Annotated in this window: 228 protein-coding genes, 2 tRNA genes and 1 riboswitch (2 of these 231 only partly in view); of the genes, 101 read left to right on the forward strand and 129 right to left on the reverse strand. The window is 63.2% G+C overall.

The genetic code is table 11. From position 1 onward, the window contains the following. Together DQG18_RS03725 and DQG18_RS03730 are read left to right on the forward strand one after the other, a co-directional pair. Positions 1-284: the end of a DUF1214 domain-containing protein gene (locus tag DQG18_RS03725; RefSeq protein WP_116652900.1), read on the forward strand. The gene continues 292 nt to the left of window position 1, outside the view; the window shows 284 of its 576 coding nt (coding positions 293-576); its start codon lies beyond the left edge, outside the window; it ends in the stop codon at positions 282-284. Next, positions 281-826 (forward strand): DUF1254 domain-containing protein, encoded by a 546-nt coding sequence (locus tag DQG18_RS03730; RefSeq protein ID WP_116652901.1) that lies wholly within the window; start codon positions 281-283, stop codon positions 824-826. Before DQG18_RS03725 ends, DQG18_RS03730 begins: the two co-directional genes overlap by 4 nt. A gap of 190 nt (positions 827-1016) precedes the next feature. Here DQG18_RS03730 and DQG18_RS03735 read toward each other — a convergent pair whose 3' ends face one another. Next, entirely contained in the window at positions 1017-1841 is an 825-nt protein-coding gene (locus DQG18_RS03735) for a hypothetical protein (RefSeq protein WP_157969983.1), read from the reverse strand. Between the two features lie 342 nt (positions 1842-2183). Here DQG18_RS03735 and DQG18_RS03740 point away from each other — a divergent pair, with 342 nt between their 5' ends. Beyond that, on the forward strand, positions 2184-3335 hold the full coding sequence (locus tag DQG18_RS03740) for a DUF2336 domain-containing protein (protein ID WP_116652903.1): 1152 nt from the start codon (positions 2184-2186) through the stop codon (positions 3333-3335). Here DQG18_RS03740 and DQG18_RS03745 read toward each other — a convergent pair. The 3 genes from DQG18_RS03745 to DQG18_RS03755 form a co-directional block, all read right to left on the reverse strand. After that, complete coding sequence (locus tag DQG18_RS03745) at positions 3319-3663, reverse strand: DUF1491 family protein (RefSeq protein WP_157969984.1); 345 nt, start codon at positions 3661-3663, stop codon at positions 3319-3321. The genes DQG18_RS03740 and DQG18_RS03745 overlap by 17 nt on opposite strands. Before the next feature lie 261 nt (positions 3664-3924). Next, positions 3925-4872 (reverse strand): peptidoglycan-binding domain-containing protein, encoded by a 948-nt coding sequence (locus DQG18_RS03750; RefSeq protein ID WP_116652905.1) that lies wholly within the window; start codon positions 4870-4872, stop codon positions 3925-3927. Then, complete coding sequence (locus tag DQG18_RS03755; protein WP_116652906.1) at positions 4869-6680, reverse strand: PAS domain-containing sensor histidine kinase; 1812 nt, start codon at positions 6678-6680, stop codon at positions 4869-4871. The genes DQG18_RS03750 and DQG18_RS03755 overlap by 4 nt, the downstream gene beginning before the upstream one ends. Before the next feature lie 300 nt (positions 6681-6980). On the opposite strand from DQG18_RS03755, the gene DQG18_RS03760 reads away from it, so the two are divergent. Together DQG18_RS03760 and DQG18_RS03765 are read left to right on the forward strand one after the other, a co-directional pair. Then, a complete protein-coding gene (locus tag DQG18_RS03760) occupies positions 6981-7244 on the forward strand; it encodes a hypothetical protein (RefSeq protein WP_116652907.1) in 264 nt (87 codons plus the stop codon). A gap of 46 nt (positions 7245-7290) precedes the next feature. Then, positions 7291-7719 (forward strand): SufE family protein, encoded by a 429-nt coding sequence (locus DQG18_RS03765; protein WP_116652908.1) that lies wholly within the window; start codon positions 7291-7293, stop codon positions 7717-7719. Positions 7720-7945: 226 nt separating this feature from the next. Here the strand turns inward: DQG18_RS03765 and DQG18_RS03770 are convergent, their stop codons facing one another. From DQG18_RS03770 to DQG18_RS03815, 10 genes are all read right to left on the reverse strand, one after another. Next, entirely contained in the window at positions 7946-8398 is a 453-nt protein-coding gene (locus tag DQG18_RS03770; protein ID WP_157969985.1) for a DUF6456 domain-containing protein, read from the reverse strand. Further along, positions 8385-8759 (reverse strand): helix-turn-helix domain-containing protein, encoded by a 375-nt coding sequence (locus DQG18_RS03775; protein WP_116652910.1) that lies wholly within the window; start codon positions 8757-8759, stop codon positions 8385-8387. Before DQG18_RS03775 ends, DQG18_RS03770 begins: the two co-directional genes overlap by 14 nt. Positions 8760-9221: 462 nt before the next feature. After that, positions 9222-9638, reverse strand: coding sequence for a Ros/MucR family transcriptional regulator (locus DQG18_RS03780; RefSeq protein WP_198669651.1), 417 nt, complete (start codon positions 9636-9638; stop codon positions 9222-9224). Between the two features lie 143 nt (positions 9639-9781). Beyond that, complete coding sequence (gene mnhG / locus DQG18_RS03785; RefSeq protein WP_116652912.1) at positions 9782-10135, reverse strand: monovalent cation/H(+) antiporter subunit G; 354 nt, start codon at positions 10133-10135, stop codon at positions 9782-9784. Then, positions 10132-10458 (reverse strand): cation:proton antiporter, encoded by a 327-nt coding sequence (locus DQG18_RS03790; RefSeq protein ID WP_116652913.1) that lies wholly within the window; start codon positions 10456-10458, stop codon positions 10132-10134. The genes mnhG and DQG18_RS03790 overlap by 4 nt, the downstream gene beginning before the upstream one ends. Further along, positions 10455-10934 carry a Na+/H+ antiporter subunit E gene (locus DQG18_RS03795; RefSeq protein ID WP_281270386.1) on the reverse strand — a complete coding sequence of 160 codons (480 nt, stop codon included), beginning with the start codon at positions 10932-10934 and terminating at the stop codon, positions 10455-10457. The genes DQG18_RS03790 and DQG18_RS03795 overlap by 4 nt, the downstream gene beginning before the upstream one ends. Then, positions 10931-12475 (reverse strand): proton-conducting transporter transmembrane domain-containing protein, encoded by a 1545-nt coding sequence (locus DQG18_RS03800; protein ID WP_157969986.1) that lies wholly within the window; start codon positions 12473-12475, stop codon positions 10931-10933. The genes DQG18_RS03795 and DQG18_RS03800 overlap by 4 nt, the downstream gene beginning before the upstream one ends. A 53-nt stretch (positions 12476-12528) precedes the next feature. Then, on the reverse strand, positions 12529-12906 hold the full coding sequence (locus DQG18_RS03805; protein ID WP_116652915.1) for a Na+/H+ antiporter subunit C: 378 nt from the start codon (positions 12904-12906) through the stop codon (positions 12529-12531). Next, the gene (locus DQG18_RS03810; RefSeq protein ID WP_116652916.1) at positions 12906-13328 is read right to left on the reverse strand and encodes a Na(+)/H(+) antiporter subunit B; all 423 of its coding nucleotides are present in this window, start codon (positions 13326-13328) and stop codon (positions 12906-12908) included. The genes DQG18_RS03805 and DQG18_RS03810 overlap by 1 nt, the downstream gene beginning before the upstream one ends. Beyond that, positions 13325-15706 carry a putative monovalent cation/H+ antiporter subunit A gene (locus DQG18_RS03815; protein WP_245958358.1) on the reverse strand — a complete coding sequence of 794 codons (2382 nt, stop codon included), beginning with the start codon at positions 15704-15706 and terminating at the stop codon, positions 13325-13327. The genes DQG18_RS03810 and DQG18_RS03815 overlap by 4 nt, the downstream gene beginning before the upstream one ends. A gap of 209 nt (positions 15707-15915) precedes the next feature. On the opposite strand from DQG18_RS03815, the gene msrB reads away from it, so the two are divergent. From msrB to DQG18_RS03835, 4 genes are all read left to right on the forward strand, one after another. After that, positions 15916-16314 (forward strand): peptide-methionine (R)-S-oxide reductase MsrB, encoded by a 399-nt coding sequence (gene msrB, locus DQG18_RS03820; protein ID WP_116652918.1) that lies wholly within the window; start codon positions 15916-15918, stop codon positions 16312-16314. A 34-nt stretch (positions 16315-16348) separates the two neighbouring features. Further along, positions 16349-16597 (forward strand): type II toxin-antitoxin system RelE family toxin, encoded by a 249-nt coding sequence (locus DQG18_RS03825; protein ID WP_245958359.1) that lies wholly within the window; start codon positions 16349-16351, stop codon positions 16595-16597. A 12-nt stretch (positions 16598-16609) separates the two neighbouring features. Further along, positions 16610-17002, forward strand: a complete 393-nt coding sequence (locus DQG18_RS03830) for a helix-turn-helix domain-containing protein (RefSeq protein ID WP_116652919.1) — start codon at positions 16610-16612, stop codon at positions 17000-17002. 330 nt (positions 17003-17332) lie between these two features. After that, positions 17333-19405: a S9 family peptidase gene (locus DQG18_RS03835; RefSeq protein ID WP_116652920.1), complete on the forward strand. Its 2073-nt coding sequence runs from the start codon at positions 17333-17335 to the stop codon at positions 19403-19405. 4 nt (positions 19406-19409) lie between these two features. Here DQG18_RS03835 and DQG18_RS03840 read toward each other — a convergent pair whose 3' ends face one another. Further along, a complete protein-coding gene (locus DQG18_RS03840) occupies positions 19410-19697 on the reverse strand; it encodes a HigA family addiction module antitoxin (protein WP_198669679.1) in 288 nt (95 codons plus the stop codon). Between the two features lie 14 nt (positions 19698-19711). Beyond that, complete coding sequence (locus DQG18_RS03845) at positions 19712-19990, reverse strand: type II toxin-antitoxin system RelE/ParE family toxin (protein WP_116652921.1); 279 nt, start codon at positions 19988-19990, stop codon at positions 19712-19714. A gap of 163 nt (positions 19991-20153) precedes the next feature. On the opposite strand from DQG18_RS03845, the gene DQG18_RS03850 reads away from it, so the two are divergent. Continuing rightward, positions 20154-20753, forward strand: a complete 600-nt coding sequence (locus DQG18_RS03850) for a superoxide dismutase (protein ID WP_116652922.1) — start codon at positions 20154-20156, stop codon at positions 20751-20753. A 156-nt stretch (positions 20754-20909) separates the two neighbouring features. Continuing rightward, positions 20910-21467, forward strand: coding sequence for a response regulator (locus DQG18_RS03855; protein ID WP_116652923.1), 558 nt, complete (start codon positions 20910-20912; stop codon positions 21465-21467). Between the two features lie 357 nt (positions 21468-21824). Here the strand turns inward: DQG18_RS03855 and DQG18_RS03860 are convergent, their stop codons facing one another. The 12 genes from DQG18_RS03860 to DQG18_RS03915 form a co-directional block, all read right to left on the reverse strand. Continuing rightward, positions 21825-22355: a hypothetical protein gene (locus tag DQG18_RS03860; protein WP_116652924.1), complete on the reverse strand. Its 531-nt coding sequence runs from the start codon at positions 22353-22355 to the stop codon at positions 21825-21827. 9 nt (positions 22356-22364) lie between these two features. Further along, entirely contained in the window at positions 22365-23852 is a 1488-nt protein-coding gene (locus tag DQG18_RS03865; protein WP_116652925.1) for a helicase HerA-like C-terminal domain-containing protein, read from the reverse strand. A 258-nt stretch (positions 23853-24110) separates the two neighbouring features. Next, on the reverse strand, positions 24111-25127 hold the full coding sequence (locus DQG18_RS03870; RefSeq protein ID WP_116652926.1) for an asparaginase: 1017 nt from the start codon (positions 25125-25127) through the stop codon (positions 24111-24113). A 74-nt stretch (positions 25128-25201) separates the two neighbouring features. Next, complete coding sequence (locus tag DQG18_RS03875; RefSeq protein WP_116652927.1) at positions 25202-25531, reverse strand: SH3 domain-containing protein; 330 nt, start codon at positions 25529-25531, stop codon at positions 25202-25204. A gap of 122 nt (positions 25532-25653) precedes the next feature. Further along, positions 25654-25902 carry a hypothetical protein gene (locus DQG18_RS03880; RefSeq protein ID WP_116652928.1) on the reverse strand — a complete coding sequence of 83 codons (249 nt, stop codon included), beginning with the start codon at positions 25900-25902 and terminating at the stop codon, positions 25654-25656. A gap of 379 nt (positions 25903-26281) precedes the next feature. Then, a complete protein-coding gene (locus tag DQG18_RS03885) occupies positions 26282-27049 on the reverse strand; it encodes an SDR family oxidoreductase (protein WP_116652929.1) in 768 nt (255 codons plus the stop codon). A 70-nt stretch (positions 27050-27119) separates the two neighbouring features. Further along, positions 27120-28901 (reverse strand): IlvD/Edd family dehydratase, encoded by a 1782-nt coding sequence (locus DQG18_RS03890; RefSeq protein ID WP_116652930.1) that lies wholly within the window; start codon positions 28899-28901, stop codon positions 27120-27122. Then, the gene (locus DQG18_RS03895; protein ID WP_116652931.1) at positions 28898-29830 is read right to left on the reverse strand and encodes a DMT family transporter; all 933 of its coding nucleotides are present in this window, start codon (positions 29828-29830) and stop codon (positions 28898-28900) included. Before DQG18_RS03895 ends, DQG18_RS03890 begins: the two co-directional genes overlap by 4 nt. Beyond that, a complete protein-coding gene (locus tag DQG18_RS03900) occupies positions 29827-31041 on the reverse strand; it encodes a mandelate racemase/muconate lactonizing enzyme family protein (RefSeq protein ID WP_116652932.1) in 1215 nt (404 codons plus the stop codon). The genes DQG18_RS03895 and DQG18_RS03900 overlap by 4 nt, the downstream gene beginning before the upstream one ends. Before the next feature lie 64 nt (positions 31042-31105). After that, the gene (locus DQG18_RS03905; RefSeq protein ID WP_116652933.1) at positions 31106-32113 is read right to left on the reverse strand and encodes a DctP family TRAP transporter solute-binding subunit; all 1008 of its coding nucleotides are present in this window, start codon (positions 32111-32113) and stop codon (positions 31106-31108) included. A 41-nt stretch (positions 32114-32154) separates the two neighbouring features. After that, positions 32155-33435 (reverse strand): TRAP transporter large permease, encoded by a 1281-nt coding sequence (locus tag DQG18_RS03910; protein ID WP_116652934.1) that lies wholly within the window; start codon positions 33433-33435, stop codon positions 32155-32157. After that, positions 33432-33968 (reverse strand): TRAP transporter small permease, encoded by a 537-nt coding sequence (locus DQG18_RS03915; protein WP_425454210.1) that lies wholly within the window; start codon positions 33966-33968, stop codon positions 33432-33434. Before DQG18_RS03915 ends, DQG18_RS03910 begins: the two co-directional genes overlap by 4 nt. Positions 33969-34193: 225 nt before the next feature. On the opposite strand from DQG18_RS03915, the gene gntR reads away from it, so the two are divergent. The 5 genes from gntR to ilvD all read left to right on the forward strand — a co-directional run bounded on the left by gntR (position 34194) and on the right by ilvD (position 39033). Further along, positions 34194-35252 (forward strand): HTH-type transcriptional regulator GntR, encoded by a 1059-nt coding sequence (gntR, locus tag DQG18_RS03920; RefSeq protein ID WP_116652936.1) that lies wholly within the window; start codon positions 34194-34196, stop codon positions 35250-35252. Beyond that, positions 35249-36238 carry a D-erythronate dehydrogenase gene (gene denD / locus DQG18_RS03925; protein WP_116652937.1) on the forward strand — a complete coding sequence of 330 codons (990 nt, stop codon included), beginning with the start codon at positions 35249-35251 and terminating at the stop codon, positions 36236-36238. The genes gntR and denD overlap by 4 nt, the downstream gene beginning before the upstream one ends. Then, on the forward strand, positions 36235-36987 hold the full coding sequence (locus DQG18_RS03930; RefSeq protein ID WP_116652938.1) for an SDR family oxidoreductase: 753 nt from the start codon (positions 36235-36237) through the stop codon (positions 36985-36987). Before denD ends, DQG18_RS03930 begins: the two co-directional genes overlap by 4 nt. 76 nt (positions 36988-37063) lie before the next feature. Next, positions 37064-37276, forward strand: a complete 213-nt coding sequence (locus tag DQG18_RS03935; RefSeq protein ID WP_116652939.1) for a tautomerase family protein — start codon at positions 37064-37066, stop codon at positions 37274-37276. An 83-nt stretch (positions 37277-37359) separates the two neighbouring features. Further along, the gene (gene ilvD, locus DQG18_RS03940; RefSeq protein ID WP_116652940.1) at positions 37360-39033 is read left to right on the forward strand and encodes a dihydroxy-acid dehydratase; all 1674 of its coding nucleotides are present in this window, start codon (positions 37360-37362) and stop codon (positions 39031-39033) included. A gap of 609 nt (positions 39034-39642) precedes the next feature. Here ilvD and DQG18_RS03950 read toward each other — a convergent pair. The 6 genes from DQG18_RS03950 to DQG18_RS03975 form a co-directional block, all read right to left on the reverse strand. Continuing rightward, a complete protein-coding gene (locus tag DQG18_RS03950) occupies positions 39643-40908 on the reverse strand; it encodes an FAD-dependent oxidoreductase (RefSeq protein ID WP_157969987.1) in 1266 nt (421 codons plus the stop codon). Then, on the reverse strand, positions 40898-41671 hold the full coding sequence (locus DQG18_RS03955; protein ID WP_157969988.1) for a shikimate dehydrogenase family protein: 774 nt from the start codon (positions 41669-41671) through the stop codon (positions 40898-40900). Before DQG18_RS03955 ends, DQG18_RS03950 begins: the two co-directional genes overlap by 11 nt. 50 nt (positions 41672-41721) lie before the next feature. After that, positions 41722-42876, reverse strand: coding sequence for a PLP-dependent cysteine synthase family protein (locus tag DQG18_RS03960; protein ID WP_245958360.1), 1155 nt, complete (start codon positions 42874-42876; stop codon positions 41722-41724). Positions 42877-42985: 109 nt separating this feature from the next. Beyond that, the gene (locus tag DQG18_RS03965) at positions 42986-44557 is read right to left on the reverse strand and encodes an ABC transporter substrate-binding protein (protein WP_116652945.1); all 1572 of its coding nucleotides are present in this window, start codon (positions 44555-44557) and stop codon (positions 42986-42988) included. Between the two features lie 96 nt (positions 44558-44653). After that, a complete protein-coding gene (locus tag DQG18_RS03970) occupies positions 44654-45484 on the reverse strand; it encodes an ABC transporter permease (protein WP_116652946.1) in 831 nt (276 codons plus the stop codon). Then, positions 45484-46422, reverse strand: a complete 939-nt coding sequence (locus DQG18_RS03975) for an ABC transporter permease (protein WP_245958361.1) — start codon at positions 46420-46422, stop codon at positions 45484-45486. The genes DQG18_RS03970 and DQG18_RS03975 overlap by 1 nt, the downstream gene beginning before the upstream one ends. A gap of 241 nt (positions 46423-46663) precedes the next feature. Between DQG18_RS03975 and DQG18_RS03980 the strand changes: the two genes are divergently transcribed. The 6 genes from DQG18_RS03980 (at position 46664) to DQG18_RS04005 (ending at position 52737) form a co-directional block, all read left to right on the forward strand. Beyond that, positions 46664-47662 (forward strand): ABC transporter ATP-binding protein, encoded by a 999-nt coding sequence (locus DQG18_RS03980; RefSeq protein ID WP_116652947.1) that lies wholly within the window; start codon positions 46664-46666, stop codon positions 47660-47662. Next, the gene (locus DQG18_RS03985; RefSeq protein ID WP_116652948.1) at positions 47659-48654 is read left to right on the forward strand and encodes an ABC transporter ATP-binding protein; all 996 of its coding nucleotides are present in this window, start codon (positions 47659-47661) and stop codon (positions 48652-48654) included. The genes DQG18_RS03980 and DQG18_RS03985 overlap by 4 nt, the downstream gene beginning before the upstream one ends. Before the next feature lie 225 nt (positions 48655-48879). Continuing rightward, positions 48880-50238, forward strand: coding sequence for an MmgE/PrpD family protein (locus DQG18_RS03990; RefSeq protein WP_116652949.1), 1359 nt, complete (start codon positions 48880-48882; stop codon positions 50236-50238). A gap of 21 nt (positions 50239-50259) precedes the next feature. Then, positions 50260-51054: an SDR family NAD(P)-dependent oxidoreductase gene (locus DQG18_RS03995; protein ID WP_116652950.1), complete on the forward strand. Its 795-nt coding sequence runs from the start codon at positions 50260-50262 to the stop codon at positions 51052-51054. Positions 51055-51072: 18 nt separating this feature from the next. Further along, complete coding sequence (locus DQG18_RS04000) at positions 51073-51750, forward strand: aminotransferase class IV (protein WP_157969989.1); 678 nt, start codon at positions 51073-51075, stop codon at positions 51748-51750. Between the two features lie 33 nt (positions 51751-51783). Beyond that, positions 51784-52737: a UDP-glucuronic acid decarboxylase family protein gene (locus DQG18_RS04005; protein WP_116652952.1), complete on the forward strand. Its 954-nt coding sequence runs from the start codon at positions 51784-51786 to the stop codon at positions 52735-52737. Between the two features lie 326 nt (positions 52738-53063). Here the strand turns inward: DQG18_RS04005 and DQG18_RS04015 are convergent, their stop codons facing one another. From DQG18_RS04015 to DQG18_RS15965, 4 genes are all read right to left on the reverse strand, one after another. Continuing rightward, a complete protein-coding gene (locus tag DQG18_RS04015; RefSeq protein WP_116652954.1) occupies positions 53064-54245 on the reverse strand; it encodes an O-antigen ligase family protein in 1182 nt (393 codons plus the stop codon). 178 nt (positions 54246-54423) lie between these two features. Next, complete coding sequence (locus DQG18_RS04020; protein WP_116652955.1) at positions 54424-55368, reverse strand: capsular polysaccharide synthesis protein; 945 nt, start codon at positions 55366-55368, stop codon at positions 54424-54426. After that, a complete protein-coding gene (locus DQG18_RS04025) occupies positions 55358-56563 on the reverse strand; it encodes a hypothetical protein (protein ID WP_157969990.1) in 1206 nt (401 codons plus the stop codon). Before DQG18_RS04025 ends, DQG18_RS04020 begins: the two co-directional genes overlap by 11 nt. Positions 56564-56572: 9 nt before the next feature. Further along, on the reverse strand, positions 56573-56815 hold the full coding sequence (locus tag DQG18_RS15965) for a hypothetical protein (RefSeq protein ID WP_198669653.1): 243 nt from the start codon (positions 56813-56815) through the stop codon (positions 56573-56575). On the opposite strand from DQG18_RS15965, the gene DQG18_RS04030 reads away from it, so the two are divergent. Beyond that, positions 56799-57917, forward strand: coding sequence for a glycosyltransferase family protein (locus DQG18_RS04030; protein WP_157969992.1), 1119 nt, complete (start codon positions 56799-56801; stop codon positions 57915-57917). The genes DQG18_RS15965 and DQG18_RS04030 overlap by 17 nt on opposite strands. A gap of 41 nt (positions 57918-57958) precedes the next feature. On the opposite strand, the gene DQG18_RS04035 is transcribed toward DQG18_RS04030, so the two are convergent. The 3 genes from DQG18_RS04035 to DQG18_RS04045 all read right to left on the reverse strand — a co-directional run bounded on the left by DQG18_RS04035 (position 57959) and on the right by DQG18_RS04045 (position 61722). Next, a complete protein-coding gene (locus DQG18_RS04035; protein WP_116652958.1) occupies positions 57959-59728 on the reverse strand; it encodes an SLC13 family permease in 1770 nt (589 codons plus the stop codon). A 361-nt stretch (positions 59729-60089) separates the two neighbouring features. Next, a complete protein-coding gene (gene rpsU / locus DQG18_RS04040) occupies positions 60090-60356 on the reverse strand; it encodes a 30S ribosomal protein S21 (RefSeq protein WP_116652959.1) in 267 nt (88 codons plus the stop codon). Positions 60357-60555: 199 nt separating this feature from the next. Continuing rightward, entirely contained in the window at positions 60556-61722 is a 1167-nt protein-coding gene (locus DQG18_RS04045; RefSeq protein WP_116652960.1) for a nucleotide sugar dehydrogenase, read from the reverse strand. Positions 61723-62114: 392 nt separating this feature from the next. Between DQG18_RS04045 and DQG18_RS04050 the strand changes: the two genes are divergently transcribed. Continuing rightward, positions 62115-62954: a Wzz/FepE/Etk N-terminal domain-containing protein gene (locus DQG18_RS04050; protein ID WP_116652961.1), complete on the forward strand. Its 840-nt coding sequence runs from the start codon at positions 62115-62117 to the stop codon at positions 62952-62954. A gap of 8 nt (positions 62955-62962) precedes the next feature. Here DQG18_RS04050 and DQG18_RS04055 read toward each other — a convergent pair whose 3' ends face one another. After that, positions 62963-63364 (reverse strand): YybH family protein, encoded by a 402-nt coding sequence (locus DQG18_RS04055; protein WP_116652962.1) that lies wholly within the window; start codon positions 63362-63364, stop codon positions 62963-62965. Continuing rightward, positions 63361-64050, reverse strand: a complete 690-nt coding sequence (locus DQG18_RS04060; protein WP_245958362.1) for a GntR family transcriptional regulator — start codon at positions 64048-64050, stop codon at positions 63361-63363. The genes DQG18_RS04055 and DQG18_RS04060 overlap by 4 nt, the downstream gene beginning before the upstream one ends. A gap of 178 nt (positions 64051-64228) precedes the next feature. On the opposite strand from DQG18_RS04060, the gene DQG18_RS04065 reads away from it, so the two are divergent. Genes DQG18_RS04065 through DQG18_RS04095 form a run of 7 tightly spaced genes read left to right on the forward strand, consistent with a single transcriptional unit; the run spans position 64229 to position 72438 of the window. Then, entirely contained in the window at positions 64229-66061 is a 1833-nt protein-coding gene (locus tag DQG18_RS04065; RefSeq protein WP_116652963.1) for a gamma-glutamyltransferase family protein, read from the forward strand. A 24-nt stretch (positions 66062-66085) separates the two neighbouring features. Next, entirely contained in the window at positions 66086-67612 is a 1527-nt protein-coding gene (locus DQG18_RS04070) for an ABC transporter substrate-binding protein (protein WP_116652964.1), read from the forward strand. 14 nt (positions 67613-67626) lie between these two features. Then, on the forward strand, positions 67627-68676 hold the full coding sequence (locus DQG18_RS04075; RefSeq protein WP_116653364.1) for an ABC transporter ATP-binding protein: 1050 nt from the start codon (positions 67627-67629) through the stop codon (positions 68674-68676). Next, complete coding sequence (locus tag DQG18_RS04080; protein ID WP_116652965.1) at positions 68666-69775, forward strand: ABC transporter ATP-binding protein; 1110 nt, start codon at positions 68666-68668, stop codon at positions 69773-69775. Before DQG18_RS04075 ends, DQG18_RS04080 begins: the two co-directional genes overlap by 11 nt. Further along, the gene (locus DQG18_RS04085) at positions 69769-70710 is read left to right on the forward strand and encodes an ABC transporter permease (RefSeq protein ID WP_116652966.1); all 942 of its coding nucleotides are present in this window, start codon (positions 69769-69771) and stop codon (positions 70708-70710) included. Before DQG18_RS04080 ends, DQG18_RS04085 begins: the two co-directional genes overlap by 7 nt. 2 nt (positions 70711-70712) lie before the next feature. Further along, positions 70713-71588 carry an ABC transporter permease gene (locus DQG18_RS04090; RefSeq protein ID WP_116652967.1) on the forward strand — a complete coding sequence of 292 codons (876 nt, stop codon included), beginning with the start codon at positions 70713-70715 and terminating at the stop codon, positions 71586-71588. A 28-nt stretch (positions 71589-71616) separates the two neighbouring features. Next, a complete protein-coding gene (locus DQG18_RS04095) occupies positions 71617-72438 on the forward strand; it encodes a sulfite exporter TauE/SafE family protein (RefSeq protein WP_116652968.1) in 822 nt (273 codons plus the stop codon). 30 nt (positions 72439-72468) lie between these two features. On the opposite strand, the gene DQG18_RS04100 is transcribed toward DQG18_RS04095, so the two are convergent. The 5 genes from DQG18_RS04100 to DQG18_RS04115 form a co-directional block, all read right to left on the reverse strand. Continuing rightward, on the reverse strand, positions 72469-73566 hold the full coding sequence (locus tag DQG18_RS04100) for a M24 family metallopeptidase (RefSeq protein WP_116652969.1): 1098 nt from the start codon (positions 73564-73566) through the stop codon (positions 72469-72471). A gap of 289 nt (positions 73567-73855) precedes the next feature. Next, positions 73856-74440 (reverse strand): DUF6969 family protein, encoded by a 585-nt coding sequence (locus DQG18_RS04105; protein WP_116653365.1) that lies wholly within the window; start codon positions 74438-74440, stop codon positions 73856-73858. Further along, positions 74437-74859, reverse strand: a complete 423-nt coding sequence (locus DQG18_RS16280) for a hypothetical protein (protein ID WP_198669690.1) — start codon at positions 74857-74859, stop codon at positions 74437-74439. The genes DQG18_RS04105 and DQG18_RS16280 overlap by 4 nt, the downstream gene beginning before the upstream one ends. Beyond that, complete coding sequence (locus DQG18_RS04110; protein WP_116652970.1) at positions 74856-76070, reverse strand: YeeE/YedE family protein; 1215 nt, start codon at positions 76068-76070, stop codon at positions 74856-74858. Before DQG18_RS04110 ends, DQG18_RS16280 begins: the two co-directional genes overlap by 4 nt. A 78-nt stretch (positions 76071-76148) precedes the next feature. Then, on the reverse strand, positions 76149-77051 hold the full coding sequence (locus tag DQG18_RS04115; RefSeq protein ID WP_116652971.1) for a sulfurtransferase: 903 nt from the start codon (positions 77049-77051) through the stop codon (positions 76149-76151). Between the two features lie 463 nt (positions 77052-77514). On the opposite strand from DQG18_RS04115, the gene DQG18_RS04125 reads away from it, so the two are divergent. The 8 genes from DQG18_RS04125 to DQG18_RS04160 all read left to right on the forward strand — a co-directional run bounded on the left by DQG18_RS04125 (position 77515) and on the right by DQG18_RS04160 (position 84810). Continuing rightward, positions 77515-78816 (forward strand): PQQ-dependent sugar dehydrogenase, encoded by a 1302-nt coding sequence (locus DQG18_RS04125; RefSeq protein WP_116652973.1) that lies wholly within the window; start codon positions 77515-77517, stop codon positions 78814-78816. 40 nt (positions 78817-78856) lie between these two features. Next, positions 78857-79822 (forward strand): ABC transporter ATP-binding protein, encoded by a 966-nt coding sequence (locus tag DQG18_RS04130; RefSeq protein ID WP_157969993.1) that lies wholly within the window; start codon positions 78857-78859, stop codon positions 79820-79822. Continuing rightward, the gene (locus DQG18_RS04135; RefSeq protein ID WP_116652975.1) at positions 79819-80556 is read left to right on the forward strand and encodes an ABC transporter permease; all 738 of its coding nucleotides are present in this window, start codon (positions 79819-79821) and stop codon (positions 80554-80556) included. Before DQG18_RS04130 ends, DQG18_RS04135 begins: the two co-directional genes overlap by 4 nt. Positions 80557-80683: 127 nt before the next feature. Next, positions 80684-81694 carry an ABC transporter substrate-binding protein gene (locus tag DQG18_RS04140; protein WP_116652976.1) on the forward strand — a complete coding sequence of 337 codons (1011 nt, stop codon included), beginning with the start codon at positions 80684-80686 and terminating at the stop codon, positions 81692-81694. Further along, positions 81691-82524 (forward strand): ABC transporter ATP-binding protein, encoded by an 834-nt coding sequence (locus DQG18_RS04145; protein WP_245958363.1) that lies wholly within the window; start codon positions 81691-81693, stop codon positions 82522-82524. The genes DQG18_RS04140 and DQG18_RS04145 overlap by 4 nt, the downstream gene beginning before the upstream one ends. Next, positions 82521-83333: an ABC transporter permease gene (locus DQG18_RS04150; protein WP_198669654.1), complete on the forward strand. Its 813-nt coding sequence runs from the start codon at positions 82521-82523 to the stop codon at positions 83331-83333. The genes DQG18_RS04145 and DQG18_RS04150 overlap by 4 nt, the downstream gene beginning before the upstream one ends. Beyond that, entirely contained in the window at positions 83330-84199 is an 870-nt protein-coding gene (locus DQG18_RS04155; protein WP_116652977.1) for a substrate-binding periplasmic protein, read from the forward strand. The genes DQG18_RS04150 and DQG18_RS04155 overlap by 4 nt, the downstream gene beginning before the upstream one ends. After that, complete coding sequence (locus DQG18_RS04160; protein ID WP_116652978.1) at positions 84196-84810, forward strand: zinc metalloprotease; 615 nt, start codon at positions 84196-84198, stop codon at positions 84808-84810. The genes DQG18_RS04155 and DQG18_RS04160 overlap by 4 nt, the downstream gene beginning before the upstream one ends. Before the next feature lie 4 nt (positions 84811-84814). On the opposite strand, the gene DQG18_RS04165 is transcribed toward DQG18_RS04160, so the two are convergent. The 3 genes from DQG18_RS04165 to DQG18_RS04175 all read right to left on the reverse strand — a co-directional run bounded on the left by DQG18_RS04165 (position 84815) and on the right by DQG18_RS04175 (position 88144). After that, entirely contained in the window at positions 84815-85630 is an 816-nt protein-coding gene (locus tag DQG18_RS04165; protein ID WP_116652979.1) for a substrate-binding periplasmic protein, read from the reverse strand. Between the two features lie 98 nt (positions 85631-85728). Continuing rightward, entirely contained in the window at positions 85729-87495 is a 1767-nt protein-coding gene (locus DQG18_RS04170; protein WP_116652980.1) for a pyrroloquinoline quinone-dependent dehydrogenase, read from the reverse strand. Between the two features lie 67 nt (positions 87496-87562). Continuing rightward, positions 87563-88144, reverse strand: coding sequence for a c-type cytochrome (locus tag DQG18_RS04175; protein WP_116652981.1), 582 nt, complete (start codon positions 88142-88144; stop codon positions 87563-87565). 714 nt (positions 88145-88858) lie between these two features. Between DQG18_RS04175 and DQG18_RS04180 the strand changes: the two genes are divergently transcribed. Continuing rightward, complete coding sequence (locus tag DQG18_RS04180) at positions 88859-89320, forward strand: AAC(3)-I family aminoglycoside N-acetyltransferase (RefSeq protein WP_116653368.1); 462 nt, start codon at positions 88859-88861, stop codon at positions 89318-89320. 24 nt (positions 89321-89344) lie between these two features. On the opposite strand, the gene DQG18_RS04185 is transcribed toward DQG18_RS04180, so the two are convergent. From DQG18_RS04185 to araD1, 12 genes are all read right to left on the reverse strand, one after another. Then, on the reverse strand, positions 89345-89812 hold the full coding sequence (locus DQG18_RS04185) for a GreA/GreB family elongation factor (protein ID WP_157969994.1): 468 nt from the start codon (positions 89810-89812) through the stop codon (positions 89345-89347). Positions 89813-89970: 158 nt separating this feature from the next. Next, positions 89971-90996 carry a TRAP transporter substrate-binding protein gene (locus DQG18_RS04190; protein ID WP_116652983.1) on the reverse strand — a complete coding sequence of 342 codons (1026 nt, stop codon included), beginning with the start codon at positions 90994-90996 and terminating at the stop codon, positions 89971-89973. A gap of 82 nt (positions 90997-91078) precedes the next feature. Beyond that, positions 91079-92401, reverse strand: a complete 1323-nt coding sequence (locus DQG18_RS04195; RefSeq protein ID WP_116652984.1) for a TRAP transporter large permease — start codon at positions 92399-92401, stop codon at positions 91079-91081. After that, a complete protein-coding gene (locus tag DQG18_RS04200) occupies positions 92401-92946 on the reverse strand; it encodes a TRAP transporter small permease (RefSeq protein ID WP_116652985.1) in 546 nt (181 codons plus the stop codon). The genes DQG18_RS04195 and DQG18_RS04200 overlap by 1 nt, the downstream gene beginning before the upstream one ends. A gap of 393 nt (positions 92947-93339) precedes the next feature. Continuing rightward, entirely contained in the window at positions 93340-93801 is a 462-nt protein-coding gene (locus DQG18_RS04205; protein WP_116652986.1) for a MarR family winged helix-turn-helix transcriptional regulator, read from the reverse strand. Positions 93802-93877: 76 nt separating this feature from the next. Beyond that, positions 93878-94852, reverse strand: coding sequence for a galactofuranose ABC transporter, permease protein YjfF (gene yjfF / locus DQG18_RS04210; RefSeq protein ID WP_116652987.1), 975 nt, complete (start codon positions 94850-94852; stop codon positions 93878-93880). Continuing rightward, the gene (locus DQG18_RS04215) at positions 94849-95883 is read right to left on the reverse strand and encodes an ABC transporter permease (protein ID WP_116652988.1); all 1035 of its coding nucleotides are present in this window, start codon (positions 95881-95883) and stop codon (positions 94849-94851) included. Before DQG18_RS04215 ends, yjfF begins: the two co-directional genes overlap by 4 nt. Beyond that, entirely contained in the window at positions 95880-97397 is a 1518-nt protein-coding gene (locus DQG18_RS04220; RefSeq protein ID WP_116652989.1) for a sugar ABC transporter ATP-binding protein, read from the reverse strand. Before DQG18_RS04220 ends, DQG18_RS04215 begins: the two co-directional genes overlap by 4 nt. Before the next feature lie 73 nt (positions 97398-97470). Then, positions 97471-98424, reverse strand: coding sequence for a galactofuranose ABC transporter, galactofuranose-binding protein YtfQ (gene ytfQ, locus DQG18_RS04225; RefSeq protein ID WP_116652990.1), 954 nt, complete (start codon positions 98422-98424; stop codon positions 97471-97473). 161 nt (positions 98425-98585) lie between these two features. Next, a complete protein-coding gene (locus DQG18_RS04230) occupies positions 98586-99509 on the reverse strand; it encodes a Gfo/Idh/MocA family protein (RefSeq protein ID WP_116652991.1) in 924 nt (307 codons plus the stop codon). Further along, complete coding sequence (gene araD, locus DQG18_RS04235) at positions 99509-101251, reverse strand: L-arabinonate dehydratase (RefSeq protein ID WP_116652992.1); 1743 nt, start codon at positions 101249-101251, stop codon at positions 99509-99511. Before araD ends, DQG18_RS04230 begins: the two co-directional genes overlap by 1 nt. Before the next feature lie 9 nt (positions 101252-101260). Further along, the gene (araD1, locus tag DQG18_RS04240; protein WP_116653369.1) at positions 101261-102250 is read right to left on the reverse strand and encodes an AraD1 family protein; all 990 of its coding nucleotides are present in this window, start codon (positions 102248-102250) and stop codon (positions 101261-101263) included. A gap of 129 nt (positions 102251-102379) precedes the next feature. Between araD1 and DQG18_RS04245 the strand changes: the two genes are divergently transcribed. After that, the gene (locus DQG18_RS04245) at positions 102380-103348 is read left to right on the forward strand and encodes a LysR family transcriptional regulator (protein ID WP_116652993.1); all 969 of its coding nucleotides are present in this window, start codon (positions 102380-102382) and stop codon (positions 103346-103348) included. 22 nt (positions 103349-103370) lie between these two features. Here DQG18_RS04245 and murB read toward each other — a convergent pair whose 3' ends face one another. After that, positions 103371-104366 carry a UDP-N-acetylmuramate dehydrogenase gene (gene murB / locus DQG18_RS04250; RefSeq protein ID WP_116652994.1) on the reverse strand — a complete coding sequence of 332 codons (996 nt, stop codon included), beginning with the start codon at positions 104364-104366 and terminating at the stop codon, positions 103371-103373. A gap of 199 nt (positions 104367-104565) precedes the next feature. Here murB and DQG18_RS04255 point away from each other — a divergent pair, with 199 nt between their 5' ends. The 5 genes from DQG18_RS04255 to DQG18_RS04275 all read left to right on the forward strand — a co-directional run bounded on the left by DQG18_RS04255 (position 104566) and on the right by DQG18_RS04275 (position 110671). Then, positions 104566-105528, forward strand: coding sequence for a dihydrodipicolinate synthase family protein (locus tag DQG18_RS04255; protein ID WP_116652995.1), 963 nt, complete (start codon positions 104566-104568; stop codon positions 105526-105528). Positions 105529-105545: 17 nt separating this feature from the next. After that, positions 105546-106241, forward strand: coding sequence for a GntR family transcriptional regulator (locus tag DQG18_RS04260; RefSeq protein ID WP_116652996.1), 696 nt, complete (start codon positions 105546-105548; stop codon positions 106239-106241). A 249-nt stretch (positions 106242-106490) separates the two neighbouring features. Continuing rightward, complete coding sequence (locus DQG18_RS04265; protein ID WP_116652997.1) at positions 106491-108128, forward strand: MFS transporter; 1638 nt, start codon at positions 106491-106493, stop codon at positions 108126-108128. A gap of 132 nt (positions 108129-108260) precedes the next feature. Then, on the forward strand, positions 108261-109631 hold the full coding sequence (locus DQG18_RS04270) for a M24 family metallopeptidase (RefSeq protein ID WP_116652998.1): 1371 nt from the start codon (positions 108261-108263) through the stop codon (positions 109629-109631). Then, entirely contained in the window at positions 109628-110671 is a 1044-nt protein-coding gene (locus tag DQG18_RS04275; RefSeq protein WP_116652999.1) for an Ldh family oxidoreductase, read from the forward strand. The genes DQG18_RS04270 and DQG18_RS04275 overlap by 4 nt, the downstream gene beginning before the upstream one ends. Positions 110672-110857: 186 nt before the next feature. Here the strand turns inward: DQG18_RS04275 and DQG18_RS04280 are convergent, their stop codons facing one another. The 6 genes from DQG18_RS04280 to DQG18_RS04305 form a co-directional block, all read right to left on the reverse strand. Then, positions 110858-111532: a 4-carboxy-4-hydroxy-2-oxoadipate aldolase/oxaloacetate decarboxylase gene (locus DQG18_RS04280; protein ID WP_116653000.1), complete on the reverse strand. Its 675-nt coding sequence runs from the start codon at positions 111530-111532 to the stop codon at positions 110858-110860. Continuing rightward, entirely contained in the window at positions 111532-112260 is a 729-nt protein-coding gene (locus DQG18_RS04285) for a PIG-L deacetylase family protein (RefSeq protein ID WP_116653001.1), read from the reverse strand. Before DQG18_RS04285 ends, DQG18_RS04280 begins: the two co-directional genes overlap by 1 nt. Positions 112261-112336: 76 nt before the next feature. Further along, positions 112337-113839 carry a tripartite tricarboxylate transporter permease gene (locus DQG18_RS04290; protein WP_116653002.1) on the reverse strand — a complete coding sequence of 501 codons (1503 nt, stop codon included), beginning with the start codon at positions 113837-113839 and terminating at the stop codon, positions 112337-112339. A 10-nt stretch (positions 113840-113849) separates the two neighbouring features. After that, a complete protein-coding gene (locus DQG18_RS04295; protein WP_116653003.1) occupies positions 113850-114317 on the reverse strand; it encodes a tripartite tricarboxylate transporter TctB family protein in 468 nt (155 codons plus the stop codon). A 64-nt stretch (positions 114318-114381) separates the two neighbouring features. Further along, a complete protein-coding gene (locus DQG18_RS04300; RefSeq protein ID WP_157969996.1) occupies positions 114382-115344 on the reverse strand; it encodes a Bug family tripartite tricarboxylate transporter substrate binding protein in 963 nt (320 codons plus the stop codon). 44 nt (positions 115345-115388) lie between these two features. Then, positions 115389-116279 carry a substrate-binding domain-containing protein gene (locus DQG18_RS04305; RefSeq protein WP_116653005.1) on the reverse strand — a complete coding sequence of 297 codons (891 nt, stop codon included), beginning with the start codon at positions 116277-116279 and terminating at the stop codon, positions 115389-115391. A gap of 118 nt (positions 116280-116397) precedes the next feature. Between DQG18_RS04305 and DQG18_RS04310 the strand changes: the two genes are divergently transcribed. Next, complete coding sequence (locus tag DQG18_RS04310; protein ID WP_198669655.1) at positions 116398-117315, forward strand: LysR substrate-binding domain-containing protein; 918 nt, start codon at positions 116398-116400, stop codon at positions 117313-117315. A gap of 273 nt (positions 117316-117588) precedes the next feature. Here DQG18_RS04310 and DQG18_RS04315 read toward each other — a convergent pair whose 3' ends face one another. Together DQG18_RS04315 and DQG18_RS04320 are read right to left on the reverse strand one after the other, a co-directional pair. After that, a complete protein-coding gene (locus DQG18_RS04315; protein WP_116653007.1) occupies positions 117589-118863 on the reverse strand; it encodes a flagellin N-terminal helical domain-containing protein in 1275 nt (424 codons plus the stop codon). A 424-nt stretch (positions 118864-119287) separates the two neighbouring features. Next, positions 119288-119362, reverse strand: a tRNA-Gln gene (locus tag DQG18_RS04320). Positions 119363-119480: 118 nt separating this feature from the next. Between DQG18_RS04320 and DQG18_RS04325 the strand changes: the two genes are divergently transcribed. Continuing rightward, a tRNA-Pro gene (locus DQG18_RS04325) sits at positions 119481-119557 on the forward strand. A gap of 114 nt (positions 119558-119671) precedes the next feature. On the opposite strand, the gene DQG18_RS15970 is transcribed toward DQG18_RS04325, so the two are convergent. Both DQG18_RS15970 and DQG18_RS04330 read right to left on the reverse strand, forming a co-directional pair. After that, complete coding sequence (locus DQG18_RS15970) at positions 119672-119836, reverse strand: hypothetical protein (RefSeq protein WP_157969997.1); 165 nt, start codon at positions 119834-119836, stop codon at positions 119672-119674. A 118-nt stretch (positions 119837-119954) separates the two neighbouring features. Then, on the reverse strand, positions 119955-120569 hold the full coding sequence (locus DQG18_RS04330; protein WP_116653008.1) for a biotin transporter BioY: 615 nt from the start codon (positions 120567-120569) through the stop codon (positions 119955-119957). A 66-nt stretch (positions 120570-120635) separates the two neighbouring features. Between DQG18_RS04330 and DQG18_RS04335 the strand changes: the two genes are divergently transcribed. Then, positions 120636-121559 carry an MBL fold metallo-hydrolase gene (locus tag DQG18_RS04335; protein ID WP_116653009.1) on the forward strand — a complete coding sequence of 308 codons (924 nt, stop codon included), beginning with the start codon at positions 120636-120638 and terminating at the stop codon, positions 121557-121559. A 194-nt stretch (positions 121560-121753) separates the two neighbouring features. On the opposite strand, the gene DQG18_RS04340 is transcribed toward DQG18_RS04335, so the two are convergent. Together DQG18_RS04340 and pdxH are read right to left on the reverse strand one after the other, a co-directional pair. Continuing rightward, positions 121754-122503 (reverse strand): DUF1499 domain-containing protein, encoded by a 750-nt coding sequence (locus DQG18_RS04340; RefSeq protein WP_116653010.1) that lies wholly within the window; start codon positions 122501-122503, stop codon positions 121754-121756. 114 nt (positions 122504-122617) lie between these two features. Next, the gene (pdxH, locus tag DQG18_RS04345) at positions 122618-123250 is read right to left on the reverse strand and encodes a pyridoxamine 5'-phosphate oxidase (protein WP_116653011.1); all 633 of its coding nucleotides are present in this window, start codon (positions 123248-123250) and stop codon (positions 122618-122620) included. Positions 123251-123401: 151 nt separating this feature from the next. On the opposite strand from pdxH, the gene DQG18_RS04350 reads away from it, so the two are divergent. Next, the gene (locus tag DQG18_RS04350; protein ID WP_116653012.1) at positions 123402-124367 is read left to right on the forward strand and encodes a DnaJ C-terminal domain-containing protein; all 966 of its coding nucleotides are present in this window, start codon (positions 123402-123404) and stop codon (positions 124365-124367) included. Between the two features lie 64 nt (positions 124368-124431). Further along, on the forward strand, positions 124432-124665 hold the full coding sequence (locus tag DQG18_RS04355) for a hypothetical protein (RefSeq protein ID WP_116653013.1): 234 nt from the start codon (positions 124432-124434) through the stop codon (positions 124663-124665). A 139-nt stretch (positions 124666-124804) separates the two neighbouring features. Here the strand turns inward: DQG18_RS04355 and DQG18_RS04360 are convergent, their stop codons facing one another. Next, a complete protein-coding gene (locus DQG18_RS04360; protein ID WP_116653014.1) occupies positions 124805-125767 on the reverse strand; it encodes an L-threonylcarbamoyladenylate synthase in 963 nt (320 codons plus the stop codon). Positions 125768-125827: 60 nt separating this feature from the next. Here DQG18_RS04360 and DQG18_RS04365 point away from each other — a divergent pair, with 60 nt between their 5' ends. The 6 genes from DQG18_RS04365 (at position 125828) to DQG18_RS15975 (ending at position 129417) form a co-directional block, all read left to right on the forward strand. Beyond that, entirely contained in the window at positions 125828-126796 is a 969-nt protein-coding gene (locus tag DQG18_RS04365) for a histone deacetylase family protein (protein WP_116653015.1), read from the forward strand. Next, a complete protein-coding gene (locus DQG18_RS04370) occupies positions 126793-127029 on the forward strand; it encodes an exodeoxyribonuclease VII small subunit (protein WP_116653016.1) in 237 nt (78 codons plus the stop codon). Before DQG18_RS04365 ends, DQG18_RS04370 begins: the two co-directional genes overlap by 4 nt. Before the next feature lie 24 nt (positions 127030-127053). Beyond that, a complete protein-coding gene (locus tag DQG18_RS04375; RefSeq protein ID WP_116653017.1) occupies positions 127054-127641 on the forward strand; it encodes an SCO family protein in 588 nt (195 codons plus the stop codon). Further along, positions 127638-128417: a TlyA family RNA methyltransferase gene (locus DQG18_RS04380; protein WP_116653018.1), complete on the forward strand. Its 780-nt coding sequence runs from the start codon at positions 127638-127640 to the stop codon at positions 128415-128417. Before DQG18_RS04375 ends, DQG18_RS04380 begins: the two co-directional genes overlap by 4 nt. 620 nt (positions 128418-129037) lie before the next feature. Beyond that, entirely contained in the window at positions 129038-129244 is a 207-nt protein-coding gene (locus tag DQG18_RS04385) for a hypothetical protein (protein WP_116653019.1), read from the forward strand. Then, complete coding sequence (locus tag DQG18_RS15975) at positions 129241-129417, forward strand: hypothetical protein (RefSeq protein WP_157969998.1); 177 nt, start codon at positions 129241-129243, stop codon at positions 129415-129417. The genes DQG18_RS04385 and DQG18_RS15975 overlap by 4 nt, the downstream gene beginning before the upstream one ends. Here the strand turns inward: DQG18_RS15975 and ribB are convergent. The 6 genes from ribB to DQG18_RS04415 all read right to left on the reverse strand — a co-directional run bounded on the left by ribB (position 129369) and on the right by DQG18_RS04415 (position 135789). After that, positions 129369-130460, reverse strand: a complete 1092-nt coding sequence (ribB, locus tag DQG18_RS04390; protein ID WP_198669682.1) for a 3,4-dihydroxy-2-butanone-4-phosphate synthase — start codon at positions 130458-130460, stop codon at positions 129369-129371. The two genes, DQG18_RS15975 and ribB, sit on opposite strands and share 49 nt — an antisense overlap. Positions 130461-130547: 87 nt before the next feature. Further along, positions 130548-131660 (reverse strand): chorismate synthase, encoded by a 1113-nt coding sequence (gene aroC, locus DQG18_RS04395; RefSeq protein WP_116653021.1) that lies wholly within the window; start codon positions 131658-131660, stop codon positions 130548-130550. A gap of 27 nt (positions 131661-131687) precedes the next feature. Next, positions 131688-132251, reverse strand: coding sequence for a TetR/AcrR family transcriptional regulator (locus DQG18_RS04400; protein ID WP_116653022.1), 564 nt, complete (start codon positions 132249-132251; stop codon positions 131688-131690). Positions 132252-132597: 346 nt separating this feature from the next. Further along, on the reverse strand, positions 132598-133158 hold the full coding sequence (locus DQG18_RS04405) for a hemerythrin domain-containing protein (protein ID WP_116653023.1): 561 nt from the start codon (positions 133156-133158) through the stop codon (positions 132598-132600). A 46-nt stretch (positions 133159-133204) separates the two neighbouring features. Further along, positions 133205-134308, reverse strand: coding sequence for a mechanosensitive ion channel family protein (locus tag DQG18_RS04410; protein ID WP_116653024.1), 1104 nt, complete (start codon positions 134306-134308; stop codon positions 133205-133207). 68 nt (positions 134309-134376) lie between these two features. Continuing rightward, the gene (locus DQG18_RS04415; protein ID WP_116653025.1) at positions 134377-135789 is read right to left on the reverse strand and encodes an FAD-binding oxidoreductase; all 1413 of its coding nucleotides are present in this window, start codon (positions 135787-135789) and stop codon (positions 134377-134379) included. Between the two features lie 291 nt (positions 135790-136080). On the opposite strand from DQG18_RS04415, the gene fabI reads away from it, so the two are divergent. Genes fabI through DQG18_RS04430 form a run of 3 tightly spaced genes read left to right on the forward strand, consistent with a single transcriptional unit; the run spans position 136081 to position 137954 of the window. Next, on the forward strand, positions 136081-136881 hold the full coding sequence (gene fabI / locus DQG18_RS04420; protein ID WP_116653026.1) for an enoyl-ACP reductase FabI: 801 nt from the start codon (positions 136081-136083) through the stop codon (positions 136879-136881). A 27-nt stretch (positions 136882-136908) separates the two neighbouring features. Continuing rightward, positions 136909-137535 carry a histidine phosphatase family protein gene (locus tag DQG18_RS04425; RefSeq protein WP_116653027.1) on the forward strand — a complete coding sequence of 209 codons (627 nt, stop codon included), beginning with the start codon at positions 136909-136911 and terminating at the stop codon, positions 137533-137535. After that, a complete protein-coding gene (locus DQG18_RS04430; RefSeq protein WP_116653028.1) occupies positions 137529-137954 on the forward strand; it encodes a group III truncated hemoglobin in 426 nt (141 codons plus the stop codon). Before DQG18_RS04425 ends, DQG18_RS04430 begins: the two co-directional genes overlap by 7 nt. Positions 137955-137962: 8 nt before the next feature. On the opposite strand, the gene DQG18_RS04435 is transcribed toward DQG18_RS04430, so the two are convergent. Both DQG18_RS04435 and DQG18_RS04440 read right to left on the reverse strand, forming a co-directional pair. Continuing rightward, complete coding sequence (locus tag DQG18_RS04435; RefSeq protein ID WP_116653029.1) at positions 137963-138187, reverse strand: hypothetical protein; 225 nt, start codon at positions 138185-138187, stop codon at positions 137963-137965. Between the two features lie 377 nt (positions 138188-138564). Further along, the gene (locus DQG18_RS04440; protein ID WP_116653030.1) at positions 138565-139281 is read right to left on the reverse strand and encodes an SOS response-associated peptidase; all 717 of its coding nucleotides are present in this window, start codon (positions 139279-139281) and stop codon (positions 138565-138567) included. Positions 139282-139329: 48 nt separating this feature from the next. On the opposite strand from DQG18_RS04440, the gene DQG18_RS04445 reads away from it, so the two are divergent. The 3 genes from DQG18_RS04445 (at position 139330) to DQG18_RS04455 (ending at position 140479) form a co-directional block, all read left to right on the forward strand. Further along, the gene (locus DQG18_RS04445) at positions 139330-139737 is read left to right on the forward strand and encodes an NUDIX domain-containing protein (RefSeq protein WP_116653031.1); all 408 of its coding nucleotides are present in this window, start codon (positions 139330-139332) and stop codon (positions 139735-139737) included. Beyond that, positions 139734-140117: a TIGR02301 family protein gene (locus tag DQG18_RS04450; protein ID WP_116653032.1), complete on the forward strand. Its 384-nt coding sequence runs from the start codon at positions 139734-139736 to the stop codon at positions 140115-140117. Before DQG18_RS04445 ends, DQG18_RS04450 begins: the two co-directional genes overlap by 4 nt. Before the next feature lie 83 nt (positions 140118-140200). Further along, positions 140201-140479: a hypothetical protein gene (locus DQG18_RS04455; RefSeq protein ID WP_116653033.1), complete on the forward strand. Its 279-nt coding sequence runs from the start codon at positions 140201-140203 to the stop codon at positions 140477-140479. 81 nt (positions 140480-140560) lie between these two features. Here the strand turns inward: DQG18_RS04455 and DQG18_RS04460 are convergent, their stop codons facing one another. The 4 genes from DQG18_RS04460 to DQG18_RS04475 all read right to left on the reverse strand — a co-directional run bounded on the left by DQG18_RS04460 (position 140561) and on the right by DQG18_RS04475 (position 143964). Further along, positions 140561-140893, reverse strand: a complete 333-nt coding sequence (locus DQG18_RS04460) for a DMT family transporter (RefSeq protein WP_425454213.1) — start codon at positions 140891-140893, stop codon at positions 140561-140563. A 17-nt stretch (positions 140894-140910) separates the two neighbouring features. Beyond that, positions 140911-141945 carry an L-threonine 3-dehydrogenase gene (gene tdh, locus DQG18_RS04465; protein WP_198669656.1) on the reverse strand — a complete coding sequence of 345 codons (1035 nt, stop codon included), beginning with the start codon at positions 141943-141945 and terminating at the stop codon, positions 140911-140913. Between the two features lie 166 nt (positions 141946-142111). Continuing rightward, the gene (locus DQG18_RS04470; RefSeq protein WP_116653035.1) at positions 142112-143302 is read right to left on the reverse strand and encodes a glycine C-acetyltransferase; all 1191 of its coding nucleotides are present in this window, start codon (positions 143300-143302) and stop codon (positions 142112-142114) included. Positions 143303-143502: 200 nt separating this feature from the next. Next, complete coding sequence (locus DQG18_RS04475; protein ID WP_116653036.1) at positions 143503-143964, reverse strand: Lrp/AsnC ligand binding domain-containing protein; 462 nt, start codon at positions 143962-143964, stop codon at positions 143503-143505. A 117-nt stretch (positions 143965-144081) separates the two neighbouring features. On the opposite strand from DQG18_RS04475, the gene putA reads away from it, so the two are divergent. The 3 genes from putA to DQG18_RS04490 are packed head-to-tail and all read left to right on the forward strand — an operon-like array spanning position 144082 to position 148502. After that, positions 144082-147876: a bifunctional proline dehydrogenase/L-glutamate gamma-semialdehyde dehydrogenase PutA gene (putA, locus tag DQG18_RS04480; RefSeq protein ID WP_116653037.1), complete on the forward strand. Its 3795-nt coding sequence runs from the start codon at positions 144082-144084 to the stop codon at positions 147874-147876. A 53-nt stretch (positions 147877-147929) separates the two neighbouring features. After that, complete coding sequence (locus tag DQG18_RS04485) at positions 147930-148184, forward strand: ribbon-helix-helix domain-containing protein (protein ID WP_116653038.1); 255 nt, start codon at positions 147930-147932, stop codon at positions 148182-148184. Between the two features lie 3 nt (positions 148185-148187). After that, positions 148188-148502, forward strand: coding sequence for a type II toxin-antitoxin system RelE/ParE family toxin (locus DQG18_RS04490; RefSeq protein ID WP_116653039.1), 315 nt, complete (start codon positions 148188-148190; stop codon positions 148500-148502). Positions 148503-148504: 2 nt separating this feature from the next. On the opposite strand, the gene DQG18_RS04495 is transcribed toward DQG18_RS04490, so the two are convergent. Continuing rightward, positions 148505-149842 carry a dihydroorotase gene (locus tag DQG18_RS04495; protein ID WP_116653040.1) on the reverse strand — a complete coding sequence of 446 codons (1338 nt, stop codon included), beginning with the start codon at positions 149840-149842 and terminating at the stop codon, positions 148505-148507. A gap of 83 nt (positions 149843-149925) precedes the next feature. On the opposite strand from DQG18_RS04495, the gene ygfZ reads away from it, so the two are divergent. From ygfZ to DQG18_RS04510, 3 genes are all read left to right on the forward strand, one after another. Continuing rightward, positions 149926-150750 (forward strand): CAF17-like 4Fe-4S cluster assembly/insertion protein YgfZ, encoded by an 825-nt coding sequence (ygfZ, locus tag DQG18_RS04500; RefSeq protein ID WP_116653041.1) that lies wholly within the window; start codon positions 149926-149928, stop codon positions 150748-150750. Between the two features lie 197 nt (positions 150751-150947). Then, the gene (locus DQG18_RS04505) at positions 150948-151556 is read left to right on the forward strand and encodes an HD domain-containing protein (protein WP_116653042.1); all 609 of its coding nucleotides are present in this window, start codon (positions 150948-150950) and stop codon (positions 151554-151556) included. Positions 151557-151818: 262 nt separating this feature from the next. Further along, positions 151819-152283 (forward strand): hypothetical protein, encoded by a 465-nt coding sequence (locus DQG18_RS04510; protein WP_116653043.1) that lies wholly within the window; start codon positions 151819-151821, stop codon positions 152281-152283. Between the two features lie 6 nt (positions 152284-152289). On the opposite strand, the gene DQG18_RS16710 is transcribed toward DQG18_RS04510, so the two are convergent. Together DQG18_RS16710 and DQG18_RS04520 are read right to left on the reverse strand one after the other, a co-directional pair. Beyond that, complete coding sequence (locus DQG18_RS16710; RefSeq protein WP_425454211.1) at positions 152290-153273, reverse strand: cell wall hydrolase; 984 nt, start codon at positions 153271-153273, stop codon at positions 152290-152292. 457 nt (positions 153274-153730) lie between these two features. Then, positions 153731-156016 (reverse strand): putative PEP-binding protein, encoded by a 2286-nt coding sequence (locus DQG18_RS04520; protein ID WP_157969999.1) that lies wholly within the window; start codon positions 156014-156016, stop codon positions 153731-153733. 127 nt (positions 156017-156143) lie between these two features. On the opposite strand from DQG18_RS04520, the gene ispH reads away from it, so the two are divergent. Continuing rightward, complete coding sequence (gene ispH / locus DQG18_RS04525; RefSeq protein ID WP_116653371.1) at positions 156144-157118, forward strand: 4-hydroxy-3-methylbut-2-enyl diphosphate reductase; 975 nt, start codon at positions 156144-156146, stop codon at positions 157116-157118. Beyond that, positions 157115-157579, forward strand: coding sequence for a ribonuclease HI (gene rnhA / locus DQG18_RS04530; RefSeq protein WP_198669657.1), 465 nt, complete (start codon positions 157115-157117; stop codon positions 157577-157579). The genes ispH and rnhA overlap by 4 nt, the downstream gene beginning before the upstream one ends. Positions 157580-157879: 300 nt before the next feature. Here rnhA and DQG18_RS04535 read toward each other — a convergent pair whose 3' ends face one another. The 6 genes from DQG18_RS04535 to DQG18_RS04560 form a co-directional block, all read right to left on the reverse strand. After that, positions 157880-158857 (reverse strand): DUF808 domain-containing protein, encoded by a 978-nt coding sequence (locus DQG18_RS04535; protein WP_116653046.1) that lies wholly within the window; start codon positions 158855-158857, stop codon positions 157880-157882. Positions 158858-158959: 102 nt separating this feature from the next. Further along, entirely contained in the window at positions 158960-159460 is a 501-nt protein-coding gene (locus tag DQG18_RS04540; RefSeq protein ID WP_116653047.1) for an SRPBCC family protein, read from the reverse strand. Between the two features lie 136 nt (positions 159461-159596). Continuing rightward, positions 159597-161633 carry a glycine--tRNA ligase subunit beta gene (gene glyS, locus DQG18_RS04545; protein WP_116653048.1) on the reverse strand — a complete coding sequence of 679 codons (2037 nt, stop codon included), beginning with the start codon at positions 161631-161633 and terminating at the stop codon, positions 159597-159599. 95 nt (positions 161634-161728) lie between these two features. Beyond that, positions 161729-162016 (reverse strand): HigA family addiction module antitoxin, encoded by a 288-nt coding sequence (locus DQG18_RS04550; RefSeq protein ID WP_198669658.1) that lies wholly within the window; start codon positions 162014-162016, stop codon positions 161729-161731. Between the two features lie 9 nt (positions 162017-162025). Continuing rightward, positions 162026-162304: a type II toxin-antitoxin system RelE/ParE family toxin gene (locus DQG18_RS04555; protein WP_116653050.1), complete on the reverse strand. Its 279-nt coding sequence runs from the start codon at positions 162302-162304 to the stop codon at positions 162026-162028. A gap of 39 nt (positions 162305-162343) precedes the next feature. Continuing rightward, positions 162344-163363 carry a polyprenyl synthetase family protein gene (locus DQG18_RS04560; RefSeq protein WP_116653051.1) on the reverse strand — a complete coding sequence of 340 codons (1020 nt, stop codon included), beginning with the start codon at positions 163361-163363 and terminating at the stop codon, positions 162344-162346. Positions 163364-163515: 152 nt separating this feature from the next. On the opposite strand from DQG18_RS04560, the gene DQG18_RS04565 reads away from it, so the two are divergent. Then, positions 163516-164280 (forward strand): tRNA1(Val) (adenine(37)-N6)-methyltransferase, encoded by a 765-nt coding sequence (locus DQG18_RS04565; RefSeq protein ID WP_157970000.1) that lies wholly within the window; start codon positions 163516-163518, stop codon positions 164278-164280. A gap of 55 nt (positions 164281-164335) precedes the next feature. Beyond that, on the forward strand, positions 164336-164554 hold the full coding sequence (locus DQG18_RS04570; RefSeq protein ID WP_116653053.1) for a hypothetical protein: 219 nt from the start codon (positions 164336-164338) through the stop codon (positions 164552-164554). A 9-nt stretch (positions 164555-164563) separates the two neighbouring features. Here DQG18_RS04570 and DQG18_RS04575 read toward each other — a convergent pair whose 3' ends face one another. Further along, a complete protein-coding gene (locus DQG18_RS04575) occupies positions 164564-164830 on the reverse strand; it encodes a Txe/YoeB family addiction module toxin (RefSeq protein ID WP_116653054.1) in 267 nt (88 codons plus the stop codon). Then, on the reverse strand, positions 164827-165081 hold the full coding sequence (locus DQG18_RS04580; protein ID WP_116653055.1) for a type II toxin-antitoxin system Phd/YefM family antitoxin: 255 nt from the start codon (positions 165079-165081) through the stop codon (positions 164827-164829). Before DQG18_RS04580 ends, DQG18_RS04575 begins: the two co-directional genes overlap by 4 nt. A 157-nt stretch (positions 165082-165238) precedes the next feature. Here DQG18_RS04580 and DQG18_RS04585 point away from each other — a divergent pair, with 157 nt between their 5' ends. The 3 genes from DQG18_RS04585 (at position 165239) to DQG18_RS04595 (ending at position 169085) form a co-directional block, all read left to right on the forward strand. Further along, positions 165239-166165: a glycine--tRNA ligase subunit alpha gene (locus tag DQG18_RS04585; protein ID WP_116653056.1), complete on the forward strand. Its 927-nt coding sequence runs from the start codon at positions 165239-165241 to the stop codon at positions 166163-166165. A 247-nt stretch (positions 166166-166412) separates the two neighbouring features. Beyond that, a complete protein-coding gene (locus DQG18_RS04590) occupies positions 166413-166967 on the forward strand; it encodes a LemA family protein (protein ID WP_116653057.1) in 555 nt (184 codons plus the stop codon). A gap of 219 nt (positions 166968-167186) precedes the next feature. Then, the gene (locus DQG18_RS04595; RefSeq protein WP_116653058.1) at positions 167187-169085 is read left to right on the forward strand and encodes a DUF2207 domain-containing protein; all 1899 of its coding nucleotides are present in this window, start codon (positions 167187-167189) and stop codon (positions 169083-169085) included. A gap of 194 nt (positions 169086-169279) precedes the next feature. On the opposite strand, the gene DQG18_RS04600 is transcribed toward DQG18_RS04595, so the two are convergent. Beyond that, positions 169280-170050 carry a uracil-DNA glycosylase gene (locus DQG18_RS04600; RefSeq protein ID WP_245958364.1) on the reverse strand — a complete coding sequence of 257 codons (771 nt, stop codon included), beginning with the start codon at positions 170048-170050 and terminating at the stop codon, positions 169280-169282. 102 nt (positions 170051-170152) lie between these two features. On the opposite strand from DQG18_RS04600, the gene DQG18_RS04605 reads away from it, so the two are divergent. The 3 genes from DQG18_RS04605 (at position 170153) to DQG18_RS04615 (ending at position 174532) form a co-directional block, all read left to right on the forward strand. Beyond that, positions 170153-171805 (forward strand): electron transfer flavoprotein-ubiquinone oxidoreductase, encoded by a 1653-nt coding sequence (locus DQG18_RS04605; RefSeq protein WP_116653060.1) that lies wholly within the window; start codon positions 170153-170155, stop codon positions 171803-171805. 148 nt (positions 171806-171953) lie between these two features. After that, positions 171954-173657 carry a tetratricopeptide repeat protein gene (locus DQG18_RS04610; protein ID WP_116653061.1) on the forward strand — a complete coding sequence of 568 codons (1704 nt, stop codon included), beginning with the start codon at positions 171954-171956 and terminating at the stop codon, positions 173655-173657. Next, positions 173657-174532, forward strand: coding sequence for a 4-(cytidine 5'-diphospho)-2-C-methyl-D-erythritol kinase (locus tag DQG18_RS04615; RefSeq protein ID WP_116653062.1), 876 nt, complete (start codon positions 173657-173659; stop codon positions 174530-174532). Before DQG18_RS04610 ends, DQG18_RS04615 begins: the two co-directional genes overlap by 1 nt. A 203-nt stretch (positions 174533-174735) precedes the next feature. On the opposite strand, the gene DQG18_RS04620 is transcribed toward DQG18_RS04615, so the two are convergent. Next, positions 174736-175665 carry a DMT family transporter gene (locus DQG18_RS04620; protein WP_245958365.1) on the reverse strand — a complete coding sequence of 310 codons (930 nt, stop codon included), beginning with the start codon at positions 175663-175665 and terminating at the stop codon, positions 174736-174738. 267 nt (positions 175666-175932) lie between these two features. On the opposite strand from DQG18_RS04620, the gene DQG18_RS04625 reads away from it, so the two are divergent. The 5 genes from DQG18_RS04625 to DQG18_RS04645 all read left to right on the forward strand — a co-directional run bounded on the left by DQG18_RS04625 (position 175933) and on the right by DQG18_RS04645 (position 181189). Continuing rightward, positions 175933-177207 carry an MFS transporter gene (locus DQG18_RS04625; RefSeq protein ID WP_116653063.1) on the forward strand — a complete coding sequence of 425 codons (1275 nt, stop codon included), beginning with the start codon at positions 175933-175935 and terminating at the stop codon, positions 177205-177207. Positions 177208-177210: 3 nt separating this feature from the next. Continuing rightward, entirely contained in the window at positions 177211-177747 is a 537-nt protein-coding gene (moaB, locus tag DQG18_RS04630; RefSeq protein ID WP_116653064.1) for a molybdenum cofactor biosynthesis protein B, read from the forward strand. Between the two features lie 247 nt (positions 177748-177994). After that, positions 177995-179146 carry a PA0069 family radical SAM protein gene (locus tag DQG18_RS04635; protein WP_116653065.1) on the forward strand — a complete coding sequence of 384 codons (1152 nt, stop codon included), beginning with the start codon at positions 177995-177997 and terminating at the stop codon, positions 179144-179146. Positions 179147-179335: 189 nt separating this feature from the next. After that, positions 179336-179968 (forward strand): ribonuclease HII, encoded by a 633-nt coding sequence (locus DQG18_RS04640; protein WP_116653066.1) that lies wholly within the window; start codon positions 179336-179338, stop codon positions 179966-179968. A gap of 84 nt (positions 179969-180052) precedes the next feature. Beyond that, positions 180053-181189, forward strand: coding sequence for a site-specific DNA-methyltransferase (locus DQG18_RS04645; RefSeq protein ID WP_116653067.1), 1137 nt, complete (start codon positions 180053-180055; stop codon positions 181187-181189). Positions 181190-181431: 242 nt separating this feature from the next. Here the strand turns inward: DQG18_RS04645 and DQG18_RS04650 are convergent, their stop codons facing one another. Then, positions 181432-182496 (reverse strand): A/G-specific adenine glycosylase, encoded by a 1065-nt coding sequence (locus tag DQG18_RS04650; RefSeq protein ID WP_116653373.1) that lies wholly within the window; start codon positions 182494-182496, stop codon positions 181432-181434. A 42-nt stretch (positions 182497-182538) separates the two neighbouring features. Between DQG18_RS04650 and DQG18_RS04655 the strand changes: the two genes are divergently transcribed. The 9 genes from DQG18_RS04655 to DQG18_RS04695 all read left to right on the forward strand — a co-directional run bounded on the left by DQG18_RS04655 (position 182539) and on the right by DQG18_RS04695 (position 190995). After that, positions 182539-183045: a DUF721 domain-containing protein gene (locus tag DQG18_RS04655; protein ID WP_157970001.1), complete on the forward strand. Its 507-nt coding sequence runs from the start codon at positions 182539-182541 to the stop codon at positions 183043-183045. Between the two features lie 97 nt (positions 183046-183142). Then, positions 183143-183847: a DsbA family protein gene (locus tag DQG18_RS04660; protein ID WP_116653068.1), complete on the forward strand. Its 705-nt coding sequence runs from the start codon at positions 183143-183145 to the stop codon at positions 183845-183847. Between the two features lie 204 nt (positions 183848-184051). Next, on the forward strand, positions 184052-187510 hold the full coding sequence (locus DQG18_RS04665) for a chromosome segregation SMC family protein (RefSeq protein ID WP_116653069.1): 3459 nt from the start codon (positions 184052-184054) through the stop codon (positions 187508-187510). A gap of 380 nt (positions 187511-187890) precedes the next feature. Further along, positions 187891-188286, forward strand: coding sequence for an AtpZ/AtpI family protein (locus DQG18_RS04670; protein WP_116653375.1), 396 nt, complete (start codon positions 187891-187893; stop codon positions 188284-188286). A 4-nt stretch (positions 188287-188290) separates the two neighbouring features. Beyond that, on the forward strand, positions 188291-189064 hold the full coding sequence (locus DQG18_RS04675) for a F0F1 ATP synthase subunit A (RefSeq protein ID WP_116653070.1): 774 nt from the start codon (positions 188291-188293) through the stop codon (positions 189062-189064). Between the two features lie 44 nt (positions 189065-189108). Then, entirely contained in the window at positions 189109-189336 is a 228-nt protein-coding gene (locus tag DQG18_RS04680; RefSeq protein ID WP_116653071.1) for a F0F1 ATP synthase subunit C, read from the forward strand. A 115-nt stretch (positions 189337-189451) separates the two neighbouring features. Further along, entirely contained in the window at positions 189452-190084 is a 633-nt protein-coding gene (locus tag DQG18_RS04685; RefSeq protein ID WP_116653072.1) for a F0F1 ATP synthase subunit B, read from the forward strand. Between the two features lie 6 nt (positions 190085-190090). Next, the gene (locus DQG18_RS04690) at positions 190091-190573 is read left to right on the forward strand and encodes a F0F1 ATP synthase subunit B family protein (RefSeq protein ID WP_116653073.1); all 483 of its coding nucleotides are present in this window, start codon (positions 190091-190093) and stop codon (positions 190571-190573) included. A gap of 104 nt (positions 190574-190677) precedes the next feature. After that, positions 190678-190995: a RidA family protein gene (locus tag DQG18_RS04695; protein WP_198669683.1), complete on the forward strand. Its 318-nt coding sequence runs from the start codon at positions 190678-190680 to the stop codon at positions 190993-190995. A 267-nt stretch (positions 190996-191262) separates the two neighbouring features. Here the strand turns inward: DQG18_RS04695 and DQG18_RS04700 are convergent, their stop codons facing one another. The 8 genes from DQG18_RS04700 to DQG18_RS04735 form a co-directional block, all read right to left on the reverse strand. Next, on the reverse strand, positions 191263-192312 hold the full coding sequence (locus DQG18_RS04700) for a DUF2332 domain-containing protein (RefSeq protein WP_245958366.1): 1050 nt from the start codon (positions 192310-192312) through the stop codon (positions 191263-191265). An 83-nt stretch (positions 192313-192395) separates the two neighbouring features. Beyond that, positions 192396-193946 carry an aminomethyl-transferring glycine dehydrogenase subunit GcvPB gene (gene gcvPB / locus DQG18_RS04705; RefSeq protein WP_116653076.1) on the reverse strand — a complete coding sequence of 517 codons (1551 nt, stop codon included), beginning with the start codon at positions 193944-193946 and terminating at the stop codon, positions 192396-192398. After that, on the reverse strand, positions 193943-195346 hold the full coding sequence (gcvPA, locus tag DQG18_RS04710) for an aminomethyl-transferring glycine dehydrogenase subunit GcvPA (protein ID WP_116653077.1): 1404 nt from the start codon (positions 195344-195346) through the stop codon (positions 193943-193945). Before gcvPA ends, gcvPB begins: the two co-directional genes overlap by 4 nt. A gap of 17 nt (positions 195347-195363) precedes the next feature. After that, complete coding sequence (gene gcvH / locus DQG18_RS04715) at positions 195364-195729, reverse strand: glycine cleavage system protein GcvH (protein ID WP_116653078.1); 366 nt, start codon at positions 195727-195729, stop codon at positions 195364-195366. A gap of 16 nt (positions 195730-195745) precedes the next feature. Further along, positions 195746-196885 (reverse strand): glycine cleavage system aminomethyltransferase GcvT, encoded by a 1140-nt coding sequence (gene gcvT / locus DQG18_RS04720; protein ID WP_116653376.1) that lies wholly within the window; start codon positions 196883-196885, stop codon positions 195746-195748. A 168-nt stretch (positions 196886-197053) separates the two neighbouring features. Continuing rightward, positions 197054-197148: riboswitch (glycine riboswitch) on the reverse strand. Between the two features lie 237 nt (positions 197149-197385). Further along, entirely contained in the window at positions 197386-197946 is a 561-nt protein-coding gene (locus DQG18_RS04725; RefSeq protein WP_116653079.1) for a hypothetical protein, read from the reverse strand. Positions 197947-197965: 19 nt separating this feature from the next. After that, on the reverse strand, positions 197966-198460 hold the full coding sequence (locus DQG18_RS04730) for a peroxiredoxin (RefSeq protein ID WP_157970002.1): 495 nt from the start codon (positions 198458-198460) through the stop codon (positions 197966-197968). A gap of 151 nt (positions 198461-198611) precedes the next feature. Continuing rightward, positions 198612-199439, reverse strand: coding sequence for a protein-disulfide reductase DsbD domain-containing protein (locus tag DQG18_RS04735; RefSeq protein WP_116653081.1), 828 nt, complete (start codon positions 199437-199439; stop codon positions 198612-198614). Positions 199440-199571: 132 nt separating this feature from the next. On the opposite strand from DQG18_RS04735, the gene DQG18_RS04740 reads away from it, so the two are divergent. Continuing rightward, positions 199572-200150 (forward strand): YqgE/AlgH family protein, encoded by a 579-nt coding sequence (locus tag DQG18_RS04740; protein ID WP_116653082.1) that lies wholly within the window; start codon positions 199572-199574, stop codon positions 200148-200150. Here the strand turns inward: DQG18_RS04740 and DQG18_RS04745 are convergent. The 12 genes from DQG18_RS04745 to coxB all read right to left on the reverse strand — a co-directional run bounded on the left by DQG18_RS04745 (position 200094) and on the right by coxB (position 212831). Next, positions 200094-203048, reverse strand: a complete 2955-nt coding sequence (locus DQG18_RS04745; RefSeq protein WP_245958367.1) for an EAL domain-containing protein — start codon at positions 203046-203048, stop codon at positions 200094-200096. The two genes, DQG18_RS04740 and DQG18_RS04745, sit on opposite strands and share 57 nt — an antisense overlap. 73 nt (positions 203049-203121) lie before the next feature. Beyond that, complete coding sequence (locus DQG18_RS04750; protein ID WP_116653083.1) at positions 203122-203718, reverse strand: GNAT family N-acetyltransferase; 597 nt, start codon at positions 203716-203718, stop codon at positions 203122-203124. A gap of 16 nt (positions 203719-203734) precedes the next feature. Continuing rightward, complete coding sequence (locus DQG18_RS04755; protein WP_116653084.1) at positions 203735-204994, reverse strand: M16 family metallopeptidase; 1260 nt, start codon at positions 204992-204994, stop codon at positions 203735-203737. Further along, positions 204991-206394: a threonine synthase gene (gene thrC, locus DQG18_RS04760; RefSeq protein WP_116653085.1), complete on the reverse strand. Its 1404-nt coding sequence runs from the start codon at positions 206392-206394 to the stop codon at positions 204991-204993. Before thrC ends, DQG18_RS04755 begins: the two co-directional genes overlap by 4 nt. A 36-nt stretch (positions 206395-206430) precedes the next feature. Continuing rightward, positions 206431-207219 (reverse strand): SURF1 family protein, encoded by a 789-nt coding sequence (locus DQG18_RS04765; protein WP_116653086.1) that lies wholly within the window; start codon positions 207217-207219, stop codon positions 206431-206433. Further along, the gene (locus DQG18_RS04770) at positions 207219-207602 is read right to left on the reverse strand and encodes a DUF983 domain-containing protein (RefSeq protein ID WP_116653087.1); all 384 of its coding nucleotides are present in this window, start codon (positions 207600-207602) and stop codon (positions 207219-207221) included. The genes DQG18_RS04765 and DQG18_RS04770 overlap by 1 nt, the downstream gene beginning before the upstream one ends. Positions 207603-207652: 50 nt before the next feature. Then, positions 207653-208489: a cytochrome c oxidase subunit 3 gene (locus DQG18_RS04775; protein WP_116653088.1), complete on the reverse strand. Its 837-nt coding sequence runs from the start codon at positions 208487-208489 to the stop codon at positions 207653-207655. Positions 208490-208506: 17 nt separating this feature from the next. Further along, the gene (locus tag DQG18_RS04780; RefSeq protein ID WP_116653089.1) at positions 208507-209049 is read right to left on the reverse strand and encodes a cytochrome c oxidase assembly protein; all 543 of its coding nucleotides are present in this window, start codon (positions 209047-209049) and stop codon (positions 208507-208509) included. Between the two features lie 3 nt (positions 209050-209052). Next, on the reverse strand, positions 209053-209217 hold the full coding sequence (locus DQG18_RS16285) for a hypothetical protein (protein ID WP_198669659.1): 165 nt from the start codon (positions 209215-209217) through the stop codon (positions 209053-209055). Then, positions 209217-210146: a heme o synthase gene (locus DQG18_RS04785; protein WP_116653090.1), complete on the reverse strand. Its 930-nt coding sequence runs from the start codon at positions 210144-210146 to the stop codon at positions 209217-209219. The genes DQG18_RS16285 and DQG18_RS04785 overlap by 1 nt, the downstream gene beginning before the upstream one ends. A 92-nt stretch (positions 210147-210238) precedes the next feature. Then, positions 210239-211894 carry a cytochrome c oxidase subunit I gene (gene ctaD / locus DQG18_RS04790; RefSeq protein WP_116653091.1) on the reverse strand — a complete coding sequence of 552 codons (1656 nt, stop codon included), beginning with the start codon at positions 211892-211894 and terminating at the stop codon, positions 210239-210241. Positions 211895-211931: 37 nt separating this feature from the next. Continuing rightward, positions 211932-212831, reverse strand: coding sequence for a cytochrome c oxidase subunit II (coxB, locus tag DQG18_RS04795; RefSeq protein WP_116653092.1), 900 nt, complete (start codon positions 212829-212831; stop codon positions 211932-211934). A gap of 288 nt (positions 212832-213119) precedes the next feature. Between coxB and DQG18_RS04800 the strand changes: the two genes are divergently transcribed. Next, positions 213120-213629: an invasion associated locus B family protein gene (locus DQG18_RS04800; RefSeq protein ID WP_116653093.1), complete on the forward strand. Its 510-nt coding sequence runs from the start codon at positions 213120-213122 to the stop codon at positions 213627-213629. 372 nt (positions 213630-214001) lie between these two features. Here DQG18_RS04800 and DQG18_RS04805 read toward each other — a convergent pair whose 3' ends face one another. Continuing rightward, on the reverse strand, positions 214002-214205 hold the full coding sequence (locus DQG18_RS04805) for a YjiS-like domain-containing protein (protein ID WP_116653094.1): 204 nt from the start codon (positions 214203-214205) through the stop codon (positions 214002-214004). A 112-nt stretch (positions 214206-214317) separates the two neighbouring features. Between DQG18_RS04805 and DQG18_RS04810 the strand changes: the two genes are divergently transcribed. Further along, on the forward strand, positions 214318-215205 hold the full coding sequence (locus tag DQG18_RS04810) for a LysR family transcriptional regulator (RefSeq protein WP_116653095.1): 888 nt from the start codon (positions 214318-214320) through the stop codon (positions 215203-215205). A gap of 33 nt (positions 215206-215238) precedes the next feature. Here the strand turns inward: DQG18_RS04810 and DQG18_RS04815 are convergent, their stop codons facing one another. Then, complete coding sequence (locus DQG18_RS04815; protein WP_116653096.1) at positions 215239-216612, reverse strand: glutamate--cysteine ligase; 1374 nt, start codon at positions 216610-216612, stop codon at positions 215239-215241. A 99-nt stretch (positions 216613-216711) separates the two neighbouring features. Beyond that, on the reverse strand, positions 216712-217452 hold the full coding sequence (locus DQG18_RS04820; protein WP_116653097.1) for a 16S rRNA (uracil(1498)-N(3))-methyltransferase: 741 nt from the start codon (positions 217450-217452) through the stop codon (positions 216712-216714). A 270-nt stretch (positions 217453-217722) separates the two neighbouring features. Here DQG18_RS04820 and ubiA point away from each other — a divergent pair, with 270 nt between their 5' ends. Then, positions 217723-218649 (forward strand): 4-hydroxybenzoate octaprenyltransferase, encoded by a 927-nt coding sequence (gene ubiA, locus DQG18_RS04825; protein ID WP_116653098.1) that lies wholly within the window; start codon positions 217723-217725, stop codon positions 218647-218649. A 187-nt stretch (positions 218650-218836) separates the two neighbouring features. Here ubiA and DQG18_RS04830 read toward each other — a convergent pair whose 3' ends face one another. Next, entirely contained in the window at positions 218837-219349 is a 513-nt protein-coding gene (locus DQG18_RS04830) for a DUF6101 family protein (protein WP_116653099.1), read from the reverse strand. Between the two features lie 240 nt (positions 219350-219589). Between DQG18_RS04830 and DQG18_RS04835 the strand changes: the two genes are divergently transcribed. Next, positions 219590-220429: a 3'(2'),5'-bisphosphate nucleotidase CysQ gene (locus DQG18_RS04835; RefSeq protein WP_116653100.1), complete on the forward strand. Its 840-nt coding sequence runs from the start codon at positions 219590-219592 to the stop codon at positions 220427-220429. Continuing rightward, positions 220426-220662, forward strand: a complete 237-nt coding sequence (locus DQG18_RS04840) for a DUF4170 domain-containing protein (RefSeq protein WP_116653101.1) — start codon at positions 220426-220428, stop codon at positions 220660-220662. The genes DQG18_RS04835 and DQG18_RS04840 overlap by 4 nt, the downstream gene beginning before the upstream one ends. 277 nt (positions 220663-220939) lie before the next feature. Here DQG18_RS04840 and DQG18_RS04845 read toward each other — a convergent pair whose 3' ends face one another. Together DQG18_RS04845 and xseA are read right to left on the reverse strand one after the other, a co-directional pair. Continuing rightward, on the reverse strand, positions 220940-221164 hold the full coding sequence (locus DQG18_RS04845) for a DUF2093 domain-containing protein (protein ID WP_116653378.1): 225 nt from the start codon (positions 221162-221164) through the stop codon (positions 220940-220942). 34 nt (positions 221165-221198) lie between these two features. Then, positions 221199-222746 carry an exodeoxyribonuclease VII large subunit gene (gene xseA / locus DQG18_RS04850; RefSeq protein ID WP_116653102.1) on the reverse strand — a complete coding sequence of 516 codons (1548 nt, stop codon included), beginning with the start codon at positions 222744-222746 and terminating at the stop codon, positions 221199-221201. A gap of 274 nt (positions 222747-223020) precedes the next feature. Here xseA and purD point away from each other — a divergent pair, with 274 nt between their 5' ends. Together purD and DQG18_RS04860 are read left to right on the forward strand one after the other, a co-directional pair. Then, positions 223021-224286, forward strand: coding sequence for a phosphoribosylamine--glycine ligase (gene purD / locus DQG18_RS04855; RefSeq protein ID WP_116653103.1), 1266 nt, complete (start codon positions 223021-223023; stop codon positions 224284-224286). A 296-nt stretch (positions 224287-224582) separates the two neighbouring features. Beyond that, positions 224583-224795 carry the 5' portion of a patatin-like phospholipase family protein gene (locus DQG18_RS04860; RefSeq protein ID WP_116653104.1) on the forward strand. Its footprint extends 651 nt past the window's final position, so 213 of the gene's 864 nt are visible here — the first part of the coding sequence; its start codon is at positions 224583-224585; its stop codon lies beyond the right edge, outside the window.

A 224795-nucleotide genomic window follows, 5' to 3' on the forward strand; every position in this document is an offset into this window, starting at 1 on the left:
TTCCGGGTGCAACGTTCTGGACACTCGTTGCAACGGACGCGGACGGCGCCAACGTCGCCGCCAGCCCCCAAGCTCTCGCCCTTCATTCCGAGCGGATCGCGCGGGGAGTGGAGGGCTCGGTCAATATCGCGGTCGGCCCCGATCTTGCTCCAGGCAACTGGCTCGAGATCGCCGGAGAAGGGCCATTCCAGCTCGCGCTCACCTTCTATGACGCCGCGATCTTTGCGGGCGGCTCGACGACCGTCAACCAGATGCCGGAAATCATGCGGGAGCGCTGCCGATGAAACGTCTCCTCATCTGGCTTCTGGCCGGCGTGATGCTGGGTGGACTGATCCATCTCGTCGTCATCCTTACCCTCCCCGGCGCCGCGACCCGCGATCTCTGGGCCAGGCTCGCCACGGTCGAGGCAATCGAAGATTTCAAGGTGCTCGACGACATTGCGCCCGGTGCGCCGAACCCGCTGGGGCTCGACCCCGAACTTGTCTATGGCGTGTGCCAACTCGACCTGCGCGACGGGCCGGGCGTCGTCAACGGCGCTCTCCCTCTGGCCTTCTGGTCGGTAGCCGTGTTCGATCGTCAGGGCCACGTCATCTACGCCACCACCAACCGGTCGGGCGCGGGCGGAGCCATCGACATGGGCATTTTCAACCCGGCCCAGACGCGCCTTCTCGCCGAACAGCGCTTCGAGATCGCCGATGGGCTGTTGCTGGTCGAGGCGCCGGGCAATAACGTGATGGTCGTCCTCCGCCTCGCCCCCCCGCATGCGGCAATGCGGGACCGTTACGCCGAAGCGCTGGCGGGGCTGGAGTGTGGGACGATCAGGTAGGGGCCGGCGTTTCTGGCTGGCATCGCGCACCCCTCATCCGACCTTTCGCTGACGCGAAAGCCCACCTTCTCCCTCAAGGGGAGAAGGGAACTCCGTGGATGTTTCGTCTTACGAGCCCCCCTCTCCCCTTGAGGGAGAGGGGCTGGGGGTGAGGGGTACTGCGGTGCCGACTGGAAAAAGCCGGCGCAACCTACTTCCGCACCAACGGCTCCGCCGGATAAGCCTGCCGCTCGAATCTCGACGGCAGCGGACCGTCTTTGCTGACGAATCCCGTCCCTGCCCCACCGCAGAAATCGCGGGCGCGGGCGCGGTGTACGTAGGTTTCCATTTCGGCGAGCCGCGCATCGACGATCCGCGCTTCCTCGTGCGGCGTTTCCACCAGCAGCCGGTCGAGCGCGGTGGAATACGCGTTAAAGCGGTAGCCGAGGGCGCGGACGAACCAGCTTATCTTCTGGTCGTTCTCCCATGTACGCGCGGCAACCTGATAGGTGCCGTCCGGCGCGCCCAGACTGACATTATCGACCGCGATGGCCCGCTGGCGGTCGACCTCGATCACCTTGCAGATGGCGATGAAAGTCGAGGGGATCGTTGCAAGATCATGCCCAATGTCGCTGGCAACGGTCTGGTAGCGCACCCGAGAGGATGCGTAGGTCTGGGCGCGCAGGTGCTGGTAATACCGGTCGGGATCGAAGCGCAGGTCGGTGGCGGCGGTCAGCCGCGTGCGCTGGAGTTCCACCGCCGTGTCGTAGAACCAGTCCTTTGCGTGGGGGGCGACGAGGAAACGCCAGACGCGGTCGTGCATCTCGCGTTCCTGATCGGTGAAATTGAAGCGCGAGACCGGCTCGCCATCCGCCGAGGCGCGGGCCCGGCCCATTGCGGGCATGATCTCGTCGTGCAGCGCGCTGGGCGCGGCGCGGCCGAAATCGCCCACCGGCCGGGCGCACCCTGCCAGCGCCGTGACCAGCGCAACCGCCAATATCGCGGCGAGCTTGCCGCGCCTGCCCCTCGTCTTCACCGTTCCGCCCGGCCCTTGCGTGCGCGTTTACGGCGGGGCTCCTGCTTGTTTTCCACAGCGACCGGCTCGCGTTCATAGCGTACGCCGGTGAACAGCAGGACCCTTGCGGGGGTCCCCCTGTCTGCGGCGTTCGACCCGGAACGCTGTGCTCTGGCACTGAATCTCAACACCCTACCCATTGTGGCCTCACATCTTGCCACCCGGACAGCGCGCCCCCGCCGGCCCGATGCCGGTTCTGTCCCGATTTGGCAAGGCCATTAAGAATTCATCAAGGTTAATGATCCGCTAACAATTTTAATCGAATAGTGCAGTATAGAGTGGGTTTGCGCGAACGAATCAAAAATGATCGGCTTTCAGCCTTACGAAACATTTCAGCTTCTGATTGAAACGGGTGGCGTCGAGCGCGCCAATACCCTGCTTATTGCCGCGTGCGATGCCTATGCCCGCCGCCCCCGGCCGCTCGCGGCCGAAACCGAGCAGTTCGAGGCGCTGGCCGTAAGGCTCTTTCCCACCGCCGCCCCCACTGTGCGCACCAGGGCCGCAGCCATCCTTTCCAGCGCATCGCAGTTGACGCCCTCGCTCGAAATGCTGGTTTTCGAGAATCTGGGGACCGGCCTTGTCGAGCACATCGCCACCGCGCCCGCCATTTCCGACGATGTGATGATGCGGCTGATCGACAAGGGCGATCTCGATATCATCGCGGCAATCGCGGGGCGCTACGACATATCCAATACGGTGCTGGCGCGACTCTTTCCCATCAACAGCCGCAAGATCTATCGCGCACTGGCCGCCAATGAGGGCATCGCGCCGCGCGGGGCCTATCTGTCGGCGCTGCTGCGCTCGGCCCAGATGGACCACAAGGTTGCCGCCACGCTCTCCCGGCGTACCGATTTCGACGCCGCGCTGCTGACCACCATCTTTTTCGACCTGCCCGAGCGCGGGCGGCTCAACGTGTTGCAGGCCTTTGTGCACCGCAACATGCCGCAGGCCCCCATGATGCGGACCTTCGAGCATATTTCAGTCGCAACGGACGAGTTCACCGCCGCGCTGATGCGGCTTTTTTCCGACAACCGCCGCCCGGCCATCACCCGGCTGCTCACCCAGATCACCGGGCTCGACGAGGTGCGATGCGGGGAGATCGCCCACGATACCAGCGGAGCGGCGCTGTTCGTCGTCCTGCGCGCCTTCGGCTGCACGGCCTATGACGGGCTCAAGGTGCTGATCCATGCAACGAGTCATGACGAGGACCGCTCCAAAACCCTTGCCGTTTTCGCGCGGCTGTTCGAGTCGGTGAGCACCCCGGCCATGGTCTATATGCTGAGTGCCTGGCGCGGCGACGTGAACCCGATGGAGTTGACCAGGCCGGAATTTGCGCCCCTTGCACAACCCAGCCGCCGCACGCCCGAACGCCAGCCCCTGCCGCGCACCGGTTCGCTGAGCGATCAGGCCATCGAGGCGCTCGGCAAGCTCCAGTCGGTCAGGCGGACGGGCTGATCTCCAGCCCATGACCGTCGCCACGCATTTCGAGCGACAGCACCCATAGATCGTCGTCGAACTCGGCTTCGCGCGCGATGCGCTCGCGCACGGTCAGCGGATCGGCATGATCGTAGCGCCGCTCGAAGACGCGGCCGCCATGGTCGTTTTCAATGAGGGCCGATGGCGCGGGGCTAAAAAGCGAGACGGTGCCGTTGAGGTGGTCGATCTCCACCCAGATCTGCCCCGCCGCAGGATCGCCCCGCCGGGACACGACGCACATATGCCCCAGATCGTTATGCCGCCGCACAAAGGCGGCGCACCATATGTCACTGCGCAGGCGCTGCATGGTAGTTGTCCAGATTGTTGTATGCCGCAAGCATCGCAGCCCCCTCATCCGACCTTTCGCTTCGCGAAAGCCCACCTTCTCCCTCGAGGGGAGAAGGGCATCCGTGGGGCTGCCGCACGAGCCTCCCTCTCCCCTCGTGGGACTTCGAGGTGGTGGCGCAGCCACCAATCGCTCCAGTGGAGCGATTGGAGCCGAAGAAGGGCTGGGGGTGAGGGGGCCAGCGATGCTTACAGTTGGAAACCGGAAAACTTCTCGCCCTGCTTACATATACGCGCCCGCCGCGACAAGCATGTCGAGAACGGCGGTGGAGACTTCGCCGGTGGCGGGGAAGTTGTTGAACACCTGGAACTTGCGGATGGCGAGGGCGGTGGTCTGGTCGGCCACCCCGTTTGCCTGCCCCTGCAGGAAGCCCAGCCGCGAAAGGCCGCGCTGGATTTCGCTTACGAGGTCGCGATCAAGGGCGGCGGGCACGCTGGGCGGCGCGGAGGTTTCTGCAAGGGGATCAAAAAGGGCCGCCTCAACGTCCGGTTCCCCGGCGGGCACCTCCTCTGCCGCAGCCGGCGCGGGTTCGAGCCCGGCGATGAGGGCATTGAGTTCATCCTGGGCGGGTTCGGCCACCACCTGCATGGGCCGGGGCGGCGCCTCGGAGGTGTTGAGGGGCGCGCTGCGCACCGCCTCGATCACCTGCGGCGAAGCGGCGCCCGTGCGCGGCAGGCCGTGGCGCTGCTCGAAGGCGCGGATGGCGTCGGCTGTCTTGGGGCCGTAATAGCCATCGACCGTGCCGTCGAAAAGCCCAAGCTGCTTGAGCTTTTCCTGCATGGCGGCGATGTCTGCATTGCCGATCAGGGTCTGGGCGGATTCCGGCTGGGATACTTCCGCCGGGGCCGGCACAGGCTGTGGCGCCGCGACCGGCTGGGCCGTCTCTTGCGCCGGCGCAACGAGAACCGGGCGCACTGGCGGCGGAGCGATCAGTTCAGCCACCGGCGTATCCGCGACCGAGGTGAACATGGGTGCGGGGTGCCGTACCTCTTGCAGATAAAGCGCGTTGGTCCCCGCCATCAGGGTCAGCCCGGTCACAAGCACGAAGGCCGTTGATCCCATGGGGGAACGGACCATGCGCTCAAGGCACCATTGCCCGCCCCGGGCGGCGAGACCGGCAAGGCCCGCCCCGATAGCGAGCGGAATGTTCGTCATCGTGCTCGTCGTCATCGTGCTGCGCTTCTTTTTTCGTCTTCTAGCCATTTGGTTTCATCGTCAGGTCTTTGGCGGGGGGAATGCAGAGGCTCGACATTGGCCTCGGCGACGCTTCCCGGCCCGTCGAGCGGCAGCAGCACGACGACCGTCGTGCCATTGCCCGGTTCGGATATGATCTCGATGCGCCCGTTATGGAGCCCCACCAGCCCCTTGACGATCGAAAGGCCAAGCCCGGTGCCTTCGTAGCGGCGCGAGAGCCCGTCCTGTGCCTGCAGGAACGGCTCGCCGATCCGGCTGATCATCTCGGGCTTCATGCCGATCCCGGCATCGCTAACCGAGACCAGGAGCATCCGGCCCCGGCGCTTCATCGCGAGCCTGACCACGCCGCCGTCATGGCTGAACTTGACGGCATTGGAGAGCAGGTTGATGAGCACCTGGCGACAGGCGCGCTCGTCGGCAACCAGCATGGGAAGGGCCACGGGCATATCGGCCTCGAGCCTTATACCACGATCGGCGGCGGATTTCTCGACGATCTGGATGCAGGGCTCGACCAGCGTCTCGGGCTTGAACGGCTCGGGCTGCACCTCGAACTTGCCCGCCTCGATCCTCGACATGTCGAGCAGCATGTTGACCACTTCGAGCAGGTGGTGCCCGCTCTGGCTGATGAGCGCGGCATATTCGCGGTGCTGGGCCGAAGGCTCGCCCCCGATCCCGGCCTGCATCATGTCGGAGAACCCAACGATCGCATTAAGTGGCGTGCGCAGTTCGTGGCCGACCGTGGCGAGAAAACGCGACTTGGCCTGCGAGGCTTCCTCGGCGTCGACACGGGCCTTTTCAAGCTCGCTCTCGGCCTGCTTGCGGTCCGAAATATCGCGCAGGAGGCCGATGATCTCGCGGGGTGCGGTGCCTTCACCCTCATCGATCACGGGGGAAAGGTCGAGTTCCACCCAGATGAAGCGGGCAGGCTCGCCCGCCTCGCCATCCCGGCGCATGCGGATTTCCACCCCCGTACGCAAGCCCCGCTTGCCCGCATCCGAAAGCGCGGCCAGATAGGCGGGGCGGTCCATGACGTGGACGCGCTCGAAAAAACCGCTGCCATCGAGCTCGAAGCGCTGGCAGTTGAGCAGGGTCGCCGAGGATCTGGACAGGAACAGGATGCCGCCATCGGTATCGTAGCGCACCACGGCGTCCTTGACGCTTTCGACCAACATGGAAAACGTCTTGAGATGGTTCCGGCTGCTGGCATTGGCGGCGAAGTTGAGCCGGTTGGCGGTGACGGCGATGATCATCACGGCAGCGGCATAGGCCGCGATCCCGACGAACAGCCAGTCCGCCGTGCCGCCCGCAAAGGGGCTGGGCAGGTGCCCCGAGCGCACGCCAAGGCCGATGGCCAGCGCAAAGGCGGGCGACGCCCAGGCCAGGTGCTTGTAGCGGCTGTGGGACATCAGAAGCGCCTTCAACGTCGCCATCATGGCGATGGCGAGGCCGAAATCGAAGACGTCCGCGTCGACCAGCGTCAGCGCGCAGCCCACGATGGCGATCAGCGTCACCTGGCAGGCCAGTTCCTGCTCGAAGGCGCGCCGCATGTGGAAGACCAGGGCCAGCGCCGCCAGGGCGAGCGCGATGGTGACCAGCATCACCGGAGCGGCACTGCCCATGATAAGCATGTAGATGGCGACGGGATAAGCGATGGCAACCGCGCCCAGTAGCAGGAGCGTATTGAAGAACAGGGCCTGCCTGCGCAACACATCGGGACGCGCGCCAGCCCATTGGGGGCCGGAAAACAGCATGCCAGGGGCTGAGAAAATGGAACGGTTACGCATCTGCTACTCAACTGTTCCGGGTAGAACACGCGACCCGGTGCCGGATCGATCCGGCGCTGGCCCCACACTTCACCAGAAGCCCTAACCCACCCTTAAATCGGGCGCGGGGAAACCAAAGGCGGCAGCGGGAGGGCCGTGTTTCTGCCGATAGCGTAAATAGAGTCTTGCTTAGCGGTGGGTTTCGGCGGTCTTGCGCATTTGCGTAAAATTTGAATCAAATATGCGGAAAATCCACGAGATCGCCTTTACGGGCCCCCGCTATGCTCAAATCCAATCTTACGCATATGGATTGACCCCGCGATGTTTCTCATGCGCTCCGCCTTCTGGCTCACCATTGGCTTCATGCTCGTTGCTCCCACAGCGGGCGCGGATATGGACACCATGGGCGAAAAAGCCGGCCGGATCGCTCAGGAGAGCCAGCAGGCGCTGGCGACGGGGGTCAAGTCGATCGAATGCGATTCGCTCGAATGCGTGGTCGGGCGCGCCGTGGTGGTGGGCGCGCTCGAATCCAATGCCACGGCCCCTGCCCCCGTGCCGCCGCCCCGCCCGGACTGGGCCAGCTAGCTTTTTACGGTGGAATCGCGGGCCCGAAGCCATTACATAACGGCTTATGCAGACCACAGCCGCCTTTGACGACATCGCAGAAAACCTTTCCTTTCTCGACGACTGGGAAGACCGCTACCGCTACATCATCGAACTCGGGCAGGGCCTGCCGCCGCTGGCCGAAACCGAGCGCACCGAAGCCAACCGCGTGCGGGGCTGCGCCTCGCAGGTGTGGCTGGTGACCGAGCGGGACGAAAGGGACGGCGAAACGGTGCTCACCTATCGCGGCGAATCCGATGCGATGATCGTCCAGGGGCTCGTTTCGATCCTCCTCGCGCTCTATTCCGACCGCGCGCCCGCCGAAATCGCCGCCACCGATGCCCTGCCCGTTCTCGACGGGCTGGGGCTGCGCGAACACCTTTCCACGCAACGCTCCAACGGGCTGGCCGCCATGGTCAACCGCATCCGCAGCGATGCCAGGGCAATCGCGGGATAACTGAACGGATTGGACGGATTGCGTTCAATTCGTTCAGTTATTTTTTGGCGGTTGGGGGTTTTGGCTGGCATCGCTGGCCCCCTCACCCCCAGCCCCTCTCCCACGAGGGGAGAGGGGGGCTCGTGTGGCTGCCCCACGGTTTCCCTTCTCCCCTCGTGGGAGAAGGTGGGCTTTCGCGCAAGCGAAAGGTCGGATGAGGGGGCCAGCGATGCTTCCTGAACGCACCCTACCCCACCTCCGTCGGCCTTGCGCCCTCGCCCATCCAGCTTTGCGCCCCGTTCGGCTTCGGCCCTGTCGCCGATGCGGAGAGGCCGAAGTGGGCGGCCAGATGGTCGAGGCCGATCCTGAGGACCAGTTTGGCGCTTCGCCGGGGCCAGCCGCGTTCGGTTTCGATGGTCTGCAGACCCTTTTCGTAGCAGCACACATCGATGACCACGGCGGCGCAATCGGCGGGCAGGGTGCGATGGATTTCGGCGAGGGCCCGGCGGGCTTCGGCGGCCATGTCGGTGATCCCGCCCGGCGCACCGGTGTTGGGCCCCGCCTTGGGCATGGGCGAATAGTGCATGGTGACACGCGGGGTCAGATGGGCACGATCGAAAAGCTGCGACACGCGGCGCGCGGTCTCGAGATGATGGGGCTCGAGGAAGCCCTTCCCGGACCTTCGTTCAGACCGCAGCATCGGCCACCACCTCCCGGCGGGCGCGGGACCCGGTTTCCATCCAGCCGGAAATGGCATCCTCCAGAATTTCGATTTCACGGTCGACCGCATTATCCTCGCGCGCATCCTCGATAAGCGCGCAGGCATACGAGACGGTGGTCCGGTCGCGGCCGAAATAGCGGCCCACTTCGGTGAGGTTCAGCCCCAGCATGACATGGCACAGATACATGGCCAGTTGCCGCGCCGAGGCGATCGGCAGGCGCGAGCGCGTCGGGCTGAGCATATCGGCACGGCGCACCCCCTTATGGGCGGCAACGATGCGCAAAACCCGCGCACAGCCCATATCGGACACAGCGGGTGCGGAACGAGACTTTCGTGTCATAGGACCACCTTCTCATAAATAGGATATAATTCCTATAACGAAGATGGATGGGGGCGGGGATAAGTACGGGGGCTTCATTTGCCGTCCCGGCTAGATCATTTCAGGTTTTGATTGAACCGGCACAGAGCGGCGCGTTTTGAAGGATCGCGCTGGATTGCCGGGAACGGGTCCCGGAATGACATTGGCGGCTTTGGCCGATACCTGCCCTATTCCCGCCTGTCACCCCGGGATTTATTCCCGGGGTCCAGACCGAACCCGCCGCAATCACGGGAGCCTCGATGATTCCATCAAACACTGATCTGCTCTAAAGCCGGGACCCGTAGCAAACCATCCGCGACGGCGGGTGCCGAAGCATGGACCCCGGCTTTCGCCGGGGTAGCGAACAAAGCAAGTTGCAACTCCCGGAATCAAAAAGGCCATCCGCGGATGGCCTTGGTAAGAGTTTCCTCGATGGGATGACGGTCAGCCGGCCTTGCGGCCCAGCCCGTTTGCCTTGGCAAGCCTCGAGCGGGTTGCCGAGTAGGATGGTGCGACCATCGGGTAATCGGCGGGGAGACCCCACTTTTCGCGGTATTCTTCCGGCGAGAGATTGTAGTGGGTTCGCAGGTGGCGTTTGAGCGACTTGAACTTCTTTCCGTCTTCAAGACAGATGATGTAATCGGGCGTCACCGACTTGCGAATGGGCACTGCGGGCTTTTTTTCTTCAACAGGTTCGGCAGCCTCTTCCTGGGTGAGACCTTTGAGCGCGGCGTGAACTTCGGCAATGAGCTTGGGAAGATCGCCGGGGGCTACCGCGTTGTTGCTCACATAGGCAGCGATGATCTCGGAGCTGAATTCCACGAGGTCGAGGTTGACCGGCGTTTCCGCAGGAGCGGTCATCGACATTGCACTTCCTTTCTGGCCTGGGGGGAGCCAATATTTACACAACAATGAGAAATCCGCGTCATTTCACGGTTCTTGTCTAGGGTTATTTAACGTCCCTGACAAGCATTTTACCATATATTGGCAGAATTTTGATTGTGCTAAAGTTTATTGGTTGTTGAACCAGGGTTTTCAAGTTCGTTGAGCACGGTTTCATCGCAAGGACGGTATCCGGCAATATAGGCGGCACGGGCCAGAAGATGGGCCGAAATGGGCGCGGTGAGCATGAAAAAGACAATTCCCACCAGCGCGCGCAGGATGACCGCACCATCGAACGAGACGAGCGCGATCGCCACCAGCACCGCCCCCGAACCCACCGTTCCGGCCTTGGAGGCGGCGTGCATGCGCGTATAAAGGTCGGGCAGGCGCAGGATGCCGATAACCGCCAGAAGGCTGAACAGCGCCCCGATGATGACCAGCGCGCCGGCCAGGTAGTGAAGGGTTTCCACGATCATCGGCGTGCCTCCGGGCGTGACTGCTCCTCGGCCGCCTGGCTGATCTGCCAGCGCTGCAGGATGAAGCGGGCGAAAGCGACGGTGGAGAGAAAACCCACAAGGCCCAGCGCGATGGCAATGTCGAGATAGAGCATGAAGCCGGTCCTGAGCGCGATGACCCCGATATAGCCGATGACCACCGCGACCAGCATATCGAGCGCCAGCACCCGGTCGGCTAGCGAAGGCCCGGCCGCGATGCGGTAGACGGCCAGGAGAAAGGCGAGGGTCAAAAGCCCGAGCGAGACGGTCGTTGCGAGGTGGAGAAATTCAGGCCCGCTCATCATTGGAACACCTCGATGATCCTTGCCTCGAAGCCTTCGCGGATCGAGCGGATGGTCTCCTGCTTTTCGCCGATGTCGAGGGCGTGGACGTAAAGGGTCGATCGATCCTCGGAAACGTCGACGGACAGCGTGCCGGGCGTCAGCGTGATGAGGTTGGCAAGCAGTGTAATCTGCTGATCGGTCGTCACCGTCAGCGGATAGGCGAAGATCGCGGGTTTGAGCTTTGCATGCATGTTGGGGGACGCCACGAGCACCGCCACACGCCAGGCCGAAAGAATCAGTTCGGAAAAGAACATCACCACGAGCCGGATAATGCGCCCAAGCCTGCGCAGGATGAAGGGCTGGTCCACCTTGTCCCGGATGAACAGGGTCGCCACAGCGCCGATGGCGCCGCCGAGCAGCAGATTCATCAGCGTGAAGGAGCCGGTGACGGCAGCCCACATCAGGGCAAGGACGATGACGAGAAGAACGAAGGTCACGGCTGGGCCACCTCCACAAAGACCGCTGCAATATAGCGGGACGGGTCGAGCATGTCGAAACCGGCCATGCCGCTGGCGTTGAACAGCCAGTCGGGGAACAGGCCAAGCGCTGCAATGAGCCCCGCCAGCACGACGACCGAGGGGAGCCCGAAGCGATTCTCAGCCCCCGAAAGTGCGCGCAGCATGGTGTTGCGCTGCTCGGACCGCTCACCCTCCGGCCCGTTGCGCCAGAAGACGTGCAGCCAGATGCGGCTGGTGGCGATGAGGGTGATAAAGGAATTGAGCAGGAGCCCCGAGACGATGAACCAGTCCCCTGCCCTCACCCCGCCTTCGACCAGCAACAGCTTGGGCCAGAAGCCGAGGAATGGCGGCAGGCCGGAAATGGTGAAGACCAGAAAGATGAAGACGGCCGAAAGCAGCGAATTGGCAGCGTAAATACCGCCCATCAGCCGAATCTCCGTGGTGCCGCTCATCTTTTCGACAAGACCGGCGGCAAGATAAAGCGCGGTGATCGTCAAGATGGAATGGACGCCATAAAACACCGCGCCGCCGATCCCGTGCATCGAGCCGAGCGAAAGCCCGGCAAAGAGCGCGCCGATGCCACCGATGACGAGAAAGCCGATGGCGCGACGGATATTGGTCTGGGCCAGCGCGCCGATCGGACCGAGCAGCAGGGTCGCCACGGCGATGACGGCGATGACCGGCTCGAGAGCAGCCCGCCCCTCGGGCAAGACGAACATCAGCACCCTTATGATGGCGTAGGCGCCCACCTTGGTCAAAAGCCCGCCGAACACGGCCGACACCGAAACCGCCGGGGTGTGATAGGAGGCGGGCAGCCAGGCATTGGCCGGGAAGGCGGCGGCCTTCACCCCGAAAGCGAAGAGAAACAGCGCCGCCAGCGTAAGCATGATGCCCAAGGGGATAGTGTCGGCCTTGGCGACGAGATCGGCGAAATTGAGGGTGCCGGTGACGCCATAGAGATAGGCGACCGTGGCGAGGAAAAAGGCCGTGGCGAGGAGGTTGAGAAAACCGTATTTCACCGCACCGTCGAGCTGGACCTTGCGCCCGCCCAGAATGAGCAGGCCAAAGGAGGAAATCAGCATCACCTCGAACCAGACATAGAGGTTGAAGATATCGCCGGTGAGGAACGAGCCGCACACCCCGCAAAGCAGCAGCAGCAGCATGGGATAAAAGCCGAAACGATGCTCGCGGGCGTCGATCTCGCCTTGTGCGTAAAAGGCGACGAACAGCGCGGCGGCCGATGCGGCGAGGCTGAAGAGCGCGCTGGTCATGTCGGCGCCAAAGGTGATCCCGAACGGTGGCAGCCATTTGCCCATGGTCATGGCTACGGGGCCGGTCTCGAGGACACGCAACACGAGCGTGACGTTGGAGACGACAATGGCGAGAATGATCGCCACCGCAAAGGCCAGTTGCATGTCGCGATGACGGCGCAGCATGACCAGAAGCCCCGCGCCCAGCAGCGACAGGGCGACCGGCCAGACCACGACCCAATCATCGATCGCGGTCGCCGTAGCGATCATCGCGGGGGGCAGGTCCAGGGATTGATATGGGCTCTCCATCGTCGGGCGTGGTCCTAATAGCTCAAGGGCGGGCGCGGCGCTTCGGGCGGCTCGGCAAGGCGCATGGTGTCGGTGTTGTCGGCATCGAGCTCCTGATAGGCGCGGTAGCCGAGCACGAGCAGGAAGGCAAAGAGGGCAAAGCCGATAACGATGGCGGTAAGGATCAGCGCCTGCGGCAAGGGATTGGCCGAGCCTTCGAGCGGCAGATAGTCGCCCGCCGGAACGATGGGAGGTATCTCGACGGTGAGACGCCCGACCGTGAAGATCATGAGGTTGACGGCGTTGCCGAGCACCACGACGCCCAGCAGCATGCGGATGATCGACCGCGAGAGCAGGAGATAGACCGCGACGGCGAAAAATACTCCGATCAGACCGGCAAGCGCGACTTCCATCAGAAATGCTCCTCGTCGCTTTCGAGCGTGAGCGCGATGGTGGACACCGCGCCGACCACCGCGGCATAGACGCCGATATCGAAGATCAGCGGGGTCGAAAGGGCGATTTCCCGCCCTTCGAGTTCAAAGATCCACCACAGCCCCGTAAGGAACGGAACCTCGGCAAACAGCGGCAGAAGGCCGGAAATGGCGGCGATGAACACACCGAAACCGGCAATGGTGATGGGGTGGACGACCATGGCCTTGCGCGCCTCGCGCACGCCGCAGGCGATGCCGTAAACCGCTAATCCCGATGCGCCGATGAGCCCGCCGATGAACCCGCCGCCCGGCTCGTTGTGGCCACGCAGCAGGACGAAAACCGAAAAGACCAGCATCAGCGCCGCGATGCCTGGCGCCACCGTGCGGAAAATGACCGTGTTCATGCTTTTGCCCTCCGGCGGCCGGGGCCGGACTTTGCCGGCCTTGCGGGCGGCACGCGCCCCTCATGGAAACGCACGCGAATGACCGCCAGAATGGCGAGGCCAGCCGCCATCACCACGGAGATCTCGCCCAGCGTATCGATTGCGCGGTAATCGACGAGGATGACATTGACGATGTTGCGGCCGTGGGCGATCGGGGTGCTGGTCGCCCGGAACAGCTCGGTCAGCGAAAGATCGAGATCGACCCCCAGCACGGCAACGAGCATCACCGCGAACCCGGAAGCGACGGCAAGGGCGACCGCCCCGTCGCGTACCCGTTCCTCGAGCATGCGATGGTCCCTTGCATCGAGATGGAGCTTGGTCATGACCAGGGCGAGGATGATGACCGAGAGCGTTTCCACCATGAACTGGGTGAAGGCCAGATCGGGCGCGCCGAACAGCATGAAGATCACCGCAACGGCAAATCCCTGGACGCCCAGCGCGACGATGGCGGCAAGCCGGGTTACCGAAAGCAGCACGGTGATCAGTCCCAGGACGGCGATGAGAATGGCGCCCCATTCGTAAAAGGTCAGCGGAGCGAGTTCGGGCATGGCGGGCAGCGTGCCTGTGATGATCATCGGCAGGTAGAGCGCCAGCGCCAGCGCTATGAACAGCACGAGCATATAGATTTCGAGCCTGCCGTGATGGAGCGTGCGGGTGATCGCATCGGCGGACCGGATAAGGCCGGAAATGAAGGCATCGAATCCGTTGTCGAAAGTCCAGCCGATGGCGTTTCCGGCCCGGCGCAGCGCCGAACGCACCGCATCGGCCCGCCACACAAGCAGCGCGCCGAGCGCCCAGGTGACGACCGAGGCCCAGAGCGCGGGATTGGCCGGATCGAGGCCGAGGTGGATATTGGCATCGACCGCCCCGTTATGGATCGCGCCGCCGGTGGGGTCGAGAAGATGAACGTTGAGCCAGCCTGTGAAGAGGCCGGCGACGAGCCCGAGCACCGCAAGCACCACGGGGCCGGCGAAAAGCGCGGGCGACACCTCGTGCGGGGCTTGCGGCGTGGGGCGCAGCGGGCCGAGGAACGGTTTCGTCGCAATCAGCACGCCCACCGCCATCATCAGCGCGTTGCCCACAACGAGGACAGCCAGGAACAGCAAATCGGGCCACGCCCCCCCGACCATGGCCAGATACATTTCCTCCTTGGCGAAAAAGCCCAGCGCAATGGGCAACCCGGCCATGGAGATCGCCGCGAGGACGGCCGCGATAAAGGTGACCGACATCTTCTCGCGCAAGCCGCCAAGGACGGTGATGTCGCGGGTGCCCGTGCCGTGGTCGAGATTGCCCGCCACCATGAACAACGCACCCTTGAAGAGCGAATGGGCGCAAAGATAGAGCACCGCGCCAAGGATCGCCTCTTTCGTTCCGAACCCGATCAGCAGGACCAGAAGGCCGAGCGACCCCATCGTCGTATAGGCGAGCATCTGCTTGATGTCGGTCTGGCGCACGGCCAGCGCTCCGCCCAGGAGGAGCGTCACGCCGCCGAACAGGGTGAGGACCCAGAACCAGTGGCCGGTGCCGCCCAGTATGGGGCTCATGCGGGCGAGGAGGTAAACGCCCGCCTTCACCATGGTCGCCGAATGGAGGTAGGCCGAGACCGGCGTGGGCGCTTCCATGGCGTTGGGCAGCCAGAAATGCAGCGGCACCTGTGCCGACTTGGCGAACGCCCCGGCGACGATCAGGAGCATGACCGGCAGATAGAAGGAATGTTGCTGGACGAGCCCTGCGGTCGTCAGCAGGCCGGTGAGCGAATTTTCTCCCGTCATGACAGCAAGCAGGATGAATCCGGCCAGCAGCACCAGCCCGCCCCCGCCCGTGACGACCAGCGACTGATAGGCGGCACGGCGCGCGGCCTGGCGGGAATGGTCGAACCCGATCAACAGGAACGAGGTGATCGAGGTCAATTCCCAGAAAAGGAACAGGGTGAAAAGATTATCGGCAAGCACAAGGCCCAGCATGGAGCCCATGAACATCAATATATAGGCAAAGAACCGCCCCTGATGCGGGTGACCGGCCAGATAGCCGCCCGAATAGATGACGATGAAAACGCCGATGCCCGAAATCAGCAACCCGAAGAGCAGGCTCAGTCCATCAATGAAAAAGGAAAACGCAATCCCGTAGGCCGGTATCCAGCTCAGGCCGCCGCGCACAACCTCGTTTTCGGCCACCGGCCCGATAAAACCGGCAAGGAACAGGAAGATCGAAGCGGGGACGATGGCGAGCACCCAGCCCGCGAGCGGACCGGTGAATCTTTTGACCCAGGGCGCAAGGAGCGCGGCAAGGAACGGTGCGACCGAAACGAGCGCTATGGAAACGTCGATGCTGGGACCCAAAATTCCCCCCGAAGTTCAAATGACCGCCCCGCGGCCCTGCCGATCCGACACAGAATCACCAGGGGGTGAGGTTAACGCTCTCGTTCCCAAGCTCAACCAAAACCGAAAACCCTCCCCAGGGAACCGCACGTTGACCCGCGCAGTTGTGAACACCATATGGAGAAAAAGTGCTATACATCTTGCGTTCAACAGACGAGGCGGGGTTGAAAATGACCGACATGAAAACAGTTTCCAATACCGAGTGGCGCGCCAAACTGACGCCCGAGCAGTTTCATGTCACCCGCGAACACGGCACCGAGCGCGCCTTTTCCCATCCTTACAATACCGAAAAGCGCGAAGGCACCTATTATTGTGTATGCTGCGGGGCGCCGCTTTTCACCTCCGACGCCAAATATGATTCCGGTTCGGGCTGGCCGAGCTTTTTCCAGCCGGTATCGGAAGACGCCATCATCGAGATCGACGATCGCAGCCACTTCATGCGCCGCACCGAAATCCGCTGCGCGAACTGCGATGCCCATCTTGGCCACGTCTTCCCCGACGGCCCCGCGCCGACCGGGCTGCGCTATTGCACGAACGGGCTTTCGCTGGAGTTCGAGGCGGGGGAGTAAAGTCGCTTGAAGCAGTATAGCGAACTGCTATATTGTGGCGATAAAAGCGATCGCCTTCACCACGACTGCCCGGCGGTCCTATCGTAAACTCCCTCCCGACGTGCGTGATCGGATCGACAAGGCCCTACACCGATATAGGGAAACAGGCGCAGGCGACGTCAAGGTGATGGTGGGCGGGACCTGCGCGCGGCTGCGTATCGGCGATTTCCGGGCCATTTTCGTTGAGACTGGGGACGTCATCGAGGTGCGCGCCGTAGGACATCGTCGCGAAATTTATCGTTGAAAGGAAGCGATCATGGGTACGCCCCAAATCATCCGCACTGAAGCCGGTGAAGACCTGATCGTTCTGTCGCGCCGTGATTACGATGCCCTTCTTGCCCGGCTCGGCGAAACCGATAGCGAAGACGCGATGACAGCGCGTATTATCGCTGAGACCGGCGCGGAACTGGAGCGCGGGGACGAGGTGGCGCTGCCTGAGTCGGTCTGGCAGGCGATCGAGGAGGGGGATGCGCCGGTCAAGGTGTTGCGTCTGTTCCGCGGTCTCACACAGGCACAACTCGCCAAAACCGCCGGCTTTTCCCAAGCCTATATTGCCGAAATCGAGACGGGACGAAAAAACGGTACCGCCGAAAGCCTCAAGGCCATCGCCCGGGCACTTGGCGTGCCGCTCGACGTGCTGGTCGGCTAAGAGTGCCTAACAAAACCAGAGACGGCCACGACGCGCGCAATTTGTTCAGCCCGCAAGGCGCCGCGTGCAGCCGATACCGAGGTATCGGCAAACGCGGGAACGCAGCGGATGGACAAATTCCGCACGCCGCAGGTGGGGTTTGGACGGCCGCCTGCCGTGTCCAGTCGCTTGGCGATACCCCCGGTATCGCCCACGCGCCTGTCCTTGCATCCGACTCGTCCAAACCCCATCGTGGCCATCTCTGGTTTTGTTAGGCACTCTAAGTACGCTTGCACAACGGGCTCGGATGACGATATTCGACAGCCTCAGTCATTTCGTCGAAGGCTCCCTATGATCACCCCGCCCCGCGCCGAACAGCGCCAGCATTCCGACACCCGTCACGGCATTACGCGCAACGATCCCTATCATTGGCTGCGCGCCGATAACTGGCGGGAGGTGATGGCCGATCCTTCGGTGCTGCCCGAGGATATCCGCGTTTATCTCGAAGCGGAAAATGCCTGGTATGAAAGTCAGTTCGGCGAACCGACCAAGGCGTTGCAGGAGACGATCTACAAGGAAATCCGGGGCCGGATCAAAGAGGACGATTCCTCGGTGCCCTCCCCGGACGGGCCATTCTCCTATTATTCGCGCACCCGCGAGGGCGACCAGTATGCGCTCATCTGCCGGACGGCGCGGGAGGGTGGCGATGAGACCATCCTGCTCGACTGCAATGCGGAAGCGGGAGACGGGTATTTTGGATTCGGCGGGGCCGAGCACTCGCCGTGCCATACGATGATCGCCTGGGCGGCGGACCGGAACGGGTCGGAATATTTCGACATTCTCATTCGTGATGTCGAGAGCGGCAAGGATCGGGAAGAGAAAATCGAAAAGGCGGGCAGCGGCGCGACGTGGATGAACGATTCAAGATCGTTCTTTTATGTCGAACTCGATGAAAACCATCGGCCGTTCCGCGTGCGCAGACATGTCCTGGGCACCGCGCAGGCCGATGACGAGATCGTCTATGAGGAAAAGGACCCCGGCTTTTTCGTCGGCGTCAGCCAGACCCAGTCCCGCCGCTTTATCACCATTTCCGCCCATGACCACCAGACATCCGAGGTCTGGCTGATCGATGCGGACAAGGGCGGCGCGCCGGTATGCGTCGAACCGCGCCATGAGAACACCGAATATTCGGTCGAGGAGCGGGGCGGCACGCTCTATATCCTCACCAATGACGATGCGGCCGAGGACTTCAAGATCGTCACCGCGCCGCTCGCCGATCCGGGCGTTGCGAACTGGAACGATCTGGTGCCCCACGAGCAAGGCACGCTGATCCTCGATATCGAACTGCTCGCCAACCACCTCATCCGGCTCGAGCGCAAGGACGGCCTGCCGCGCATCATCGTGCGCGACCTGCGCACCGGCGAGGAAGAAACCATCGCCTTCCCCGAGGAAGCCTATTCGCTGGGGCTGGTCGGCGGCTATGAGTTCGATACCGCAACCATCCGCTTTTCCTATTCCTCGCCCACCACCCCGGCGCAGGTCTTCGATATGGACCTTGAAACCGGTGAGCGCGTGCTGCGCAAGCAGCAGGAGGTGCCCTCGGGCCACGACCCCGCGCTTTATGAGACGAAGCGGCTGTTCGCCAGGGCGCCGGATGGCGAGGACGTGCCGGTGACGTTGCTGTACCGGAAAGGCTTGAAGCTCGACGGTTCGGCCCCTGCCCTGCTCTATGGCTACGGGTCCTATGGGCATTCCATCCCGGCGGGCTTTTCGGTGTCGAACCTATCGCTGGTCGACAGGGGCTTTGTCTATGCCATCGCCCATATAAGGGGCGGCATGGACAAGGGCTATCGCTGGTACAAATCGGGCCGTGCCGAACACAAGACCAACACCTTCACCGATTTCATCGCCGCAGCCGAAATGCTGATCGAAAAGGGCTATTCCGCCAAGGGCCGGATCATCGCGGAAGGCGGCTCGGCGGGCGGGATGCTGATGGGCGCGATCGCCAATATGCGGCCTGACCTGTGGGGCGGGGTCATGGCCATCGTGCCGTTCGTCGACGTGCTCAACACCATGCTCGACGACACCCTGCCCCTCACCCCGCCCGAATGGCCCGAATGGGGCAACCCTATCGCCTCGACGGAGGCTTACAGCCGCATCGCGTCCTATTCGCCCTATGACAATGTGGAAGCAAAGGCCTATCCGCCGATCCTGTCGCTGGCGGGCCTCACCGATCCGCGCGTCACCTATTGGGAGCCGGCGAAATGGGTGGCCAAGCTACGCGCGGAAAAGACCGACGGCAACCCGCTCTACCTGCGCACCAATATGGGCGCAGGCCATGGCGGTGCCTCAGGGCGCTTTGAGCGGATCAAGGAGACGGCGATCACCTACGCCTTCGCGCTGCGGTGTGCGGGGCTGGCGTAGCCCCTTACGCCGCGTCGTCCTGCAGGGCGCGTACTGGCGGCTGTTCGTGCTGCATGGCTTTCCAGAGGTCATAATTGGCCTGAAGGGCAATCCATGCCCGCGCGGTGCTGACTCCGGCCTGTTCGAGCCGGATGGCGAGGTCGGGGCTGATGCCTGCCTTGCCGTTGAGCACCCGGGACAGCGCCACCCGCGACATGGCAAGCCGCTCGGCGGCTTCGGTCACGGAAAGACCGAGGGGCTCGATGACATCTTCCTTGAGGACCTCGCCCGGATGGGGATGATTGTGCATCAACATTTGCCTGCTCCTCAATGATAATCCTGATAATCGACAAGCTCGACGTCCGACCCGACGAAGCGGAACGTCACCCGCCAGTTCCCATTCACCCAGATCGACCAATGGCCTGCAAGGCCACCCTTCAATTGATGCAATCGGTACGAAGGAACCATCATGTCCTGCGGCCGTTGAGCAATGTGCAAGAGACCCAGAATGCGCGCGAGCTTTTTTGCGTGCGCAGGCTGAATGCCCCGCGTCGAGCCGGTATGAAAAAAGGTCTCCAGACCCTTGTGCCGAAAGCCGACGATCATTAGAGCAATGTATAGTGGTGCGATACACTTTACAAGCCCCGCACCCGAGACAACTTTTTCCCGCTATCCGATTGCCGCCGCTGGCTGCTCGCGATATATAAAAAGAACTCGCTTGGTAAATTTACCGGGCGCCAGAAATCACAATCATCAAGGAGGCCTTACGATGAGCTTTTCCCTGCCCGACCTGCCCTATGCCTATGACGCGCTTGGCCCGTACATGTCAGCCGAGACGCTCGAATTCCACCACGACAAGCACCATCAGGCCTATGTGACCAACGGCAACAAGTTGCTCGAAGGCTCGGGTCTCGAAGGCAAATCGCTCGAGGAGATCGTCAAAGAGAGTTATGGCAAGAACCAGGGCCTGTTCAACAATGCCGGCCAGCATTACAACCACATCCACTTCTGGAAGTGGATGAAGCCCAATGGCGGCGGCAAGTCGCTGCCTGCCAAGCTCGCCAAGGCCGTCGATTCCGATCTGGGCGGCTATGACAAGTTCCGCGAGGATTTTCTTGCCGCCGGTGCGGGCCAGTTCGGCTCGGGCTGGGCATGGCTGGCACTCAAGGACGGCAAGCTCGAAGTCACCAAGACCCCGAACGGCGAAAACCCGCTGGTCCATGGTGGCGTGCCGCTGCTCGGCGTCGATGTGTGGGAGCACTCCTACTATATCGACTACCGTAATGCGCGCCCGAAATACCTCGAAGCCTTCTTCGACAATCTCGTGAACTGGGAATATGTCGAAGAGCTTTATGAGGCTGCTTCGTAACACACTGACTGTCACCCCGGAAAACCGGAATGCCCCGCTTGTTCACAGGCGGGCGCATTCATTTTAACGTTAATTCACTCCTGCTGTCGTGGCATCCGCGCGCTGTGTTAGGTAAGCTTTCGTTAAGCATGCCCGACTCAACGGAGACAACGCGGTTTGAACGCACCGGCGCCCACCATTGCGGTTCTATCCACCAGCCCGGCGCTGGCCTCGATCCTGGGGGCAACGCTGCGGCGGGGGCACAACTGGCGCGTGCGCGAATTCCGCGACACCCGCGCCCTTTCGGCCTATATGCGCATCGCGCCGGTCGCGGTTCTCGTGGCCGACTATGCGCTGGAAAGCGCCACCGCCGCCGACATCGCGCTCGAATTGCGCTCGGACGAGATGGTCGTCTCGCGCCACGTGCAGATCATCGCACTCAGCAGGCAGGTCGATCTCACCATGCGCCAGCGCTGCGTGCGGGCGGGGATCGATGAGGTCATCATGAAGCCGATGAGCCCGCTCTATCTCGAAGAGCGCGTCACCGCCCGTCTCCGCCGCCCGCCCCACGACCACATCGCCTGCGGTCCCGCCTATGCCGGCCCCGAGCGGCGCGGGCGCGTCCATGTGAAGGACACCCGCCCCATCCCCATCGAGCGCCGGAGCAACGGGACCAACGTGGTCTCGTTCCTCGCGCACAAGGCCCGGCTTGAGAACGGACGGGTGGAGGTTTAGAGCATTTCAGGTCTTGATGGAAACGGCCTGCCACGGCGGTTGGGGTTGGATCGCGCTGGATTCCGGGAACGGGTTCCGGAATGATATTGGTGGTTTTGGCCGATATCTGCCCCATTCCCGCTCGTCACCCCGGGATTCATTCCCGGGGTCCAGACCGAACCCGCCGCAATCGCAGGAACCTCGCGGGCAGGCTGGGCGCGCTTGGCTTGCACCGCTCCTGAGCGCTCCTTTTTCCTCCGTCGTTGCCCGGTTTATCCGGGCAATCCAGCTTTTGTGACTGTTGGGTCACCCGGATAAACCGGGTGACGACGGGGAGGTCTGACGGCGGGAAGGTCGGCAGAGCGCAAGCAGTGCCTGCTACTCGACCACCCTTGCCAGCCGCGTCCACAGATCCTCGAAATTATCCGACACCTGCACGAACTGGTCGACGCTGCCCAGCCCCACGGCGGCAATATCGGTCAGGAAGCCGCGTACGACCTCGAAGGCCGAATGGCGGTTGAGGAGGCCAACGGGCTTGCCGGCATCCGGGCCCCCGCCATCGGCCCAGGCGTTATAGAGCGCGGAAACCGCCCCGAGCCCGCCGGGGAGCGCGATGAGGGCCTGTCCCAGCTTGGCGGCGCGCGCTCCGGCGGTACGGATGTCGCCGGAGCGATCGATAACCACCCCCCGCGGCACGTTCAGCGCGGCATCTCCTGCGGTGCAGACCGTAACCGTGCCGCCATGGGCGAGCGCGGAATCGACCAGCGCGCGCGGCCATTCCCCCTCGCAGGCGAGGCAGACCAGATGCGCCTTCCGGCGCGCCACCGCTTCCCCCACGTGGCGGTATTGCGCCTGGTGGGCGGTGACGCCGCAATCGGCGAAAACGGCAACGGAGGTCAGTGCAGCCATCGGCCCTTTTTACCTTCTTGCCTTGAAGATGCCCATAAGGTTGCGCGCCACTTCGCGCCCCGCCGTGCGAGCAAACTGGTTGAGCGCGGCTTCGACCGGCGTTTGCCGCGTGGAACGGCGCGGGGCGGATGCCTTCGCGCGCGCCTTGCGGGCTTCCTCGGCGGCCTTGCGGATTTCCTCTTCCCGCGCGGCCATTTCCGCCTCGCGCGCGGCGTCTTCGGCGCGGCGCGTGAGCAGTTCATAGGCCGACTCGCGGTCGTAGTCCTCGTCGTATTTGCCTGCGACCGGGCTTGCCGCCATCGCCGCCCGGCGTTCCTCCGGGGTTAGCGGCCCCATGCGTGAGGATGGCGGGCGGATCAACGTGCGCCCGACGATGGAGGGCACGCCCTTTTCCTCGAGCACAGAGACCAGCGCCTCGCCGGTACCGAGCTGGGTGATGACCTCCTCGGTCGAGAAATCGGGGTTGGGCCGAAAACTGTCGGCGGCGGCGCGAACAGCGCGCTGTTCCTTTGGCGTATAGGCGCGCAGGGCGTGCTGGACGCGGTTGCCAAGCTGCGCCAGCACCGCCTCGGGCACGTCCATGGGGTTCTGGGTCACGAAATAAACCCCGACGCCTTTCGAGCGCACGAGCTTGACCACCTGCTCGATCTTGTCGAGCAATGCCTTGGGCGCTTCATCGAACAGCAGATGGGCCTCCTCGAAAAAGAAGACCAGTTTCGGCTTGTCGGGATTGCCGACTTCGGGGAGCTGCTCGAAAAGCTCGGACAGCATCCAGAGCAGGAAGATTGCGTAAAGCCGGGGCGCGCGCATCAGTTCGTCGGCGGCCAGTACCGAGATATAGCCCCTGCCCTGCGGGTCGACGCGCATCAGGTCGGAAATCTCGAGCGCGTGCTCGCCAAAAAAGTTCTCGCCGCCCTGTTGTTCGACCACCAGCAGCGCGCGCTGGATGGCGCCGATCGTTGCCGTTGCGATGTTGCCATAGCGCCCCGAAAGCGTGGAACGGTGTTCGCCCATATGGACCAGCAGCGCCCGCAGATCCTTGAAGTCGAGCAGCAAAAGGCCCTCATCGTCGGCATATTTGAAGGCGGCGTTGAGCACGCCTTCCTGGGTCGCGTTGAGTTCGAGGATACGCGAAAGCAGCAGCGGCCCCATCTCGGAAACCGTCGTGCGCACGGGGTGTCCCTGCCGCCCGAACAGGTCCCAGAAAATGGTCGGAAAGCCCTCGAACGCATAATCGGAAAAGCCAATCTTTTCGGCGCGCGCGGCCAGGAAATCCTGCGGCTCGCCTGCCGCCGCGATCCCGGCGACATCTCCCTTTATGTCCGCGCAGAATACCGGCACCCCGGCGCGCGAAAAGCCCTCGGCCAATATCTGGAGCGTCACCGTCTTGCCCGTGCCGGTCGCCCCGGTGATGAGACCGTGCCGGTTGCCGTAGTTGAGCGCGAGATATTCGGGACGCGTACTGGTGCCGAGATAAACAGCATTATCGAGAAGCATCGGTGGCCTTTCCCGTCCGATTCAGCTTGGGGTGGATATCTATAGCGGCGGGGGTTGCCAGCCTGCAAGGCTCGCGGGGGGAGAGGGGGGATTTGCGGGTGTGGCTTCACCCCTCCCCAGCCCTCCCCATCAAGGGGAGGGTGCTTTCTTTTCCTCGGCACTTCCCTACGCACAAGGCCAGCACCTCCCCCCCTTGTGGGGGAGGTTGGGAGGGGGGGTCGGCGTTAGCCGAAGCCTATGCGATGCCCAAGCCCATCCCTACAGATAAACATAAGCCTCGCTGGTCGCCTCCAGCGTGCCCACTTCGATGCCGCGCCAGTTCGTCATCGGCTTTTGCGCGTAGCGCTTGAGCGTCGCTAGCGCCCCGTCTTCGGGGTCGGCAATACCTTGCAGGATCGCGGCGATCATGGCGGTGGCGGCGGGGAGGCTGCCGTCGTCGCATTTAAGGGCGAAGCCCAGGCCCTTGTCGCGGATCGCGCCGCAAAAGACGCCGTCCGCGCCGATCTTGACCATCAGCCGCCCCTTGAATGCGGTCATGGCGTCAGTATCGAAAGTGTCGGTGCCGGCGATGAGGTGGGGGTGCGCGGTTGCGGCGTCAAAGAGACGCTGCGCGGCCCCTGCCATATCTTCGGGCAGGCCCACGCCGGTTGCCATGCGGGCAAAGCCGGTAGCAAAGCTGTGCAAGGGGGCAGCCCAGGTCGGGATGGAGCACCCGTCGGTGCCGCAGCGGTCCTCGGTCAATGCCTCGCCGATCACGGTCTCGACGGCCTTGCGCACCCGCTTTTGAACTTCGTGCTCGCGCTCGATATAGCCCCTGGTGTCAATGCCCAGCGCACGGGCCACCGAGAGCATGCCGGCGTGTTTGCCCGAACAGTTATTGTGGAGAGCCGAAGGCTTTTCCCCGCTCGCTTCGAGCGCCTTGCGCGCGGCAGCGTTGGAGGGGGGATGGGCGCCGCATTCCAGATCATCGGCGGAAAGACCGGACGCGGCCAGCATCTTGCGAGCGACCGCTACGTGATCGGCCTCGCCGTGATGGGAGGCGCAGGCAAGGCTCAGCGCATCGTCGCCAAGGCCGAAGCTGCCCACCGCACCGGTCTCGAACATGGGCAGGGCCTGCATGGCCTTGATCGCGGAACGCGGGAAGATGGGCCGGTCGATGTCGCCCATCGAGATTTCGATATTGCCATTGGCGTCCGAAAGGCAGAACGCGCCGCGATGGCGGTTCTCGACCCAGTTGCCGCGCATGAAACGGGCGAGGACGGGATTGGCCTGCATGATAAAAACTCTCCGCAACGGTCCGTGCATCGTTGCCATTCAAGGCACGGCGCGGGGAAAGTCAACAGGGGGCATCAGTCGGTGTGGAGGGCCAGATATTGCGCCGCGACCCAGCCTCTCTTGCCGCCGCGCTCGACGAGGCACCAGCCGTCCTCGCCCATGGCGCCGGTGCAGTTTTCTACCCAGATGAAGGCGTTGCGGGCGATGGTCCCGGTCAGTTCGGCATCGGCGGCGGGCGCGGCGCGGACGTTCAGCACCCGTGCAACCGGCACGCCGGAGACCTGCGCGATCGTTTCGTAATGGGTCCATGAGGCATGAACCTTTGGCGAAAACAGCCCCGTTGCCGCCAGCACAATGATACCGCCGATGAGTGCCGGAATGGTCAGTCTGGAAACCAGTGTCATCGGTCGTTCCCCCGTCTCGACGCAGCGCAGAGCGCCATTTGCTAAAGGGGAACTAGCGTGGATGGCTTGAACCCTTGCTGATATGCCCGTTCATCGGCCGTTCATCGAAGGAGACGTCGGGGTCAGGACGTCTGTGGCACACTGCCACGCGTCTTGCGGGTCAGCGCCTTGTCGATCATGGCGGTGGCGCGCAGGCGGCATGTGTCCTCGCCCTCGGCGCGGCTGGCCCGCACGCGCTCCGCAAGCTTTGCCGGTATGAGTGGCGGCCAGACCTTGATCTGCCAGGTTTTGTCGAAGTGGGTGCGGATACGGTATCCGCGATACTGATATTCGGGCATGCCAACCTCCCGCAGATTGATGCCTTTGATCATGCGGCGCTCATCCGCCGTCTCTTCCGCTATCCGCTAACGCGGATACGCGTCGATTCAATGACCGAAATGAGACAAGGTTGCATCGGCCGGACGGAGTGTCGCACCCTAGATCGTTTCAGGTTTTGATGGAAAACACCCGGCTCCCGCCATCTTGGAGAAATTGCGCTGGATTCCTGCAATAAATGCCGGAATGACAATGGTGGCTTTGGCCGATACCTGCCCTATTCCCGCCTGTCACCCCGGGATTTATTCCCGGGGTCCAGACCGAACCCGCCGCAATCGCGGGAGTCTCAACAATTACGTCAAATACTGACCTGCTCTAAGTCTTTGATTTATCGCGTTTCCAGCATAGATGGTGTCCACTTATGCTGGAAACACTCTATAGCGAAACCGTCAGTCCGCCATCGACATAGAGCGTATGCCCGTTGATGAAACTCGCCGCGTCGGACGCCAGAAACACCACCGCGCCTTTCAGTTCCTCCACCTCGCCCCACCGCCCAGCGGGCGTGCGGTTTTCGAGCCAGGCGGAAAAATCGGGGTTTTCGATCAGCGCCTTGTTGAGCGGGGTCTTGAAATAGCCCGGCGCGATGGCGTTGATCTGGAGGCCCTTGCCCGCCCAGTCCGCCGCCATGCCGCGCGTGAGATTGCGGACCGCGCCCTTGGTCGCGGTATAGGGGGCGATGCCGGCGCGGGCCAGTTCGGACTGCACCGAGGCGATGTTGATGATCCGCCCTTCCCCGCGCGCGATCATGTAGCGCGCGACGGCCTGCGCCACGTAGAACACCGAGGAGATATTGGTCTTGAGCAAGGCGTCCCACCGGTCGTGGGGAAAGTCCTCGAGCGGCGTGCGGTACTGCATCCCGGCATTGTTGACCAGAATGTCGATGGGCCCCTGCTGGTCCTCGATCTCGACGACGGCCTTTTCAACGCTTTCGGGGTCGGTGACATCGAACGCCACGGGCGTTACGTCTAGCCCTTTTTCCCGCAGCATTTCGGTGGCGTGGCCGAGCCTTACGGGATCGCGCCCGTTAAGCACCAGCCTGGCGCCATGCTCGCCGAGCGCCTGGGCCAGGGCAAAGCCGATGCCCTGGCTCGACCCGGTCACCAGCGCGCGACGGCCCTCGAGATCGAAAAGGCTGGAGGCCACGCTTGCCCTCCCCTAATGGTTGTCACGTTTCCGAACCGGATAAGCGGTGCCCACTTACCCTGGAAACGCTCTAATGGTTATCGCGCGGCAGGCCCTTGGTCTGGGCGATGCGCTGGTATCTGACGGCGGGCTTGAGCACCGCGCCATTGCCGAGCTGATCGGTGATACCGCGTTGGATCTCCTGCCAGGGGGTCTGGTGGTCGGGATATTTGTAGCCGCCCCCGGCCTCCAGTTCCGCCCGGCGACTTGCCAGTTCCTCGTCGGGCACAAGCATATTCGCCGTGCCGGCCCTGAGATCGATCCGCACGCGGTCTCCAGTGCGCAGCAGCGCCAGCCCACCGCCGGCGGCAGCTTCCGGGGAGGCGTTGAGGATCGAGGGGGAGCCGGACGTGCCCGACTGGCGGCCGTCGCCGATGCAGGGCAGCGAATGGATGTCCTTCTTGATGAGATAATCGGGCGGCCGCATGTTGACGACCTCGGCGGCGCCCGGATAGCCGATCGGCCCGGTGCCGCGCATGAAGAGCATGGTGAATTCGTCGATCCCCAGCGCGGGGTCGTCGATGCGGTCGTGATAATCCTCGGGCCCGTCGAACACCACCGCCCTGCCCTCGAAGGCCTCGGGATCGTCCGGGTTGGAGAGGTAGCGGTTGCGGAATTCGGGGCTGATCACCGAGGTCTTCATGATCGCGTTGTCAAAGAGATTGCCCTTGAGGACAAGGAACCCGGCCTTGTCCTGCAAGGGTGCGTCGTAGGGCCGGATGACGTCGGTATCCTGGATGGAGGTTACGCGGCAATTTTCCCCGATCGTCTTGCCGTTGACCGTGGGGGCGTCCTCGCGGATCAGCCCGTGCTTCATCAACTCGTTGACGACGGCAGGCACGCCGCCCGCACGGTGATAGTCCTCGGCGAGATAGAAGCCAGCGGGCTGGAGGTTGACCAGCAGCGGCACGTCCAGCCCATGCTCCTGCCATTCCTCGACCTTGAGTTCAACGCCCATGTGGCGGGCGATGGCGTTGATATGGATGGGCGCGTTGGTCGATCCGCCGATGGCGGAATTGACGACGATGGCGTTGAGGAAATTGTCCTTGGTCATGATGTCGGAGGGCTTGATGTCCTCCAATGCCATCTCGACGATCCGCTTGCCCGTGCGCCAGGCCATCGCCGCGCGATCCTTGTGCGGCGCGGGGATGGCGGCGGAGCCGGGAAGCTGCATGCCCAGCACCTCGGCCAGCGAGTTCATGGTCGAGGCCGTGCCCATGGTGTTGCAATAACCCACCGAAGGAGCGGAGGAGGCGACCAGTTCGATGAACTCCTCGTAACCGATCTCGCCCGCCGCCATCATCTCGCGGGCTTTCCACACGATGGTGCCCGACCCCGTGCGCTGGCCGTTGTGCCAGCCATTGAGCATGGGCCCGACGGAAAACGCGATGGCCGGGATGTTGACCGTTGCCGCGCCCATCAGCATGGCGGGGGTGGTCTTGTCGCAGCCGATGGTCAGCACCACGCCGTCGAGCGGGTAGCCATAGAGCACCTCGACCAGCCCCAGATAGGCAAGGTTGCGGTCGAGCCCGGCGGTGGGGCGCTTGCCGGTTTCCTGAATCGGATGAACGGGAAACTCGAAGGCGATGCCGCCCGCTTCGCGGATGCCTTCGCGCACCCGTTCGGCAAGCACCACGTGATGGCGGTTGCAGGGGGAAAGGTCCGAGCCGGTCTGGGCGATGCCAATGATCGGCTTGCCCGATTGCAGCTCTTCCCGCGTCAGCCCGTAATTCATGTAGCGCTCGAGATAGAGCGCGGTCATGTCGGTGTTTTCGGGATTGTCGAACCAGGCGCGCGAGCGCAGCTTTTTCATATGTTTTCTCCGAATCCGCCTGCCACGCCCCCGGCCGTGGCGGCACGTCTGGCGCGCGTGTCGCGGACATAGATGATGAGGCCGGAAGCCATGATGATCGCGGCGCCCACGAGCATGAGGGGCCGGGGGAGATCACCAAAAAACAGATAGCCCAGGACGATGGCCCAGGGGAGCTGGGTGTACTGGAACGGCGCCACGATCGCCGCGTCGGCGAGCTTTACGGCGCGGTTGACGCAGATATGAGCGAGCATGGCAACGACCCCCAGCGCGCCGAGCAGCGCGAAATCGAACGCGTTGGGCGTCACCCACCCGAAGGGAGCAAGGATGACTCCGGCGATGAGCGCGCCCGTGATCTGAAAAAAGACCAGCGTCTTGTCGGGTGTGCCGCGCAGGGTGCGGCCCGTTATGACCATCAGGGCAAAGGAAAAGGTGCCCACGATGGCGATGAGGATAGCAATGGGCTCGATCTCGCCCGAGGGTGTCAGCGCAATCAGAACGCCTACGAAGCCCAGCGCAATCGCGGCCCAGCGTATCGGTCCCACCTTTTCCTTGAGGAGAAACGGGGAGAGCGCGGCGACATAGATGGGCGCGGCGAGCCAATAGGTCATGACATCCGCCAGCGGCAGGTAGACCACGGCGCCGTAAAAGCAGAACACCTCGGCGGTCGAGAACACGACGCGCATGAATTGCAGCCAGGGCCGTTCGGCGCCCAGGATCGGCCCGAGCCCCGATTTCCACAGGAAGGGCAGCAGGATGGCCAGCGCCACCGCCGAGCGGATCAGGATCACCTGCCCCACCGAATAGGTCGCGACCAGCCATTTGCCCATCGCATCGTTGAGGCAGAACAGGAACATGCCCAAAAGCATGATGAGCATGCCCATGCGGGCGGGCGTCATGCCTGTCTTTGCCACGGCCGTGCCCGCACTCATTTCTGCTCTCCTTGCGCATCGGACCGGCGATGGATGGCGTCGGGCCGGGCAAACAGCCCGGGCTGCAATTCGGTGCCGATGCCCGGCGTATCCGAAAGCGTGATCTGGCCATTGCTGACGGCAGGCAGCGCAGTCACAAGTTCGGTATACCAGCCGGTATAGAAGGCGCGCACCGATTCCTGGATGAGCGTGTTGCGCGCGTGAAGCGAGAACTGGCACGAGGCCATGAACACAACCGGCCCGGTGCAGTCGTGCGGGGCGACAGGGATGTGGTGCGCTTCGGCCATGGCGGCGATCTTGCGCGCTTCGGACAGGCCCCCGCACCATGAAAGATCGAGCATGGCGACGCCCGCCACGCCGGTCGCGAGGTAGTCGCGGAAGGCGTGGGGATAGGCCAGCGTTTCGGACGCGCAGATCATCGCCCTTGAATGGGGGGCATAGGCCTTGAGGGTTTCAAGGCTGTCCATGCGCACGGGGTCTTCGTGCCAATAGGTGTCGAACGGCTGGAGCGCCCGCGCGATCCTTTGGGCGGCGGGGAGCTTCCAGAGCGAATGGAACTCCACCATGATGTCCATCTTGTCGCCCACGCTCTTGCGGATCTTTTCAAAGGGGGCAAGCGCGGCGTTCAATTCCCCGGCGCTGATATCGAGGCCGTGCGTGCGTTCGGCCGCGATATCGAACGGCCAGATCTTCATCCCCGTTATTCCCTCTTCAAGGAGGGAATGGGCCAGTTCGTCCGCCCGGTTCAGAAAGGCGTCGAGGTCTTCGTAGGGTCCGGGGGCCTTATCGCCCAATCCCCAGTTCTCGACGGCTTGCGCGCGAGTGTCGCGCACATAGCGGTATCCTGCGCAGGTGTTGTAGGTGCGGATGGTGTCGCGCGATTTGCCACCCAGTGCGATGGAAACAGGGACGCCGAGTGCCTTGCCGAAAATGTCCCAGAGCGCGATGTCGACGGCGGAATTGCCGCGGGTTTCGACCCCCGCGCCGCGCCAGCCGAGATAGCCCATAAGGTCGCGGTTGATCGCCTCGATCTGGAGCGGATCACGGCCGATGAGCTTTGGGGCAACGGTCTCGTGGATATAGGCTTCCACCGCCGCGGCGCCCATGAAGGTTTCCCCAAGGCCGGTAACGCCCTCGTCGGTATGAATGAGAACCCAGACGATGTTGGGAAACTCGCCGAGCCGCAGGGTCTCGACGTCGGTGATCTTCATTGGAACAGCCCGGACAAGACATGGATCGAGCGGGGCCGTGAGGCGGCCCCGCTCATGCGTGGAATTACTGCGCGCGCAATTCTTCGAGCGCGGCCAGCATGCGATCGACCACTTCGGCGCCGATCGTGTCCTTGTGGCGGTCATAGACGCCCTGAACGGCGGCGCGGATTTCCGCGAGCCCCTCTTCGGGCACTTCGTTGTGCTGCATCCCCGCCTCGGTGATGCGGGCCAGAGATTCCTCGGACAGCGCACGGCTCGATTCACGCTGGACGTCACGCCCGACGATCGCGCAATCGACCAGAATCTGCTGCTCCTCGGCCGAGTAGTTTTCCCACAGCGCCCTCGAGAACAGGACCATGAACGGGGTGTAGGCGTGGCGGGTGGCCGACACATACTCCTGAACCTCGAAGAACTGCGAGGTGTCGATGGTCACGTAGGGGTTTTCCTGGGCGTCGATGGTGCGGGTCTCGAGTGCGGAAAACACTTCGCCGAACGCCATCGGCAGGGCGTTGGTGCCCAGCGTCTGGAAAGTGTCGAGGAAGATGTTGTTCTGCATCACGCGCACGCGCATGCCGTCGAAGTCCTCGAGGCTCTGGATCGGGCGCAGGCTGTTGGTGAGGTTGCGGAACCCGTTTTCCCAGTAAGCGAGGTTGATCAGGCCATATTCGGGCATCATGCCGGAAATATAGTCACCATATTCGCCATCCAGGATCGCATCGGCCTCGGCTTCGTTGGCGAACAGGAACGGCAGGTCGAACACGCCAAGCGCGGGGATGATGCCCACGATGGGCGAGGACGAGGTGATGACCATCTCCTGGGTGCCAGAGCGCAGCGCCTGGGTCGCCTGAAGGTCATCGCCCAGCGCCGAACTCCAGAACGCATTGAGCGTCCAGGCGCCGCCGGTCTTTTCATCGTAGCAGGCGCGCATCGCGGCGACGCCATCGCCCACCGGGTGTTCTTCGGCAATACCGTTGGAAACGGTGATGGTGCGGGTGGAAATCTGGGCGTGAGCGGGCAGTGCCACGCTCATGGCCAGGGTTGCCGCCAGAGATGCAGCGATGATCGGTTTCATGAGTCTTTTCCTCCTTGGTACGATCATTCTCGCGGCCCCGCTCAGCCTCTCAGCCATTCGAGCGGGACCATCACGAGTTGCGGAAACAGCACCAGCGCGGACATCACGATGGCGTGTGCGAGCAGAAACGGCCAGACACCGATGATCACGCGACCCATGGGCACGCGCGCCACCCCGCTGACCACGTTGAGCACCACGCCCACGGGCGGGGTGATCAGGCCGATACAGGTGTTCATGATGAAAAGAACGCCGAAATAAACCGGGTCGATGCCCGCCTGGCGGACAATGGGCATCAGCACGGGCGTCAGGATCAGGATGGTCGGCGTCAGATCGAGGGCCGTGCCCACGACGAACACCAGCGACATCATGACGATCATCAGCAATATGGGATTATCCATCAGCGGACGCAGCATCGCGCCGATCTCGTTGGGAATGTTGGCCCGGGTGATGAGCCAGGCCGAAACGAGCGCCGAGGAAACCAGGAACATCACCACCGCCGTGGTCTTGGCGGCGCGCAGCAGCACACCGTAAAGCTCGGTAATCTTGAGTTCACGGTAGATGACCAGGCCGACGAACAGCGCGTAGAACGCCGCCATCACGCCCGCCTCGGTCGGGGTGAAGATGCCGAAGCGGATACCGCCCAGGATGATGACCGGCATCATGAGTGCCCAGCCGGCCCGCGCCGTGGCGCGCCCACGCTCACGCCAGCCCTGGCGCGGAAGCGTCTGGACGTTGTCGCGGCGAGCAACGATCTGCCATGTGATGATCAATCCCGTGCCCATCAGCAGACCCGGCACGATACCGCCGAGGAAAAGCTGGGTGATCGAAACGTTGGCGGCGACCCCGAAGATGATGAAGGCGACCGAAGGAGGAATGACCGGCGCGATGATGCCGCCCGCCGCGATCAGCCCCGCCGAACGTGGAACGTTATAGCCCGCCTTGCTCATCATCGGGATAAGAATGGCTGCGAGCGCGGCGGTATCGGCGGCGGCCGAGCCCGAAAGCGAGGCCATGATGATTGCGGCAATGATCGCCACCACACCGAGCCCGCCCCGCATGTGCCCGACAAAGGCAATCGCGAAATCGATGATGCGCTTGGAGAGCCCGCCTGCGTTCATCAATTCGCCCGCCAGGATAAAGAAGGGAATGGCGAGCAGGATAAAGCTGTTCGCGCCGTCGATCATGTTCTGGGCGACGATCTGGGCATTGAAGATGCCCATATAAGTCATCAGCACGACGCCGCAGAAAACCAGCGCAAAGGCGATTGGTGCGCCGATGGCCATGGCGCCCAGAAGCGAAGCCAGGAATACGACAATAGTCATTCGCCCCGCCCCACAAGCGTTTCCACGTCACCGAAATCACCAACGAAGATGGCTATTTCCTCTTCGCTCACCCGCCCCGTCACGACCTTGACAAGCCGCCAGAGCGCGATGGCGCCGATGCCGATGGAGGTGAAAAAGCCCACCCCGAATACGAGGATCATGGGCATGCCGCTGACCGGCGCATGCATGGAAGCATTGATCGGGGCCTGAAGCCACGTCCCCCAGAACAGCAGGGCGCAGCAAAAAACGATGAGAGCGTTGGTCAGCCCCATACAAATGACGCGCCCGCGCCGCCCGAAGACCCGAACGAGCGATTCCACGCCGAGATGACCGTGCTCGTGAAAGGTCACCACCGCGCCGATGAAGGTAAGCCAGATAAAGAAGATGCGCGACATCTCCTCGGAGATGACAACCCCCGAGTTGAAGCCGTAGCGGAGCACCACGTTGACGAAGACCATCAGCGCCATGCCGGATATCAGCAGCACGAGCAGGAACTCGACGAGCCTGACGCCGCCGGTCAGTATCTTGTTCACGGCCGGACACCCCGACCCGGAAACACATGGATGGCGTAAGGCTCCATGCCCCTCTCCCCTTACGGCGCGGACCGCAGGCCCCACGCGCCCCACTTTCTTCCCCATTGGACCGGACACGCTGCAAAAGACGTTGAATCCGGAAACCAGTCTGGACAAAGGCTTAAATGATAGCGTATGTCATTGTCAACGGCCCGCGATCAAAAAACCTGCGGATCGGAGGGAGGATTGAGCAAAAAACCTAATATATACAAAGCAGTAACACTAAAAGATGTTGCAGCGGCAGCGAGTGTAAGCGTTATCACCGTTTCCCGCGCCCTGCGCACGCCTGAGATCGTGTCCGAAAAGGTGCGCGCGCGCGTCGAGGAGGCCGTAGACCGGCTTGGCTATGCACCCAACCAGGCGGCGCAGGCGCTTGCGTCAGCCACCACGTCGATCATCGGCGTCATCATCCCCTCGATCACCAATCTGGTTTTTTCCGACGTGCTGCGCGGCGTTTATGACGCGGTCGAGGGCACGCCGTGGCAAGTCCAGCTCGGCAACACGCGGTATAATTCGCGCAAGGAAGAGGAGTTGATCCGCATCTTTGCCTCCCAGCGCCCGGCTGGTCTCATCATTTCGGGAATCGATCAGAGCGAGGCAACCCGCGCCATGCTCGACAGCCTTGCCTGCCCGATCGTCCAGATCATGGATCTGGGGCCCGATCCCATCGACATGATGATCGGATTCGACCATCGCGAAGGCGGGCGGGCGGCGGCACGGCATCTGATCGAGAACGGTTACCGCCGCATCGGCTTTATCGGCGCACGCATGGACCCACGCGCCCAGCGGCGCCTCGAAGGTTATACCCAGGTGCTCGGTGAGGCGGAGCTTTATGACGAAAAGCTCGTGATGACGACGCCCCACCCCTCCTCAGTCACCATGGGCAGCCGGATGTTCTCCGATTTCCTCGGACTCAATCCGGATGCCGATGCCGTGTTCTGTAACAATGACGACATGGCGCTCGGCGCATTGTTCGAGTGCCAGCGGCGGGGCATCCGCGTGCCCGAGCAATTCGGCATCATGGGCTACAACGACCTCGAATATTCGGCGACCAGCAATCCCACGATCTCCTCGATCCGCACCCTGCGCTACGATATGGGGCATCGGGCGGTCGAAATGGTGATCGCCACAGCCAGCGGGAACCGGCCGGACCCCGCCATTATCGACACCGGGTTCGCGCTCAAGGTACGCCAGAGCACGGACCGAAAATCCCTCATACAAGCCGGAGGCGACAGCTCCTTATGAATATCCTCATTATCGGCGCGGGCGGCATGGTCGGGCGCAAGCTCACCGCAGCCCTCGTCAAGAACCGCACGCTGGCGGGCCGCGAAATCGCCCGGATCGACCTCGTCGATGTCGCCGCGCCCGACCTGCCGCAAGCCCAGGACATCGATATCCGCGCGCTTGCCGCCGACATTTCCGACCCCACCACCGCCCCGCGCCTCATCGCGGACAGGCCCGACATGATCTTTCATCTCGCGGCGATCGTTTCGGGCGAAGCGGAACTCGATTTCGAGAAGGGATACGCCATCAATCTCGACGGCACGCGCTATCTGTTCGAGGCGATCCGTCTTGCCGGCAAGGATTCGCCCTATTGCCCGCGCGTCGTCCTCACCTCCTCGATCGCCGTCTTCGGCGCGCCCTTCCCCGACCGGATCGGCGACGAATTCTTCCAGACGCCGCGCACCAGCTACGGCACGCAGAAGGCGATGTGCGAGTTGCTGCTTTCCGACTATTCCCGACGCGGCTTTTTCGATGGCATCGGCATTCGCCTCCCCACCATCTGCATCCGTCCCGGCGCACCCAACAAGGCCGCTTCGGGCTTTTTCTCCTCGATCCTGCGCGAACCGCTGGCGGGCAAGGAGGCCGTGCTGCCGGTCGATGAAAGCGCGCGGCACTGGCATGCGAGCCCGCGCGCCGCGGTCAATTTCCTCATCCACGCCGCCCAGCTCGATACCGCCCTTCTGGGCGCAAGACGCAACCTCAACATGCCGGGTCTTTCGGCAACGGTAGGCGAACAGATCGAGGCGCTGCGCCGGGTCGCGGGGGAAAAGGCCGTCGGCCTCATCCGGCGCGAGCCGGACGCGATGATCGTCGAAATGGTCGATGGCTGGGCCAAGGATTTCGACGCAAGCCGGGCACTTTCCCTCGGCTTTTCGGCGGAAAGCTCGTTCGATGAGATCATCGGCATCCATATCGAGGATGAACTTGGCGGGGAGTTGCCGCAATGAGCGGGAAAATCGCAATCGTCACCGGGGGCGGCACCGGTATCGGCAAGGCCATCGCAGGCGCGCTGGTTGCCGATGGCTATCGGGTGGCCCTGTTCGGACGCAGGGAGACCGTGCTTGCCGCGGCGGCGCGGGAGATCGACCCGTCGGGTGAGGCGAGCATGACGGTCAGCGTCGATATCGGGGATGCCCGGGCGGTGGAACAAGGCTTTGACGCGGTCGTTGCGCGCTGGGGACGGCTCGACCTGCTGGTCAACAATGCCGGGATGAACGCACCCTCGGTGCCGCTCGAAGAGGTGGCGCCCGAGGCCTGGGACCAGATCGTGGCGGCCAATCTTTCCGGCGCGTTCTTTTGCACGCAGGCCGCGTTCCGCCGGTTCAAGGCGCAATCGCCCCGGGGCGGGCGCATCATCAACAATGGCTCGATCTCGGCCACCACGCCCCGCCCGCAATCTGCCCCTTACGCGGCGACCAAGCACGCCATCACCGGGCTCACCAAGGCGTCATCGCTCGACGGGCGCGCCTTCGATATCGCGGTGGGGCAGATCGATATCGGCAACGCGACCTCGGACATGACCGAGGCCATGTCGAGCGGCGTGCTGCAAGCGGATGGCAGCGTCGCGCCCGAGCCCACGATCGATGTCGCGCACATTGCCCGCGCGGTGCTCCACATGGCCAGCCTGCCGCTCGATGCCAATGTCCTGACGATGACCGTCATGGCCAACAGGATGCCATTCGTCGGGCGGGGATAACACTCCGGCTCTGTATTCTGGGGCGGACGGAGCCTATGGTTCGCCCCTCCCACATCCATCATCGGGAGAACGTTAAATGCCTTACGTCAACATCAAGATCACCCGCGAAGGGGCAACGCCGGAGCAGAAGACACGGCTCATCGAAGGAGTGACCGACCTGCTCGTCGAAGTGCTCGACAAGAACCCGGCGACGACCTTCGTCGTGATCGACGAGGTGGATCTGGAAAACTGGGGCGTCGGAGGCATGCCGGTCACCGAATACAGGAAGAAGAACGCCCAGTCGTCCTGATCGTTGCGGGCAACCCTTGACGCCCGCCTTCGAGGGGTATGAGCTAGGCGGGAACATCACAGCATCGATCAGGTCTATCCGCCATGCCCTTCAACGAACGCTCCAAACACATCACGCAGGGCATCGCCCGCTCGCCCAATCGGGCCATGTATTACGCGCTGGGCTATGAGAAGGCCGATTTCGACAAGCCGATGATCGGTATCGCCAACGGCCACTCCACCATCACCCCCTGCAATGCCGGGCTCCAGCCGCTCGCCGACGCGGCGGTGGCGGCCATCAGGGAGGCGGGAGCCAATCCGCAGACCTTCGGCACGCCGACCATTTCGGATGGCATGTCCATGGGCACCGAGGGGATGAAATACTCGCTGGTGTCGCGCGAGGTGATCGCCGATTGCGTCGAGCTTTCGGTGCAGGGCCAGTGGATGGACGGCGTGCTGGTGCTGGGCGGATGCGACAAGAACATGCCCGGCGGCATGATCGGCATCCTGCGCGCCAACGCCCCCGCGATCTATGTCTATGGCGGCACCATCAAGCCGGGGCGCTGGAAGGGCGAGGACCTGTCCATCGTCTCCGCCTTCGAGGCGGTGGGCGCTTTCATGGCCGGAACGATGACCGAGGAGGATTTCGAGGGCATCGAGCGGAATGCCTGCCCCACGACCGGTTCGTGCGGCGGCATGTACACGGCCAACACCATGAGTTCCTCGTTCGAGGCGCTCGGCATGTCCCTGCTCTACTCTTCCACCATGGCCAACCCGGACCCCGAAAAGCTCGAAAGCACCGCCGAATCGGGGCGCGTTCTGGTCGAGGCGGTGAAAAGAAACATCCGGCCCAGCGACATCATCACCGCGAAATCCATCGAGAACGCGGTCGCGCTGATCATGGCCATCGGCGGGTCGACCAATGCAGTCCTGCATTATCTGGCCATCGCACGGGCTGCCGGGATCGACTGGACGCTCGACGATTTCGAGCGCGTGCGGCGCCAGGTGCCGGTGCTGTGCGACCTGAAACCCTCGGGCAAATACATGGCGGTGGATCTCCATCAGGCCGGGGGCATTCCGCAGGTGCTCAAACTCCTGCTCGATGCCGGGCTGATCCATGGCGATTGCCTCACCATCACAGGGCGCACGCTGGGCGAGGAACTGGCCGATGTGCCCTCCACCCCGCGCGATGACCAGCACGTCATCATGCCCTTCGACAAGGCGCTTTACCGCGAGGGGCATCTGGCCATCCTCAAGGGCAATCTGGCCGAGGACGGGGCCGTCGCCAAGATAACCGGGCTCAAGCAGCCGGTGATCACCGGCCCGGCGCGCGTCTTCGATGACGAGCAGACGGCGATGGACGCGATCCTTTCCGACAAGATCAAGGCGGGCGACGTGGTGGTACTGCGCTATCTCGGCCCCAAGGGCGGGCCGGGCATGCCCGAAATGCTGGCCCCCACCTCAGCGCTCGTCGGGCGTGGGCTGGGGGAAAGCGTCGGGCTCATCACCGACGGGCGCTTTTCGGGCGGCACATGGGGCATGGTGGTGGGGCACGTCGCGCCGGAAGCCTATGAGGGCGGCACCATCGCGCTGGTCGAGGACGGCGATACCATCACCATCGACGCGCACCGGTTGCTGCTGCAACTGGAGGTGAGCGAAGAGGAACTCGCCCGGCGGCGCGCGAACTGGAAACAGCCAGAGCCGCGCTACAGGCGCGGCGTCCTCTCGAAATTCGCCGCGCTGGCCCGCCCGGCCAACGAGGGCGCGGTCACCGGCTGACCGCGATCAGTTCTGTGCGGGTATCGCGGGCCGCAGAAAAGAGGCGGCGAGGGGCGGATATGGAGCGCTTCCAGTATAAGTGAACACCACTTATGCGGTTCGGAAGCGCGACCAATCAAAGGCTTAGATCGTTTCAGGCTCTGATGGAAACACCCAGCTTCCGCCCTCTTGGAAAATTGCGCTGGATTGCCGGTAATGAATACCGGAATGACACTGGTGCTTTTGGCAAGCTGCTGCCTAAAACTCCACCGTCACCCCGGTACTTGTTACCGGGGTCCAGAGCACGGCTTGCACAAAGCATACAGCCTCGGTGATGCCGTCAAGACCTAATAGGATCTTAGAGTGCCTAACAAAACCAGAGACGGCCACGACGCGCGCAATTTGTTCAGCCCGCAAGGCGCCGCGTGCAGCCGATACCAAGGTATCGGCAAACGCGGGAACGCAGCGGATGGACAAATTCCGCGCGCCGCAGGTGGGGTTTGGACGGCCGGCTGCCGTGTCCAGTCGCTTGGCGATACCCCCGGTATCGCCCGCGCGCCTGTCCTTGCATCCGACTCGTCCAAACCCCATCGTGGCCATCTCTGGTTCTGTTAGGCACTCTTAGCGCGCTTACAAAAACGCGCCCTGCGCAAGCAATTGGCCGCGCACTGCGGGCGCCGAGACCTTTTCCCCTCCCGACGCGCTGAGCGCGGCGGAGATGCCTGCGGCGTGGCCCGTGGCGAAGGCCGTACCCATGACCCGGATCGAGCCATAGGCGATCTCGTCGGCACAGCCGATGACACGGCCGGCGATCCACAGATTGTCGAGATTTCGCGGGCGCAGGCTATCGAAGGGGATATGGTAGTACCGGTCCCCGCCCACAGGCCGATATTCCGCGCCGTCCAGTCCGTGATGCACTTCGGCGGGCCAGCAGCCGCAAGCTATGCCGTCATCCCGTTTCCTGCCCATCAGCACATCCTCGCCCGAAACGCCAAGACGCGGCGCGGCCTGCTCGGAGGCTCTTATCCCCGCCTGCGGCCCGGTCGAAGCGATATAGGCATCGGCAAAGGCGGGAACGGATTTTTTGAGCCTGGCAACCGCGCGCCATGCCAGATCCCGCCCGACCTGCTCGGCACGCGTGAGGGAAGCTCCGGTGAGCCCGTCTGTCAGGATGTCGATGCCCAGCCACCAGTGATCGCCCGAGTCGGGCAGCTTGAAAATACCGCCGCCATCTGATCGGATGCGGGCATCCGGATAGTCGTTGGTGACATCATCGAGGCTGCGAGCGATTTCGGCACGGTCCCAAACGGCATCGCGGGAAATGCCGCCGATCCGGACGGGAAAGGACGCCGGAGGCCGCTGCTCGAATGGCCTTTCGGGCTGGGAGAGTGGCGCCGAAGCAAGGCGAACCAGATTGGCGTCGCCCGACGCATCGACGAAGGCATCGGCCGAAATCTGCCGCCGGCCGCCATGGTCCTGGATCGTAATCGCTTCCACACCTTCATCCGTCGCCACCGCGTCGACCACACGCGTATGCAATAGAACCTCGACACCTGCTTCGGCCACGACGCCATCGAGCGCGTGTTTGAGGGCTTCGGGATCGAGCATCACGATCCAGTTGCCGGTCCTGTTACGGATCGGCTCGGCATTCGCACCAAGTTCGGCCAGCGTCTCAAGGACACGGGCGCCCACACCCCGCACCCCCATCAAAGGCACTTCAGTGCTCGTCCAGAAACCGCAATAGGCCAGAACGTTCGATCCCGTGGCCGCCCCGCCCAGAAAGCCGTAACGCTCGACCAGCAGCGTGCGTGCACCCGAACGTGCCGCACCAACCGCTGCAGCGACCCCGGCCGAGCCACCGCCCACCACCACCACGTCGTAATGCCTATCGATCAAAATCAAACCCCATATACCTGGCAACCTCATCGGTCTGCATTTCGGCCATCGCATTACCGCCGATCGTCCTGAGACCTCGCTGCCTTGCCGCCTTCAGAAGGGGCGTATCCACGGGTTCGGTGATGACATCGGCAACGCAGCAATGGCCGGCGAGCGCCGCCAGACCATGCGCGTCCAGCGGACTTGAACGGCCATCCATGCCAACGGGCGTGGCGTTGACCAGAATGGAAAGCGCGGCAGGATCCGGCGGCCTTCCGGCGGAAAGCATGGAGCGGCCATGCAACGCGAAGCGGGCGGCCACCGCTTCCGCCCGGCCCGGCCGTGTATCGGAAAGCCAGACAAGGCTCGCCCCGGCATCGCAGAGCGCCAGCGCAATGGCGGTGCCTGCGGCGCCGGCGCCGATTACCCAGCATGACGCCCCTTCTATGGCGACATCATTGGCGGCAAGCGCGCCGGCCATGCCCCATCCGTCCAGCATGTCGCCCTCGAGCCTGTTGTCCGCTGTCCGGCGAATGACGTTGACGGCACCGATGATCGTCGCGGAGCCTGAAACCTCGTCGATCAGAGCGCTCACGGCTGCCTTGTGCGGAAGGGTTACGACACAACCCGGAATGTTGGCCGAGAGCCGCATCATATGCACAAAGCTTGGCAGGGCGGGCGGGGCGAGGTCGAGCGCCACCATGACCGCGTCGATCCCGTTGCCGGCAAAGCGCGCGTTCAGCACGCCCGGCATATGCACCTGCCGCACGGGATGACCGATCATGGGTATAACGAGCGTCTTGCCCGATATGGAAGAATTGTCGCCAGGCAAGATCATGGACCGGGGGATAGATTTGCGCGCTTGGCCGCGCCGCAAGGTGAAAAAATGTCGGGCGACAACCGGCCCGACCCTATGGCCGCTTCGATATGTTCAATGGCCGGAGAAATGTCGATATCCTGTTCGGCCAGCCAGTCATCGCTGAAATAGGTGTCGTGATATCGCTCTCCCGAGTCGCAGATCAGGCTGACGATCGACCCCTCACGGCCCTCCGCCGCCATCCGGCTCGCCGCCCACAGGACGCCGATGAAATTCGTGCCGGTCGACCCGCCTACCGTCCGCGAGAGCATGTCCGAGAGAACCCGGCACGCCGCAATCGATGCAGCGTCGGGCACCTTGATCATCGCATCGACCACGCCGGGGATGAAGGAGGGCTCGACGCGCGGCCGGCCAATGCCTTCGATCCGAGAGGGACGGTCGGCGGTGCGTGAGGGATCTGCGTCGCGCCAGCCCTCGAAAAAGGCCGAATATTGCGGGTCCGGCACGCAAAGCTTCGTCGGCATCCCGCGGTAGAGGATGTAGCGCCCCAGCGTGGCCGATGTGCCCCCCGTTCCAGCGCTCATCACGATCCATTCCGGCACCGGATGCCGTTCGAGCGACAATTGCTCCATGATGGAACAGGCAATGTTGTTGCTCCCACGCCAATCCACGGCGCGCTCGGCATAGGCGAACTGGTTGAGGAAATGACCGTTTTTCCGCGCCGCCAGAGTGCTCGCTTCCTGGTAGATATCGGAGGGGTCATCAACGAAATGGCATAACCCGCCATGCTGGATGATCGCATCGATCTTGCTCTTGCTCGTGGCGCGCGGAAGAACGGCGTAGAAATCGAGCCCCAGGCATCGGGCGAAATAGGCCTCGCTGACAGCAGTCGAGCCGGACGATGCTTCAACCAGCACCGTATTGCGCCCGATGATGCCGTTGCAGACCCCGTAAAGGATCAATGAGTGGGCCAGCCGATGCTTAAGGCTTCCCGTCGGATGCGTGGATTCGTCCTTGAAATAGATGTCGATGCCGGGAAATCCCGGGAGGGTCATGAAGCGCAGATGGGAATCGGCAGCACGACGCCCCTCGGCCTCGAGCAAACGCACGGCCTTCTGAGACCAGGCCTTATCCAATCGCCGGTCGTTTTCGACGACAGAATTTTCCAGCATGCCAGACATTTGGAACCCGTTGTGCCCAGGGAGAGACCGGGCGAACCGCGCCCGTTTCGATGCGGGCACGCAAGTCGCCTCGCGTGCCCGTACTGCGTTTGGATGAAGATCAGTCGGCGGTGATGAAGCCGGGGCCGAACATCATCGCGTCGCTGTTGACCGTGGTCCATTCGTAGTCGTTGGACACAACCCAGTTGACCACGTTGCGCCACAGCATCAGCGCCGGCTGCTCACGCTCCCAGATCGCAACCATCTCGCGGAACAGCTTGACCTTTTCTTCCGGGTCGGGCTCGGCCAGATACTGTTCGCCAATCTCCACGAAATCGGCCGGAGGCGTCCAGCTACGGTCGTCGGCGCGGGTGGCACGGGCCGAATCCGGCCCCCAGAAACCCCAGATCGCGCGCGTCGGCGTCCCGTCGAACACCACCGACATGGACATGTTGAGCAGGCCGAAAGGATGCTTGAGGGCAAGCGGCCAGCTATCGACGATGTTGAGACGGACGTTGATCCCCAGATTGCGCCACTGCTCGGCCACGAATTCGACCGCAAGGTCGAAATTGGCATAGGCGCCGCGCACGACGTTGATGACGACTTCCTCGCCATCATAGTCGGACTGTGCCAGATATTCGCGCGCCGCATCGAGATCGTATTCGATGAGGGGACGGACATCGGGGTCGTAATAGGCCGGAGTGTCGGGGAAGTTGAACGGCGCGGGCGCAAAGGTCGCCTCGCCCCAGAGCGCCTGCACCAGTGCATCGCGGTCGATGGCTGCCGTCATCGCATAGCGCAGATTGACGTCAGCAGTCGGGGTGGGTGCGAATTCGGGCAGGTCCAGCGTATTGTAGGCCAGCATGATGTAGCCATCGGCCGGCCGGCTGATATAGGTCAGGTCCTCGTAGGACTGGACGGTTTCGATTTCATCGACCGGGGTATTGACCATGACGTCGTACTGGCCGGACACCATGCCTGCCAGACGGCCCGAAAACTCGGGAACGACGCGGAACTCGATGGTTTCAAGCGGCGGCGTTCCGCCCCAATACTCATCGAACGCCTCAAGCTTGACGTGGCTGGACTGATCGAACTCGACCACCCGGTAAGGCCCGGTGCCGATCGGCTTCTGGCCAAAGCCTTCCGGCCCCACTTCCAGATAGTAGTCGCGCGGCACGACGAAGCCGAGCGGCGTGACGAAGCGGTAAGGCAGGTTGGGGTCGGCCACGGACGTCCTGACCTCAACGGTCGTGTCGTCGATCGCCTCGACCGAAGCAAAAGAAGTGGTATAGCGCGTGCCGGTCGGCACCAGCGCATTTTCACCCCAGATCCGTTCTTCCGAAAGCGTGAACGCCACATCTTCCGCCGTCATCGTTTCACCGTTGTGGAACTTGACGTCTTCGCGGATGGTGAAGCGCCAGGTCATGTCGTCGACCTGCTCCCATTCATCCACCACCGATGGCGCCAGCTCCCCGCCTTCGGGATCATCGAGCCAGTTGCGCCCCACGATGGGATCGTAGATGTTGCTCATGATGCGAAGGGAATTGGTGGAGTTCCCGTCGATCGGTTCGAGACTGCGGTAAAGCCCGTTGACGGCGATCACGAAATCGGGCCGATCGGTCTCCTGGGCAATGGCGCCGCCCCCGATCAATCCGGTGGCGATCACCGCGAATGTGGTTAACAGAGTTTTCATTTTCGGTGTCTTTCACTCCCTGAGCTTGCGCTGGAACATCGATAAAAGCCGACCGGTAGCGCAGAATCCGGCGGGCGTCATTGGTAGGCCGGTCCGTCAGCTTCGGCGCAATGTCGGGTCCAGCCTGTCACGCAGCGCATCGCCCAGAAGGCTGATCGCCAGCGTAGTGATGAAAATGAGCGAACCGGGGATAACCGCCAGCCACCAGGCCCGGGCAAGGCTGTCCCGCCCTTCCCCCAGAAGCTGGCCAAGACTGGTCAGCGGCGGCTGGATGCCCAGCCCCAGAAAGCTCAATCCAGTTTCGAGAAGGATGGTCTGCGGAAAGTTGAGCGTCGCCTGCACGATGACGATATTGAAGACCGTGGGCAGGATATGGCGCCTGTCGATGGTCATCTTGGAAACGCCAATGGTGCGCGCAGCTTCCACGAACGGCAACGTATGCGCGGACAGGGCCCCGCCACGTACGAGGCGCGCATAGCTTTCCCAGCCGTAAAGCCCCAGGACCACGACGAAAAGGGTGAGCGAATTGCCGAAAATGGCAACGATCGCGAGGGCAATGATAATGAAGGGAACTGCCGCCTGAAGGTCGATTACCCCCAGGATCAGTCCGCCGACAAGTTTTCCGCTCCGGGCCGAAAGCAACCCCAGAACCGTGCCCAGCACCGCACTGATCACCGTGCCCACCAAGGCAAGCCCGATGCTCAACCGCGTGCCAAAGACCAGCCGGGCCAGCAGATCGCGGCCCAAGCCATCCGTGCCCAGCGGATAATCCCAGCTACCGCCGGCGAAAATGGGCGGCAGGTTGCGCGACAGCAGATTGGACGCGCTATAATGATGGGGCGTGAGGTAGTCCCCCAGGAGCGCAAAAGCCACGACCAGCACGAGCATCGCGGCGGGAATCGCGACGCCAAGGTTCAAACGCCTCATCACGCACCTCCCGAGCGGCGGCTGGTGCCGATGCGGGGGTCGAGCCACCCATAGAGCAGGTCGACCAGCATGTTGGAAAGCGCCATCGTGGCGGCGGCGAGGATAACGACAAGCTGAACGACAGCCAGATCCCGATCGGTAACCGAAGTCACCAGAAGCCGGCCAACCCCCGGCCAGGCAAACACCGTCTCGATAACCACCGCCCCGGCAATCATCGACCCGACACTGAAACCGGCCAACGTCACCAGAGGCACCAGAACGGCGCGCGCGACGTGATGAGTCATCCGCCGCAGCGGCGGCACGCCGTTTGCCTTGGCCGTACGCATGAAGGGAGAGGACAGCACCTCTAGCACCGCCGACCGCGTCATGCGCGCATAGGAACCGGCAGTCGCCATGCCCATCGTGATGACCGGCATGATGAGGCTGGAAGGACCGTCAAAGCCGCCGGCAGGAAGCACGCGCAGGCTCAGCGTAAACAGCAGGATAAGCAGAATGCCCAGAAAGAAATTGGGCATTGCAAAGCCGAAAACCGAAAAGCCCATGACGAATCTGTCGAGCAATTTGCCGCGATGGACGGCGGCGAACATCCCCGCCGGAATCCCGACGACAAGAGCAAGGAGCAGGGACAGGCCCGTAAGCATCAGGGTCGGGCCGATCCGCGGCGCGACCATATCCCAGGCACTGCCACCGGTGCGGAAGGAAATTCCGAAATCGCCTGCCAGGATGCCGCGCAAATAGGACAGGTATTGAATGAACAGGGGCTCACCCAGGCCGAACCGCTCGCGATACTGGTCGATGACGACCTGCGGCGCGTCGGATGGCACCATCGCAGCCACCGGGTCGCCGGTCATGCGCAGCAGGATAAAAACCAAAGTGGTGGCCGCCCAGACCGTCAGCACGAAACGGAGCAGCTTCCCCAGCAAAAACGAGAACGACAAGGAACCTCCGGCTTACCGGTATTTTTTAATATATCGCCATCTATTGGGTACAGTTACCCTAAAATCGACATCATGCGCAACACCATTCTTCAATATCACAATAAATTAGAATATCATATCGATCTGATATTGACAGCACTTTACATGCGGACTAAGGAAACGAGCTTGGCGCGCGCCTGCTCCGCGAGTGAGCTTGCATGCGCTTCGGCCAACTGTTCGAATGGCCAGGGAAGAGGCCTGAATGCACCAGCCACTACTCGATGTTCGTAATCTCTCGGTCCGTTTCCAGACGGCGGGCGCTCCGGTGATTGCCGTGGACAATATCAGTTTCTCCGTCTCTCAAGGGGAGGTCCTTGGCGTGGTGGGGGAATCGGGTTCGGGCAAAAGCCAGACCTTCATGGCCTTGGGTGGACTTCTGGCTTCAAACGGCGAAACCACGGGCGAGGCGCTGCTCGAAGGGCATGACCTGCTGGCGCTTTCCGACCGCGAACTCGACCATATACGAGGCCAGAAGATTTCCTATATCTTTCAGGACCCGATGACGGCACTCAACCCCTTTCGTTCGGTTGCCGCACAGATGACAGAGCTATTGCGGCTGCATCGTGGCCTTGGTCAAGCCCGCGCGCGAACCGAGGCGCTGCGATTGCTCGAACGTGTCCGGGTGCCCGACGCGCGCCGCCGCCTCGACGCTTATCCGCACGAACTCTCCGGCGGCATGCGCCAGCGCGTCATGATCGCCATGGCACTCTCCAATCAACCCAGGCTTCTGATCGCCGATGAGCCCACCACCGCGCTTGACGTCACGGTTCAGATTCAGGTCCTCGATATCCTGGACGAGTTGCGCCGCGAGGAAAACCTTGCCGTCGTCCTGATCACCCACGACATGGGCGTTGTGGCCCGGCTCGCTCACCGGATAATGGTCGTCTATGCCGGAACGATCGCCGAGGAGGGGGAGGCCGAAGACGTGCTGCTCCGGCCAAGCCATCCCTATACGGCCGGGCTCCTTGCATCCATGCCGGACCTTGCGGCTCCGCTGACCCAGCTCCAGCCCATCCGCGGCTACCCGCCCGACGGACGGAAGGCCCGCATAGGCTGCATGTTCGCACCCCGCTGCTTCAAGGTTCAGCCTGTTTGCAGGGACGTGACGCCTGCCCTCGAGGCCCGGGTCAGCCGTCAGCGGCAGGCTTGCCATTTCCCGCTTGAACCCCGGGACACCGCGATCGCGGGAGGCGCGTCATGACGACGGGCATGGAGGGGCTGGAAGTCGATGCCCTCTCGATAACCTATCCCATCGGCCAGGGTCCATTTCGTCCCCGCCTCGAACTCAAGGCGGTGCGCGAGGTGAGCCTTTCGATCGCCCCCGGCAAGACGCTCGGAGTGGTGGGAGAATCCGGCTGCGGAAAATCGACGCTGGCGCGCGGCATCCTGCGGCTGCAAAGGCCCGACGGCGGCACTGTCCGCTGGAACGGCCAGTCGATTTCAGATTTGACCGATGACGAGTTCCGGCATGTGCGTCCCGAGATGCAGATGGTGTTCCAGGACCCGCTCGCATCGCTCAACCCCCGGATGCGGGTGGCGGACATCATTGCCGAGCCCCTGGTCACCCACCGACCGGAACTTTCGGGGAGCAAACGCCAGGCGCTCGTTGCCAAGGCCATGGAGCGAGTGGGGCTGCTGCCCGACATGGCACGGCGCTTTCCTCACGAGTTTTCCGGCGGACAGGCTCAGCGTATCGGGATTGCCCGCGCCATCGTCCTCGAACCGGGATTGCTCATTTGCGACGAGGCCGTATCCGCGCTCGACGTTTCCATCCGCGCGCAGGTGCTCGTCCTGCTTGAAGAATTGCAACAAACGCTCGGACTGGCCATCCTGTTCATCAGCCACGACCTTGCCGTGGTGCGGTACATCGCCCATGAGGTGATGGTGCTCTATCTCGGCCGGGTCGTGGAACATGCCGAGCGCGATACGCTTTTCGCCAATCCCAAGCATCCCTATACACAGGCGCTGATCGGTTCGGTTCTCTCCAAGGACCCCGAGATCGAACGCAGCCATGAGGTGCCTCGCATCGGGGGTGAACTCCCCTCCCCGATCGATCCACCGTCCGGCTGCCCCTTCAACACGCGCTGCCCGCTCGTCCAGCCGATCTGCCGCCAGACCATGCCGGCTCTGGTTGTTCAGCCGGACGGATCGCAGGTCGCCTGCCATGTGGTGGAAGCTCAAAAGGCCGCCTAGAGGGCTTCTTGTTTTGACGGAAACAGCCTCCCCCTCTCCCCACGCTTTTCCGGTGAAAACCGGAAACCAGAACGAAGTCCCAACCGCCGCGAATGTCGAGGCATGGACTCCGGCTTTCGCCGGAGAAACAAGGAAGGGATTGCCGATTCCATTAAAGCCGGAAGCGCTCTACCGGGTGCTTTGGCGGCATAAAACCGGTGCACCGGTCATAGAAAGGAAACAGCAATGACGATTTCGGATCGCGAATGGGTGCGCCGCCATCTGGCGCTGGCCGATACGCCGGTGTCGGCTGAGGAGGCAGCCATCCTTGGCATGTTGACCGCCGATACCGTTGCCATCGCCCATTATGCCCGCGCACATCGGGTGGGCGGTACGGCTCACGATGACGTTGCAATCAATCTGGGTAAAGAGGGTAGCGTCGTCTGGGGCACCGGGCAGCGTGCGCCTTTTCTCGATGCCGCCTTCCTCAACGGGTCGGCTGCCGAAGCGCTGGATTTTCAGGAAGTGCTGCTCAATGGCCGAAACAACGGCCATGCCGCCGTCGTGATCGTTCCTGCGGTGCTGGCGCTTGCCGAACAGCGCGGTTCGAGTCCCGATGCGGTGTTGCGGGCCTTGCGCAGCGGATTTGTTGCCAATATCGGGTTTGGCGAGGCGCTGGGCCGCGCCCATCGTACCGAAGGGCGCGGCTTCCGCACGACCTCGCTCACCGCGACGCCGGCTGCCGCATTGGCTTGCGCCGCCCTTCTGGAAGCCGATCTCGAGGCGGCGCTGGCAGCGGTGGGCATCGCGGCCTGCGCGCTGCCCGCCGGATTGCTCAGCGCCATGTCGCCGGCGGTGGGCAGCTATAGCCAGGACAAGGATCTGTCCGTCGGATTTTCCGCCCGCCACGCGCTGCATTCCGCACTTCTCGCGCATGCAGGCGCCACCGGACCCGAGGCCCCCATCACCGGGGACAAGGGCTGGCTGGCCAGTTACGCCTCCGGATCTGCCGATACCACCTATCTGGACATTACACCGGAAGATCGGGAACTCTCTTCCTATTCGATCAAGCTTTTCCCCGCGAATTTCGGCTGTCAGGCGGCGATCCGCTGCGCCATCGAACTGGGGCAAAAGATCGACCCGTCACACGTCGAACATCTGGAAGTGCGGGTGAAGTCATCCAGCGCGCAGTCGCTGTCGACGCGGGCCATCGACAATCACCTGGCCGCCCGTTTCAGCCTGCCCTTTGCCGTTGCCAGCGCCTTTGTCCGCAAGCGCTCCGAGCTTGCCGACTTCGAGGGCGGGGCCGTGGCCGATGCGGGCGTTCTCGAATTCATGTCGCGTGTCGAGATCGTCGGCGATGATCAACTCGAAAAGCGGCATCTGGAACTTGGCATCTTCCCTGCCCGGATGACCGCGCGCGGTCCGGACGGCGTTCTGGCCGAACTTGCCTATGATGGCCCCTTCCACGACATGAGCGAGACAGAAGTGGAAGCAGCCTTCGCCGCCAAGCTCACAAGCCTTACCGGTGAGGAGATCGGCGGGCGGCTGATGGCGTATGCGCGCAACCCCGCCGCATCCGATGCACTCGCGCTTTTGCGATAGGTTCGGACAAGGACGCTGGAAATGCTCGATCTGGAAGACCGCGTTTGCCTTGTCACCGGCGCGGGGGGAGATATCGGCGCCGCCATTGCCAGCCGGCTCGCCCGGTTCGGGGCCCGAGTGGAAGGCGCCGATCTCGATCCCGGCCGCGTCACGGCAAAACTCGCCCGGCAGTGCAACGCCCTCAAGCTCGATGTCACCAGCGAAGCGGATTGGGACGAGGCCATCGCCGCCATCACCGCGCGCCATGGCCGGCTGGATGTCGTGGTCAATTGCGCCGGCCTTTTCTCCCGAACCGGCGACCGCATCGACCGGATGGATCTATCCGAATGGCAACGCCTTCACGCCGTGAACGTCGATGGGGCTTTTCTCGGCACGCGTGCCGGCATTCGCGCCATGAAGAATTCGGGCGGCGCGGTCATCAATATCGGTTCCATTGTGGGCTATTTCGGCGCCCGCAGCGGTGTTGGCTATGGCAGCAGCAAGGCGGCGATACGGGGCCTCACCATGCAGGCGGCGGCCAGTTGCGTCTCCGCGGGCATACCGGTCCGTGTCAATGCGATCCATCCCGGCTATGTCCTCACCGACTCGGCTCTGGCGAGCGAACTTGCCCGTCACGGCACGCGCGAAAAGGCGGTCGCCGCCTTTGCGACGCGCAATCCCGGCGGCACCGTCATCACGCCCGAGAACGTTGCCGACGCGGTCGCCTTTCTTGCCTCCGACATGGCCCGAATGATCAATGGCGTACAGCTATTGGTCGATGCCGGGCTTTCGACACAGATGCCGGGACGCAGCTTCGTCCCCTCCGAAGACACATAGCAGAAGCGGTTGGACGCCATGACCACCGACAGCGCGATAAGCCTCATCGAAACCTTGTTGTGGGAGCAGGATGCCGGATACAGCCTCATGGACCGGCACCTGAAACGCCTCGAGCACTCGGCCCTGTTTTTCGGCATTCCCCTGAATTTGTACGAGATCGGAAACCTGCTGACCGGCACCGCTGCCGGCTTTGAGACCGAGCGCATGCGCGTGCGCCTGCTGCTCGACCAGGAAGGCGTTCCGAGCATCACGGCCACGCCCCTGACGCCCCCCGACCCCCGGCAGCCGTTCCGTTTCGTCATTGCGCGCGAGAGGGTCGACACAGATGATATCTACCTCCGGCACAAGACCACGCACCGGGCCTTCCTCGACGAGCCGAGGCTGTGCGCGACAGCCAGTTGGGGCGTGGACGAAGTGGTGTTTCTCAATCAACTGGGACAGTTGACAGAAGGCTCGTACACATCGCTTTTCCTGGAAAGGGACGGAAAACTACTGACGCCCTCGATCGAATGCGGCCTGTTGCCGGGAACGCTTCGTGCCGAGTTGCTCGCCACCGGCAGGGCATGCGAAGCCCTGCTCTACCCCGCTGACCTCTCGACGGCCGACCGAATCTGGTTGGGAAATTCGGTGCGCGGACTGCTGCTGGCGCAACTTGAGATTCCGCCCGATTCGCTGTCCGAGCATATTGGTGCTTGATGGATACAATTTAAATGCGCAAAGAAAACAGTCATGAAAAGACAACGCATTCTTGTGACTGGTGGCGCGGGTTTTCTTGGGTCCAATTTATGTCGAGAACTGCTTGGGCAGGGCAATGAGGTTCACTGCCTTGACAATCTGGCGACGGGCACGATGCACAACATTTCGCCGTTACTTGGCGATCCGGCCTTTCAATTTGTCGAGCATGACGTAACCACGCCGATGGTCCTTGACGTGGACCGGATCTATAATCTGGCGTGCCCGGCTTCACCCAGGCACTATCAGGCGGATCCAATTCGCACGCTCAAGACAAGCGTCGTCGGGGCGCTGAACATTCTGGACCTTGCGGCGCAGAAAAACGTGCCCGTACTGCAGGCCTCGACGTCGGAAGTATATGGCGATCCCGAGGTTCATCCCCAATCGGAAGACTACTGGGGACACGTCAACCCGATCGGGCCACGTTCCTGCTACGATGAGGGCAAGCGGGCCGCTGAAACGCTGTTCTTCGATTATCATCGCCAGCGCGGGGTCGATATACGGATTGCCCGTATCTTCAACACTTATGGCCCCCATATGCACCCAAATGATGGCCGTGTTGTTGCAAATTTCATCATTCAGGCGCTGCAGAACAAGCCAATTACTCTTTACGGCGATGGCTCCCAGACCCGCTCGTTTTGCTATGTGGACGATCTCATCGCCGGTCTTATGGCATTGATGGACAAGGGGGCGGGGCTCGGCGCCGTCAATCTGGGGAACCCCGCCGAACTGCCGGTCAGGGAGTTGGCGGAGATTGTCATCGAGCTTACCAACTCGCGATCCCCGATCATCCACATGCCACTCCCGATCGACGATCCCCGCCAGCGGTGCCCCGACATCGAAAAGGCCCGGAAGACCCTCAACTGGACGCCCCGCGTAACGCTCGAGGAAGGACTGCGGCACACCATCCAATATTTTGACGCGGCAATATCCGCCAAGCGGCACGTTTAATTGACCGAATAGAACGAAGCGTCACGGGCCCGGTGTTCTCCAATGAGTTCTACGGCGCGGCGTGTCTGGGTTTCAAAAGCAAGCGTTTGCGCGAACGCCTCGCTGTACCTGACAATTGCTCTCACCTTGGCATCGTTACTGCGAACCCATTGGATTTTTTCGGCAAAGTCTGTCATGTCCGCAAAAATGGACACACACGGACGGCGCCTTTGCACCAACCCGATTGAGCGCCAAACTGGCAGGTTCAGACATTATTTCCGTAATTATGCGGATCATGCTTGCCGATGTCGGGGACGTCCTTCAAGAACTTTACAATGCCCTACGTCTCACCCTTTGCCGGGCACAACTATAAGTGCTCCCATGATCGCTCCATAGAGGACGGTCTGGGGCAAGATTCCGATCATTGTATTGGTTAGACCGAGGCCAAAGAAACCACCTGCCAGGACGAGCGCAACAATCAATCGCGCCTTACCATCGGAAGACCGGTTGTTCCACCATGCCAACAATGGACCAACAATAACGAGAGCGTAGGCAACGAGCCCCAAGGTTCCACCCAACACCGCAAAGTTGGAGACATCGTTGTGCAGATGATCGAAACCCTCATAAGGGCTGTTGTCCGGGAAATACGCTTCCACAACCGGCATCATATTGGCCCAGCCATGTCCCCAGATTGGCGAGTCCCGGAAAGCTTGAAAGGCGCCTTCCAGCATCTGGCTTCTGGGAATATCTACAGCATGGAGATTGCCGGTCAGCACGCCCTGGTAGAGGTCGCCAACTCCCGTAATTGCCCGCGATGCCAACGGGGAAACCGCGAAACCTATAAATCCGATAGCGGCTGACAGCGCCATCCCGAGCAGGAAGACCTTGTCGCGCCAGTGCCAGGCAATGAACAAGGGCAAGATGCACGCGATGAGCAGGAAGGCTGCCAGAAAGGGTCCGCGCGAGCCGGACAGAAAAACGCCAGCCAATCCCAGCGCTGGTCCAAGAAGAAAGATGTAGCGCCACCGGCTTCTTGACCCCTCGAATCCCGCCAGTGCGATAAAACCCAGAAGTAGCATAATACCGGCGTAATGGATCGGATTGTTCCCCACGCCCATGCGCAGGCTCTGACCGCTCCCTAGTTCGGCGGCACCGGCAACGACGCCCAGAGCGGCACCGATAAATGCCAGACTTGCGATCACTTCGATGCTAGCCAATCCCGGTACAATACGCGGCAGATAGAGAAAACCAAGTGAAAGTAACGGTAGAACGAGAACGGCCGGCGCAAGCCAGTTTTCAGCGGTTTGCGGCCCGGCGAGCAATGTTGCCAGCACGATAAGGCCCAGGGCTGAAAGCAACACCCATGTTACAGGCATATTGGCTCGCCCGGCTTCTCTGATGAGGGTCAGCAGCGTCAGGATTGTCAGTCCCGCCATCGTGACATAGACGGCGTGATAGGGCGCAACCGCTGGCAAGACGAATGCCGAAACCAGCGTCACGGCGGCAATGGTATAAAGTAAAACATTCATCAAAACAGTCCTGAAAACCTATAGGCAGGCATTAAACGCCGCAAAGGCGGCGCGGGTCCGAATTGAACTCTACTGCGCTGCAGCGGTAACTTCATCGAAAACTCCGATATTATTCTGCTGGCGAAATGGGGAATGCCATGAGATCACAAGCCGCAAGCTTTCGGAGGCGAACTATACCTCAGGGACCGCGGAGTTCGTTCAGTCCTGTTAAACGCTCCAATACCGTGCCACCCAGATCATCAGACCGCCAGCGATGGCTGAGCTTGTGAACCGGCACTTTACGCTCATCGATGAGCCGTAATACGCTTGCAGGCGGATCCTCCGAAAAAGCGTGGACAGCAACAGCAAGAGGGCCCAGAGCCGACCGCTTGCCCATCGCATCCCAAATACGACGAGCCTCCGGATCAGCCTTTGCGAGGTACTCCATGAGATACATCATCCAGTAGTACCGGTGTTCTTTCCTGAATCGCCCCCAATAGGCCTTAAACAGTTCCAGCATCGTTGCGATGAAGTAATTGTCCTTGGCGCCGGCAATGAACCAATTTTCGATAGCGCGATAGGGTCGAGGGTCAGTGAACACAAAAAAGCCCGCGCCTGCCACTTGGGGCAACCAGCCATCAAGCGGTCGGACGCAAAAAAGCGATGCATCAGCCCACACGCCGCCATGCTGATGCAAAAGCAATGTTCGGGCCAGATCGGAACGGTTCTGCCGGGTCATATCGGTCCTGACGATCTCGCTATAGCCCGCGATATGGCGAGGCAGGCTTTCCTCATCCAGAAGCCTTACGTCCCAGCCGGGGTTCTGCTCCTGCCAGCTTTTCGCGCATGCCTTTGCAAGATCAGGGGCCTTGTCCCATCCCTGCTGCCACAGCATCCAGATCGTTTTCGGAATATCGGGATGAAGGCTTGTGGATGTCGTCTCCAGCGAACTGTATGCCTGCCGCGCCTTTTCCACTTCGAGAGGATCGCGCAGGTTCACTGGCCGGTATGCCGGATCAAACGCGCCCCGAGCGGCCTTCAAGGCCGGGGCAAGCATGATGGAGCGAATGGTCCAGGCGCCGGGCATCCTGAACGAGGAATGCCCGGCGTTCTCGGGCAGGCGCGGCGCGCTATTATCCTGCATCTGTTTTCAGGCCCCTTATCGATGCATCGTCAAGTCTGGTTCGCGCCCTTACGAGTTCGTCGTCGACAGCAAGATCATTGGTACGGCTGCTCAAACGACTCTCGTCCTTCCATCCGGTGTTGATCCCGCGAAAATGCCAAAAGAACGCTCCTTTCAAGAACGTCTTCGTAAACGGGGGACGCTTATGAATCCAGTGCCAGTAAGGATGGACGGCAAGTGACTTCGTCCAGGAGCGGCGGGGATCGAGTATCCATTTTACAGGGGAACTGTCACTAAGGTTTTTGTCCCGATCCACCAGTGAAAACCGCTCATGGGCATCGCTGCTGGCTGAGGTTTGCCCCGACGATCCCGTGTCTGGCTCGACCCAGCGTCCCGGCAGGATCAGCAACCCTGCCCGTGTTTCTGCGACAATGTCGTAAAGCGAGCGGCCACCGGGCGCGTTTGCCAGTTCATCGATATCGCAGTTGAGCAAGCCACGGGCCTGCCCGGCAAGTCGCCTGAGAACAATACTCATGCTCGAGATCTGGGCAAAGTGCGCCCAGTACGGATTGACCTTTACCGCTGGATCGAAGGCACCGAAAAGATACGGAAAATCTATGACACCGACCGTCTTCAGCCCATCGACCGCGCCGAGCGCTGCCTCGATCTCCCCGACATCGTAACGATCCGAACCGTTGTCGAACAGGAAGACCGTGTCGGTGCCGTGCAACCGGACATGCCAGTCGGCCCAGTAGCGAATCCAGTCCAGATCGTTGTTCTTGCTCATGGTGAACAGGACACGCGATCCGGCAGTTTTTTCAACGAAATTCGGTTGCACCGCCAGTTCAAAAACGCGGCCGGCAAATTCGAGCGCGATGCGGTCCGTATTTTCCGGCGCGGGAGTCGTTTCGACCAGCATCGTGGAAAGCGATTTGTGGCTTTGAAAGCCAAGCCTTTCCCCCGAAGGAAGCGCTGTGATCCTGGCCTTTTTCCAAAGCCTTGCGAGATTCAGAGACGGGGGCCCCGCGATGACTATACGCTTGTGGTCCTCGTGCCAGAAAACGTCATAAATCAGTTGCAACGCGTCGAATGCGGCGGAGAACGCCGCTGGCCGTTCTCTTGCCGGATGGCGCATCTGCCGCCGGATGCCCATGTCCGCGGGCAATCTCAGGCTCGTGCATCCTATCTGCAGTTGTGTTGCAGCATCGTTTGTCATCGGCCTGGTTCAAGTTTCGCTGTTGGAAAGCAGATGTTCGTACGGCAGGATCGCCAGGTGTCCTTGGGTCAAGCCCGGCAAAATGTCAAATATCGTCGGCGGCAATAGTATCGAGCTTTGACCGATGCGGGCTTGATGGCTACAAGGCCCGACAATCATTTGTTTTTCAACCGGCAATTGCGATCCCTCTATGCGTCCGACCCTGTTCATCTCCAACGGCATGGGAGAAGATTCCATGTCGGCAGAAATCATAAGGAGAGTGGATTCATGCCTTGAGGCCGAGGCCTACCCCCTGATCGGTGCCGGGCGCGCCTTCGATAATCTGTGCAGGATCGTCGGCCCCCGCGCCGATGTTCCCAGTGAAGGCTGGAGGCATAGGCGGTGGTCGGTCGTGCGGGACCTTGCCTCGATCTCCGCAATCATGCCCCGCGCCATTGGCTATCTGCGCAGGTGCAGGGGCCGCTATGACAAGGTCGTGGTGGTCGGCGATACCTCCGCCGTCATCCTGAGCGCTCTTGCCGGGTTGAAGGTCGATCTCTACATAGACGTATTCAAAACCGGCTACTCCCACCGCTACACAGCCGTCGAAAGTCAGGCAATCCGCCGCGCGGTCAAAAAGGTCTTCTGCCGCGACGACATGTTGGCGGCACAGCTACGCGAAAAGGGGATCGATGCCGTCTCGCATGGCAACATCATGCTCGACACGGTGACCTATGGCGATATCGCGATCACCGGCTCAAAGGATGACGGCATAAGCCGGGTCGGGCTGCTGCCGGGATCGCGCACAGGCACGCCCCAGGCTTTTGCCCTGCAAATCGATGCGCTCGAGATGATCGCCAAAAGGGCGAATGTCATCGGTGTCGCCGCTATCGCCGACGGCATCGATATCGCTGCGCTGGCGCAGGCGGGCGGATTGGCATATTCGCCTCTCCCGGCATCCCATACGCACGATATGGGGCACCTGTCCGGTCGCGGCATCCGGATTGAACTTTATCGGGGGGCAACGGGAAACGTTATCGAAGCGTCCGATGTCGTATTGAGCCAGGCTGGCACAGCAACCCAGCAGGCATTGGGACTGGGCAAGCCGGTCATCACATTTTTTCCGCCCGAGCACCGCAAGAAGCGCATGGACGACGAACAGGCGCTCATGGGCGAATCCCGTCTCCTGCTCCCCCCCGATCCGGCCGCGATCGCATTTGAGACGGCACGGCTGCTTGAAGATCCGGCGGAACGCGCACGGCTGGGCGCGATCGGCAAGCAACGCCTCGGCGGGCCGGGAACGCTCGATGCGGTTATTGCCGAACTCTGCAGGGGCGATCCAGCCGACAAACGCGGCACGGGCCATCCGAAATAGAAACCATACCTGAAAGCGAGGCCCGAGGCAGCCCGCGCCGGTCAGAACGGCCAGAATACCGGAATGAAAATCATGCCCAGAACCCAGAAGATCAGATTCAGCGGCAGGCCCACCTTGAGAAAATCGGTGAACCGGTAGCCGCCGGCGCTGTAGACCATGGTGTTGGTCTGATACCCCACGGGCGTTGCAAAACTGGTCGAGGCGGCAAATGTCACCGCGATCAGGAAAGGGGTGGCATCCACGCCCAGGATGTTGGCGGTGGACATGCCGACGGGGGTGAGCAGCACGGCGGCGGCGGCATTGCTCATGAACTCGGTCAGCAGCAGCGCCATCAGATAGAGTACGGCCAACGCGGCCAGCGGCCCGAACCCGCTTGCCAGGCCCAGAGTGTTGGCAACGATGAATTCGGCGGCGCCGGTCTGACTCATGGCGACGCCCAGCGGCAGGAGCCCGGCCAGAAGTATGATGATGCGCCAATCGATGGCGTCGTAGACCTTGTCCGCGTCCAGACAGCCCGCAAGGGTCATTACGACGCCCCCGATCAGCGAGGTGATGGCGATGGGCGCCCAGCCGACTGCCGATATGCCGATCACCAGCGCCATGGTGGCGAGGGCGAAAGGCGCCCGCCAGCCGGCTGGCTTGTCCGCTCCGCGTTCGCTGAGCACGATGACGTTCGGGTCGTTGCGCAATGCCGGCATCTCGGCTTCCGGGGTGAGCATCAGCAAGACATCACCGACATCCAGCCGTACATCCTTCAATTGCTTGCGCAGTATCTGGCCGCGCCGGTGAATGGCCAGAACCGTTGCATTGTGCCGCCAGCGCCGGTCGAGCAGCGCCAGCGAGCTTCCGATGACGCGCGACTGGGGCGCGATCAGCACCTCGGTCAACACCTGTTCGGTGCCTTCTTCCAGGGTCTGGGTCCTGAACTGGAATTCGGTATTGATCTCAAGCCCGGCCTCCACCCTCAGGTGATCGAGCTTCGACCAGTCGCCCCGGGCAATCAGGATGTCGCCTTCCTCAAGGATCTGCGAGCGGGGCGACCAGACCTTTTCATCCCCGCGCAGCAATTCGAGAACGAAGACGCCGAAGTCCTCACCCAGCTTTGCCTCACCGACGGACACGCCGATCAAAGACGAATCCGGCAGCACCCGAAGCTCGGTGATGTATTTGCCCAGCTCATACTGTTCAGCCAGTTCGGTGGCGCGCGCATCGGGCAACAGCCAGCGCCCCAAAGTCAGCAGATAGATGCAGCCGACAACAAAGCAGATCACCCCCAGCGGAGTGAATTCAAACATGGAAAAGCCGGGATGACCCAGATCCCGGGCCATGGCATTGACCAGCAGGTTGGTCGACGTACCCACAAGGGTACACACCCCCGCCATCTGCGAAACATAGGACAGGGGAATCAGCGCCTTTGAGGCGGACATGCCGATGCCGGCGGCGGCGGTCATGACCAGCGGCATGAACACCGCAACCACGGCGGTGTTGTTCACGAAAGGCGCAATCACGGCCAGCACCCCGAACAGGATGAGCAGGAACATGAGGGGCGACCTGGCCCGCCCCAGCAGGCGCCCGATGCCCGAAAGAGCGCCGCTGTTTTCCAGGCCAGCCGCAAGAATGAACATCGCCGCGACCGTGATCGTGGCCTGATTGCTGAAGCCGCCCAGCGCCTCGCCCGGACTGACGAGGCCAAGAATGGCCAGCGCCGACAACACGAGCAGTGCTATGGCATCGATCCTCAGCTTCTCGGTGGCAAACAGCGCGATGGCGATCAGGGCGATGCCCAGCACCAGTGCAATCTCGACTGTCATCGTTGGTTCCTTCCTGCCCTGATGCCCGGAGGCATCCCCCGGGAAAGCTAGATCGTTTCAGGCTCTGATGGAAACACCCAGCTTCCGCCCTCTTGGAAAAACTGCGCTGGATTGCCGGTAATGAATACCGGAATGACACTGGTGCTTTCTGCTGACTCCCTCCCTTCAATGTCACCCCGGTACTTGTTACCGGGGTCCAGAGCACGGTTTCCACAAAGCGTATAGCCTCGGTGAATCCGTCAAGACCTGAACGGCTCTAGCATATTCATGCCGAGGTTGATGGCTACCCGGATGCGGGGTCGATCGCTCATAAAAAAGCCCGCCTTGTGAGGGCGGGCCGTTGGTATGTAAGCGGAGGTATTCAGCCGCCTCGCGCCATCGATGGCGCCTGGGGGCGAGATGGTCCCCGCCTTTTCGGGCCTTCGATCAGCCCTTCGCGAATAGCCTTCTTTCGCGCTTCCTTGCGCGTTCGACGCACAGCCTGCGCCAGTTCCCTGGCTCGTTTTTCAGATGGTTTCTCATAGAATCTCCGAAGCTTGGCCTCACGAAAGACACCTTCTTTCTGAAGCCTCTTTTTCAGGACACGGAGAGCTTGGTCGACGTTGTTGTCGCGTACTTGTACCTGCAAATATTTTCCTATCTTCGTGCCCGCTTCACCCGGCGGGCAAGCGGCAAAGCGCCTCCGGGCGCTCCCAGGGCATACCTATCACAATGAATGCGCGATTGCACGTTGAGCGGAATCGTCCATCAGGGCCATGATCCTGCCGGGGCAAAAATGCAGCGTGCGAACGACGCATTTTCATTGGTCATGAGCGCGGTTGCCCCTCTCATCCAGTCCCGAAAATATCGCGCGTGAAAACCTTGCCGCGCACATCGGCGAGATCCGATGTCAGCCGGTTGGCGACGATGACATCCGATGCCGCCTTGAAGGCGGCGAGGTCCGTCATCACCTCCAGGGACGCAAAGGTGGGGCTATCGACCGCCGGTTCATAAACGATCACCCTGACGCCCTTGGCTGCCAGCCGTTTCATGATCCCCTGCACGGCCGAATGACGTATGTGGTCCGAGTTCGTTTTCATGGCGAGACGGTAGATGCCGACGCATCGGGGGTTTTGCGCAAGAATGGTTTCCGCCATGAAATCCTTGCGTGTCCTGTTCGCCTCGATAACCGCTCCGATGAGGTTTTGGGGGACATCGGCGTAATTGGCCAGCAATTGCCGTGTGTCTTTCGGCAGACAGTAGCCGCCGAAGCCAAAGCTGGGATTGTTGTAGTGGCTGCCAATGCGCGGATCGAGGCCGATGCCTTCGATGATCTGCCGTGCGTCGAGCCCATGCGCCATGGCGTAGCTGTCGAGTTCGTTGAAATACGCCACGCGCAGCGCAAGAAAGGTGTTGGCGAACAGCTTTATCGCCTCGGCTTCATCGGAGCCGACGAGCATCACCGGCACGCCATCACGCTCAATACCACCCATCAGAAGATCGGCGATCGTGCGCCCCTGCGCGCTCCTGTCTCCCACGACGATCCGCGAGGGATTGAGGCAATCGTGCAGCGCCCGGCCTTCACACAGGAACTCGGGGACAAAAACGATCCGGTCGGTTGCAAGCTCGGCGCGAAGCCTGCGGGTGAACCCCACGGGAACGGTCGAGCGGATGACGATGATCGCCGAGGGATTGATCTTGACGATATCCCTCGCGACGCTTTCCACCGAGCGCGTATCGAACTGGCCGGTTCCGGGATCGTGATCGGTCGGCGTTGCAATGAAAACGACATCGGCTTTTCCATACGCCGCGTGCGCATCCTGCGTCGCCTCCAGCGTCAGCCGGTGCCCGGCGATGAACCGGTCGACTTCCTTGTCCTCGACCGGGCTTTTTCCCCGCGCGACCGCACCGACCCGCACGGGATCAAGATCCACGCCCACCGTTTCGTGATGCCGCGCAAAAAAGATCGCGTTCGCAGTCCCGACATACCCCAAACCCACCACGGCGATCTTCATCTAAAACACTCTGAAATCCCTGCCGTGGCGGCGCGCGTCCGCCGAGCGCAACAAGATCAAGGTCATCGTTACCTTACAACCTCAAGTCAACGCCGACAGGCACCGGGCCGGGCCGTTCCATGGCTATGGCGCGCGCCCATGTCCGTCTGGCCCAAATCAACCTCCGCGCCAATCGCGAAGGCTGATTTTCGCCGTCCAATTGATAAACATGGACGGGATTGGCGCTTTCTGCATTCATGCCCGGTGCCAAAGTATCGAATGCCATGCTCTGCTGCCTAACAGGCTTTGCAGACCAATTATAGTCAAATGAACGCGCCGAAGAGATTGTGGAAGTTTTATTTTGGTTATAACATCCTATCTCCGCTTAGAATTTCCTGGACAGAAAGTGCATCATGCAGACGATGGTGGATGAACAACACTACCCTGACGATGAAATAAGCCTGCTCGACCTGCTGGTGGTCATTGCAGAGCACTGGCTGGTCCTTGTTTTTGTTCCGCTCCTTGCGGGCGTGGCTGCCTTCGGTTTTCTCACCCTCCAGCCTCATGCCTGGACGGCCTCCGCCGTATTGGGGCTGCCGCCAGCCGAAGTGTCCCGCTATTTGCCGAGCATTCTGAATGGTACAGTCGATATAGAGCATGGCCTCGATATAACCGAGGGGAGTTCCGCGGAACGCTCGATGCTCATCCTTACTCTCGATGATCGGGATGCGGTCTCGGATGGCCTTTTATTGCTGATCGGCCAGTTGACTGCCGCTATCGAGGAGGGCGAGATAACGTTGCCGGGTGCGTCGCTCCAAGCAAACTTACTCGATATCGAACGAGAGATTATCTTGCGCGATGGTATCGCAGACCGTCTTGCGCAGGCACTCGAAGACATCGAAGCCGCCGTCTCCTTCGATGCGATGGCCTATGCGCAGACGGCTTCGTCGCTCAATGAAATGATGGCTGCGCGTGACGATCAGCGCGAGCGTTACGAACAGTTGTCCGTCAGCCGTGCGGAGCTTCCGGGGGCGCTGATCGAGGAAGCCCCATCAGAGCCGGTGCCGGCGGGCCGAACCTCTCCTGTGGTCGTATCTGCATTGGCGGTACTGGGCACGGGGTTCGTGCTTCTGGTTCTCGTCTTTATCCGCAACGGCTGGAGGAATGCCTCAGCCGATGCCGAAACCCAAGGCAAGATCAACCGCATCCGGCGCGCGTTCGGCCTTCCGCCACGTTCAGTTCGGCATGGATAAAGCGGCATTCACCGCTTCATGTTATCCGGACGGGCCGAGACGTGGTTGAGGGTGATGGTCCAGCCGATGCCGGGGCGTTTGTGCAGGATGCGGGTGTTGATGCCCGACTGGGATAGAGGGCCGCGGACGAGGGTATAGGTACCGACCAATTGCGCCACGCCGGGCGCCAGAAGCTCAATTTTGAGGTCGGAAAAAGTCAAATGGCCCTGCTCGCCTTCCGGGTCGCCGTAGTCGCGCTGATAATGCGCCAATGTTGCGGCCCAATCGGCCTGGATCTCGCCTCGCGACACAAAGACGACATCGGGGTTGGCGAACCCGTTCATGTATCCGGCAAAGTCGCCGCTGTTCCAGGCGGCTTCCATGCGCCGCATCAGGGCAACGATTTCTTCCTGATCGTTTGTCGTGCTCATGCTTCAACCTCGCCCTTGCGCCGCAGAAGGAATTCCTGCGCGGCGGAAACCAGATGGCGCCGCAACGCCGTGCCCGCCCGCTGCGCGTCCTGATCGAGCAAGGCATCGACAATATCCTGATGCTCGGCGCAAGACCTGCTGATCCGCCCCCGGTCATGGAGCTGATACTTGCGGAAGGGCCGCAGCTTGGCGCGCATGGATTCGGCGAGCGCAACAAGGTCCTTGTTGTGACACCCCGCAACGATCAGGGTGTGGAAACGCGAGTTGACCCCCTCATAGGTCTCGTAATCGCCGGCGTCGGCCAGGGCGTTCATTTCGCGGTGCATGGTTTCGAGTTCCGCACGCTCGCTCATGGTCATGCGCTGGGAGGCGAGACGTCCGCATGTCGCCTCCATTTCCGCCATGGCCTCGAACATCTGGTCGATATGCTCAGGCGAAAGAGCGAGCACCAGCACGCCCTTATAGGGAACACGCTCGGCCAGAGACCGTGCACAAAGGGCATGAAGGGCTTCGCGGACCGGGGTGCGCGACACACCGAACCGGTCACCAATCCCCGTTTCGTCGAGCCGGGTGCCAGGGGGAATGATGCCGGCAATGATCTCGGCTTCAAGGCCCTCAAGCACAATCTCGCTCTGCATCCTGCGGTGCTGTGCGCTGCCCCCCACCATGTTGTCATCTCCCAGCATTTTTCCCTCCTCTCTCACAGATCATCGCTCATTGACATAACAAAGCGGTTGCATTTTGTATATCTCGTATACAATATGCCGGAAAAATTGGGAATATTTGGCTGAAACCCGGACGTTCGTACCTGTTAGGCCGAATAAGGGCCAGTTTTGTCGACAATGATCAGGGAGGAAGGATTTCATGGCGGCCTTTACGACGCGCCCCGAACTGAGAGGAACGCTCGGCGCTGTCTCGGCGACCCACTGGCTGGCCTCGACCGCGGGCATGTCCCTGCTGGAAGCAGGGCATACGGCGTTTGATGCCGCCGTCGCCGCCGGCTTCGTTCTGCAGATCGTCGAACCGCACCTCAACGGTCCGGGCGGTGAGGTCCCCATCATCGTCACTCCCAAAGGCGAGCGGCCGATCGTGATATCCGGTCAGGGCCCCTCCCCGGCCAGGGCCACGCTGGAGCATTTCAGGAAACTCGGCCTCGACCTCGTCCCCGGCACGGGCCTGCTGCCGGCCTGCGTGCCCGGCGCCTTCGGTGCCTGGCTTACGGTATTGCGCGACCATGGCACTGCCGAACTCGAAGACGTGCTGCTGCCCGCCATACATTACGCCGAGAACGGCCATCCGATCGTCCCCCGCATATCGAATACGATCGGCACCATGCGGCAGCTCTTTGAAACCCATTGGCCGAGTTCCGCCGAGCTTTACCTGCCCAATGGCGAAGTGCCGCAAGCCGGAAAGCTCTTTCGCAACCCGCAGGTCGCAGCCCTTTACCGCAGCATCCTCGACGAAGCCCGTCCGGCACCCAACCGGGAGGCCCGGATCGAGGCTGCGCTGGCCTATTGGTATGAGGGACCGGTGGCCGAGCGGATCGGGAATTATTGTGAAACGGAGGCCGTGTGGGACGTCTCCGGCACGGCTCATAAGGGTCTCATGACCGCCGATGATCTCCATGGCTGGCGCCCGGGCATCGAAGCGCCTCTTTCGGTCGATTATGGCGAGTACGAGGTTTTCAAATGCGGCCCCTGGTCTCAGGGACCAGTCCTGCTCCAGGCTCTCAATATCCTGTCATTTACCGGCATCGCCAAATGCGATCCTCTGGGCGCCGATTTCGTCCATCTCGTTGCCGAAGCAACGAAGCTGGCCATGGCGGATCGGGATTCCTGGTATGGCGATGACGCCGATGTGCCCATGACAGCGCTGCTCGGCAGCGCTTATGCCGAGCAACGCGCCGCGCTCATATCCGATACCGCCTCCGGGACCATTCAACCGGGCCAGCCCGATGGCCGCACCCCCATCCTGCCGCCGCATCGCGCGTTCGGAACGATCAGCCAGGCAGGGCTCGGCGGCGGCGAACCAACCGTTGCCAAGGACACGGCCCCGCCGACCGGCGCCGATGGCGAGCCCGCACTCAGCGGCTCTGGCGCCCAGCGCGGCGACACCGTTCAGGTCAGCGCGGTCGATCGTTGGGGCAACATGATTTCCGCCACGCCGTCTGGCGGCTGGTTCCAGTCCAGCCCCGTCATCCCGGGGCTGGGATTCTCGCTGACGACCCGCGGCCAGATGTTCTGGCTCGAGGAGGGGTTGGCCTCGAGCATGCGGCCGGGCGTTCGCCCTCGTACGACGCTCACACCAACTACTGTGTTCAGGAACGGCACGCCATATCTGGCGTTGGGCACACCCGGCGGCGATCAGCAGGACCAGTGGCAATTGCAGTTCCTGCTGCGCCGCATTCATGGCGGCCTCAACATCCAGCAGGCAATCGACGCACCGGCGTTTCACACCGACCACCTTCCAAGCTCATTCTGGCCGCGCGAAGTGGGGCTGGCTTCGCTCGCGATCGAGCCGGGTTTTGGCGAGGACGTGCTCAATACGCTCAAGCACCGTGGCCATGATGCGAGATTTACCGACCCTTGGGCGGAAGGACGCCTGAGCGTGGTCGGACGAGAGATGGACGGAGCCGACCAGATCGTCCTGGCCGGAGCCAATCCTAGGGGGATGCAGGGCTACGCCGTGGCCCGCTGACCCTGCCTAAAGAGAGGAAATCAAATGAAAAAGCCATTTATCCTGGCACTTATGACGGGTGTCGCCCTGACGAGTGTCGCACTCGCGCCCGCACAGGCACAGAACGCCGGCAGCCTGCTCAACATCGCATTGCAGGACGACCCCGATACACTCGATCCGGCGACCAACTGGAGCTTTGTCGGACGTCACGTTCTGCAGCAGCTTTGCGACAAGATCGTCGACATCAACGAGAACAACGAAATCGTGCCCATGCTGGCCACGGACTGGAACTGGAACGAGGACAGCACCCAGCTCACGCTCAGCATTCGCCAGGATGCGAAGTTCCATGACGGCACCCCGGTCAATGCCGAAGCCGTCAAGTACAATCTCGAACGCGCCCTGACGCTCGAGACGTCGCGCCGCGCATCGGAAATCAGCGCCATCGACAATGTCGAGGTGATTGATGAATTTACGGTTCAGATCAATCTTTCCGAACCTTCGGTGCCGCTGCTGGCTGCCCTGACCGACCGTGCCGGCATGATCATCAGCCCGGCCGCCGGGGAGGAGATGGGTGAGAATTTCACCAACAATCCCGTATGTTCGGGCCCCTACGAATTCGTCCAGCGCGTGCCTCAGGACTTCATCGAACTCCAGAAGTTCGCCGATTATCACGACGCTGACGATTACAGTTTCGATCGTCTGATTTTCCGCGGCATGCCCGACAGCAACACGCGGCTGCTCAACCTGCGTTCGGGCCAGTTCGACCTGATCGAGCGCCTGGCCGCAACCGACGTCGCCTCGGTCAATGACGATCCCGATCTCGTGAGCTCGCCGGTCGTGGGTCTTGGCTATTACGGCATCACCATCAATATCGGCGGCGATGGTGCCGACCCCGATTTCAGCACGAGCCAGGCGGTTCGCGAAGCGTTCAGCCTCGCGATCGATCGCGAAGCGATCAACCAGGTGGTCTTTGAAGGTCAGTTCGCCGTCGGCAACCAGCCCTTCCCGCCGACCAGCCCGTTCTACAACCACGACCTCCCGGTCCAGCCGCGTGACGTCGAGGCTGCAAAGGCCCTGATGGCTGAGGCGGGCGTCGAGCAGATCGATCTCGAACTGCTCGTTCCCACCGACGCCGAGCGTCAGCAGGTTGCAACGCTCGTCCAGTCGATGGTTGCCGAAGTCGGCATCAATGTCGACATTCGCCCCACCGAGCTGATGACGCTGCTCGATACCGCCCGGAACGGCAATTTCGAGGCGCATCTGGTGGGCTGGTCGGGCCGCGTCGATCCGGACCTCAACATCACCCCGATGCTTGCCTGTGAGGCTGCCGGCAACGACGCTCATTATTGCAGCGAAGAGCTGGAAACGATCCTCACCGAAGCGCGCGCGATCGGCGACATGGCACAGCGTCAGGCAATCTATGCCGAGGCTGTCGAAAAGCTCCTCACGGACCTGCCCATCGTCTATCTCTACCACTCGCAGTGGATCTTTGCGCATGACGCAGATCTTGAAGGCTTCAACCCCTTCCCGGACGGGATCATCCGCCTCGGCGGCGTGACGATGGCCGAGTAAGATCAGAGATGGCGATGGACGCATCAAATCCACCGCCGGCTCAAGAGCCGCTAGCCCGGGATGACCGGGCTAGCGGGTCGGACGGCGCGGTCCTGACCGTCAACGATCTGCGCGTCTGCTTTGCTGGCGACCGCACGACGACGACGGCCGTCGACGGCGTAAGCTTCACCCTCAGGAAAGGGCGCAGCCTGGGCGTTGTGGGGGAATCCGGAAGCGGCAAGAGCGTCAGCTCGCTTGCCGTCCTGCGGCTGCTTCCCACCGACAGTGCCCAAATCTCCGGAGAAATACTGTTCGCGGGGCAGGATCTGCTGTCGATCGGGGAAAAGCAGATGCGCAATCTGCGTGGGAACCAGATCTCGATGATCTTTCAGGAACCCATGACCTCGCTCAACCCCTCCTATACGGTCGGCGATCAGGTCGCCGAAACCATTCTGCGGCATCGCAGCGTCTCCAAGGCCGAAGCATGGACACAGGCTGTCGAAATGCTGCGCCTGGTGCGTATTCCCTCGCCCGAGACGCGCGCCCGGCAATACCCCCACAATCTTTCCGGCGGCATGCGCCAGCGCGTCATGATCGCCATGGCGCTGGCCTGCGAACCGCAAGTGCTCATCGCCGATGAGCCGACCACCGCGCTCGACGTCACGATCCAGGCGCAAATCCTCGATCTGCTCGAAAACCTCAAATCGACAACGGGCACAGCCATCGTCCTGATCACCCATGACCTCGGGGTGGTGGCGGAAGCCTGCGACGACGTGATCGTCATGTATGCCGGACAGGTGGTCGAGTCCGGTTCGGTTGAGCAGATCTTCAGCTTTCCGCAGCACCCCTATACGGTCGGGCTGCTGGGCTCGTTGCCCCGGCTCGATGAAGAGCGCGACGAACTCGTCGCCATCGGCGGCACCGTTCCGGACATGACCCAGCCACCCGCTGGTTGCCGGTTCGCGGCCCGCTGTCCGTTCCGCATCGAAAAATGCGCTGAAACGCCCCCCATGCTCGAAGTCAATCCCGGCCATACCAGCCGGTGCTGGCGCACCCCGCTCGAGGAGCTCGCCGATGAGTTTTGAGACGACATCCTCCCAACCTCCGTTGCTCGTCGCCTCGGATGTGAGCAAGCACTTCACGCTCAGGCGCACGATTTTCGGGCGGCCGCTCACGAAAGTCCGCGCGGTCGACGATATCTCCTTTTCGCTCCAACCGGGGGAAACCCTCGCCATCGTTGGTGAATCGGGGTGCGGAAAATCCACGCTGGGCCGGGTGCTGATGCGGCTGATCGAGCCCAGCGCGGGCGCCGTGACTCTCGACGGGGTGGAACTTACCGCGCTTTCAAACCGGGACATGCTGGCCCAGCGCAGCAAGATCCAGCTCGTCTTCCAGGACCCCTACGCATCCCTCAACCCCCGCATGACCATTGGCCAGACGGTGGGCGAGCCGCTCATGCTCCACAACGTGGTGCCAAAGGCACAGCGCGCCGAGCGTGTGAAGGAACTGCTGAAAATGGTGGGGTTGCGGCCCGAGCACGCGAGCCGTTACCCCCATGAATTTTCCGGCGGGCAGCGCCAGCGTGTGGTGATCGCACGGGCGCTCGCCTCGGAACCTAAAATACTGGTATGCGACGAGGCCGTCTCGGCGCTCGATGTGTCCATTCAGGCCCAGGTTCTCAATCTTTTGAAATCTCTGCAGAAAAAGCTGGGGCTGGCCTATATCTTCATTTCCCACGATCTCAGCGTCGTAAAGCACATCGCGGACCGGGTTGCCGTGATGTATCTGGGCAAGGTCGTCGAGCTGGGAGAGACGCGCAAGATCTTTTCCACCCCGCGCCACCCTTATACCCGTGCCCTTCTGTCGGCCATTCCCGCCGCTCATCTCGGACATGGACGCGACACCGCAGCCCACGCTCTGGCGGGCGATCTTCCCAGTCCGATAGACCCACCCTCCGGCTGCCGCCTTCATACGCGCTGCCCGCACGCGCGCCCCGAATGCAAGGCCGTCGACATGTCGCTCGACGTGGAAGCGGACGGCCACGCCAATGCCTGTGCGTTCTGGAAGGAACTGCCGCAGACAGACGACCTGCTTGGCAAGGGCCGCGCGACGGACCCCAGGCTTGCAAAGCTCTTTGCCGCGTTCTCCAACCCTCTGCCGGAAGGGGAGCAAGCACCATGCTAAGGCTGCTCGGACACCGGTTGCTTCAGCTCATACCAACGATCTTCATTCTTTCGCTGATCATCTTTTCCCTTCAGCACCTTCTGCCCGGAGACCCCGCGCTGGCGCTGGCGGGTGAGAACCCCGATCCCGAAACGGTCGCCGCCATCCGGGCGCGCTACGGGCTCGATCAGCCGATATTCATGCAGTATCTCTACTGGGTCGGCGGCGTGCTGACGGGTGATCTTGGTCTTTCCATGCGCCACAACCTGCCCGTCACGACCCTCGTTCTGCAAAAACTTCCGGTCACGCTGCAACTGGCCATCATGGGCATCGTGCTGGCCCTTGTCTTTGGCGTCGTGGGGGGTGTCATTGCGGCTGTCCGCCGCAATACAAGCATCGACTACGCGGCCAATGTGGTCTCGCTGGCTGGAATCTCGGTGCCCAATTTCTGGCTGGGCATCATGCTCATTCTTCTGTTTTCCATACAGCTTCGCTGGCTTCCGGCCTCGGGTTATGTTCCGCTGTCCGTGGATTGGCGGATGAACCTTGCCACCACCGTCATGCCGGCCTTTGTGCTGGGAACCGCGATCGCGGGCATCATCATGCGGCACACGCGGTCGGCCATGATCCAGGCGCTCGAGAGCGACTATGTGCGGACCGCCCGCGCCAAGGGCCTTTCGCCCACCGTCGTCGTCGTCAAGCACGCCATGCGCAACGCCCTCACCCCGATCATCACACTGGGCGCGCTCGAATTCGGCGCCCTCCTGTCAGGGGCGGTTCTGACCGAACAGATCTTTGCCATTCCAGGCTTTGGAAAGCTGATCGTCGATGCGGTCTTTACGCGAGACTACGCCGTGGTTCAGGGCGTCGTGCTGGTCACGGCCCTCTTCTACATCACGCTCAATCTTCTGGCCGACATCGGCTACATCCTGGCCAACCCGCGGTTGAGGAGCTGATAATGGCCCAGCCTGCAATCCCCTACATTCCGTTCTCGCAGCTTTTTGAAAGCCGGGTCTGGCGGCGGTTTTCAAAGACCAAGAGCGCTGTCTTCGGGCTCGTCGTCGTGCTCATCGTGGTGTTCGTCGCGGTTTTTGCACCCTTTCTGGCGCCTTACGATCCTGCGGCACAGATCTGGACGGCGGTGCGTCAGCCGCCATCGGCTCTATACTGGCTCGGGACGGACGAGAGCGGACGCGATATCTTTTCGCGCCTGGTGTTCGGCGCCAGAGCCTCATTGATGGCCGGCGTGATCTCGGTAAGCATTGCCATTGCCCTTGGCGTGCCGCTCGGGCTTGCCGCCGGGTTTGTCGGCGGGCTCGTGGACGGCGTGATCAGCCGGTTCACCGATGCCATGCTCGCCACGCCATTTCTGATCCTGGCGATTGCCTTTGCCGCCTTTCTCGGGCCCAGCCTCACCAACGCCATGCTGGCCATCGGGATCACCGCCACGCCTCTCTTTATCCGGCTGACCCGCGGTCAGGTCCTTTCGCTGCGCTCGGAAGAATATGTCGAGGCGGCGCGTTCGGTCGGCAATCCGGGCTGGCGCGTCGCATTGCGCCACGTCCTGCCCAACATCCTGCCCCAGCTTCTGGTGCAGACAACGATCACCATCGCCACCGCGATCATCGCCGAGGCAAGCATGTCCTTCCTGGGGCTGGGGCAGCAGCCCCCTGCGCCCTCCTGGGGCTCGATGCTCAACAGCGCCCAGCGGTTCCTGTCCAACGCGCCCTGGATGGCGCTCTGGCCCGGGATGATCATCTTCCTCACCGTGCTTTCCTTCAATCTTCTGGGGGATGGTCTGCGCGACGCTTTTGATCCGCGGTCCAAGACCTGATCGCGGCAAACGCTCAACGAGTCCGATTATGACTTTTCACTATGATCTGCCCGTCCTCCTGGCGCTGTTCGCCGGTCTCGTCGCAACAGGCGCCGTGGGTGGCCTGCTGGCCGGCCTGCTCGGGGTCGGGGGTGGCATCGTTATCGTCCCGGCGCTGTTCTGGGTTCTGACCGCGCTTGATTTTCCGTCCGGCATCGCAAGCCATCTGGCGGTCGCGACGTCGCTCGCAACCATCATTTCCACCTCGCTCTCCTCGATGCGTGCGCATTCCAAGCGGGGGACGGTCGATCTCGATCTGCTCAAGCTCTGGGGGCCTGCTGTTGTCGTCGGGGCGCTTATCGGGGGCGGGCTTTCCAAGGTGATTTCCGGTGACGGGTTGCGGCTCGTGTTCGGATCGGTCGCAATCCTTGTCGCCATCAACATGGCCATTCCCAAAACGCTCGTGGTCGCGGACCATCTGCCCGGAAGCAAGATCGTCAATCGCGCGATTGCATCGGCGATCGGGTTGGTGTCCTCGCTGATGGGGATCGGAGGCGGCACCTTGTCGGTGCCCACGCTCAGCGCGTTCTCCTTTCCGGTTCACCGGGCCGTCGGCACCGCTTCGGCGATGGGGCTGCTGATCGCCGTGCCGGGCGTTCTCGGCTTTATCTGGAGCGGGTGGTCGGTTCCCGCCCGGCCGCCTTTAAGCCTGGGCTATGTCAATCTCGCCGCGGTCGCGATCATTGCTCCCGTGAGCTATATGATGGCCCCGTTCGGCGCACGCCTCGCGCATGCGCTCAATGCCCGCGTGCTCAAATCCGCCTTCGCGGCCTTCCTGCTGATCACGGCCTTGCGGATGATCCTGAGCTGACAAGAGCGGCCGATCCGGCCACTCCTTTCCTTATCCCACGAAGGTGAGTTCGCGCGGCAACTGGGTCAGGATGCTGGCGCCGGTCTCGGTTACGAGCACGTCGTCCTCGATCCTGACGCCCAGGGCGCCTGGTTCGTAGAGGCCGGGCTCAATGGTGATCACCATGCCCGGCGCAAGCTCCTCATGGTTCCCGACCATCAATTGCGGCGCTTCGTGGATATCGAGGCCAAGGCCGTGGCCGAGCTTGTGCCGGATATTGGCGGCGTATCCGGCATTTTCGAAATGGGCCAGCACCGCCTTGTCGAGATCGTTGGCGCTGACGCCCGGCGCCACCATGCTGCAACCGATCCGGTTGGCCTCGAGCACCGCATCGTAGAACCGCCTGTGGGCATCGGATACATGCTGGCAGAAAAAGGTCCGCGTGATATCGGCGCTGTAGCCATCGACCTTCGCCCCGAAATCAAAGAGCAGCGCATCTCCGGGCTTGAGAATCCGTTCGGCCGAGGGGATGCCGTGGCAATCGGCGGCTGCGCCGCCCACCAGAACGATGGGGTCGAACCCCGGCCCGTCCGCGCCGCGCATGAGCATTTCGATCACCAGCCGGGCCCTGATATCGGTTTCGCTCATCCCCGCCCCGATCTGCGAAAGCGTTGCCGTCAGCGCGGCTTCGCTGACCGCTATGGCATGACGGATCGCCTCGATTTCCACAGGGTCCTTGGAAAGACGCAGCGGTTTGACAATGGCGGTGCCGTCGACGACATCGAAGGCAAAACCCCGGCTCAGAGCCTGCGCTTCAAACTGGCGCATACGATTGCCCTCGACCGCGAGCGCCTTGACCTTGAGCCCTGCCGCGAGCTGGCCGATTGCGTTCTCGTAGCCCTCGGCATCCTGCCAATAGACCGTTCTGGCCTGCGGCATGTGCGCCGCCCATCTATCCCGTTCGAGCGCCGGGATCATCGCATGGATCCGGGCGTCCGATGTAACGACGAGAAAGGTCGGACGCTCCATCAGCGCCAGATCGACCCCGGTCAGATAAAAGAAATTGGGCCCGGGAACGAACGCCATGGCTTCGCACTTTTCGTCGTCCAGCAGACGGGCGAGTTTGTCGATCCGGTGAGCGTAATCCATGGCAAGATAACCTTTGTGGGTGGGATATTTCCTGGGCGGCAGACAAGGAGCGCTGCATCGTGTCCAGGGTGGGGAAATGGAACTGACAGGGTTGTCTAAGATGGTCGTGGATGTTCACCGAATACCGGCCCGATGGGAGCGTTCCGCAAGCGATCTTGGAGGGTTAAACTGCCCGGGTCAAGCGGTAGCAGGGTGGAATGGCGAGCCTTGGGAGACTGCAATTAGCGGGAGGCATCGGAAGAAGAAGGCGCGATAGAGCGGTCGCCTCGGCCCTATCGCATTCCTTGCCCTATAACCGCAATTCCGACGTCACCTCGAGCGCCCGATCCTCTCGCACCTGCACACCCGTTGCTGGCTTATGTGCGTTCAATGTGCGGTCGCGTTCACGGATGAGGTTGGCGATTTCGTCTTCATGGGCGGCGAGCACCGCAGTCAGCCAGCGGTTGACCAGATAGGACGGGCGCGGCATGTGGACGTCGAATTTGTCCAGCAGCGCAATGGTTGGCTCGGCGTCCAGCCAGTCGTCGCCCACCACCCATTGATTGACCGTGAACAGCCGCACCAGCTTGCCGTAGGGATCGACCCCCACGGCGATCAGGTGATGGATGGGCCCATCCGCCCCATCGGGACGTACGAAGCAATGGAAATGGCCGTGCTCGGTCGCCCCGTCGGGGTCGTCGGCGGGGTGGGAGTGGTAGAACCACTGCGCGCCCGTTTGCGGATCGAACACATCGTCCTTGGGGTAATGCGTCCAGGTCGAAAGATCGGACGCATCGCGCAGGGTTTCGGTGAGGACGGAAAGGCCGCCCTTGGCGAGCACGCTCTCACAGAAGGCGATTTCGCGCCGGGCCTGTTCGCGTGCCTCGCTCATCAGTTCACCACGAGATCGGGAGCCTCCACCGCACCCTCCGGCAGAGGCGCGGGGACCGGCGGAGGCGGTGCGAGTTGCTGCGCCTGCGGCATGGGTGCGGGCGGCGGCGGTGGCGCGGCCAATGCGGGAGCGGCGCCTGCCTGTGGCATCGGGGCCGGTGGGGGTGGCGCGGCGGCCAGCGGAGCACCAGCCGCGCAGGGTGCGGCAGCGACCGGCGCCCCGGCAGCGCAAGGGGCCGCCGCAACGGGCGCGCCCGCGGCGCAGGGGGCGCCTGCGGCACAGGGCGCAGCGCCCCCTGCCCCGGTTTGCACCACGGCGGTTTGCGCGCGCGGCATGGGGTTGGTGAGGTGATCGGCGACAATCGCCACGGTGCCGGCGGCCAGCGCCACGCCGAAAAGCAGGGTGTTGCGTCCGGTCGTCATTTCCTGGTCAATCCATCAAGTCCAAACAAGGGGCGGGCCCAGATGCCGGCCAGCGAGCCGACGAAAGCAGCGGCGAACCAGACCCAGCCATGCAGGCTGCCCGAGGCGATGCCCGAGAACAGCGCGCCGATATTGCATCCGAACGAAAGCCGGGCGCCATATCCCATCAGGATGCCGCCAATGGCCGCCGCAAGGAACGAGCGGAGCGGAATCTTGGCCTTGGGAGCAAATTTCCCGGCTAGCGCGGCAGCAAGACCCGCGCCGAGGATGATGCCGAAATTCATCACCGAAGTGTTGTCGGCCAGAACCGAACTGGAGAGCGCCTGCGCCTGCGCGGGCCAGGTCCAGAACTCCCAGCTTGCCACCGGAATGCCCACCGCATCAGCGGCCTTGGCGCCCCAGAGGCCAAACCCATAGGTAATCGACCAGGGGTGCCCCGCGACCAGCAGCGTCGCGATATTGAGGATGGCGAGGATCAGCCCTGCCCCGACCAGCGGCCACGGACCATAAAGCAGCCATGACCAGCCCGGACGGCGCGGGGCGGGCTCGGGTTCGAGATCGCCATGCGCACGTCTTTCGACGACTGCGGTCACCAGCGCCACCACCGCAAGGGCGAGGATGGTCACCGCAAGGCCGAAGCCGACGCCCAGTTCGGCACCGATGCTGATGGCGGGCAGCGAAGGCTGAGCCAGCCACCAGGGCAGATGCGCGGTGCCGATCACGGCGCCGACGATGAAGAAGACCAGCGTCACCAGCATGCGCGAGGAGCCGCCGCCCACGGTAAAGAGCGTGCCCGAGCCGCAGCCGCCGCCCAGTTGCATGCCCAGCCCGAAGATCGCGGCGCCGATCACCACCGAGACGCCCACGGGCGCCAGCGCGCCGACCAGCGGCTGGCCGCCGAGATTGCCCGCCGCCAGAAGCGGCATCATGGCGATGGCGGCCACCCCGATCATCAGCATCTGGGCGCGCATGGCGCGGCCGCGCTTTTCGACGACAAAGCGGCGCCAGCCGCCGGTAAAGCCGAACGAGCCATGATAGAGCGCCGCGCCCAGCCCGCCGCCGATGGCAAACAGGGTCGCCTGGCGCAGGTCGACAAGCAGGGAAATGGCGATGAAACCGATCAGCAAGCCAAGGGCGGCGACCAGCGTCGGCGCGCGGTCGGAGATAGCCGCAGGCAGGTAATCGGGACGATCCAGAGCGATGTCGGACATTTCAAACTTTCAGTGATTTAACACACAGATGCCCCGGAGCCGGGGCATCTGCAAGATCGGGAAAAAAGCCGTCTGGGTTTATTGCAGAGGGCGCGCGGGGTCCTCCGTCCACTCGGCCATCGAACCATCATACATGGACGAATGCTTGTTGCCGAGAATTTCGGAAAGACCGAACCAGGCGACGGACGCCCAATGGCCGGTATTGCAGAAGCTGATGTTTTCCTCGTCCGAGGTCACACCCACCGCCTCGACCAGCGCGGCGACCGTTTCGGGCTGGGCGAAGCGGGCGTATTCGGCGCTGTAGAAGTTCGAGTGCGGAATGTTGACCGCGCCGGGGATGGTGCCGAGCGAGGCAACGACCGGGCTCTTGGACTGACCTTCATACTGTTCGAGCGGACGGCCATCGACCAGGGCGACACCACTTTCGAGCGCGGCGAGCACTTCGTCGGTGGTGGCCAGAAGGTTTTCCTGAAGATCGACGGTGAACTCGGCCGGCTCGGGCTGTGCCAGTTCGGCCACGCGCTCTCCGCCCGCGGCATCGTACTGGCGCCAGCCGCCATCGAGGATCGAAACCTCGTCATGGCCGAGATATTTGAACGTCCAGTAAACGCGGGTCGCGCTGCCGATTTCCGAGGAATCGGTGCCCCAGGGCACGATCACCACATGGTCGTCATTGTCGATACCCAGCCCGGCAATCAGCGCGGTGATCTGCTCGACGGGAGGCATCATGCCCGGTACGCCGTCAAGCTCGGTGCGCCAGCCGGCGCCCGCGTAGGGCGCGACCACCGAGTTTGCGACATAGGGCAGATCGCCAAGATCGGTTCCCTCGATATTGTCGCGAATATCGAGAATGACGAGGTTTTCGGCACCGGCATTGGCGGTCAGCCATTGGGCATCGACCAGCGGTGTGATCTCGGTTTGGGCGAAAGCCGGCGCGGTGAAGGCCGCGGCGACGGCAAGGGCAGTGAACGCCAGACGCATATTTGCTCTCCAGGAAAAATGTGGCCACACCATCGCAAATGCCTTCTCCCATCGCGAGGTTTTGACGGCTAAAGTTCCGCGCCTCACCGGAAAAGACTCCCACGAAGTCGGCGCCGTTGAGCATGCAATATCTCCCAGGACCATCGCATATGAATCTGCGCTTGTGGTTTCACCCCTCCCCAACCCTCCCCATCAAGGGGAGGGTGCTTCCTTTTCTTGGGAACTTCCCTACGCACAAGGCCAGCACCTCCCCCCTTGTGGGGGACTTGCAAGCGGTTCCGGCATCGCCGGAACGCAAGGGTCCAGTGGACCCTTACGAGCGCAGCAAGGGGAGGGGGGATTCGGCGAAAGCCGAAGCATATGCGATTGCCCTGTAATATCTCCCCTGCCCTCTGGCGCTGGCCGCGCAAAGCCTTTAGCGTTCTAAAAAGCCTCCCTGCATTCCAGTTTTCAGAAGTGAGTCATGGCCGAACCTTCCCTGTTTGCCCGCCTCGTTGCCCTTGTCGGCCAGATCGCCGTTACCGTCCGTCATTCGGGACAAGCCCCCCATCAACCGCTCTATGGCACGGCGCCGGAAATCCCGGAGGCCAAGCCGCAAGGGAAAATCCCCACGCTCAAGATGCCGACCGCCAGAGGCTGGGAAGGCGAGCATCAACCGGTCGCTGCCGCCGGGCTCAAGGTCAATGCCTTTGCGCGCGATCTGGTGCATCCGCGCAATCTCTACCTCCTGCCCAATGGCGATGTTCTAGTGGCGGAATCCATGGGCGAGACCCGCGCGCCGCGCGACCTGTTCGATCATGCCATGACGGCGACGATGCAGCGGGCGCGGGCGGCGGGTGCCAGCCCCAACCGCATTACCTTGTTGCGGGATGCCGATGGCGACGGGGTGGCCGAGCAAAGCCACGCCTATATCGAAAATGTGCGCCAGCCCTTCGGCATCGTCCTGATCGGAGACACGCTCTACATCGGCGCCAGCGATGCGCTCCTTGCCTATCCCTACGATGCGGGCGCGACCAGAATAACGGCCCCCGGCCAAAAGCTGATGGATCTCGTTCCGGGCGGGCACTGGACGCGCAACCTCATCGCCAGCAAGGACGGCACGAAGCTTTATGTCGCCGTGGGGTCGTTGAGCAATATCGCCGATGAGGGCATGGAAGCCGAGGAGAACCGCGCCTGCATCCACGAATACGATCTTGCAACCGGGCAATCGCGCATTTTCGCCGGTGGCTTGCGCAACCCTGTGGGCATGGCGTGGGAGCCCGAAGGGGGCATGTTGTGGACCGTCGTCAACGAGCGCGACGGGCTGGGCGACGAGACACCGCCCGATTATCTCACCTCGGTGCGCGATGGCGGGTTTTACGGCTGGCCCTATTGCTATTGGGACCGGGTGGTGGACGACCGGGTGCCACAGGACGAGGCAAAAGTGGCCTCGGCGCTGCAACCCGATTACGCCCTTGGCGGCCATACCGCTTCCCTCGGGCTGTGCTGGTTGCCGCAAGGCACGCTTCCGGGCTTTCCCGCCGGCATGGCAATCGGCCAGCACGGCTCGTGGAACCGGTCCAAGCTCTCGGGTTACAAGGTCGCTTTCGTCCCCTTCGAGAATGGCAAACCCGTCGGCATGCCGCGCGATATCCTTACGGGGTTCCTCTCGCCGGACGAGAAATATTCCTATGGCCGCCCGGTCGGCGTCGCGCAGGCGGCGGACGGTTCGGTGCTGGTGGCGGACGATGTGGGCGATGTCATCTGGCGGGTTACCGGGGCCTGACCATCAGGCCACAGTCCCGGAAGGAACAGGAACGGTCACAGTGGGTACAGAGTCGGCGAACGGGATCGAGATCACCAATCTTAGCCACGCCTTCGCAGGTCGCACGGTTCTCAGCAATATCGACATGAGCGTGCCCGATGGCAGCAGCGTTGCCCTTCTGGGGCCCAACGGGGCGGGCAAGACCACGCTCATGAATATCCTTTGCGCCCTGCTCACCCCCGATAGCGGGCGCGTGATGCTTGGCGAGATGGACCTTGCGCGCCAGCCCGATGCCGTACGGCGCAAGATCGGCGCCGTCTTTCAGGACCCCAGCCTCGACACCCGCCTGTCGGCCTGGGAAAATCTCGATTTTCACGGCCTCATCTACGGCCTTTCGCGGCGGGAGCGGAAGCGCAGGGCTGCCGAGGTTCTCGAACTTGTCGAGCTCGATGCGTGGCGGGACGAGATCGTCAGGACGTTTTCGGGCGGCATGAAGCGGCGCCTTGAAATCGCGCGCGCCCTGATGCACCAGCCCAGCATCCTGTTTCTCGATGAGCCGACCACCGGTCTCGACCCGCAATCGCGCGCGCGGATCTGGTCCTATCTCGAGGGCCTGCGCGCAAGCGACAATCTCACACAGGTCATCACCACCCATTACGTCGAGGAAGTCGAGGACCACGACTATATCTACATCATCGATCAGGGCAGGCTCATCGCGTCCGGCACGCCGCACGAACTCAAGAGCCGCCACGGCACCTCGATGATCCGCTGCCTCCCGCGCGACGCAACGACCGAAGAGGAACTGATGGCCGCCTATCCCGAGGCGATGCCGCTGGCGGATGGCCGGATCGGCATCACGCTCGGAGCGGGGGATATGCTCGATGCGTTCCTCGGGCGCTTCGGTGCGCGCCTCAGGCAAATCCAGATCGACGAGCCGAGCCTTGCGACCGTCTTTCTTGCGCTGACCGGGCGCGAGATCGACCAGCGCACGCCCGGAGCGCCCAAGAAAGCAGCCGGGGTTCAATGACCGCGCTTTCCCGCATCGGCGTGCTGGTCATTTTCTTCATGGCATGGGCCCTCGCTTCGGTCTACGCCCCCCGGGGCATCATTCCCACGCCCGAAGCCACCTTGCAGGCGGCTCAACGCCTGTGGGAATCCGGCCAGCTCTGGACCGCGCTTGGAGACAGTCTCACCATTTATGGCACCGGACTGGGACTTGCCGCCCTCGCCGGCACCGTGATCGGGGTTCTGATGGGCGCTTTCCGACCGCTCGGCCGCGCGCTGGACGTCTTCGTCTACGGGCTGGCGGCGACCCCGCGCGTTGCCTTCATCCCCCTCATCATCCTCCTTTTGGGATTGGGCGTCGAGGCAAAGACCTTCATCGTCTTTCTGGGCGCGGTGATGCCGGTCATCATCAACACCTATGTGGGGGTTACCAACGCCGATTCCGAACTCATCGAGATGGCGCGTTCGACCGGGGCGGGCGGCATGCGCATCTTTGCGCATGTGATCCTGCCGGGCGCCGTTCCCTTTCTGGTGGTGGGCCTGCGCCTTGCGGCGACCATCGGGCTGATCAATACCGTCGTCGCGGAACTTTACACCGCCGTGCGCGGTCTTGGGGGCCTGCTTGCACTTTATGGCAATACGTTCAGGATGGCGGAATATTTCGTGATCGTCATGACCCTTTCCCTGATCGGCGTTATCGTCACGGAAGCGCTGCGCCTTCTTGAGAACCATCTGGTTCGCTGGCGCTCCAGCTAGAGCGTTTCCAGAATAAGTGGACGCCACTTATTCGGTTCGGAAACGCGATATAACAAAGACTTAGAACTCCTGTTTTGATTCCGTCAAAACAGGAGTGTTCTGGTTTTTCGTTTTACAGGAGAGAGAAATGAACAAGCTCAGCCTTTCCGTTTTTACCACGATTGCGGCGCTTCTTCTGGCGCCCGCCGCCAATGCCGAGCCGTTCAGGATCATCGTCACGCATCTCGAACCCCCGCTCGTGCCCAATTCGGTGCTCGATCTGGCCCTGCAGGAAGGCTATTTCGAGCGCGCCGGGGTGGATGTCGAACTCATCCGCGTGCAGCAGACACCCTCGGCGCTCGCCGCCTTGCGGGCCGGCGAGGGGGAGATGGCGAACGTTTCGACCGACGCGCTCCTGCAACTCGTGGCGCAGGGCGTTGAGCTTACCGCCGTCAGTTCGCCCAACAGGGCCCTGCCCTTCATCATCGCGGCGCGCGACGAGATCACCGAACCGGTTCAGCTCGAAGGACGGGTCTTCGGCATCGGACGCGTCGGCAGTCTCGACCATAGTCTCAGCTCCAAGGTTCTCCAGAACGAGGGGCTGGACACCGGGACGATGGAGTTCGTTTCCATCGGGCAGCCCAATGTGCGCGCCGAAGCCCTCCTGAACGGCATGATCGATGCAACGACCATGTCGATCGGCGTTTTTCTCTCCATCCCCGATAAGGACGGCATCCACGTCCTTATCGATCAGGACCCTTATTACCGGGCCGCCCCGGTGATCTCCAAGGTCAACGCCGTTACCGCCGAGGTGCTGGAAACACGCCGCGACGATGTCGTTGCGGTCACGCGCGCACTGGTCGAAATCTCCCGAGATTTTGCCGCCGATCCCCAAGCCTGGGTCAACGCGATGGAAAAAGCCCTGCCCCACATCGCGCGCGAGGAACTCGAATTTCTTGCGGACAGCTTTGTCGATAGCTGGACGGTCGATGGCGGCATGACGCCCGAGGAACTGGAGTTCACGGCGGACTGGATCTACGACACCGAGGATTTCGCCGACGTTCCCGCCCTCGATCTGGACGACTGGGCCGATTTTTCGGTTCTCGAAGATGTCATGGCCGAGATCGGCACCGCATCGGCGGGCAGTCAGGCGCAATGATGACGTTCGGGCTCGCCCACAGCATGGTCAGCGAACCTGCCTTGCGGTTCGAGGCCGTCTCCAAAAGCTATGGAGCGGGCGAGCCTGCCGTTACCGGGATCGACCTGTCGGTCGCTCCGGGAGAGTTCGTCGTCTTCCTCGGGCCATCCGGCTGCGGGAAGACGACGCTTCTCTCGCTCTCTGCCGGCCTTATCAAACCGACGGAAGGGCGCGTATTGCTGGCTGGCGCGCCCCCTGTCCCCGGCCAGAAGACCGCCATGGTCTTCCAGTCCTTTCGCCTGCTTCCCTGGAAGACGGCCCGCGATAACATAACCTTTGCACTGCCGCACCTGCCGCCGGCCCGCCGGCGGGAACGGGCGGACGAAATTCTCGGCTTCGTGGGGCTTTCCCGTGTCGCGGATATCTATCCCGGCGCGCTATCGGGCGGCATGAAGCAACGGCTGGCGCTGGCGCGCGCCCTTGCGCGCGAACCCGATATCCTGCTCATGGACGAGCCCTTTGCCAGCCTCGATGCGCAGGCGCGCGAACTCATGCAGACCGAGTTGCTGCAATTGACCACCAAACGCGCGGCAACGGTGCTCTTTGTCACCCATAGCGTCGACGAAGCCCTGCTGCTCGGCGACAGGATATTCCTGATGTCACCTCGCCCCGGCCGCATCGTCGAAACGATCGAGTTGCCCTTCCCCCCCGACCGCCTGTCGGAAGACCCGCGCAGCCATCCCGAGTTCACCCGGCTCCGCGCCCACCTTTGGGACAGCTTGCGCGACATGGTTCTCAACGATCCCGGTTCCGATTTTTATGGCCGGGGCGCCGGGGAGCGCGTCTCATGAGCAGGTTCATGCACATAGGCCGCGGTCTATACGGCATCTGGCTGCGCGAGGTGATGCGCGCCGTCCGCGATCGCGGCCAGTTGATCGGCGGCGTTTCGCGGCCCCTCATCTGGCTCCTGATCCTGGGGATCGGGCTCAACCCCTATTTTCGCGGCGAGGTCTATGGCGAGGTCCGCTTCGTCATTCCCTACACCTATCTGCAATTCCTGTTCCCGGCGGTGATCGTCCTCAACATCATGTACACCTCGATCCAGTTCGCGGTGTCGGTGATCTGGGACCGCGAGTTCGGCTTCCTGCGGGCGATCCTCATCTCGCCGGTGCCCCGGTGGATCATCCTGCTCGGCAAGATCCTCGGCGGCAGCACCGTCGCCACGGGGCACGGTGCGCTCGTTCTGATCCTCGCCCGGTTCGCCGATATCACCCTGAGCTGGGATCAGGTGGCGCTTGCGCTTTTGCTGATGTTCGGGCTTTCCTTCGGCCTCACCTCGTTCGGCGTCATTCTGGCCGCGCGGGTGCGCAGTTTCGAGGGGTTCGGGGTGTTCTCCAATACCATCATCCTGCCGCTCTATTTCTGTTCCTCCTCGATCTTCCCGCTCGACCCCTCCCTGACGCGCGCCCAGACAGTTGCCCTTTACCCCGAATGGCTGGTGTTCCTCGTCGAGATCAACCCGATCACCTACGCGGTCGATGCGCTGCGCGGCGTTCTCATCAACTTCCACCAGTTCGATCCCCGGCTCGGGCCGATGGTGATTGGAGGAATGACGGTCGTCTTCTTTCTGAGCGCTCTTTTCGATTTCCGGCGCCGATGAGTTCTCCCCGGCCCATCAGGAAACGCCCGCGCTGGCTGGCAGGTGCGATCAACATTATCGCCGTGGCGGGATTGCTCTATCTTGCAACCTTCCTGCCGCCCGACACATCGCTCGATGTGATGCGCGGTGGCGGCACCTTGCGGGTCTGTGTGCCGCAAAGCGCGCCCCCGCTCGTCACCGGCGATGCGCGCGCGCCGGGCTATGACATCGAGGTGCTCCAGCACCTTGCCGGGCACCTGAATGTGAGGCTGCACCTCAATTACAATCCCGCCATCGGCCAGGATTTCAACCCGAGGAACTGGCGCTTGACGCGCGCCCAGTGTTCGATCGTTGCCGGAGGTGTCATCGATTCCACGGCAACGCGCGGCTTCTTGCAATTGCTGCCGACAGGCATCACCAGCGGATGGGCGGCCATCGTTCCCGACGACACATCCCCGCAGCCCGTGAAAGCAGTGGCGGTGCTCCCGAGCCAGGGGCTGGACCGGCTCGCCCTCAGCGGCTTTTTGCGGGAAAAGGGCATTCGCGCCGTCCCTGCCCGGTCCCCCGAAAATCTTGCCGCGGCACTCGAAGCCGGAACCGCCGACATGGCGATCGCCGACCGCTTCACGATCGGCGCGGTGCCGGTGGGGGAAATCGATATCCGGGTCGTCTGGCTGCCCGAGCCCCCCTTCACCCGGCTCCCCCTCGCCTTCGGGCTCTGGAAGGGCGACCTGACGCTCATGCGTGCCCTGCGCGATGGCATGACCGAACTCGAGCGCGACGGCACGCTCCGGACCATCGCCGAACGTTACGGCCTCGATATCGAACCGGAGGCGTCGGACGACATGGCGGTGCTCTTGAGCCTCGCCCCCGAGGTCACGCCATGAATCTCCTGCACGATATAACCATGGTCGACATCGTTTCGCGCATCGCCGCGATGCTGATCTTCGTGATGGTGCATGGCGGCGTACTGGCGCTGCTGGCAAGACTTTTGGGGAGCTTTGCGCCCGAACGGGCGCAGCGGCTGACGCTCAATCCCTTCGCCCATCTCTCATTGTGGGGACTGGCCATGGCGGTGCTTTTCCGCACCGGCTGGATACGGCCCCTCCATATCGACCCCGCCGAGCTCCGGGGCGGCCGCGCATCGCTCGCGCTGATCGCGCTGGCGGCGATCCTCGTCAGCCTCGCGCTCGTGCCCCTGCTCGATCTGGTCCGGCCGCTGGTTGCCGCCGGCCTGCCGCGCACGGCGGGCTATGCGGTGCTGATGGTCATCATAACGCTTCAGGAGGTCTCGCTGCTCTCGGCCCTCCTTGCGGCCCTGCCCTTCCCCGGCCTTACCGGCGGGCTGCTGCTTGTCGCGCTGTTTCCGGGCAAGGCGAAACTCTTTAAAAAGCTTGAAAACCCGGTTCTTGCGGCACTCGTCATCTGCCTCATTGCCGGGCTCATCACCCCCGAGCGCCTGCTCCCGGTCCTATGGCCGATCTTTTCGGGTCTTTAGATCACTACTGACCCAGGCCAAGCTCTGCAAGGATGGCATCGAAGGTGCCGTCGCGTGTCAGCGCTTCAATTGCCGCGTCGACCTCGGTGCGCAGGAACGTATCGTGCGAGGAAATAAGCGCGCCCACCTGAACCACAGGCGTTGGCACCGGATCGAGCGCGATCACCCGCAGGTCGCGCGCTTCGCTGTTGCTGGCCAGGATACGCGTCCAGGCCGGTTCCCAAAGCACCATGCCTTGCAGCGAGCCGTCCAGAAGGCGCGTCGTCATGAGATCGAAGTCGGCGTAAGGGAGGCGTTTCCAGCGCTCGCTTTCCCGCCTTTGCAGCATGGTGGTGATGAACACACGTTCGCCCAGGCTGGCAAGGGCGGTGCCGATCATGCTTCCCAGTGGAATATCGGCCAGCGCGTCATAATCGGGGTTGGCGGTGACGAGAACGAACGGCACCTCGGCATAAGGCCGGGTCATCGCCGCCCATTCAGGAAACGGCGAGCTTGGCTGAACGGCTATCCCCATGAACAGATCGCAATCATTGTGGAGGTGGATTTCCATCTCCGCGAGATAACCCTCGGCATTGATCGGAAAACCGGTCAGGGCCGGGACATATTCGACGTCGAGAAAGAGCGCGTCCGCGATAGCCTGCGCCACCGCGCGGTCCAGCGGACCTCCGGGGCTGGTGTCGTCGACGCAGGCGCGGATTCTGTCTCCCTGCGCTGGCCTCGACATATCGATAAGCTGGCGCGGCAACATCTGCCCGCTCACCGGGGCCGTGACGCCAGCCAATGCGCAAGCGGTCAATGCGATTTTGACGAACGGTTTCATCTGACGCGTCTTTCAAAAAGAGAAAGGGGCACTGTGGCCCCTTTCGCGGTTCGTGTTGCCGGGCTTGTCAAACGGTCCGGCAAAGAGCGGTTCCCTGCTCAAGAATCCGAATTCGGAAGCTTGAAGACAAAGACCGAGTTACCGGTGCCCGAAGGCAGCGGGATTTCGGGGAAGGCTGAGGAGATCGAACTGGCAGCGGCGCTGAAGCCCGTCGGGACGACAAGATACTGCTCGCCATCAAGCTCGTAAGTCATCGGCGAACCGCCAACCGGCGCGTTGAGGCGCTGCTCCCAGAGCACTTCACCGGTTTCCTGATCCCACGCCTTGACGTAACGGCCGGCATCGCCGCCGATCACAAGGCCACCGCCGGTGGTCAGGAGCGAGGAGGTCATGGACGGGCGCTGACGCACTTTCCATCCGCCATCCTCATCGCGCGTGGTGCCAACCTGGATGGCCTCCACCAGTCCGGCCTCGGTAATGCCTTCGGGCAGAACGCGCGGACCAAAGCGCATCGAGCCGGTCGCGTTGCCCGCCGTGAACTCGGTCTGGGTCGCCTCGACGACGTTACAGGCCTCGGTGAGCGGCACGTAAAAGCGCTGGGTCAGCGGGCTATAGGCACCGGCCTGCCAGAGCTTGCCGCCCGAAACGGAGGTGCAGATCAGCACTTCTTCGCCCAGGGCCTTGAGCATCAGGTCCTCATTGGTATGGACGGTGCCGTCCTCATCAATGCGGGAGACCGAGTTCTGGTAGACGGTTTCCTGGGACCAAAGATATTCGCCGGTGTCGCGGTCGAGCGCAAAAAAGATACCGTTCTTGCCCGGGACCGAAACCAGAAGGTGGCGCGTTTCCCCGTTTTCCTCGATGTCGACCAGTACGCGCTCGAACGGGCTGTCGAGGTCCCAGTCATCGCGCGGCAGGTGCTGGTAGTACCACTTGAGTTCGCCCGTATCGGCGTCGAGGGCCAGCGTCGAGTTGGTGTAAAGGGTGTCGCCGTCTTCGGAACCGCGAACCAGCGCCGCGTAAGGCGCGGGCATACCCACACCCCAGAACGTGGTGTTGGTGCGCGGGTCATACGAACCGGTCGCCCAGGGCGTGCCGCCCCAGCGGTTTTCCGGCGGCACATCGCCCCAGCTTGCCTGCTGCTCTGGATTGCTGGGATCGTCGAGCGTGTTGAAGCGCCACTGCTCTTCAAGCGTTTCAAAGTCGTGCGCAACGACATAGCAGCCGCCGGCGGTGCCCGAGATCGAACACCCTGAGATCGCCGAGATGATCGTGCCGTTCACGACGATCGGGCCAACGGTGTAGCTGTAGCCCACATTGTAGTCGAACGCCTGCACTTCACGCAGAACCTTGCCGTTGGTCGCATCGAGCACGATGATGCGGGCGTCGACGGTGGTCAGCACAACCGTGTCCTCATAAAGCGCGATCGAGTTCTTCTGGCGCCGGGACTGATAGTTCTGGTAGCCCCATTCGGCCGGGATCTGGGCCAGGGCCGGGCGGTATTCCCAGATCAGGTCGCCCGAGCGGGCGTCGAGAGCCTGAACGATGTTGTTGTTGGTCTGGAGGAACAGAACGCCGTCATGCATGAGCGGCGCGGTTTCCTGCAGGCCAACGTCGGCCATCGGCCATGCCCAGGCCAGTTGCAGCGAATCGACGGTTTCGCGATTGATCTGATCGAGCGAGCTGAAGCCCTGATTGTCGATCGTGCCGCGCCAGGAAATCCACTCGCTCGCGGGGGGATCGAGCACCATGTCGTTGGTGACCGGCGCGTAATTCTCGCGAACGCCTTGCGCGTTGGCAACGCCTATCAGCGCCGACGTACTGAGCGCCAGCGCCAGGGCCGACTTGAGTGTGAATTTGATCATGAAGTTCTCCTATTGAACTCAAACTCCGGGAACCTGCTGGTTCACCCGTATGCTGTGAGCGGTCCGGTCAATCGATGCTGGGAAGCGTTGTGCCCCAGGTATAAGCCTGAGGGACGCCTGAGGCTTCCTGCTCTTCCGGCTCGATCGAGGGGAGCGTTTTGCCCCACGTATAAGCCTGCGGAACGGCACTCGCCTCCGGTGCGGCAGCGGCTTCATCGTCGACCGTAGCGACCGGCGCTTCCGATGTCACGGCCGCAAGATTGATCGCCCTGAGCTCATCTTCATTTGCGGTCAGTTCGACATCCCCGCCCACGGCGCCATTCGCTTCCAGGATATAGGCAAGGATATCCACGTAGACCTCTTCATCCAGAGCCCCTGGCGCCTGCGGCGGCATTGCCGAGACGATGAAGCTGAACAGGCCGTGCGCGGTATCGAAGTTCTGCATGACCTCACGCCCCACGAGTGCGGGAGCGTCGGGACCCAGCAGAGCCGCGCCATGACACATGGCGCATTGGGTATCGTAGAACTTCTGCCCTTCAGTCGCCTGCTCGTCGGTAAATACACTTGCAGCAAAAGCGTGCGTGGCGGGAAAAACCAGCGCACCGGCAACTGCCAGCCCTAAGAATAACTTTTGTTTCGGGATGCTCAATCCTTGACTCCTAATATAAAACCGCACGGGATCTGAAAAAAGAGCCCGGAACAGGTGAGACTGCCTTAAAAAGAATGTTTGTTACGATCCAGGCGCCACGCGCATGCGATCGAGGTGCCGCAAACATATGTCCGTTGAATTTCGTTTCTCAAAGAAAAAGGCTTCGGGCTTCAAGGCCGCCACAGCCGTTTCCATCTCCTCCAGATCGATATTCAGGTTTGATTTCCTGCCGCCGCAAAGACATTTTCTATGTCCTTCCAGCCCCGACGCTTCCAGCGCCTGCTTGCCAGTATGGGAGCAAGCAAAACGCGTGCAGTCAATCCCCCAAAAGTCCAGTACGGCGAACTATGGGTCCTTGTTGTCTGGTTGTCAGGATCGTTTTGGCATTGCACGGTTCGACAAACGATGCTGACCGGACGTAGCCCATCGCAGGTGAATACGGGGCCCCCACTTTCCGATGAACGGGCGATCGCATCGAGGGAATCGTCGGGGCTCCCGCGATTGCGGCGGGTTCGGTCTGGACCCCGGAATGAATCCCGGGGCGACAAGCGAGCGTGGGGCAGATATCGGCCAAAACCATCAATGTCATTCCGGGACCCGTTCCCGGACTCCAGCGCGGTCCAACCCCGACCGCCATGGCAGGCCGTTTCCACCAAAACCTGAAACGGTCTAAACAACAGGGCGCGAGGCGTCTTCAAAAGAATGGAACTGCCGATGTCTATCTCGATCCGCCGGCTGGACTCCTCCGGTCTCGCCGAAATGCGCCGGTTGAATGTCCTGTTCGGCGAGGTCTTCGAAGACGCCGAGACCTATACGGCGGAACCGCCAACCGATGCCTGGCTGGCCGGCCTGTTGTCCAAAGATCATGTCGTCGCGCTCGTCGCAACGGATGGGTCCGCCGTGGTCGGCGGGCTGGTCGCCTACGTTCTGGAAAAGTTCGAGCGCGCGCGGTCCGAGATTTATATCTACGATCTTGCCGTTGCACAAACCCATCGCCGTCAGGGCATAGCGACAGCGCTCATCGAACATCTGCGCACGCTCGCGCCGGGCCTTGGCGCCTGGGTCGTTTACGTGCAGGCCGATTACGGCGATGCGCCCGCCATCGCCCTTTACACCGGGCTCGGCCAGCGGGAGGACGTCATGCATTTCGATATCGATGTGGACGGCAGGGATTGATCCCACCCGCAGCCGGAAAGGTGCTCAGATCGGCTTTGCGGCCAATATCCTGATCTCGTGCACGCGGCCGCCCGCCTCGAATTCGGCAGTGTCCCCCGGCCCGTTGTCCTCGAGCGCCCGGGCCAGCGGAGAGGTCCAGGCGATATAACCCGTCTTGGGATCCGCCTCGTCCTCGCCGACGATGCGGATGGTTTCCTGCTCCTTGTTGCGCTCGATGGTGACTTCCATCCCCATGCCCACCACATCGTCACCGGGCTCGCGCTCGATGATCTGCATCGATGCGCGGCGGTTCTCCCAATATCTGAGCTCGGGCTGAAGCGCCTCGCCCTCCTCGTCAGATGCGGCATTGAACAGGTCCATCAGCCGGTCCACCTCGGCTTCGATCAGCGCGGCGCCCCGCTTCGTCACGTAGTTCGGCGCACTGCTTATCGTGCGCTCGGGTGCCTGCACCTCGGCGATATCATCTGTCTCTTTGACGAATGCGCGGCTCATGATGCCCTCCTGGGAACATTCCCATCTAAGATAGGCATTGAGGCCCATACTATTCAATCGGCAACAGCCGGTTTTGTTTGTCCGGGGCTGGAGAGCCTTCCCGAATGAAAAAGGGCGCCCGCGCGGGGCGCCCTTTCGTTTTTCCTATCGAAACCTGATTATTCGCTCACCGCATCGAGGGCTTCCTGGGCGGCTTCATAAAGAGCTCGGCCGTCATGGCCCATGCCTTCCATCTCGGTGAACCATTCCTCGATGGTCACCTCGGCAGCTTCCCGCCAGCGGGCCGTTTCGGCTTCGTCCAGCGTTATGACGTTGTTCCCGGCATCGATGGCAATCTGCAGACCCACTTCGTCGCCATGATCCATGACGCGGCCAAATTCACGCGACACCTCGAGGCCGGAATTGGCATCGATCACCGCGCGCAGGTCGTCGGGCAGGGATTCATAAGTCGAACGGTTCATGACCACGCCAAAGGTCTGGGTGTAAAGGCCACGATCGCCCGAGAACCCGGTGTGGTTGGTCACCAGTTCCGAGATGCGCAGCGAGGGTGTGACCTCCCACGGCACGGTCGTGCCCTCGATCACGCCGCGCGAAAGCGCTTCGGTGGTTTGGGGCACGGGCATGCCGACCGGTTCCGCACCAAGATTGGCCAGCATGTCGGAAACGATGCGCGACCCACCGCGGATCTTCATGCCCTGGATATCCTCGAGCGCGTTGACCGGCTCGCTGGTGTGGAAAAGTCCGGGGCCGTGCGCATGGAGCGCAATGACGTGTACGCCGGTGAACTCGTCGGCAGCATGCTCCATTGCGTAGTTGTAAAGGGCGGCGGAGGTTTCCACGCCATTGGTCATCAGGAACGGCAGCTCGAACACTTCCGACTTGGGGAAACGGCCCGGCGTATAGCCCAGAATGGTCCACACGATATCGACGACCCCGTCCTGAGCCTGATCGTAAAGGCTCGCCGGCGTACCGCCCAGTTGCATGGCGTGATAGAGCTCGAACTGGATGCGTCCGTCGGATTCGGCGGTGACTTTCTCGGCCCATGGAATGATCGCCTGGGCGGGAATGGCCGCCTGGGCGGGCAGCATCTGATGGATGCGGAGCGTCACGTCCTGCGCCATCGCGGTGCCCGCGGTCATGATGACAGCGACCGACGACGCTGCGATCAGTTTACCGATATTCATGTTATCTCTCCCTTTTCGCATGACCTTGCATGCGGTTATGGCGCGTCGGGTGAAGGTCGTCCGGCGCGCCCGGTTGCGCTCCCTAATAGAGCCACCACACCATCGCCAACGTGATGCCGGGAAAGGCCACGAGGAGGATGGTACGAACGATATCGCTGGTAACGAAAGGCAGCACACCGCGGAACGTCTCTGAAAGCCGCGTTCCTTTGGCCAGCGAATTGATGATGACGAGGTTCATGCCTACCGGCGGGGTGATGAGGCCGACCTCGACAACGATCAGCACGATGATGCCGAACCAGATGGCGAATTCGTCCGGGCTCAGTCCGAAATCGAGCGCCGACATCATCGGGAAGATGATCGGTACGGTGAGCAGGACCATCGAAAGCGAATCCATCACACAGCCCAGGACCAGATAGAACAGCAGGACCACGGTCAGCACCACCCAGGGGTTATATCCCTGCCCCAACACCCAGTCGGCCGCAAACTGGGGCAGTTGCGAAAGCGCCAGAAAGCCGTTCAGCGCCGCCGCACCGAGGACGATGAGGAAAATCATCGCCGTCGCCGACGCCGTTTGCAGGATTGCGTCGGTCAGCTTGCGCCGCGAGAGCGTGCGCGAGACGAGCGCAATGACCGCCGTGCCGGCCGCACCGATGGCGGCGGCTTCGGTCGGCGTGAAGATGCCCGTATAGATGCCGCCGATGACAATGAAGAAGACCGCGATGACCGGCCAGATCCCGGCCAGGTCTCGCCAGCGTTCGCGATAGGGGACGCGGGGACGCGTTCCGCCCGATTCAGGCGAAACGCGCACATAGATCATGATAGCGATTGCATAACCGACCGCGGCAAGAATGCCCGGAACGATGGCGGCCATGAACAGCTTTGCGATGTTCTGCTCCGTCAGCACCGCGAAAATAACAAGGATCACCGAAGGCGGAATGAGGATGCCCAGCGTACCGCCTGCGGCGACCGCGCCGGTGGCAAGCGCTCCCGAGTACCCGTATTTGCGCATTTCGGGCAAAGCGACCTGCCCCATCGTGGCAGCGGTAGCGAGCGAAGAGCCGCAAATCGCGCCAAAACCCGTGCACGCGCCCACGGCGGCCATCGCCACACCGCCCTTGCGGTGCCCGAGCCAGCCGGCGGCGGTACGAAACAGCGCGGCCGACATGCCGCTCACCGTTGCGAACTGCCCCATCAGCAAAAAGAGCGGCACGACGGAAAACGAATAGCTGGCGAACGTGGTATAGGTGAGGTGCTTGAACTGGGAGAGGATCGCATTGGGGCTTCCGGTGACGATCCACATGCCGAACACTCCGACCCCGAGCATCGCGAGCCCGATCGGCACCCGGAGGAAGATGAGCAAAAGCATGACCGGAAAGCCGATGAGGCCGATAGCGAGACTGCTCATCAGTGCTGCACTCCGGAGGTGGCGACATCTTCGTCCTTGCCTTCCAGCGCGGCGCTCAGGCTGCGCCCCAGCACGTAAACGGCGATGATGACGAAGACGACCGCGCCCACGAACCCGGTGGCGTAGGCCCAGCCCATGGAAATTCTCAAAAGCAGGGTGGTTTCTCCATACCGGAACCTGTCCAGCATGCCGTAATAGAGCCGCCATGCGATGAATGCCGCCGCCGCCAGCATCATCAGATCGGTGATGACCAGGATCCAGCGGTTGACCGTCGGACCGAAACGATCGGTGAGGATGGACACGATCGCATTGCCGCGCTTGAGATGAGCCCATGGCATGAACGCAAATATCGCGAACCCGACGATGACCTCGGCGATCTCGTAATCACCGTAGATCGGGCGCAGACCCGCCCAGATCATGGCACGCCCCACGACGCTGACCACCACCATGCCGACCAGAACCAGCAGCGCGATCCCGCCGGCCAGCGCCATCACCATGGCCAGAAAATTGACTATGCGCCCAAGAGGCGAGTTATCATGAAACAATATTTCCTCCCGATCCGGCAACGCCCATCCCGTTTCCGGCCCTCTCTTCCTCCCGTCAGGCGCGATGGTTCCGCGCCAGGCGCCATTATGTTATGAATTATAACATATAGAATAGCATGGCAATCAAATTGCGTAGAGAACCGCCCGCTTGTCCGTTGCGTTATGGGCGATGGATGACAATTAGAGCAGGTCAGTATTTGACGGAATCGTCGGGGTTCCCGCGACTGCGGCGGGTTCGGTCTGGCCCCGGGAACAAATCCCGGGGTGACGAGCGGGAATAGGGCAGGTATCGGCCAAAGCCATCAATGTCATTCCGGGACCCGTTCCCGGCAATCCAGCGCAGTCCAACCCCAACCGCCGCAGCAGGCCGTTTCCATCAAGACCTGAAACGATCTAGTCGAGCAACCTGTCGAGCAGCGAGAAGAGCGCGTCGCGTTGCTCGATCCCGCCCACCTTTTCAATGTATTGCGCTTCAAACGTATCCTGCGTCTTGCGTATCCGGGCAACGAAGGCGTCGCCCGCCGGGGTGAGATGCAGGGCGTTCGCCCTGCGGTCCCCCGCCGCGACCCGGCGTTCGATCAGCCCGCGCTTTTCGAGCCGGTTGATGAGGGTGACGAAATTGGCGCGCTTGATGCCCAGCACCTCGGCGAACTCGGTCTGCTTGCGGCCCGGATTTTTCGCAATCAGCACCAGCACGCTGTATTCGGCCGGCCGCAGGTCGAAGGCTTCAAACGCGGCCTTGAAGTTCTTGAAGACCGAAAGCTGGGCGCGCCTGAGACGATAGCCGATGACATCGGTCGTGTCCTCGGTCTGCAACTGGGTCTCAGGCGCCGCCCCGCCCGTTTCATCGGCCATTTTCCTCGCCCCGCAAATATTGTTATGTTGCAGTACTTGCAGAGGCGATCCGGGAAGTAAAGCGCTGCCACGCCGTTCAGGCGTAGGCAACCTCATTGCCGCGCCTTGCAAGGTGCAGAAGGGCTTTTTGCAGGAGGATGAAGGCAAGCACCAGCGCGCCGATCACGATCTTAGTCCACCAGCTCGATAGCGTGCCGTCGAAAACGATGTAGACCTGGATCAGTCCCATGGTCAGCACGCCGATGAACGTTCCGAACATGTAGCCCGCACCGCCGGTGAGCAGGGTGCCGCCGATCACGACGGCGGCGATGGCCGTTAGTTCCGTTCCCACCGTCGCCAGCGAATAGCCCGAGCCGGTATAGATGGAAAAGACGATCCCCGAGAGCCCGGCCATGAAGCCGGAAAAGGCGTAGATCATCACCGTCACCCGGCCCTGCCGCACGCCCATCAGCCGCGCGGTGGCCTCACCGCCTCCGAAGGCGTAGACGGCGGTGCCAAAGCGTGTCTTGTGGACGATCAGCATACCGATGACGAAGACGACGAGCATGGTGATGCCGATCAGCGTCAGGCGCCCGCGCCCCGGCAGGAGAATGTAGGATTGCAGGACGTCGTAGAATTCGTGCTGGATGGGCACGGAATCGATCGAGAGCATGTAGGCCGCGCCGCGCGCAAGGAACATCCCCGCCAGCGTCACGATGAAGCCGGGCATGACGAGGGCGTGAACGAGCCCGCCCATCGCCGCGCCGAAGGCTGTGGTGATGGCCAGCAGCATGGCGAACACGACCATCGGGTGGAGCCCCGTGTCGCGCAGCACGACCGCGATGAAGACGCCTGAAAAGGCGATGACCGATCCCACCGAAAGATCGATCCCGCCCGCAAGGATCACGACGGTCATCCCCACGGCGACGATGCCGAGATAGGCGTTGTCGGTCAAAAGATTGCCCAGAACCCGCGTCGAGAACATGTTGGGAAACTGGATAAAGCAGATGACGAGCGCCAGCATGAAGATGGCGATGGTGGCGAAAAGCGGCAGCAGGCGGGCGTTTGTCATGGCTTGGGCTCTTCGGTTTGCGGCGCATGCCGGGCTTCGCGGCGCGACAGGAGGGCCGTGCGCAGGAAGGCGAAATGGCCTCCAAGGCTCGGCGATTGCACCACGAGGATCACAACGACCAGCGCGGCCTTGATGACGAGGTTGTACTCGGGCGGGAACCCGGCGAGCAGGATACCCGCATTGATCGTCTGGATGATGAGCGCGCCGATCACCGAGGCGGCGATGGAAAACCGCCCGCCGAGCAGCGAGTTGCCCCCGATCACGACCGCCAGAATGGCGTCGAGTTCGAGCCAGAGGCCGGCATTGTTGGCGTCCGCGCCGCGAATGTCGGCGGTGACGACCAGCCCGGCCAGCGCCGCACAAAAGCCGGCCACCGCATAGACCGCAATGAGCAGCACGCGGGCGTTGACGCCCGACAGCGCGCTGGCGCGGCGATTGATGCCCACCGCCTCGATCAGCATCCCGAGCGCGGTGCGGCGCAAGATCAGCGCCATCAAGACGGCGGTCGAGAACCATAGCCAGACGGGCACCGGAAGGCCCAGCAGCGTGCCCGAGCCGATCCAGGCAAACCCCGGATCGGTGAAGGTCAGGATGCGCCCTTCGGTGATGAGCTGGGCGATGCCGCGCCCCGCCGTCATCAGGATGAGGGTTGCAACGAAGGGCTGGATGCCCACGATGGCGACCAGCACCCCGTTCCAGAGCCCGCAGGCGATGCCCGCCGACAAGGCGATGAGCAGCGCCGGCCCCAGTCCGTATCCCGCCCCCACCGCCCAGGCGGCGGAAGCTCCGCAGATGGCGATGATCGCGCCAACCGAAAGGTCTATCCCCTTGGTGGCGATCACCAGTGTCATGCCCACGGCGAGCAGCGCCACCGGCGCACTGCGCTTGGCGGCGTCGACCAGCGGGCCGACGAGCCGCCCGTCGACCAGCGAAAGGTTGAGAAAGGAGGGAAAGATGAGGGTGATGAGCACGATCAGCGCGAACAGCGTGATCAGTTGCGGGGCGACGCGCCTCAGGACCGGAAAGATCATGCCGCCTCCTCCGGGTTGGCGTCCGGGGCGGCGATGGCGCGCACGATGGTGTCGGTGGTCATCTGGTCACCGGCCAGTTCGGCCACGTGCCGCCGGTCACGGACGACGATGATCCGATCCGACACCGCGATCAGTTCCTCGAGTTCGGATGAGATCACCAGAAGCGACATGCCCTTTTCGTTGAGTGCGCGGATGAGGCGCACGATCTCGGCGTGCGCGCCCACATCGATGCCGCGCGTGGGTTCATCGAGGATCAGGAAGCGCGGGTTCATGGCCAGCCAGCGCGCGAGGATCACCTTTTGCTGGTTGCCGCCCGAAAGCTCGCCGATCAGCTTTTCCCTTCCCGTGGTGCGGATATCGAGCTTTTCGATATATTCGTCGGCCAGCCGGTTCTGCTCGGCGCGCGGGATGGGCCGCATCCAGCCCTTGCTGGCCTGCAAGGCCAGCACGATGTTCTCGCGGATGGTGAGGTCGGCGACGATCCCGTCGGTCTTGCGGTCCTCGGGGGCAAAGCCGAATCCGGCGGCGATCGCCGCGCGCGGATTGCGGATATTGATCGGACCATTGGCATCCCGCGCCTCGCCGGTCTGGGCGGTCCTGATGCCATAGAGCAATTCGGCGCTTTCGGTGCGGCCCGAGCCCAAAAGTCCCGCCAGCCCGACGACCTCGCCCTCATGTATATCGAGATCGAACGGCTCGATGACGCCCTGCCGGCCGATATTGCGGAAACTGAATGCGATGGGGCGCCCGCCCTTTTCAGGCGCGGCGGCACCGGCGCGCGCTTCCACCTCGCTTTCGAGCGCGTGGCCGAGCATGTGTTCGATGAGTTTTACCCGGTCGATCCGGGCCGTATCCTCGGTGACGATCCGGCGCCCGTTACGCAGCACCGTGATGCGGTCGGAAATGGTGAACACCTGATCGAGAAAGTGGGAAATGAAGACGATCCCCAGCCCCCGGTCGCGCAAATCGCGCACCACCTTGAACAGCATCTCGACCTCGCGCGCATCGAGGCTGGCGGTCGGCTCGTCGAGGATCAGCACCTTGCCCGAAAGCGAGACGGCACGGGCAATGGCAACGATCTGCTGGATAGCGACCGAATAGGCGCCAAGATCGCGGTTGACGTCGATATCGAGCCCATAACCGTCGAGCATTTCCCTCGCCAGCCGCGTACGGGCGCGGGCATCGATCAGCCCGAAGCGCGTGGGTTCGCGTCCGAAGGTCAGGTTCTGCGCCACGGTCAGATTGGGCAGCAGGTTGACCTCCTGATAGACCGTGCCGATCCCCAGATCCTGCGCCTGCGAGGTCGAGCGCGGGTCGATCGCCTCGCCCTCGAGCGCGATGGTTCCCGCGTCGCGGTGATAGGCCCCGGTCAGGCACTTGATGAGTGTGGATTTTCCCGCGCCGTTTTCTCCCAGCAGAGCATGGACCTCGCCCGCCGCCAGATCGAAATCGACGGCATCGAGCGCCCTGCTGCCAAGGAACGACTTGCTGAGATTTTTGACGGTCAACAGCACGCGTTCACGCCCCTCCCCTTATGCGTGTAACCAACGACGCGGGGACAATGCGCCCCGCGTCCTTTCTCCGGCTCTAGTAGCCGAGGTCCTTGCGGGTATCGTACTCACCTTGCGGATCATCGGCCTGGGTGTAAAGGGTCGATTCCGTCTGGATGAACTTGGGTGGAACGGTGCCGTCGGCCCAATAGGCTTCAAGGGCATCGAAAGCCGGTCCGGCCATGTTCGGGGTCAGTTCCACCGTGGCGTTGGCCTCACCGTTGGCGATGGCCAGGAAGACATCGGGCACCGCGTCGATGGAAACGACGAGGATATCCTCGCCGGGCTTGAGACCCGCCTCGTTGATCGCCTGGATCGCGCCGAGCGCCATGTCGTCATTGTGCGCATAAACCGCACAGATGCCGGCGCCACCACCCTCGGCCTGCAGGAAGCCCTCCATCACCGTCTTGCCGCCCGAACGGGTGAAGTCGCCCGTCTGGCTGCGCACGATCTCGATATTGTCGTGATCGGCGATGGCCTGCTCGAAACCGGTCTTGCGGTCAATAGCCGGGCTCGATCCGGTCGTACCCTGAAGCTCGGCCACGCGGCAGTCTTCACCGGCAACGGTATCGACCAGCCACTGGCCGGCGACCGCGCCTTCATGCACGAGATCGGAGCCCACGGCGGTCAGGTAAAGATCATCGGAGCTGTCCACCATGCGGTCGAGCAGGATGACGGGGATTTCGGCTTCAGCGGCCTCTTCGAGCACCGCATCCCAACCGGTTTCCACGACCGGCGCGAGCAGGATCGCATCGACGCCCTGCGCAACGAACGAACGGATCGCCGCAATCTGGTTTTCCTGACGCTGCTGGGCGTCCGAGAAGCGCAGGTCGTAGCCGCGTTCCTCGGCCTCCATGCGCGTCAGGGTCGTTTCAGCGGCGCGCCAGCCCGATTCCGAGCCGATCTGCGAAAAGCCGATGACCTGGGCAAAAGCGCCACCGGTGGTCAGTGCGACGATAGCCGTCGAGGCCAGAAATGTCTTGTAGGTCATGGGTTCCTCCCTGGGTTTGACCATAGACTATGATTTGTAACGGCCGGAGCGGATGGGCCCGCTCCGGGTCTAGCGGTCCCTCATTCCGGGTGCGCCGGGATGGGTGGGACCAAGCCGTCCGGCGGCAAATGCGCCGGAGCGTTCCTTGGGAAACGGGCGGCTCATCGCTGCGTGTCCCAGAAAAACGGTTCAACCGCGTTGCGGCGCGCGAGCATCATCGCGTCGGCCACATGCACCATCGGGGAGAGATCGACATCGGATTTCCTGGCCCTGACGAGTTCGGCCATCCGGACGTAAAGCGCGGGGTATTCGCCAGAAAGCGTTTCCTCGCTCTCGATGGCACGGCCATCGATTTCGAGCACATTGCCGCCCATCCCCAGCACCAGCCGCCCCGCGTCCGTTTCGAGCGTGATGTCCCAGGTTTGCGGCCCCTCCTGCCGCCAGTCGAAATCGGCCGTGATACCGCCCGAAAAGCGCAAGCGCGCCGCGATGGGGGTCTGGCGGTTGGCCGGAACATCGAGTTCGGCGGAGGCCAGATGGACGGGCGCGGGCAGGATCTCGGTGAGGATCGAAAGCGCGTTGATGCCGGGATCGAAAACGCCCATCCCGCCCGGCTCGAACACCCAGTCCTGCCCCGGATGCCAGTGGCGCACGTCCTCGCGCCAGACGATTTTCCCCGAAAGAACGGTCTTGCCTGCGAGCCAGTCCCGCGCAGCCGCCACGCCCCGGGCCATGCGGCTGTGCCAGGTGGCAAAAAGCGTCAGCCCCTTCTGCCGCGCGTGTCTTTCGAGCGCATGGACCTCGGCCAGTGTCGCGCCGGGCGGCTTTTCGAGCATTGCGTGCCGTCCCGCCTCCAGCACAGCACGGGCATAGTCGTAGCGGGGCGCCGGCGGCATCGCCAGCGAGACCGCCTCGATATCGGGCCGCTGTGCGAGCAGTTCGGAAAGATCGGAAAAAGCGGGCACACCCTCAACGCTCGCGTTACGCGAGACGGTCGCGGCCAGTTCCCAGTCCTTCGATGCGGCCAGCGCGGGGATGTGCTGGTCGAGCGCGATCTTACCGATGCCTGCGAGTGCCAGTTTCATCAATGGCTGTCCCTCCCCACCGCTCTGCCGCGCTTGCCGCGCAGGAAATCGAGATCGGCCCCGGTATCGGCACCCTCGACGTGCTGCTGGTGCAGCCATGCGTAACCGGAACCGGCCATCTCGTGCGTCGGCGTCCAGGCGGCAAGCCGCTCGGCAAGCTCGGTATCGGAAATGTCCAGATGCAGCCGCCGTGCCTCGACATCGATCTCGATCACGTCGCCTGTGCGCACCACGGCCAGCGGCCCGCCCGCAGCAGCTTCGGGGCTTGTGTGCAGCACCACGGTGCCGTAGGCGGTGCCCGACATGCGCGCGTCTGAAATCCGCACCATGTCGGTGATGCCCTTGCGCAGCACCTTGGGCGGCAGGCCCATATTGCCGACCTCGGACATGCCGGGATAACCCTTGGGGCCGCAATTCTTGAGCACCATCACGCAGGTCTCGTCGATGTCGAGCGCCTCATCCTCGATCCTTGCCTTGTAGTCGTCGATATCCTCGAAGACGACCGCGCGGCCACGGTGTTTCATGAGATGGGGCGAGGCCGCCGAAGGTTTGAGTACCGCGCCCCTGGGCGCGAGGTTGCCCTTGAGCACCACGATGCCGCCCGATCGGGTCAGCGCCTTGTCGGCGGGCCGGATGACCTCCTCGTTCCAGTTGCGGACGTCCTTGACGTCGTCCCAGATCGCCCCGCCCGAAACGGTCAGCGCATCCTTGTGCAACAATCCCGCTTCCCCCAGCCGCTTGAGGACGACCGGCAGCCCGCCGGCATAGAAGAACTCTTCCATCAAATAGTGGCCCGAGGGCTGGAGATTGACGATCATCGGGATGTCGCGCCCGCAGCGGTCCCAGTCGTCCAGCGTCAGATCGATGCCCACGCGGCCCGCGATTGCCAGAAGGTGGATCACCGCGTTGGTCGACCCGCCGATGGCGGCGTTGGTGCGGATGGCGTTCTCGAACGCCTGCCTTGTCAGCACGTCAGAGGGCTTGAGGTCATCCTTGACCATCTGGACGATACGCCGCCCGGTAAGTTGCGCCATGACACGCCGCCGCGCATCGACCGCGGGAATCGCCGCGTTACCCGACAGCGCCATGCCGAGCGCTTCGGCCATCGAGGCCATGGTGGAAGCGGTGCCCATGGTGTTGCACGAACCCGCCGAGCGGGTAACGGCGGCTTCGGCTTCGAGAAAATCGTCCTGGGTCATCTCCCCGGCCTTGACGGCCTCCGAGAACTGCCACAGATGCGTCCCCGCCCCCACCGCCTTGCCGCGCCACCAGCCATTGAGCATCGGCCCGCCGGACACCACGATCGAGGGAATGTCGGTCGATGCCGCCGCCATCATCAGCGAAGGGGTGGTCTTGTCGCACCCCACCATCAGCACCGCGCCATCGATAGGCTGGCCGCGCATGGCTTCCTCGACCGACATGGCGGCAAGGTTGCGGAACATCATGGCCGTGGGGCGGAAGGTGTTTTCGGACGCCGAGAACACCGGCACTTCGAGCGGGAAGCCGCCCGCCTCCCAGATGCCCGCCTTCACCTTCCTCGCCAATTCGTCCAGATGCCCGTTGCAGGGGGTGAGTTCCGACCAGGTGTTGAGGATGCCGATGACCGGGCGGCCATCGAAGAGATCGTCGGGATGCCCCTGGTTCTTGAGCCAGCCGCGATGATAGATCGCGTCGCGCGACGTGCCGCCATACCAGTGCTGGGAGCGCAGCTTTCGGGGCCAGGGCGCGGGTTTGAACGTCATTTGCGCCCCCTATAGCGCCCGGACGCGGGCAACGCCCGTGTCCTCGGCGCGCGCCAGCGGGTTGACCAGCGGCAGCCCAAATGGCGCCGCCTCGATCTCGAAGACATCGCCGGGCTCGGTCTTGACCCCATCGGCAAAGCTCAGCGTTGCCGTGCCGAACATATGGACGTGGACGTCGCCGGGCTGACGGAAGATGGGATATTTGAAATGGTGATGCTCGAGATTGGCCAGCGCGTGGGACATGTTGGCCTCGCCCGAAAGGAACGGCTTTTGCCAGATCACCTCGCCGTTGCGGCGGATGCGTGAGGTGCCCTCGATATGGGCGGGCAACTCGCCCACGAGGATTTCCGGGCCGAACGACGCCATGCGCAATTTGGAGTGCGCGAGCCAGAGATAGTTGACCCGCTCGGTGACGTGGTCGGAAAATTCGTTGGCCAGCGCCCAGCCGATCCGGCAGGGCGTGCCGTCCGCCGCGATGATATAAACCCCGGCCACTTCCGGCTCCTCGCCGCCATCCTCGGCAAAGGCGGGCATGGTGAGCGTTTCGCCGGGCGCGGCCAGCGCGTGGCCGTTGCCCTTGTAGAACCATTCGGGCTGCGCGCCGGGGAGGGACGTGGGCTTGCCGCCTTCGAGCCCCATGCGGAACATGCGCATGGAATCGGTCAGCGTCGCGTCATCGGCGCTCGCCTTGGCGTGCATGGCGTCGCGGGTGGCGGCAGAGCCGAGATGGGTCAGCCCGGTGCCGGTCAGGTGCAGATGGGCGGGATCGGGGTGGGTGATGGGCGCGAGCAGCCGCCCTTCGAGTGACGCCCTTTCGATGTCGATGGCTTCGCCCAGCCCCTTTTCACCGATGGTCTCGGCAAGGCTGCGGCCACTGTCGGCGCATTCGCGCGCGAGGTCATAGAGCGTCGTGTTCCTGCCAAGTACATAGGCTTCCGAGCCTTCCCGGACGACGACTTGCGTCCGGCCATCGACAGTACGGCATTGGGAAACCAGCATTTCATCCTCATTTTCATACCGCCCGCGGCGCAAATTTTCGGAAAGTGCGGGCGAGGTGCACATTGACTTGACTCAACATGCAATTCAAATATCTCTTCTGCGCCTAATTATACCGAAAACGATATATCTATGCCGTATCGCAAAGTGCAGGACGAGTTTATCCGCAAGGGGCTGAGACTGCCGCATCTGCGGCTACTGATCGCGCTTGAGGCCACCGGCCAGATGTCCGGCGCCGCCTCCCATCTTTCGATCACCCAGCCGGCGGCTTCGCGCCTCATGGCCGAGCTTGAGCGCATCGCGGGCACCTCGCTCTATACGCGCCACGCAAGGGGCGTTATCCTCACCCGGGCCGGGGCGCTGCTGGCCGAAAAAGCGCATGCCATCCTGCGCCAGCTCAACGATGCGAGCCAGGAGATCGGCGAAATGGTCGAGGGCGTGCGCGGCCATGTGCGCATCGGCGCGGTGACCGGCCCGGCGCTCGAAATCGTGCTGCCCGCTCTGCGTGAATTGCGCATCGCCTTCCCCGAGATCCAGATTTCGGTCGATATCGAGACCTCCGACAAGCTGGCCGGGTCGCTGCTGTCGCGCGAACTTGATTTTTACATCGGGCGGCTACCCGACAGTCTCGATGGCCGCACGGTGCGCATGCGCAGGATCGGGCCCGAGCCGGTCAGCTTCGTTGTGCGCTCCGAACATCCGCTTACGCGGAAAAAGGCCATCACGATCACCCAGTGCCTGCCCTTCGACTGGGTCATGCAGCCGCCGAACGGGCTGATGCGGCGGGAGGTCGAAGCCTATCTCCTGGAAAACGGCTACCCGATCCCGGCGCGTATCCTGAGCACCAGTTCGCTGCTCCTCACGCTTGCGATCATCAGCGAAACCAACGCCATCGCGCCCCTTGCCCGTTCGGTGGCCGAGTTCTATTCCCGGCGGAGCGGACTGGGTGGCAATATCGCCCTGCTCGACCTGACCGATCGCCTTGCCGTTTCGCCCTTTTCTTTCGTTTTCCCCGCCGGGCACGACCTCTCCCCGGCCGCCCAGCGCGTCCTTGCGGCGCTCGAGCGCAGGGTCCCGGCTGTTCCAGCAGGGCGCGCCTGAAGGCGGGCGAGACCTTGCGGCGTCATATCCACCGGGGTTCCTGAACGAGTTCCACGCCAAACCGCTCGCGCACCGACGTCTTCACCCGTTCGGCCAGCTCGGCCACATCTTCCTGGCGCGCGGTGCCCAGATTGACGAGCACGAGGGCATGATCGGCGCTGATCCCGGCGTCCCCGATTCTCGTCCCCTTGAGCCCGCATCTCTCGATCAGCCAGCCCGCCGAGAGTTTGGCCGCGCCGCCGGGGAGGGCGTAGACGGGCATATCGGGATATTCTTCCCGCAAGCGCCCGGCCTGCGGGCCCGGTATGGTGGGGTTGTGGAAGAAAGACCCCGCATTGCCGATTTTCCGCCAGTCGGGCAATTTGCGCCCGCGCAGGGCGAGAACGGCGTCCTTGATCGTAACGGGCGTAGCGGTTTCCAGCCCCCCGAGACCGCTATATCCGGTCCGGGGCCGCCAGGCACCGGGCAGCACCAACGTCACCTCGACAATGACGAAGCGGCCCGATTGCTGCTTGAAAATGCTGTCGCGGTAGGAGAACTGGCACGCATCGCGCTCATAGCGGTGAAATTGTTGCGTGTGCATGTCGAACGCAACGAGCGAATCGAAGAATTCGGCGAGCTCGGCGCCATAGGCCCCGATGTTCTGGACGGGCGCCGCGCCCACCGTTCCGGGAATCCCTGCGAGATTTTCAAGTCCGGGCAGGTCGTTGTCCAGCGTCCATTCGACAAGGCCGTGCCAGGATTCTCCCGCCCCTACCGTCACGCGCGTGCCTTGGGGCGAGCTTTTGAGAATCTCGCGGCCCTCGATCTTCATCAGCGCGACAAGGGCATCGATGTGCCGGTTGAGCACCACATTACTGCCCTCGCCCAACACATGGAAGGCGAGCCCGCTCTCCCACGCATGGCGCACCGCTTCGCGCACCTCGTCCTGATCGCGGACGACCCCGCCCAGCCTCGCATGAGAAACAAGGCCAAGGGTATTGTGGGCCGAAAGGTCGAAATCGGTTTCGGGACGCATGGACCACCTGGATTGGGCTTCTTAAAGCCCTGTCAGTGCACGCCGGCGCGGCGGGGTGTCAAGCGGTTGGTGGCCGCCGGGCCTTCATGCGCCTCGCAATCTTGCACACGACTTGTCGACAAGAAAAATACAATGTATAGAAGCGGACAGTATCCTTCGGCGTCACGCTACGCCGGGCATTCAATTGGAAGGAAAGCCAATGACCTCCCCGATCTTCAAGGGCTGCATCCCCGCACTCATGACCCCCTGCAAGGACGACCGGACCCCGGACTTCGATGCTCTGGTCCGCAAGGGCAAGGAACTGATCGACATCGGCATGTCCGGCGTCGTCTATTGCGGGTCTATGGGCGACTGGCCGCTGGTGACCGACGAGCAGCGCATGGAGGGCGTCGAACGGCTCGTCAAGGCGGGCGTTCCGGTCATGGTGGGAACCGGCGCGGTCAATACAAAGATCGCCGTCGCCCATGCCGCCCACGCCCAGAAGGTGGGCGCCGAGGCGCTGATGGTCATTCCACGCCTCCTGTCGCGCGGCCTTTCGCCCGCCGCCCAGAAGGCGCATTTCAAGGCGATCCTTTCCGCCGCCCCCGATCTTCCCGCCGTGATCTACAACAGCCCCTATTACGGGTTTGCAACCCGCGCCGATCTCTTCTTCGAGCTGCGCGCCGAACACCCCAATCTCATCGGCTTCAAGGAATTCGGCGGCGTTGCCGATCTCAGCTATGCGGCGGAAAACATCACGAGCGGCAATGACGACATCACGCTGATGGTCGGCGTCGACACGACGGTTTACCACGGCTTTGTCAATTGCGGCGCGGTTGGCGCGATCACCGGCATCGGCAACGTGCTGCCCCGCGAAGTGCTCCATCTTTGCAACCTGTCGCGGGCCGCCGCCGCGGGCGATGCCGAAGCGCGCGTCAGGGCAAAAGAGCTCGACGAGGCCCTGCACGTTCTGTCCACGTTCGATGAAGGCCCCGACCTCGTCCTGTTCTACAAGCACATGATGGTGCTCAAGGGCGACAAGGAATACGCGCTCCACTTCAACGAAACCGACGAGCTGAGCGCAAGCCAGCGCGGTTATGCGCAAGCCCAGCTTGCCCTGTTCGACGCCTGGTACGCCGGCTGGAGCAAGCAGGGTGGCGCGGTCGCCAAATACGCGGCCTGAGCGGAGACACGCAAACCGTGAGCGATCCCGCTCCACGCAAGAGAGGTTCAGGCGTTGCGCAGGTCTATGATGTCCTGCGCAACGAAATCCTCGACCTCAAGCTGGCCCCCGGCGCGCCGGTCGACGAGGCGCAACTGGCCCGCCGGTTCGACATGTCGCGCACACCCATCCGGGAAGCCCTCGTGCGGCTGACGGCGGACGGGCTGGTCGAGAACCTGCCCAACCGCTCGACCATCGTCGCGCCGATCGACTTCTTCAACCTGCCCAATTTTTTCGATGCGCTGACCCTGCTCTATCGCCTCACGACGCGGCAGGCGGCGGCCCGGTGCACCGCAAAGGACCTTGCGCCCGTAAGAGCCCATCAAAAGGAATTCGTGCGCGCCGTGCGGGCCCGTGATTCGGTGGGGATGATCCTCGCCAACCGCAATTTCCACGTCGAGATCGCAAGGATCGGCGGCAACCCCTATTTCATCGAGATGTTCACGCGGGTGCTCGACGAAGGCCGCCGCATCCTGCGCCTCTACTATTCGTCATATGACGATACCCTGCCCGCCCGCTACGTCGAGGAGCACGACGACATCATCGCCGCGCTTCTCGCTAACGATGTCGAAAGGGCCGACGAACTGGCCCTCGCCCACGCCGACCAGATCGTCATCCAGATCCAGAACTTCATCGCCGCAGACCGCCGCGTCGTAGGACGGGTCGCGCTTTAGGGTCCATCCGACGCCCCCCTTCTCGCTTCTCCGGCGAAAGCCGGAGTCCACATCTCGACATTGGCATAAGTTGAGATTTCGGTCTGGGCCCCGGCTTTCGCCGGGGAAGCCTGGGAGCGCGAGGCTGCTTCGGTCAAAATCCGAAACAGTCGAATTCTCTTTTAAATGCAAACCAATGGATGGTCGGCCACCTCCGAATGAGGCACACTGACGCAAGTTCATTTTTCTGCTTGCGGCTTCTGCACTGTCATGACGACCCGTCCCTCCATGCTCGCCCCCTTCCGCCACGAAGCCTTCCGCCTGTTGTGGCTGGCGACGCTGGCGTCCAATCTGGGCGGGCTGGTGCAATCGGTAGGCGCGGGCTGGATGATGACCACGCTGACCGACAGCCACAACATGGTCGCCCTGGTGCAGGCCTCGACCACCCTGCCCATCATGATGTTTTCCATCATGGCGGGTGCGCTGGCCGATAATTTCGACCGCCGCCGGATCATGCTGATCGCCCAGTGCGGCATGGCGGCGGTGTCGCTGGGGCTGGCCGTCATCACGTGGATGGGCATACTGACCCCGTGGCTGCTTTTGTCCTTCACCTTCCTCATCGGATGCGGCACGGCCCTGTTCAACCCCTCCTGGCAGGCATCGATGGGCGATCTCGTCCCACGCGAGGACCTTCCGGGCGCCGTGACGCTCAATTCGGTCAGCTTCAACATGATGCGCAGCGTGGGACCTGCCATTGGCGGGCTGATCGTCGCCTTTGCCGGGGCGGCGACCGCCTTTGCCGCCAATGCGGTCAGCTATCTGCCTCTTATCGCGGCCCTCTGGCGCTGGGAGCCGCAACGGCGCTCACAGGTGCAGCACCTGCCGCGCGAGCGGCTGGGCAGCGCCATGTGGGCCGGGCTGCGCTACGTCTCGATGTCGCCCAACCTGCTTGCGGTGCTGTTCCGCGGGTTCCTGTTCGGCCTTTCGGCCATCGCCATCCTCGCCCTGCTGCCCTCCATCGCCGCCAGCTATGAAGACGGGGGGGCGGTGGTCTACGGCACGATGCTGGGCAGTTTTGGCGTCGGCGCCATCATCGGGGCCTATTTCAACAACCGTCTGCGCGCCCTGCTCAGCAACGAGCTGATCGTGCGCCTCTCCTGCACCGGCTTTGCGCTCAGCGCGGTTGGGCTGGGCTTCAGCCAGAACGTGTTGCTCAGCCACTTCGCCCTGCTCCCCGCCGGGGCGTGCTGGGTACTGGCGCTGAGCCTGTTCAACGTATCGATCCAGCTTTCCTCGCCGCGCTGGGTCGTGGGGCGGGCATTGTCGCTTTACCAGACCGCGACCTTCGGGGGCATGGCCGGGGGAAGCTGGCTATGGGGCCTCAGCGCCGATGCCTTCGGCCCGGAATGGGCGCTGTTTCTTGCCGCCCTTGTCCTGATCGGCTGCGGCCTTGTGGGGCTGCGCCTTGCATTGCCGGCGTTCAACACGCTCGATATGAGCCCCCTCAACACGTTCAACGAACCCATGCTAAAGCTCGACCTCAGGCCCAGCAGCGGGCCCATCCTGATCATGGTCCATTATCATATTGCCCAGGAGGATATTCCCCGGTTCCTGGCCCTGATGAGCGAGCGGCGGCGCATCCGCATCCGCGATGGCGCGCGCCAATGGGCCATATTGCGCGATCTGGAACACCCCGACATCTGGGTGGAATCCTATCACGTCCCCACCTGGGTCGAATATGTCCGGCACAACCTGCGGCGCACCAAGGCCGATGCCGAGAACGTCGAAAAGCTCCGGGCGCTCCATCGCGGCCCCGATGCCCCCCACGTCTATCGCATGATCGAGCGCCAGACCGTGCCCCGGGACGACACCACCCCGCTGCGCAGCAGCCCCGAGCCCGAGGTGTGATCGGTCCCCCGGCCAATATTTCGGTGGAATACCCGTAACCGCCTTGAGAATTACCGATCCCCGGCCATGCTATGGAGCATCGGACGGCATCGGTATGCCGTCACTCCTCTCTTTTGTTTCGGAAGGGTTGATATGACTGTCGTCCTCAAGGAAATCGCCATCCCGCAATTCGGTGTGCCGGAGGCCCGTCCGGAAATCCCTGCCGCGACTTACGACAAGCGCGCGGCAACCCTCGTCGAGCGGGCGGCGAGCGATTGGGTGGTGGTCTATGCCGACCGCGAGCATCTGGGCAACATCGCGTTCCTGACGGGGTTCGAGCCCCGCTTCGAGGAAGCGCTGCTCCTTCTTGGCCGCAATGGCGAGCGCATCATCGTTACCGGCAATGAGAGCATCGATTACGTCCCCGTCGCCGGTCTGCCGGACGTAAAGGGCGTGCTGGCGCAGAGCCTGAGCCTCATGGGGCAGGACCGCAGCCAGTCGCCCGATCTCGCCGCCGTCCTGCGCCAGTGCGGCATCTCGCGGGGCCAGACCATTGCGCTGGCCGGATGGAAATATCTCGAACCCCGCGAATGGGACCCGAGCGCGCCCACATTCTTCGTACCCGCCTTCATCGTGGATGCCCTGCGGACGGTGATCGGTACGTCCGCGCCTATGGCGGACGCGACCCCGATCCTGATGAGCCCCGCCGACGGCATGCGCGCCATCGTCGATGCCGACGAGATCGCCCAGCTCGAATGGGGGTCGGCGCGCAGTTCGGCCGCCGTATGGCGCATCGTCGAGGGTGCAAGGGCCGGCATGAGCGAGCTCGAATGCGCGGCGCTGATGGGCTATGCTGGTGAACCGCTCAACTGCCACGTGATGATGAGCGGCGCCAGTGCGCCCGACCCGGTCATCGGCTTGCGCAGCCCCTCGAGCCGCAAGATCAAGGAAGGCGATGGCGTCACCACGGCGATTGGGTATTGGGGCGGCCTGTCGTGCCGGGCGGGCCTGATGAGCGATGGCGACGAGGCTTTCCTTGAAAAAGCCATCTGCTATTTCGACAGCCTGCGCGCCTGGTACGAAACCATCGATATCGGCGTGGCGGGCAAGCAGGTAGCGAGCGCGGTGGAAACCACGCTGGCGCGAGCGGGCCTGCGCCCCGCCCTCAACCCCGGCCACCTCATCAGCCACGACGAATGGATGCACTCCCCGCTGCGTTCCGGTTCCGAAGACGTCATCCGGTCGGGAATGGTCTGTCAGGTCGACATCATCCCGGCCCCGATGGAGCCCGGACAGGCGCTCAATTGCGAGGATGGTGTCGTCATCGCCGACGAAGCCCTGCGCGCCGACATCGCCCGGCTGCACCCCGAAGTCTACGCCCGCATGCAGGCCCGCCGGGATTTCATGAGCGACGTCATCGGCGTCACCCTCAAGGACTGCATCCTGCCGCTCTCCTCAACGCCCCTCTACTTCCCGCCGTTCTGGAATAAGCCCGATCACGTGCTTGTGGTGGAGAAACAATGACAGACAATCGGGACGAGATCATCCTTTCATGGGAAGAACTGCTCGATCTGGCCCATGGTTTTCTCACCGCGCACGGTCTTTCAGAGCCGCAGGCACGGGCGCTCGCCGGTGTCCTGTGCAGGTCCGAGCGTGACGGTGGCCGCTCGCATGGATTGCAGCGCCTGCCCGGCACGCTGGAGACGATGGCGCATCCGACGTTCAACAAGCACGCGGACCCCACCGTAGAGGAACTGACGCCCGCCATCATCCATGTCGATGCCGATTACGGCTTTTCCACGCTGGCCGCCGAGCGCGGCCTGCCGCTGCTGGTTGCCAATGCGCGGCGGCTGGGCATCGCCATTCTTGCCATCAACAACGGTTTTCATTCCACCGCCCTCTGGCCGATCGTCGAGGATATCGCGGTGCAGGGGCTCGCGGGACTTTCCATGAATCCCACCCATGACTGGGTGGCCCCGGCGGGCGGGACCGGCGGCGCCCTTGGCACCAACCCCATCGCTTTTGCCTGGCCGCGCCCGGGCCACCCCCCTTACGTATTCGATTTTGCCACCAGTGCCGCCGCCCGCGCCGACATCGCGCTTTACCGCCAGGAAGGGCGCCAGATCCCCTCCGGCTGGGGGCTCGACCGCGAAGGCCAGCCCAGCACCGATCCCGCCGCCGTCCTTGCCGGCGCCATGCTGCCGTTTGGCGGGCACAAGGGCTCGGCGCTGGCCACCATGATCGAGCTGCTCGCCGGCCCCTTCATCGCCGACAGGACCAGCCGGCAGTCCGCGCAATTCGACCAGCAGGCAAAGGCCGCGCCGTGCCATGGCGAACTGATCCTCGCCTTCAACCCCACCCTCATCGGCGCCGCGCTGGGAAAGGAAGGCGAAAGCCAGGATGCCGCCGAGGACCTTTTTGCCCGCATCGAGCAGCAGGGCGCCCGGTTGCCCGGCTCGCGCCGCTACGCCATCCGCGAACAATCTAACGCGCGCGGCATCCCCATTCGCAGAGCGCTCCACGAAAAGATCATCTCCATGATGCCGGACGCGCGCCCCGGCTAGATCGTTTCGGGTTAGGCGTGATGGCAAGATCGCGCTGGATTCCGGCAATAAATGCCGGAATGACAATGGTGTGAGGGGCACGGTTACAACCACAAACTCCACCGTCACCCCGGGACGGGTTCCCGGGGTCCAGTGCGGTGCAAACCGCGTCCGCTGTGTTTGCGATTCCACCAAACACTCATGTGTTCAGATATATCTGAGTCCCTTTTCGGCCAGCCTTTCGCGCATCTTGTAGATGTCGAGGCCAAGTTCCCCCGCCGCCAGCCGCTTGCGCTTGTCCTCCTCGGCGGCAACCCGCGCCTCGGCCTTGTCGGCCACCGACGCGGCCTCATCGCGCCGGACCACGCACACCCCGTCGTCGTCGGCAATGATCACGTCGCCCGGCTCGACCAGCGCACCGGCGCAAACGACAGGGACGTTGATCGAGCCCACCGTCTCCTTGACCGTCCCCTGCGCAGAGATCGCTTTGGACCACACCGGGAATTTCATCTCGGTCAGGTCGGCCACATCGCGTACCCCGGCATCGATGATCAGCCCCTTGCACCCGCGCGCCTGTGCCGAGGTGGCCAGAAGATCGCCGAAATAGCCGTCCTCACTCGGACTGGTGGGCGCGAGCACGAGAATGTCGCCGTCCCTTAACTGCTCGATCGCCACATGCACCATCCAGTTGTCGCCCGGCGGCGCCGAGATGGTAACCGCGCTCGCCGCCAGCCGCGCGCCGGAATAGATCGGGCGCATATAGCTGGCCAAAAGCCCCTTGCGGCCCTGCGCCTCGTGCACCGTCGCCACCCCACAGGCCGCAAGGCGCTCGATGACGCCCTTGTCGGCCCGCTCGATGTTCCGGACAACCACCCCGCCCATTACAGTTCATCCACGGTGCGCGGGAAGATCGACTGGAAGCCTTCGGCGTATTTGGCCGCCCTTCCTCCTGCCTGACCGCCCGAATTGCGCCGGAAGTGGTTGGCCCGGTTCTGCGCCACGTTCTCGTAATAGTGCCACAGGTGCTCCTGGCCTTCCATCGCCTGGATCGCCGCCCACTTCTTGTCCCACACGGGCGTGATATCGAGAAAGGTATCAGGCTTCCATTCCATCTGCTCGGTCTGGTGCGGCTCGAACAGATAGACCTGCGGCGCCCCGAGGACCTTTTCACCCGGATTGTGCCCCCAGGCCTGCGCGATGGCCCGGCATTCGAGCGTCCACTGCGACACATACATGTGGTCGGTGTTGTAGGGATCGTATTTGGAGTGCGTCATCATGAAGGCGGGCTGCACCTTGCGCATCACATCGACCAGCCGGTCCTTGCCCTCGCGGGTCATTTCCAGTGGGTAATCGCCCAGGTCGAAAAATTCGATATCGTGGACGTCGAGCGCCCTGGCCGCGTTCTCGGCCTCGCGGCGGCGCTCGGTCTTGACCTTGTCGAGCGTCATACCCTCGTTCTTCCAGAGCTTGGCGCTCTCCCCGCGCTCGCCATACGAAAGGCAAACCACCGTCACCGCGTAGCCAAGCGAAGCATGCAACGCAATCGCCCCGCCGCAGCGCCACACAAAATCGGCCGAATGGGCCGAAACGATAAGAGCAGTCTTGGACATAAGTAAAAATCCCCAATAAGCAGGTCGTCAGGATCGCCCTGCCCGGACGGCGTCCGGGCAGGGCCTTGATGAAGGATCAGTCTTCGGCAAATGCAGTCTGCCGCGCCTTGCGCAGTTTGGGCAAGGCGGCAAATACGAGCATGGCGATGGAAACCGCCAGCAGAGCGGCGGAAATCGGACGCGACACGAACACCGAGAAATCGCCGTCCGAGAGCACGAGCGCGCGGCGGAAATATTCTTCCACCATCGGCCCCAGAATGAAGCCGAGCAGTAGCGGCGCCGGTTCGCAGTCGAGCTTGGCCAGCACATAGCCCGCGGCCCCCAGTCCCGCCACCATGAACACGTCGAGCACCGAATAGGAGCTGGCATAGACCCCGATGCAGCAGAACATCAGGATGGCCGGGAACAGCATCGAATAGGGGATGCGCAGGAGGCGCACCCACATGCCGATGAGCGGCAGGTTGAGAATCACCAGAAACAGGTTGCCGATCCACATCGATACGATCAGGCCCCAGAACAGATCGGGATTTCTCGTCACCACCGACGGGCCGGGCTGGATATTGTGGATGACCATCGCCCCGAGCATCAGCGCCATCGTGGCCGAACCGGGAATGCCCAGCGTCAGGGTCGGTATGAACGAGGTCTGCGCGGCCGCGTTGTTGGCCGATTCCGGCCCCGCCACGCCCTCGATCGCCCCCTTGCCCAGTTCGTGCCTGTATTTCGAGGTCTTCTTTTCAAGGCTATAGGCAAAGAACGAGGCCAGCGACACGCCGGCACCCGGCAGGATGCCCAGGAAAGACCCCAGCGTCGACCCGCGCAGAATGGCGGGGGTCATGCGTTTGATGTCCTGCCTCGTCGGCATGATGGACGCGATCGGCGCCACCTGCGCTTCGCCGGTCTTCTGGCGTTCCAGCGTGCTGACGATTTCAGCGAAGGCGAAGATGCCGATCGAGATGACGATGAAATCGACGCCTTCCCAAAGGGCGATGCTGCCGAAGGAAAAGCGCACCACGCCTGAGCTCACATCCATGCCCACGAGGCCGATGAGCAGGCCGACGACGATCATGCACAGCGATTTGAGCAGCGGTCCCGATGTCAGTGAAACCGCGCCGATCAGCCCCATGAACATCAGGGCGAAATATTCAGCCGGGCCGAAACTGAAGGCGACCTGGGCGATCGGGCCTGAGAACACGGCCAGCACCAGCACGCCCAGGCTCCCCGCGACGAACGAGCCGATGGCCGCTGCCGCCAATGCGGCCCCCGCGCGACCCTGCTTGGCCATCTGGTGGCCGTCGATGGTCGTTACGACCGAGGAGGCTTCTCCCGGCAGATTGACGAGGATCGCAGTGGTCGATCCCCCATAGGCGGCGCCGTAATAGATGCCGGCAAGCATGATCAGCGCGCCGATCGGGCTCAACCCGAAGGTGAAGGGCAGCAGCATGGAAATCGTCGTCAGCGGCCCAAGCCCCGGCAGCACGCCGATCAGCGTGCCCAGAAGGCAGCCGACACCTGCGTAGATCAGGTTTTCCAATGTCATGGCCGTTTGCAGGCCCAGGGTGAGATTAGCGACAAAATCCATCTTGCGAGCCTCAGAAGCCGAGAATGCGCGGCAGAAGGGGAATCTGCAGCTTGAGCAGAAGGTGAAAGACACCCAGACCGATAACCAGTTGAACGCCGACATTGCCGGCAATGACCAGCGGGCGCGCGCCCGGCGCCGCAAGGCTCGTGATGGCCGCACAGATCGAAAGCGTTACCAGCAACCCGAGCGGCTGAATCAGAATTCCAAAGAGGACCGTTGTAAAAATGATTACGCCCAACCCGCGCAGGTTGAACGTGTCCAGCCGGCCTCCCTCGTCCGGTTCGCCCCGCAGCGCGGTAAGGATGACGCCGCTACCCAAAAGGCTCAGCAGAATCCCAAGTATGAGCGGAAAGAAGCCTGGCCCCATGCGCGCAGGCGTACCCAGCCGGTATTCGAGAGAAGAAACGACAAAGAATATCCCTATGGCGACGAAAATCGCGCCGGCGACGAGATCTTTTTGACTTCTTATGGACAACATGGCGCCCTTTGGAAATGCGGTGCGAGCCACCCCACGGGGAGGCGGCCCGCAGCCACTATGGACTTTATTCGGGGCGGATGCCCTGTTCGTTGGCAACCCGGCGCCAGGTGGCGTATTCGCTCTTTACCTGTTCGGTAAATTCTTCGGGCGTGCCCCAAAGCGGGCGGGCGCCGTCGCTCTGCAGGAATTCGGCCATTTCCGGGGTCTGCAGCACGGTGTTGAGGTCGGCGTTGATCTGATCGACGATCGCCTCGTCCATGCCCTTGGGCCCGAACAGACCCCACCAGTTTTCGATCACGGCGTCATCCAGGCCGAGTTCGCCCACGCTGGGCAACTCGGGCAGGATGTCCGAACGCTCCGCGCTCGAAACCACGATACCGGTCATCAGGCCCTCGCGCACATGCGGGATAACCTGGGTGATGCTGCCATAGAAAAGGTCCGCGTGGCCCCCGATCACGTCGGTCATGGCGGGGGAGCCGCCATTATAGTGAACCGGCGTCATCTGGAGATCGGCGGCGCTGCGCAGGATTTCGGAGGCGAACTGGTTCAGCGACCCGACGCCAACGGTGGCGTATTTGAGCTCGCGCTCCTTTGCAAGCGCCGCGAACTCGTCATAGTTCGAGACGCCGAGCGAGGGGCTGGTGGCCAGCAGCAGCGGCGTGGCCCCGATGCGGCCGATATGGGTCAGGTCCTCGGCGGGATCGACCAGCGGGGTCTCCTGAATGGCAGCTCTCATGGTGACGGTCGCCGAGTTGATGAGCAGCGTATAACCATCGGGACTGGCGCTGGAGACCTGCCCGGTGGCCAGCAGCGTGCCGGCGCCCGGAATGTTTTCGACCACGATGGTCTGGCCCCAGATCGCGCTCAGCCTGTCGGCGATGAACCGGCCCACCATATCGACGGCGCCGCCCGGCGCGAAAGGCACGACCAGCGTAACGGGACGCTCGGGATAGTTTTGGGCATACGCTGCGCCCGATCCGGCTAGGACAAGCACCGAAGTGGCAAGTAAGGCTTTGATCAGTTTCATGATTTCCTCCTGGGTTGGTCGATTGGGTCTTTCAAACCCGCTAGTCATACGAACAGGCTGTCGAGCGTTACCGAAGCGGGCAGAATTTCCTGCTGGATCGAAAAATCGACCAGCGTCTGCATCGACTTGCGGTTGGCTTCGAGCCCGGATTTGTAAAGCTGGAGACCGGCTGGCAGTCCGTGCCGGGTACTGTCGAGATCGCCGCGCTCCTGCGCAATTTCACGTGCCCTGTCGAACACTTCCGTAACGGCTTGGACAAGCCATGGGTGCGCGTCCAGCACGTCGCGGCGCAGGCACAGCACATGGTTTACGGGAAAAATACCGGTGCGCGCATACCATTCCGCACCCGCTTCTGCGGCGTTCCCGATCACCGGACGCGTGCCTTCGGGAATGCCATGCAGGCCGGTGACCGCATCGACCTTGCCCGCCCTGAGCAGGCTGAGCGGGCTTTCCTCGCTCTCCACAAGGGTCACGAAATCGGGATCGGCAAACTGGGGCACATGCGGGCCCTCCTGGACGATCCAGTCGATATCGCGAAGCGCGATGCCATAGTCGCTCTGGAGAATGCCACGGATCCACACGCCCGTCGTTTGCGGCCACGAGCGGGCCAGCACCTTGCGCCCCACGAGGTCCCGCGGCCCCCGGATATCGGAATCGGCAGCGCAAAGAATCGAGGCGTGATGCATGCGGCACGAGGTCGGAACGGGCAGGCCCACAATGGGCACACCGGCATGGATCGCCTGCCCCAGCGTGGCGACCGGTATTTCCGAAAGATCGAATTCCAGCGTACGCACCATGCGGCGGAACGCGACGTGGAAGGGCTCGACACGGACACGTTCGAGCGCGAAGCGATCGGAGATGACCAGCCCCTCGTGAAGGGGGCGCACCTGAACCATATCGCCAATGGCACTTTTGAGCTGCAAGGCAGGCTGCATGAAAATCCTCTTTGTCCGGTTCCTTACCGGCTCTTGACTTTCGCGGAATATTTCAGCTTGCAGTCAATCAGGTCAAATGCGATGTAGTCCTAACTATATAACCAAACTGCATAGACATATGGCCTGGCGATTCAAACTTCGGCACATAGAAGTGTTCCGCGCCCTGATGCTGACCGGCAGCACCATCGAGGCCGGCCGCACCCTCAATATCAGCCAGCCGGCGGTCAGCCGCACCCTTGCCGAGCTCGAAGCGCAACTGGGAACCACCTTGTTTTCGCGGATCGGGGGGCGCCTCGTGCCGACGCCCAAGGCGGAATGGCTCTTCGATACCTCGCAGGAAACGCTGGCGCGCGTCGATCATCTCGATGCGATCCTGCGCGATATCGACCGCATGCCCCAGCGTCCGATCCGGCTTTTCGCCAACTCGGCCATGGCCCATTCGATCCTGCCCGATGCCCTGGTTCTTTTCCGGCAATCGTACCCGCAGATCTCGGTTTCCACCGATGTCGTGGTCCGGCGCGACAACCGCCGCTGGCTCAACGAGCAGGAGTTCGATCTGGCGGTGACCATGCTGCCGGTCGAATACCCTGCCGATCTGATCACGACCCTGCCCATGGGCGAGGGCGTATGTATCCTGCCGCCCGGCCATCGCCTGTGCGCGGAACCGGTCATCGATCTCGCCATGCTCGACGATGAACCGCTGGTCGTGCTCCAGAGGCACAACCTCACCCGTTACAAGGTCGAGCAGGCTTTCGACAGCGCGGGGCTCCGTTGCCGGATTGCGGTCGAAACCGCCACGGCGGCGTCTCTCGTCATGTTCGTGACGGCCGGGCTGGGAAGCGGTGTCATCGATCCGTTCACGGCCCTCAAGCTCAAATCGCTGGGCTACACGCGAAAACCCCTGCGCCCCCGCATCGAATTTTCCTACGGCATCCTCAAACCCATGCGCGTTCAGGCACAACCCGAACTCGCGGCCCTCTCGGCCTGCATCAAGACGGCCTATATCGCAGCGATGAAAGAGGCCATGACGTTCTAGAGCGTTTCCAGAATAAGTGGGCACCACTTATTCGGTTCGGAAACGTGATAAATCAAAGACTTAGAGCAGGTATCGGCCAAAATCACCAATGTCATTCCGGGACTCGTTCCCGGCAATCCAGTGCGATCCAACTCCAACCGCCACGGCAGGCCGTTTCCATCACGACCTGAAACGATCTAGGACAGTCCCACCGGGGTCTCAGCGCCATCGCTCCCCCAAAAAAGAAAAGGCGGCCCTTCTGGACCGCCTTCTCGCCTGGATGATTTGCTACTCTTAGAACAGACGCAGTACAGCCTGATCGGCCTGCGAAGCCATCGACAGGGCCGTCGAGGACAACTGCTGACGGGTCTGCAGAGCGAGGAGGTTGGCGGCTTCCTCGTTGGTGTCGGCGAGCGTCAGGTTCGCGGCGCCGGTTTCCAGCACGTTGATCATGTCCTTGGTGAAATCCTGGCGGGTTTCGACGACCGACAGGTTCGAGCCGAACTGGGAGGCCTGCGAACGCAGTTCACCGAGGGCGCCCTTGAGCTTGTCAAGAACGCCGTTGATCTCGGCTTCGGTGGCAAAGTCACCGCTGACCGGTGCCAAGCCCAGGCCACTGGACGTGAAATCGACGCTCTTGATGGTGATTTCAGAGGAACCCCTCTCATTGAAGATCACCTTGAGATCGTTGTCGGTTCCGCCAAGCAGGTTCACACCATTATAGTCGGAGTCGGCGGCAAGCTCATCGATCTGGCCGAGCAGTTCATTGTACTGGGCCGCAAGCTTTGCACGAACTTCGTTCGTGCCGGCAGCGCCCGCAGTGACGGTGAGCGAGGCCGTGTCGCTTTCGCCATCGACACCGGCATCATCGCCAGCGCCCGCGGCGCCTGCCTGCGTGAAGCCCAGACCTTCCAGTGCTGCCACAGCCACTTGATCGCCGTTGGCAACGGCTCCATCCGCCACAGTTGCAGTGACGGTGAGGTCATCGGAACCACCCACCGAGAACGACAGGAAGCCGGTGTCCGAGATATTGGCCTGGGCAAAACCCGAGGCATTGACCGCATCGACGAGTTCCCCAACGGTGCTGCCTGCCTGAACTTCAAACTCGAACTGCTCGACGACGCCGGTCGTGGAGTTTTCGCGCGAGAAGGTCAGCGTATCGCCAGCAGCAAAGCCGAGGTCAGTCAGTACCCGATTTTCCGCAACGCCCTTGTTGATACCCAGCGAAGTCTCCGCAGTGAGAGCGCCCCCGCCGGTTGCAGCCGAGCGGTCCTGAAGAGCCTGACGAGCCGTCGACTGGGCAGATTCGACGAGCTTGCTGATCGCCTTGATGCCCTTGTCGGCGGCCTGAAGCGTCTGGATCGAGTTGGAAACCGAATCCATGAGCTGACCGAGGTCGCCTGCACGGTTCTTCAGGGCGGAAGCCGTAAAGAAGTTGGTGGGGTTATCGAGGGCCGAGTTCACCTTGAGACCGGTAGCCAGACGCTCCTGCGTCTTGCCCATCATGGTCGCGGTGTTCTGAAGAGAAAGAAGATTAGACCTTACGGCCTTGGAAAGATTGATATCCATTTTGGCACCTTGTTCTTAGGGCACTGAAAAAGCCCGGGCTTCTGCCGGGGTGAGCCGACTATGACGGCGAGGCTCTAATGTCTGGTAAATGCGGTGCGGAAAAATTGATGAAAGAAACCGGACCGGCCAGCAGCGTTAACGGATGGCTAAAGCGTTTCCGGTTTCGAGGGAAACAAGGAGGTCCGCGTCCGCGGAGGCACCCTTTTGGTCCCCGGTAATAAATACCGGGGTGACGTTGAAGGAAGGGAGAGCAAGCAGGAAACACCATTGTCATTCCGGCATTTATTGCCGGAATCCAGCGCGATTCTTCCAGGATGGCGGAAGCTGGGCGTTTCCGTCAAAATCTGAAACGATCTAAAGCTCCTGCGCGCGGGTGCGCGGAACGATGCGCTTTCGCGGTAAAACCAATACATTATGGGAAAACTGGCTGGGGCGGCAGGATTCGAACCTGCGAATGTCGGTACCAAAAACCGATGCCTTACCGCTTGGCTACGCCCCAAGGCGGGTTGGTTCCTACACTGTTTGCCCCCGCCCCGCAACAGCAGCGAACGGGGTTGAACCGGCAATCTTCCCGCTATATATAGCCCTCACCCGCGCGGTCTTTGCGCGCGCCATGACGGAGTATAGCGCAGCCTGGTAGCGCACCTCGTTCGGGACGAGGGGGTCGGGTGTTCGAATCACCCTACTCCGACCAATAAAACCCCGGTCCTGCCAAGGGCCGGGGTTTTTCGTCGGCTCCCCGAATTCGGCCAGCCGGTGGTGGCAGGCGCCGTGGCCCGGGAAAGCAGCGGCTGGAAAAGCCGGGCGATCAGCGTTCGTCCTTGTGGTACATCCTGCGCGCGCCTTTTTCCGCGGCGTCGCGCTGGCGCCGGCTTGCGTGGGACGATCTCACCGCGCCATAGGCGATGGCGATCCCCAACAGCACCGCGCCGCCCAGAATGGCGAACAGCCAGGGTGAGGCGGACAGTTCCATTCCATTATCCTTTCAATATGCATTGAAAAGACAACGGAAGCGCATCGGGTGTGGTTGCATGAGAAAAGGCCGGCCCCTGGGGAGCCGGCCTTTCGGATCATTGCCGTCGATGGCGCGTTCAGTCGCGCTTGAGCAGCGCCCAGCCGCCCACCACGGTAATGGCGGCAAAGGCAAACTTGATCATGTCCCAGGCGATGAAGGGTTCGACGGCGCCCTTGTAGGCCGAGAACACCGGGTTGACCGGATCGATCCAGCCGGCCTGCCCCGAGAGCAGAAGCAGCCAGGCAAAGCCCGCCGCGAACTGCACGACGCCGGCGGCCACCATCACCGCGAACAGCGGCAGGAAGCGCCGCGAAAGCCCGCGATCGGCGGCATGCCCGATAATGGCGGCCATCGCCACCCAGGCCAGGATGAACCCGCCGGTCGGGCCGAAGAGATAGGCAGGCCCGGCATAGATACCGGCAAACACCGGCAGCCCGGCAAGGCCCTGCCCGATATAGAGCGCCACCGTCGCAACACCCACGCGCGCGCCGAACGCCGCCGCGATGGCTGCGACCGCCATCGACTGGAGCGTGACGGGCACGGGCCATGTGGGCACGTTCACCTTCGCCGACACGGCCAGAAGGATCGAGCCCAGAAAGGCGACCGCCAGCGCGGTCAGCGCCTGCGCGGCACGGCCCTTTGGCTGCATTGTGCCCAGAAGCGTGTTGGAAGTGGCAAAAGTCATGGCCATCGCGGGGTCCTTTGCGTTAAACGCTGAATTCGATTGCCCTTTTACCCATTCATTTCCCGACACGCAATGGCCGCCACTCAATCATCGCCCCCCGAAAGGCCCGGCTTCGACCCGCAGACCGGGGTGCTCGTGCCTATCGCTTCCGGCCTTGCCCGGCTCACGGCGCCCAATGCGTCCCCCTTCACCTTTACCGGCACCAACACGTTCCTTATCGGCCACGACAGGATTGCCGTGCTCGATCCGGGTCCGGACGACGACGCCCATCTCGAAGCGATTCTGGCGGCGGCGGGCCACCGGCCCATCGAGGCGATCCTTCTCACCCACACCCATATCGATCATTGCGCGCTCGTGCCCCGGCTCAGGCAGAGAACCGGCGCGCCGCTGGTGTTCGGCGGACGGCACAGGCTGTCGCGCCCGCTAAAATTCCTCGAGCGCAACCCCTTTGCCCATGCCTCCGACTATGCGCTGGTGCCCGACCGCGAGATAAAGGATGGCGACCGGCTGGAATATGGCGGGGTGGCGCTCAGCGCCATCGCGACCCCCGGCCATTGCGCCAACCATTTCTCCTTTGCCCTCGACGGCACGGACACGGTGCTCACCGGGGATCACCTGATGGCCTGGAACACGACGCTGGTTGCGACGCCCGACGGCGATCTGGCCGCCTACCTCGCCTCGCTCGACCGGCTCGAAGCCCTGCCCCAGACCCGCTACATACCCGCCCATGGCGGCGAGATCGCGGACGGCCCGGCAAGGGTGCGCGCGGTGCGCACGCACCGGCTGATGCGCAACGGACAGATTCTCAATGCGCTCAAATCCGGCCCGCTGTCGCTCTCCCGGCTGGCCGAACGCATCTATCCCGACGTCACGCCCAGGGTACGCATCGGCGCCCGGCGCACGCTCCTCTCCCATCTCGAATATCTCGAATCCACCGGCGCCCTGCGCATCACCCGCACCCCCTGGAGCCTCCGCGCTTCATTGATGGAGCGATAGGTTCGATCGATACCTAAAGCGTCTGGCCGGCACCGCTACCCCCTCCCAACCTCCCCCACTAAGGGGGGAGGTGCTGGCCTTGTGCGTAGGGAGACAACAAGGAAAAGGAAACACCCTCCCCTTGATGGGGAGGGGTGAAGCCACACACAGTTCTATCTGTGATAACCTGGCCCTTTAAGGAGACGAGAGCCATCTCACTCCCCGCCATCCCCCTCCAGCCCCTCGACCGTCACCAATTCGGTGTCCTCCTCCATGGCCGCCAGATTGGCCTGGATATACTCGGTCACGCTCTGGTCGAGCGCGCGCAGGAAATCCTCGATGGCGCGGCCGTTCTCGCCCAGATCGTGAGGGGTGGCAAAGAGCGAGGCGGCGCGCAGGTCGATCAGCGCACCGATAGGCCCCGGCGAGACGCGGAAGGCGATCTCGGTGCTCCAGCCCAAAAGCGACCGGCGGATGGCGTTGAGCGTGCCCCCGCTTTCCTCGTCAGCGGGCGAAAGCGCGCTGATGACCTGCCAGCCGCTGCGCCGCGCAAGGGTCTGGGCCAGATCGAACAGGACCGGCGAGGGGATCTGGTAAAACCGCGTGATGAGGTTGGGATAGGAAACGAGGATCAGTTCGGGGTCGATTTCGGTCCCCTGCGCCCGCGCCATGATGAGGTCGGGCGGGCTGGCCAGCGCCGTCGAAATATCGGTGGTCGCGGGATATGTGACGGCCAGATAGCCCGCGGCGGCAACGGGCAGGAGGCAGATGAGCCCGAACGCCACCCCAAAGCTCGCCGGCCGCCACCCGCGATCCCCGGTGAACCAGAGCCGGACATAGGCAAAAAGCCCCAGCAGCAAAGCCAGCGCCGCCGTGCCGAACCCTATGGCAAGGCTGATGCCGAACACATCGGTCGCGATGAGATCGAAGATATGAAGCGGGGTCGCAACCACCAGCACGGCCATCGCGAAGCTCGCGAGCCGACGGGACCATATGGCGCTTTTTGAGGTTCTGATGAGAATTCGCAAGGGCCGGGTCCGGGGTTCAGTCACACATTGGGGCTATCGCAACGCGTCCCGCTATGGATAAAGCCGCGTCCGCGACCAGCCATCCGCCTCCCGGCGCAGCACGACCCGGTCGTGCAGCCTGAACGCCCCGTCCTTCCAGAATTCGATCTGGTGCGGCAGCACGCGAAAGCCGGACCAGTAATCGGGGCGCGGAATGGGCCCTTCCCCATAGTCGCGCGCAAGGCTTTCGGCCTTTTCGACCAGAATCTCGCGGCTTTCGAGCGGGCGCGATTGCGCCGATGCGTGCGCGCCGATGCGCGACTGGGCGGGGCGGGTGGCGAAATAGGCGTCGGCCTCCCCAGTGCTCACCTCTTCCACATCGCCGCGAACCCGCACCTGTCGCCTGAGGCTTTTCCAGTGGAACAGCAGCGCGGCTTTGGGGTTGTCCAGCAACTGCCGGCCCTTGGCGCTGCCCAGATTGGTGAAGAACACAAAGCCGCGCGCATCCAGCCCGTTGAGCAGCACCATGCGCACATCCGGCAGCCCGTCCGCATCGACGGTCGCCAGCGCCATGGCGTTGCCGTCATTGATCTCGGATTGCCGGGCGGCGGCCAGCCATTGCTCGAAAAGCGCGAAAGGATCGATTGCGCCTTTAAGGGAATCATCGAAAATCGCATCGTTCAAAGGCGTATCGGCTGCGCTCATTTTCTTTGCACTTCTGGACAATACCGGGACCCGTGGCCATATAGAACGCAAATGAGCGGCGCTTCAACCGGCGCCGTCGGCAATGTTTGATCAGCGATGTTCCGGGCGGTATTCCGGCGGGGCATCGGGAAAGTGTTCAGGTAAGAGGAGCATGCGCGACCCTTATACCGTTCTCGGCGTCCCGAAGTCTGCGAGCGAGAAGGACATCAAGTCCGCCTACCGCAAGCTCGCCAAGACGTGGCACCCGGACCAGAACCCGGACGACAAGAAGGCCCACGAAAAATTCGCCGAGGCCACGGCAGCCTACGACCTTTTGTCCGACAAGACAAAGCGGGCGCAATACGATCGCGGCGAGATCGACGCCGAAGGCAACCCGAAATTTGCCGGGTTCGGCTTCGATCCGGGCGCGGCGCGCGGCGGCGCGCGCGCTGGAGGCACGGGCGGGTTCAGCGCCGAGGACATCCTGAAGGAATTCATGAGCGGGTTTTCCGCGGGCGGCGCCGGCGCGCGCCGTGGCGGGGCCAACCCGTTCGGCGGGGCGGGCGCGGGCGGCGGCGCAAGCTGGGACCCATTCACCGGCACGGCCAGTTCGAGCGCATCCGCCAAGGGCCCCGATACCACCGTCAATCTCGCCGTAACGCTCGAAGACGCCAATGCGGGCAATTCGGTGCCCGTCGTGCTGCCGACCGGCAAGACCGTTTCGGTCAAGCTGCCCTCCCCGCTCGAGGAAGGCCAGCAGATCCGCCTGCGCGGGCAGGGCAAGCCCTCCCCGCTCACCGGGCAGCCGGGCGACGTGCTCGTCACCATCAAGTTCGCGCGGCACAAGACCTTCCGCCGCGACGGCAACGATCTGCGCGTCGATGTGCCGGTCACCCTTTATGAAGCTGTGCTGGGCGCCAAAGTGCGCGTGCCCACGCTTTCGGGCGCGGTCGAACTCAACCTGCCCCCCGGCCCGGACACCTCCAAGGCGTTGCGCCTGAAGGGCAAGGGCCTGTTCGGCAAGGGCGACCTCTACGTCAACATCCGCATCGTCCTGCCCGAAGGCGGCGACGCAGACCTCGAAAGCCTCATGCGCTTCTGGCGCGACCAGAAGCCCTACAAGGTGCGCGAGAGTTGATTGTAACACTCCCATGTAAGCGTTTATCACTCCACCTCATTGTGAAAGGTGGTATATACTCCTGATGAAACAGGCCGCCGCAGAGATCGAGCGCACCAAGCTCACAGCGAACTTCATAAATTCCATCGCTTCCGGTACGGTACTGGCAGCCCTTCTCGGCCCGTTTATTGGCGTTGGACTTGGAACCATGCCCTCCCGGGACACTTGGAATATTGCCGGGCTGAGCTTACTTGGATTGGTCGTAGCTCTTGTGTTACATTCCCTTGCACAGCGATTGCTCGCCGGTTTGGAGGACTAATATGGAAATCCTTCTTCTTTGGGTGTGGCCGCTGTTTGTCCTCGCGGTGCTTTATGTCTTTTCTCTCTCGGTTACGCGCAAGGATCGCAAGCATAACGGGGCGCCTGCTGAATGAAGCTGCGAGAATGCAGCGTCATGCTTAGGCTATCTCGGATTCCCTCGGCGCTGCCGCCCGTTCCAGCCGGTCGTTAATCGCTTCGCCCAGTCCCTCGTGAGGGATGGGGGCGACGGCGATCCTTTGTCGTCCCTCGCCGTCCAGCCGGGCAAGATATGAGAAGAGATTGCGCGCCGCCTCGCGCAGATCGCCCGATGGCGAGAGGTTGAGCATCGGGCCGGAAAAGCCTTCCCGCTCGGGCCCGAACGCAAGGAACGCCTCGTCTGCGTGGGGCCTTTCCGCGTCGCGCCGGATGGCCGCTTCGGGCGCATAGTGGCTTTTAAGCATGCCCGGCGCGGCAATGGCTGTGTCATGGGACGCCGAATGCACCGGCAGCCCGAGAAACGCCTCCACTTCCTCGCGGGCCAGCGCTCCGGCGCGCAGTTGGGTCACGGTATCGCCTTCAATCGTCAGGATGGTCGATTCAAGTCCATTCCGGCACGGCCCCCCATCGAGCACCGGGACGCGGCCACCGAAGCCCTTGCGGACCTGCGCGGCGGTCGTTGGCGACAATTTGCCCGAGGGGTTGGCGGAAGGCGCCGCCACGGGCCTGCCTACCTTTGCAATCAGCGCGCGCGCATCGGCATGCCCCGGTACGCGGATGGCGACCGTTTCAAGACCGGCGGTCACAAGGTCCGAAAGGCCCGATCCGGGGATCATCGGCAGCACCAGCGTCAGCGGGCCCGGCCAGAACCTTGCCGCGATCCGTTCGGCCAAGGGCGAAAACCGCGCGTAGCGCCGCGCCATCTCCATGTCGGCGCAGTGCGAGATCAGCGGATTGAACCGCGGGCGTCCCTTGGTCTCGTATATGGCGAGGACAGCGTCGGAATTGGTGGCGTCCGCGCCCAGCCCATAGACCGTTTCGGTCGCAAACGCGCACAGCTTTCCAGCGCGGATCAGCGCGGCGGCCTGCTCAATCGTCGTGGGGTCGTTGGCATCGTGCGGCATTAGGGCTGTTTGACAAGCGCGGCTGCCCGCGTCAAGAAATCGATTGATCCAAGGTATGCGATGACAACGCTTCTTCTCACCCAGGCCAATTTCGGGCAGCACAGGACGCCGCAGGGGCACCCCGAGCGCGCCGGCCGACTCGCGGCCGTCATCAAGGCGCTGGAGCAGCCCCGCTTTGCCCGCCTCGAACGCGAAGAGGCGCCACAGGGGGACCTGACGCTGGCCGAGATCGTCCATTCCGAAACGGTGATGGACCGCGTCCGCGCCGCCCGGCCCGCCGAGGGCATCGGGCAGATCGACGCCGATACCTTCGTTTCCGCAACCAGCCTCGATGCCTCGGCCACCGCGCTCGGCGGCGTCTTGCGCGGGATCGAGGCGGTGGTGCTGGGCGAGGCCGACAACGCCTTTGTCGCCGCCCGTCCGCCGGGGCACCACGCCGAGCGCGACCGCCCGATGGGCTTTTGCCTTGTCAACACCATCGCCATCGCGGCGCGGCAGGCCCAGCGGCTTTATGGCGCCGAGCGCGTCGCCATCGTCGATTTCGACGTCCATCACGGCAACGGCACCCAGGACATATTTGAAGACGACCCTTCGGTCTTTTACGCCTCCTCCCACCAGATGCCGCTTTTTCCCGGCACCGGCGCACCCAGCGAAACCGGCGTCGGCAACATCGTCAACGCAGCTCTCCGGGCCGGCACGGGCACCGACGCGATGCGCGCCGCCTATACCGAGCGTATCCTGCCCGCACTCGATGCGTTTTCGCCCGATCTGATCCTTGTTTCGGCCGGCTTCGACGCCGAAAGGCGCGACCCGTTGGCGCAGTTGGAATGGGTGGGGGACGATTACGCCTGGCTCACGGGAAAGTTGCTGGACATCGCCGCAAGACGCTGCTCAAACCGCATCGTTTCGATGCTCGAAGGCGGATACGATCTGGCCGGTCTTGCTTCGGGGGTGTCCGCGCATGTAGGCATGCTGCTCACCGGCCAGGCCGGACCCGATTCCGATCATCAGGAAGGACAGGCGCAATGACCGACATCGCCGAAATGAGCTTCGAGGCGGCTTTGGACGAGCTTGAAAAGATCGTCCAGCAACTGGAAAGCGGGCGGGCGCCCTTGCAGGAATCCATTGCGATCTACGAGCGCGGCGAAGCGCTCAAGCGTCATTGCGAAGGGCTGCTCAAAAAAGCCGAAGCCCGGATCGAGAAGATCACGCTCGCCAGGGACGGCACGCCCACGGGCACCGAACCGCTGGATCCGCAATAACAGATTGAAGTCAGGAATATCGTCGTGCTGGGAAAAGTTCGCATCGTCCTCTGGGGTTTGGTGATCCTTGCGGCCATCGGGGCAACCGTCATCTATTTCACCCGCCCCTTCTCACCTTCCGGCACCATGTTCGGAGGGCCCTTCGAGATGGTGGCGACAACGACCGGGGAGACCTTCACCGAGGAGGATCTCAAGGGCACGCCGACCATGATGTTCTTCGGCTACACCTTCTGCCCGGACGTGTGCCCCATGACGCTGGCCGAGGCGACGGCGTGGAAGGCCCAGCTCGGCCTTGGCCCGGACGATCTCAACATCATCTTCGTCACCGTCGATCCCGAGCGGGACGATCTCGAACACGTTGCGACCTATCTCTCCAATTTCGGCCCCGACGTCATCGGGCTGGTCGGCGATCAGGCCCAGACCGACCAGATCAAGCGCTCCTACGGCGTGTTCTCGGAAAAGGTGGAGGCGGAAGGGTCGAGCGAATATCTGGTCAACCACACCGCCTCGATCTTCCTCATCGATGACGAGGGGACGTTCTTCGGCACCATCGCATGGGGCGAGGATTCGGAAACCGCCATCGCCAAGATCCGCAGGCTCATCGCTGCATGAGCGAGCGGCAGCGGCTCGACGTTGCCCTCGAGCAGCGCGGGCTGGTGCCGTCCCGCTCCCGCGCGCGGGATGCCGTCGCGCGCGGCACGGTCAGCGTCAACGGCGCACCCGCCTCGAAGGCCGGGCAACTGGTCGGCCCTGACGATCTCGTCACCATCGATGACCCCGCATCGGGCTATGTCTCGCGCGCAGCACTCAAGCTGATCGCCGGGCTCGATGCGTCGGGCTTCGATCCCAGGGGAAAAACCTGCCTCGATCTTGGCAGTTCCACCGGCGGATTCACGCAAGCGCTGCTCGAACGCAGCGCGGAAAAAATCTTTGCCGTCGATGTCGGGCACGGCCAGCTTCACGGCGACATCGCCGCCGATCCGCGCGTCATAAGCCTGGAAGGCACCAATGCCCGCGACCTTTCAGAAGCGCTGATACCGGACGCGGTCGATCTCGTCGTCAGCGATGTGAGTTTCGTTTCGCTCACCAAGATCCTCGACGCACCGCTATCGCTTTGCGCGCCGGACGCCCAGGCCATCCTGCTCGTCAAGCCGCAATTCGAGGTGGGGCGCGATCATCTCGGCAAGGGCGGCATCGTCGTGCCGGGGCCTCACGTCGAGGACGCCATAGGGGCGGTCATCGCCTTTATGGAAAGGCGGGGCTGGCGGCTTGCGGGCCGCATCACCTCCCCGCTTGCGGGAAGTGACGGAAATATCGAAACGGTTGCCTTTTTTACGCGCGGCAACCAGCGCGGTTTGCCCGGTTTCCCGGGCAAGGACGCGGAATAAACTGCCGTCAGCGGTCGTCGCTGGCGTGCTGGTCCGGCGGCGGCTGGACCTGACGGGCCCGGCCCTGCCCTTCGGCCGAGGCAAACAGATGCTCGGGCCTGCCGGGCAGGCCGTCAAATTCAGAAAAACACCATGGGCACCGGTGCGAGGCACGGGGCACCGGCCCGACGCACGAACTGCAAAGCCGCATCGCAGGCATATCTCTCTCCATGACCCCTGACGCTTGCGCGCGGGATTCTTATCAATGGCATATGTGGAAGTGGGCCCCCGCCATGAGGCCCGACACCCAACATGGCTATGGATCGCGGCGATTCAAGGGCCATTTCGTTAACGGCGGCAGCGCCTTATGCCGCATACGACTTTAGTATTATGCCTGGCGATTGACTTCATGGGGGACTTGGCCATGATGGCCGCCATGAGATGGTTTTCCAGGTCTTGCTTCACTGATGGTGGCGTACGGCTCCTGATTGGCTGATCGCCTGGTTCGGCTACCTGCCAGGCGGCAAGCGCCGGGCCAGGATAAATTCTCCCACAGATGAACCGCACGCACACGGGCCCCACAAGCGGGATCAGCCCCCGCTGCCTCTTGGTGCGCGGAAAAAAAGCTTTCGAGGATTGTGATGACCTTCAAATATGCCCTTGTTCTGCCCGTCACGGGCACCAACAAGATTTCCCGCGTCAAGGCATGGGCGCGCGCCCACATGCCTTCGGTCGAGATCAACCTGCCCGTTCAGGTTCCGGTCGACGCCACCGCGTTGACGGTCCGGCTGAAATCGGCCGCGGATCGCGATGCGGTCCGCACCGCCTTTCCCAAGGATCTGGCATGATGATCAACCAGTTGATGAGTGATCCGTTCATCCGGACGGTTCTCTGGCTTATCGGCATCGTTATTGTCGTCGGCGCGCTGGCGCTGGACTTCAAATATGGCGGCGCGCCGATGGAGAGGACCGGTCAGCTCTCCGAGACGATGGTGATACCGAAGGCATCCAGCCCCACATAGCGGCGCGAGCGCAACGTCATGGGGCGGATCGAGACGATCCCGAGGTCGCGCAGGATTTGCGCGCCCAGCCCCACCTCGCGCCATTCGGCCTCGCGGTCGCGGGCCGATCCATGGTCCTCGTCGCCGCGCGGATGGGTTGCCGATTCATCCTGCCAGGCGACCCCTGCCGTGCCTTCGCGCAGATAGACCAGCACGCCGCCGGTTTGCGCGAGGTTCTTGAGCGATTCATTGAGCCTTGACGCGCCCCCGAACACGTCGAGCGTGATGTCCTCGCGCTGGAGGCGGACCGGGATGGCTTCGCCCTTGCTCACATCGCCGAACACCAGCGCCAGGTGCTGCACGCGATCGAAGGGGGTGGAATAGGCGTAGGCCATGGCTTTTCCCGCGACCGTTTCGATCGCGAACGTGCCAACGCGCTCCACAAGCTTTTCGCGGCGCTGGCGGTAGGCGATGAGATCGGCGACCGAGACCAGCGGCAGATCGTGCTTTTGCGCGAAATCCGTAACCTCCTGGCCGCGCGTCACCGTGCCGTTGTCATTGACCAGTTCGCAGATCACCCCGACATCGGGCAGCCCGGCCAGCCGGCACATGTCGACGGCCGCCTCGGTATGGCCCGAGCGCATCAGCACTCCGCCGCGCCGTGCAATGAGCGGGAAGATATGGCCGGGGCGGGCAAAATCCTCGGCCGCCACATTGCCATTGGTCAGCGCGCGCACCGTTGCGGTCCGGTCCTCTGCGGAAATGCCCGTGGTGGTGCCGTGCTTGAAATCGATCGATACCGTGAAAGCCGTGGTATGGGCGGAGTCGTTGAGCGCGACCATGGGATCGAGGTGCAGCTTTGCAGCCCGCTCTCCGCTGATAGGCGTGCACACGATCCCCGATGTGTGACGCACGATGAAGGCCATCTGTTCGGGTGTCACAGTCGAGGCGGCGGCGATGATGTCGCCCTCGCCCTCGCGATCGTGATCGTCGATGACGACAACCATCCCCCCGCGCTTCATGGCATCGAGTGCGGCTTCCACGCGGCGGTCGGATTCAGGCAGCATTCTGTCGTACCTCAAAAATCGAGATCCTCCCCCGCGCGGTCCTTGCCTTGCAAGGCGGGGTGAGGGACCATCCTAAAAAATTCATCAATCTTCAAACCCGATGCCGCCGTCCCGGCCCGATTGCCCACGGTGGCGCAGGAAGTGGTCCGCCAGAACGCACGCCATCATCGCTTCCCCGATCGGCACGGCGCGGATGCCTACGCACGGATCGTGGCGGCCCTTGGTGATAATGTCGGTGTCCTCATTGGCGGTCGTCACGGTCTGGCGCGGGGTGAGGATCGAACTGGTGGGCTTGACCGCGAAGCGCGCAACGATCGGGTCGCCGTTGGAAATCCCGCCCAATATCCCCCCTGCCCGATTGGAGAGAAATTCGGGCAGCGGCCTTGCGGCGCGCATCTGGTCGGCGTTGACCTCGCCTGTCAGTTCCGCCGCATCCATCCCCTCTCCGATCTCGACGCCCTTGACGGCGTTGATCGACATGAAGGCCGAGGCGATGTCGGCGCTCAATTTGCCATAGACCGGCGCGCCCCAACCCGCCGGGACGCCCTCGGCGACCACTTCGACCACCGCGCCCACCGAGGAGCCCGCCTTGCGGATGCCGTCGAGGTAACCCGCCCAGTGCTCCGCCGCTTTGGCATCGGCGCAAAAGAAGGGGTTCTGGTCCACCTCGGCCCAGTCGAAATTGGCGTAATCGATCTTGTGCGGCCCGATCTGCACCAGCGAGGCGCGAATCCTCACCTGCGGGATCACCAGCCGCGCCACCGCGCCCGCCGCGACCCGCGCCGCCGTCTCGCGCGCCGAGGAGCGCCCGCCGCCGCGATAGTCGCGGATGCCGTATTTCTGGAAATAGGTATAGTCGGCGTGACCGGGCCGGAACTTGTCGCGGATATCCGAATAGTCCTTGGAGCGCTGGTCGGTGTTCTCGATCAATAGCGAAATGGGCGTGCCCGTCGTGCGCAGGCCGTCGGTGCGCTCGTCCTCGAAGACGCCCGAAAGGATCTTCACCGCGTCGGCCTCGCGGCGCTGGGTGGTATAGCGCGACTGGCCGGGCTTGCGGCGGTCGAGATCACGCTGGATGATCTCCGCGCTGATCGCAAGCCCCGCCGGGCAGCCGTCCACCACCACCCCGAGCGCGGGCCCGTGGCTTTCGCCCCATGTGGTGAAGCGGAACATGTGGCCGAAACTGTTGTAGCTCATGGGCACCCCGGTCCTGACCCGGTTCTTCTATGTGGCGCGCCGGACGGGGTCAATCGTTCGATGGGCGGATGGCGCCGGGGCGTCCTGGCCCACCATCTTTTCGCACAGCACCATGATGTCCTCGCGCACATCCTCCGGGCTCGCTGCCTTTGCCAGCACGCCCCAGCAGGCCGCCATAAGCACCGGCACGGTCTTTTCCGCTTCGGCAATCCCCGCAGCCGCCATCGATGCGATAATCTCCTCGCCGATGGCCAGATCGGCGGAATCGAGGCGGTCATGGTCACCGATCAGTTCATGGCCGAACGCCGGGCCCCGCAAAAGGGCGGCGGCCAGCCCGAACCGGGCCGCGAGCCCCTGCCCGACCCGGTCGGCGAGCGCGCCCTCTTGTGCAAAAGCTTGGGCGAACGCTTCGGCCCTTTCCGCGGCCAGATCGTCGGTGAGGGCCGCAAAGACCCCATCCTTGTTGGCGAAATGGCCATAAAGCGTCCCCTTGGCGACCCCGGCACGCGCCGCGACGACCTCCATGGTCGTCGCCTTGAACCCGGTCTCCAGGATCACGCCCCGCGCCGCGCCGAGGATTTTCCGCCGCATGTCAGAAGATTTTTTCCGCGCCAAAAGCCGCCCCGCCGAATTTTAACTGAACGAATTGAACGCGATCCGTACAATGCGTTCAGTTATAGCACCGCCTCTCCCCTGGGGGAGAAGTCTTCCGGCACTTGGAGGCACCTGGATCGTTTCAGGTTCTGACGGAATCGCCGAGCCCCCTGATTGCGGTGGGTTCGGTCTGGACCCCGGGAATGAATCCCGGGGTGACAAGCGGGAATAGGACAGGTATCGGCCAAAGCCACCAATGTCATTCCGGGACTCGTTCCCGGAATCCAGCGCGGTCCAACCTCAACCGCCGTGGCATGCCGTTTCCATCCAAACCTGAAACGATCTAAACCCCGATCTGGAAATACCCCAGTGCGTCCCCGATTTCCTCTTCCTCATAACCAAGGTGGGAGAGCAGCACGCGCTCGAGCGTATCGTTGATCTCGCGGGCCTTGGCAAAGTTCTCCGCAGTCGTCTCGCGCCCCAGATCGTTGAGCGCATCGACCAGCCGTTCGAGCAGTTCGTGGACGACCACATGCTCGGCGACCAGCCGGTCGGTGACCTTTTTCCACGCTTCGCCCTTTTCGGAGAGAGCCGGGAAGATATGGGCATCCTCGATCGAATGGTGCGTGTTGACGATATAGCAGTGCTGCCCGCAAAGGTTACCGAACCGCCGGTAGTTCTGGAGCATTTCCATCGCCTCGGCTTCCTTGCGCACTTCGGCCGCGCTCATCTCGCCGCGCGCCACCTCCTCGACCATCTGGCGCAGCGTCTGCATGTTCTGGCGCAGGTGATCGTGGATCATACGCAGGTGCCGGCCCGGCGCCTTCTGCGCCGGGGTCAGGTTTTCAAGTCTGGGCGCGCGCGGGCGCGTCGCATCGTCGAGGAAGTTGATGTCGAGAAGCATGTGAGGAAAAATCCTTGTTGGGCCCCCGATATAGGGTAGCCCGCCGTCAGTTCAACTCGGCCCGCGTTGCGTCCCGCTCAGGGATATCGCCCAGCAGCCTGCGGCTGGGCTGGGCAAAGTGCAGCCCGTTCTCCTCGAACCAGCGCGCCGCCGCAACCAGGATTTGCTGATGGATATCCATATAGACGTTGTAGTCCGGGCTCAGCACGTAATAGACCGCCTCGAACCGCGCGCCCAGTTCGTTGAACTCGGCCAGATGAGCACGATCGAACCGTACGCTGCCCATGCTCTCGATGATGGTCTTGAGGTAGGGCGGGAAGGCCTGCAACGTATCGATCGGGGCGCCGTACTGGGCATGAAAGCCGAACGCCACGCGCCGCTCGCTCATGCGTTTGAAGTTGCGCAGGCGCGTACTGAGCAGTGCATCGTTGGAGACCGAGATCTGCTCGCCCGACAGCGAGCGGACGCGGGTCGTTCTGAGCCCGATCATCTCGACGGTGCCCATATGCTCGTCGAAAATGATGAAATCCCCCACCACGAACGGCTTGTCGAGGATGATCGAGAGCGAGGCGAAAAGGTCCTTGAGCACCGATTGCAGCGCAAAGGCCACCGCGATGCCGCCCACGCCCAGACCAGCGATGAGCGCGGTGATATCCACCCCGAAATTGGAGAGGATCAGGAGCAGGATCGCCGTCCAGACGATAGCCAGCGCCATGATGCGGATAAGCTGGGCGGCGCTGCGCTTGGCCGGATCGGGCCGGGTTTCGTCCAGCAGCCCCTTGTCGATCCACGCGCCCACCAGCGTCGAGGCCCAAAGCCCCAGTTGCATCATGGATGCGACAAGAAAGATGGCGGCGATCAACCGGCTGACCGGGACGGGCAGCACCAGCACCTGCGCGGCGAAATAGAGCGCCACCGCCGCGATGAAGAACCGCCGCGTCCCCCCGATCAGCGCATGGGCGAGGCGTTTCACCATATTGAAGCGCTCGCCGCGCTCCTCGCCCTTGCGCGCCAGGAAACTGACGAGCAGCCCGCGCACCCAGGGGGCGAGGATGACGACCGCCAGAAAGATGAGAAGGGCAAGGCCCCAGACAATGATGTGGTTGCCCAGCACCTCGCCGGTGCGGGTGAACTGCTCGAATTCTTCCATTGTGCCCCGCAAGGGTTCTGGGATTCTGTTAGGCTAAAAGCATAGGGATCGAACCGGTTCCGTCAACCTTATCCCAACAGCTTTCCGGGGTTGAGGATGCCCTTGGGATCGAGCGCCGACTTGATCGCCCGCATCATCGAAAGCGCCACCGGGTCCTTCACCCCTTCGAGCAGCGCCGTCTTTAGCTGCCCGATACCGTGCTCGGCCGAGACCGAGCCGCCCAGCGCCCGCACGACGCTGTAAACCGCCTCGTGCACCGGCCCGGCGCCAGCCATGAACGCGGCCCCGTCCACCCCTTCCGGTTGCGAAAAATTGAAGTGGAGATTGCCATCGCCCAGATGGCCGAACGGCACGGCGCGGATGCCGGGGACGATCTTTTCCGCCGCCGCGATACCTTGCGCAATCAGTTCGGGCACTGCCGCGACGGGCACTGAAACGTCGTGCTTGATCGAAGCCCCCTCGCGCGATTGCACCGCGCTCATCTGCTCGCGCGCGCGCCAGAAGGCCTCGCGCTGTTTCAGTGAATCCGCGATGACGCCATTGGTGACGAGCCCCTCCTCAAAGGCTTCCTCGACCGCCGCCGCCAGCGTCCCGCCCGCGCCCCCGCGCGGCACCGAGATTTCGACCAGCACATGCCAGTCCGAGGGCTCGGGCGCCGGGTCCTGCGCGATCATCTTGTGCTTTAGCTGCAATGCGATCCCTATACGCGGCATCAGCTCGAACGCGGTCAGCGTATTTCCCGCCCGCCCGCGCATCCGCGTGAACAGTTCGAGCGCGGCTTCCGGCGAACGCACGTTGAGAAAGGCGGTCTCGTAAAAGTCGGGCTTTGGAAAAAGCTTCAGCGTTGCCGCCGTGATGATCCCCAGCGTTCCTTCCGATCCCACCAGCAAATCCTTGAGATCGTACCCGGTATTGTCCTTGCGCAGCGCGTTGAGCCCGGAATAGAGCGAGCCATCCGCCAGCACCGCCTCGACCCCGAGGCAAAGCTCGCGCGCGTTCCCGTAGGACAGCACCTGCACCCCGCCCGCATTGGTTCCCAGCACCCCGCCGATCCGCGCCGAACCCTGCGAGGCGATATAGAGCGGAAACATCATCCCCGCTTCTTCCGCGATCCCATGGGCCTCCTGCAAGGTCGTCCCCGCCTCGAGCGTCATATGTCCCGCCGCCGCATCCACATGCCGCGCGCCCCTGAGCCGGGAAATGGACACGATGATCTCGTCCCCGTTGAGCGGCACCTGCCCCCCGACCAGTCCCGTATTGCCCGCCTGCGGAACGACGCTCACGCCGTTTTGATACGCCCACGCCATCACCTGCCGCACCTCACCCACCTCACGCGGCAGGGCGACAGCAACGGCCGGAACATGAAACCGCCGGCGCGGCTCGGAAATATAGGTCGCCATCCGCCCCGGCTCGGAAACCACGCTGTCGGGGCCGAGGATTTCGGTGAGGGCGGAGACGATCTGTTTGGGGGAAAGTGGCATTTTGGGAGGTCCGGGTTTGGTTGGACGCAATATGGCATGGCCGGATCACTTGGCAAGCATCGCTGCCCCCCTCACCCCCAACCCCTCTCCCACGGGGGAGAAGGGAGCTCGTGTGGCTACCCCTCGGTTCCCCTTCTCCCCTTGTGGGAGAAGGGGAACCGGCGAAGCCGGGTCGGATGAGGGGGCAGCGATGCTGGCAGGGAGTGATAAGCGATACCGCTTACTCTAGCTTGCCCGTTTCCCGCCCCTGTGCCAAAACCACACGCAACGAGACCATATTCGGAGAAAACCATGGCTGGTTTGATGCAAGGCAAGCGCGGGCTCATCATGGGCGTCGCCAACAACCGCTCGATCGCTTACGGCATCGCCAAGGCCGCGCACGCGCAGGGGGCGGAGCTGGCCTTCACCTATCAGGGCGAAGCGCTGCACCGCCGCGTCACACCGATCGCCGAAGAATTCGGCTCCGATCTCGTGCTGCCGTGCGACGTCACTGATGCGGACGCCATGGACGCGGTGTTCAATGTGTTGAAATCGAAATGGGGCAAGCTCGATTTCCTTGTCCACGCCATCGGCTTTTCCAACAAGGAAGAGCTGGACGGGCGCTATATCGACACGACGCCGGGCAATTTCGCGCTGACCATGAACATCTCGGTCTATTCGCTCACCGCGCTCGCCCGCCGCGCCGAGGCGATGATGGAGCCGGGCGGCTCGATCCTGACGCTCACCTATTACGGCGCGGAAAAGGTGCTGCCGCATTATAACGTCATGGGCGTTGCCAAGGCCGCGCTCGAAGCCTCGGTGCGCTATCTCGCCGCCGACATGGGCCCCAACGGCATCCGCGTCAACGCGGTCTCGGCGGGCCCGATCAAGACGCTCGCCGCCTCGGGCATTTCGGGCCTGCGCGAAATGCTCAAGTGGAACGAGGAAAACGCACCGCTGCGCAAGAACGTCACCATCGACGAGGTCGGCAACGCCGCGCTCTATCTTCTCTCGGACCTTTCGAGCGGGGTGACGGGCGAAGTTCACTATGTCGATGCCGGTTACAACGTCATCGGCATGAAGACCCTCAATCACGACGAGGCGGGCGAATAACCCGCCGCAACGAACCGGTTCAACGATATGCCTTTAGTCCAGTGGCCGGACTTCTATTTCGCGCGCCACGGCGAAACCGATTGGAACTTCGAGCGCCGCTACCAGGGTAGCCGCGACATCCCGCTCAACGTACGCGGACAAAAGCAGGCCGATTCAAACGGCGTGCTGCTGCGCTACCTTCTGGAAGAAGAAGGGGTCGACCCTGCGTCCCTCAACTGGTTCGCCTCCCCGCTCGGGCGGGCGCGCGAAACCATGGAGCGCATGCGCGCCGCTTTCGACACGCCCCTTCCCGACGTTCATTACGACCAGCGGCTGGTGGAGATTTCCTTTGGCAATCTGGAAGGCCGCCTTCACGCCGAGATCGCCCGCGAGATGGCGGTTGCCGCCCCTGGCGAGCGCGACGCGAGCTACTGGCATTTCCGGCCCGAACGCGGCGAGACCTATGACGATGTGGCAAAGCGCCTGCTCGATTTCGCCGAGGCGCTGACCCACAATAGCGTCATCGTCGCCCATGGCGGGGTCATGCGCGTGCTGCGCCATCTGGTCGAAGGTGCGGAGCGGGCCGAAGTGGTCAACTGGGACCCGCCGCAGGGCGTCATCGCGCATTTCACAGAAGGTCACATGCGGCTGCATGCGGCGCAAAAGACATGGTGAGCGACAACCCTCTCGTCCAGCCCGGCCCGGCCCATCCCGACATAACCGACGCCTCGATCCCCAAGGTGATCGCAACGTTTTACGGTCGGGCGCGGAAGGACGACCTGCTCGGACCCATCTTCAACGACGCCGTCGAGGATTGGGACCACCATATCGCCCAGATCACCGATTTCTGGAGTTCGATCCTGTTGCGCACGGGCCGCTATTCGGGCCGCCCGCTCAACCCCCATTTGCGCCTGCCCATCGAGGGCGAGCATTTTGACCGCTGGCTCGAACTGTTCGAGCAGACCACGATCGAAATCGAGGGGAAGGAGATCGCGGAAGCCTATCTCATCCGCGCCCGGCGGATCGCCGACAATTTCGAGATGGCGATCGGACAGATGCACGGCGAACTGCGCTCGCCGCGCCATAGCCGGTAATCGGCTGGTCAAGCCGCAGAGCCGCTTTCAGGCACATTGCCTTCGATGACGATGTCCCCGCCCTGGCGCACCACCGCTTCGGCGGCGGCGCGGGCGGCCTGCACGGAATCAAAGACCTGCCCCTCAAGCGGGAAGACGCCGAGCTTGACCGCCATGAAGCGGAAATCGCCGCCATTGGGCACGACGACACCCTGGGGTTCTCCACGCACGGAAATAACGATTGGCTTGGTCATCTTGATAGTCTCCAAAGCAACCACCCGGCGCGGGGTGGTGCTAACAGTTCAGTGTGAGGGTCTTGTGACGGGGCGGGCGACTAAAGTCGCGAATTTCGCCAGGTCCAGGAGCTACACATGTATCCCGCGCGTTTAAGCGATACGGGATAAGCGGAGACGAACGCGGTCAGGCGTGCCCTAATGGTTTGATTTTTCATTTTGCCGTGCTCCAGCCTGACCTTGTCGCGCCCCACCGGGGTGCGACAATGGATCTTCTATCAAGAGTTGAGCGGAAAATCGAGGACGAATGTGTCAAATTGACAGTCCCTTGCGGAATTTCCTGCCTGTCAACGGCCCGAACACGCACCCGGTTGCAGCATGAAAGATCGAAAAAGCGGTCAGAAGAGATCGAGTTGCCCATCTTTACCGGACGGCGCCGGCACATCTTCGATGGCCGGCGCTATCAGATCCGGCCCGTCGTTGTGGGCCGAGTTGACGCGGGTCGAGACCGGGTGGGCGATGAGCGAGCCTTCCGGGGCGGGGCGGATTACCTTTTCCGCTTCCGCCGCCCTCACATTGCGCACGTCGAGCCAGAGATCGGCGGTCTCGCCCTCGATGAAGGCGGGCATGCGGTGGTGGATGCCGGCCAGATCGGCGTTGGCCGGCACCGTGACGAGCGCGAGCGAATCAATTTCCTCGCCCTCCGGGCCCGTCCAGGTGGCGTAAAGCCCGGCCATGATCATCGGGCGGCCATCGCGGAAGGCGATGAAATGGGGGCGCTTGCGGCCCTGTGCATCGGTTTGCCACTCATAATAGCCTGTGGCGGGCACCGCGCAGCGCTGGTGCTTGAGCGCGTCGCGGAAGGCTGGCTTTTGCGCCATGCTTTCGGCGCGCGCATTGATGATGAGGGGGAAATCGCGGGGGTCCTTCACCCAGCCCGGCACCAGCCCCCAGCGCGCCAGTTTCGCCTCCCGGCGCCCGGCCTGCTCCCAGACGGCCAGAACCGGTTGGGTCGGGGCGATATTGTATCGCGGCACGGACTCCTCTAGATTCCGCGTATTGAGCAGGGCTTGGATCGCCTCGGACGGCAAAGTCAGGACATATCGACCGCACATGGGGCGCTTTCCTTTTTTGCTTGCGACTATATCAGCGGAGGGCCGCGCATGAAGCCCAATGCGTGCTCGATCGCGCTGATCGATGAAACGCGCGTCTTCCTGATCCAGCGCGCCTATCCCCCTTTTGCGGGCCTGTGGTCGCTGCCGGGCGGACGGCGCGAGCCGGGGGAAACCGCCGAGGAGTGCGTCAGGCGCGAACTGTTCGAGGAAACGGGCCTGCTTGTCGATGATCCCGTTCCCGTCCTTGTGGAAAAGGTCGGCGAGGGCGTCCAGACGTTCACGCTTGCCGTATTCACGGCGCGGCAGGTCTATGTCGCGCCGGTGGTCTCCCATGAAGTGGCCGATTGGGACTGGGTGGAAATTTCCGAACTGGGCGGCTACGCGTGCACCGAGAATCTGGCCCGGATCGTAAGCGCTTGCGTGGACACGCTGCGGCTGTCATCGGAGCGCGTATGAGCTTTCGCAAATTCCTCCACCCGCTGCGCGCGGCCGTCCTGGCCGCAGGGCTCGCCCTGCCCGTCTCCGCGCTTGCCGTCGATCCGCCCTATCAGGCGCAGATGGAGCGGCTGGCCGAAATTCTGGGCTCGCTTTATATCCTGGCTCCGCTGTGCGGGCAGACGGAAATCGACTGGCGCGACCAGGTGGCCGAACTGATTGCGCTCGACGAACCCGAGCCCGACCGGCGCGCGCGGCTCGTGGGAGCGTTCAACGCCGGATACGAGGCCTATGCCCGGTTCTACCGCACCTGCACATCGTCGGCCGAGGCGGCCATCACGCTGCTTTTGGGCGAGGGCGAAACGCTGGCGCGCGACATTCATTCGCGCTACGCCGAATGAAGTTTCCCCAATTTTGGGTCCCGCGTTAACCAATTGGTCATTTGTGCTTAGCGGTGACACAAAGCCGTGTTAACAAGCGTGCCATGAGCACATCGCGCCCAGTTTTTCCATTCCCCACCTCCGATGCCACGGTCGAAGCCGAGCACGAAGAGCGCCAGATCGCACTCGAATATCTGGCCGATGCCTGGAACGCGGCGGATGCCGACGGCATAGACACCGGCGCGTTGGCCCACGCCGCGCTTTTCGCGGCCATCGCAACGCTCGTCAAGGACCATGGCGAGGACGCGGTCGCCCGACTGATCGGGGAAATCCCCGAACGAATCAATCAGGGCGAATATACGCTGGACCGCACGCTACAGTAGCTGCCAAAACTGTCCTTCAATCTCTCTGTCGATTTCCTCGAAAACGATCACGTGCCGGACCGCTCCTCTTTTTCCGGACGGTCAATGGACCACGGACTTCGAGAAGACGTTGACCACGATCACCCCGGCAACAATGAGGCTCAAGCCGATAAAGGCGGCAAGGTCGAGCTTTTGCCTGAAGACGACCCACCCCACCAGCGAGATCAGCACGATGCCCAGCCCGCTCCAGATCGCGTAGGCGATCCCCACGGGAATCGCGCGCAGGGCGAGCGAGAGGAAATAAAAGGCGGCGAGATAGCTCACCGCCATGGTCGCGGTGGGCAGCGGGCGGGTGAACTGCTGGGACGCCTGCAGCGCCGTCGTCCCGGCCACTTCAAGGACGATTGCGGCCAGGAGGGGAAGATAGATGGCGATGAACGAAGGCATGATCCTTACCACTCCAGCACGATCTTTCCCGCGCCGCCCTGGACGGCGCTCTGAAAAGCGGTCTCGAAATCTTCCGCCCGGAAACGGTTGGTGATGACCGGGCGGACATCGAGCCCGGACTGAAGCATGGCGAGCATCTTGTGCCAGGTCTCGAACATCTCGCGGCCATAGATGCCCTTGATGGTCAGCATCTTCAGAACCATTTTCGAGAAATCATATTCAAATGGCCTTGCGGGCAGGCCGAGCATGGCGATCCTGCCGCCCATCACCAGGTGTTCGGAAAGCGTTGCCAGCGCGGCGGGCGCCCCGCTCATCTCAAAGCCGATATCGAACCCCTCGGTCATGCCCAGCCCGTTGGCGAGCGCGCGCAGATCATCGCTCGTATTGATGGTGATGACGGAGGGAACGACGTTTTTGGCCAGCGCCAGCCGGTGGTCGTTGGGGTCGGTGATGACGATGTGGCGCGCCCCGACATGGCGGGCCACCGCCGCGCTCATGATCCCGATCGGCCCCGCACCGGTAATCAGGATATCCTCACCCACCAGATCGAAGGCGAGCGCGGTATGCACCGCGTTGCCGAGCGGATCGAGGATGGCGGCCAGTTCGTCGTCCACCGCATCGGGCAGGGGCACGATGTTGAAGGCGGGAATCTTCACATATTCGGCAAAGGCGCCCGGCAGGTTGACGCCGACGCCTTTCGTCTCCGGATCGAGATGGAAGCGCCCTGCCCTGCTGGCGCGGGACTTGAACCCGATGACATGTCCCTCCCCCGACACCCGCTGGCCAATTTTGAAGTGAGTGACGTTGGCGCCCAGTTCGGCGACGGTGCCGGAATATTCGTGGCCGATGGTCATGGGCACGGGAACCGCGCCCTGCGCCCACCGATCCCATTTATAAATATGAAGATCGGTGCCGCAGATGCCGGTGCGCGTGACTTTCACCAGCACGTCGTCGGGGCCGATTCGGGGGACCGGCACGTCCTGCATCCACAAGCCCGGTTCGGGTCTGGCCTTGACGAGGGCTTTCATCAGGCGGGTCATGAGCGGGGGACTTCGGATCCGACGGGTGTGGCTTCACCCCCCTCCCAACCTCCCCCACAAGGGGGGAGGTGCTGCATCGTGCCACTGGCTGCTCCATGCGCTCCGTAGCACCCTCCCCTAGATGGGGAGGGTTGGGGAGGGGTGATTGCTCGGAGGTTGCCTGTCATCAGATCACCCCCAATTCCCGCCCAGCCCCGACAAACGCGTCGATGGCAAAGCCGATATTGTCGTCGGTCAGCGCCGCCGACATCTGCGTCCGGATGCGCGCCTGATCCCGCGGGACGACGGGGAAGGAAAAAGCCGAGACGAGTACCCCGCGATCACGCAGGGATTGCGCCATCGCCTGCGCCTTCACCGCGTCATGAAGCATCACCGGGATGATGGGGGTTTCGCCGGGGACCAGATCGAAGCCGGCCTCGGTCATCGCGGTGCGGAAACGGGCGGTGTTGCGGGCGAGCGTTGCGCGCAGATCGTCGGCCTGTTCGGCGATCTCGATGGCCTTGAGCGCGCCTGCGGCGACGCCGGGCGGCAGGGCGTTGGAGAAAAGATAGGGCCGGGCGCGCTGGCGCAAAAGGTCGACCACCGGCTGCGGCCCGGCCACAAAGCCGCCCATCGCACCACCCAGCGTTTTGCCGAAGGTGCCCGAAATGATGTCCACACGGTTGCCCGCGCCGGTCAGCGTCGGGGTGCCCTTGCCCTTGTCGCCCAGATGGCCGGTGGCGTGGCATTCGTCGATCAGCACGGCGGCCCGGTAGTCTTCGGCGAGATCGCAGATTTCGGGCAGGTTCGCGATGAAGCCGTCCATCGAAAAGACGCCATCGGTGACGATCAGCTTAAAGCGCGCGCCATCGTCATCGGCGGCCTGGAGCTGGAGGCGCAGATCGTCCATGTCGGAGGTGTGGAAGCGATAGCGCCGCGCCTTGGAGAGCCGCACGCCATCGATGATCGAAGCGTGGTTGAGGGTATCGGAAATGACCGCGTCCTCGGGCCCCAGTATCGTCTCGAAGATGCCGCCATTGGCATCGAAGCACGACCCGAAAAGGATCGCGTCGTCCTTTTCGAGATATCGGGCTACGGCCCCTTCCAGTTCCTTGTGCAGTTCGTGTGTACCGCAGATGAAGCGCACCGAGGCCATGCCGGACCCGTATTTTTCCGTCGCCCTGATGGTCGCCTCGACCACCTCGGGGTGGTCGGCAAGGCCGAGATAATTGTTGGCGCAAAGATTGACCATCTGGCGCCCGGCGACCGTCACACTCCCCGATTGGGACGAGGCGATCACCGTTTCCGGCTTTTCGAGCCCGTCGGCGCGAATCTGGTCGAGGGTTGCGGAAAGGTGTTCAGCGAGGCCGTGCATCATGGCGGCGTCTCCTTTTGTGCTCCCGGCAAGCATCGCAGCCCCCTCATCCGCCCCTTCGGGGCACCTTCTCCCACGAGGGGAGAAGGAAACCAGGGGGGTTGCCATACGAGCCCCCTTTCCCCTCGTGGGAGAGGGGCCGGGGGTGAGGGGGACGCCACAAGCTCAGAGCGTCAAGCTTTTCTAGAGCTACAGCGCAACGCTCAGATCGGCAAGGGTGCGTCGGATTTGACTTCTTCCATTACCGGATAGGTGCGGGTTTCCGATACGCCGGGCATGGCCAACAGCACATCGCCGAGGAAGGACCGGTAATGGGCCATGTCGGTGACGCGGGCCTTGACCAGATAGTCGAACCCCCCGGCCACCATGTGGCATTCGAGGATTTCCGGCGCGCTACGGACGGCCCGGGAGAATTTATCGAAGGCGTCGGGGGTGGTCTTGTCGAGCGAGACCTCGACGAACACCAGCAGCTCCAGCCCCAGCCGGTGCGGATCGAGGCGCGCGGAATAGCCGAGAATATAGCCCTGCTTTTGCAGGCGCTTAACCCTGTCGCTCATCGAGGTCGGCGGAATACCGGTGCGCTGGGCCAGTTCGGTGTTGGTGATCCGGCCATCGCTTTGCAGAAGTTCGAGGATGCGGCGGTCGGTCCGGTCGAGATCTGGCATGGTGTCGTATTTTTCCTCTGTTTTCCGGTTAACCTACGGAAAATCTCCGCAAATGACAATCGACGTACGAGGCAAGCACGCTAGACTCCCATCGGTTCGTTTGGTCGGAGGTCGCACATGAACAAGATTGCGTCGGCATCGGGGGTGTTTTCGGAGTTTCTGGGACGGCCGCAAAGGGATGACGGGCCGTTGCGGGCGGCAATCACCGCTGCCACCCGCGTGCCCGAAATCCAATGCGTGCCGCCGCTGATCGAGGCCGCGGCGGTAACCGAAGCCCAGGCCGGACGTATTCGCGCGCTGGCGGAAAAGACCGTCAAGGCCATCCGCGCGCAGGGCGCGGGCGCGGGCGTCGATGGGCTGATCCACGAATACGCGCTTTCCAGCCAGGAGGGCGTGGCGCTGATGTGCCTCGCCGAAGCCCTGCTGCGCGTGCCCGACAACGAAACCCGCGACATGCTGATCGCCGACAAGATCGCGCCGGGCAAGTGGCGCGAGCATCTGGGGGTCGACCGGCCTCTGTTCGTCAACGCGGCAACGTGGGGGTTGGTGGTAACGGGGCGGCTCGTGACCCCGGTGGACGAGCAGGGCCTGTCGCACGCCCTCAACCGGCTTTTGGTGCGCTCGGGCGAACCGGTGATCCGGGCTGGCGTGCGCATGGCAATGAAGATGCTGGGCGAGCAGTTCGTCACCGGCCAGACCATCGGCGAGGCGCTCAAGAACGGCCGCACCATGGAAGCCAAGGGCTTTTCCTATTCCTACGACATGCTGGGAGAAGCGGCGACCACCGCCCACGATGCAGACCGCTACATGGCCGACTATGTTGCCGCCATCCACGCCATCGGCAAGGCGGCTAAGGGCAAGGGCGTTTACGAGGGCCCCGGCATTTCAATCAAGCTCTCGGCGCTCCATCCACGCTATGCCCGCGCGCAATACGGGCGCGTCATGGGCGAGTTGCTGCCCCGGCTCAAGGAACTGGCCGCGCTCGCCAAACAGTACGATATCGGGCTCAATATCGACGCCGAGGAGGCCGACCGGCTAGAGCTCTCGCTCGATCTGCTGGAGGCGCTGGCGCTCGATCCGGCGTTTGCGGACTGGAACGGGATCGGTTTCGTGGTGCAGGCCTATTCCAAGCGCTGCCCCTTCGTCATCGACTGGATCATCGACCTGGCGCGCCGCTCGGGCCACCGGATCATGGTGCGGCTGGTCAAGGGCGCCTATTGGGACACCGAAATCAAGCGCGCGCAGGTGGATGGGCAAACCGGCTTTCCGGTGTTTACCCGCAAGGTCTATTCGGACGCGTGCTACATCGCCTGCGCCAGAAAACTGCTGGCGGCGCCCGATGCCGTCTTCCCCCAGTTCGCAACGCACAACGCACAGACCATGGCGACGATCCACGAGATCGCCGGGCCCGATTTCGAGACCGGCAAATACGAGTTCCAGTGCCTCCATGGCATGGGCGAGCCGCTTTACGAGCAGGTGGTGGGCAAGAACAGGCTCGACCGCCCCTGCCGCATCTACGCACCCGTGGGCAGCCACGAGACGCTTCTGGCCTATCTCGTGCGGCGGCTCCTGGAAAACGGCGCCAATTCGAGCTTCGTCAACCAGATCGCCGACGAGGATATTCCCGTTGCGCGGCTGGTGGCCGACCCGGTGGAGGTCGCCAAAACCATCTCGCCCCTCGGCAGCCCCCACCCCGAGATAAAGCTGCCGGGGGATATTCTTGCGGCGGGCCGGAAGAATTCGCTGGGGTTGGACCTGGCGAGTGAAACGGCGCTGGCGGAATTGCGGAAGGGACTGGATGAGACGGTTGGTGCCGAGTGGATTGCCGGCATCGCTGCCCCCTCATCCGACCCGGCTTTGCCGGGCCACCTTCTCCCACAAGGGGAGAAGGGAAACCCGGAAGCAGCCACACGAGCCCCCCTCTCCCCTCGTGGGAGAGGGGCCGGGGGCGAGGGGGCCAGCGATGCCAGCCGCCCCGTCCTCAACCCGGCGGACCACCGCGATGTCGTCGGCACCGTCATCGAGCCGGGCATCGAGACCATTTCCCCGGTCATGGCGCGCGCCGTATCTGCCGCCCCCGGATGGGCGGCAACCGCGCCCGAAGAGCGTGCCGCCGCCTTCATCCGCGCCGCCGATATGATGGAAGCGCGCATGGCTACTTTCATGGGTCTTGCCATGCGCGAGGCGGGCAAGACGGCGGCCAATGCAGTGGCCGAGATACGCGAAGCGGTGGATTTCCTGCGCTATTACGGCCAGCAGGCTGCCGAAAGCTTCGACAATGCCACCGACAGGCCACTCGGGCCGGTGGTGTGCATTTCGCCGTGGAATTTTCCGCTGGCCATCTTCACCGGACAGGTCGCCGCGGCGCTTGTGGCGGGCAACCCGGTGGTTGCCAAACCCGCCGAGGAAACCCCGCTGATCGCGCAGGAGGCCGTGAACCTGCTGCATGAGGCGGGCATCCCCGCAGATGTGCTGCAGTTTGTGCCCGGCGATGGCAGGACCGGTGCGGCGCTGGTGGGCCATGAGGCCACCTCGGGTGTGATGTTCACCGGCTCGACCGAAGTCGCCCGACTGATCCGGGAGCAGTTGGCCGGGCGTACGCTTGAGGACGGCTCGCCCGTGCCGCTGGTCGCCGAAACGGGCGGGCAGAATGCGCTGGTGGTGGACACGTCCGCCCTCACCGAGCAGGTCGTGCTCGACGTGCTGGCTTCGGCCTTCGACAGCGCCGGGCAGCGGTGTTCGGCGTTGCGGGTGCTATGCCTTCAGGAAGAATGCGCGGACCGCACCCTCACCATGCTCAAGGGCGCGACGGCTGAATTGGCGGTAGGCAACCCCGCCCGGCTATCGACCGATGTGGGCCCGGTGATCACCGCCGAGGCGCGCGACGGCATCGAAACGCACATCGCCACGATGCGCGAGAAGGGACATGCGATCACGCAGGTGCAATTGCCCGAAGCAGCGCGGCACGGCACGTTCGTTGCCCCCACCATCATCGAGATCGACGACATTTCGGAACTGGGCCGCGAGGTGTTCGGGCCGGTGCTGCATGTGGTGCGGTTCCGGCGTCAGGACCTCGGCGCGCTGATCGACAGGATCAATGCGCTGGGCTACGGGCTCACCTTCGGGCTGCACACGCGCATCGATACGACGATCGCCGAGGTGACGGGCCGGATCAGCGTGGGCAACATCTATATCAACCGCAACCAGATCGGCGCGGTGGTGGGTGTCCAGCCCTTCGGCGGGCACGGGCTTTCGGGCACGGGGCCCAAGGCAGGCGGGCCGCTCTATCTGCGCCGGCTGATCTCGACCGTGCGGCGCGACGCCTGGGGCCTGCCCCCGCGCCAGCCGGGGCCAACGCTTCTGGCGTTTGCCGAATGGGTGCGCGGCAAGGGCTATGGGGACCTCGCCGAACAGGCCATCGCCTATGGCACGAGCGCGGCAATCAACGCTTTCAGCGAATTCGACGGTCCGGTGGGCGAACGCAACACCTATGGCACCCACGCCCGTGGCAAGGTGCTGATCGTGCCCCAGACCGTCGCCGGGCTGGTGCACGGGCTTGCCGCCGCGCTTGCCGCTGGCAACGAAGCGATCGTCGAGACCAACCCGCTGCTGCGCGCCATGCTTTCGGACCTGCCGGCGGAATTCGCGCCGCGCATCCAGATCGTCTGTGAGGAAGTGGAGGGCGGCGAAGTGGCAGCCGTGCTGGTCGAGGGCGACAGGGACACTGTCATCGCCGCCAACCGGCGCGTTGCGGCGTGGGACGGCCCCATCGCGCTGGTTCAGGGGGCAACGGGCGACCGGCTGGCCAATGGCGAGGCGACCTATGCGGTGGACCTGCTGGTCAACGAGGTCTCGGTCAGCACCAATACGGCTGCTGCGGGAGGTAATGCGACGCTGATGGCGCTGGCTTGATGTGTAGTCATTTTTGATTATATTGAATACAGTGTGAAAACGGAGGCTCTTCCATGGCCCGCGCCACAACGCTCACCGTTCGCCTGAACGACTCGCTGAGCGATTTCGTGACCTCCAATGTCAGCGAGACGGGATCGTATGAAAATGTCAGCGAATATATTCGTGACCTGATCCGTCGCGACAAGGAGCGCGCCGAGCAGGAAGCCTTCGAGCGATTGAGGGCTGAACTGAACGTGGCGTTTGCCGCGCCGGATTCGACCTATCAGCCCCTTTCCGCAGCAGATGTCATCGCGCGCAACAGGCGCTGACCCGTGGCCCAGGTCCGCATCCAGGAATCGGCTTCGGTCCGGCTGGACGAGATTTATCATTATACGCGCGACCGATGGGGCGAGGCGCAGGCCGAACAGTACATAACGGGGCTTTTCGCATCCTTTGGGAAAATCGAGACGCATGGCGTGACGTCACGGCCTATTCCCGCGCTCTTTGGCGTCGATGGATATTTCTTCCGCTATGAAAGGCATTTCGTTTATTGGCGGCGGCTTGCCAATGGCGATATCGGTATCGTGACGATCCTGCATGAACGCATGCACCAGATCGACCGGTTCCGGGACGATTTCGGCCTGTAGATTTACCCCTCCGCTTCCAATGTCTCCATGAAGCGGATGGGCTGGCCTTGGGCGGGGGTGACCAGTTCACCCTCCCACATCACCGTGTTGCCCCGGATGATGGTGCCCACCGGCCAGCCCTTGACCGCCACTCCGTCATAGGGCGTCCAGCCGGGTTTCGAGGCGACCCACTCATTGGTTATGGTCTGGGTGCGGTTCATGTCGACGATGGTGAAGTCGGCGTCATAGCCCGCCGCGATGCGCCCCTTGCCGGCAAGGTTGAACAGGCGATTGGGCCCGTGGCTGGTCATGTCGACGAAGCGCTGCAGGCTCATCCGGCCGGCATTGACGTGATCGAGCATGATGGGAACGAGGGTCTGGACACCCGTCATCCCCGAATGGCTTTCGGGATAGGGATGATCCTTTTCCTCGCGGGTATGGGGGGCGTGATCCGAACCCAGAATATCGGCAACGCCATTATGGACGCCGGCCCAGATGCCTTCCCGATGCGCGGCATCGCGAATGGGCGGATTCATCTGCACATAGGTGCCCAGCCGCTCATAAGCGGTTTCATCGAGCGTCAGATGGTGCGGGGTGACTTCAACGCTGGCCACGTCCTTGTGGCCGGCGAGGAACTCGATTTCTTCCCTCGTCGAGATATGGAGGACATGGATGCGCTTGCCGGTCTTGTGGGCCAGCGCGACGAGCCGTCTGGTGCTGTTCAGGGCGACCTCGGGCGAGCGCCACACCGGATGGCTCGAGGGGTCGCCGTGGACGCGCAGGCCCTTGCGCTCCTCGAGCATGATTTCGTCTTCCGAATGGAAGGCGGCGCGGCGGGAGATGGCGGAAAGGATCGCCTCCACGCCATCATCGTCCGCCACCAGCAGCGAGCCCGTGGACGAGCCCATGAACACCTTTACCCCCGCGCAGCCGGGGAGCCGTTCGAGCACCGGCAGTTCGGCGACGTTCTCGTGCGTGCCGCCGATATAAAAGGCAAAATCGCAATGCATCCGGTTGGTGGCGCGGGCGATCTTGTCCTCAAATGTCTCGCGGGTCGTCGTCAGCGGGATGGTGTTGGGCATCTCAAAGACGCCGGTCACCCCGCCCATGACCGCCGAGAGCGAGCCGGACTGGAGATCTTCCTTGTGCTCAAGGCCGGGTTCGCGGAAATGGACCTGGGTGTCGATGACGCCGGGAAGGATGGTAAGGCCGGTGCAATCGATCGTCTTGTCGGCGGTGTGTGATGAAAGCGAGCCGATGGCGGCGATACGCCCCTTGATGATGCCGATATCGGCGCTACCTATGCCATCGTGATTGACCAGCGTGCCGCCAGCGAGGATCGTATCGAAATGGCGACTCATGGCAGCAAGCTCCGGGTGATCGGTTCGGGGGTCTGGCCGGTTTAGCGGAGCGGGCACGCGCAAGGCAAGGGCAAGGAACAAAGATGAGCAACCAAATTCGCAAGGACCGCGTGGCCTTCCGCTTTTCCGGCGAGGACGCCACGCATCTGCTCCACGACGTTTTGACCCCGCCGGTACGCGAGGACGCCGAAGACCCGCGCTGGTTCGCGCTGCTGGCGCCGCAGGGCAAGATTCTGGCCGAAGGGCTGATCGGGTGGGCCGATGGCGCCTATTGGCTCGACGTACATCACTCGGTCGCCGAGAATTTCTTCAAGCGCATGCGGATGTACCGGCTGCGCGCGAAGATGGACATCGAAATGCTCGATGAAAGCCACCGCGTCGGCTGGAGCGCCGAGGCTCCCGCCGGAGGAATCGCGCACCGGGACGGGCGGGCCGAAGGGCTCGGCTGGCGGGTAATCGCGCCCATCGCGGAAGCGGAGAACTGGCAGGAGGGCACGGGACAGGCCAGCGCGCGCATCGCGGCGGGTATCGCCGAAATGGGCCCTGATTTCGATACCGAGGACGTCTTCCCGCATGACATCGGCATGGACCATCTGGGCGGGGTCGATTTCAAGAAGGGCTGCTATGTGGGCCAGGAAGTCGTCTCGCGCATGCAGCATCGCGGCACCGCCCGGCGGCGGCCGGTAGTCGTCGAAGGCACGGCGGGCGCGCGGGGAAACACGATCACCATCGGCGGAAAATCCGCCGGAACGCTGGGAACGCCGGTCGGCGGCAAGGCCGTGGCGATCGCCAGGATCGACAGGGTCGGGGCGGATGGCGCCGCCGAGATCGACGGCGCAGCGGTAACGCTTGCCCTGCCCTTCTGGGCCAGCTACCGTTTTGTGGAATCGGCGGGTGATAAAGACTAATAGAAGCATCGCTGGCCCCCTCACCCCCAACCCCTCTCCCACAAGGGGCGGGGGGGCTCGTATGGCAGCCCCACGATCACCCTCCTCCCCTTGTGGGAGAAGGTGGGCTTTTGCGAAGCGAAAGGTCGGATGAGGGGGCTACGATGTCTGCTCGATGGGCTGGAATAGAATACTGTCTGGGGGGACAAACCTGAACCATGGCGCGCATTCAATCCCGGGCGTGGCAGCGCATGCTGTCGGGGCGCAGGCTGGATCTTCTGGATCCCTCCCCGCTCGATGTCGAATTGTCCGATATCGCGCACGGGCTGGCGCGTGTGGCGCGGTGGAACGGGCAGACGCGGGGGGATTATGCCTTTTCCGTCGCCCAGCATTCGGTGCTGGTGCTCGAGATCGCCGCGGCGCTCGATCCCGAACTCGATGACAGAGGGCGGCTTTATGCCCTGCTCCACGATGCGCCCGAATATGTGATGGGCGACATCATCTCGCCGTTCAAGGCCGCGATGGGCGGCAATTACAAGGATGTCGAGGACCGACTGCTGGGCGCGATCCACATCCGGTTCGGGCTTGCGGCTCAGCGCCCCGGCGCGCTTACAAGGCTCATCAAGCGCGCCGACAGGGAATCCGCGTTCATCGAAGCGGTGAACCTTGCCGGGTTCGCGCCCAAGGAGGCGCGCAAATATTTCGGCGAGCCGAGCCTTGCCGGGTTCGATCTGCCCGGTTTCGAGCGCCTGATCCGCCCCTGGCCGACCCAGGAAGCTCATGACAGGTTCTCCGAGGCGTTTGAAAGCCTTGTGGCGCAGGGGTGAGGAGCCTCTCCTATTCTTCGCTTCCCCGGCCCTGAGCCGGGGTCCATCCATCGGCTTTCACAGTTGTGGCTGGTTTGCTGTGGGTCCCGGGTCAAGCCCGGGACAGCGAAAGAAGAGCGGGCACGAATAACGTTAACCCACTGAAATACCTAAAATTTTATTCAAATTTTACATATTAACCCTGCTGAACGAAGGGCTTTGTGTTAACGGGCCGTTAAGGTTGATAAAGGGTAACGAGCAACGCCCCGGAGTCCGTGATTCCATGCCAAACACCCTCGCCTGGACCCGCAAGAAGATGCCGGTTTCCCGCCTCAAGGTCGGGGTGGCCATCGGGTTTTTGCTGGTGGCGATGGTAGGGGCCGGGGCGAGTTACGCCGATGGCATCGTGGGGTCCGATCCCGAACCGCTTTCGACCCTCGTCCGGTTCAACGACCGCGACTACGAGGTTTCGGCGGCGGACTGGGTCTCGCTCACCCCGCTGTCGTCGGTGACCGTGCGCAAGATCGGCTATGGCCGGGCGGTCGATGTGTCGGTCGCGACCACCGCCACGGGCGTCTATTCGAGCGACGGGATGGTTTCGCCCCATATCCGCTATCCGGGGATCGATGTGCGCCCCGTTCCGCTGCGCCACATCGAGGCGTCGGTCATCTGGCATCACGTGCCCGGCACGCGCCTTTATACGATGGGGCGCATCCCCTCGAGCGTGCGCATCGTCGACCTCCGGTAAAACCGATCAGCCGAACTGCCAGCCGGGACGGAACCGGTAAAAGACGTGCAGGCCCACCTGGGTCAGCCGGGTCATGTTGCGCGCCCAATGGGGGCGGACATAGGTGGCGTGGTAGTGAGTCGCGTTGGCGACTTCGGGCAGGTAGATCTCTTCGTTCAGCACTTCGGCGGTAATCTTCTGGGCCTGCGCCCAGGCGGCGACTTCCGGGGTGCGGTTGACGTTGGTCTTGCCATCGCAGGCAAACGAGAACTGGCAGGCATTGCGCCGGTGCTGGTTCTGGTAGACGACGCCACAGATGGTATCGGGATAGTTCTCGTGGGCCACCCGATTCATGATGACCTGCGCCACGGCGACCTGCCCGCGATAGCTTTCCCCGCGCGCCTCGAAATAAATGCCCGTCGCCATGCACCACTGCTCGCGTTCGGACCAATCATGCTGGGGGGTGAAATCGGTGGCCGGGGTGTTGGCGCGGCCATAGGCAAGGGTTTCGGGGACCGAGACCGGCCGCGGAATGGAGGGGTCGAGGTTCGGGCCGGCGATAGCATCGATGGCACGCAGGCCCTCGGCATCTATGCGGGCCGGATCGATCGAGGCAACCGACATGCGCGGCCCGGTGTCCCCGGCCTCTCCCGCATCGGCGACGGCGATTTCCGGCTGGCCCCTATAGGACTGATCGGCGGCCCGCGCCTCGGCAATCGAAAGGCGCACGGCGTCGAAACTGCGGGCGAAGGTGGCGACGTCTGGAGCGGCGGCGGCGCGGTCGGTCTTTTCGGTCCGGTTGGGGCCGGCGAACATGGACGTCTCGAAGAGCGATGTGACGGAACCGGTGATGACGGGCCGGTCGTTCTCATAGGACAGCGAGGCGAGCGCGACGGGTGGCAACTCGGTTGCGGTATCGACCTCGCGATAACCGCCGGTACCGAAAGCGGTGGCTCCATATGCCGCTGCGCTCAATGACAGGGCGGCAACGCCTCGCGCCAGAATGGACAATGCGCGGACCCCTCGGGCCCGCACCGGGGAATACCGGTACGCCATCGCTTACAACTTTTTACGCCACAACTACTCAAGCGCCGGCGGAACGCATGACCCCGCATTTCACATACGCACGGGACCGGTTTGTCCGGGCGATCCAGCGGTGATGCACGGTTGCAACAGCCGATAGATCAAATGCCGACGATTTCGATGATCGGTTATTAGGGTTAGAAAGGTGTAAACAGGGAAAATTTGGTGGCGATTGGGCTGGCGTAAGGCGCGAGGGAGGAAATATTGGGGCCAATTTTGCCAAGTGTTCACGGCTGGCATCGCTGCCCCCTCATCCGACCTCCGCTTCGCTCCGGCCACCTTCTGCCACAAGGGGAGAAGGGAAGCTCCGTGGATGTATCGGCTCTTGGGCCCCCCTCTCCCCTCGTGGGAGAGGGGCTGGGGGTGAGGGGGCTGCGGTGCTTCCTCAACCTTCCGATTGCGCCAGCACCATCCGTGCCACCGGGACGCGGTAGGGCGAGCAGCTCACATAGTCGATGTTGAGACCCGAAAAGAACCGCAGGGAATTGGGTTCGCCCGCGTGTTCGCCGCAAATGCCAACCTTGAGATGCGGGTTGACCGCGCGCCCGCGTTCGATGGCCATCTGGATCAATTCCCCCACCCCCCGGCGATCGATGGTGACGAACGGATCGACGTCGTAAAGGTTCTTGCGGTGATAGGTCGCGAGAAACGCCGGGGCGTCGTCCCGCGAGATGCCGTAAGTCGTCTGGGTCAGGTCATTGGTGCCAAAGGAGATGAAATCGACTTCCTTGGCGATGTCCCCGGCCCTGAGGCACGCGCGCGGCAGTTCTACCATCGCGCCCAGGGAAAAGCTCGCGCCGCGCTGGAAGACTTCGGCATGGCCGATATGGTCGAGGATGCGCGACTTGACCCAGGCCACCTCGCGCGCCGATGTGACGAACGGCACCATGATTTCGAGCGCGACGGGCATGTCCTGGTTGTCCATCGCGGTTTCGACACCCGCCACCAGCGCGCGGATCTGCATGGCAAGGATTTCAGGATAGGTGATGACGAGGCGGCAGCCGCGATGCCCCAGCATGGGGTTGACCTCGACCAGCCGCTGCAGGCGCGCGCGCAAGGCCTTGACCGAAAGCCCGAGCGAGGCGGCGGTATCTTCCACGTCGTCCTCGGTACGTGGCAGGAATTCGTGCAGGGGCGGATCGAAGAGGCGCACGGTTACCGGCTTGCCCTGCATGGTGGCAAAGAGCGCGGCATAATCGGCGGCCTGGTAATCCACCAGCCCTTCGAGGGCCGCCTCGCGGTCGTCCTCGTTTTCCGAAAGGATCAGGCGGCGCAGCGCCACCATGCGCTCGGCGGAAAAGAACATGTGCTCGGACCGCGCCAGCCCGATCCCCTCCGCTCCGAACGAGAGCGCGGTGCGCACGGCGTCGATGGTTTCGGCGTTGGTGCGCACCGCGATGGTGCGGGTATCGTCGGCCCAGTCGAGCAGGCGCGAAAGCGCACCGCCGATATGGGGACGCGAGAGCGGGAGCGATCCGGCATAGATATCGCCCTCATTGCCGTCGATGGTGATGCGCTCGCCGGCGGAAAAGGTGCGCTCGCCCATCCGGCACGTGCCGTTCTCGGGGTCGATCTGGAGCGTGCGCAGGCCCGCAACGCATGGCTTGCCGGTGATGCGCGCGACAACCGCCGCGTGGCTGGTCATGCCGCCACGCGCCGTGACGAACCCGGTCGCCGCCTTCATCCCCTCGATATCGCCGGGCCCGGTTTCCATCACGACGAGAATGCAGTGGCGCCCCCGCGCGCGGCAGCGGGCTGCGTCGTCGGCGGTAAAGACGATCTCCCCGCTTGCCGCGCCCGGCGAAACGCCAAGGCCCGTCGCGACGGGCCTTGCGCCCTCGGGCGCGGCAAGGCGGGGGTGGAGGAGCTGCGGCAGTTGGGCTGAATTGAACCGGCGCACGGCATCGGCGGGCGTCCAGACCTTGCTGTCGACGCGCCCGACGGCGGCTTCGAGCTGCGCGCCCGCGCTCACCTGTACGGAGCGGGCCGAAAGCATCTGCGCTTCGCCGTTTTCCACCGAGATCAGCAGCGACATGTGCTGGCCCGAGGTCGCATCGATCGTTGCCATCAGTTCCGCGGTATCGGGCGGCAGGTCCGGCATGGTCTTGCCCGGAAGGGGAAAGGGGCCCGGCGCGCCGGTCACGGTGTCGCGGGTGAGGAACTGCGCGATCCGGCCCGATGCCAGCGCCTGAACGATGACGATTTCGTTGGCGCGCGCCTCAAGCTCGGTCTCGCTCGCCCAGCCCGGCGCGGGTGGGCCGTAGGAGCGGAAGGCCGCATTGATGGCGTAGCCGAAAGGGCCGGCAGGGTCGACGGCCTCGAACTCGTCGGCGGGAGCGGTCAGCCCGACCCGGGCCGAAAGCAGCCCCGGAATATGGCGTGGGGCGGAGGTGCGCACCACCAGTTCGGGCGGCCGGGCGCCGGGGCGCACCAGCTTGAACAGCGTTGCGACCCACACCTTGCGCAGCGTGTCGCCGCCCGAGTCGCATTCTGCTTCGAGCGCTTCCCATGCGGAACGGGTGATGGCGATGGTGGGCACGACCCGCAGCCCGGCCTCGGCAGCGGTATAAAGCCAGAGTGCCTTGCCCCGCAGCAAGCGCAACTGGCTCCTGCTCAGCGAGGGCCTGCCCTGGGCCGGCGCAATCGCGAACATGTGCTGGGATGGTGCCACGGAATTTTCCATATGATTCACGGCCATATTGCCCGCACGCATGGCTTGGAGCAACAGCGTCGATGCGCACGTTTGGTCACAGCATGATGGCTTGACTTGGGCAATGCCAGACCGCATGTCATGGGCCATGACCTCAAAGCCCAAACTCGATATTCTGTTATGCGCGCCGCGCGGGTTCTGCGCAGGCGTGGACCGCGCCATCCAGATCGTCGATCTGGCACTCAAGAAATACGGCGCGCCGGTCTATGTGCGTCACGAGATCGTGCACAACAAATATGTGGTGGACGGGCTGCGGGCCAAGGGTGCGATTTTCGTCGAGGAACTCGAGGAAATACCCGAAGGCACCGACGCGCCGGTGATCTTTTCGGCCCACGGCGTCGCCAGATCGGTGCCCGCCGAGGCGCGGGCGCGCAACATGTTCTATCTCGACGCCACCTGCCCCCTGGTCACCAAGGTGCATGTGGAGGCCCAGCGTCACGCCGATGAAGGGCACGATATCGTGCTGATCGGGCACAAGGGGCACCCCGAAGTCATCGGCACCATGGGGCAGTTGCCGCCCGGAAAGATCACGCTGGTCGAGACGGTGGAGGACGCGGAAACCTTCGTGCCGCGCGACCCGGACAATCTTGCGCTCGTGACCCAAACCACGCTTTCGGTGGACGACACCAGCGCCATCGTCATGGTACTCAGGAGCCGGTTCCCCAATATCGCGGTGCCCCACAAGGAAGACATCTGCTACGCCACCACCAACCGGCAGGAAGCGGTGAAGGCCGTTGCGCCCAGGGTAGATACGATGATCGTGGTCGGCGCGCCGAACTCGTCCAATTCCATGCGGCTGGTCGAGGTCGGGGAACGCGCCGGGTGCCGGGTCTCGGTGCTGGTGCAGCGGGCCAGCGATATCGACTGGTCGCTGTTCGAGGACGTCACATCGCTGGGCATCACCGCCGGCGCATCGGCGCCCGAAGCGCTGGTGGAAGAGGTGATCGACGCCTTTGCGGAACGGTTTACGGTCAATGTCGAGATCGCGGCGACGGCGGAAGAAAACATCGCCTTCAACATCCCGCGCGTGTTGCGCCAGCTCGAAGAGGCCAGCGGACGGTGAGCGATGCCGTCGTGATCCATACGGACGGAGCCTGTTCGGGCAATCCCGGCCCGGGCGGCTGGGGCGCGGTACTGCAATATAACGGCCACGTCAGGGAACTGAAGGGCGGGCTGGCCGAGACGACCAACAACCAGATGGAACTGACCGCCGCCATCGAAGCGCTCAACGCGCTCAAGCGCCCTTGCCGTATCGAGCTTCACACCGACAGCCAGTACGTCAAGAACGGCATTCAGGGCTGGCTGTTCAACTGGAAGAAGAACGGCTGGCGCACGGCGGACAAGAAGCCGGTCAAGAACATGGAACTCTGGCAGGCGCTCGATGCTGCGGTGCAGCGGCATGACATTTCATGGCACTGGGTGAAGGGTCACGCGGGCGATGAAATGAACGAGCGCGCCGACCGGCTGGCCAATGAGGGGATGGCGCCGTTCAAGGGGAAGCCGAAAACCCAAACAACCTTATAGCCCCGTCGCTGCCCGGTTTATCCTGACAATCCAGACTTTGTGGCCGCTGGGTCGCCCGGATAAACCGGGCGACGACGGGGAGCAGATACTAGATCTTTTCAGGTTTTGATGGAAACGGCTGCAACGGCGGCTGGGGATGGATCGCGCTGGATTCCGGGAACGGGTCCCGGAATGACATTGGCGGCTTTGGCCGATATCTGCCCCATTCCCGCTTGTCACCCCGGGATTCATTCCCGGGGTCCAGACCGAGCCCGCCGCAATCAGGGGAGGCTCGACGATTCCGTCAGAACCTGAAACGATCTAGGCCCCCGCCCTTTTCTTCCGGAACATGCCCAGTATCGGGGCGATCGCATATTGGGCGACGGGGATCAGGATAAAGCCCAGTACCAGTCCCAGAAGGCCGGACAATGCGGCGGTGGTGAGCCAGCCGAGGACGCCCGGGATGGCGGGGGCGATGGCGGCCACGGTGTGCGCAATGCCCTCGACCCAGTGCTCGGGAGCATCCCAGCCCAGTCCGGCAAGCCCGTGCAGGATGATGCCGCCGCCCACCCAGACCATGGCGGCGGTTCCCACGATCGAGAGCGTCTGCATGAAGCCGGGCATCGCCTTGACGAGCCCCCGGCCAAAGGCGCGGCCCGGCCCCGTAAAGCCGTTAGTGGCCAGATGCAGCCCGATGTCGTCGGCCTTGACGATCAGGGCGACACCGCCATAGACGACCGCCGTGATGCCGATGGCCACCAACAGGAGCACCAGCGCCTGATTGACGACGCTTCCAAGGGGGATCGTCGCGAGCGCGATGGTCATGATCTCGGCCGAGAGAATGAAATCGGTCTTGATGGCACCAGCGACCTTTTCCTCCTCGAGCGCTACAGGATTGGACGCGGAAGGCCCGACTTCGGCTTCGTGGGCGTGCGCCTGATGGGGGAACAGGAGTGCATAGACCTTTTCAGCGCCCTCATAGCACAGATACGCGCCGCCCAGCATGAGCAGGGGGTTGATGACCCAGGGCAGGAATGCGCTGAGCAGCAGCGCAGCAGGCAAAAGGATGATGAGCTTGTTGCGGATCGAGCCCAGCGCGATCTTGCCCACAATGGGCAGTTCGCGCTCGGCGGAAAAGCCGTGCACGTAGCGCGGGGTGACCGCCGCATCATCGATCACCGCGCCCGCCGCCTTGGCGCCCGCCTTCATCGCCTGCCCCGTGATATCATCGAGGGACGCTGCCGCGACCTTGGCGAGGGCTGCGACATCGTCGAGAAGTGCAAGCAGGCCAACGCTCATATCATCCGCTCCGATCAAACAAACCGCCGCGCTGACGGCACGGCGGGTTATAACGCAGAATGCGCCGGAAGCCACGAGTGTTGCGTTGCGTACCGGACCCGCTTACTGGAATTTTTCCAGGAAAAGTTCTTCCATGCGGTCGTAGCTCTTGTTCATGCCGTCGGTCATGCCCGAAGCAAGCGCGCCGTCGCGGATATCGGAATTGGCAAAGCGGATGGTGGATGTGAGCGTGGTCCGGCCATCGGATTCGACAAGGCTCAGCGTACATAGCGTCTCACCGTCCGGGCCCTCGATCGCGCCGGGAAAGCCGTACATGTGCTCGGTGTTGACGATATATTCGGGCGCCCTGATCTCGCGATAACTGCCTTTTGCGCCGAACTGGTTATCGGCGTCGTCCTCGCGCCAGATATAGTGATAGTTCCCGCCCACCCGCAGATCGATTTCGCACAGCGGCATGTGCCAGCCATCGGGGCCCAGCAGCCATTGCTGCACGTATTCGGGCTCGGTGTGGCATTTGAAGATCAGATCCGCGGGCGCGGAGAAAACGCGGGTGACGACAATGTCGCGGTCGTTCGGCGTTTCGACCCTTACGGTAGCGCTCATGGCTTGCCTCCTCTTCCATAGCCAATCTATTTAGTAACTATACGGTTATATATGTTTCGATGCGGCGTCAAGGCGATGAAAGAAAACCCCGGCGCGAGGCCGGGGTTCCAATGTTCCTCTATGACGAAGGTGCCCTCTACCCCGCGACCTTCCCGAAATCGGCCACCAGATGCATGGTATCGCGCAGGCGGGCGAGGAGGTTCAGACGGTTGGCGCGGATCGCCGGGTCGGGATCGTTGACCAGCACCGTCTCGAAAAACGCATCGACCGGCCCGCGCAGCGTTGCGAGCGAGGCGATGGCCCCGGCATAATCGTCGGCCTCGAGCCTTGCGGCGACATCGGTGCGCGCCAGATCGATGGCGGCGGAAAGCACCGTTTCCTCGGACAGCGCCAGCGCGGCGGCGTCGAGGTCGCCAGTATAGGTCTTGCCGTCCTTTTTTTCCTCGGCCACGAGAATGTTGACGGCACGCTTGTAGCCCGCGAGCAGCGCTTTTCCGTCCTCGGCTTCGAGCAGCGAGCCGAGCGCGTTCACCCGGTTGACGATTTCGAGGATATCGTCGCTATCAGCCGAGATCACCGCATCGACGAGGTCGTGGCGCGCGCCGGCATCGCGGAGCGACACTTTCAGGCGGTCGTGGAAAAAGGACAGCAGGTCGCCATCTGTGACAAGCTGGCCGAGCGGCAGATGCAGGCCGTTGTCGGCAACGATGCGGATCACGCCGAGCGATGCGCGGCGCAGCGCATAAGGGTCCTTGCTGCCGGTGGGCTTTTCGTCGATCGCCCAGAAGCCGGTGAGAATGTCGAGTTTGTCGGCCAGCGCCACGGCGATGGAAACCGCGCCGGAGGGCACGCGGTCGGAGGGACCGAGCGGCTTGTAGTGATCCTCGATGGCCGTTGCGACCTCGGGCTTTTCGCCCTGCGCCAGTGCGTAATAGCGGCCCATCAGACCCTGCAACTCGGGGAACTCCCCGACCATGCCCGAGGGCAGGTCTGCCTTGGCGAGCCGGGCGGCGCGTCTGGCGTCGTCCACATCGGCGCCCACCAGCGGGGCGATTTTGGCGGCAAGCGTTTCGATACGTCCGACCCGTTCGTATTGCGTGCCCAGCCTGGCATGGAACACCACATCCTCGAGCTTTGGCAGATTGTCGGACAGCGGGGTCGCGAGATCTGTCTCGTAAAAGAACTTGGCGTCCGAGAGCCGCGCGTGGATGACGCGCTCATTGCCCGCGACGATCGCCGCCCCGCCATCCTCGGCGATGAGGTTGGCGGTGAGGATGAACTTGTTGGCGAGCTTCCCCGTCGCCGCATCGCGAAGGCAGAAGCATTTCTGGTTGGCCCGGATAGTGGCGATTATGACTTCCTCGGGCACTTCGAGGAACGCGGCATCGAACGACCCCATCATCACGACCGGCCATTCGACCAGTCCGGCCACCTCTTCGAGCAGGCCTTCATCGGCGATGAGGTCCAGCCCTTGCGCAAAGGCAAGCTGTTCGGCGTCCGAGCGGATGATGTCCTTGCGCCGGTCGATATCGAGAACGACCTTCGCCTTTTCGAGCGCCTGCACGTAATCGTCGAACCGGCGGACCTTGATGGCCTCGGGCGCCATGAAACGATGGCCGAAGGTTACGTTGGAGGATGCCACGTCCTCGATGGTGAAGGGCACGATTTCGGGGTCTTCCCCATCGGGACCGAAGGTCGCCGTCACCGCGCGCAGCGGACGGACCCATTCGGTACGGCCCGAGCCCCAGCGCATGGGCTTGCCCCAGGGGAAGGATTTGACGGCGGCGGGCAGGATGTCCTTGAGGATATCGAGGGTGGGCGCGCCCTTCCGTTCGATCACCGCGACATAGAAATCGCCTTTTTTGGGGTCCGACTGCACCTTGGCCTGGTCAATGCCTGAAAGCCCCGCCGCGCGCAAAAAACCATCGATCGCCTGTTGCGGCGCATCGGTCTTGGGTCCCTTGCGCTCCTCTTTTGTGTCCGGCGAAGCGGCGGGCAGGCTGGTGACGGTCAGCGCGAGGCGGCGCGGCGTCGCAAACGCCCCCGCGCTTTCATAAACCAGACCGTTCTCGATCAGCGCGTTGGTCACGGCCTTTTTCAGATCCGCGGCGGCACGGCGCTGCAGGCGCGCGGGAATTTCCTCGGAAAAAAGCTCAAGCAGCAATTCGGGCATGGTCGAAGGGCCTTGGCGAGGGGAGTTCTATGCGGGCCGAACGGTTAGCAGGGGCGAGGCAGGATGTCTATCGACCCGGGCACACAAGCGGTGTTTTATGCGACCTGCGGATCGATGCGCTGAAGCCTGATACCGCCCTTGTTGCGTATCTGGGCCAGATCGTGGGCCGCCTGCATGCGCAGCCAGTGATCTGCCGAACCCCCGATGACCTGTTCGAGCCGCACCGCCATTTCCGGGCTTATCGCAGAGCGCTCGTTCAATACCCTGTAGAGCTGCTGGCGAGTGATGCCAAGAGCGGTTGCGCCTTGCGCCACCGTCAGCCCCAGCGCTTCGAGATCATCCTTCAATCCCTCGCCGGGATGGGGCGGATTTTTCATCGGCATCACAAACTCCTAGTGATAGTCGACCAGATCGACGTCGAGGATATGGCCATTCTCGAAGCGAAAGACCACACGCCAGTTGCCATTGACCCAAACGCTCCAGTACCCGGCATAATCTCCCTTGAGCGGATGCAGGCGGAAGCTGGGACGACTGAGATCCTCCAGCGTTTCGGCCACATCGAGCGCCGACAGGATCGTTGCCAGCCGCCGCACCTGATCGGCCCGCACCTTGCGCCGGTCGTCGCGCTCGAACAGCGCCCGCAGGCCCTTGTGGCGGAAGGACTCGATCATCCCGCCACTGTAATATGGTGCATTACAGTTTACAAGACTTCAATAAGCCCGCTGCGTGCAGAACTCGGGCACATCGAAAAGGATGTCGCGTTCGAGCGAGGCGGGGAGACTCGCCAGTGCGGCGCGGGCGGCTTCGGCGTGGCGTTCGGCCTTGTCCATGGTCGCGCGCAGCGTATCGTGGTGGCCAAAGATCGAGACGACGGCTTCGACCTCCTTTTCCCCGGCGTCGGGGTTGCCGAGGGCGGCGGCAATGGCCGCCTTTTCCGCCGCCGTGCCCGCAGCCAGCGCAAGGATGACCGGAAGGGTCATCTTGCCCTCGCGCAAATCATCACCGGTGTTCTTGCCCAGGGTGCCGCGCGCGCCGCCATAATCGAGCACGTCATCGACAAGCTGGAACGCCATGCCCAGTTCGCGGCCATAGGTGGCGAGCGCCTTGCGGGCGGCGGGGTCCGCGCCTCCGGCCATCGCGCCCACTTCGGTCGCGGCCTCGAAGAGCGTCGCGGTCTTGGCGTGGATGATCTTTTCGTAGTCGGCGGCGGTGGTTTCGAGGTCGCCGGCCTTGGCGAGCTGGAACACCTCGCCCTCGGCGATCACCGAAGCGGCCTTGGCGAGAACGCCCAGTGCTTCGAGGTCCTTGCTCTCCACCATCATCAGGAACGCCTGCCCAAGCAGGAAATCGCCCACCAGCACGGATGCCTGATTGCCCCAGATGGTGCGCGCGGCGGGGACGCCCCGGCGCATGGTGCTTTCGTCCACCACATCGTCGTGCAGCAGCGTTGCGTTATGCATGAATTCGACAGCGGCGGCAAAACGGATCTCGTTGCCGCCCGCCTGCTCAAAGGTCTGGGATGCGGCGATAGTGAGCATGGGTCGCAGGCGCTTGCCGCCGGATTCGAGCAGGTGATTGGCGACTTCGGGCACCATGTCCACCGGCGATTCCGAGCGCGAAAGAATGAGCCGGTTGACGGCCTCCATGCCCTCGCGTGTTGCCGCGATCAAATGATCGATAGCCTGTGCGGCGTCGGTCACAGGCCTTTGCGCCAAAGTTTCAACCGCCATAGGCGACGTTCTCCGCAGGACTGGCCCTATGCCGTCCGGTACGCTTGGTTTATGCTGGCAGGGCCTTTCATGCAAACAACCCCACCCAGCTCATGTCGGTAAACCAGCCGCCCGGATTTGTAAAACCTCAAGCGCACACAAAGGATGCGTTTTTGGGCGGCAAATTGTCCATTATCCAGCCGGGATCGGGTTTTCGGGCGGGCCTGGATTCGGTGCTGCTGGGCGCGAGCATACCCCAGGAGGCCAGAAATCTGCTCGATCTCGGAGCAGGTGTGGGGGTGGCGGGGCTCACCGCGCTGACGCACGATCCTGCTTTGGAAGCGGTTTTCGCCGAGATCGACCCCCAAACGGCCGATCTGGCGCGTGGCAACATCGCAGAGAACGGTTTTGCATATCGCGCCACCGTTCTGACGCTCGACGTTCTGGCGCCGGGCAATACCCGCAAGGCGGCGGGCCTCGGCAGCGACCTGTTCGATGCCGTTATCGCCAATCCGCCCTATTTCGCCGCCGGGACGCTCGCGCCGGATCGAACGCGCGCCCAAGCGCGGCATATGGAAAGCGATGCTCTGGATGGCTGGGTCCGGACGGCCGTTTCCAGCGCCCATGCGCAGGGGAGCGTAATCTTCATTCACGCCGCCGAGGCGCTCCCGCAGCTTTTGGCGGCTTTTGACGCGCGAATGGGCAATATCATGGTGCTGCCGCTCTGCCCGCGCCCCGGCATGGCAGCGAGCCGCGTGCTCGTCAGGGGGCAGAAGGGATCGCGCGCGCCGCTCACGCTGCTGCCGCAAATGTCCTTGCATGATGCGGACGGCCATGGATTTTCACCGCGGTTCAACGCTATATTTCGCGGGACGGCCCGGCTGGACTGGCATATGGCGCGTCAAGATCCTACATCGGGCCGGACCGATTCTGTGTGAGGCATCCCGATGAACGAGACAGCCCCCTCCACCCTGCCGCGAGCGGAGCGCTGAAATGGGAATAACGCTCGTCTATATCGTCATCGGCCTTATCGTCTTTATCGGCCTGCGCACCATCCTGCGCGACTGGGGCAAACAGTTTCAGGCCGAGGACAAGGAGAAGGCCGCGCGGCGTCAGGCACAGCTCGAGCGCAACCGAAGGGAGGCCAAAAAGCCCGGCGTCGTGACGCTCAAGCGCGGCGACGATGGGGTTTACCGGCCAGGCGACGAGTGAGGATCGCGATCAGTAATGGAACCGCAATTGCGCGATTTCCAGCGCCTGCGCCTCTCCCGAACCCGCAACGCGATAGACGAGCCGATGCTCGCGCGTGATCCGGCGCGACCACCAGCCGGACAAATCACCCTTTAGAGGTTCCGGCTTACCCCGCCCCTTGAAGGGGTGGCGTCGGCATTCGGTGAGCAGTTCGTTGATGCGCGCGAGCATTTCGGCGTCGTTCCGCTGCCCGAACAAATAGTCTTCCCAGGCATGGCTGGAGAAAATGAGCCTCAAGGCTCGATCAACTCCCGCTCGGCGCCCTTCCCGGCATCGAGTTCGGCGATAGAGCGGCGCAGCCGTTCGGCATTGGCCGGGGTGGAAAGCAGGTGCAGGGTTTCGTTGATGGACGACCAGTCTTCGAGCGACACCACGACCACCGCCTCGCCTTTGCGGCGCGTGATGACGACCTCCCGGTGGTCGTTGATGGCCTGATCCATAATGTCTTTGAGGTTCGCGCGGGCGTCGGTGTAGGTGAAGACAGTCATGCTCTTAGTTCCTGCATAGGCGCCTATATATGTACAATATTCTGTACATGTCAAGAGACGCAACGCAGACTGCTATTCCAGCGCGGCCCGCGCTTGACCTCCAACCGCGCCGCCACTAGGGTCGCGCCGCCTTCAACCTTCGCCGGATCGTCACGCGATGAGCGACGCCTACAAGCCCCATATGGACCCGAAAAACTCATTTCAGGGGCTGATCCTTGCCCTGCAGAATTTCTGGGCGGATCAGGGTTGCGTCATTCTCCAGCCCTACGACATGCAGATGGGCGCGGGCACGTTCCACACGGCAACGACGTTGCGCTCGCTGGGGCCAAAGCCCTGGAAGGCGGCCTATGTGCAGCCCTCGCGCCGGCCAACGGACGGGCGCTATGGGGAGAACCCCAACCGGCTTCAGCACTATTACCAGTATCAGGTGATCCTCAAGCCTTCGCCCGCCAATATTCAGGACCTCTACCTGCAATCGCTCGCGGTCATCGGGCTCGATGCGAAAATCCACGATATCCGCTTTGTCGAGGACGACTGGGAAAGCCCGACCCTTGGCGCGTGGGGGCTGGGCTGGGAGTGCTGGTGCGACGGGATGGAGGTTTCCCAGTTCACCTATTTCCAGCAGGTGGCGGGCTTTGAATGCAGCCCCGTGCCCGGCGAGATCACCTACGGGCTCGAACGGCTTGCCATGTATGTGCAGGGGGTAGAGAACGTCTACGATCTCAACTTCAACGGTCGCGAGGGCGACGAGAAGGTCACCTATGGCGATGTATTCCTGCAAAACGAGCAGGAATTTTCGCGGTACAATTTCGAGGCCGCCGATACCGACATCCTGTTCCGGCACTTCAAGGACGCCGAGGACGAGTGCAAGGCGATCCTTGAAAAAGGGGCGCAAGGCAACCGGCAGACCATGGCCGTTCCGGCCTATGAACAGGTCATCAAGGCCAGCCACACCTTCAACCTGCTCGACGCCCGCGGCGTCATCTCGGTGACCGAGCGCCAAAGCTACATCCTGCGCATCCGGGAACTCGCCAAGCTGTGCGGCGAAGCGTGGCTGCAGACAGCAGGTGGCGGCGCGGAGTAACGGCTTCGCGCTCTGGAACAGGCCAGACTGGATTGCCGGGAATAAATGCCGGAATGACATCGGTGGTTTTGGCTGAATTTCACTCCATCTTCGATGTCGCCCCGGTATTCATTGCCGGGGTCCGGACAGATGCTGCCGCACCACGACGCATCCGGTTGGCCTGAGTTTTCGCGGCTCCGCCCCATTGCCAATATCCGCCCGCGGTGCCAATCTTCCGACAAATGTTCAGCGGACGGGAACAACGCTCATGGAATGGGTCATTCTGGTTCTGGTCGTGGCCATCATCGGCTATGCGATCTATGCCTACAACCTCCTGGTCAAGAACCGGCAGCTTGTTGAGGAGGGCTGGTCGGGGATCGACGTGCAGTTGAAGCGCCGGGCAGACCTGATCCCCAACATGATGGAGACCGTCAAGGGCTATATGGGCCATGAACGCGAGACCTTGCAGGCGGTGACCGATGCGCGGGCCGCCGTGCAGGCTGCGGGCAACGCCTCGCCCGCCGAGCGTTCGCGGGTCGAGGGGCTTTTGTCGGGCGCGCTGGGGCGGCTGTTCGCCGTGGCCGAGGCCTATCCCGACCTCAAGGCCAATACGACCTTCCTCGAATTTCAGGGCGCTTTGCAGACGGTCGAGGACGAAATCCAGCTTTCGCGCCGCTACTACAACGGCGCGGTGCGCAACCTCAACGTTGCGGTGGAATCCTTCCCCTCCAATTTCATCGCCAATATGTTCAAGTTCGCTAAAGCCGAGTATTTCGAACTGGAAAACGAAGCCGACCGCGCGACGCCGCAGGTGAAGTTCTAGAGCATGTCAGCGTTTGATGGAGTCGCCCGAGGCACAGTGGTTGCGGTTGCATCGCACTGGTCCCCGGTAATAAATACCGGGGTGACATTGGAGATGAGGTTGGGCTCTTGCCAAAAGCACCGATGTCATTCCGGGATTTATTCCCGGAATCCAGCGCCATGCCGCTACAATCGCCCGAGCATACCGTTCCCAACAAAATCTGAAACGATCTAGCCGATCATGCTGGCCTTCGCACGCTGCATCGCCGCACTCGCCTTTGCCTTGATCACCCTGCCCGCGTTCGGGCAGGAGGTGATCCGCAATTTCGAGACGGCGATCGCCGTCCATGAGGACGCCTCGGTGCGGATCACCGAGACGATCACGGTCAATGCCGAGGGGCGGGATATCAGACGCGGCATATTCCGCGACATTCCAACGGTCCTGCTCGGGGAAGACGGGACGCGGATCCATAGCGAACTCGACGTCGTCTCGGTGACGCGCAACGGAAACGCGGAGCCCTATGCCGTCGAATCGATCAGGGATGGCGTGCGCATCCGGATCGGGGACGCCGGCGCGCTACTGGCCAACGGGACCCACCGCTACCAGATCCGCTATACCATGACGCGGGCTGCGCGCATGTTCGCGGACCATGACGAGCTTTACTGGAACGCTACGGGTAATTTCTGGCAGTTCCCCATCGAGCGGGCGACGGCGGTGGTGACGCTCCCCGAGAATGCGGAGATCGTCGATCTCAACGTCTTTACCGGCAGGCAGGGCGCGACCGGATCGAACGCGCGCGCCGAGCGGCTTTCCGACCATCAGGCGCGGTTCACTCTCACCCGGCCTCTGGGGGTCTATGAGGGGATGACTGTGGCGGTCGCGTTCGGCAAGGGCGTGCTGGTCGCCCCGGAAGGGCTGGAAGGATTGAAGCTCTGGCTTTCGGACAACAGGAACACCCTCGTTCCCGCCGGGCTGCTGCTCATTGTCCTGTTTTACAATTTCACCGCATGGATGCGCGTCGGGCGCGACCCGGAAAAGGGCGTCATTTTTCCGCGCTTTCATCCGCCCGCCAAGTTTTCCCCTGCCCTCACCCACTACGTCCACCGCATGGGCTGGCGCAACAGTGGCTGGCTGGCCTTTTCCGCAGCGCTCGTTTCGCTCGCCACGAAAGGGCTCATCGAGATCGACAAGGAGGGCAAGAAGACCGTCCTCTTGATGACCGGAAAATCGCCCGACGCGCCGCTGCCGTCCGGGGAGGCGGCCATCCATGCGTATCTCCGGGGCAAGCCCCGCCTCGTGATCGACAAATCCAGCGGCCCCTCGCTCGACACCACCCGCGAGAACTTCCTCAAGGCGCTCGAAGACGAGAACCGTCGGGTTTATTTCAACAACCACATCGTCTTCGTCGTTTTCGGCGTGCTGCTGACTTTTGCCTCGGTGGCCCTGATGACCGTGATGGGCATCCTGCCCTTCGAGTTCGCGTTCTTTGCCGTTTTTGCCGCCGTTTTCGTCTCCATCTTCGGGACGGCCCTGCGCTCGATCTGGCAGAAGCAGATTTTCGGCAAGATCATAGTATTGGTCGTCATCGGCTTCATCGTCTCCAATTCAAGCTTCCTGCTGCTCCATACCTTTGTCTTCGAGTGGCTCAGCTTTCCTTTCCTTGCCACCGTGTCCCTCGTCGCTGTCACCTTTATCTTCGGCATCCTGATGCGTGCACCGACCGTTCACGGGCGCAAGGTCATGGACGAGATCGACGGATTCAAGATGTATCTGGAGACGGCGGAAAAGGAGCGGCTGAACTTTCAGGACGAACCCGAAATGACCGTTACCCGCTTCGAGCGCATCCTACCCTATGCCATGGCGTTGGGGGTCGAAAAGCCGTGGTCCGAGCGGTTCCAGGCCGATCTCGCGCGCAATGCGGTCAAGGATGCCCGGACCGGTTACGCCCCGCACTGGTATCGCGGCTCGTCCTTTTCTCCCGCCACCTTCTCGAAATCCATGGCGGGCATCGCAACGGGACTTTCAAGCGCCATGATAGCGGCGCAACCGGCCAAGGCATCAAGCTCGGGTTTTTCGGGCGGCGGGGGCGGCGGTTTTTCAGGCGGCGGCGGTGGTGGCGGCGGCGGCGGCGGCTGGTAGTCGGTCCGGCGCTCGATGCGCCCCTCTCCGTCGTTATCCGGGTAACCCAGTGCCCACCTCTCTCGCTTCTCCGGCGAACGCCGGAGTCCATACTTCGATATCCGCCTACGTTGAGACTTGGTTCTGGGTTCCGGCTTTCGCCGGAAAAGCGAGTGGAGAGTGCGAGGCTGCTTCGGTCAAAATCTGACCCCGCTTCAAGCCTCGTCCAGCGCCTTCCTGATCGCCAGTAAATCCTGCCAGGCCAGCCGCTTTGCCGCCGGTTGGCGCAGGAGATAGGCGGGGTGGAGGGTTGCGAGCGCGCGCATGGTGTGGCCGTTGACCGTCAGGTCGCGCCACTGGCCGCGGATGCGCGTGATGCCGGCATTGGTTTCGAACAGGGTCGATGCCGACGCCCCGCCCAGCGCAACCAGCACCTTCGGGGCGACCAGCTCGATCTGGCGGTAAAGGAACGGCAGGCAGACTGCGACCTCGGATGGCGCGGGGGTGCGGTTGCCCGGTGGGCGCCAGGGAACCGTGTTGGCGATATAGACCCCGGTGCGGTCGAGCCCAATGGCTTTGAGCATCCGGTCAAGCAACTGGCCCGAGCGCCCCACGAAGGGCTTGCCCTGCAAATCCTCGTCGCGCCCCGGCGCTTCCCCCACCAGCATGACCCTGGCCTGGGGGTTGCCATCGGCGAAAACCAGATTGGTGGCCCGAAGCTTCAGCCCGCACCCGTCGAAATTTTCGAGCGCCTCGCGCAGCGCATCGAGGGTTTGGGCCCCGGCGGCAAGCTCGCGCGCCGTTTCGGGGTCGGCATCGGCCCCTGATGCGGCGATGGCCGGTTGCGGCGGCGCATCGCGCGACGCCGGGGGGACTGGAGCGGCGCTGCGCGGGGCCGCGGGCACGACAGCCGATTGCGCGAAACGGTCGACGGGCGCCTCGCCCACGGCCAGATCGACGCCCGCTGCTTCATACCATTGCAGCATGGCTAACATTTCATCGCGATTTATGGGTCGATCTGGCATTGCGAAGTCTGTTATGTCACAGCCCAAACCTCACTTCCACCGCCATTGGGGAGGCGTTGCCCGATGACCGACGCGATGACACGCGAAATCATGGAAACGGATGTGGTGATCGTCGGCGCGGGGCCGGCCGGTCTTGCCGCGTCCATCGCGCTCAAGAAAGCCGTTCCCGATCTCTCCGTCATCGTCGTCGAAAAATCCGCCGAGATCGGCGGGCACATCCTTTCGGGCGCGGTAATGGACCCCACCGGGCTCGATGCCCTGATCCCCGACTGGCGAAACAAGGGCGCACCGGTCGGCCCCAAGGTCAACGAGGACCGTTTCGTCTATCTCACCGAAAAATCGGCCATCCCCTTCCCCGACATGCTGATCCCGCCGATCATGAAGACCAAGGGCGGAGTAATCGTTTCACTTGGCGCGCTGTGCGGGTGGCTGGCGGGCGAGGCCGAGGCGCTGGGGGTCGATGTATTTCCCGGCACGGCGGCGGCCGATCTGGTCAAGGGCGAGAACGGAGACATTCTCGGCATCGTCACCGGCGATCTTGGCGTTGCCCGCGACGGCACGCCCAAATCGACCTTTGCGGCGGGAATCGAACTGCGTGCGAAATATACCCTCATCGGCGAAGGCGCGCGCGGCTCGCTCGCCAAACGCCTCATCGCCGATTTTGGGCTGGCCGAGGGCCGCGCGCCGCAGAAATACGGGCTGGGCATCAAGGAAATCTGGGAGATCGACCCGGCAAAACACCAGCCGGGCAAGGTCGAGCACTTCATGGGTTATCCGCTGGGCAACCGCACCAGCGGCGGCGGGTTCTGCTATCACGCCGAGGGCAACAAGGTCTATCTCGGGCTCGTCACCCATCTCGATTACGAGAACCCCACGCTTTCGCCCTACGGCGAATTCCAGAAGTTCAAGCTCCACCCGAAAATCGCGGACCTGCTCGAAGGCGGCGAAGTCGTATCCTACGGCGCGCGGGCGCTGACCTCGGGCGGATGGCAGTCGATCCCCAGACTGGCCTTTCCCGGCGGAGCGCTCATCGGCTGCGCGGCGGGGTTCATGAACGTGCCGCGCCTCAAGGCCATCCACAACGCCATCCGCTCAGGAATGGCGGCGGCGGGCGAGGTCGCGGACGCCATCGCGGCGGGCCGGGCCAACGACACGCTCGAAACGCTGGACGAGGCCGTCCTTGCCTCGGGCATTCGGGACGATCTTTATCCGGTGCGTGCCGTCAAGCCGCTCTGGAGCCGGCTGGGGACGTTGGCGGGCGTCGGGCTGGCGGGGACCGATATGTGGGCATCGAGCCTTGCCAAGATCTCGCCGCTTGGCGACATGGTTTCGGACAAGCCCGATTTCGCAAGGCTCAAGCCGATCGCCGAGGTCAGGTCCCTCGTCTATCCCAAGCCGGACGGCAAGCTGACCTTTGCGCGCTCCGAATCGGTCTATCGCGCCAACATCGCCCACGACGAGGACCAGCCGGTCCATCTCAAGCTGACCAATCCGGCGCTGCCCATACGCGAGAACCTGCCCCGTTATGGCGAACCCGCCCCGCTTTATTGCCCGGCAGGGGTCTATGAGGTGGTCAAGGAAGGGGGCAAGCCGGTGTTCCGCATCCACGCGCAGAACTGCGTCCACTGCAAGACCTGCGATATCAAGGACCCGGCCCAGAACATCACCTGGGTGCCGCCCGAGGGCGGGAGCGGGCCGAACTATTCGGGAATGTGACCTCTCCGGGCCGACGCGGCCTTGCCGGACGCGGCGAATTGAGGAAAGGTGCAGCGCGATTTTGCAACGGCCAGCCGCAAAATGGACGCACTTGCCCCGTCCGTTGCCCATCGTCCACTGATCCGCCTATCGGGAGCCCGAAGACAACGTGCCCAAACTTTCAAAAGCCGCTTTCGGTCTTGCCGTATCCGTCTGCCTCACGCTGACGAGCTTTGCACCCGCGCACGCTCAACCGGAAACTTATACGGTGCGCCAGGCCAGCCCGACGGGGAGTTATGTCGCGGGCATGGCCGCGCTCGACAGGCTCGATGCGAAGTCCGCTGCAAGGCTTTTGATGCAGGCCGCCGAGGCGGAATGGGACAATCCCCATTATTCGGGCCGCGCGTTTCTTGCCTATCTCCTGCTCGGGCGGGTGGCCGATGCCGCCGCGATCGCCCAGCATCTGGTCGATATCGATCCCCAGAACGAACTGGCGCGGCTGACCCTTGGGGCTGTCGCGCTCAAGCAGCGGCGCTACAATTCAGCCAGCCAGGAACTGGGGCGCATCCCCAACGAGACGCTGATCGGGGTCACGTCAGGCATTCTCGATGGCTGGGCCCATATCGGCAACAACGATGTCGCGGGCGCTTATGGCATCATGGGTCAGCTTGGCGAATTGGGGTTCGATGAGTTCCTGATCTTCCACCGCGCGATCATGTCCGATGTCGCCGGCGACAGGGATGCCGCCCTCGGCCTCTCCCGCGCGGCCTACGAGGCCGACCCTTTCGTTCCGCGCATCGCGGAGGCCTATGTCCGCATCCTTGCCAATGCGGGGCAGTTCGATGAAGCGCAGGCGGTTCTGGCTTCCTACGCGGCGGAGGGAACCTCTCATCCTCTCCTCGACGTTCTTGCCGAACCGGTAGCCGAGGGTCGCCGCCCAGGCCTTTTTGCGTCGAGCGTTCAGGCGGGCGCCGCCGAAGTGCTCCATGGGCTCGGCTCGGCCATCGCGCGCGACGGCTCGACCGAACTGGGGGCCATCTTTCTCCAGCTTGCGCGTTACCTCGATCCGGACGCCACCATCGTTGCCATGACGCTGGGCGAATTGCTGTCGGGGGCGGAGCGCTATGAAGAATCCAGCGAGGTTTATGCCAGCATCGCACCGGAATCCGCACTTTACGTCAACGCGCTGGTGCGGCAGGCGGAAAACCTCGATCTCGCCGACCGGCGCGAGGAGGCCGTCACCCGGCTGCGCAACATCGTTGTGAGATATCCCGACAATCTCGAAGCGCTCGGGGCGCTGGGCGACATCCTGCGCTATGACGAGCAATGGGGCGAGGCGTCGGACGCCTATTCTCAACTCATCGCGCAGATCGTGGGCGACCGGGCCGCCGAATGGCGCTATTTCTACGTCCGGGGTATCACCTATGAGCGTTCGGGCCAGTGGGAACTGGCCGAGGCCGATTTGCTCAAGGCGCTCGAACTCAACCCCGAGCAGCCTTATGTCCTCAACTATCTGGGCTATTCCTGGGTCGATCAGGGGCTTTATCTCGATGACGCGCTCGACATGATCGACCGCGCCATCGCCATCCTGCCACGCGACGGCTATATCATCGACAGCCTGGGCTGGGCCTATTACAAGCTCGGGCGCGTCGACGAGGCCATCGTCGAGCTGGAACGGGCGCTGCGGTTCCTGCCCAACGATCCCGAGATCAACGACCATCTGGGCGATGCCTATTGGGTGGCGGGCCGCGAGCGCGAGGCGATGTTCCAGTGGCGGATCGCCATCGATGTCGATGAGCGGGGCGTGGTGACCGAACGCGCCGCGCCCAAGCTGATCGGCGGGCTCGACCCCGACGCCCCCATCCCCGATTGATGCGGGCCGAACCCGAAATCCTCGAAACCGCTCCCGCCAAGGTCAATCTCGCACTGCACGTGACCGGGCGGCGCGCGGACGGGTTTCACACGCTCCATACGCTGTGCGTCTTCACCGAATTGGGTGACCAGCTTTCAGCCCGGCCCGCCAACGAGGATCGCCTTACCGTTTCGGGCCCCTTCGCGGACGACCTGCCGGTTGGCCGCTCCAATCTCGTCGTGCGGGCGATCGAAAAATTCCGCGCCCGTTTTCCCGGACATATCGAGGGGGGCGTTTCCATCCACCTCGAAAAGCACCTGCCAGTCGCGGCGGGTCTGGGCGGAGGCTCGGCCGATGCGGCGGCGGTGTTGCGGATACTGGCCCGCATGGGCGCGGCCCCGGTGCCCGATGCCGAACTTTTCGCGCTGGCGGCGACGCTGGGCGCGGACGTACCCATGTGCCTTTACTCAAGGACCTGTGAGGTCCTTGGAATCGGGGAACGCATAAAGCCGGTCACGGCCTTTCCGCCCGTCCATCTGGTTCTCGTCAACCCGATGGCCCCGGTTTCGACCGCCGATGTGTTCAGGCGCCTCGAAACCCGCGAAAACCCGCCCATGCCGCCGCTGCCCGAAGCGCTGGACCGCGCCGCCATGCTTTCCCTCTGGCTCAGCGACACGCGCAACGACCTCGAACCGCCCGCAATCGCAATCGCCCCCGCCATTGCCGGCGTCATCGAAACCATCGCCGCAACGGCAGGCTGCGCATTGGCGCGCATGTCGGGCTCGGGCGCAACCTGCTTTGGCCTTTACGGCAGCGCCGCCGCCGCACATCAGGCCGCGCACGACCTGCGCGAAAAACTTTCGGGCTATTGGGTGGCGGCAACGCCGGTGGTTTAGATCGTTTCAGATTTTGACGGAAACATCCAGTTTCCGCCATCCTGGAGGACCTGTGCTGGATTCCGGCAATAAATGCCGGAATGACAATAGTATTTTCTGCCAGCTTTCCCTTCCTCCAATGTCACCCCGGTATTTATTACCGGGATGACATCGAAGTGAAAGGTGGGCCCACTCTCCGCATATGCGGCAGATCGCTTCGCCATCTAAGCCGGGCTCGAAACCTTCCTTACATGCTGTCTTTCAAGACCCAGCCGGTGTTCGCGATAGATGATGAAGATGCCGGCGGCGGTGACGATGGTGCCGCCGATCAGCATCTCGATGGTGGGGATTTCCGAAAACACCACGAACCCGATGATGATCGAAAGCAGCATCGAGGAATATTCAAAGGGCGCGATGGTGGTGATTTCGGCGTGCCGGTAGCTTTCGGTCAGGAGAATCTGGCCGACGCCCCCGGCGATCCCCGCGCAGACCAGCAGCAGGGTCTGTTCGAGCGAGAGCGGCACCCAGCCGAGCAGGGGAATCGAGATCAACCCCAGCACCGAACTCACGAGCGAGAAATAAATGACGATGGTCGCGCTCGATTCGGTACGCACGAGGCTCCGTACCGTGAGCATGGCCGCCGCCGCGGTCATCGATGCCGCAAAGGCGGCGATCGCCCCTTCGGTTTGCGGGCCCAGATTGGAAAGGTCGCCGGAAAAGACAGTCAGACGGGGCCACATGATGATGACCACCCCGACGAGCCCGACGACGACGGCGCTCCAGCGGAAGAGCCTGATCCTTTCCCTGAGAAAGACCGCCGAGAAGATGACGATGAACAAGGGCGTCGCATAGTTGATCGTCGTCGCTTCGGGCAGCGGCAGACGCGTCAATCCGAAAAAGACCAGGAACATCCCCGTGGTGCCCAGGATGCCGCGCAGGACGTGGGACGTGAACCTGCTCGTCCTGAACCCCGCGATCAATTCGCCCTGGAAGCCAAGCAGGATGAAGATGGGGATGAGCGCAAAAAACGAGCGGAAAAAGACGAGTTGACCGACGGGAACGCCCTCTGCGCCCTTGATGATCGCGCTCATGGCAATGAACACCATGACCGAAACTATCTTGAGAACGATGCCCAGCATGGCGCCAGTGGGCATGAATCGCCGGCCTTGCGGGGTGGGCGCGGGCTCAAAGGAAGCGGGGTCTGACACGGCAGGAACCAGGCTGGCGGGCCGGAAGTGACAGGCCACGGAAATGGAGAATTTTCAATATATTCCATATGGCTAATCCGGTTGAGGGCCAAACGCAAGGCCGTGCCCGCCAATTTGGAACCATCGCCGAAGCAAGACGGTTGCGGTGTGGCAAGCCGCCGGCAAACCGGTTAGTCTGCGGCCAGCCAGAAAACGATCAGCATAGGGTCAGGCATGTCGCAGGTCGTCAGGATTTCCGCACTTTTGCTCAGCTCTGCCCTGCTGATGATTGCAGGGGGGATGCACGGGCTGATCCTTCCCGTGCGCGGGTCCGAGGAGGGCTTTTCCCTCATCGCGCTGGGTCTGATCGGAACGGGCTGGTCGGTGGGATTCATTTCCGGGTCGATCGCCGTGCCGTTCCTCGTGCGCCGCGTGGGCCATATCCGCTCTTATGCGGTGATGGCGTCCATCGCGTGCATGACGATCCTGTTCAACCTCATCTTCATCAACGACATGGCGTGGATCGGCCTGCGGGTCTTTTCGGGCTTCTGTTTTGCCGGGGCCGCCATGGTGGTGGAAAGCTGGCTCAACGAGGTTTCGGACAATGAGAGCCGGGGCACCACATTTTCGATCTATGTGAGCGTGACCCTGTTCGCCTCGACCGCCGGGCAAATGATCATCGCGGTGACCGGGGTGGCGGGGTATATCCCGTTCGTTCTTGCGGCCATTGCCTATATCGGGGCGGTGCTGCCCACCGCCGTTACCCTTACGCCGCAACCCGCACCGCTCAAGTCGGCGTCGTTCGATATCGGGCTTATCTACCGCACCTCGCCGGTTGCGGTCATCGCCGCCTTTTCGGTCGGCATGGCCAATGGCGCCTTCGGCACGCTGGCGCCGGTCTATGGCATCGAGCGCGGGTTCTCCACGTCAACCATCGCCTATCTGATGAGCCTTGCCATCGTTTCGGGCGCCATCGCGCAGGTTCCGCTGGGCCGGCTGTCCGACCGGATCGACCGGCGCAAGGTGATGATCGGGGTGGCGCTTGTAGGCGCGCTGGCGGGGGTCCTGCTGATGCTTTTCAACCCCGGCGAGAACGGCTTTCTTTATATCTTATTTGCCCTTTACGGCCTTGCCGCCTACTCGCTCTATGCCATCGCGGTCGCCCATGCCAACGACTTCGCCGATGACGGAAGCTTTGGCCGGATCGCCTCCGGCATGCTGCTGGTGCTGGGGTCGGGCCAGATGCTGGGGCCCATCGCGGCTTCGTTCACCATGCAGTTCTTCGGTCCCGTGACCCTGTTCATGGTGACCGCCGTGTTTCATTCCGCGCTGGCAGGCATTGCCTTCATACGCATGCGCATGCGCTCGCGGGCCCCGGCAGAAGAACGCGCGCCCTTCCAGCCCTTCCCGGCCGAACAGACCGTCACGGCGGAAACCATTGCGCTCGATCCGCGTTCCGATGGCGAGGATTTCGAGATTCCAGACAGCGCCAACCCCGACGAGACCTAGACAATGTTTCCCACCAGAGTTGATGAATCCGTAGCCTTCGTACCGGTCACCTTCGCGGTTCTCGCGGTCTCCGACACGAGAACGCTCGAAACCGATACGTCCGGCGCCCTGCTTGCCGAACTGATCGAGGCGTCCGGTCACCGGTGCATGGAGCGCGCCATTGCGACGGACGATGGCAAGGCCATTGCCGCCCAGGTCCAGAAATGGATCGAAGAGCCGACTATCGATGTGGTGCTGACCACCGGGGGGACCGGGTTTTCGGGGCGCGACGTGACCCCCGATGTCATAGAGCCAATGTTCGACAAGCGGATGGACGGGTTCTCGGTGCTGTTCCATCTGTATTCGGCCCAGACGATCGGCACCTCCTCGCTGCAATCGCGTGCCACCGCCGGGCTCGTCGGCTCCACCTTCGTCTTCTGCCTGCCGGGCTCGAAAGGCGCGTGCCGGGACGCATGGGAAGGCATCTTGAAGCACCAGTTCGACAGCCGCCACATGCCCTGCAATTTCATCGAGATCATGCCACGGCTCACTGAGCGGTAGGGTAACGCTCTCTCCGACGATTCCCCCCACCCGCCGTTCGCTTCTCCGGTGAAAGCCGGAGTCCACGCCACAACCGCCAGCGTATGCGGCAGTATGGGTCCCGGCTTTCGCCGGGACAGCGATTGGAGAAGGGCCAGGTAAACCTCACCAATGTTCTTGTTATGTTCTAATTCTTTCGCTATCGTTAAAGGAACGGAGAAGGCGCGATTCGCCTTTTTCATATGACGCGGAAGAATGGAGCCGGACGATGGCGCAGATCGGTGCAAGGGGTGACTCGCTGGACGCGCGCAGGCGGCTGTTCGGCACGCGCGATGTCGATCTCCTGAGCCGTCCGGTCATCGACACGGACCGGCTGCGCGGGCGCGGGGCGAAATCCAACGAAAGCGGGCGGTTCGAGGCGCACCGGCGCGAGATGTTCGCCGACGGCTGGGAGCCCGAGCCCGAGGAAACCTTCGAGACGCGCGAGCATATCGAGCGCGCCAGATCCATCATCACGCGCAATGTGTCGCCCGACATCGGGTTCGACCGCTCGATCAACCCCTATCGCGGGTGCGAGCACGGATGCTCCTACTGCTATGCGCGGCCCAGCCACGCCTATCTCGGCCATTCGGCGGGGGTGGATTTCGAGCGCGATATCTATGTCAAGGTCAATGCCGCCGAACTCTTGCGCGCCGAGCTTGCCAATCCGCGCTACAGGCCAAAGCCTATCGCCATCGGCACCAATACCGACCCCTACCAGCCCGTGGAGCGCAAGCACCGGCTGATGCGCTCGATCCTCAAGGTACTGCTCGAAACGAAACATCCCGTGACCATCGTCACCAAATCGGCGCTGATCGTGCGCGATCTCGACATCCTCACCAAACTCGCCAGACACGATCTGGTCGCGGTCGGCATGTCGGTGACTTCGATGGACCACAAGCTCTCGCGCTTCATGGAGCCGCGCGCCTCGACACCGTCGCGGCGGCTCGAAGCCCTCAAGCTTCTCTCCGAAGCGGGTATCCCGACGCGTATCATGGCCGCACCGATGATCCCGGCGGTCAACGACCACGAACTGGAACGCATTCTCGACGCCGGCAAGGCGCAAGGGGCGGACGCGGCTTCGATAATCCTTTTGCGCCTGCCGGGCGAGGTGCGCGACATTTTCCGCGAGTGGCTTTTGAAGACCTACCCCGACAAGGTCCGGCACGTGATGAACCTCGTGCGCGACACGCGCGGGGGAAGGGATAACGATCCGCGCTTCGGCTCGCGTTTCAAGGGCGAGGGCCCCTACGCGCTCCTGATGCAGCAGCGGTTCGAGAAGGCCATTATCCGGCTTGGTCTAGAAAAGGGCGGGCCGGCATTGCGCACCGATCTCTTCACCCACGCGAAAAAGGACGAGCCGCAGCTTAGTCTTTTCTAGTCTGCATTTGGCCCGATGATCGAGGCAGCGCACTGGATTGCCGGGAATAAATCCCGGAATGACGATGGTGTTTTGTTCTGTATTCTCCTCACCTCCGATGTCACCCCGGGATTTATTCCCGGGGTCCAGAGCGTGACACCGCGGTCGCAGCAGCTTCCGGTTCGGAGCGGAGTCGGGCATTGTCCCGGCATGGCCAGAACCGATTCGCCCGATCAGCCGGATCTTTTCCACGAACACGCCGCGCAGGCCGATGGCGCGCGCCTTGTCGCGGGCGTCGATGAGGCCGGGCGCGGCCCCCTCGCCGGGCCGGTGGTCGCCGCGGCGGTCATCCTGGACCCAGACAATATCCCCTCCGGGCTCAACGATTCCAAAAAGCTCACCGAAGCGCGGCGCGAGGCGTTGTTCGAGACGATCATGAGCACCGCGCTGGTGGGGTTTTGCGCCGCCCCGGTTGAGGTGATCGACAGGCTCAATATCCTGGGCGCCACGATGTGGGCGATGTGCGGGGCGCTCGATGCGCTGCCCGTCCGGCCCGACCTCGCGCTGATCGACGGCAACCGCGTTCCTCCCGGCCTTTCCTGCCCCGGCCAGCATGTGATCGGGGGCGATGGCCGGAGCGTATCAATCGCGGCGGCCTCGATCGTTGCCAAGGTGGTGCGCGACCGCATGTGCAGGGTAATGGATTGCCACCATCCCCATTACCGCTTCGCCCAGCACAAGGGATACGGCACCGCGCTCCATCTCGAGGCGCTGGCCGCGCTCGGGCCCTCCGAGTTGCACCGGATGAGTTTTGCCCCGGTCATGGCGGCCCTCTCCAAGTAAGCACCCGTTAACCCTAACCCTTAGGCGGCGTTTAACCCTAACGCGGTACAAAGACCGGGTTAGTATTGCGTTAGGGTTATCAAGATGTTGCGTACCGGCTCCGCCGCGCGTCAGCGCGGCCCGGAGGCTCAGGCGAGCCACCTTCCCCTCGACACCATTCTCATTGGCGACTGCATCGCGCAGATGGACGCGCTGCCCGAAGCTTCGGTCGATCTCATCTTTGCCGACCCGCCCTATAACCTCCAGCTCGAAGAGGGGCTCACCCGCCCCGACCAGTCGAAGGTCGATGCCGTCGATGACGATTGGGACAAGTTCGAGAGCTTTGCCCATTACGACGCATTCACCCGCGACTGGCTGCGCGCCGCTCGCCGCGTATTGAAGCCAGACGGGGCGATCTGGGTGATCGGGTCTTATCACAACATCTTCCGCGTCGGCACGGCGCTCCAGGATCTGGGCTACTGGATGCTCAACGACGTGATCTGGCGCAAGTCCAACCCCATGCCCAATTTCCGGGGCACCCGGTTCACCAATGCCCACGAGACGCTGATCTGGGCCTCGCGCAGTCGCAAGAGCCGCCCTACCTTCAACTATGAAGCCCTCAAGCTCGCCAATGACGACGTGCAGATGCGGTCCGATTGGCTGTTCCCGATCTGCACCGGGGGCGAGCGCCTGCGCGACGCCAATGACGACAAGGTCCACCCCACGCAAAAGCCCGAAGCGCTGCTCCATCGCGTGCTGATGGCGACGACGCAACCGGGCGATGTCGTGCTCGACCCGTTCTTTGGCACAGGCACGACGGGCGCCGTGGCGCGCAAGCTGGGGCGCCATTTCATCGGCATCGAACGCGAAAACACCTATATAAACGCAGCTTTGAAACGCATTGCGGCCATCAAACCGTACGATTCCGCAGCTATCGAAACCACCACACCCAAACGCAGCGCCCCGCGCATTCCGTTCGGCTCGCTGATCGAGCAGGGGCTGATTGCACCGGGCACGCAACTATTCGACGACCGTAAGCGTTATTGCGCTACGGTTCGTGCCGACGGATCGCTGGTCAGCGACGGCAAGAGTGGGTCCATCCACCGCGTCGGCGCTCTGGTGCAGGGATTTGAAGCCTGCAACGGCTGGACGTTCTGGCACTTTGAAGACAAGGGGAAACTTTTCCCCATCGACGATATGCGCGGCAGGATACGCGCAAGGCTCGAAAAGATTTCTGCCTGATCCCGACCTCCAATCAGTCAGGCATTCTGGCCCCCGAACCTGGTTCGGGGGTCCTTTTTTGGATGATGGCCGCCGCTCAGGAATCTGCAACTTGCTCATGTGTCACCCCGGGATTTATTCCCAGGGTCCAGTGCGGTTCTGCCGGGGGCACAGGAGTATTTGGAACCATCGCTGTGGATTCAGGCAATAAATGCCGGAATGACACTGCTGTGTGTGACGGTCATACAGGGATAACCACCAGTCTAATTCTCCACCCCCGCCACCCTCAGCACCTTGCGGAAAACACTCGGCAATGCCTCATTGTCGAGAGCATCAATATCGGCCCACCAGCCCTCGTCCAGCGGAAGATCGCCACTGACGCTCCACACCTCCGCGACCAGATGAAAATGCGTGAAGGTATGCTCAACCGTTCCGGCCCGCCTCCATCCGGCGTCGAAGGGAAACACAGGCTCGGTCGTCCCTGACGTCCACTCGCTCCCCGGCACCTCGGTCATCTTCGCCAGCAGGCCCTTGGGCCCACGCTGGCGGAGAAAGACCTTGCCCGCGTGAACGATGACGAACGCATGGCCGTATCGCGTGGGGCGCACCGGCTTTTGCGGCGGCACGGGAAAGGCGAGCGGGTTGCCCGATGCCGCCCCCGCGCAGTCTGGTTCGAGCGGGCAGATGAGGCAGTTGGCGCGACGCGGGGCGCAGACGGTTGCGCCCAGATCCATCATGGCTTGCGCGAAATCTCCCGCCCGTACGGGCACCGCGTGCTGCACCGTTGCCCGCACCAGCGGCTTTTCCTCACGCACCGGGCGCGGCAGGGCGAGGTATCGCGCCACCACGCGGTCCACGTTTCCATCGACCACCGCGACCCGCTCGTCGTGGCAAATCGCGGCGATTGCCGCGCTGGTATAATCGCCGATGCCGGGAAGATCGCGCAGGGCCGCCGCGCTCGTGGGGAATTTTCCGCCATGCCGTTCCACGACCGCCCGCGCGCAGGCGTGCAGGTTCCGGGCCCGCGCGTAGTAGCCCAGCCCCGCCCATTGGACGAGCACGTCATCGAGCGGGGCCGCCGCAAGCGCTTCAACGTTTGGCCAGAGGCGCGTGAAGGCGGCAAAATATTTCCCCACCGCCGCGATGGTCGTTTGCTGGAGCATGATTTCGCTCAGCCAGACGTGATAGGGGTCGGGCCTTGCCCCCCGCGCCCTGTCGCTCGGCGAAACGCGCCATGGCAGCACGCGCGCGTGCCGGTCGTACCATGCAAGAACGGCGGCGGCGTCGATGGGGCGGGGAGAATGTTGCGCAGAAGCGTCGTGGGCCATAATGGTTGTGGAGAGAACCTTATCCGCGAGCGGCACGCAAGCATGGCCAAGAAATCTCCACCACCCAAACGGGCCAACCGCGCCGTTCATCTGGGCGATATGCTGGGCAACACGCTCGACACCGCGCTGAGGCGGCGGGGGTTTGCCAGCCGCGACCTGATCGCCAACTGGAAATCGATCGCGCCCACCCCTTATGACGCGATCGCGGCCCCCGACAAGCTGGTCTGGCCGCGCCGCGACCGGCCCGACCCGGAAGGGGCGGTGCTTTATCTTCGGTGCCGCGAGGGCCATGCGCTGGCGCTTTCACACGAAGCCCCCGCGATTACCGCCGCCATCAACCGCTATTTCGGCTACCTCCTGATCTCCGGCGTCAGGCTCTCGCCCACCCCCTATACCGAGCCGCAAAAGGCGACGGACAAGCCCACCGCCGAGCTTCCCGCCGAAAAGGCCGCCCATTTGACCGAGGCGGTTTCGGTGATAGAGGACGAAGGCCTGCGCGCCGCGCTCGAAAAGCTGGGACGCGAAGTCATGGGCAAGAGCAAAAGGTAAGCAGTCCTCACCTTGAGTTGATTGTCCTGCCCACTTGCGGCCTTTGTCTCCATGTGTAGTGTGCGCCGCAATTATCTTTCGATCGGGAGTTGATCCATTGCTCAATCGCAGAAACCTGCTCGCCATGGGCTCCGGCCTCGGCATTGCCACGCTACTTTACGGGTGCAGCGACAGTTCCAACGCCCCGGACGAAGCGACCGCGCAAACCGCCGACGCACCGGATGGCGAGGTTACGCTTTATGACGGCTCCCCTATCGAGCCGATCGACAGCCAGCCGATCAACAACCCCGACGGGATCGCCGACCGCCCGCTGGGCGGGGTCGATGCCGATGTCACCCTCATCGAATATGTCTCGCCCACCTGCCCCCATTGCGCCAATTTCCACGTCACCGTCTATCCGCGCGTCAAGCAGACCTATATCGATACCGGCCGCATCCGGTTCATCGCACGCGCTTTCCGGCGCAACGTGCTCGATCTTGCCATCTTCATGGTGGCCGAGGCTTCGGGCAACGCCTATCACGATGTGCTGGCGGCCTATATGTCCACGCAGAACCAGTGGGCCACCGCCGAAAATCCGCGCCAGGCGATCTTCCAGATCGCCCAGCAGTTCGGCTTTACACAGGAAAGGTTCGAGGAAGTCTTGACCGACGAGGCAATGTTCGCTGCACTGGAATCCATGCGCGAACAGGCCCTCGACCAGTTCGGCCTCACGGGTACGCCAACCTTCTATGTCAACGGTCAACGGCTTGAAACGGGTGCGACTTACGAAAGCCTTTCCGAGGCTATCGACGCACAGTTGTAAGATCAGTCTGGCTGTCGCTGTCACCGCCCCCCCTCACCCCCAACCCCTCTCCCACGAGGGGAGAGGGGGGCTCGCAAGCCGAAACATCCACGGATACCCTTCTCCCCTCGTGGGAGAAGGTGGCCCGGCGAAGCCGGGTCGGATGAGGGGGTTGCGGAGACGGCCAGTTTCGCCTGAGCCGAAATGTTTCCCCCGAGACGCCCGATGAAATTCTCGCGCCTCAAGCTCACCGGCTTCAAATCCTTCACCGATCCGGTCGAACTGGTGTTCGAGCCGGGGCTGACCGGCGTTGTGGGCCCGAACGGGTGCGGGAAGTCCAATCTGGTGGAAGCGCTGCGCTGGGTGATGGGCGAAAGCTCGTACAAGGCCATGCGGGCCTCGGGCATGGACGATGTGATCTTTTCCGGTTCGAGCAACCGGCCCGCCCGCAATTCGGCGGAAGTCGTCGTCACCCTCGATAACACCGACCGCACCGCCCCCGCCCAGTTCAACACCGTCGATACGCTCGAAATCTCGCGCCGCATCGAGCGCGAGCAGGGCTCGGTCTATCGCGTCAACGGACGGGACGTGCGAGCGCGCGACGTGCAGTTGCTATTCGCCGATGCCTCGACCGGCGCGCACTCCCCGGCCCTCGTGCGGCAGGGCCAGATCGGGGAACTGATCGCCGCCAAGCCCACCCAGCGCCGTGCCCTTCTGGAAGAAGCGGCGGGGATTTCGGGGCTGCATTCGCGCCGGCACGAGGCCGAATTGCGGCTTAAGGGGGCCGAACAGAACCTCGAACGCGTGGACGACATCATCGCCCAGGTCGAGGTGCAGCTTGAAACCCTCAAGCGCCAGGCGCGGCAGGCAACGCGCTACCGCTCGCTTTCGGGCGACATCCGCCGGGCCGAAGCGACCCTCTATCACATCCGTTGGGTCAAGGCCCGGTTCGCCGAAAAGGAGACCGAGGCCGAGCAGGGGCGCCTCATCACCCAGTTGGCCGAGGCGACCCATCTCGATCTTGCCGCCCAGAAAACGACGCAAGCCGCCGATGCCGCCCTGCAGCCCCTGCGCGACGCCGATGCGGCGGCGGGCGCCGTGCTCCAGCGCCTCACCATCCTGCGCGGGCAGATCGAGGACGAATGGCGGCAGGCCAATGCGCGCCGCGCCGATCTCGAGGACCGCATCAGGCAGATCGAAACCGACAGCACGCGCGAGGCGGCGCTGATCGAGGAGAGCCGGACGATCATCGAGGGGCTCGTCGCAGAGCAAAAGGAACTCGAAAGCGCCGCCGAAACAGATCGTCAGGCAAGCGAAGTGGCCCGCAACGAGGCCGAGACGGCGCGCGCCGCGCTGGCCGAAGCCGAGACGGTTGCCCGCGCCGCCGCCGATTCCGTGGCCGAAATCCGGGCGCGCCGTACCCAGGCACAGCGCGCCGCCGAAGACGCCGCGCAGCGTCTTGCCCGGCTCGAAACCCAGATGGCCGATATCGTGCGCGACGCCGAGGCGGTGACCCGGAGCCTTGCGGCGGACCAGACCGTTGCCGAGCGGCGCACGGCGCTCGAATCCGCACAAGGGGCGGCAGCCCATGCAGAAGCCGAGACCGAACGCGCGGAACTGACGGCACGCGAAGCCCAATCGGCGCTCGATGCCGCCCAGCCCGCGCTCACCGAGCTTGAAGGCAGGCTCAATCGGCTCGAAAGCGAAGCTGAGACGCTGGCCCGGGTGCTCAATGTCGATGGCGGCGCGCTCTGGCCATCCATCGTCGATGCCCTCAAGGTCGCGCCGGGCTATGAAACCGCGCTGGGCGCGGCACTGGGCGATGATCTGGAAGCCTCTTCGGACAACGCCGCGCCGCTCTTCTGGTCCCCCGCCGGCGACGGCGCGAACGATGCGCCGCTCCCCGATGGGGTGTTACCGCTGTCGCAATTTGTGTCCGGGGCGACGCTGTTAAAGCGCAGGCTCGACCAGATCGGGCTGGTCGATGGCGATGCGGGCGCTATGCTGATGGGTCAACTCAAACCGGGCCAGCGGCTGGTGAGCAAGAATGGCGGGCTCTGGCGCTGGGACGGGTTCGTTGCCAAGGCCGACGCGCCGACACCCGCCGCGCAACGGCTCGCGCAACGCAACCGGCTGGCCGAACTCGATGCCGAGATTTCCGGTTTGCGCAAGGAGCGCGAGACGGCGCAGGGCGCGCTCGAAGCGCTCAAGGGCCTGCTCGATGCGGCACGGCAGACCGAGATCGGCCGGCGCGCCGAATGGCGCGAGGCCCAGCGCGCCATCGCAGCGGCCCAGGCCGGGCTCGATGCGGCGCAAAAGAACCTTGCTGATCTCGTCGCCCGCGAGGCGGCGCTCGAAGAATCGCGCCTGCGGCTCGATGAAACCATTGCCGAGGCGCGCAGCCAAAAGGACGCCGCCGACCGGACGCTGGCCGACGCCGGGGACGAGGGCGATGCGGTGCGCGAGGCCGAGACGCGTCAGCGCGCGCTCAGCGGATTGCGCGAAGCCGCCGAGCAGGCCCGCGTGCGGCTCGCCGGGTTCGATAGCGCCGCCCAGATGCGCCAGGGCCGGCTGGGCCGGATCGCCTCCGAGCTTGGAAGCTGGGAGCGCCGCCGCTCCGCCGCCCAGAGCCAGATCGAAACGCTCAAGACCCGCCGCGCCGAGATCGGCACGCAGCTTGAAGCACTCAACGCCACGCCCGATGCCTTCGACAAGCGCCGCGACGATCTCGACGAGCAGATTGCCGACGCCGAAGCCGACCGCAAGCGCGCATCGGACAGGCTGGCCGAGGCCCAGACCGGCTACCGCGAGGCAGAACGTGCCGCCCGGCTGACCGCCGAGGCGCTGGCCGGCACGCGGGCCGAGATCGCGCGCGTCGAGGAACGGCTCAAGGGCAATATCGTCCAGCGCCAGCAGATCGAGCGCCAGATCGGGGAAACCCTCAACATTCCCGCAAGCCGCACCGCGGAAGCGGCGGGCATCAAGCCCGAGGACGCGCTGCCCGAGGAGAGCGCCATCGAGGGGCGCGTCGATCGTCTCAAGGCCGAGCGTGGGCGGCTGGGCGGGGTGAACCTCATGGCCGAGGAAGAGGCGCGCGAGGTTCAGGACAAGCTTGACAAGATGATCGCCGACCGCGAGGACCTGATCGCGGCCATCGCCAAGCTGCGAACCGGCATTGCGAGCCTCAATCGCGAGGGCCGTGCGCGGCTCACCGAGGCCTTCGAGAAGGTCAACGCCCATTTCCGCGACCTGTTCACGACCCTGTTCGGGGGCGGCACGGCCGAACTTACCTTCGTCGAGAGCGACGATCCGCTCGAAGCCGGGCTCGAAATCATCGCAAGGCCCCCCGGCAAGAAGCCCCAGACCATGACGCTGCTTTCGGGCGGCGAGCAGGCGCTGACGGCGATGAGCCTGATTTTCGCGGTGTTTCTCACCAACCCCGCCCCCATCTGCGTGCTCGACGAGGTGGACGCGCCGCTCGACGACGCCAATGTCGAGCGCTTCTGCAACCTGCTCGATTCCATGCGCGAGCGCACCGAGACCCGTTTCATCGTCGTCACCCACAACCCCATCACCATGAGCCGCATGGACCGTCTGTTCGGCGTCACCATGCCCGAACGCGGGGTGAGCCAGCTCGTGTCCGTCGACCTGCGCACAGCGGAAAGCTTTCTCGAAGCGAGCTGACTGCTCAAAACTCGATTGCCCGAACAAGTCGCAGGTATCGGCCAAAGCCACCAATGTCATTCCGGGACTGGTTCCCGGCAATCCAGTGCGATCCAACCCCAACCGCCATGGCAGGCCGTTTCCATCAAGACCTGAAACGATCTAGCGCCCCGATCTCACCGGTCCCGCCTGCCCGGAGAATCCCTTCCCGCCCCAGTCTCGACACATTGGGGGTGTTGACGCAATGCCGCACCCCTGTCAGGTCGATTTAACACACTGATTTTGCTCACAAAAACACCATACATCGCGCCTTGACTTCAAAAGGAGCCGCAACTATGGTGCGCGCGACTTTCAAGGCACCCTTTGCCGGGTGTTCCGCGGGGGATCAGGGCAAGGTTTTCATGGCCAAATCCAGAGACAACCCCGAAGGACACGAGCCTTCCCCCTCACGGTCCTCGGAGACATCCGAGCTGGCCGAACGGATCAGGAAGGTTCAGGAGGCACGCGCGCTGGCTCAGGGCAGCGAGGCGGCGTCCCGGCAGGGCGACATGACGATGCTGGCGCGCGGCTTGCGCATTGCAGCGGAGTTCGTCGCGGCCATCCTTGTGGGGTCGGGTATCGGCTACCTGATCGACGAGGTTGCAGGGACGGCGCCTTGGGCATTGCTCGGAATGTTCATTCTGGGATTTGCCGCCGGAATACTGAACGTCATCCGCGTGGTGGCGGAACTCAATACCAGATCGTCGGCGTCCTCCGGGGACAAGGACGACGCGGACCAAAGGCGCGACGGGGTTTAGGCACTTGGCGAACGATCCAATTCACCAGTTTGTCATCAACGACATCTTTACCCTGGGCACCATCGGGGGCGACGGCACTGCCGGCAGCGGCACCACGATCGCGTTTACCAATTCCGCCCTGTTCATGGTGCTGACGGTGATTACGATCTCCGTTTATCTCCTGCTCTCCACCAGGGGGCGCTCGCTCATTCCCAACCGCTGGCAGCTCTCGAGCGAAATGACCTATGAATTCGTGGCCAATATGGTGCGAAGCAGCGCCGGCACCGAGGGCATGAAGTTCTTCCCCTTCGTCTTTTCGCTGTTCATGTTCATCTTCATCGGGAACATGTTCGGCATGGTCCCCTATTTCTTCACCTTCACCAGCCACATCATCGTGACCTTCGCGCTCTCGATGCTGGTGATGACGGTGGTCGTGGTCTACGGCTTTCTCAAGAACGGCCCGCGCTTTCTCAAGCTGTTCGTGCCTTCGGGGGTCCCCGGCTACATCATTCCCATCGTGACGCCGATCGAGGTCATTTCGTTCCTCTCGCGTCCGATTTCGCTCTCCGTCCGTCTTTTCGGAAACATGCTCGCCGGTCACATCACGCTCAAGGTCTTCACGGGCTTTGTGGTGTCGCTCGGCTCGCTCGGGGCCCTGGGCATCCTGGGGTCCGTGCTGCCGCTCTTCATGGGCGTGGCGATTACTGCCCTCGAATTCATGGTGTCCACGGTTCAGGCTTACGTCTTTGCCGTTCTGACCGCCATGTACCTCAACGATGCGATCCATCCGTCGCATTGATCGCTGACGACAATCCAATTTTCAGGCTTTGAAAGGATCATAAAATGGAAGCTGAAGCCGCAAAGTACATCGGCGCTGGTATTGCCTGTTTCGGTATGGCCGGTGCAGCTATCGGCGTGAGCAACATCTTCGGAAACTTCCTCTCGGGTGCCCTGCGCAATCCGTCTGCCGCTCCCTCGCAGACCGGCAACCTGATTTTCGGCTTCGCCGTGACCGAAGCCCTGGGCATCTTCTCGTTCCTGGTTGCTCTTCTGCTCCTGTTCGCGGTCTGAGGACCGGCGTTCGCGCTTTTACGATTTCCCGGTAGCCGGGCCTTTGGCCTTGCTGCCGGCTCTGCATGAACTGCCGTGCGGCGGTTCACTCAATTGATACCGGCGAGTGACGGATATGGCACGCATTACAATTGCGCAGGCAGGCGATACGGAAACGGTCGTTGTGACGCCCGAGTTTGACTCTGTCGGCGGCGACCATACCTTGTCCGAGGGCGCTCTGCTCGAAAGCACCGAGGCAAGCGTCGATGAGCACCACACCGAGGTGTTCCCTCCCTTCGATTCCACGACGTTCGCTTCCCAGATCCTGTGGCTGGCGATCAGCTTCGCGGCACTTTATTTCATCATGAGCCGGCTGGCGCTGCCCCGCATCGGGTCCGTGCTTGAGGAGCGGCGCGACCGGATCGAGGGTGATCTGGTCGAGGCCGACCGGCTGCGCAAGAAGACCGACGACGCCATCGCCTCCTATGAAACCGCGCTCGCCGAAGCCCGGTCCAGGGCGCATGTGATCGCCGAGCAGGCCCGTGCCGAGAGCAAGGCGCGGATCGATACCGAGCGCCAGCGCATCGAGGACGATCTCTCCAAAAAGGTCGCCGAGGCGGAAGGCCGCATCGCTGGGACCAAGCAAAAGGCGCTCGATCACGTGGGCGAAATCGCTTCGGAAACCGCGCAGGCGGTGGTCGGGCAACTGCTCGGCAAGGTGTCGATCGCCGACGCCCGCAAGGCGGTTGCAACGGTCGGCAAGGAGTAAACGGATATGGAACTCGATGCCACGTTCTGGGCCTTTGTCGCCCTCCTGATCTTTTTTGCGATTGTCATCGCGCTCAAGGTGCCCGGCATGGTCGCCAAGGCGATGGACGCACGGATCGCAAAGATTGCCGACGAGCTTGCCGAAGCCCGCAAGCTGCGCGAAGACGCGCAGGCCCTGCTCGATGAGTACGAGGCCAGGCGCAAGGCCGCCGAGGGCGAAGCAGAGGCAATCGTAGCCGCCGCCCACGAAGAAGCCGAACGCCTGACGGCGGAAGCCAAGGCCTCGCTCGAGGAGATGGTCGCCCGCCGCACCAGAGCCGTCGAGGACAAGATTGCACAGGCCGAAGCCCAGGCGCTGACCGAGGTCCGGGCCCGCTCAACCGACGTCGCCGTCGAGGCCGCCCGTCTCCTGTTGGCCGAAAAGGTCCAGGAAGATGGCGGTACGCTGGTCGATGAATCGATCAAGGACATCGCCGCACGTCTCAATTAGATCGGACCACGGCTGAGTTTCCAACAGGCCCCGCGGGGCCTGTTTTCGTATCGAACCCAAGGAGAAAGATCGTGACCGTCACCCGCTACCAGCCCGGCCCGCGCATGAGCCAGGCCGTCAGGCACGGCAACACCCTTTATCTGGCCGGACAGGTCGCCGCCGACGAATTCGCGACCATCGAGGTCCAGACCCAGCAGGTGCTGGACAAGATCGACGCCCTTCTCGCCGCTGCGGGCACCGACAAGAGCAAGGCACTCTCGGTGCAGGTGCTGCTTGGCAATATCACAGACTTTGCGGCGATGAACTCGGTCTACGATCAGTGGATCGATAAATCCAATCCCCCCGCCCGCGCCGCCTTCGAGGCCAGACTGGCCTCGCCCAATTTGCGTGTCGAGATCATCGTCGTGGCAGCGGTGGAGTAGAGCAACTCCTTATTTGCGGAACCACCGTCTTTACCTGTTCGCTTCCCCGGCGAAAGCCGGGGACCATACTTCGCGATTTGCGGTTACTGAAATTGGAGCATGGGTCCCCGCTTTCGCCGGGACAGCAACCAGAGCGTTTCCAGAATAAGTGGGCGCCACTTATTCGGTTCGGCAACGCGATAAATCAAAGACCTGGAGCACCTGCTTTGATTCCATCAAAACTGGTGCTCCAAGAAAACAGCCGTTTCCATCAAAATCTTAAACGCCCTAAACCCAGTCCACCCAGCGCCCGTGATAATCGGCGAGCCCGGCGGTTTCGATCTTGCCGCCCGGCCAGACGGTTTGCTTGAGGACGGCGCCGGCGGGGTGATCTTCGGCTTCCATATACATCCAGATCAGCGGCGTCTCTTCGGTCGCCGCCGCCCCAGCCACTTCAAAGGCCGCCATGATGCGGTCCTTGGTGTCTTCCGAGAGATACTGCCAGACGATGGTGTGGAAAAACACGCGGACGACACCCTCGGTGGGCGATTCGGCCAGTCTGGCCTCGACCCAATCCGCGGCGTCGGCCCGGTCGACCACATATGGCATGGAGGCGGCTGCCATCAGGGCGGCGGAGATGCGCTCGATGCGTTCGCGCTGGTCCGGCCAGATATAGGCGAGCAAGCGCTCGATGCTCTGGGGTTCATGCGGATCGAGGGGGTTGCGGTCGCAACCCGCGCGCGAAACCACCTCGAGTTCCGCCTCGAGCGGGGGCAGCGGACCGCGCCACTGGCTCTCGATCTCGACCAGCGCGTCCGATTTCCCCCATTCCCGGTCCTCGCCCAGACGATAGCGATAATTATCGAAGGCGAGATTGAGCCCGGCGCTGGCGCCGATCTCGTAAAGGGCGAGCGGCATCTTCCAGCGCTGGGCAAATTTCAGCGTCATCCCCAGCAGCGCCGAGGAACGGGAGACCTCGTTGGTCTGGGGCGGGCTGTCGAGAAAATCGTGCAGTGCGTCGTCGTGGCGGTCGATAGCGGTCTTCACCGCCTCCCACAGCACGTCGGGCCGCGTTTCGAGCGGGGGATAGAGCGCAGCAAGGTCGCGCGCCTTGCCCGAACGGGCCAGCCAGTGCAGCGCGCCGCAGGCGCGCAGTGCCAGCGCGTCGGCGCGGGCCGAATCGGGCCAGCCGATAATCCGCGCGCCGAACCGCGAAGACTCATCGAGATTGCTGAGCAGCAGCTCGCACAAATTGGCGGTGAATGGCGAGCCCAGTGTGCGGCAGGCGGCGGCCTGGAACACGAAGGTATCGGCCACATGCGGGGTCATGTGCGTCATTGGGTGCCCTCCGACTTTTTACGTCGGGAGTTTAGGGCCTTTGTCGACAGGATCAATGGGGAATTGATCCTGTCGACAAACTCTTATTCCGCCGCCTCGCGCGAGGCTTCGGGCCGAACCCATTTCAGCCGGGGCTGGCGGGCGGCACGGGTTTCATCGAGCCGGGCCAGCGGCGCACGGCGCGGGGCCGAGGTGAACCGCCCCGCATTGCCCGCCCTTGCGTCCTCCGCCAGTTCCCGCATCGTTGCGATGAATGCATCGAGCGTCTGGAGCGACTCGCTTTCGGTGGGCTCGATCAGCATGGCCCCTTGCACCACCAGCGGGAAATACATGGTCATGGGGTGGAAACCCTCATCGATCATCGCCTTGGCGAAATCGAGGGTGGTGACCCCTGTCCCCTTGAGGAACGCATCGTCGAACAGCGCTTCGTGCATCACCGGCTGCCCGTTGAAGGGCGCCGAAAACAGGTCTTCGAGCCGCGCCTTGATATAATTGGCGTTGAGCACCGCGTCGCGCGCTGCCTGTGCCAGCCCGTCCTTGCCGTGGCTGAGCATATAGGTGAGCGCGCGGATATACATGCCCATCTGCCCGTGAAAGGCGGTGAGGCGGCCGAAACTGCCACCCTCGGCGTGCTCGACCAGTTCGAGATGGTCCCCACCCTTGCGCACGAACGGCACCGGCGCAAAAGGCGCGAGCGCCTGGGACAGCACCACCGGCCCCGCACCCGGCCCGCCCCCGCCATGGGGGGTGGAGAAGGTCTTGTGGAGGTTGATATGCATGGCGTCGATGCCCAGATCCCCCGGCCGCACCACGCCCATGATGGCGTTGAAGTTCGCGCCGTCGCAATAGAAATAAGCCCCGGCCTCGTGGACCGCCTCGGCGATCTCGATCACCTGGCTCTCGAACAGCCCGCAGGTATTGGGGTTGGTGAGCATGATGGCCGCCACGTCATCGCTGAGCGCGGCCCTTACCGCCTCGACATCCACCGTGCCGTGCTCATTGGCGTCGATCGATCTCACCTCGTAGCCGAGAAACGCCGCGGTCGCCGGATTGGTGCCGTGGGCGCTTTCGGGCACCAGCACAATGTTGCGGTGTGTCTGTCCGTTGGCCGCATGGGCGGCGCGGATCGCCATCATGCCGCACAGTTCCCCATGCGCGCCCGCCTTGGGCGACATGGCGACGGCCTCGGTGTTGGTCAATTCCATCAGCCAGCGGGCCAGTTCCTCGATGGCGCCCAGCGCGCCCTGTACGGTCGAGACCGGCTGGAGCGGGTGGACATCGGCAAAGCCGGGCAGCCGGGCCATTTTCTCGTTGAGGCGCGGATTGTGCTTCATCGTGCACGAGCCCAGCGGATACATCCCCGAATCAATGGAATAATTCCGGCGCGAGAGGCGCACATAGTGGCGCATGGCCTCGGGCTCGGTTAGGCCCGGCAGGTCGAGCGGGGTCTTGCGCCGCAAGCCGCCGAGCCGGTCATCGGACACCTCGACATCGGGCAGATCGACACCGGAATGGTCGCGATCGCCGATCTCGAACAACAGCGCTTCCTCGGGCAGCAGCGCCGAGCCCGATGCCGGGGAGCCGACGGCAACGGCCTGCGGGGCGGTGGGACGGCCTTGCGTGTTCATGCTCATGCCAGTTCTCCGGTTTCTTTCTGGTCGCGATCCCGAACCGGAAAACCGGTTCCCACTTTTCCTGAGATCGCTCCAAGCGCCTCGACCAACGCGGCTATGTCGGCGTCGGTGGTCAATTCGGTGGCGGCAAGAACGAGAAGGTTTTCAACTTCAGGTTTGCCCGGTTCGAGCCTCGAAACCGGCACCCCCGCAAGGATGCCCCCGGCGGCCAGTCTTTCGACCAGCGGGGCCGCGGAAACCGGAAGCCGCACAGTCATCTCGTTGAAAAATGTCTCGTTGAGCACCTCGACGCCCGGCACCGTCGCCAGCGCATCGGCAAGCGCACAGGCCCGCGCGTGGTTGAGCTTTGCGAGGCGATAAAGCCCCCGCTCGCCCAGCAAGGACATATGGATGGAAAAGGCCAGCGCGCAGAGCCCCGAATTGGTGCAGATGTTGGACGTCGCCTTCTCGCGGCGGATATGCTGCTCGCGGGTCGAGAGCGTCAGCACGAATCCGCGCCGTCCCTCAGCGTCCACCGTTTCCCCGCACAGCCGCCCCGGCATCTGGCGGATGAATTTTTCGCGGCAGGCGAGCAGCCCGACATACGGCCCCCCGAATGTCAGCGGGTTGCCGATCGACTGGCCCTCGGCCACGACGATATCCGCGCCCAGCGCGCCGGGCGCCTCGATCAGCCCCAGCGAGACGATTTCAGTCACCACCACGATCAGCAGCGCCCCCTTGGCATGCGCCGCTTCGGCGAGCTTTGAGACGTTGCGCAAATGGCCGTAAAAATCGGGGGTCTGGATGACGATGGCGGCGGTGTCGTCATCGATATGGTCGATGATGTCGCCCTGCCCCTCCGGGGAAGGCGCGAGGCATTCGAGCCCCGAGAGCCCCGAGAGATAGGTCACCACCGTGTCGCGATATTGCGGGTGCAGCCCGCCCGACAGGATCACCTTGTTTTTTTTGGTGATGCGGCGGGCCATCAGCACCGCCTCGGCGGTGGCGGTCGAGCCGTCATACATCGAGGCGTTGGCGACCTCCATGCCCAGCAGATGGGCCACCTGGGTCTGGAACTCAAAGAGCATCTGGAGCGTGCCCTGCGAGATTTCCGGCTGGTAGGGCGTATAGGCCGTCAGCCATTCGGAACGCTGGATCAGATGGTCGACGCTTGCCGGAACGTGATGGCGATAGGCCCCTGCCCCCACGAAAAACGGCCCGTCGCCCGCCGCATGGTTCTGTCTGGCGAGCGCGCGCATATGGGCTTCGACCGAGAATTCGGGCTGGTGATCGGGCAGATCCGGCGAAAACGTGTCCAGCACCGAAGCCGGTACGGCGGCGAACAATTCATCGACCGATCTTGCGCCGATCACCCCCAGCATGTGGGTGCGGTCGGCCTCGGAATGGGGGAGGTAACGCATCGAAAATCCTTTAACGCTCAGACCGCGAAATCGGTATAGGCGGCTTCGTCCATCAGGCCGTCGAGCTCGCCCGCATCGGACAGCTCGAACTTGACCAGCCAGCCGTCCCCCGCCGCATCGGCGTTGACGAGGCCCGGTTCATCGGCCAGCCGCTCGTTGACCGCGACGACCTTGCCCGAGACGGGCGCATAGATTTCCGAAGCGGCCTTGACCGATTCGACGACGGCGATCTCATCGCCCTTCTTGAACTCCGCTCCAACGGCAGGCAGTTCGACAAACACGATGTCCCCAAGCTGCTCCTGGGCGTAGTTGGAAATCCCGACCGTGCCGGTCGTGCCATCGAGGCGGACATATTCGTGATCTTGAGTGTAGCGGGTGGTCATGGTGAGGCTCCCTTTTTTAAGCTTTGCGGACGTAGCGGTGTGGAACGAAAGGTGTGGCGACGACGGCGCCGGCCACCGGCCTGCCACGCACCATGGCGGTAATCGGTGTGTCCATGGCGGCAAGATCGGCGGGCAGATAGCCCAATGCTATGGACGCCTCGACCGTGGGGGCGAAGGTGCCCGACGTGACGCGCCCGATGACGGCGCCGTTTTCATCGATCAGTTCGGCCCCTTCGCGCACCGGCTGGCGGCCCTCGAAGCGCAGGCCCACACGCCGCTCGGCCACCCCTTGCGCCAGACGGGCCATAACCGCCTCGTCGCCGATGAACCCGCCCTGGGCGCGGCGGCGCTTGCCGATGGCGAACAGCAGATTGGCGGAGACCGGATCGATGGTATCGTCCATGTCGTGCCCGTAAAGGCAAAGCCCGGCTTCGAGCCGCAGGCTGTCGCGGGCGCCGAGCCCGGCGGGTTTGACCAGCGGGTTGGCCATCAGGAGGTCGAACAGCGCGGGCGCATCCTCGTTGGCAACGGAAATCTCGAACCCGTCCTCGCCGGTATAGCCCGAGCGCGAAACGCTGGCCGGGATCGAACCGATGGTTGCGGGCAAGGTCTCCATGAACGCCAGCCGGTCGGCGACATCGGTATGGCCGCCGAGCACTTCGGCGGCGGCGGGACCTTGCAGGGCGAGGAGGGAAACATCGTCGCGCAGCGTAACGGAAACGCCCTCCGGCAGCGCTTTTTGCATGAGCGCCAGATCGTGATGCTTGCGCGCGGCGTTGACGACCATGAATATCACACCGTCCGGCGCCTCCCCGGCGGCGGGGCGGGTGACCATCAGGTCGTCCTCGATTCCCCCTTTCGCATTGAGCAGGACCGTATAGCGCATCTGGCCGGGGGCGAGGGAAGCGAGATCCCCGGGGGTGAGGGCTTCGAGCGCGGCGATGGTCGTTTCGTGGTCCGGCCCGGTCACCACCATCTGGCCCATGTGGGAAACATCGAACAGGCTCGCCGCCTGGCGGGTGTGGTTATGCTCGGCAACAATGCCGGCGTATTGCACCGGCAGCGCGTAGCCGCCGAATTCGACCATGCGCCCGCCCGCCGCGACGTGGCGGTCATAAAGCGCGGTTTTCAGGAGGTCGGCGTTGTCCTGGGCCAATATGTTCTCTCCGGCATCAAGGTTTTTGGGCAGCACCGGACAACGCTTGTCGCGTCACATCCGATGCCCCCTCTGTCCTTGACCTGAGAGATTTCCCGAAGCGCTCTGCTTTGCTTCGGCTACGCCCGTCGGTGGGAAGCAAAACCTGCTTCCGCTTTCCAGAGTTCCATAACGCCAGCGGTCCCTTGTGCCTGAGAGTTTCCGGGGCGGTTGCTCCTTCGGCGCCGCAACGCAAACGCTGCGATCTCTCCCGCTGACAGGCGCGACCATGATGGAAACGCCCGGTGGCGTCAATCGTCTTTGATTATTACCTGGTTCGGAGTACGCGGAACCATCGCTGCACCCCTCACCCCCAACCCCTCTCCCTCAAGGGGAGAGGGGGGCTCAAGAGCCGATACACCCGCAGGATTCCCCTTCTCCCCTTGCGGGAGAAGGTGGATCGGGCCAAAGGCCCGAGACGGATGAGGGGTGCAGCGATGCCTGCCATAAGGCGAAGCAGCCTACGAATCAAACCCCACCCAGATGGTGATGGTTTCCCCACCCACGTAAGGCACCGCCACATTCTCGACCGTATGGGAGAATTCGTTGGGTGTGGATGCCGAAGCGGGAACGGCGACGTCGTAGCGTTGCGAGAAGACGGCGAGCCCGTCGCGTTCGACGGCAAAGCGCAGTGGCACCGTTACCGTGCCCCCCTGCCCCTGCGGGCCGAGAATAACGCGGCCCACGGCCCCCATGCGGACGGTGATGAGACCGTTGGCGACGGTGCAGTTACGCGAGATACGGTCGATGACGCCCTGATGGCGGAGCGCCTGGGGGTCGGCGGTGCGGTTGCCGGCAAAGACGCGATAGCTGCCTGCCCCTTCGCGCACGCGGATGGGCGGGCATTCGGTGGCGATGGCAGGGATCGCGCTGCCGGCGCCCTGCGCCACCTGAGCCGGCGTTGCCGTCACACCGGCAAGCTGGGCATCCTCATTGCCCCCGAACATCGAGCCCATGGTGCAGGCTGAAATGGAAAGCGCCAATGCCGCTGCCCCGGCCAGTTTGAACACTGTGATACCCATCGCCTCTACCCCTTGCCGCTCAAAGTGTCGCCAGCGCGTCGAGTATGGCCGGAGCGCCCGAGGCTGTCACCTCCCCCGGCACATTTTCGCTGGCCAGGAATTTTACAACGCCATCCTCGATAATGAGCGCGTGGCGGCCAAAGCGGATGCCCAGCCCACCATCGGTCAGGTCGCGCTCGAGGCCCAGTTCGCGCGCGAGCGCTGCGAGCCCGTCGGCGATGAACTCGATCCTGTCGAGCGCCTGGGTCGATTCCGCCCAGGCCTTGACGACGTGGTGGTCGTTGGCGGCGGCACAGACGATCTTGTCGACGCCCGCCGCACGGAATTTTTCCGCCGCAGCCAGATAGCCGGGCAGATGGTTCTTGTGGCAGGTGGGCGTAAAGGCGCCCGGCACGGTGAACATCACGACCCGGCCCTTGCCCAAAACCTCGGCGGCGGTTGCATCGGCGATCCCGCTCGCGGTCACGTGCTTGATGGGAATCGCGGGGATCGTTTGGCCGGGTTGGATGGTCATGAACGCAAAATCCTTTGGAACGGGCCCGTCTTTCATCCGGGAAACAGCGGCAAGGCAACACCCGATTGCGGCCAGACCAAGACGGGATAGCCGCAAATCCGTCCTGCCGGTGCACTCTTAGTGCACTTGGCTGGTGCCGTCGAGTTTTACGTTAACAAACGGTGACGGACCCCGCACAGGGCGCGCCCAGCCCGAGCGGCCGGACGATCTCGTAAGGCCCGTCGGGGCCCGTGAAGGTGATGTGCACCGTTTCCCCTTCCTCCAGCCCCGATGGCGGGCGGCCGAACAAGGGGAAATGCAGAGCCCCCTCCTTGGCCACGGGCGGACCGAACAGCAGCATGCGCCCGGCGATGTCGGCAATCGCGGTCCGGGCCGGAAAGGCCAGATCATCGAGCGCCGCGACGAGCGCGCCCGTACCGGTGTCGTATACGACGTCCCCGATCACGTCCGGCCCCGTCCAGGCGATGGGCACCTGCGCACGCGCCTGTTCGATGCGCAGCATGTTGGGGTGGTCGGGCGCGCCGGGATCGATCCTGAGCGTAAAATCCATGCTCACAGGCACGCAGACCTCCGAGCATATGCCCAGCACCGCCGCAAGTTCGACGACCGGCGCGTCCCCCTTCACCTCTATTGCGATGGGCAGGACGGTATGGCCGTAATAGGCGTGGTCGAGATAGGCTTCGTTTTCACGACGCGTGGGATAGGGCCAGGCGATTTCATGCTCCCCGATGCCCGCCGAACCGGAAAAGTCGAATTGAGGCGGAATGCCCGATTCACCGGGTATGCGCCAATAGGTGTTGATCGTTTCGGGCATGTCGATCTCGAGCGCGATCCAGACGCGGTTTCCGGCGTCCACCGCATCGGCAGAGATCAGCCGGATCGAAACGTCGGGCATCACCTCCTGCCACAAGGTTTCGCCGCCAAGGGCGAGACCGGGGGCGAGCAGCGCCAGCAGCGCAAAGGGGAAACGCGTCATCATGACGGAACCTCTAACCCACCTGCGCCTTCTCGAAAAGACGGGCAGGATCAGGGCTTCGTGATCGCGTTTGGTTTGCACTTTTCGGGGGACCGGCTAATTTAGAGTGTGCGGCGGGCAGAAAGTGAGTTTGCTATGGATACCCTCAAGGGCCGGTTCCTTGTTGCGATGCCCGACATGAACGACGAACGTTTCGTCGGCACCGTGGTCTATCTCGTGGCACATGGCGATGAAGGCGCGATGGGGCTGGTCGTCAACAAACCCATGCCCGACATGCACATCTCCGACATCATCGAGGAAGTCGAGCTGGGTGACGAGGACGAAGCCATCCGCGTTCCCGTCACCAAGCTCAACGAAGGCGTGCTCAAGGGCGGCCCGGTCGATACCAGCCGGGGTTTCGTGCTCCATTCGGACGACTATTTCAGGGACGGCAATTCCTATCCGGTCGAGGATGGCATCTGCCTCACCGCCACGCTCGACGTGCTGCGCGCCATCGCCAAGGGCAAGGGCCCGGCCAAGAGCCTGCTGGCGCTTGGCTATTGCGGCTGGAGCGCGGGACAGCTCGAAAACGAATTGCGCAACAATGGCTGGCTGACGGTCGATGCCAGCGAGGACGTGCTGTTCGAGACCCCGCCCGAAAAACGCTACGATGCGGCCCTAGCCAGCCTTGGCCTCACGCGCGCCACGCTCAGCACCCAGGGCGGGACGGCCTGACCCGGCGGCGATCTGGGCGGCGAGCTTTTTCTGCAACTCGGCACCCGGCATGGCCGCGCCAAAGGCAAAACCCTGCGCATAGCGGCAGTTGAGGCTCTTGAGCCTTTCGATCTCGTCCTCGCTTTCGACGCCCTCGGCGATAAGGGAAAGATCGAGTTCGCGCGCCAGCGTTACCATCGCGTTGATGATGGGCACCTGGGTGTGCGCGATGCCGCTTTCGTCGCGGATTTGAACGAAACTCGCCGGCAGCTTCACCGTATCGAAGGGGAAACGGTGGAGATAGGCGAGCGAGGAATAGCCGGTGCCGAAATCGTCGAGCGCCAGCCCAAGCCCCAGTTCCCTGAAGGCGCGCAGCATATAGACGGCATGCTCGGGGTTGCTCATCACCTGGCTTTCGGTGACTTCGAGCTTGACGTGGCGCGCCAGCCCCTTGTTGTCCGCAACCAGCGCCTTGACGTCATTGAGCAGGGATTCGGACGTCAGTTGCGCCGCCGACAGATTGACCGAGACGAAGAAATCCTCCGGCAGCTTGAGCCCGGCGATAAGCTGGCGCGTCTGTTCGGTCGCCTGTTCGAGCGCGATGCGGCCGAGCTTTTCGATCTGCCCGGTCCGCTCGGCCAGCGGGATGAAGGCGGTGGGGCTGACCGGCCCGCGCTCGGCGTGGTTCCAGCGCATCAGCGCTTCGGCACCCACGATCTTTCCCGAATGGATATCGACGATCGGCTGGTAGAGCAGTTGCAGGTCGCGCTTTTCGAGCGCCTCGGCCAGATCGTCCTCAAGCGCCTGCGCATAGACCGCGATCGAGCGGGTCGCGGCGCGGAACGCCTCGATGCGGTCGCCGCCATGGCGCTTGGCGTAGTGCATGGCCAGTTCGGCGTCGCGCAGCACGTCCTCGGCCTCGACGGGCTTGTTGTCATAGATGGTGATGCCGATGGAGGCGGTGAGCGAAAGGTCGCGGTCCCCGAAATTGAAGGGGGAGCGCAGCGCCTTGCGCATCTGCTCGGCGATCTCGGCGATCTTTGCCGCCGATTGCTCGGAAAGCAGCACCACGGCGAACTGGTCGCCGCCGATGCGGGCCAGCGTATCGAGGGGGCGCAGCAGCCGCGATAGACGCCGCGAGACCGCAAGCAGTACCGAATCAGCCGCCATATGGCCCATGCGCTCGTCGATGTCGGTGAAGCGGTCGAGATCGATGAGGAGCACGGCGGGCTTGACCTCGGTGGATTCGCGGGCGCGCATCAGCGCGCGTTCCAGCCGGTCGAGCAGGAGCTGGCGATTGGGCAGGCCGGTGAGGCTGTCGTGAACCGCGTCGTGCAGCAGCCGGTCGCGGGCGGCGCGCTCGTCGGTCACGTCCTGGAGGGTGCCGATGATGCGGTTGACCTGTCCGTCCCCGCCCACCACCGGCTTGACGCGCATCTTGAAGGTGCGGAACGCGCCGTCCGCCCCCGCGATGCGGATATCGGAATTGACCTTGCCGCGCTTCAACTCGATCAGGGTATCGAGCGCGGTGCGGAAGCGGTCGCGGTCGTCGGGGTGGATGCGGTCGAGCCAGCGCTTGATCGCGCCGCGCAAGCTTCCCTTGCGCTCGCCGAGGCGCACCGACAACTCGTCGGAAACGTTCACCCGGTCGCGGTCGATATTCCAGTCGAAGACGAAATCGCCGCTGCCGGTGACCGCCAGTGCCCGGCGCTCGACCTCGGACAGCGAGCCGATGGACACCTGCCCGTCCGAAAAGGCGTGCTGCACGGCGGTGAACCCGAGCAGCATCACGATCAGCACCAGCCCGCCCGCCACCGCCGATTGCGCGATGTCGTTGCTGACCTGGCCGTTGACCACCATCCAGGCATAGATCAGCCAGGCGATATAGATCACCCATGTGGGCACCAGCATCACCGCGCGGTCATAACCCCGGATCGAGAGCAGGAGGATGAGGAACATGCCCATCAGCCCGATCAGCGCCAGCGCGGTGCGCGCGATGCCCGCCGCGACCGGGGGATTGAAGAAGGCATAGGCCATCAGCGCGATGAAGATGACCGAAAAGCCGATGGCGAGGTGGGTGAAGCGCAGATGCCATCGGTGGAGGTTGAGATAGACGAACAGGAAGCCGAACAGCGTCGTTGCCAGCCCCGCCTCGGCGGCGGCGCGGAACGCCTGGATATTGGCGTTGCCGGTGCCGCTCAAGGGTCCGATGATGCCGAAATCGACCAGAAGATAGGCCACAACCGCCCATGAAAGGGCAGCCGTTGCCGGAAACACGCCACGGCCCTTCACCACGAACATGATGGTCAAAAACACCGCCGCGAGCGCCGAGATGCCCAGCACCGTCCCCCGGAACAGGGTGAACGAGTTGATGTAGTCGCGATAGGCGTCCGGCTCCCAGAGATAAAGTTCTGGCAGGCCGGTGGAGGAAAGTTCCGCCACCAGCGTCGTGGTTGCGCCGGGGTCGATGATGACGCGGAAGACGTCCGCCTCCCGGTCCGGCACGCGATCGGGGCGCAGGCCGTGGCTCGGGGTGAGCGCGGTGATGCGCGCCGAACCCAGATCGGGATGGAATATCCCCGAACCGGGGAGTCGGAAGTAAGGGGCGACCAGCAGCCGCTCGATCTGCACGTCGCTTTCGTTACGCAGCGCGAACACCGCCCAGTTGGGATTGGTGTCGGGAGTGAGCGAGATCACCTCGATGCGACGGATGATACCGTCCTCGCCGGGCGCCGTGCCGATCTGGACGCTGCCTTCCGAGCCGGGCAGCACGTCGATGGCCGCGCCCAGGTTAACCGCATTGATCCCCTCGGGGATCGAGACGATCTCGAAGGCCCCCGCGCGCCCCACGATACCGGTCACCGCCGCCATGAACATGACGGCAAGCAGCAGCGGGCGAAGCAGGCGAAACGGTTTCAACTTTATTCAATCCCTGTCAGAGTTTCCAACTAGCGGTGTTTTCCGCCAACTGGCAACCCATCCCGGCTCTCTATCAACCGGCAAACCCGTCATAGTGCTCGCGCGTCAGGGCGAACAGGACGTGATCGCGCCATTCGCCATTGATCTGCAGATAGTGCTCGGCCAGCCCGATTTCCCTGAACCCGTTCGCGGCCAGTACCCGGCGCGAGGCGGTGTTGTCGGGCAGGCAGGCCGCCTCGATCCGGTGCAGGCCCAACGTGTCGAAAACAAAGGGCAAGATAAGGGCAACGGCACGCGTCATGATGCCCTTGCCGGCGAAATCCACCGCCATCCAGTAGCCCAGCGTCACGTTCTGGGCGGCGCGGCGACGGATGTTGGACAGCGTCATGCCGCCCACCATCATGGGCCGGCGGCTCGAATGATCAAAGATCAGCAGCGAAAATTCGGTGCCGCTGGACGCATCGCGCCGGTTGCGACGCACGCGGTCGGCAAAGCCCTTGGCGGACAGTTCCATCTCGCCCCAGCGCGGCTCGAAAGGCGTGAGGAACCGGCGGCTCTTGAGCCGCAGCGCGCGCCATTCGGCGTGGTCGGTCAGGTGCGGGCACCGGATGGTGAGGCCGTCGCCGACGATGACCGGCGTCGTCTGGCGGCTGGTTACGAAACTGAACATGGCCCGCGCCGCCGCTCTATCGGAACGTGCTTTCGATGGCGGCGTAGTCGAGCATGTTTTCGACCGGGCCGATACCGGCGACCGCCGGGTGGGCGGCATCGAGAATCTTGCCCGCCACGTGCCGGACGCGGGCGGCATCGATGCGGTTGATGCGGTCTACGGTTTCCTGCAAGGGGATCGGGCGGCCCCACAGGATATGCTGGCGCGCAAGCTGGCCCGCGCGCGCCGACGGGCTTTCGAGAGACATCAGGAGACCGGCGCGGATCTGCGCCCGCACCCGCAGCACTTCTTCCTCGGTTATGTCCTTTGAGGCGCGATGCAGTTCATCAAGGATCACCGGAAGCAGTTCGCTCACGTCCTCCTCGCCGGTCGCCGCCGCCACGCCGAACACGCCGCTGTCGGCGAACGCCCAATGAAAGGAATAGACCGAATAGCAGAGCCCGCGCCGTTCGCGCACTTCCTGGAACAGCCGCGAGCTCATCCCGCCGCCCAAGATCGAGGAAAGAATCTGCGCGGCGTAAAATCCATCCGAATTATAAGCCTTGCCTTCCAGCCCGAGGACGATATGGGCCTGCTCGTGAGTCGAGGATTGCCGGTGCTCCCCGCCGCGATAGAGCGCTTTTTCAGGTTCGGGCGCACCGCTCTTTCTCAGATTATGGAAGCGGTCATTGGCAAGATCGACCAGCCGGTCGTGATCGACGTTCCCCGCCGCCGAGAAAACCATATGGTCGCCCACATAATGGTCGGCCATATAGGCGCGTACCGCCCCGGCATCGAAGCCGCGCACCGATTCCTCGGTCCCAAGGATGGTGCGGCCGATGGGCTGGTCGGGAAAGGCCGCTTCCTGGAACAGATCGAACACGTGATCGTCAGGCGTATCGTGGGAAGCCCCGATCTCCTGGCAGATGACGTTCTGCTCACGGGCCAGCTCGCGCTCCTCGAACACCGAATTTTGCAGGATATCGGCCATGATATCGGCTGCGAGCCCCACGTCTTCCTTGAGCACCCGCGCGAAATAGCCGGTATGCTCGATGGAGGTCGCCGCATTGATGTCGCCGCCCACCGATTCGATGGCCTCGGCGATCTCGCGGGCCGAGCGGGTCGTCGTCCCCTTGAAGGCCATGTGTTCGAGCAGGTGCGAAATGCCGTGCTGATCGAGCGTTTCGCTGCGGGAGCCGGATTTCACCCAGACGCCGAGGGCGGCGCTCTCGAGGTGGGGCATGGTATCGGTGATGATGGTCATGCCGTTGTCGAGGGTGGTGGTCCGTACAGTCATTGATCCTCCCAGGCGCGGGTTTTCGCGCGGATGAAGTCTTCCACGGCCTGCCGGTCGTTGGCCAGAACCGAATAGCGCTCCTCGCGGCTTTCGAGATCGGCCAGATGGCGGGGCAGTGCGGGATGAATGCCCGTCGCCGCTTCCACCACTTCGGGGAATTTGGCCGGATGGGCGGTGGAAAGGGTGATGAGCGGGGTGTGTCCGAAATTGAAGCCGCGCGCGACGGCGACGCCGACCGCCGTGTGCGGATCGATCGTATATTTGGACTGGTTGAAGACGTCGGCGATGATCGCTGCCGTCGCCGTCTCGTCGGTCGAGCCCGAGCCGAAATCCTCAAGGATCCTGGCCAGCGCGTTTTCGGGGATGGCAAAGCCGCCCGACTGATCGAGCGAGGCGAGCAGCGCCCTGGTCTTTTCGCCGTCCCGGCCCAGCGCCTCGAACAGCAGGCGCTCGAAATTGGAGGACACTTCGATGTCCATCGAGGGGCTGGCGGTGGCGATGACGCCGCGCTTGTCGTAGCGGCCAAATTTCAGCGCCCGGCGCAGGATGTCGTTGGAATTGGTGGCGATCACCAGTTTTTCGACCGGCAGGCCCATCTTCCTGGCGACGAACCCGGCAAAGATATCGCCGAAATTACCGGTGGGGACAACGAAGGACACCTTCCGGTGCGGGGCGCCGATGGCGACGGCGGCGGTGAAATAATAGACCACCTGCGCAACGATGCGGCCCCAGTTGATCGAATTGACGCCCGACAGCTTTGCCGCGTCGCGAAAAGCGTGGTTGTTGAACATCGCCTTCACGATGGCCTGGCAGTCGTCGAACGTGCCCTTGATGGCGATGTTGAAAACATTGTCGTCGAGCACCGTCGTCATCTGGCGGCGCTGGATGGCCGAGGTGCGGCCCTCCGGGTGCAGGATGAAGATATCGGTGTTGGTCCGGCCCCGGAAGGCTTCGATCGCCGCCGAGCCGGTATCGCCCGAGGTCGCCCCCACAATGGTTGCGCGCGTGCCCCGCTGGCCCAGCACATAATCCATCACGCGGGCCAGGAACTGCATCGCCACATCCTTGAAGGCGAGCGTGGGCCCGTGCCAAAGCTCGAGCACGAAGTGGCCCGGCTCGAGTTCGACCAGCGGGGTGCGCGAAGGGTGCGTGAAACTCTTGTAGGCCGCCTTGATCATGGCTTTGAGATCATCGGCGGGGATTTCGTCGCCGGTAAAGCGTGAAATCACGGCAAAGGCCACGTCCTCGTAATGGCGGTTCCCGAAATTGTGAATCTCCTCGGGCGTGAACTGCGGCCAGCTTTCGGGCACATACAGCCCGCCGTCGCGCGCCAGTCCGGTAAGGATGGCGTCACAAAAACCCAGCGTTGGCGCGTTGCCGCGCGTGCTCACATACCGCATCGAATTGAAAGTCCTCTCCAAGCGACGCCGCGCACACTAATCGGGTGTGCCGGTTTGGGCAAGATTTGCCCCACGCCCCTGACGCCAGAGCCAGAAACCCAGCATCACGGGGGTGATGATGGCAAAGATGAACCACGTTCCGGCATATTCAAGGTGCCGGTTGGAAAAAGTAACCTGCGTTTCCCCGCCCTGCGGCAATTCTCCGCGCGCGCGCGCCGGCAGGTCGATGGTGACCGGGGCGACGGGGACGCCCTCGATCCCGGCGACGTCGGAGAGCCGTTCGGGGTCGCGCACCCATTCGCGGCGCGCCGCGAAATCGGGGTCGGGTGTAAACGCATTGGCCCGCTCGGGCTTGCGGATGACGCCCTCGATCCGCACTTCACCCTCGGGCGCCAGCCCGCCATCGGCCCAAGCGGATGCAAGATGTTCGGGGACAAAACCGCGGTTGATCCAGACGATGCCGCCGTCCGCCGTTTCGAGCGGCGCCATGACCCAATATCCCGCGCGCCCGTACTGCCCAAGGGGATCGGAAAGATTGGTGAAGATCAGGACGGTGCGGGCGTTATCGAATGTGCCGGTGAGTTCGGCATTGCTGTAATCGAGCGCTTCTGGGACGAGATCGGGCCATTGCGCGGCGGGCGGGAAGGCGATGGGCGCTTCGACGAGGCGGGTTTCGACCGCAGCCATCAGCGCTTCTTTCTCACCCAGCCGCTGGAGCTGCCAGACACCGAGCGACACGAACAGCCCGGTCAGCATCAGCATCAGGACAACGAAACTGATGCGCCCCAGCCGTCCCGAAGACGGCTGGCGGGCAAGGGGAGCCATCAGCTTATCCGCTCACCCGGATCGCCGCCGATCCTGGCGCCGGACTTGTATTGCGTGTTGACGATGGCGCCCTTCACGGGCCGGAGAAACAATGCCGCCGATATGACCGTCATGGGCACCGCAAGGATCAGGTGGACGAGGGCCGGCCAGTGCCAGATGGCGTCCGTGATCAGCCAGAACGCAACGACGATCGTGCCCACGGGGAACATCACGAGAAAGGCGGGGGCGTCGGCGCTGTCGGCAAAGCTGTAGTCGAGTCCGCAGCTATCGCATTCCGATGCGATGGAGAGATAGCCCTTGAAGAGATGGCCCTCGCCGCAGCGCGGGCAGCGCCCCCTGATCCCGGTGCTGATGGGGGAGAGGTCCGTGTCGTATTCCGTCATTGAGGTGGTTCGCCGGAAGCCCTTTTGAGCTTCCGGCGCCTTTCGATTTGCTAGTGCTGGGCGATCGTCGCGCCCCAAGAGCCCCAGACGTAGATCGCGGCGAACAGGAACAGCCACACCACGTCAACGAAGTGCCAGTACCAGGCGGCGAACTCGAGACCGAGGTGCTGCTTGGGCGTGAACTGTCCGGCTATCGCGCGGACGAGGCACACGATCAGGAAAATCGTGCCGATGAAGATATGGAAACCGTGGAAGCCGGTCGCCATGAAGAAGGTGGCACCATAGATGTTGCCCGAGAAGCTGAAATGGGCCTGCGAATATTCGATGACCTGCACGCAGGTGAAGAGCACGCCGAGCAGGACGGTGAGGGCGAGCCCCCATTTGAGCCCCTCGCGGTCGTTCTCGAGCAGTGCGTTGTGCGCCCAGGTGATCGTCGTGCCCGAAAGCAGGAGGACGAGCGTATTGAACAGCGGCAGGTGCCAGGGGTCGAACACTTCGACGCCCTGCGGGGGCCACATCCCGCCGGTAAAGGCGGTGCGGGCTTCCTGGATGATCTCGTCGGGGTAGAAGGCCGCGTCGAAATAGGCCCAGAACCAGGCAACGAAGAACATCACTTCCGAGCCGATGAACAGGATCATGCCGTAGCGGTGATGGATCTGGACGACCGGGGTATGGTGGCCGGTTTCGGCCTCGCGGACAACGTCGGACCACCAGCCGAACATGACATAAAGCACGGCGACGACACCGGCCCAGAACAGCCAGGGCATATCGGCATGCATCAACACGATACCGCCCACCGCCAGAATGAAGGCCGCGATGCCCCCGAGCAGGGGCCAGGGACTCAAATCCACCAGATGGTAGTCGTGGTTCTTGGTGTGGGCTGCCATGTCGGTATTATCCCCAGTTATAGAGCATGGAATGTGTAAGACAGCGTGATCTGTCGGATTGTATGCAATGTGTCGTCGAGGTCCAGATCGGGATCGACGAAATATGTCACGGGCATTTCGACCGTTTCATAGGGCTCGAGAAACTGCTCGGAAAAGCAGAAACATTCGATCTTGTTGAAATAGCCGCCGGTCGTCAAAGGCGCTACGTTGAAGCTGGCGGTGGTGCCCAGCGGCTCGTTGCTCATGTTGGTGGCGCGGTAGACCACGGTGCGCACGGTGCCCATCGGATCGGTCTCGACCCTTGCCGGCACGACCCGCAGCGGCAGGCCCGGGGAGACCGTGGCATCGAACCGCACGCCCATTTCCCGCGCGATCGTACCCTTGGGGTTGGCATCGGCAACCTGGGTGGTGCCGGAAAAACCGGTCACACGGCAGAAAAGGTCATAGAGCGGCACGGCGGCAAAGGAGAGGCCGAGCATGACGAGGGTCAGCCCGAGGAGCCAGCCCATAAGCTTGCGGTTGGCTGAATTTTTCTGATCATGGGTGGACAGTACGCTCATCGCTCAAAGATCCCTTACCAAAATCTGGGGTCCGAGCTTGATAACGGTTATCGCGTAGAAAATCGCGACCAGTGTGCAAAGCGCAAGCGCAATGGCGATCGAGCGGCGACGGCGGCGGCGCAGGAATTCGTCCTCGTTGCGGTTTGCCAGCGGCTTTTGCTCGGCCATCAGAGAACTCCGAACCACTTGATAAGGCCGACATCGGCCAACAGGGCAACGAAGAGCACAAACAGATAGCTCAGGGAATAGGTGAAAAGGACGCGGGCGCGGCGCTTCATCTCCCGTCCCTCGGAAAAACGCACGCGCACCGCAAGCACCGAAAAGATGACCCCCAGCACCGCCGCCGGAACGGCATAGAACCACCCCACCAGCCCCGTCAGCACGGGGCCGAAGGCGGTAACGGTCAGAAGAACCGAATAGATGACGATCTGGTTCTGGGTGGTGCGCTCCCCGGCCACGTTGGGCAGCATGGGGATGCCGGCGGCCTCGTAGTCGCCTTTCTTGTAGAGCGCCAGCGCCCAGAAATGGGGCGGGGTCCAAAGAAAGATGATCATGAAAAGGATGAGCGCATCGATCGAGATCGTGCCGGTCACCGCCGCCCAGCCAATCATCGGGGGGAAGGAGCCGGCAGCCCCGCCGATCACGATGTTCTGCGGGGTCGAGCGCTTGAGCCACATCGTATAGATGACGGCGTAAAAAAAGATGGTGAAGGCCAGAAGCCCCGCCGCCAGCCAGTTGGTGGCAAGCCCCAGCACGACGACGGAAAATCCGGCGAGCGTCACCCCGAAATAGAGCGCATCGTCGCCGGTAAGACGGCCCGCGGGAATGGGGCGGTTGAGCGTGCGGCTCATCACGGCGTCGATATCGGCGTCGTACCACATGTTGAGCGCGCCCGAGGCCCCCGCCCCGATGGCGATGGAAAGGATCGCGATGAAGCCGATGACCGGGTGGATGGTGCCGGGCGCGACCAGCATGCCGACAAAACCCGTAAAGACCACAAGCGACATCACGCGCGGCTTAAGCAGCGCGAGGTAGTCTTCCACCTGCCCCAGAGGGAGGGCTTCCGAGGTGTCACTATGGTTGTCGGCGTAGGTCAAGGCGTGAGGGGCCCTTCTTGTTGATCAGGGGCGGGAGGGGAACGGCCTGTGGTTGGCAAGCAATCCTTTTCCATCCCCCTCCCGCCATGTGCTTACTTGAACCGCGGCAGGTTCTCGAACTGGTGGTACGGCGGGGGAGAGGAAAGCGTCCACTCCAGCGTCGTTGCGCCTTCGCCCCAGGGGTTGTCCGCCGCCTTGCGCTTGCGCGACCAGGCATCGATCATCGCCACGAGGAACACGAACATTCCAACTATCGTCACCACATATCCCCAGGAGGAAACGCTGTTCCAGAAGGTATAGGCGTCGGGATAGTCGATGTAGCGGCGCGGCATGCCCGCGAGCCCGAGGAAGTGCTGCGGGAAGAAGATCAGGTTCACACCGATGAACATGATCCAGAAATGCAGCTTGCCCAGGAACTCGTTGTACATCACGCCGTACATCTTGGGGAACCAGTAGTACCAGCCCGCAAAGATGGTGAACACAGCGCCGAGCGAGAGCACGTAGTGGAAGTGGGCCACGACGTAATAGGTGTCGTGCAGGGCCCGGTCCGCGCCGGCATTGGCCAGCACCACGCCCGTCACGCCGCCGACGGTGAAGAGGAATATGAACCCGATCGCCCAGAGCATGGGGGTGGTGAACCGGATCGATCCGCCCCACATCGTTGCGATCCACGAGAAGATCTTCACCCCGGTGGGCACCGCGATGATCATCGTGGCGGCAACGAAATAGCGCTGCGTATCGAGCGAGATACCGCTGGTGTACATGTGGTGCGCCCAGACGATGAAGCCCACCGCGCCGATGGCGATCATCGCATAGACCATCGCGAGGTAGCCGAAGATGGGCTTGCGCGAGAAGGTCGAGATGATGTGGCTGATCATGCCGAAGCCCGGCAGGATCATGATGTAGACTTCCGGGTGCCCGAAGAACCAGAACAGGTGCTGGTAAAGGATCGGGTCGCCGCCGCCCGCCGGATCGAAGAAGGCCGTGCCGAAGTTGCGGTCCGTCAGGAGCATCGTGATGGCGCCGGCCAGCACGGGAAGCGCGATCAGCAGCAGGAATGCCGTCACCAGCACCGCCCAGGGAAAGAGCGGCATCTTGAACATGGTCATGCCCGGGGCACGCATGTTGAAGATGGTGGTGATGAAGTTGATCGCGCCAAGGATCGAGGACGCGCCCGCGATATGGATCGAAAGGATCACGAAATCCACCGCCGGTCCGGGCTGGCCCGCCGTCGCGTAGGGCGGATAGACGGTCCAGCCGCCGCCCGAACCCATGGCACCCGGAGGGCCTTCCATGAACAGCGAGATCAGGAGCAGCAGCAGCGCAGATGGCAGCAGCCAGAACGAGATGTTGTTCATGCGCGGGAAGGCCATGTCCGGCGCCCCGATCATCAGGGGCACGAACCAGTTGCCAAAGCCCCCGATCACCGCCGGCATGACCACGAAGAACACCATGATCAGCCCGTGGGCCGTGGTGAACACGTTGAACATGTGCTTGCCCGCATCGATCGAGGCATCGGCGCTCACGCCATAGACGAGCTGGGCGAGGCCGGGGAAGATCTGGATGCCCGGCTCGGCAAGCTCCCAGCGCATGAAGCCCGACAGCGCGCCACCGATGACCCCCGCGAAAATCGCGAAGTACAGATAGAGCGTGCCGATGTCCTTGTGGTTGGTCGAATAAAACCAGCGCTTCCAGCCCGTGGGAGTGCCGTGATTGTCGTGGGCGAGTTCTGCTTGCGCCTGAGCCATTTTCTAGTCCCTTTTAAACTTCCATGCCGCCAGCGCGCTAGTCGGCTTGCGCCAAAAGCATGTTGGCACCAGTGAAATCGCCGGTTTCGGCGGCGGCGAGCCAGGCATCGTACTGATCCTGCTCGACCACGCGCACCGCGATCGGCATGAAGGCATGATCCTTGCCGCAAAGCTCCGAGCACTGGCCGTAATACATGCCGGTCTTGCGCGCGTTGAACCAGGTTTCGTTGAGCCGGCCGGGCACCGCGTCGACCTTGATGCCGAACGAGGGCACCGCAAAGGCGTGCAGCACGTCGGCGGCGGTCACGAGGACCCGGACGGTGGTGTTGACCGGCACGACGATTTCCTGATCGACGGCCAGAAGGCGCGGTTCGTCGGGCTTGGTCGTCGCGAGCTGCTCGTCGTTGAGCATCACCGAAACGAAATCGAACCCGTCATCGACATATTCATAACCCCAGTACCACTGATAGCCGGTGGCCTTGATGGTGAGGGTCGGCTCGGGCACTTCCACGTTACCGCCGGAAAAGATCGCCGAGCCGAGATAGAGCCGCTCGCCATCGGGGACCGTTTCCTGATCGGCCAGAACGCCGAAGGACGGGATGGCGATGACGATCAGGATCAGCACCGGCACGACCGTCCAGACCACTTCGATCAGCGTGTTGTGGGTGAACCGGGCTGGAACAGGATTTGTCCGCTGGTTGAAGCGCAGGATCACGATGATCAAGAGCACGAGCACCATCAGCACGATGCCGGTGATGACCCACATCAACAGGTGGTCATGGAACGATACGATCGAATCCATGATCGGGGTAACCGAGTCCTGGAACCCGAGTTGTCCCTGAACGGGCTGTCCGACCTGGGCGAACGCTGCTGCCGGAAAGAGCGCGAAAAGCGCCGCGAGCGAGGCCTGGACGAGACGGAAAGACAATCCTGTCACCTGGATCTCTCCTGAACATGTTGTTTTTGAGCGCCGTCGACCGGAATGTCTGTGCGTGCCAATGCCGCACGCTCCCGACTCACGATCAGGGCGCAGGTTCTTATCCGATCAGCTAAACCACATCCGGCCTGCCAAGGCAATTGACCTCGGCGCCACATTTTGTGCGTCATATTGCGCCAAGAGGTCGATTCGCGCTCGCGCGGGGGTGCGGGACGAGGTTGACAATCCCCTGCCTGCTGCACGACAGAAAGACTTTCCGACGCGCCCGGATTCGGCAGGAGACCCGCCTTGAACTTCCGCACCAATACGTTTTTTTCCGCACTCGCTCTCGCCGTGGCGCTTTTTCTGGCCGCGCTGCCCGCTCACGCGCAGGGCACCGTCCGCTCCCAGCACGGGGATTGGCAGATGAGTTGTGACATGCTGCCCGGCGCCAGCGAGGAGCAATGCGCGCTCATCCAGAACGTCACCGCCGAGGACCAGCCCAACGTCGCGCTTTCCGTCATCGTCCTCAAGACCGCCGACGGTCAGGCCCGCCTGCTGCGCATCCTGGCGCCACTGGGCGTGCTGCTACCCAACGGGCTGGGACTCAATATCGACGGGGAAGATCAGGGCCGCGTCGCCTTCGTGCGCTGCCTGCCCAATGGGTGCATCGCCGAAGTCGTGATGGACGACGACCTGATCGCAAAGCTTTCCGAGGGCGAGGTGGGCTATTTCATCGTCTTCAAAACCCCCGAGGAAGGCATCGGCATCCCGGTTTCACTGGCCGGCTTCGGCGAGGGCTTCGAGGCGCTGCCGTAAATCTCTGCGCGGTCCAGAAACATCGCTGCCCCCTCACCCCCAGCCCCTCTCCCACGAGGGGAGAGGGGGGCTCAAGTGGTAGCCCCACGGTTACCCTTCTCCCCTCCGTGGGAGAAGGTGGGCTTTCGCGCTAGCGAAAGGTCGGATGAGGGGGCAGCGATGCTTGCTAAAAGCGCCGAGCCAACAAAAAAGCCGGACCTTTCCGGTCCGGCTCGGGTCAGGAAACGGGACCAAGGCAAATGATCCTGCTTCTTGATGCGGATTCCCCGGTGGGTGCGGGGCGTCGGCAAAAACGCTTGTCCGCGTGAGGAACCCTTTTAATGGAGCCTTACGGCCAGGGGGAGGAAGGCCGCAAGCTCCAATGGGAAATGGTCAGCGCAGCCACTCGGAGGCGCGGGCGCTACGACGGGCGTCCAGCACTTCACCCGCATTGGCACCGCTGCGCAGGGCCTCGGCAATATCGTAACGCGTCAGGCCCATATCGCTGAGCTGAGCCGGATCCATATTGAACAGCGCGCGCAGCGTGGAGCGGCGCATACCATTGCCCTTGCGGGCCCAATTGAAGATGGAGGACATTTTTCTCTACCTAACCAGTCGTCTTTTACGATTGATACATAGGGCCTTGAATGTCATTATTCAAATAAATAGATTTCATCCGTTCGATCAAAGTTTGTGATGGAGCTTCGGCATGGCCACCCCGCTCGATCTCGACCAGTTGCAGACCTTCTGCGCCATCGCCGATTGCGGCAGCTTTACCGAGGCCGCCCGGCGGGTGTTCAAGACCCAGTCGGCGGTCTCCATGCAGATCAAGCGGCTCGAGGAGAGGCTGGGGCAGACCCTGTTCCTGCGCGAGGGCCGCCGCGTGTCGCTGACCAGCGACGGCGAGACGCTTTATGGCCGCGCGCGGCGCATGCTCAAGATCAATGCCGAGATTATCGACATATTCTCCCACAACGATCTGTCGGGCAACATCCGCTTCGGGGTGCCCGACGATTACGCGGTCAAGCTCCTGCCGGTCATTCTTTCGAGCTTCCAGCGCACCCATCCGCGCATCACCGTCGACGTGCGCTGCCAGCCCTCCGAGGAACTGCTGGAGGGGATGCGGACGGGCCGGTACGACATCATCGTTTTCACCCAGGGCACCATGCACCAGTTCGGCGAACTGTTCCGCACCGAAAAGATGTACTGGGTGGCCAATCACGGCGGCGAGGCGCTGGCCGGCGATCCCCTGCCGCTGGCGTGCGGGCCGAGCTACTGCATCTGGCGCGCCGATGCGCTCGATGCCCTGTCCCGCGCCGGACGCGATTTCCGCATCGCCTATACCTCATCGAACGCCACGGCAATCACCAGCGCGGTGCTTTCGGACCTGGCGGTGGGTTTTCTGCCCGAGAGCGCCCTGCAGCCGGGCATGAAGGTCAATGCCGACGATCACGACCTGCCGCGCCTCGCCGATGCACAAATCGCCATCATGCGCGCCAGTCACGCCTATGGCGGCATCTACGATGCGCTCGCCCGCCACATCGTCGACACCATGGGCAACCTGCCGGGCAGGACGCCGGCGGAAGCGGCGGAATAGTCGGGGCCCGGTCAGGGTCCCCGCCAAACGGGCTTAGCTCGCCGGCCCCATGGCGTGCTCGGCAAATATGGGAGTGACATCGCCGCCCCATTCGCCGTGGTAAAGGTCCAGCAGGCGTTCGGCCGGTGTCTTGCCGGTTGCCAGCGTATGCTCGATCGGCTTGAGGAAGATCGTCTCGTCGGCGCCTTCCCAGTTGCGCTGGTTGCGCGCCTTGAGCCCTGCGCGGGAGATTTCCACGGCCCGCCTTGCGATATCCATCAGCGTGCCATCGCGGAACGGGGTCTTTAGCGCGGTGGTGGGCACCTGACGGCGCAGGGTCTCGCGCTCCTCGCTCGTCCAGTCCTTCACCAGATCCCAGGCCGCATCGAGCGCGGTCTGGTCGTAGAGCAACCCGACCCAGAAAGCGGGCAGCGCGCAGATGCCCTCCCAGGGTCCGCCATCCGCGCCGCGCATTTCGAGGAACTGCTTTAGCCGCACCTCGGGAAACAGCGTCGAGAGGTGATCCTCCCAATCCCGGACCGTAGGCTTCTCACCGGGAAGCTGGGGCAGCTTTCCTTCGAGGAAATCGCGAAAGCTTTCTCCTGCGCAGTTTATATATTCATCGTCGCGGATGACGAAATACATCGGCACGTCGAGCGCGTGGTCGGCATAGCGCTCGAACCCCATGCCGTCCTCGAAGACGAAGGGCAGCATGCCGGTGCGCTCGTTATCGGTGTTGAGCCAGATATGGGAGCGGAACGAGAGGAACCCGTTCGGCTTGCCTTCGAGAAACGGGGAATTGGCGAACAGGGCGGTCGCGACCGGCTGCAATGCGAGGCCGACGCGCAGCTTCTTGACCATGTCGGCTTCGGACGAGAAATCGAGATTCACCTGAACCGTACAGGAGCGGTACATCATCGATGTGCCGAGCGTCCCGACCTTTTCCATATAGGGGGTCATGATCCCGTAGCGCGACTTAGGCATGGCCGGAATTTCATCGAGCGTCCAGGTCGGCGCAACGCCGATCCCGAGAAAATCGATACCCATGGGTTCGGTGAACTTGCGCAACAAACGCAGGTGATCGTTGGTCTCGACGCATGTCTGGTGCAGCGTTGAAAGCGGCGCGCCGGAAAGCTCGAACTGCCCACCCGGCTCGAGCGAGATCGAGCCGCCGCCCTTGGGATCGCTGAGCCCGATGACGTTTTCACCGTCGTAGGACGGCACCCACGCCGTTTCGGCCTGCACCTTGCCGAGCAGCGCCCTTATGCCGTTGTCGCCGAAATAGGGGACGGGCTCGAGGCTGTCGCGATAGAAGGTGAACTTTTCGTGCTCGGTGCCGATCCGCCAGTCCGCCTTGGGCTTGCTGCCGCGCGACATGGCCTCGACAAGCTGGGCGCGCGTTTCGATGACTGGCGACGGACTGGCCATAGGGATTACCTCGGGAAAAGAATCCGCGCGACAATAGCCGCATCGATCCGGAGATCAATCCCCTTTATCGTGATGTTACGATAAAGACCATTTCCGTTCCTACCAATCCCCGGCGATGGCCTGGATGAGTGCCATGGCGGCCACCGCCGCGGTGTCGGCACGCAGGATGCGCGGACCGAGGCTGATGGGGGTGACATAGGGCTGGGCGCGCAGCATATCGCGCTCTTCGGGCGCAAAGCCGCCCTCCGGGCCGATGATGAGCCCGATGCGCCTGCCTTCGAGCCCCGCCAGCGTATCGACCGGCGAGGACGACGCCGATTCCTCGTCGCCGAACACCAGCGCGCGGTCGCCATGAACTTCGCCCCACGTCTCGATCAGTTGGGAAAACGCGATGGCGGGCGCGATGCGCGGCACCGAGAGCACCTCGCACTGCTCGGCCGCCTCGATGGCGTTTGCCTCGAGCTTTGCCTGGTTGACCCTGGGGTTCTGCACGTAGCGCGTGATGACCGGCTGGATGGTCCCCGCCCCCATCTCGGTCGCCTTCTGGACGATATAATCGAGCCGCTTGATCGGTGCAAAGCCGTACCAGAGATCCGAGGGCGGGGTCTGGGCGGCGCTTTGTTCGAGGAGCGTCAGCGTCACCGTCTTTTTCGATGCCCCCTCGATCCCCGCCAGAAATGCCCCGTCGCGGCCGTTGAACACGACACACCGGTCCCCTGCCCCACGGCGCAACACGTTGACCAGATAATTGGTCTGCGCCTTGTCGAGATCGATCCGGAGGCCCGCACTCATGTCCTTGTCGATGAACAGGCGCGGCAAGGTCTTGTGGGTGCGTGGCATGTTGACTTGTGCTCGTATCGGTTTATGCGGGGGTGCAATCAGGCGCTCGCCGCAACATCGCTGCCCCCTCATCCGACCCGGCTTCGCCGGCCCACCTTCTTCCACAAGGGGAGAAGGGAAACCCCGGAGCAGCCACACGAGCCCCCCCTCTCCCCTCGTGGGAGAGGGGCCGGGGGTGAGGGGGCCAGCGGTGTCGCCACAAACGCCGAGCGCCAAATGGCCCAACGCCTTTGTGCCAGAGTTCCATAGCGGGAAAAAGGGGTTCCAGCGATGCAAGAGCCAAAGAGCGGAACTGTCGCCGATGCCGTACGCGGCAATTGGGTGGACCGGTTCGCCCCCGATGCCGCCAAGCCCTATCTGCGCATGTCGCGGCTCGACCGGCCCATCGGTTACCAGCTCCTTTTCTGGCCCTGCGCCTTTTCGCTCGGGCTTGCATCGATCGCGACCGACACCCCGTTCAACTGGTATTATCTGGTGCTGTTCTTCATCGGCGCCATCGCCATGCGGGGGGCGGGCTGCACCTTCAACGATATCGTGGACCGCGACATCGACGACAAGGTCGCCCGCACCCGCTCGCGCCCCATCCCTTCGGGGCAGGTTTCCATCAAGCAGGCGACCGTCTGGATGGTCGCGCAAGCGCTGGCGGGGCTTTCCGTCCTCGTCCAGTTCAACACCACGACCATCCTTTTTGGCATCGCCTCGCTGGCGCTGGTCGCCATCTACCCGTTCATGAAGCGCATCACCTTCTGGCCCCAGCTTTTCCTCGGGCTGGCCTTTTCGTGGGGCGCGCTGGTGGGCTGGACGGCGATCGCCGGTGCGATCGCATGGCCCGCCATCGTCATGTATCTGGGCTGCATCGCCTGGACCATCGGCTATGACACGATCTACGCGCTCCAGGACATCGAGGACGACGTGCTGATCGGGGTCAAATCCACCGCAAGGCTCGCGGGCGAGCACGTCCGCGCCTTCGTCGCCACCTTCTACGCCGCCGCCGCGATCCTCTGGGCAGTATCCGCCTGGCTCGTTGCCCCCGGCCTGCCCTTCTGGGTTCTGTTCCTCGTCCCCCTCGGCCTGCTCGCCTGGCAGGTGGCAACCCTTGAACGCTTCAATTCGGCCAAATGCCTGATGCACTTCAAATCCAACCACTGGCTGGGCGTTGCACTGACCGCTGCGCTGGTCGTGGATGGGTTGGTCTAGGAGCGCCCCTCCTCGCTGTCCCGGCGAAAGCCGGGACCCATGGCATAGCCGCCACAATCGCGGATGTCGAAGCATGGGCCCCTGCTTCCGCCGGGGAAGCGAACGGAGAAAGCCATGCTGAAAACAACAACCCCCGCTCTATCGAACGGGGGTTGCCGCTATCGGCTTTGGAGGACCGTCAAAATCTTTACGCCGGGATTTCACCCGGCTTGCGGCGGCGGGCGAAGCGGGTGCGGCGTTCGGCGTCGGCGGCCAGCATGCGGCGGCCCGTCCGGTTGCCGACCATCACCCCGTCGACCTGCTGGGAATAGGCCACCAGCGAGCCGTCACCAGCCCGGATATAGAGCGGCAGGCGGAGTTTTTTGCCCCAGTTCTGCCATTCGGCAACGACGTTGACATTCCCCTCTTCGGAAAACACCCGGTAATTGAAATCCTCGTTGGGGTGAACGAGTTCGATGGTGGAGGTCAGCGCGCCTTCCTCGGATATGCGCGAGCCGACGGCAACGCCTACATATTCGGCCACCGGCACCTTGATCCTGACCGTCACCCCGCTCTTGTCGAGCTTGCGGCGCACGGTCACCGTCATGGTTTCGCGGCCCGCGCCGTTGTCGTTGGCTGGCCGTAAAACCAGATCCTTGGGATATGCCGCCCCATGAAAGAGGGCGAGAGGGCCTGCGCCCATCGTCACGCCGCGAACCATTATCTGCCTTCCTGTCAACTTCCGAGAGCTTTTTGTTTTTTGCTGCTCTCTTGTCGCTGCCAATCTAGCGCGGTCCCCTCATCATCGGCTTAAAAAACGGGGTTAAGTTTCTCTTGTCTCGAAATGGGTTAGCAGATCGTGACACGGTGTAACGTCCGATTAACGCGTCTTGCGCGGGCGTGGCGAAGCGACTAGGTAGGGCACCGAATTGTCTCGCCCCTTTTCCGGCGCGGAGTGGCAATGCCCGCCCAGACCCACAGCGATGCTCCCGACGACCTCGGCCTGCTGAAATCGGCAGCGGTTCATGCCGGCATCATTGCGCTCGGGTTTTTCCGCACGGACCTGCGGACCTGGACCAAGAACGCCTCCTCCCCGGTTTCGGAAGCCGATATCGCGCTCGACAATTTCCTCACCCAGACGCTGCGCGCCGCGCGTCCGGCCTATGGCTGGCTGAGCGAGGAAACCGCCGACACGCCCGAACGGCTCGATCATGCGCGCGTCTTCATCGTCGATCCCATCGACGGCACGCGCGGGTTCATCAAGGGCGAGGATTCGTGGACCATTTCGCTCTCGGTGGTCGAAAACGGCCGGCCCGTCGCGGGCGTCGTCTATGCGCCGGTGCGCGACGAGATGTACGAGGCCGCGCTTGGCACGGGCGCGATGCTCAACGGGCATCCGCTCTCGCCCGTCCCGCGCCAGGGCCGCGACCGCCTGATCCCCGCCCCCGCCGCCGTCCATCAGGAACTGGCCCAGGCCGATATCCGCTACAGCAAGGGCCCCGCCTATCCCTCGCTCGCCTACCGGCTGGTCCAGGTCGCCGCGGGCCAGCTCGATGCCGCCGTCGCCCGGCGCGGCGCGCAGGACTGGGACGTCGCCGGAGCCGATATCATTCTCGGTGAGGCCGGGATCGATCTTATCGATGTCTGCCACGGCGTTCCGCGCTACAACACGCCCGACACACGGCACGCAGCGCTTGCCGCCACCGGCGACGCCTCGCTTGTCGCCCCGTTGCAGGAAGCCCTCAGGATCGTCTATGGCTGTCCCCAACAGCACGGCAAAGCGGAGCAAGAACCCAAATGACCGAGTCCCCGACCAAACAGTTGCTGCACCTCGTCATTGGCGGCGAAGTGATCGACCCCAAGCACGCCGAATTCAAGAACCTCGATGAAGTCGACATCGTGGGCGTCTATCCCAACTATGCCGAAGCCCACAAGGTATGGCGCGCCAAGGCGCAGCAGACGGTCGACAACGCCGAAATGCGCTATTTCGTCGTGCACCTGCACCGCCTGCTCGATCCGTCCGAGGACGAGTAGGCAGCATCGCAGCCCCCTCAGCCGACCCACCGTGGGAGAGCGGGGCAATCGCATATGGATTTGCGCTTGTGGCTTCACCCCTCCCCAACCCTCCCCATCAAGGGGAGGGTGCTTCCTTTTCCTGGGAACTTCCCTACGCACAAGGCCAGCACCTCCCCCCTTGTGGGGGAGGTTGAGAGGGGGGATCGGCGTAAGCCGAAGCAAATGCGATAGTCCCGCGTGGGAGAGAGGGTGAGGGGGCCAGCGATGCCCACTAAAAATCGCTGAAGCTAAAACCTCAGCCCTCTTCCCCGATCGACCGCCGATAAGCAACAAACGCCGCCTCGGCGTCGGCATAGGCTTCCTGCCGGTCGACGCTCCAATAGGTGAGGTCTTCGATGGGGATGGGCTTGCCGGTGATCGCGCAGCGCACGAAGGTGCCCGGCTTGACGACGACATAGTCGGCATCGAGATAGCGCACCTGCGCCTCGGAGGGGGAAAAGCCGCTGTCGAGAATGTTCATCATGGATCTTTCTTATCGGGCTTGCGGGTGCGGGTCAAAAAAGACTTTCCTGCCCGCCGCCGCCCTCGGGGCGTGGTTTGCGCCGGGGCACGGACGGCGCACCGGAAACCGTCGCATCGATCCGGCCATCGGCGACGGTGATGACCAGCCCCTCGCCCGGCCCCACCGTCTGGGGGGAGGTGACGATGGTGCCCGTCTCGTCGGCCACCAGCGCGAACCCGCGATCGAGCACCCGGCGATAGCTCAGCGTTTCAAGCAGTTTTGAAACCCCGTCCAGTTCCCGGCGCTTGTCGGAAACCCGGCGGATAAAGGCCGGTTGCAGGCGGACAATGATGGGCCGGGCCTTCAATCCTGCCCGTCCCGCCAGATTGCCCAGCGCAACCGGCGCGCGCGCGTTCATCTGATCGAGCCGTGCCCGGAAATCGGCAATGCGGCGGTTGAGAAGATCGGGGGCGAGCCTTTGGGCGCAGGAAGCCAGCCGCAGCCCCTCGCGCTCGAAATGGCGCCGGAGGATGGCCGGGCCGAAGCTGGCGCCTTTTTCCGCGAAGCGCAGCGCCTTTTTCTGATGCGAATGGCGCAGCGCCGCATCGAGCCGCGTTGCCGCCAGATCGAGCCGCTGGCGCTGGGTCGCGGTGAGGTCCGCCGCCCGTGGCAGGCCCGCCGCGGCCGCACGCAGGCGATCGCGCAGATGGGCAAGCGAACGCCGCGTCGCGCCCCGCTGGCGCGAACCCAGATCGTCGACATAGGCGATCAGTTCACTGCGCACCGGCACCGCCATTTCGGCGGCCCCGGTGGGCGTCGGTGCGCGCCGGTCGGCGGCATAGTCGACCAGCGTCGTGTCGGTCTCGTGCCCCACCGCCGAGATGACGGGAATGGCCGAATTCGCCACCGCGCGGACGACGCTTTCCTCGTTGAACCCCCAAAGATCCTCGATCGACCCGCCGCCGCGCGCAACGATCAAAAGCTCGGGGCGCGGGATCGGACCGTCGGGCGCAAACCCATTGAAGCCCTCGATGGCGCGCGTCACTTCCGGCGCGCAGGTATCGCCCTGCACGCGCACCGGCCAGACGATGACATGGGTGGGAAACCGGTCCTCGAGCCGGTGCAGGATATCGCGGATCACCGCCCCGGTCGGCGAGGTCACCACCCCGATGACGCGCGGCAGATAGGGCAATTCCCGCTTGCGCTCGGGCGCGAACAGCCCCTCGGCCAACAGTTTCTTGCGGCGCTCTTCGAGAAGCGCCATCAGCGCGCCAGCGCCCGCCGGCTCGATCTGCTCGATGACGATCTGGTATTTGGACGAGCGCGGATAGGTGGTCAGCCGCCCCGTCGCGATCACTTCCAGCCCTTCCTCAGGCTTGAAGGCAAGGCGCGAAAAATTGCCCTTCCAGACCACCGCATCGATCGATGCGCCCTCGTCCTTCAAAGTAAAATAGGCATGCCCCGAACTATGCTGCCCCCGATATCCCGAAATCTCCCCGCGCACCCGGACATAGCCGAACCGGTCCTCAATGGTCCGCTTGACCGCGCTGGCGACCTCGGAGACGGTGAATTCATGGGCGTTGGACTGGGTATCTGTCATAGGGGTTTTGATGCGGGAACGGGGAGATTCCGTCAAGGGTAGAGCAATGGTCGCGATGCTCGGTGCCCTTGGCCTCACCCCTCCCCAACCCTCCCCCTTGAGGGGAGGGTGTATCCTTTGCCTGGCTGCTCCCATACGCACAGAACCAGCACCTCCCCCCTTGTGGGGGAGGTTGGGAGGGGGGATTCGGCGTTAGCCGAAACGGGGTAGAGCCTCCACGAAAACCGTGGTACGGGGCGGCTCTCTGAACCAGCCAACAAACAGGAAAATGTCCATGCGCGTATTGCTGATCGGATCGGGCGGGCGCGAGCACGCATTAGCCTGGGCGATCACGCGCTCGAAACGCCTCGAAAAGCTGTTCGTCGCACCGGGCAACGGGGGCACGGAGCGGATCGCGGAAAACGTCGCGCTCGATGTGGCGGATCACGCGGCGGTTGTTGCCTTCTGCCACAAGGCGCGGATCGACCTTGTTGTCGTCGGCCCCGAAATCCCCCTCGTTGCCGGAATCGCCGACGATCTGCGTGCGGCCGGATTCGTCGTTTTCGGGCCCTCGAAAGCCGCCGCCCAGCTCGAAGGCTCCAAAGCCTTCACCAAGGCCCTGTGCGACGAAACCGGCATCCCCACCGCCGCCTACGCCCGCTTCACCGCGCTCGATCCGGCCCTCGACTACGTCCGCCAGCAGGGCGCGCCCATCGTCATCAAGGCGGACGGGCTGGCGGCGGGCAAGGGCGTGACGGTGGCCGAAACGCTCGCCGATGCGGAAGCCGCGCTGCGCGATTGCTTTTCCGGCGCGTTCGGCGCGGCGGGCGCGGAAGTGGTCATCGAGGAATGCCTTGTGGGCGAAGAAGCGAGCCTTTTCGCGGTTTCCGATGGCGAGCACATCGTTTTGCTGCCCGCCGCCCAGGACCACAAGCGCGTGGGCGGCGGCGACACCGGCCCCAACACCGGCGGCATGGGCGCCTACGCTCCCGCCCCGGTCATGACGCCCGAACTTGTCGCGCGCAGCAAAAAGGAGATCATCGAGCCCGCCATCCGGGGCATGGCCGCGCGCGGCACACCCTTTTCGGGCGTGCTCTTTGCCGGGCTGATGATCACCGACGCCGGGCCGAAACTCATCGAATTCAACACACGGTTCGGCGATCCCGAATGCCAGGTGCTGATGATGCTGCTCGAAAGCGACGTGCTCGACCTGCTCGAAGCCTCGGCCAGCGGCGGATTGGCGGGGGTGGAGCCCAAATGGCGCGACGGCGTCGCGCTCACCGTCGTCATGGCCGCTAAAGGCTATCCGGGATCATACCTCAAGGGCACCGAAATCAGGGGCGCGGACGGGCTCGACAGTGACACGGCGCACATCTTCCACGCCGGAACGCTCCGCGACGGCGATACGCTTCGGGCCAATGGCGGGCGCGTCCTGAACGTCACGGGCTATGGCGCAAGCGTTGCCGAGGCACAGGCCAACGCCTATGCCGCCGTCGGCCGGATCGACTGGCCCGAGGGTTTCTGCCGCCGCGACATCGGCTGGCGTGCGGTTTCGCGGTAGAACACATCGACTTGGAAGTGTGCAGCAGGCATCGCTGCCCCCCTCACCCCCAGCCCCTCTCCCACAAGGGGAGAGGGGGGCTCGTTTGGCTGCCCCTCGTGTTTCCCTTCTCCCCTTGAGGGATTGAGGAATGTCCCGAAGGGCAAATCGCTCCAGTGGAGCGATTTGAATGACGAAAGTGGGCCGGCGAAGCCGGGTCTGATGAGGGGGCCAGCGATTTTCCCTCAACCCCAAGGCAACACCTTCTCAATCTCCGTAGCCGACACTAGACTGCCCAACCGGGGAGGGCTGTGGCTGTGAGCACGATCAGCGATCCGCGCATCGGTATCGCGCTGGGGGCGGGCTCGGCGCGCGGGCTGGCGCATGTTCCGTTCATGGAAGCGATCGACGAGCTTGGCCTCAAGCCGGCCCGGATCGCAGGCACCTCCATCGGCGCGCTCCTGGGGGCAGGCTGGGCAGCGGGGCTGTCCGGGGCCGGGGTGCGCGAGCTTTCCTATCAGATGCTGGGG

It is taken from the genome of Pelagibacterium sediminicola (genome assembly GCF_003390885.1).
Classification (GTDB): Bacteria; Pseudomonadota; Alphaproteobacteria; order Rhizobiales; family Devosiaceae; genus Pelagibacterium; species Pelagibacterium sediminicola.

Excerpts from the sequence above, each read along its gene's own strand:
- glyS (WP_116653048.1), bottom strand. The coding sequence starts at position 161,633 with ATGCCCGAATTGCTGCTTGAGCTTTTTTCCGAGGAAATTCCCGCGCGC.
- DQG18_RS04430 (WP_116653028.1), top strand. The coding sequence starts at position 137,529 with ATGGTGAGCGACAACCCTCTCGTCCAGCCCGGCCCGGCCCATCCCGAC.
- DQG18_RS04330 (WP_116653008.1), bottom strand. The coding sequence starts at position 120,569 with ATGGCCATGACTTTTGCCACTTCCAACACGCTTCTGGGCACAATGCAG.
- DQG18_RS03955 (WP_157969988.1), bottom strand. The coding sequence starts at position 41,671 with ATGATCGGTCATCCCGTGCGGCAGGTGCATATGCCGGGCGTGCTGAAC.
- DQG18_RS04805 (WP_116653094.1), bottom strand. The coding sequence starts at position 214,205 with ATGTCCTCCATCTTCAATTGGGCCCGCAAGGGCAATGGTATGCGCCGC.
- DQG18_RS03930 (WP_116652938.1), top strand. The coding sequence starts at position 36,235 with ATGAGCGGGAAAATCGCAATCGTCACCGGGGGCGGCACCGGTATCGGC.
- DQG18_RS03800 (WP_157969986.1), bottom strand. The coding sequence starts at position 12,475 with ATGATCGCTACGGCGACCGCGATCGATGATTGGGTCGTGGTCTGGCCG.
- DQG18_RS04245 (WP_116652993.1), top strand. The coding sequence starts at position 102,380 with ATGCCGTATCGCAAAGTGCAGGACGAGTTTATCCGCAAGGGGCTGAGA.
- DQG18_RS04475 (WP_116653036.1), bottom strand. The coding sequence starts at position 143,964 with ATGCCAGATCTCGACCGGACCGACCGCCGCATCCTCGAACTTCTGCAA.
- DQG18_RS04680 (WP_116653071.1), top strand. The coding sequence starts at position 189,109 with ATGGAAGCTGAAGCCGCAAAGTACATCGGCGCTGGTATTGCCTGTTTC.
- putA (WP_116653037.1), top strand. The coding sequence starts at position 144,082 with ATGAACAAGATTGCGTCGGCATCGGGGGTGTTTTCGGAGTTTCTGGGA.
- DQG18_RS04135 (WP_116652975.1), top strand. The coding sequence starts at position 79,819 with ATGACCGCGCTTTCCCGCATCGGCGTGCTGGTCATTTTCTTCATGGCA.
- DQG18_RS04645 (WP_116653067.1), top strand. The coding sequence starts at position 180,053 with ATGTTGCGTACCGGCTCCGCCGCGCGTCAGCGCGGCCCGGAGGCTCAG.
- pdxH (WP_116653011.1), bottom strand. The coding sequence starts at position 123,250 with ATGAGCGCAGCCGATACGCCTTTGAACGATGCGATTTTCGATGATTCC.
- yjfF (WP_116652987.1), bottom strand. The coding sequence starts at position 94,852 with ATGACAAACGCCCGCCTGCTGCCGCTTTTCGCCACCATCGCCATCTTC.
- DQG18_RS03790 (WP_116652913.1), bottom strand. The coding sequence starts at position 10,458 with ATGATGAGCGGGCCTGAATTTCTCCACCTCGCAACGACCGTCTCGCTC.
- DQG18_RS03935 (WP_116652939.1), top strand. The coding sequence starts at position 37,064 with ATGCCTTACGTCAACATCAAGATCACCCGCGAAGGGGCAACGCCGGAG.
- DQG18_RS04155 (WP_116652977.1), top strand. The coding sequence starts at position 83,330 with ATGAGTTCTCCCCGGCCCATCAGGAAACGCCCGCGCTGGCTGGCAGGT.
- DQG18_RS04215 (WP_116652988.1), bottom strand. The coding sequence starts at position 95,883 with ATGATCTTTCCGGTCCTGAGGCGCGTCGCCCCGCAACTGATCACGCTG.
- DQG18_RS04230 (WP_116652991.1), bottom strand. The coding sequence starts at position 99,509 with ATGAAACTGGCACTCGCAGGCATCGGTAAGATCGCGCTCGACCAGCAC.
- DQG18_RS04555 (WP_116653050.1), bottom strand. The coding sequence starts at position 162,304 with ATGATCGAGTCCTTCCGCCACAAGGGCCTGCGGGCGCTGTTCGAGCGC.
- DQG18_RS03765 (WP_116652908.1), top strand. The coding sequence starts at position 7,291 with ATGCAGACCACAGCCGCCTTTGACGACATCGCAGAAAACCTTTCCTTT.
- DQG18_RS04725 (WP_116653079.1), bottom strand. The coding sequence starts at position 197,946 with ATGGGTATCACAGTGTTCAAACTGGCCGGGGCAGCGGCATTGGCGCTT.
- DQG18_RS04415 (WP_116653025.1), bottom strand. The coding sequence starts at position 135,789 with ATGCCACTTTCCCCCAAACAGATCGTCTCCGCCCTCACCGAAATCCTC.
- gcvH (WP_116653078.1), bottom strand. The coding sequence starts at position 195,729 with ATGACCACCCGCTACACTCAAGATCACGAATATGTCCGCCTCGATGGC.
- DQG18_RS03750 (WP_116652905.1), bottom strand. The coding sequence starts at position 4,872 with ATGACGACGAGCACGATGACGAACATTCCGCTCGCTATCGGGGCGGGC.
- DQG18_RS03755 (WP_116652906.1), bottom strand. The coding sequence starts at position 6,680 with ATGCGTAACCGTTCCATTTTCTCAGCCCCTGGCATGCTGTTTTCCGGC.
- DQG18_RS04595 (WP_116653058.1), top strand. The coding sequence starts at position 167,187 with ATGCTGGCCTTCGCACGCTGCATCGCCGCACTCGCCTTTGCCTTGATC.
- DQG18_RS03980 (WP_116652947.1), top strand. The coding sequence starts at position 46,664 with ATGCACCAGCCACTACTCGATGTTCGTAATCTCTCGGTCCGTTTCCAG.
- DQG18_RS04435 (WP_116653029.1), bottom strand. The coding sequence starts at position 138,187 with ATGACCAAGCCAATCGTTATTTCCGTGCGTGGAGAACCCCAGGGTGTC.
- DQG18_RS04445 (WP_116653031.1), top strand. The coding sequence starts at position 139,330 with ATGAAGCCCAATGCGTGCTCGATCGCGCTGATCGATGAAACGCGCGTC.
- DQG18_RS04305 (WP_116653005.1), bottom strand. The coding sequence starts at position 116,279 with ATGCAGCCTGCCTTGCAGCTCAAAAGTGCCATTGGCGATATGGTTCAG.
- DQG18_RS04265 (WP_116652997.1), top strand. The coding sequence starts at position 106,491 with ATGACGACCCGTCCCTCCATGCTCGCCCCCTTCCGCCACGAAGCCTTC.
- DQG18_RS03870 (WP_116652926.1), bottom strand. The coding sequence starts at position 25,127 with ATGCAGGCCAATCCCGTCCTCGCCCGTTTCATGCGCGGCAACTGGGTC.
- DQG18_RS03845 (WP_116652921.1), bottom strand. The coding sequence starts at position 19,990 with ATGATCGTCGGCTTTCGGCACAAGGGTCTGGAGACCTTTTTTCATACC.
- DQG18_RS04160 (WP_116652978.1), top strand. The coding sequence starts at position 84,196 with ATGAATCTCCTGCACGATATAACCATGGTCGACATCGTTTCGCGCATC.
- gcvPA (WP_116653077.1), bottom strand. The coding sequence starts at position 195,346 with ATGCGTTACCTCCCCCATTCCGAGGCCGACCGCACCCACATGCTGGGG.
- DQG18_RS04560 (WP_116653051.1), bottom strand. The coding sequence starts at position 163,363 with ATGGCGGTTGAAACTTTGGCGCAAAGGCCTGTGACCGACGCCGCACAG.
- DQG18_RS04045 (WP_116652960.1), bottom strand. The coding sequence starts at position 61,722 with ATGAAGATCGCCGTGGTGGGTTTGGGGTATGTCGGGACTGCGAACGCG.
- xseA (WP_116653102.1), bottom strand. The coding sequence starts at position 222,746 with ATGACAGATACCCAGTCCAACGCCCATGAATTCACCGTCTCCGAGGTC.
- DQG18_RS04405 (WP_116653023.1), bottom strand. The coding sequence starts at position 133,158 with ATGCTTCTCGACATCAACTTCCTCGACGATGCGACGCGCCCGCGCGCG.
- ubiA (WP_116653098.1), top strand. The coding sequence starts at position 217,723 with ATGCAAGAGCCAAAGAGCGGAACTGTCGCCGATGCCGTACGCGGCAAT.
- DQG18_RS04385 (WP_116653019.1), top strand. The coding sequence starts at position 129,038 with ATGACCTTCAAATATGCCCTTGTTCTGCCCGTCACGGGCACCAACAAG.
- DQG18_RS04750 (WP_116653083.1), bottom strand. The coding sequence starts at position 203,718 with ATGTTCAGTTTCGTAACCAGCCGCCAGACGACGCCGGTCATCGTCGGC.
- DQG18_RS04280 (WP_116653000.1), bottom strand. The coding sequence starts at position 111,532 with ATGGGCGGGGTGGTTGTCCGGAACATCGAGCGGGCCGACAAGGGCGTC.
- DQG18_RS04620 (WP_245958365.1), bottom strand. The coding sequence starts at position 175,665 with ATGCCCACTGGCGCCATGCTGGGCATCGTTCTCAAGATAGTTTCGGTC.
- DQG18_RS03860 (WP_116652924.1), bottom strand. The coding sequence starts at position 22,355 with ATGGCTGCACTGACCTCCGTTGCCGTTTTCGCCGATTGCGGCGTCACC.
- DQG18_RS04685 (WP_116653072.1), top strand. The coding sequence starts at position 189,452 with ATGGCACGCATTACAATTGCGCAGGCAGGCGATACGGAAACGGTCGTT.
- araD (WP_116652992.1), bottom strand. The coding sequence starts at position 101,251 with ATGACGTTCAAACCCGCGCCCTGGCCCCGAAAGCTGCGCTCCCAGCAC.
- murB (WP_116652994.1), bottom strand. The coding sequence starts at position 104,366 with ATGCGTCCCGAAACCGATTTCGACCTTTCGGCCCACAATACCCTTGGC.
- DQG18_RS04190 (WP_116652983.1), bottom strand. The coding sequence starts at position 90,996 with ATGAATATCGGTAAACTGATCGCAGCGTCGTCGGTCGCTGTCATCATG.
- DQG18_RS04635 (WP_116653065.1), top strand. The coding sequence starts at position 177,995 with ATGGCGCAGATCGGTGCAAGGGGTGACTCGCTGGACGCGCGCAGGCGG.
- DQG18_RS04580 (WP_116653055.1), bottom strand. The coding sequence starts at position 165,081 with ATGACTGTCTTCACCTACACCGACGCCCGCGCGAACCTCAAAGACATT.
- DQG18_RS04030 (WP_157969992.1), top strand. The coding sequence starts at position 56,799 with ATGTCGGCAGAAATCATAAGGAGAGTGGATTCATGCCTTGAGGCCGAG.
- DQG18_RS04255 (WP_116652995.1), top strand. The coding sequence starts at position 104,566 with ATGACCTCCCCGATCTTCAAGGGCTGCATCCCCGCACTCATGACCCCC.
- araD1 (WP_116653369.1), bottom strand. The coding sequence starts at position 102,250 with ATGCTGGTTTCCCAATGCCGTACTGTCGATGGCCGGACGCAAGTCGTC.
- DQG18_RS03745 (WP_157969984.1), bottom strand. The coding sequence starts at position 3,663 with ATGCAGCGCCTGCGCAGTGACATATGGTGCGCCGCCTTTGTGCGGCGG.
- DQG18_RS15970 (WP_157969997.1), bottom strand. The coding sequence starts at position 119,836 with ATGGAACTGTCCGCCTCACCCTGGCTGTTCGCCATTCTGGGCGGCGCG.
- DQG18_RS03730 (WP_116652901.1), top strand. The coding sequence starts at position 281 with ATGAAACGTCTCCTCATCTGGCTTCTGGCCGGCGTGATGCTGGGTGGA.
- DQG18_RS04360 (WP_116653014.1), bottom strand. The coding sequence starts at position 125,767 with ATGCCGCACGATGCCAACGACCCCACGACGATTGAGCAGGCCGCCGCG.
- DQG18_RS04510 (WP_116653043.1), top strand. The coding sequence starts at position 151,819 with ATGCCAAACACCCTCGCCTGGACCCGCAAGAAGATGCCGGTTTCCCGC.
- DQG18_RS03760 (WP_116652907.1), top strand. The coding sequence starts at position 6,981 with ATGTTTCTCATGCGCTCCGCCTTCTGGCTCACCATTGGCTTCATGCTC.
- denD (WP_116652937.1), top strand. The coding sequence starts at position 35,249 with ATGAATATCCTCATTATCGGCGCGGGCGGCATGGTCGGGCGCAAGCTC.
- tdh (WP_198669656.1), bottom strand. The coding sequence starts at position 141,945 with ATGACCCGCCTGATGAAAGCCCTCGTCAAGGCCAGACCCGAACCGGGC.
- DQG18_RS04015 (WP_116652954.1), bottom strand. The coding sequence starts at position 54,245 with ATGAATGTTTTACTTTATACCATTGCCGCCGTGACGCTGGTTTCGGCA.
- DQG18_RS04185 (WP_157969994.1), bottom strand. The coding sequence starts at position 89,812 with ATGAGCCGCGCATTCGTCAAAGAGACAGATGATATCGCCGAGGTGCAG.
- DQG18_RS04295 (WP_116653003.1), bottom strand. The coding sequence starts at position 114,317 with ATGTTGTCCATAAGAAGTCAAAAAGATCTCGTCGCCGGCGCGATTTTC.
- DQG18_RS04005 (WP_116652952.1), top strand. The coding sequence starts at position 51,784 with ATGAAAAGACAACGCATTCTTGTGACTGGTGGCGCGGGTTTTCTTGGG.
- DQG18_RS03985 (WP_116652948.1), top strand. The coding sequence starts at position 47,659 with ATGACGACGGGCATGGAGGGGCTGGAAGTCGATGCCCTCTCGATAACC.
- DQG18_RS04835 (WP_116653100.1), top strand. The coding sequence starts at position 219,590 with ATGCCCGCCCAGACCCACAGCGATGCTCCCGACGACCTCGGCCTGCTG.
- DQG18_RS04110 (WP_116652970.1), bottom strand. The coding sequence starts at position 76,070 with ATGTCCGACATCGCTCTGGATCGTCCCGATTACCTGCCTGCGGCTATC.
- DQG18_RS04695 (WP_198669683.1), top strand. The coding sequence starts at position 190,678 with ATGAGCCAGGCCGTCAGGCACGGCAACACCCTTTATCTGGCCGGACAG.
- DQG18_RS03780 (WP_198669651.1), bottom strand. The coding sequence starts at position 9,638 with ATGACCGCTCCTGCGGAAACGCCGGTCAACCTCGACCTCGTGGAATTC.
- fabI (WP_116653026.1), top strand. The coding sequence starts at position 136,081 with ATGGCTGGTTTGATGCAAGGCAAGCGCGGGCTCATCATGGGCGTCGCC.
- DQG18_RS04650 (WP_116653373.1), bottom strand. The coding sequence starts at position 182,496 with ATGGCCCACGACGCTTCTGCGCAACATTCTCCCCGCCCCATCGACGCC.
- DQG18_RS04300 (WP_157969996.1), bottom strand. The coding sequence starts at position 115,344 with ATGAAACTGATCAAAGCCTTACTTGCCACTTCGGTGCTTGTCCTAGCC.
- DQG18_RS04440 (WP_116653030.1), bottom strand. The coding sequence starts at position 139,281 with ATGTGCGGTCGATATGTCCTGACTTTGCCGTCCGAGGCGATCCAAGCC.
- DQG18_RS04815 (WP_116653096.1), bottom strand. The coding sequence starts at position 216,612 with ATGGCCAGTCCGTCGCCAGTCATCGAAACGCGCGCCCAGCTTGTCGAG.
- DQG18_RS04665 (WP_116653069.1), top strand. The coding sequence starts at position 184,052 with ATGAAATTCTCGCGCCTCAAGCTCACCGGCTTCAAATCCTTCACCGAT.
- DQG18_RS04605 (WP_116653060.1), top strand. The coding sequence starts at position 170,153 with ATGACCGACGCGATGACACGCGAAATCATGGAAACGGATGTGGTGATC.
- moaB (WP_116653064.1), top strand. The coding sequence starts at position 177,211 with ATGTTTCCCACCAGAGTTGATGAATCCGTAGCCTTCGTACCGGTCACC.
- DQG18_RS03770 (WP_157969985.1), bottom strand. The coding sequence starts at position 8,398 with ATGCTGCGGTCTGAACGAAGGTCCGGGAAGGGCTTCCTCGAGCCCCAT.
- DQG18_RS04505 (WP_116653042.1), top strand. The coding sequence starts at position 150,948 with ATGGCGCGCATTCAATCCCGGGCGTGGCAGCGCATGCTGTCGGGGCGC.
- DQG18_RS04065 (WP_116652963.1), top strand. The coding sequence starts at position 64,229 with ATGGCGGCCTTTACGACGCGCCCCGAACTGAGAGGAACGCTCGGCGCT.
- DQG18_RS04165 (WP_116652979.1), bottom strand. The coding sequence starts at position 85,630 with ATGAAACCGTTCGTCAAAATCGCATTGACCGCTTGCGCATTGGCTGGC.
- ytfQ (WP_116652990.1), bottom strand. The coding sequence starts at position 98,424 with ATGACCTACAAGACATTTCTGGCCTCGACGGCTATCGTCGCACTGACC.
- ilvD (WP_116652940.1), top strand. The coding sequence starts at position 37,360 with ATGCCCTTCAACGAACGCTCCAAACACATCACGCAGGGCATCGCCCGC.
- DQG18_RS03990 (WP_116652949.1), top strand. The coding sequence starts at position 48,880 with ATGACGATTTCGGATCGCGAATGGGTGCGCCGCCATCTGGCGCTGGCC.
- DQG18_RS04655 (WP_157970001.1), top strand. The coding sequence starts at position 182,539 with ATGGCCAAGAAATCTCCACCACCCAAACGGGCCAACCGCGCCGTTCAT.
- DQG18_RS04470 (WP_116653035.1), bottom strand. The coding sequence starts at position 143,302 with ATGATGCACGGCCTCGCTGAACACCTTTCCGCAACCCTCGACCAGATT.
- DQG18_RS04400 (WP_116653022.1), bottom strand. The coding sequence starts at position 132,251 with ATGCGGCGGAAAATCCTCGGCGCGGCGCGGGGCGTGATCCTGGAGACC.
- DQG18_RS04495 (WP_116653040.1), bottom strand. The coding sequence starts at position 149,842 with ATGAGTCGCCATTTCGATACGATCCTCGCTGGCGGCACGCTGGTCAAT.
- DQG18_RS04615 (WP_116653062.1), top strand. The coding sequence starts at position 173,657 with ATGCGGGCCGAACCCGAAATCCTCGAAACCGCTCCCGCCAAGGTCAAT.
- DQG18_RS16285 (WP_198669659.1), bottom strand. The coding sequence starts at position 209,217 with ATGGCCGAGCAAAAGCCGCTGGCAAACCGCAACGAGGACGAATTCCTG.
- DQG18_RS04830 (WP_116653099.1), bottom strand. The coding sequence starts at position 219,349 with ATGGTTCGCGGCGTGACGATGGGCGCAGGCCCTCTCGCCCTCTTTCAT.
- gcvPB (WP_116653076.1), bottom strand. The coding sequence starts at position 193,946 with ATGAGCATGAACACGCAAGGCCGTCCCACCGCCCCGCAGGCCGTTGCC.
- DQG18_RS04410 (WP_116653024.1), bottom strand. The coding sequence starts at position 134,308 with ATGGAAGAATTCGAGCAGTTCACCCGCACCGGCGAGGTGCTGGGCAAC.
- DQG18_RS04085 (WP_116652966.1), top strand. The coding sequence starts at position 69,769 with ATGCTAAGGCTGCTCGGACACCGGTTGCTTCAGCTCATACCAACGATC.
- DQG18_RS04780 (WP_116653089.1), bottom strand. The coding sequence starts at position 209,049 with ATGAGCGTACTGTCCACCCATGATCAGAAAAATTCAGCCAACCGCAAG.
- DQG18_RS04730 (WP_157970002.1), bottom strand. The coding sequence starts at position 198,460 with ATGACCATCCAACCCGGCCAAACGATCCCCGCGATTCCCATCAAGCAC.
- DQG18_RS04640 (WP_116653066.1), top strand. The coding sequence starts at position 179,336 with ATGGCCAGAACCGATTCGCCCGATCAGCCGGATCTTTTCCACGAACAC.
- DQG18_RS04775 (WP_116653088.1), bottom strand. The coding sequence starts at position 208,489 with ATGGCAGCCCACACCAAGAACCACGACTACCATCTGGTGGATTTGAGT.
- DQG18_RS03995 (WP_116652950.1), top strand. The coding sequence starts at position 50,260 with ATGCTCGATCTGGAAGACCGCGTTTGCCTTGTCACCGGCGCGGGGGGA.
- DQG18_RS03890 (WP_116652930.1), bottom strand. The coding sequence starts at position 28,901 with ATGAAAAAGCTGCGCTCGCGCGCCTGGTTCGACAATCCCGAAAACACC.
- DQG18_RS04080 (WP_116652965.1), top strand. The coding sequence starts at position 68,666 with ATGAGTTTTGAGACGACATCCTCCCAACCTCCGTTGCTCGTCGCCTCG.
- DQG18_RS04670 (WP_116653375.1), top strand. The coding sequence starts at position 187,891 with ATGGCCAAATCCAGAGACAACCCCGAAGGACACGAGCCTTCCCCCTCA.
- DQG18_RS03775 (WP_116652910.1), bottom strand. The coding sequence starts at position 8,759 with ATGACACGAAAGTCTCGTTCCGCACCCGCTGTGTCCGATATGGGCTGT.
- DQG18_RS04035 (WP_116652958.1), bottom strand. The coding sequence starts at position 59,728 with ATGACAGTCGAGATTGCACTGGTGCTGGGCATCGCCCTGATCGCCATC.
- DQG18_RS04100 (WP_116652969.1), bottom strand. The coding sequence starts at position 73,566 with ATGGATTACGCTCACCGGATCGACAAACTCGCCCGTCTGCTGGACGAC.
- DQG18_RS04820 (WP_116653097.1), bottom strand. The coding sequence starts at position 217,452 with ATGCCACGCACCCACAAGACCTTGCCGCGCCTGTTCATCGACAAGGAC.
- DQG18_RS03850 (WP_116652922.1), top strand. The coding sequence starts at position 20,154 with ATGAGCTTTTCCCTGCCCGACCTGCCCTATGCCTATGACGCGCTTGGC.
- DQG18_RS04335 (WP_116653009.1), top strand. The coding sequence starts at position 120,636 with ATGGCCGCCACTCAATCATCGCCCCCCGAAAGGCCCGGCTTCGACCCG.
- DQG18_RS16280 (WP_198669690.1), bottom strand. The coding sequence starts at position 74,859 with ATGACGACCGGACGCAACACCCTGCTTTTCGGCGTGGCGCTGGCCGCC.
- DQG18_RS04425 (WP_116653027.1), top strand. The coding sequence starts at position 136,909 with ATGCCTTTAGTCCAGTGGCCGGACTTCTATTTCGCGCGCCACGGCGAA.
- DQG18_RS04755 (WP_116653084.1), bottom strand. The coding sequence starts at position 204,994 with ATGACTGTACGGACCACCACCCTCGACAACGGCATGACCATCATCACC.
- DQG18_RS04765 (WP_116653086.1), bottom strand. The coding sequence starts at position 207,219 with ATGGCTCCCCTTGCCCGCCAGCCGTCTTCGGGACGGCTGGGGCGCATC.
- ctaD (WP_116653091.1), bottom strand. The coding sequence starts at position 211,894 with ATGGCTCAGGCGCAAGCAGAACTCGCCCACGACAATCACGGCACTCCC.
- DQG18_RS04060 (WP_245958362.1), bottom strand. The coding sequence starts at position 64,050 with ATGCTGGGAGATGACAACATGGTGGGGGGCAGCGCACAGCACCGCAGG.
- DQG18_RS03830 (WP_116652919.1), top strand. The coding sequence starts at position 16,610 with ATGGGTACGCCCCAAATCATCCGCACTGAAGCCGGTGAAGACCTGATC.
- DQG18_RS04700 (WP_245958366.1), bottom strand. The coding sequence starts at position 192,312 with ATGACGCACATGACCCCGCATGTGGCCGATACCTTCGTGTTCCAGGCC.
- DQG18_RS04770 (WP_116653087.1), bottom strand. The coding sequence starts at position 207,602 with ATGACGGAATACGACACGGACCTCTCCCCCATCAGCACCGGGATCAGG.
- msrB (WP_116652918.1), top strand. The coding sequence starts at position 15,916 with ATGACCGACATGAAAACAGTTTCCAATACCGAGTGGCGCGCCAAACTG.
- DQG18_RS03835 (WP_116652920.1), top strand. The coding sequence starts at position 17,333 with ATGATCACCCCGCCCCGCGCCGAACAGCGCCAGCATTCCGACACCCGT.
- DQG18_RS04740 (WP_116653082.1), top strand. The coding sequence starts at position 199,572 with ATGGATACCCTCAAGGGCCGGTTCCTTGTTGCGATGCCCGACATGAAC.
- DQG18_RS03895 (WP_116652931.1), bottom strand. The coding sequence starts at position 29,830 with ATGAGTGCGGGCACGGCCGTGGCAAAGACAGGCATGACGCCCGCCCGC.
- DQG18_RS04535 (WP_116653046.1), bottom strand. The coding sequence starts at position 158,857 with ATGAGCGTTGGCCTGCTTGCACTTCTCGACGATGTCGCAGCCCTCGCC.
- DQG18_RS04585 (WP_116653056.1), top strand. The coding sequence starts at position 165,239 with ATGAGCGACGCCTACAAGCCCCATATGGACCCGAAAAACTCATTTCAG.
- DQG18_RS04000 (WP_157969989.1), top strand. The coding sequence starts at position 51,073 with ATGACCACCGACAGCGCGATAAGCCTCATCGAAACCTTGTTGTGGGAG.
- DQG18_RS04550 (WP_198669658.1), bottom strand. The coding sequence starts at position 162,016 with ATGCCGATGAAAAATCCGCCCCATCCCGGCGAGGGATTGAAGGATGAT.
- DQG18_RS03960 (WP_245958360.1), bottom strand. The coding sequence starts at position 42,876 with ATGCTGGAAAATTCTGTCGTCGAAAACGACCGGCGATTGGATAAGGCC.
- DQG18_RS04095 (WP_116652968.1), top strand. The coding sequence starts at position 71,617 with ATGACTTTTCACTATGATCTGCCCGTCCTCCTGGCGCTGTTCGCCGGT.
- DQG18_RS04380 (WP_116653018.1), top strand. The coding sequence starts at position 127,638 with ATGAGCGAGCGGCAGCGGCTCGACGTTGCCCTCGAGCAGCGCGGGCTG.
- ygfZ (WP_116653041.1), top strand. The coding sequence starts at position 149,926 with ATGAGCAACCAAATTCGCAAGGACCGCGTGGCCTTCCGCTTTTCCGGC.
- DQG18_RS03905 (WP_116652933.1), bottom strand. The coding sequence starts at position 32,113 with ATGAAACCGATCATCGCTGCATCTCTGGCGGCAACCCTGGCCATGAGC.
- DQG18_RS04275 (WP_116652999.1), top strand. The coding sequence starts at position 109,628 with ATGACAGACAATCGGGACGAGATCATCCTTTCATGGGAAGAACTGCTC.
- DQG18_RS03805 (WP_116652915.1), bottom strand. The coding sequence starts at position 12,906 with ATGGAAGTCGCGCTTGCCGGTCTGATCGGAGTATTTTTCGCCGTCGCG.
- DQG18_RS04540 (WP_116653047.1), bottom strand. The coding sequence starts at position 159,460 with ATGAGCGCTACCGTAAGGGTCGAAACGCCGAACGACCGCGACATTGTC.
- DQG18_RS04810 (WP_116653095.1), top strand. The coding sequence starts at position 214,318 with ATGGCCACCCCGCTCGATCTCGACCAGTTGCAGACCTTCTGCGCCATC.
- DQG18_RS04365 (WP_116653015.1), top strand. The coding sequence starts at position 125,828 with ATGACAACGCTTCTTCTCACCCAGGCCAATTTCGGGCAGCACAGGACG.
- DQG18_RS04090 (WP_116652967.1), top strand. The coding sequence starts at position 70,713 with ATGGCCCAGCCTGCAATCCCCTACATTCCGTTCTCGCAGCTTTTTGAA.
- DQG18_RS03965 (WP_116652945.1), bottom strand. The coding sequence starts at position 44,557 with ATGAAAACTCTGTTAACCACATTCGCGGTGATCGCCACCGGATTGATC.
- DQG18_RS04020 (WP_116652955.1), bottom strand. The coding sequence starts at position 55,368 with ATGCAGGATAATAGCGCGCCGCGCCTGCCCGAGAACGCCGGGCATTCC.
- DQG18_RS04690 (WP_116653073.1), top strand. The coding sequence starts at position 190,091 with ATGGAACTCGATGCCACGTTCTGGGCCTTTGTCGCCCTCCTGATCTTT.
- DQG18_RS03900 (WP_116652932.1), bottom strand. The coding sequence starts at position 31,041 with ATGAAGATCACCGACGTCGAGACCCTGCGGCTCGGCGAGTTTCCCAAC.
- DQG18_RS04315 (WP_116653007.1), bottom strand. The coding sequence starts at position 118,863 with ATGGATATCAATCTTTCCAAGGCCGTAAGGTCTAATCTTCTTTCTCTT.
- mnhG (WP_116652912.1), bottom strand. The coding sequence starts at position 10,135 with ATGATCGTGGAAACCCTTCACTACCTGGCCGGCGCGCTGGTCATCATC.
- DQG18_RS04450 (WP_116653032.1), top strand. The coding sequence starts at position 139,734 with ATGAGCTTTCGCAAATTCCTCCACCCGCTGCGCGCGGCCGTCCTGGCC.
- DQG18_RS04840 (WP_116653101.1), top strand. The coding sequence starts at position 220,426 with ATGACCGAGTCCCCGACCAAACAGTTGCTGCACCTCGTCATTGGCGGC.
- DQG18_RS04290 (WP_116653002.1), bottom strand. The coding sequence starts at position 113,839 with ATGGATTTTGTCGCTAATCTCACCCTGGGCCTGCAAACGGCCATGACA.
- DQG18_RS04170 (WP_116652980.1), bottom strand. The coding sequence starts at position 87,495 with ATGATCAAATTCACACTCAAGTCGGCCCTGGCGCTGGCGCTCAGTACG.
- DQG18_RS04050 (WP_116652961.1), top strand. The coding sequence starts at position 62,115 with ATGCAGACGATGGTGGATGAACAACACTACCCTGACGATGAAATAAGC.
- DQG18_RS04055 (WP_116652962.1), bottom strand. The coding sequence starts at position 63,364 with ATGAGCACGACAAACGATCAGGAAGAAATCGTTGCCCTGATGCGGCGC.
- purD (WP_116653103.1), top strand. The coding sequence starts at position 223,021 with ATGCGCGTATTGCTGATCGGATCGGGCGGGCGCGAGCACGCATTAGCC.
- DQG18_RS04350 (WP_116653012.1), top strand. The coding sequence starts at position 123,402 with ATGCGCGACCCTTATACCGTTCTCGGCGTCCCGAAGTCTGCGAGCGAG.
- DQG18_RS15975 (WP_157969998.1), top strand. The coding sequence starts at position 129,241 with ATGATGATCAACCAGTTGATGAGTGATCCGTTCATCCGGACGGTTCTC.
- DQG18_RS04355 (WP_116653013.1), top strand. The coding sequence starts at position 124,432 with ATGAAACAGGCCGCCGCAGAGATCGAGCGCACCAAGCTCACAGCGAAC.
- DQG18_RS04310 (WP_198669655.1), top strand. The coding sequence starts at position 116,398 with ATGGCCTGGCGATTCAAACTTCGGCACATAGAAGTGTTCCGCGCCCTG.
- DQG18_RS03970 (WP_116652946.1), bottom strand. The coding sequence starts at position 45,484 with ATGAGGCGTTTGAACCTTGGCGTCGCGATTCCCGCCGCGATGCTCGTG.
- aroC (WP_116653021.1), bottom strand. The coding sequence starts at position 131,660 with ATGAGCTACAACAGTTTCGGCCACATGTTCCGCTTCACCACATGGGGC.
- DQG18_RS04205 (WP_116652986.1), bottom strand. The coding sequence starts at position 93,801 with ATGGCCGATGAAACGGGCGGGGCGGCGCCTGAGACCCAGTTGCAGACC.
- DQG18_RS04145 (WP_245958363.1), top strand. The coding sequence starts at position 81,691 with ATGATGACGTTCGGGCTCGCCCACAGCATGGTCAGCGAACCTGCCTTG.
- DQG18_RS03865 (WP_116652925.1), bottom strand. The coding sequence starts at position 23,852 with ATGCTTCTCGATAATGCTGTTTATCTCGGCACCAGTACGCGTCCCGAA.
- DQG18_RS04070 (WP_116652964.1), top strand. The coding sequence starts at position 66,086 with ATGAAAAAGCCATTTATCCTGGCACTTATGACGGGTGTCGCCCTGACG.
- DQG18_RS04625 (WP_116653063.1), top strand. The coding sequence starts at position 175,933 with ATGTCGCAGGTCGTCAGGATTTCCGCACTTTTGCTCAGCTCTGCCCTG.
- DQG18_RS04075 (WP_116653364.1), top strand. The coding sequence starts at position 67,627 with ATGGACGCATCAAATCCACCGCCGGCTCAAGAGCCGCTAGCCCGGGAT.
- DQG18_RS04140 (WP_116652976.1), top strand. The coding sequence starts at position 80,684 with ATGAACAAGCTCAGCCTTTCCGTTTTTACCACGATTGCGGCGCTTCTT.
- DQG18_RS04600 (WP_245958364.1), bottom strand. The coding sequence starts at position 170,050 with ATGCTGCAATGGTATGAAGCAGCGGGCGTCGATCTGGCCGTGGGCGAG.
- DQG18_RS04150 (WP_198669654.1), top strand. The coding sequence starts at position 82,521 with ATGAGCAGGTTCATGCACATAGGCCGCGGTCTATACGGCATCTGGCTG.
- DQG18_RS04115 (WP_116652971.1), bottom strand. The coding sequence starts at position 77,051 with ATGCGTCTGGCGTTCACTGCCCTTGCCGTCGCCGCGGCCTTCACCGCG.
- DQG18_RS03880 (WP_116652928.1), bottom strand. The coding sequence starts at position 25,902 with ATGATCAAAGGCATCAATCTGCGGGAGGTTGGCATGCCCGAATATCAG.
- DQG18_RS03875 (WP_116652927.1), bottom strand. The coding sequence starts at position 25,531 with ATGACACTGGTTTCCAGACTGACCATTCCGGCACTCATCGGCGGTATC.
- DQG18_RS04285 (WP_116653001.1), bottom strand. The coding sequence starts at position 112,260 with ATGTCCAAGACTGCTCTTATCGTTTCGGCCCATTCGGCCGATTTTGTG.
- DQG18_RS03810 (WP_116652916.1), bottom strand. The coding sequence starts at position 13,328 with ATGAACACGGTCATTTTCCGCACGGTGGCGCCAGGCATCGCGGCGCTG.
- DQG18_RS04180 (WP_116653368.1), top strand. The coding sequence starts at position 88,859 with ATGTCTATCTCGATCCGCCGGCTGGACTCCTCCGGTCTCGCCGAAATG.
- DQG18_RS03910 (WP_116652934.1), bottom strand. The coding sequence starts at position 33,435 with ATGACTATTGTCGTATTCCTGGCTTCGCTTCTGGGCGCCATGGCCATC.
- DQG18_RS04570 (WP_116653053.1), top strand. The coding sequence starts at position 164,336 with ATGGGAATAACGCTCGTCTATATCGTCATCGGCCTTATCGTCTTTATC.
- DQG18_RS03740 (WP_116652903.1), top strand. The coding sequence starts at position 2,184 with ATGATCGGCTTTCAGCCTTACGAAACATTTCAGCTTCTGATTGAAACG.
- DQG18_RS04195 (WP_116652984.1), bottom strand. The coding sequence starts at position 92,401 with ATGAGCAGTCTCGCTATCGGCCTCATCGGCTTTCCGGTCATGCTTTTG.
- DQG18_RS04025 (WP_157969990.1), bottom strand. The coding sequence starts at position 56,563 with ATGACAAACGATGCTGCAACACAACTGCAGATAGGATGCACGAGCCTG.
- DQG18_RS04270 (WP_116652998.1), top strand. The coding sequence starts at position 108,261 with ATGACTGTCGTCCTCAAGGAAATCGCCATCCCGCAATTCGGTGTGCCG.
- DQG18_RS04455 (WP_116653033.1), top strand. The coding sequence starts at position 140,201 with ATGAGCACATCGCGCCCAGTTTTTCCATTCCCCACCTCCGATGCCACG.
- DQG18_RS04370 (WP_116653016.1), top strand. The coding sequence starts at position 126,793 with ATGACCGACATCGCCGAAATGAGCTTCGAGGCGGCTTTGGACGAGCTT.
- DQG18_RS15965 (WP_198669653.1), bottom strand. The coding sequence starts at position 56,815 with ATGATTTCTGCCGACATGGAATCTTCTCCCATGCCGTTGGAGATGAAC.
- DQG18_RS04485 (WP_116653038.1), top strand. The coding sequence starts at position 147,930 with ATGGCCCGCGCCACAACGCTCACCGTTCGCCTGAACGACTCGCTGAGC.
- thrC (WP_116653085.1), bottom strand. The coding sequence starts at position 206,394 with ATGCGGTATGTGAGCACGCGCGGCAACGCGCCAACGCTGGGTTTTTGT.
- DQG18_RS04735 (WP_116653081.1), bottom strand. The coding sequence starts at position 199,439 with ATGATGACGCGTTTCCCCTTTGCGCTGCTGGCGCTGCTCGCCCCCGGT.
- DQG18_RS04125 (WP_116652973.1), top strand. The coding sequence starts at position 77,515 with ATGGCCGAACCTTCCCTGTTTGCCCGCCTCGTTGCCCTTGTCGGCCAG.
- ispH (WP_116653371.1), top strand. The coding sequence starts at position 156,144 with ATGACCTCAAAGCCCAAACTCGATATTCTGTTATGCGCGCCGCGCGGG.
- DQG18_RS04340 (WP_116653010.1), bottom strand. The coding sequence starts at position 122,503 with ATGGCCGTGCTGGTGGTTGCGACCCCGCTTCATATCTTCGATCTCATC.
- DQG18_RS04590 (WP_116653057.1), top strand. The coding sequence starts at position 166,413 with ATGGAATGGGTCATTCTGGTTCTGGTCGTGGCCATCATCGGCTATGCG.
- DQG18_RS04845 (WP_116653378.1), bottom strand. The coding sequence starts at position 221,164 with ATGAACATTCTCGACAGCGGCTTTTCCCCCTCCGAGGCGCAGGTGCGC.